Below are 230686 nucleotides of genomic sequence, written 5' to 3' on the forward strand. Positions count from 1 at the left end.
GAACCAATCTGGGTGTATCATGATGATGCTTTTGTTGCAGCATTACCAGCGTCAGAAACACGTTTTACTTATGGAATTGATTTTGAATTACCGGCAATTGGTAATCAATGGTACAGTTGGTCGCCAGGAAAGGCGATCGCTGCTGCGACACCAGCTTCTACCTTTGCCACAGAAATTGCCCCTGCACGCACTTTTGGGTTAGCCCATCAGATTGATTTTTTGCAGCAGCAAGGTTTAATTAAGGGAGGCAGTCTAGATAATGCACTCGTTTGTAGTCAAGAAGGTTGGATTAATCCACCTTTAAGATTTGCAAATGAACCAGTGCGTCATAAAATCTTAGACTTAGTGGGAGATTTGAGCTTGTTGGGAAATTTACCAACTGCTCATTTCTTTGCTTACAAAGCAAGCCACAACCTGCACATTCAACTTGCCCAAAGGATTTTAGATTCACACTGAAATCCCAACTTCTAACTCAAGAACCTCATGTCCACTCTCACTCCCATTAACTCACCCGAATCCCACACATCCGTTTCTGGTAAGCATCAATCTCCTAATGGTGCTGCAGTCACAGGCAAAACAATTTTTACGCTAGAAGATATCCAAAAGTTGTTGCCGCACCGCTATCCCTTTGCACTCGTTGATCGCATTATTGAGTATGTTCCTGGAGAACGCGCAGTTGGCATTAAAAATGTTACCTTCAATGAACCTCATTTTCAGGGGCACTTTCCAGGGCGACCAATTATGCCAGGCGTTCTGATTGTCGAAGCAATGGCACAAGTCGGCGGCGTTGTGCTGACGCAACTACCCGAAGTCGCAGGCGGCTTGTTTATGTTTGCTGGAATTGACAAAGTGCGATTCCGCCGTCAAGTTGTTCCTGGCGATCAGCTCGTCATGAGCGCGGAACTGTTGTATGTCAAGCGGCGTCGTTTCGGTAAGATGCAAGCTCGTGCTGAAGTAGACGGTCAACTGGCTGCTGAAGGCGAATTGATGTTTTCCTTGGTGGATTAAAGGAGGCTAGCGGAAAAAGGTAGTGGCTACTTATTGATATCCCTAGCCCCTAACCCCTAAACCCTAGTTTCTTTCGGAGACGCACTCTTGAAAACACTGATTCATCCCACTGCTGTAATTCATTCTGGTGCAGATCTGCACCCTTCGGTGCAAGTTGGTCCCTACGCGGTCATTGGCGAGCACGTTAAAGTTGGTTCAGAAACGGTCATCGGCGCGCATGTCGTCTTAGATGGATCGACTGAGATTGGCGTAGGCAATCATATTTTTCCAGGGGCTGCGATTGGCTTAGAACCGCAGGATCTCAAGTACAAAGGTGCGGTTTCATATGTCAAGATCGGTGACAACAACCGCATCCGCGAGTATGTGACAATTAACCGCGCCACAGGTGCAGGCGAAGCCACAATTATTGGTAATAATAATCTACTCATGGCTTATGTTCATGTAGCACATAATTGTGTAATTGGAGACTCGGTGGTGATTGCAAATGCAGTCGCGATGGCGGGTCACGTCAATATTGAATCACGCGCCACAATTGGTGGAGTTCTGGGAATTCATCAATTCGTTCATATCGGTAGGCTGGCAATGGTAGGCGGTATGAGCCGCATTGACCGCGATGTCCCGCCTTATATGTTAGTTGAAGGTAGTCCGGCAAGAGTGCGATCGCTCAATCTCATCGGGCTAAAGCGTGCTGGTATTGTCGAACTCGATGAAGGAAAAGTCTTTCAAACATGCAAGAAAGCTTTCCGCACCTTGTATCGCTCTGGTTTAACACTTAATCAAGCTTTAGAAAAGTTGGACTTACTACAAGACAACGAGCATCTCCAACACCTTCGTCAATTTTTGCAGCTTTCGCAAATGCCAGAACGTCGGGGCTTAATTCCTGGCCGTACTCTGGACACAAGGAGTGACGAATGAGACAGGAAGGAGAACTAGAACCAACTAACTCCTCACCCCTCAAACGGATATTCATCAGTACGGGAGAAGTTGCGGGAGATTTACAAGGTGCTTTATTAATTGCAGCATTACAGCGCCAAGCGGCACATTTAGGTTGGGAACTAGATATCGTTGCACTTGGTGGCGAGAAAATGGCAGCAGCGGGTGCCACAGTACTTGGAGATACTAGCAGCATCGGTTCAGTGGGGATTTTTGAGTCACTACCGTTTGTTTTACCGACGCTACAACTACAAAAACGCGCGATCGCTAACCTGAAGCAACATCCTCCTGACTTAGTTGTGCTCATTGACTACGCCCAACCTAATTTAAATATCGGTAGCTATCTTCACCGCGAACTACCAAATGTTCCAATTGTCTACTACATCGCGCCGCAGGTGTGGGTTTGGGCAATGAATTCGCGCAATACCGAGCAAATTGTCAAGATTACAGATAAAGTCTTAGCAATATTTCCTGAAGAAGCGCGGTATTTTGAACAAAATGGTGGCAAAGTTGTTTGGGTAGGTCATCCTTTGGTTGATCGGATGCAAACTGCCCCTAGCCGTGATGCAGCGCGTGCAGCGCTAGGAATTCCTCCAGAACAAACCGCGATCGCCCTCCTACCTGCTTCGCGCCGCCAGGAAATCAAATATCTTCTACCTGTGATGTTGCAAGCGGCAAAAACGCTGCAAGAAAAAATCCCGCAAGCGCATTTTTGGATTCCTTTATCGTTAGAAATTTATCGCCGACCAATTGAACAAGCAATGACGCGTTACGGCTTACAAGCTACAGTGCGATCGGGTCAAACCTTAGAAATATTGGCAGCAGCAGACTTAGCAATTACTAAATCGGGAACAGTTAACTTGGAAATTGCACTGTTGAATGTACCGCAGGTTGTCATTTATCGCGTGAGTCCAATTACAGCTTGGATTGCGCGGCATATTCTCAAGTTTTCGATTCCCTTTATGTCGCCGCCAAATTTAGTGGAAATGAAATCAATTGTGCCAGAATTGCCGCAAGAGCAAGCAACAACTGAAAATATTGTCCAAAATGCTTTAGATATGTTGCTTAACCCTAGCCGTCGTCAACAAATTTTGGCAGACTATCAACAAATGCGCCGTGCTGTAGGCGAAGTAGGAGTCTGCGATCGCGCTGCACAAGAAATTCTCCAGATGTTACCGAGATGAAGGTGGGTCACAGTTATTGAGTAAACATACTATCTCTAATTGCCAATGGTTCGAGCCAGCAATCAACAATTACTTGCCACTAAAGCCCGTCCGGTTGCGGTAGATTTGTTTGCAGGTGCTGGGGGCTTTTCTTTAGGGATTGAACAAGCTGGGTTTGATGTATTAGTGGCGGTGGAACACGATCCAATTCATGCTTGTACTTACTCATTCAACTTTCCGCTGACGCGGGTTGTTGTCGCAGATATTAGTAAGATCAGTGGCGATGTCATTAGAGAGGCTGCAACTTGTGCGTATCGATCGCATTACCCGCAAGCAATTTCTAGTTGGGATGGGCGAATTGATTTACTCTTTGGTGGTCCGCCCTGTCAAGGTTTCTCAATTATGGGTAAGCGATCGCTTGATGATGAACGCAACAATCTGGTTTTTCACTTTTATCGCTTGGTGACAGAATTAAGCCCTAGCTATTTTGTCATGGAGAATGTTCCAGGAATGGCGATTGGACAATATAAATCTTGGTGTACTCAACTCAAAACGCAGTTTGAACAAGCTGGATACCAAGTTCAAGTACAAATTCTCAATGCTGCAGATTTTGGTGTTCCACAACGCCGACGACGGCTGTTTTTTTTGGGTTCTCAACATCAAGTGACACCCGTAATACCCCAACCACACCGGACATTTATCACCGTCAAAGATGCGATCGCGGATCTTCCTGATGTTGAAGAATTTCCTGAATTGTTGTTTACTGATGAAGTTTTGTTAAGCGAGTGCCAACTCTTGCAATTGCAACAAAAAGCTAGCGATTACGCTAAGTTACTGCGCAGTGAATCACTAAGCGATTTTTCTTATCCTCGCTGTTGGAATCCGCAGTTATTAACAAGTTCGATGCGGACGCAGCATACCACAAATAGTATTGCCAGGTTTGCTGCTATGTTACCGAATCAACGCGAACCTATTAGCCATTTACGCCGTTTAGATCTCAATGGATTAAGCCACACTTTACGCGCGGGTACAGGTGTAGAACGCGGTAGTTATACTTCTCCGCGTCCGATTCATCCAACGCGATCGCGGGTAATTTCAGTGCGAGAAGCTGCACGGTTGCACTCTTTTCCTGATTGGTTTCGCTTTCATCAAACCAAGTGGCATGGTTTTCGTCAAGTTGGTAATGCGGTACCGCCACTTTTAGCACAAGCGATCGGACATCAAGCGATCGCCGCTTTAGAAATTAACCCTGCGATCCCAGCAGTATCGTTAAATTTGGGTAGTACGCAGTTACTACGATTTAAAAGCACAGAAGCGACATCTTACTGGAATACGCGCGACAAATAGCATTAGTCCCCAGCCTGATTTGGGCATACAGAGAATGTTAAAACAGTTTCATCAACGCCTTTGAGTTCTAAGGGGCTGTATTTAATAATTTCATCGTCGTCTAAATAATCGGCGACAGCAGCAGAAACTAAAATTTGTCCAGGTGCAGCAGCTTGTTGCAATCGCGCCGCAATATTAACACTAGGACCAATTGCTGTGTAATCAGCGCGTTCTGCACTACCAAACATGCCAACGACTGCCGTACCTTGGTGAATACCACAGCGAAACTGAATCAAATGACTTTGATTTTTACCCAAGATTCCTTGATCGTGCCAACGTTGGTTGAGTTGAGTTAAGGCGTGATGCATCGCGCGGGCGGTGGCGATCGCGCGGCGAACTTGTTCATTTGGCATCATGTCTTCGGGCGCACCAAAGATTGCTAATAATGCGTCTCCCATAAATTTATCTACTGTTCCACCGTTATCAAATACGGCACGGATCATTGTTTCTAGGTATTCGTTTAACAACTCGGCGACACGGCGCGATCGCAATGTATTGGCGAGTTGCGTGAATCCAACAATATCGCTAAATAAAATTGTAATCAAATGTGGTTCTGGGCGTAAATCGAGCGCCAAGTCCCCCATTGCTGCTTTTTTGACCATTTCTGGGGGTAAAAAACGTTTTAGTACTGATTCTGTTAAGTAAGTATTCAACTCAACAACGCGACGTTCATTTTCTTTTAATGCCAGTAGATTTCGGACTTCTGCTAGGAGTTCGCGATCGTTGAAAGGTTTTGCGAGATACGCATCTGCACCGTGTTCGGTTCCTGTAATCCGAGTTTCTTCGTCAGTTTTTGCCGTGAGTAGGACAATTGGTATTCCTTTAAGTTTCCTATCATTGCGAATCTGCCAAATCATTTCTAAACCTGACAGTTGCGGCATCATTAAGTCAGTTACAATCAAGTCGGGAAGAATGCTGTCTGCTAAATGCAATCCTTCTATGCCATTACGTGCCGTATAAACCTGATAACCACCTTGTTGAGTCAGAATTGTCGATACATAAGTTCTTAAATCGAGATTGTCATCGACAACAAGAATAGTGATTTGTGGCTGGTGACTAGTTACTAGTAGATTGGGAATTAGTATTCTATCTTCGGCTAGTTCTCTGTCATCGTTATCTGGGTCTGCTTCTCTTACCTCCAAATCAGCTAGTTCCACCGCAGCGCTGCGCAGTTGAACTTGGGTAGGAACCTCTAGTATTTGGTCAAGTGGTAAATGTCCTTTGCCGATGGGCAACCAAACTGTAAATGTAGTCCCTTGCTCGCGGATTGATTCTACAGAAATTTGACCAGAGTGTAGTTCGATTAATTCTTTTGCTAAAGCAAGTCCTAAGCCACTTCCTTCATAGGAACGGTTAAGTGCAGCTTCGGCTTGATGAAAGCGTTTAAATAAATGAGGAATCTGTTCTTTGGCAATACCAATGCCAGTGTCTTTAACCTGAATTAAACAGTGATCTCCCGCCGTTTCTACGCGAATTGTAATTTTACCCCCTGGAGGAGTAAATTTCATTGCATTCGACAAAAGATTGTATATGACTTTGTCAAATTTTTCTGTATCTAGGTATACTAAAGGACAAAGATTAAATTCAGTAATCAGTTCGAGTTCTTTTTTTTCGCAGTAAGGGCGAAATGATTCAACAATTTGACTGACGAACGCTAATAAATCGCAAGGGCGAAAACTCGGCTGCATTCTTCCAGCATCGAGTCGTTGTAAGTCTAGGAGTTGATTAACCAACCGCAAGAGACGACGGGAGTTGCGTAAAGCGATCGCAGCTTGCTCTAATGGTAAGTCTTGTTGTTGATTCACCGCTGATTCTAGCGGTGCGAGCATCAATGTCAGTGGTGTGCGAAACTCATGAGAGATGTTTTGAAAAAAGTGCGTTTTTTGGCGATCTAACTCCATTAAGCGATCGGCTAAGGCACAACTTTTCTGATATAGTCGCGATTGTTGAACTGCGATCGCTGCTTGCGCTGCGACAGCTTGGGCTAATTCAATTTCCTCAATTTGCCAATGGCGTGGTTTATAGAACGAGCGTAATGTAATACTACCAATACTAGTATTATCCGCAAGCAGTGGCACAACCAACAAAGCCCGCGCTGCGGGAGAGGAAAGCGGTAAATCAAGACCGCGCATTTCTGGTTGTTGGTTAAGATCGTTAATAACAACAGGTTGCTGTGTTTTCAGCAAAAGTTGTAAAACTGGATTTCCGGCAATGGGAGAACGCGATTGTGGTAGTTGTTGCGGGCTTAAGAAAGATTCAGTTTCAGTTCTGTTGTATAAACCAACACACTGTACAAATTCGTCTTCTTCTGTCCACAGTGACAAAGCACAGCCGTCTACGTGTAAAGCTTGTCCTAGTTGTTGAGTGATTGCGGCAAAAATATCTTGGGGATCGAGGCTAGAACGAATTGCAGCGGTAATTTTATTGATGAGGGCTTCGCGTTGAGCTAAAGCCGAGATGCGATCGTATGCCCGTGCTTGCGATAAAGCTAGTGCTGCTTGATCGGCTACCAGTGTGACTAACTCGATTTCGTCATCTTGCCATTGACGCAGGCGATCGCATTGATGAATTGCCATAACTGCCATCAATTCCTGTTGGCATAATGGTACGATTAAGCTAGATGAAATATTTGCTTGTTGATATGCGATCGCATTTTGCAGCCGCACATCGGTAGTGACATCATTAATAATTTGTAACTCTCGCGCTTCCCATACAGTTTGTACTAAAACCCAATCGTGAATAACATCTGAAGCGCGATTTGCTTTTTGATAAATAAATGATTCCTCGACAACACGATTATCTTGAAAGGGGCGCAGAATACAGCAGCTGACATCTAGTATCTGACCTACTGTATCTACAATTGTCTGTAAAATTTGACGCGAGTTTAAAGCGCTACGAATTGTATTCGTAATCGTATTGAGTCGTGCTTGGCGATGGAGTGTAGAATAGAGTTTTTGCGTCCGTAGCTTGAGAACATTGTATGTCTCAACGGCTTGGTCTATGGCTGTTTTTAAGACTTCTAAAGAGCAAGATTTAGGCAGGCATTTGAATATTTTACCAGTACTAACTGCCTCACTTAACTCAGGTGAGTTTGCCTTATCTGTCAAAATAAGTTGCAAAATATCAGAATTTGTTGCACTCAGCGCAGCTTGGCTTAAGGAAATTTCACATGATATCAGGACTGCTACATCTGTTGTTAAAAGTTCCAACACAGCTGATTGAGAATGAGCAACTAGCACCTCATAATCTTGCTTGAGAGCGCAACAAAGTATCTCAAATTCTGATTGGTCATCAAGAATGAGAACTTTTGGTTTATTGTTTTTGACGGGTTCCATAAACCGCACGCCCTCATCTTTTGGCGGTTATCCATTAACTGGGTGTTGACCGGAGACAACAGGAGCGATCGCCGTTAACTCTAGTTCTGGATGATCTTCTTGTAGTTGCTGACAATTCCACTCATTGCGGAATAGTAACACAGGACGTCCCCAATTATCTTTTACTGTTACTGTGTTGAATAAGCGCCCTACTTTATCTAAAGCTTCCCAACCATTGGCAACCCAACGCGCAACAGTGTATGGTAGCAAATCGAGCAGTGTTTCTACCCCATACTCCTGTTGTAGGCGAAACTGAACTACTTCAAACTGTAGTTGTCCAACTGCAGCAAGAATCGGATCGCGTTTTGACTCATCCGCAGAGTACATAATCTGTACTGCGCCTTCTTCGCGGATTTCGGAAACACCTTTGTGAAATTGCTTAAATTTTGAAGGGTTAGGATTTCGCAGTGTCGCAAACAATTCCGGCGAAAAACAAGGAATTCCTTCGTACTCGATTTTTTGACCGGTATAGATAGTATCACCGATCGCAAACACACCAGGATTATTCAAACCAATGACGTCGCCAGGGAACGCATGATCAATTGATTCTCGATCTTGCGCAAATAATTTTTGTGGACGTGATAGCCGAATTGTTTTTCCAGTACGGGCGTGATTAACAGTCATGTCCTTTTCAAACTTTCCTGTACACACGCGGACAAACGCAACGCGATCGCGATGTTTCGGGTCCATGTTTGCTTGGAGTTTAAACACAAATCCTGTAAATTCTGGATATGTTGGGGCAATTTCTCCAACAGTACTATTGCGGCTACCTGGTTTGAGTGCGTATTCTAGGAAAGAATTGAGAAAGAGTTCTACCCCGAAGTTAGTCATCGCACTGCCAAAAAACACGGGCGTCATTTTTCCTTGGTGAACCAAATCTCGATCGAGTTCAGGTCCAATGCCTTCTAAAAGTTCAAGATCGTCTTTTAGTTGGTAATATAAATCTTGCTCTAAAAGTTCTTCTATTTTAGGGTCGCCCATATCAACTACTGTATCTACAGCTTCGCGACTACCGTGGAGAACGCGCGAGTACAAATGAATTTGTTGTTGATGGCGGTCAAAAACACCTTTAAAGCGATCGCCCATTCCAATTGGCCAATTTACTGCATAGGTTTGTAGTCCCAATTCCTGTTCGATTTCATCTAATAGTTCGAGGGGTTCTCTTCCTGGGCGATCGAGCTTGTTGACAAATGTAAAAATAGGCAGCTGGCGCATTTTACAAACTTCAAACAACTTGCGTGTTTGCGGTTCCAACCCTTTTGCTGCATCAATAAGCATGACAGCATTATCAGCTGCTGCGAGCGTCCGGTAGGTGTCTTCGCTAAAATCTTGGTGTCCTGGTGTGTCGAGTAGGTTAATTTGACAGTTTTCGTATTCAAATTGTAAGACTGTTGAGGTAATTGAAATCCCTCGTTGTTGCTCCATTGCCATCCAGTCTGAAGTCGCCTTACGCTGCGCTCGCCGTGCTTTTACCGATCCTGCTTCGTGGATTGCTCCTCCGTAAAGTAAGAGCTTTTCTGTAAGTGTTGTTTTTCCTGCGTCTGGGTGGGAAATAATTGCAAAATTACGCCGACGTTCTACCTCTGTGTGCAATTCAGGCTGAAGGTCAATAGATGTCATGAATGCTATGCTGATACTACAGGAATTGTTTTTCGCTATTCTACAATTATACAAACTTATCTGGTGAGACGATGTTTCTCTTCTTGCGGAGCTTCTCTACTAAAAATTAGAATAGCAATCTCTTAAGTTATCAGGTTGTTTTTACTGAACCACAAAGTACGCGAAGAAAAGTATTTTATCATAACAGTAATGACTTTATTGAATGAATAATTACTAGTAGTGATGATTTTCTTTGTAAAAAGAATGAAGTAAATTACTTTTTTTTCAAGCAAAAGATACTGATTAGAAACTTGTAATCAGTATCTTTATTACAGTTATTTAATAATATTAAATGATTACGACTAAAGGTAGTATGGCTTGAGTTTATATTTATGTATACTAATTAGTAAGAATTGAGGAAATGCAATGTACGATTCAGATCAAAGAAAAATTGTTTCAGTATTGTGTCACGGCTCGATTTTTTTTAGTACAACATTAGTAGCGATAGGCATTCCAGTTGCTGCATTATTTTTATCAACTGACCCTGTTGTGAAAGATAATGCTAAAGAGGCAATTAACTTTCACTTTAATGTATGGCTATATGGCATCATTATTGCAGTACTGGCTTTTGTCACCCTAGGTGCATTAGGGCTAATTTTGGGACCAATTTTGTTTCTATTCCATTGGGGATTGCCAATTTTAGGAATTGTGCAAATCTTGAACAACCCCGATCAAGCTTACCGCTATCCCTTTATTTTTCGAGTGTTTTAAGCTTGAGTGCTTCGCCCCACTTGGTATGTGTTTAGGCGATTGCGCAGAAAGCAGCGCCATAGGCGATCGCACTCTCTAAAGTCTATCTAAATTTTTTTAAACTTTAACCGGATTTTACCAGAAACAAAGTGAAGTTCTAGCCAAGGCAAGCTATAGAGGTGTTGTATGGCTACGGACTATGTTGTATTTGTGCATGGTGTCAATACTCGCGAGGAACGCGAAGAAAGAACTTATGCTAACAAATTAATTGAGCGCATTGATAGAGAAATAGCAAGTCAGTCACCAAATATCACTCGTGCCTATATTCCTCTCTACTGGGGTGATGTTAATAAACCGGAGGAAGACAAGTTATTAAAGAAATTACAACAATCACCAAATTGGAAGAAATTGTGGTTTCGGGAGTTCCGCGAAAAGCAACTCATGCAGTTTATCGGTGATGCAGCACTTTATATTAGCCGTCATGTCGGTTCTAAAGTCGTTATTGCTATTGCAGAACAACTCAAGCAACAACTTCCTGTTAATCCTGAACCAGGCGATCGCATGCACTTGGTTGCACATAGCTGGGGTACTGTAATTTTATTTGACGTCCTATTTGCAGCGCGTTGGGATAACCCTGATTTACCTGCATATGAAAGTGTGCGCAGAATTCGTCAAGGTATTTTTGGCGTCAAGCCTGAACCCCTTCATGGAATTCGGCTTTCGAGTATCCACACTATGGGTTCGCCGATTGCTTTTTTTAACTTAATCAATGTTGTTTCAGGGGAAGATCAAGCTAGAGGTGAACGCGAACTGACACATGAGCAAGCTCAAAAAATTGCTACCCACGATATCACCCCACAACTAGAAGCATTATTAGAGCAACTTTATAATGAACGCGGGCAAAAAACATTACCCTGGCGCAATTTCATCCATCCAGGCGATCCGGTAGCGTATCCACTCGCAACAATCATGCCTGATTTAGTCGATGGTAAGCGACAATTTTTAGATATTCAAGATGTTGTGACTAGTAATGCAGACTTGTCAGACTTTTTAGTGCAACCACTTAGCCGCTCGTTTTTAGCGTTACTGCATGGCGGAGATGCGCACGGTAGCTATTGGGAAAGCCGTGATGTTGTTAAAGAGATGACTGAGGTCATTTTGCAAGAAGTTGCCAATCCGTCTGCTGTTGTTAGTACCTAAGTGAACAAGGTATTCATAGTAGAGGTTTAAGCTAGTGCGATCGCCTAATTTCCTGCCTCAATTGAGGGAGCAATTGTCATCAAATCTGAGTTAGCGAAATCGGCAAAACTGTCTGAGGCTTGATAGCTAGCGATGAAGCGATAAAGCAGAGTATCATCTGCGGTTAAAGGTTCTGATTAATCGATGTTGGGCTGATAGAATCCGTAATTTCCTGCCTCAAATGCTAAATTGTCATACGGTTCATCGAGGGGTTGCCGAGTGATAACATTATTGTGAAATGCGATCGCTTTGTATTTAAGAATCTAAAAGTCACAAAATTGAGATGTTTTTTCTTGTCTAGTACAAGCTATTTTATAGTATTATTTATCGTAAGCTTCTTTTAAAATAAAAATAAAAATTGCTTTTGAAAAATCGTATAGATTTCCATTATATAGAAAATTTTATCAGGTTTTGAGGGAGACTGCAAGCATTCGACTCCTTATATTAAGGAAATATATCTTAATTTGTCAGAATCGCTATTTTGAGGAAACTTGGCAACTGGGCGTACTATACTGCAAAAAATAAGCTACTCAATTCGCGCTAATTTTCTTGAGCTTCATTTTTGATTGTTTAAATAAATGCCATGTTTCCCATTCATCGCCCTCGCCGCTTGAGAACGCATCCGCAGTTACGTCGGATGGTACGTGAAACCGTTTTAACAACTAACGATTTAATTTATCCCTTGTTTGCTGTACCTGGTGAAGGCATTGCCAAAGAAGTGAAATCCATGCCTGGTGTTTACCAGTTATCAGTCGATAAGATTGTTGAAGAAGCCAAGGAAGTTTATGACTTAGGCATTCCTGGGATTATTTTGTTTGGAATTCCTGAAGATAAAGATACCGATGCAACTGGCGCGTGGCACGATTGCGGAATTGTGCAGAAGGCTGCGACTGCAGTGAAAGAAGCTGTTCCAGATTTGATTGTGATTGCAGATACGTGTTTATGCGAGTATACTACGCACGGACATTGTGGTTATTTAGAAGTCGGCGACTTGACAGGAAGGGTATTAAACGATCCGACATTAGAATTATTAAAGAAAACTGCGGTTTCTCAAGCTAAAGCTGGGGCAGATATCATTGCGCCTTCAGGAATGATGGATGGCTTTGTACAAGCGATTCGCGTTGCATTGGATGATGCAGGATATCAAGACACACCAATTTTATCTTATGCCGCAAAGTACGCTTCAGCGTATTATGGTCCTTTCCGCGATGCGGCAGAATCAACACCACAGTTTGGCGATCGCAGAACTTATCAAATGGACCCTGGTAACGCGCGAGAAGCATTAAAAGAAATTGTCCTTGATATTGCTGAAGGTGCAGATATGCTGATGGTTAAGCCGGCATTAGCATACATGGATATTATTTGGCGTGTTAAGGAAGCAAGTAACTTACCTGTTGCAGCGTATAACGTCTCTGGTGAGTATTCAATGATTAAAGCAGCGGCGCTGAATGGGTGGATTGACGAACAGCGCGTGGTTTTAGAAACTTTAACTAGCTTCAAACGTGCTGGGACAGATTTAATTTTGACTTACCACGCTAAAGATGCAGCACGATGGTTACAGTAATTTCAAGTAACTTTTACCTGTGATATGCAAAATCCCTACCAAGCAGTAGGGATTTGTTATCAATCATTGCACGTTCACCGAGTCCATGAATTCTTTAGCTAGTGGCTTGTACTGGCTCTTGTTGAGATACATTACCTGGTTGAGGTTGCTTCTTGGTAGCTGCATCTACTGGGGACACTTCAATGTGATTTAACAGTGTTGTTACAAAAGCAAATAGTAAAAAAGGCAGTGAGAGTAAGATAATTAGTCCTACAGTAGCGAGAGCATAAATTGGACGTCTAGCTCCCATTAGCGCCATCGCTGAGGCTAAACTCAGGGTGATAGTAATCAGCCAAACAATAATTTGACCGTAGATGTCACCAAAGGTCAAAGTACAGACAAAGCGATACTTTTGGATGTTACTCATCATAATTCGCAAAGTTGTTCTAAAGTTCTAGATTAAAGCCCTGTCTGTGTTGTAGATGATTTCTAAAGGTTTTTGACAGGTTTGCAACAGGACTTTACAAAACGCGGAAATTGGTAAGAATTAATGGCGAGCGCCCACTGTAAAAAATGCAAAAATACATAAGTGAGAGAAAATCTATGTAACTTGAGGGCTGGTAATTGGTCATTGGTGATTGCTAGTTGAGGAAAATATCTATTACCTGTTACCTATTACCGAATCAAGACATAATTTAATACTAAAAACTTTATTAATCCAATATGTAACCAATGGAAGAATTAATCATGCTTAAACAACTTCTCTATGAAGGCAAAGTAACAGAAGCCATATAGTTGGTTGAAGAATTAGAAGAAATGAGTAAATCTGACAAAATTAATAAAATTTTCAGTTATGGAATAATTTTATTATTACATCTCATTAAACAATCGGCTGAAAACCGCTCTACTAAGTCTTGGGAAACTTCTATTTTTAACGCTGTAAAGCAAATTCAACGAACCAATCAGCGACATCAAGCGAAAAGGACTTATCTCACTGAAGAAGAATTAGCAGAAACATTACAAGATGCTTATGAATCAGCATTAATAAAAGCATCTGTAGAAGCCTTCGAGGGTCGATATGAAATCGATTAAATTACTCAAATGGTTGATAAGGAAATAATTTTAGAAAATGCATTGCATTTAATTCTATCTCAAGAATAATTATTGTTATTTCAATTGAAACTCATCAAACTTGACGACTTTTGACTTAGGTTCTTGGGTATCAAATGCATAGCTTGTAATCAAACTGCTGGCTGTATCAAAAATACTAAAAACTGTGATATCGTTACTTGCAATATATGGCATAGGTTTACCATTGTCATCAGAAAAAGGTGCAATTGTTGGCATAATTGGTTCTCGCCCATTAGGATCTTCTATCGCTGCATAGTTTTCTTGATATCCTACAGGAACAGGTCGCTTGTTTTCGCCGACGTGCGCGCCGTAGGAGTTACCAACATTTGCTGTTTCTAAATAATGCGTTCCACTAGAACTCACAAATCGATTCCAGAGATGCGAATGACCATAAAATACAAGTTGGACGTTGGCTGCTTCTAGTAAAGGAACTACATCGCGGATCAGGTAATCTGCATCTTGGGGATATTCGTAGCGTACAGCTTTGATAGTGCCATCTTCATGGCGTTCAATACTTTGCACAGGATCGGTGTAAGCGGGTACGATGTTTCCTCCTAGCGAATGCGGCGGATGATGCAGCATAACAATTTTGAATTTTGCTTGTTGAAACTCTGGGCTATTGAGTTCTTTTTGTAACCAATCGTATTGAGGGCTACCAGGCGCGATCGCTTCAAAAAGATGTTGTCCATAACCCCAATTTTCTGGACGATTTAAATCTTGTTCGCGTTCGCGATATTTACCCTTTAACTTGCCATCAAGACGAGGGGAACGCCAAATATTAGTTGCATATAAGACAACTAAGCGAATATCACCGAAGCTAAGGGCGTAGTATGTTTTTCCTCCCGATTCACTTTTGGGTAAAGTAAAAATTTCTTCATAGGTGTCGGTATTAAAGGAATGATCTTTAACTGTGCGATTGCTAGCATCTTGCAATCTTGCTTTAGCAATTGCCCGTGGAACCGCATCATCAAACTCACCATCTAAACTATCGCTATGCGCATACCGCCCCATTACCTCATGATTGCCAATCGTAGAAAATAACGGCGCGTGTTGAATGATTTCTCCGCCTGTGTAAGTCGTCTTAGTATTATTCTTAGTTAACTCGTAACTTCCACGACCTTGCAAACAAGGAAAAAAAGCACAACCTCGACTATCATCAAACCACTCAGAAGCGCGATCGGGGACATCCACCATATCACCCGCAAAAAACACTGCGTCTACTCGCCCTGCAGTTTCTACTACTTTCTGCAAATTTGCTGCAGTCATTGGTTTGAGTTGGTGATCTGAAGTTAAGAGAATTTTGAGTGGCGTTCCGGCTGGTGGTTTAGGTGCGAGAGTAAATTCACGGCTAGTGACAGTTTGTTGATCTTCAGTTGTGCTAGTAATGCGATAAGGAAGGCGATCGCCTTCCTGAAAACCGCGAACAGTCGCTTCATGTCGCCAAATATTTCGTGGTGTCGGTTGTTGATAAAGGTTTTCAATCTTAATTTTAGAGTCTTGATCTTCCCGCGTGCGGCTGAGTTTTGTTGTCGTGGCGATCGCGCTTTGTTCAAAATTTTTACCATAAAAAACTTTGTGTTCAGTTCCAGCAAATTCGGTAAACCAAACAACATTAACTGTCGTTTCTGTAGGTAATTGCAAAAAGGGATCGCTTAACAGTTGCGGTGCAGAATTCATAATTGGTTGTTCAAATGAGCGCACCTCTAATAGATTAAAGCAGATCAGCACTAAAGACGCCGCCAGTATAACCAGAATGATATAAGATTTCCGGAGAATTTTACTTAAATGCACAGATTTATTACCAATTCGTAATTGAAGAAATTAGATAGAGGCTGAAACGTGCGTGTTTGAATCTATTCTATTGCCGGAATGCGCAGGAATCGGTATTAGTAAGTGAGCATAATTATAGAAATCATACTTTGAAAAAAAAAAGCTAATTGCCAATCGCTAATTGCTAATTGCTACTTAGTGATTGTGCTGATAACGACTAAAACTCGGACCATATGTTGCCAGTAAGTTTTGCGGAGACAAAGCTACTTCTGGAGTTCCAGTGCAAACGAGAGTTTGATTAAGACAAATGACGCGATCGCAGTGCCGACTTACCATATCAATATCATGGGAAACTTGCAATACTGTCCAGCCTTCTTCTTGCTGAAGTTCATGCAGTAAATTATAAAAATCTGCCGTACCTTGTGCATCGATACCTGCAAAGGCTTCATCTAAAACCAGCAGTTTTCGAGGTAGTACTAAGCAATAAGCGAGTAACACTCGCTTCATCTCTCCACCGCTAAGCGTACCTATTGCTTGATTGCGTAAATGATAAACTCCGACGCGACGCAAAGCTTGAGCGATCGCTGCTTTTTTTTCTTGTTGTCCATGATTCCATGACCGCCAAAACGAGCCTCGCCCCTCTCTAATCCAACCTAAGCCGACTAATTCACTCACCGATAAGGGAAAACTTCGGTCAAATACAAAATTTTGGGGTACATATCCTAACTGGTTGCGCAAGTGTCCTAGGCGTTCGATGGGGCGATCAAAAATTTCTACTTTCCCAACTGAGTATGGAATTAAATTAAGAATAGCTTGTATTAATGTACTTTTCCCTGCCCCGTTGGGACCAACAATCGCAGTATTTGTGCCTGGTAATAATGCAAAGGAAACATCACGCACAGCACAATAACTGTGTTGGTAAATAGTCAAGTTTTCTACTTTTACAATCGGATGTGAGTTACTAATATGCGATGTCATCACAGTTTACTGACACGCCGATTCAATAGTTTGTAGGTTCTCACTCATTGCGGTGAAGTAATGCTGAGGATCAGTTGGTCCTGCTTCTAAAGGATCAATAGAATACACTGTTAAATTTAAATCTTGAGACAAACTTTGGATCAACCTATTATCTACTCCAGGTTCAGAAAATATTGCTTGTGCATCATACTTCTTAACTGCATTGACTGCTCTTTGAATATCTCCTGGCGAAGGTTGATCTTCAGGAATTTCAACAACTGCAACTTGCTGGAGTTGATAGCGATTAGCTAAGTAAGGATAAGCATCGTGAAACGTAATAAAAGTACAGTTAGGATATTTTTGGAGGCTTTGTTGAAATTGATTGTGGGTTTGTTCTAACTGTTGAATATAAGCAGATGCATTAGCTTGATAAGCATCTTTATTTGCTGGATCAGCAGCAACTAAACCATCGCGAATATTTTCGACTTGTTGTTTAGCTAAAACTGGATCTAACCAGACATGAGGGTTCCCCCCGTCCGAGTCACCGTGACTGTGACTATGACCATGATCTCCAGCGGATTCGACTGGAGAAATTTCTCCTACAGTTTTAATTCCACTGGAAGCATCGATTTGTTGCAAGTTTTGATTTCCAGCATTTTGAATTGTACTGTCTAAAAAATCTTCCATCCCCAAGCCATTTTTAACTAACACATCCGCTGTGGCGATCGCTTGTACGTCTGCGGGTGTTGCTTGATAGTCATGAACTTCGCTTCCTGGTGGTACTAAAATTTCTACTTGCGCCCTATCTCCTACAACTGCCCTCGTAAACCAATACATTGGGAGAAATGTCGCAACAACTCGAATTTGTTCTGATTGTGGTGCTGATGCTTCTTGAGTTTGCTGTGTTTGAGTCTCTTGTGGTGCTTGATTACAACCTGAAGCCGTTGCAAGCAATAAAAGTGTAACCAGTGACAAAATATTGTGCTTGTGACGACGTTGTTGTATTTTCTGGCGACTCACAATTCTCTCCTCTTTTGTTCTGCTAGCAGTACTCACTTATACTCGTGAATATGAGTATTATTATCATAATAATAAGAATAGTTCTCATTCTAACAAGAATTGAATTGTAATTTATTTTGAATTTGCGGTCAGTTTACGATCATTTGACCAAGATCATTGTCAGATAACTCCAGATCGAGGAAACTTGTAATTTAATTTAGTGTGAGGAGAAAAAATGCAGCAAAAATCGCAGCGTTTGCAGGTTAATTCTGCTTCCAGTTTGATGCTAGCGATTAGTACCGCAGCGATCGCATCTGTCAGTCATCCAGTATTAGCACAGGAAGCTGCAACTGAATCTAACTCAAGTGCGCTTTCGCAGGTGACATCCGTTTCGCAGTTATCTGACGTGCAACCGACAGACTGGGCATTTCAGGCACTACAATCTTTGGTAGAGCGTTATGGCTGTATCGCAGGTTATCCTGATGGTACTTATCGCGGTAATCGTGCATTAACAAGATACGAATTTGCTGCAGGTTTGAATGCTTGTCTCGATCGAGTTAATGAACTAATTGCGACTGCATCAGCAAACCAAGTCACGCGCGCAGACTTAGCAACACTCCAAAGACTACAAGAAGAATTTGCAGCGGAAGTTGCAACACTACGCGGTCGTACTGATGCGCTAGAAGCTACTGTCGCTGAATTAGAAGCGAATCAATTTTCGACGACAACCCAATTAACAGGCGAAGTCGTCGTAGGCGCAGCAGGAATTATTTCTGGACAAAACACCGACGGTAACGATCTTGATGACTCAACAATCTTGGGACATAGAACGCGTCTTGAATTTAATACAAGTTTTACAGGAAACGATCAACTTTATACACTCATTTCAACAGGCAATTTCCCAGGATTTTCTGACGTCACTGGAATTACTGAAGGAGAACTCTCTTTTACCCAAGATGAAGCTAATGATATTGGACTTGAATCACTTTTGTATAGTTTCCCCCTCGGAGAAAGGACAGAAGTTGTTCTCGGCTTAAGTGGTGGTGCCTTTTACGACTATACTGATACTTTGAATGTATTAGATGGTGATGGTGGTTCTGGGGCGCTGTCTGCGTTTGGTACTCGTAACCCGATTTATAACCTTGGTGATGGTGCCGGCTTAGGCATTCGTCAACAACTCGGCAATAGCCTAGAACTTAGTTTAGGATATCTAGCAACCGATGCAAGTAGCCCACTTGATGGTAGTGGTTTGTTTAATGGACCTTATGCGGGTATTGCCCAATTAGTCTTAAGACCAAGCGATCGCTTTAATGTTGGTTTAACTTACATCAACTCTTATAAAGCGAGCGATACTGGTGCTGGAAGTAGTCGTGCTTCATTTGCACGCTTTGATGACGCTTTCTTCGAGAATTTGAACTTAGATCCAGTTGAAGTTCCTACCGCTAGCAACTCCTACGGCGTACAGCTTTCATGGCAAATTAGTAATAACTTTGTTCTCGGTGGCTGGGCTGGTTACACCAATACGCGCTTACTTTCTACCCTAGGTGGACTACTCGAACGTGGTGATAGCGATATCTTCAATTACGCAGTAACACTTGCTTTTCCTGATCTTGGTCGCGAAGGAAATTTACTTGGTATTGTTGTCGGTATGGAACCTCGATTAACTAGCACTGGCGTTACCCTTAATCCAGCCGCAGCAGCAGAACTCGTCGCCGCTAACCCTAATGTGGTACTTCCTGATTTGGGCGAAGATGAAGACATGTCATTACACATTGAAGCGTTTTATCAGCTACAGCTCACAGACAATTTTGCGATTACTCCTGGAGTTATTTGGATTACAGCACCTGATTTTAATAATGCCAATCAAGATATCGTAATTGGGGCAATCAGAACAACCTTCTCCTTCTAAAATTCTCCCAGAATACAAAACGACCAGCTTACCACAGCTGGTCTGAAAATTTATTTGCGTTGTTTCTCAATTCGAGGAAACCCGATCTACGCGTTCCCAACGCAATAGCGGGTTAAAATCTTTTATTTGTTCCTCTTCTATTTCGACATTGTAACAGGAAACACAGACTTTTTTATTAAAATTTACAGTCTCTTGACATAACTCTCCCAAACGATAGATGCTACGTTGTGAATAACTAAACAATTGATAAAGCCTTGATTAAGACAGGGAGCAAAGATTAACAATTGGGGATCAACGCCAATAACGCAGAGGTGCAGAGAAAGCAGAGGAGAATACTTTTTCTATCTACTCATAACTCCTAACTAATCATTAATCACTTGCCCCTCATTAAGATAAACTTCTACACGTTGAGGCTGTCCCCATAGAATGCGTTCATTTTTGTAGATGGCAATTCCTGGTTTTGCACCTTTAGGCTTGTAAACGTATTTCGGTTCAGTGCAAACAACTGGAACTTGGTCACTTTGGCGAGAACGACTGTAGTAAGCTGCAAAATCAGCCGTAAACTGTAAATCAGCAGTTTCTGGAACTGCGCCAGGATCGAGACGTAGTAAAACGTGACTTCCAGGAATTTCTTGTGCATGAAACCACAAATCATAATCTCCTGCAAAGCGAAAGGTTAAATAGTCATTTTGGCGATTATTACGACCAATGAATAATTCAAAACCACTAGGGGTGCGGTAGCGATGAAAGTTAGTGCTAGCAGTATTGGTGTCACTACGACGCGTGTACTCGGAATCTTCTAGATATCGTTGTTGAATTAATTCTTCGCGAATTTCTTTAAGGGCTTCCAGATCGGCATCGGTGTGGTATCGTTCAGTTTGGGCGATCGCAGCTTCCACTTGCTGTAAATAGGCAATTTCTGCATTAACTTCTGCGAGTAGTGGTTCTACCGCACCACGCGCCCGCTTCAGCTTACCACTGCGCTTGTAGAGATTCTGGGCATTTTGCACACCATTTTTTTCAGGTTCTAAAGCAATTGTGACTGGTTCACCCGTCTCGAAGTCTGCTAGGGTAATTTTTTTCATCCCTGGTTCCCAAGCCTGGAGATGTGCCATCAATAAATCAGCTTGTTGTCTATACTCATCAGCTTGATCTGATTGCTGCAGGCGATCGCTAAAGTTATCGGCTTTCGTTTGCAACTTCTCCAAAAGATTTTTCAATTTCTGACTTAGCTGCTGACGTAACTGCAGAAATTCCTGCCGATTAAGAGCTGCAGTGTAGTATTGGTTGAGTAACTCTTGCAGATTTTTGACTGGCTGAATCATCTCCCAGCCGAGTACGGTGTATCCTTTAGTTGTCCAGCCTGGTTGAAAGTGTGATTTTTCTAAAGCTTGTAACCATTCTTGCCAGCGTTGAAACAGTTGTTCCCAATCAGAAGCTGTTAATGTCTCGGTTGATTGTTCCGGATCGAGATTTGCCGTGCATACCATTGATTCAACTAAAGCCGGACTTAAGCCACGATAGCTTTTAAGTAGGCAGCGTTTTAATGCACCAGGTACTAAACTGACTTTTTCTTGCCAACGTTGTTGTGATTCTTGCAAATTAGGAGCATCATTTGTCAGGCTAGGTGGAGATTCGTAAGGTTGTCCAGTTTGTACTGGACGGATGCGGGACTTTTGCAAGCTAACTTGCTGCGCCGCAGTGATAATCTCTTGATTGGCAGCTGTGAGAATAACATTACTATGTTTGCCCATCACCTCCACGTAAAGGTGAAATAATGGATTTTCGCCAGGACGACGGGCAAATTGCAAATCAAGTACGCGTTCCCAAGGGGCGATCGCCTCGATGCTGATTAAAGCTAAACCACTGAGTTGATGTAAAATTTGCTGGCTAAAAGCAAAAGTATCAGGCTTGCGCGGTGGTGGATCGCCAATACAAATTCGCGCAGCTTGGGGATGCCATGAAATATCTAGCCAGCCTCGTTGTTTGAGCGTACGTAATCCGATCGCGATCCAAAAGCGATCGCGTTGATATACTTGTTCGACCCGCGCCGGTAGCCAAGTTGCACAGATCTCTCTATAAGTAGCCGTTAGTGTTGTAAAGTCAACTGATTGCAAAATAAATTAATGAATATCAATAACTTGTAACTTTGGCTCTATCTTTTGAGCGATTCCTAAAGGTAGAAAAGTAGAAAAACTGAGAACATATAACCTTAAAAGCTGATTTTTGAGTGAATTTTGCCTTGTAAGTCAAAATTTTTGTGGATACCATGAAAGTTAGGTTTTTTGTTGCTTCTCACACAGCGCTTAGCGTTAGTTTGTCATGGACATTCAGCTAATCAACATCGGGTTTGGTAATATCGTATCTGCCAACCGAGTCGTTGCCATAGTCAGTCCAGAGTCTGCTCCCATTAAGCGTATCATTAGCGATGCTAAGGATCGCAACCAGTTGATTGACGCCACCTATGGTCGTCGCACTCGGGCTGTTATTATTACCGATTCTAGTCATGTGATTCTCTCAGCAATTCAACCGGAAACGGTAGCAAATCGTTTTGTAGTGAATCGCGATCATAGTTCGGAATAGTCTACTCAATTGCCAAAAATCAGCGGTACGATGGGAAATATAGCAACGGTCAACATGGTTAGGACATCTTAAAAGTTTTGAGTTTTGAATTGAAGAACTTCTTAATTTAATACTCTTAACGAGTAACTCTGCTCACTCTGACCCTTGACCTCTGACTTGTGCTATGGTTGCTTTTCCTCGTTTGTATTTAATGTAATTTGGATGACGCCAGTTTTATCAATTCAAGGTTCAACTACACCACTAAATTGCCTCCCCGAAGGCAAACTAATTGTCTTGACTGGTCCTAGCGGAGTTGGTAAAGGCACGCTGGTACGCGCGCTGCTACAGCGTCATCCTGAATTATATTTTTCCATTTCTGTGACTACCCGCACTCCTCGTCCTGGTGAAATTCACGGCAAACAATACTATTTTGTTAGCCGCAGCGAGTTTCAACAAATGATTAAGCAAGATAAATTACTTGAATGGGCAGAGTTTGCAGGTAACTATTACGGTACGCCCCGCGATGCAGTTCTCGAACAAATCTCTAAAGGTAAGTGTGTTCTTTTAGAAATTGAACTCGAAGGCGCGCGACAAATTTGTCAGTCTTACCCTGAGGCAAAGCGAATTTTTATTATGCCTCCCTCTTTGGCAGAACTAGAACAGCGCTTACGCGGTCGCGCTCAAGATGCACCAGAAGCGATCGCACGTCGTTTGCAACGCGCTAAAGACGAAATTAGTGCCGCACATGAATTTGACGTTCAAATTGTTAATGATGATTTTGACACTGCTGTAGACGCAATCGCATCTACAGTATTTAGCTTTTGTGGTATTGCTTGATTGCGGTCACAAGTTAAATAGTATCTCAATTTTATATTCAACAAAAAGGCACAAAGACTACTTAACTCCTTTGCGCCTTCACTGCTTTTGGCAAATAATATCCGCATGACGCGGTATTACTTGAATATGTTTTGAATTAATTCAATGTTAGCTAGGATGAAGTAGGCAACTACAGCCCCACCAACACCACCGATTAAAAAGCCACTTGCAAAAGTATTCCAGCCTTCTGTAGTGTCAAAGGTGTCAGGAGGATTTGGGACAGTTACTGTAGCAACTGGTTTTGGTGGGTTACTGGTTGCGTACAACGAGACTGCTAGAGTGGAAATAACAACCATACCTAAAGTAGATAGCAATCCAGCAATATTTGCTACATCAGTATCGCGTAATGGACCTAACTTAGCAAAAGGACCTAGCAGCCAATAACCATGTGCCATACCAACTTCTAGCCCTCTTCTCAAGGGAGTGATACCAGGGCGATAAGCTGGTAAGTTATTGATAAACCACTTGACTAAAGAAGAGCTATTGATTGGTGTTTCCAGATTACCAATTTGAGGATCTCGTCTTGAAGGATAAACAACTTCTTGATTTCGCGGATCGCTGGGACGATTTTTAGATGCATCTATTGCTTGCGCCATATTTATGTCAGTTCTCAATCAGGTAGTGGCATTATTTTATGGTAATAAATGACCCAATCTTTCATACTTTAGTCTTAAATTAAAAAAAATTAATTAAGCTAATGATTAGTCACAAAGAGTACAATTACACATTTCAAATGAGTAAGCGCTATACCATTTTTAAGATGGAAATATAGCGCCTTGTGCAATGAAAGGTAAACTCTTTAAAAAAGAAACTCAAAATCTATTGGCAATAGATAGAGTTTCAAAGTTAAAAAAGCAGCGTTTGTCTCATCAACATCAAACAAGTTTTAAAGAGACAAACACATGTTATTAGCTGCTCTTATTTATGGCAGCGGATGGAAAAGAAGGTCAGGATATAGATAATTAAAGACAATCAACAGAACTGCAGTAAAACTCAATAAAGCAAAAAGTAATACTGGGCTTAAAGAAAGATAGCGGAGTAAATAGTTTTGATTGTCGCCTTTCTTTTGCATGAATCAGTCTCCAAAAACAAATTAATTGAAATCAAACTAGCGTGGAGAAACTGGAATTTCGTCATCCTTGGCAACTAATTCCCCTGAGAGCAATTCCTTAACAGCGGCGAGAGGCCAAGTAAAGCCTGATAGCATTAGTGGCAGTGCTGTAGGCACGTCAATAATGACTTCTCGCATTTCTGTAGAATCGCGCTTTTTAATTGCTTGGAGATAGGCACGTCCTACCCAGCCAATCCAACCGGCAATATAGAGAAAGAGAATGCTAGGAATCAGAAAGTCACCAGCATGATTAAGACGACCATCTACAATCAAGTGAGGTAAGCCCTCAGGACCACATAATTCTTGAGCATAACGCTCAAATCGCTTTTGCCCCGAATTAGGATCAGCAGTCGTATTTCGAGCAGAAGCTGCTCTTTGAATAAATTCTGGAGACTCGCTACAAGGCACTAGTCCTGCACCAACGGCTAATGCCTGTGGGGCAAAATTAAACCATAAACCAATGACAAGAACTAGAGCAAACAATCGTCGCATGGAATTGTTTCCCTTTATTACAAAACCTAAATTTTGTTGTACGATAAGCAGCTTGAACAAACAGGTAAGCGCTTACATGGAAGCAATCATACTCTTGCGTGTGACCCTAGTAAAGTTTGCCGTGGGTAAAGTTTAAGCTACTTAATATAGTTGAATAAATTTTGCTAGTAACTGTTAACTGTTTACACGCAGGTAATACGCCTGTTTTATCATTATGTCAACTGTTTTATCAATAGAAACGAGCTGTGACGAAACTGCAGTAGCAATTGTTAAAAATCGTCAAGTTTGTAGTAGTATTGTTAACTCACAAATTCCTATTCACCAACAATATGGTGGGGTTGTTCCGGAAGTCGCTTCGCGCCAACATTTAGAAATTATTAATCAGGCGATCGCTCTTGCTTTGACGCAAGCAAATCTTACTTGGCAAGACATTGATGGAATAGCAGCCACTTGCGCTCCAGGTCTTGTGGGAGCTTTATTAGTTGGAGTCACCGCAGCAAAAACTTTAGCAATGGTGCGACAAAAGCCATTTATTGGCGTGCATCATCTTGAAGGTCACATTTACGCAAATTATCTGAGTGAACCAAGTTTAGAACCGCCATTTTTAAGTTTGCTGGTTTCAGGCGGTCATACAAGCTTAATCTATGTCAAAGATTGTGGAGTATACGAAACTTTAGGCGAAACCCGCGATGATGCAGCAGGAGAAGCATTTGATAAAGTAGCGCGGTTATTAAAACTTGGTTATCCTGGCGGTCCTGTCATTGATAAACTAGCCCAAGAAGGTAACGCTAAAACCTTTGGGCTACCTGAAGGCAATATTTCACAGCCAGGGGGTGGGTATCATCCTTATGATTCTAGTTTTAGCGGGTTAAAAACAGCAGTTCTACGGTTAGTACAGCAACTTGAAAAAGAAGCACAACCATTACCTGTAGCAGATATTGCCGCAAGTTTTCAGGAGAGTGTTGCGCGATCGCTAACTAAACGAGCGATCGCCTGTGCGCGAGATTACGGTTTAACCACAATAGCTGTTGGTGGTGGTGTAGCCGCTAATAGTGGCTTGAGACATCATTTAACGACTGCTGCTACTGCACACAACTTGCGCGTATTATTTCCCCCACTTAAATTTTGCACTGACAATGCAGCCATGATAGGTTGTGCTGCTGCGGATCACCTCGATCGCGGTCATACTTCCCCACTCACTTTAGGTGTCCAATCGCGATTACCCCTTACTCATGTCATGCAGTTGTACCGAGAGGAAAACTAGTGGAAGTGTGGGAGTGTTGGCGAGTGTTCGAGTAGTAGAGAAATTACTCTCCAACCCTCCTACTCTCAATCCCAATTACCCTACCACCCTCCTACCTGACTACCCTCTGCTTGATTTGTGCTGCTCTAACAACAAGCAAATCTGATGAGCAACGGTTTGCGGATGTTCTACCATTGCCAAATGTCCGCAGTGGGGAATTTCTATCACATTATTGCCACAGGCTTGAAAGAGGGGATGAAAGCTAGCTAAATGGCGGACATACTTAGGCTCCATGATTTGATCTTTGTCACCCGTAATAAAATATACGGGTTGCTGTAATTGGGATACAACTTTTGGCAACAGGTTAATTTCTGCTTCAGTTGTCGAATCTAGTAAAGATCCTAAAGCAGCTTCAGGATGAGCAATAACAAAATCGATCAATCGTTGACGTCCCCAAGCGGGTGCGATCGCTTGAACAACATTAGCACGAGTAAACAACAAATCTAGCAAAGGCAAATAGCACAACCAACGCGGACGATATTTAATGAGTCGCGAACCCCAACTCCGAAATTGGTCAAACGCTTCTTTAAGATAAATCCCACCACCAGCGTTCACACAAATGACTCCCTTAATACGGTCTGGTAACTGCTGGGCTGCCCACAGGGCGATACTACCACCCAATGAATGACCAATTAACCAAGCACTAGTAATGTTGAGTTTTTCGAGGAGAACAACTAAGTCTTGGGCATATGCAGCAGCTGTGTAGCAAGAATAGGGAACTAAATTTGAGATATTTTCTTGAGGTGGCGATTCGCGACTAACATGATTTATTTGAGACTGACCAAAACCACGCAGATCGTAAGCAAGACACTGAAAGTCTGAGGATAATTGCTCAATAATAGGCTGCCAGTATCCACGGCTTAACAGCCAACCGTGGATAAAGACCAAAGCGTGTGAAGAACCTGCGATTGGAGTCGTTAGCTCGTAAGCGTGTGGAACTCCCAGGATTTCAATGGTTGCCATGTTTATATCCTATCCTGAACGCCCCTTACTAAACTGAAGTTTTCTATAAAAGAGTTGTAATTTCTACATAGCTTCATGCATCTCTCAAAGAAGTGAAGATGAGGTTATTAACCCTGTTTTTCTGTCCTAGATGCAGTAACTCAAAGGAAAAACAGTATGATTCCTCTCAAATACGATTCAGCTTTGTAGGGAAAAATGCTACATTTGGGAATAGCTAGTTTCTCACACAGTACCTGGCTTAATTCTGTTCAAAGCTCTCAAACACATTTAACATTTATGAGCATTAGCACTAAATGAATTCGTTTGAGAGTGCCAGATGTATGGCACAGAAAGTGTTACCTAACACAAAAAGCAGAAAAGTGTCAGACTAGTTGGTGCAACTTTAATCATACTTATTTAGCCGAACCACGCTGGCATGGGTTTTTGGAAAAGCTGGTTTAGCGGTTCTGAGTTAACCGCTGGTACCAAAACGACCGCAGATGAGGAGTACGCCATTGCAACTGCAAGTGTTGCTCCAAGTAGCGATCGCCCAGAAAAATCTGGCGAAGGCGATCGCATTATTTTTAGTAGCGAACGTGAAATTGACTTGTACGAACTTGAGGAACTTTGTGATGCGGTTGGTTGGTCGCGTCGTCCGTTGCGCAAGGTAAAAAAAGCCATGCAGCACAGTTTCTTGGTTGCCTCAATGTGGGAAGTTCGCGGTACTCAACGAAGACTGATTGGTTTTGCTCGCGCAACTTCAGATCATGCCTTTAATGCAACAATTTGGGACGTTGTTGTTCACCCATCCTTTCAAGGTAAAGGCTTGGGCAAAGCCCTGATGAAATACACGATCAAAAAACTCAGAAGTGAAGACATCAGCAACATTACATTATTTGCCGATCCTCACGTTGTGGATTTTTATCGTAGCTTAGGATTTATGTCTGATCCTGAAGGTATCAAAGGCATGTTTTGGTACCCCAGCTAAGCGTATTGAAAATTAAATCGTAAAAACTAGCCCCGCTATGCTATACTAGCTAGGGCACAACTCAAATTACGGGATGTAGCGCAGCTTGGTAGCGCGCCTGCTTTGGGAGCAGGATGTCGCAGGTTCAAATCCTGTCATCCCGATACATAACAATATCAATATAATTTCATTGAGCTTTCTTGAAAAATTGCTTACATTTCTGTCAGGCGGAACGATCTGATCGTCGGCAACGTCTGGCTTGGTTATTATCAATTACTCGCTCAATAAGCAAAGCGAGTGGCAAAGCGCTAACATAACAAAAATTACTGCAGCGCGTTTACAAACCAGATACTTTGTCATAATCTATTGGGCGATTAATGCCAGGAGCAGTTATGAAATCAATTTTTCGTTGGGGCGCAGCTTTAGGAATTCTAGGAAGCGCCATCATGGGTTCTACCCTTACAGGTAATCTACGGGCACTAGCTTTGCCGCAAGAGCAAATTTTGCAAAAATTGGGTTCTGTCCCTGTCTTCACTATCACTGACAGCCAAGGTGCTCCTCTTGTCGCAACTCCTCCTCAGAACGCACAAAATCAAAATCAACAAGCTCAAAGTCCAGTCGCTGGCGTTTTTATTAGCCAAAAAGATGCCCAAGCGTTTGTGAACAATCTTAAGAAAACAAATCCACAGCTAGGGAATACAGTAAGAGTTGTCCCTGTGCCACTAGGAGAGGTATATAAACTTGAACAAGCCAACCAAAATCAACCAAATTCATTAGATATTGCTTACATACCCGCAAAACAGCAATTTGATGCGGCTTTAACTCTTTTGCGACAAGGTGGTAGTAACTCAGAGTTACGTAAAGCATGCGAACAAAACAAAAGACAGTTAGAAGATTGTGTAGGAACTCCGCTATTCGTCGCGCGAGCCGGAAAAGAAAGGGGCTACTTGACGATGAAGATTAACCGCCCCCAAGCAAATAACCAGCAAGCAGAAGTTGAAGTTATTCCTTTCTACTTCAATAAAGAAGAATTACAAGGAATGCTCGACCGTTTTAAAAAGCAGCAACCTGAGTTAGCCTCTACGGTTGATATCCAAGTCCTCAATTTAGAAGGAATGTTAGAAATTCTGAAAACTCGCAACGACGAGGGCGTACAGCAAATTGTCCTCGTTCCACCCCAAGAGTCGATTCAGTACGTGCGATCGCTCCAACAACCTGCCGCAGGTGGTCAAAATCAAGCTCAACCCCAGCGTCCAGCACCGCAACAAGCAGCGCCCCAGCGCCGTTAATCTATGAGTCAATTGTCTTGGAAACTTTGCGAGAGCGGAGGAACCCCCGCACGCAAGTTTCCGCTGCTAACATCTGGTTTAGCGCTTTGGCAATGGCGTAGTGCTGCTCAAAAAGCAGCGCTCGCTGCTAATGTGCCTGTCACAGAAGTAGATTGGTTACTGCAAGAAGTCGCCGGATTAGATCGTCTCTCCTTACGCTTAGAATCGTTCAAAAACCTGCCACAGATTCCACTTCAATTATCACTAGAAGAGTTAGAGGATTTATGGCAACGCCGCATCAATGAACACTTACCAGTGCAATACATTACAGGAGTGACACCGTGGCGACATTTTAAGCTGGCGGTTTCCCCTGCCGTATTAATTCCCCGTCCTGAAACCGAGTACATCATTGATTTAGCTGTTGCTGCAGTGCAAAATCATGATTGCCAACTCGAATCAGGACACTGGGCGGACTTGGGAACTGGTAGTGGCGCGATCGCACTCGGACTTGCTCAAGCATTACCAAAAGCAACGATTCATGCGGTTGATTGCAGCGCAGCAGCATTAGCAGTAGCACGCCAGAATGCCCAGGCAGTTGGTCTTGCCCATCAAATTCATTTCTATCAAGGTTCTTGGTGGGAGCCTTTAGATTTTAAAGGTCAGCTGAGTGGTGTGGTGTCAAATCCACCCTATATTCCTAGTCAGCTTGTACCACAACTACAACCCGAAGTCGCACTTCACGAACCCTCGTTAGCTCTAAACGGTGGTGATGACGGCTTAGACTGCATTCGCCATTTGGTAGCAACATCTGCTGACTACCTACAACCTGGTGGTATCTGGCTAATTGAGATGATGGCAGGACAAGCTGAGGTTGTTGCTGCACTCTTGCAAAGTCACGGCAGCTACTGCGATATTGAAATTTATCCCGATCTTGCAGGTATTGAACGATTTGCTTTAGCCTACCGCAGGGGTGAGGAGTGAGGGGTGAGTCATGAGTGACTTGTGCATAAGTTTTGAGTTTTGAATGTTGAGTTTTGAGTTAAAACTTCTTCAATTAACAATTGAACTCTCATAATTCAGCACTGAAGCGAAGCGGGGAAAAGTTATGACTCAAGTTTCTATTACCGAACTCGTAGCTGGGGTACGTTCTGGTTATGTAGTTAGCTTTCCTACAGATACAGTCCCTGCCCTCGCCGCATTGCCAGAAAAGGCAGATTTAATTTTTACATTCAAGCAACGCAGTCAAGATAAACCATTAATTCTCATGGGTGCCCAGGCAAGCGATCTTTGGGGTTTTGTTGCTGAAAGCGACGGAAAAACGCAATGGCAGCAAATCGCTGACTTATACTGGCCTGGAGCATTAACGCTTGTGCTGCCTGCATCAACACGCGTACCTAAACAGGTTAATCCCACTGACCCTAGTACAATTGGATTACGAGTGCCCGCCAACGCGATCGCGCGAAGTATTTTGGCACAAACAGGTCCCTTAGCGACAACAAGCGCTAATTTATCAGGTCAGCCGCCGTTGCAAACAATGGCAGAAATTGCTGCGCAGTTTCCTGATGTCATGACGCTCTCACAATTAGACATTGCAGAAAATAGTCATATCGGTGCTCCTTCTACTGTGGCAAAATGGACAGGTAAAAGTTGGGAGATTTTGCGGCAAGGAGCGGTAGAGTTAGAAGTTTAAGCTTGTATAAAAACGAATGAGCTGGATTAATTGGGTATATCTAGCAACAGGGCTAGGGTTAGGACTGGGAAGTCACAAAGCATTTGCACAACGTGACAAAAAATCGGTTAATGAAGAGAAGTTATTGCAAACGCATCAGCAACTTCCACTCGCGACACCGACTGAATCAGTATTAAAACAACTACGGCAAACTCAGTTAGCATATCAGCTTGCTCAAGAACTTAGTCAGTTCAAAGCTGGCTTTTTAGTACGTACTGCTCACGAACTGCGATCGCCATTAAATAGTCTGATTGGATTGCACCAATTGATTTTATCTGATTTATGCGATAACCCTGCTGAAGAGCGCGAGTTTGTCGCTCAAGCCCAGCAAATGGCACTCAAACTCGTCAAGTTACTTGACGAAATTCTTGATGTTGCCCGCATTGCTAATAACAGCGACACTTTAGAAATTCAGCCATTGCAGTTAACTGCTGCGCTTCAGGAAATTGAGCATCTTACACAGACTTTAGCAGCCAATCGTAATATTAAACTTCAAATATCATCCCTTGATCCTGAAACTTATATTTTGGCAGATCCACAGTGGTTGCGCTTTGTACTGTTAAACTTAGTGGAAACTTGTATCCAAACAATGGAAGCAGGCAGCATTGTCATATCATCTCAACTCATCCCAAATGCTGAATTAGCTTATATTTCCTTCGATGTGCCATTACCAATCGACACTTGGTCTGAATCATTAGATGCAATGCACTTCGAGCAACAAATAAGCTTACAACAAGAAGAAACTCTTTCCCCTGGGTTTAAGCTACTGCTGAATCAGACAGTATTGGAACTTATGCAAGCTAGTCTCAGCTTTTTACCCGTTTCCCCTGTAACAGATATTGAGCCACTAACGCGGATTCAAATTTCTATCCCCCTGGTAATTCCTGAAGCTGAATTTCCTGAGTAGGGAAACCTAACTTTGGTTGGTTGTACAGTACCATCGTGGTATTAGAATTACACTCAAAACCAATTCGTTCGTAAAAGCTCTGCTGGTGAGTTGTCATCAAGTAAACACGTTCTACTCGATTCATGTGTGGATGAGTTAAAACACTTTCCACCAACTTACGCCCTAGCCCAGCACCTCGATAGTCAGGGTGAATCACAACATCCCAAATTGTTGCACGATAAACACCATCTGAAGTTGCTCTAGCAAAACCAATCAGTTTTTCGCCATCCCAGACACTCATCACTGGTTTACTATTACTAATGGCAATACTCAAATCTTCAAGAGTACGATCTTGTGCCCAAAAAGCTGCCACCTGAAATAAATTGTGTAGTTGGTGGAGATTAAGCGGCGATTGGCAATGACCATCTATCGAAATCGAACTATCGCAAAATTGAATGTGGCTGTAGTCCATAGTGTCCTGATTTGAGCTTCGTATATCGTAACGCTTGGTTTATACTTTGCAAAACAAAGTCGTTACTGTGTATAGCCAGTAATCCACAGTAAATTTGCCATAAAGTAAATTTTAAAACTGTTACTAATTAAACGTACTGATATTAATTGGTAATTCGTCATTAAATTAAGAATACTCATTGCCCAACCAAGAACGGAACCGGCTAAGTTGAAATATCGAAAATTGCAACGACACAAAACACAACGAGAATGCCAGCAGATTATCCTCGCGACATGATTGGTTACGGGCGCAAGCCACCACACCCCCAATGGCAAAACCAAGCACGGGTTGCCGTGCAGTTTGTGATTAACTACGAAGAAGGGGGAGAGACTTGCATCTTACACGGCGATCAAGCATCAGAAACATTCCTATCAGAAATTGTTGGCGCAGTTCCTTTAATGGGGTTGCGACACATGAATATGGAGTCAGTCTATGAGTATGGCAGTCGGGCTGGCTTCTGGCGACTGCATCGAATTTTTACTGAACGCAGAATTCCGGTTACTGTCTATGGAATTGCTATGGCACTAGAGCGCAACCCAGAAGCAGTTGCAGCTATGCGCGAAGCTGATTGGGAAATTGCCAGTCATGGCTGGCGTTGGATTGATTATAAGTATTTTGGTGAAGCAGAAGAACGCGAACATCTACACAAAGCGATCGCTATTCACACACAAGTGACAGGTAGTCGTCCTCTAGGTTGGTACACTGGTCGCACGAGTGCTCATACACGCCGATTGGTGGTAGAAGAAGGTGGCTTTCTCTACGACTCAGACAGCTATGCAGATGACTTGCCTTACTGGATACAAGACTATGGCAAACCTCATCTTGTCATTCCATACACCTTGGATAATAATGATATGCGCTTCGCCACAACTCAAGGTTTTAACTCAGGCGATCAGTTTTTTGCCTATCTCCGCGATGCCTTTGATGTTTTGTATGCCGAAGGCGAAACTGCACCCAAAATGATGAATGTAGGATTACATTGCCGCTTAGCAGGACGACCTGGACGTGCAGCTGCCCTAGCTCGTTTTCTAGATTACGTGCAGCAACGCGATCGCGTCTGGCTCTGTCGCCGCATTGATATTGCTCAACATTGGCACCAATATCACAAACCCAGTGATAAATAACTCACGCACCAATTGAGAGTCAATCAGAATCGCTCAAATGGGTGAATTGTTGTCTATGCCACTTGAAGTATCATAGAAATATATTCAAAAGTATATTTCACTACAGAAAATAAATACTATAGTATGAACAACAAACAGTATTCACCCAAAAATAAAACGAGCAGTGCAGCAGAGTTGTGGCAATTGCTGCAAGCCCTATGTCACAGGATCGGATCTTGGATGATTTACAAGTCGGAATATCTACAGCGTAGCAATTCTGCTTATAAAGATCGGTATGCACACAAGGCACGTTTTTACACTTATCTACCATCCGCAGAAGAAGAACGCGATTGGTTAGAATCTCATTACACAAATTAGATGAATTTGATTCGTAATAGGCTATGCCCCGTTACGCTAACGCAGTTATCTGTTTTCTTCTGCACGTCTGCTATATCTTGACGCCACTAACACGAATCAGGTATGTGATCTGAGCTACACTACATAGCTGGTATTTTGCTAAAACTGGGAACGACTCATGTTGAAATACTAGCGGGCACAGATGCCAAATCGGACGCTGAATTTGCAAGGCTTACTCAAGTTATTTCTTCAATCTCACTGCCCACTTTGCCAGCGTCCTACTCCACAAGAATTTTGTCAAGACTGTCATAGACAGCTGCAACGCTGCAAACTTACTAATCATCACTATTTCCAGCAAGAATTACCAGTTTTTGCTTGGGGAGACTATAGAGGTACGCTCAAAAGTGCGATCGCTGCTTTGAAGTACAACAATCAACATCAAATTGCCAAGCCACTGGGTCAATGGTTAGCACAAGCATGGCTCACTTCGCAACCTGACAAAAAATTAGTTGTTGTTCCTGTACCATTACACGCCGACAAGTTAAAAAAGCGGGGCTATAACCAAGCTGAACTACTAGCAGAGAGTTTTTGCGATTTTACTGGATTCGCTTTGCGATCGCATGGTTTAAAACGAATCAAAGCAACAGAGGCACAATTTAGCTTATCTGCATCAGAAAGAGAACAAAATTTAGCAACAGCGTTTTCACTAGGAACAGAATTTCAGCGCCAACGTCCAAAATATCGAGTTCTATTGCTAGATGATATTTATACTACTGGAGCAACAGTACGTTCAGCGGTTCAAACTTTACAAAAACAAGGAATATCTGTGTATGGTGCCGTTGCAATCGCCGCTCCTAGTAGAAATATTCTCAATGATAAAAGTGAGAACAAAGTAATGTAAAGTTTAATATGTTATTTCTCCTGATTAACCTTTATTCTTTGCGTTTGTGCCCTGCAGCAAATTAATGAAAGCATGGGCAATGTATGAAAACGCCACTTATAATAAACCCACCTAAGCCGTTTTGCCGGAATACTGCGCTAAATGATAATAAAAGCTTGTGCAACAAGGTTGAGCCGGATAGTGCTTCCCTTGACGTTGCTTGCAGTGGGAACAAGTTTTGTTCCCTCAGCGATCGCTCAACAAACCAGATTATACAATCCTATTCCTTTGCCTTCTAGTAATCAAGTTTCTGATACGCTCTCAGAACGAGATATTCCTACAGGAGATGGCGGATTTGCCCGCGATTACTTAGTAAGATTCAACCAAGGCGATAATATCGCGATTGATTTAGTATCAGATCAATTTGATACCATTGTTGCCTTGATGTCACCTGAAGGCGCTACGCTTGCAGAAAATGACGATGGTCCTGATGGTACGACAAATTCTTTACTTTTTACTCGCATTACACAAACTGGAAATTACATTGTTCGTGTCCGTTCATTTGGTGAAACTGGTGGAGGAGCATTTACCCTGCGAGTGACAAGACTACGACCGATTTGATGAGTTTTGAGTCCTAAAGAGTTTTGAATTATGTTAGCGTAGCGGTGCCTTAGCACGTTTTGTTAGCGTAGCGGTGCGTTAGCACGTTTTGAATTTTCTTAACTCACCCCTCACTCCTCACCCCTCATAACTCTGCTTTTTAGTGTTGTAGTGCTGTTAGTACACACAATAATAATGCTTCTGTCCATTCTACGACTGCACCGTAGGTATCTCCGGTATGTCCTCCGAGTTTGTGATTGAACCAAGCGCCAGTAAGAAAAGCGATCGCACTTCCACTGATCGCTATCATTACACTACTCATAACGTCATTGTGAAGTAAGATTCTGAAGCTACTCAACCCCAGTAACAACAACAATGCCAGTAAAATGTCGCGTGGGTGTAAAGCAGCTTTATGAAAAGCACCTTTACCTGTTGGTTTTAAGTAAGAATAGCGGGCGATCGCAAGTTGCTGTCCCCAGCGTCCCCAACCACACGCAGCCATCAATGCGAACCAACGATCAGAACTGATCTCACTCAATGCCGCAGTTTTTAGAACTAATAAGGCGATCGCTGCCATAGCCCCAAATGCTCCGGTAGCACTATCTGCCATCACCTGTAACCTTTTTTGCGGATCTTGTACAGCTAGCCCATCAGCAGTATCCATTGCCCCATCTAAGTGGAGTCCACCAGTCAGAGCAATCCAGCTGATGATAACTAATACACTACGTGTGAGCATAGGTATGCCAACAAAGTTCAATCCTGTATCCAAGAGTCCTAAAACTCCTCCAATAACTAGTCCTACTAGCGCTACATATCGAGATACACCACAGAACTCTAGCGTCGTCGCAAAAGGTATAGGAAGACAAGTATAAAAAACGAAGGCAGCTGCTAAATCAAACCGTAGTTGATTCCACCATTGTTTATCCACCGCAGCTATCCATCAAAACAAATTGCAGAAAAATAAATAAAAAATCAGACATCAGCAGCAGGATCGCTGCACAAAACTTGAGATAAGATTGACAGGGACAGAGCATTAATTGTCTGTTCTTTCTGTCATCTTACCTTTTCTATGCCTCTCTAACTGAGCTTCTACCTTATTTATCTGCCAACTTACATTTTTAGAGGTAGTTTGTTCTTAAAATATTTCAACCAAGGACACAATCTACGCCTAATCTATATAGAATTCATAGGTATCTCAATGTATAGCGTCAGCAGAAAGTTATTTAACTAGTACACTACTTGTTCAGGAAAGCACTTCCCCTTTCGTTTGTATTCTCTGTAATTGCTAAAAGGCTGTTTGATTATGAATCACCATAGCTCCGACACTGGGTTGCCAGCACCGTGCATTATTCACACTGGTATAGTCGTCAACAAGATAGATATGCGGAGACTGCTGGCTGATTTAGGTCGCGTCCGCTATTTGCATATTCAGGAAGGTAAAATACAAAGCGAGGGCGAGGGAGATGTGGTAGAGGTGATTGCTAACCCAAGTCAGTCTACAATTGTAGCCAATCAAGCCCTATATCTAAACGTTTATAGTTTTGATTATGTAGAACTACAACAGTCACCACAACAAGAAACTTATTTTGATTTAATCCAAGATAGCCGATGCTTGCGCTTGATTCCGTTGTCTACTCCTATGCAAGAACGAGCTTCGCGGAATTTTAATGAAACGGCTCTTGAAGTTATGATGGATCAAGTCTTTTCGGCAAGATGGGATGCAGAAAGTGACGATGATGGTGCTTGTCCATTTTAAGCAAGCGATTAGCAATTAGCAATTAGCTATTAGCGAGTTAGTGATTTTCCTTTGTTTGTTCAACAGTAACTTTTATTTTGAGTGAGAAATTTTTGTTTCAAGTTTTGGCTGAGTGCAGCCAAACAGAAGCACGGGCTGGGCTTTTTCTGACACCACATGGTATTGTCGAAACACCACGGTTTATGCCAGTGGGAACGCTAGCTAATGTAAAAACAATCACCACAGCGCAACTTGGAGAAACAGGAGCGCAAATGGTGTTAGCGAACACTTATCACCTCCACCTCCAACCTGGCGAAGAGATTGTAGCAAAAGCTGGCGGTTTACACTCATTTATGCAGTGGCATGGACCAATGCTTACTGATTCAGGTGGATTTCAAGTTTTTAGTTTAAGTGAATTGCGGCAAGTTACTGATGAAGGTGTCACTTTTCGTTCGCCGCGTGATGGTCAAGTTATTCATATCACACCAGAAAAGTCTATTCAGATTCAAAATACTTTGGGTGCGGATGTGATTATGGCGTTTGATGAATGTCCGCCCTACCCTGCAAGCCGTACAGCAGTTGAAGCCGCAACAAATCGAACTTACCAATGGTTAGAACGCTGTATCGCTACTCATCAGCGTCAAGATCAAGCATTATTTGGAATTGTGCAAGGTGGCATTCATTTAGATTTACGCGCGCAAGCTGCTCAGGCACTTGCTAAATTGAATTTACCAGGATATGCAATTGGTGGCGTGAGTGTCGGAGAACCACCAGAACTGATTCATCAGATAGTCAAAGCAACCGCGCCGTTTCTCCCGCGTGAAAAACCACGCTATTTGATGGGTGTGGGTACATATCGTGAAATGGCGCAAGCTGTAGCCGCAGGCGTTGATTTGTTTGATTGCGTGATTCCTACACGATTAGCGCGACATGGTGCGGCATTGGTACAACAGGGGAATCGTTGGAACTTAAAAAATGCTCAGTTTCGCGAAGACTTTACGCCCCTTGATGAAACATGTCCGTGCTACACATGTCAAAATTTTACACGAGCGTATTTGTGTCATTTGGTGCGATCGCGCGAAATTTTAGCTTACACACTTTTGAGTATTCACAACATCACTGAACTCGTCCGCTTTACCCAACGTATGCGCGAGGCAATATTAAGCGATTCCTTCACAACTGAATTTGCACCTTGGCTGACACAAGCAGAAGATTGAATATATTCATGTCAGCAAGCTTGGGATGTGCGATCGCTGTGATGTGTTTTGTAGAATAAATATCTTTTTGCGAAAAGCTAGATACTATTCATAATTCAGTTTAGCTAACATTTTGTTAAGCTTTCAAACGAATCACCCGACTTTCTGCATTGCCATCTACAGTCAATCTATAAATAAAGATTCCAGGGGGTAAAAATTCCCCCGCATCATTTTTACCATCCCAGACAACAGATTTTTGACCAGCACTCGGATGAGTTTCATCAACTAGTTGGCGAACATAAGCACCAAACTGATTCCAAATATCAATCGTGACTTTGTTGACATTCTCCGGTAACGTATACTCGATCGTCACTGCTTTCTCAAATTGTTCTGGCGCGTTTGTTGTCAAAAATCTTAAAGGTGCAACTCTCTCCACCACAGGGGCTGTTACTGGTGCAGTAGAATACTTGTAAACAGTCTTGCCTGAAGCATAGCCGACAGTCACGGGATTACCAAAAAATCGGAAGCGATTGATAAATTGTCCGATCTGATTGGCATCTTGCCAATTTTTTCCACCATCTTTGGTTTCGCTGCTAAAACCTCCTTCAAAGTCAGCATCTCCCCAACCACCAACCCAACCTTGGTTCTCATCAACAAATCCTATACCTTCGAGGTTGGCATTTCCTTGAGGATCGTTGATACGAAGTCTCGTCCAAATTTTTCCACCATCTATTGTCTTGAGAATTGCGCCTTGATTGAAATTTTCCAGCGAGACAAATCCAACATTTGCATTGAGAAACTGAATTTTCCAACCCCATTCTCCTAAAGGAAAAGAGGTAATATCGGCGACTCGGTTTACCCAAGTTTTTCCTCCATCTTCTGTATAGAGAACTACTGGAATAACATCATCGCGACTAGGATTAGTAATAGTCGGATCGGCTTTTCCACCAACAACCCAGCCACAATCCTCATTCATGAAATAGTTATCAACTAAAAGTGTGGCATATTCGCTCATATCCAACGCAGTCCAAGTTGCTCCACCATCGATAGTCTTAACTATACGCGGAGGGCGATTAGGAAAGTTAGTTCCCGAACCGTAAACAACTGATTCATTCACAACTGAAAGACCGCAAATTGCTGATGGGGCAAGTTCGGGAAGAATATTGTCTATCAACTGCCAATGTTGACCGCCATCTGTAGTAGAGTATAAACGTTTTCCTGCTGTTAGCGTTCCAGCCCATCCTTTTAAGGGATTAGCAAAACCAATACACCTTAAGTAAACACTATCCTGCAATTGTTGCTCCCAGGTATTGCCGCCATCGGTAGTTTTGATGATTTGACCGTTACTGTTAACTGCCCAACCTACCAAAGCGTCGATAAACCAAATATCATCAGTTCTCGAACTAGCTATAGGTGCATTAGTAGGAAACCATTGTAAGTTTACAGATGTCATGACAAATATTGCCTCTTGCTTAGGTATACAGTTATTTGGATTACTGAGGAAAATTACTATCTTTCCACTGCTGGAATAGGTTAATTCTTGCTTCTGTCCAAGGTCCTTCGGGAAGTAAAGGCATAGACTTGGAAGCTACCGAGTCTAAAATTTCGTCTGCATTATTTTTCACAGCCTCATAATCACCAAGATTGACGGGAAATCGCGGTTGCGACTTCATATGAGCTACATCCATTGGAGAGAATAATTGAGAAATCCCGTTAGTCCAGGTTCCCCCATTGGGTTCGGGAGAAATGGTATGCGCGATGTTCTTCAGCGACACTGAAACCTCTGTTAAAGCTGGTCGCAATTGAGGAAAAGGTTGAGTTCTCGCGTCGTTAATCAGCGCGTCACAAGCTTGGGCAATTTCTTGCAGCCTCTCTTGGAAAAAGATCCAAGCACTACGCATCTGCGGAAGCAACTGCACATCTGCATAGACTTCAAAACTTGGACCTGCATTCATACCTAGAAAGCCTTCGCCTGCTGGTAATTGAGTGATTGCTTTAGCCAAAGGAGAAATGCCAAAAGGCATCAGACTAATAAACGCACTCTTGAGAACGTACATCTGTTCGTCGTTTTCTTCGGTGTGGGCAAAGAAACGTAGGAGTATCTGCAACATCACCTCATAAAGAGCAACAAAGATCTCTACTACATCGCGGCTTAGGGTATCGGTAATAATATTCGCACCAGGAGTTGTATTATCTTGCTGAAGACTTAAGAGGGGGTTTTCAATGACTGGACGAGTCGGTTGAAAATTGGCATCGTTCTGCAATTCTGCTAAATACTCTTCGCGAATTTTTGTGAATTTAGTAAAATGACTGTCATCTCTCTGGGCAGGAGAACCTTCGCCCTGTACGACAATGAGATCGATCGCTTTTATTGCTGAATCCAAGTCTTTAACCTGAATCATCTCTTTAAAAATTCCCGTTGCTTGAGCTTCAGGCGAGCCAATAAATAGTTTTTGCCCGATAGTTTCAAAGCCTTGGCGGATGAGTCCGTAGAGTTCACCAATCGTGTTATATTCCAGTTTTCTTGGCAGTAATGGTTTTGGTAGAGTCAACAATATTAGTAATTCTTCGTCTCTAATTCTTTGACAAAACTGAGTCCAATTCTCTCTTTGTTCCTCATTGTCAAAATGATTTGGTAATTCAAAACAAATATAGCGGTTCAGCGTGGTTTCATTGAAAGGAGCTAGTTTGAATTGAAGTTTTAAAGATGTATAGGTTTTAGCCTGGGGAAAATTTGCACGGCGGAAATATGGTGCTCCTCCTATGGCTGTGAGCAGATTGCTAGCTAGGGCTAGATGCAGCATTTCCTGCACGGAAATTTCATTAATTGTCCGTCGCCACCTATTAATTTTATTTAATTGAGCTTGAGAAATTCCTTCATCTGTAGATTCTTTTAAACTAAAGGCGGTAAAAAGATATTGGCAAGCAAGCGAATGTTCTAATTCTGCTGCTTGGGAGAGAAGATAAAGCAAGTCTTCTCTGGTTTTGACTTGATTGTCTGTACTCATATTGGGTAATGGATAATGGGTAATAGGTAATAGGAAAGCTGTTAGCGTTTAGCAGTTAGCAAGGGGAAAAAAGCTAGTCGAAGAAACCGCTAATTACTAATTGCTGCCAATGACCGATCACCCGTTGCAAAACAACTATTGATATCAAATCTGGTTGATTACTGATGATTAAAATGGTGAGTGAAGGTGACTCTTTTACTAACACTAACCACTAGCAACAATATCGTTACTGCTTATAAGCATCACGTCGCGCTTTGATCGCGTCTAAGACTCGGTTGGTTACATTTCGTTCTGACAAGGTTTGCAACAACTTATCTTGAATATCAACCGCACCTTGCACATCCCCTTGTTTGTGCAACCAATTGCTAAATCGGTCTACATAGTCTTTGTAGTCAATATGCCCAAGCGATCTAGCAGCCATTGCTGGGCGATCAGTCAAAGCAGCCCCAAATTCCTGACGCGCTTCCTCAACATGGGGAGAAATCACTTTGATTTTGGGATGATTGGGATCGTCTAAGTCTAAGATTTTGTATTCCTTGGCGCTGGCGCAAGCTAAGGCTACCTCTGCATGGAAAGCAACGGCGCGATCGCTCAATTTTGTTGATACTTCTCTAAGAGTATCGTTGCCTTTAACCAACACCTGGCTACCATCAAATGTGAGAATACGTCCAACATCTTCAGAGAAAAAGTCCTGCGCTAGAAATTCTTCGTCGTAACTTTGTGGCGGCGCAATCCGCAACCTCAGCGGGTTGGAAACCAAGTCTTCTTCGGTATCTTCTTGGTGTAAGGCTACTTGAATTGTATAGTAACCAGGTTCGGCAATTTCCCAACCACCCTTACCCACAGAAGCAAACAGCGATTCGTATGTTGATTCTCCAGGCATCAAAACACGGAGTTGGGTTTTCCAGCAATACTGAGCATAGGAAGCAAACTGACGAGCGGGTTGACTATCTTTCTTGATAATCACAATCATGTGGTCGAGTTCGGACAAGAGTTTGTCACTGATCAGCTGGGGCTGGGATGAAATATTGGTTAGCTTCAACTCCAAAACCACTGGCTCTAAAAACTCGAACAAGGCTTGCTGACGATTAACGCGCAATTCTAAATTAAGTGACGGTTCGAGAGACACTTTAGCCTGCTCAAAAGCGTGATTGTCAAACCAATCTGCATTTCCTTGCTGCACAAATCGGAAAGGCGCGTGCCGCATGAACAGTAGTTCTGCATCGCTGAAGCGATACTCAAATTTGCTGAAAAATTGCAATTCCTGTGCCCTGCCGTTGCCCTGCTGTTCGCCTCGGGGATAATGGTAGGGATAGTTCATGAAACTCAATGCTTCCGGCTCGTTAGCCAGAGGAATCCAAAAATTGCCCAAAGCTTTCTGCCAAGAGTGAGCCAGATTGAAGGCGTGTCCCATTTCATGAACAGCAGTCCAAAAACGCATCCGATTCACCCATGCAGTTGGCGCAGGGTCGCCTGTTGGTGGCTGCGAAATAAAGCTATTGTAAAAGAGTGCAGTTCCTTGCCGGTGATTGGAACCAATGTCATCAAACATAATCCCACCTAGGCTTTCCCCCTGTTCGTGGATCGATGCAAACAGAACCCACATTGACGATTGAGGTCTATTTGCAAACCGCGACCAATGGATTTGCATAGCATCGTGCATTTCATTGTCGCTCCATCTTGCTTCTAGTCCTGGTGGTAGCCCAGCAATAGCTGCACTTTCCCTTGACTTAGTAACGGCAAAGCCAGTGCGCTGGTACACTGTCTCAATCGAGAGGTTTTCTTGAAGTAGTGTTGCTGGTCGGTTGGGATGCGCGTGAGTGTCAATTTCAGTTAATGGCGTGATGCTTTCTTCAAAGTCGAACTCAAACTCTACCGCATGAAAGTCGGGGGATTTGTACTTATAGGTCAAGGCGCGATTCGATACACCTGCCACTGAAAAAGTGACTGTGGCACTGCGCTGGTCGGGAAACGGACTGCGTTGCACTTCAATATTGAGGTTGGTGTAGGGGAAAGAAGCCGTGTCTCCATCCTTGTACCAAATGTCACCAGTCCACGAATTCAAGCCAGTATTGGTGAGATTAGCAATCCAATGGGTTCTGAAGGCGATTGAAAAGAAAAATGTACCACTTGCTCTCATAAGTGGATAGCGTCCATCCACATCCAATCGCAACTCTTGGGTAGATGCTGGTTGCAGAATGGGAGTAGGATTGGGAAGATTTATCTCATTACTCAACTCATAAAGACCACTAACTAATTCGTCCATTTGAACTAACTCCTGTAATCATAAGTATCTAAATCGCTCGTCTGATACATGGAAGACGATTTTGTCATCAGCGGTTATCGAAACCCCCAAATAGGTCAAAGCAGAGATTTCTAGAACAGTAGATTGTGCTAGCTTTTTCTGTGGCAGTGTCACTTCCACATTCACCAAACCTTCTGGAACATTCGTTTCAAAAGAAGCTGCAAGTCCAATTTGAAATCTTGTTTTCACTTGCGATGCATGAAATGCTTCTTCACCATTGACTTGAATGATGACTTCATCATTGAAAAAACCATCTTGTAAAGCAATATGTAGTAATGTCATTAGATCTCTAGCTACTCAAGAAATCATCTGAAACGAGGCTGTGGAAAAATTAAGGTTGTTCTTGTTTCAGCAATTATTGGCGACTAGTTTCAAGGCTCAATCGTTAACGATCATTGAGGGTCTCCGTCTTTTAGAATGAAGTTCATCATTTCTCTTTTAATGACGATTCAACTTGACAATTTTTCTGCAAACTGAAGTTTGGGCTTTCCTAAGTTTGCGAGTATAATGTATCAAAACACGCAAAAATACCAGCCAATAAATGCTAAAATTTTTGTATTACTAAATGGACAATCTGTTTATCAACAGACACTTAGAAAAGCTATAATTTTCAAGTTTTTGTCTTGCATACTTCTCCAGACCACATCGTTAAAATTCCCCAAAAAGACTCAAAACTTAACACAAATTCTTAGTAAGGGTTAACCTCAAGCAGGGTTCTCAGTACAAGACAAAAACTGAAGATACTCTACAAATTTTCAGAGCTGTTCAAAGCCATAACTGAAAGATACCCTTGATTCTGCGTCCATATTTTTTTATGGTGAGCGACCTGAGTTGATGCCAATATTTACTCATTAGGAAAGCCCAGCACAAAACTAACGACAGCAGAACAACTCTTCAAACTGACAACTGACTTTTTTTAATCAGTAGTGTCTATAATTTGGAGATATTAGCCACAGTTATTGGTAGCAAGTGCATTTCAAAATTAAGTAGTAGAAATAGCTCGTGAATTTGAGCAAGATGTACTACCATATACCGATTACTGTTTATCACAATCCAGCATCTCCATCAACTGAGGACACATTGAACAAAGTTCGACTTAACAGCTTGTTTACTGGAAGTCGGTGTATGAGGAATACACTAAATCTCCTGCATGAATGCGATTACGAATGAATTCGCGGCTAGTAGACAAAGTCCACTTGCGTGGACTCATTTCAGTGTGCGCTCGTCACACTTTGTTTCAGTAGCCCTGACTTCAGTCTGAGGGCATCTACGATTCAGGCTAAAAAATTTCACTTCATAACAACTATGGGTAGTTCAGTCAATACGATGAAATCGACACTGTTAGTATGGGATGCAGTTGCGCTCATTGTTGGTGTTGTCATCGGTGCAGGGATTTTTGAAACCCCTTCTCTTGTCGCTGGCAATGCCACTAATAGCACTATGGCGCTGCTGATGTGGTTGTTGGGCGGTGGAGTATCCATAGTTGGTGCTTTATGCTACGCGGAACTCGCAACAACGTATCCTCATCCAGGTGGTAACTATTACTACTTACAACGTGCTTTTGGTAGTAGTCTTGCTTTTCTATTTGCTTGGGCGCGGTTAGCAGTTATTCAGACAGGTTCGATTGTACTGTTGGCATTTGTGTTCGGTGACTATGCCTCGCAATTATGGCGTTTGGGAACTTATTCTGCTTCAATTTATGCAGCAGTGGCGATCGCCTTACTCACTGGTTTGAATATTCTTGGCGTACGACTCGGGAAATGGACACAGAATTGGCTAGCAGCAGCCCAAATCCTCGGCTTAATTTTACTCATTTTCTTTGGACTTGCCTTTGCTACACCCGCAGCAATAGCAACAGCGCCTGCAACAACATCGTCAGGAAATTTTGGTTTAGCGATGGTGTTTGTGCTATTAACTTACGGGGGTTGGAATGAAGCTGCGTACATTTCCGCTGAGTTACGCAATGTACAACAAAATATGGTGCGATCGCTGTTGTGGAGTATTGGCATTATTACGACAATCTACTTGTTAGTAAACCTAGCTTTCTTGCGGGGTTTAGGTTTGGCAGGTATGGCAGAATCTGAAGCATTAGCAGCACAATTAATGCGTCAATCAGTAGGCGAACCAGGGGCTGTGTTTATTAGTTTGCTTGTTGTTGTGACAACTTTGTGTTCTACTAATGCAACAATCTTTACGGGTGCAAGAACAAACTATGCTTTAGGACGAGACTTTCCGCTATTTAGCTTTTTAGGACAATGGAGAATGCGCGGAAATACACCAGCTGCAGCATTACTTGTACAGGGAGCGATCGCATTATTACTGGTGCTACTTGGCACAATTACCCGTAATGGCTTTGAAACAATGGTAGACTATACCGCACCTGTCTTTTGGTTCTTTTTCTTACTGACAGGTGTGTCGCTGTTTGTTTTACGGAGGCGCGATCGCGATGTTATCCGTCCATTTCGCGTTCCGCTATATCCATTAATTCCGCTATTGTTTTGTGTGTTCTGTGCTTATATGCTGCAATCCAGCTTGGCTTACACCGGAGTTGGGGCGTTAGTAGGTGTCGCAGTTTTGCTAGCTGGTGTACCGTTATTATTTATCGCGCGATTCATGCGTGACCATAATTCAAGGAGAGAGTAATGCAGTTACAACGAACAGCATGGGTGCTGATGGCAATTAGCGTTTTCATGGGAGTTGCTGGATGTGACTCACCAACCCTCACAAATGCACAAACACCTCAAGTAGAAACTCCTACTCAAAGTCCCGAACGCCAACCTGACGTTGTTTACGTACCAACTCCACAGGAAGTGGTAGACGAAATGCTAACGCTTGCCAAAGTTACTAAAGATGATGTCATTTATGACTTAGGTAGCGGTGATGGCAGAATACCAATTACGGCAGCACAGAAGTACGGTACTCGCGGTGTAGGGATTGATATCAATCCCGAACGGATTCAGGAAGCTAACGAAAACGCTCAAAAAGCTGGAGTCACAGATCGCGTTCAGTTTCTGCAACAAGATTTATTCCAGAGTGACTTTAGTGAAGCAACGGTGGTAACACTTTACCTATTACCAGAACTGAATGTAAAGCTACGTCCTCAGTTATTCAAACAACTCAAGCCAGGTACGCGTATTGTTTCCCATGACTTCGATATGGGTGACTGGAAACCCGATCAAGTTGTACAAACGCAAGAGGGTTCTACAATCTACTACTGGGTAATTCCTGAACAGATTCCAGCTAATTTACGCGATACTGACTCAAGTACATAGTGGTTAGTGATTAGTGACTAGAAAAGAGTTAGAAATTAGCAGAAGGGCAAGTATCAGACGAGGCAATAACTTTGCATTTTGAACAAGGAGCTATTCTATGAATCGCTATATGTTCGTTGGAGGATTACTGCTCACAATAATTGTGTTTGTACCTGTTGCGCAAGCCGAAACAGCATCAAATGCTATGGTAGTTCGGTCTACTAACAGAAAACTGACACCGTTTACCCTAGTTTCCTTAGCTTATCAAGGGCATTATCGCCGTCAAGGTATTCGCGGATATAGTGGAATGTTTGCAGATAGCAATGATGGGCGAATCAGTGCGAAAAAACTCGTACAGGTGGCAGTTAATGCTGGAGAACTGCCCACAGAGACTTTAAGCGATCAAGGATTTATTAATGCCGTTGAAGCAAATCTAGACGCATTAGAAATTCCTAATGCACCATAATTCTGAGCATTCTTAGCCCGAAGGCGACAACAGCAACGCTTCAGTCAATGAGTTTTGTCTATTACTGTGGCTGGAGCGATCGCCTAACTCTTCTTTTAGAAATTAGACACTTATTAATTTTCTTCGGGATTTTACTATCTCAGGTGTATGCCTATTTTTATCATCTTGTCCCTGAAATCCGAGCCTTTCATAAACACTACCACCTATCCCAGGGATAACTTCTCCTTTGGAAGTCCGCTGATTGTCTTTAGCAAAATAAAAGAATCGAAACTTATCGTAAGTAGATTGTTCGAATGCATTACGTAGTTTTTCTTCTGCTTTATGATAAATAACTGGAGCTACTATAAAAATATTTTCAGGTTTGATATTCTGAATTAGGTTAATAAGATTAGTTTTAACTACACAGGCTCCCGAAATAATAGACTTGACGATAATTAAATAGTTAACAGCACTTGATGGTTCTTGATATTTTCTTAAAATTGGGGCAACAGTTATATCTTCAACTTCAAACGGAGAAAAACGCTGATTCCAAAAACACGCAAAAGCAACGTTTGGAAGCTGCTTTTCTAGACGTAAGAGCATACCTTTGGCTAGAAAATCAGCATCTTCAACTGTACAGGCGAGATATACATTGCATTGCTCGTGACTAATTTGAGCCAAGATTACATCACCCAGAGCCATACCAAGTTTAACCATAGTGGTTCTGTAAAGCTCTGGCGCACTACTTTCATCGGCTAAAGTGTTTAGCAAAACTTTAATACTTTCGTTGGCAAACTCTGAGTAGGTTCTTGTCATATACTTGCAGGTAGAAATTCCTCAAGTTCATCGAAGCAAGTAGGTTTACGTTTCTTAATACATTGCTGAAATTTTCTAAACTGTTCTGTGTCACAACTATAGGGAAAAGTGCCGAGGTCAAGTCCGTCTTTGTACTTCCAATGTAGAAACCCCTTAGTCAGATTATATTGGAAATCCTCGATCTTGCTCAAAATATTTTCAACTTCAGGGTCTAACTGCCATTCTTTGCTGAAAGAACGAATAAAGGAAGGTGTCGATGCTTGAGCTTTTTTTAAAATGTCCTTAACAGAATTGGACTTAGTGCTAGAAGTCCAGGCTCCTAGTAACACAGATGCTACACATTCAATCTTATCTGGATCTGGATTATCAAAAGCACACAGGTACTCGATAGCATGTCGAAAGGAATCTTCTTTTTTAAGAACTTCTTCTAAGCTGTCCTCATAGGGGAAGTAAATTACTCGGCTATACTGCTCGAGAGAAGTTGGAATGTCTGCCTTTAACTTATCTAGGAGATACTGGTAAGAAACTACTAAATGTAATTCTGATTCTTTTGATTGCGACTTGTTCAACTGATACTGCTTGTGAAAGTCATCAGCTATTGATTGATTAGTTTTTTTACCTTTATCCCAAGTGATATCCGAACTATTTTTAAGCTGATAGTGCCAAATTATGTTTTCATTTACATATTCAATGATTAAATCGTCAACAAATGCTAAAACTTGACTCGATATTTGTATCTCTTTATGCTCTTCAAGCACTTCTGGGGATAGAAGCGCTATTCGATAAACAGCAAAGTAATTTTCGTATGTGTTACCTTTCGTGTTATTGCTTCCACCACGATTTTTATTTTTTAGATATTTGAGATCCTTATCACCAAAAAGCTCTCTAATCCGTGCCTCTTGATCCATCTGCAATATTTAAATAAATTTAGGCGAGTACAAAAGTACTTATTAAATTCATCCTATTCTATCTGTCTGTTACCAGTAGCAAATTTGTGTAGTTCAACATACACTTTTATATTGAAGAGTACAGAAAACAGCAAAAGCAGCAACAAACAACTCTTGTGTTATGAGGTGATACGAAATCTGAGTCAGCCTATTTGCTGTAATACGTAGATACGCGATCGCTTTGGGCGCTACGCTTCGTGTAATCTCGCTAGTTAAGCTTAAAACTTTTTACAATGACTTTGCTCTACCAAAGCGTGTTAAGATACTTATCGATTATGAAAGCTGTGTTGAAAAGGTTGATTTAAACATGGAAGCTGCAATGTTGTTAGCAAAACTCCCAGAGGCTTATTCGATCCTAGATCCCTTGGTAGATGTTCTTCCTATTATTCCAGTATTTTTCTTGTTGCTCGCTTTTGTTTGGCAAGCGGCTATTGGCTTTAAATAAGAATAAATTACTATACAAGATTTCATCGGACAGGTAACTTAGCCTGTCCTTAATTTTTTTTAACTTCTACCACCGATAGTTTTTTGAAAAGCAGGTCGTTCGGATAACTGTTTCATATAGTTGAGAACTTCAGGGTAGTCACTAAGATCTAACTTAAGCATAATTGGGATGTAGCACAGCATCGAGCCGACAGCGACATCTGCAACTCCAAAGCGATCGCCCAACAAAAACGGTTGTCGAGAAAAAATTTCATTCAACGGTGTTAACAAGCGAGGCGTTTCGCGATCGCGACTTGTTTCAACAAAAATGCCTGGTCCTAGAGTCGCATTAGCAAATAACACCCATTGTGCTGCGATTGCCCGTTCCTCAACTGAAGAAATTTCCTCACCATACTTTTCGGCAAGATACAACAAAATTGCGCCAGATTCCCAAAGCTGAAAATCTCCATCAACTATTGCTGGAACTTTGCCCATCGGATTGATTGCTAGAAAATCATGTTGGCGATGTTCTCCAGCTTGCATATCAAGTAATACAAATTCGTAGGGAACTGCCAATTCTTCTAAATACCATTGGACAATTGACGCACGACTACGAGCGCCACCATATAGTTTGAGCATGATTAGCGTTGTAGTTAAAGAACTTTATGCGTATAGTCGTGTTGTTTAACGTTGTCTTCTTTTGTAACAACACGTTGCATATTTAGCACTCGCTTGCGTTCAGTCGAGTAATTAAAGTCACGCCGGATTGTCCCTTGCGGAATATGTTCCTGCGCCACAGGACGACTTTTATAAGTCCGTGCAGCAGCGATCGCGCGTTGAACAAATTCTTCACTAAACTGCGCAGCATCAGGACATTCTGCTGGTTTCTGGGGTAGATCGCCTGCGATGACATTACCTAAGGTAGTACCCCATGCTTGTTGGTAAGAAGTGGGAATTCCTTTGACGATCGCTTCCAACGCCGCTGAAGGAATCGGTTCGATAACTTGTAATTCATGCACTTCTCCCTCCTCTTTGACAAAGCAGGTGGCTAAGCCAAGTACAAGATAATCATTTTCCGTTAAATCAGGAGCAGTGGGATAGATAGAAGCAGTTGCCATAAGATTGCCATCAATTCTTCAAAGGACTGACACACCAAAGTGGTAATGGTTGCATTGTAACAAGTTGCAGTATTCCAAATGGCGAGCCCATACCTATCGTAAAGGTTGATGCGTCTTCAGTCACAAGTATTAAGTTACTAACTGCTGTATTGATGTTTACACTTCGGGAATGGCACTAGGGAAGGATGAAGAATTAAACATAGAGGTGAAATATGAAAGTATAAGTATTTTGTGTTTGAGTATCAATATTCAGACACCTGAGTAACTGACACAAAAGCTAAACTACCACTGCTAAGAAAGTTATACATTATAAGCTATTGAGCTATTGCTCAGTCAAAAATAATTATGAAAAGTCAATCGTTAAAACCGCCTCAAAATCAATTCCAACGCCATCCTGTCAATTGGAAGCAACAATCCCTGGCACATACGTCACAAATATTGCCAGATAAATTTTTACGCACTCATGCTCGCTCCAAAGCACAACAGGGAAATTATCCTGAGGCGATCGCTTTATTAAATCAGTTAATTACTCGCCATCCCGAAGATGCGATTGACTACAATAATCGCGGGCTAATTTATTTCCAAAGCGGGCAATTGTTTCCGGCAATTGCTGACTATAACACAGCAATTCAACTAAAACCAACATTGGCTAGCGCTTACAACAATCGAGCTAATTGCTATGCTGCGTGTGGACAATTAACTGAAGCACTCGCCGACTACGATAAAGCGATCGACCTTAATCCTAGCTATGTACGTGCATGGATTAATCGTGGTATTACACTACGCGAACTAGGAAAATACGAACAAGCAGCTGAAAACTTTGATATTGCTGAAATTCTAGGTCAACTGCCTGCAAATACTTATGCCGAACGCGGTCGGACATATCATCTTTGGGGAGACTGGAATTTAGCGATCGCTGACTATCGCCGTGCCCTTGAGTTAATATCAGACGATAATCTACGCCTGCGTTATCAAGTTGAAACTTGGCTAGCACAGTTAATTGGTAGCTAGTTGTTTGTGTTTCATCTAGAGCGTTCATGCTTGCTTGTTTGTTAGGTAGTAGAAAAGCAATTGGCAATCAAAAAAAGCTAACAGCTAATCGCCAACCCCTAATCGCTAATAATTACAAGTTATTAAGTTACGCTTGTTTTTACTTATGGCTTTATTCCAGCCTCAGTTTACTGGAAATAGTCTTACTGCCCGTACAGTGGGACGCGATCGCCGTGCTCTAGCGATCGTACTGCTTATTACTATATTTATCTTTGGTGGAATTGGTAGCCGTTTAGCATATTTGCAGTTGATTGAAGGCGAACACCTACAACAGTTGGCAGAACGCAATCGAATTCGGGTCATTCCTAAACAACCAGAACGAGGTAATATATTTGACCGTAATGGCAAAGTTTTAGCGAGTAGTCGTCTTTCTCATGCTGTCTATATTTGGCCTCAAGCGCCTAAAAAAGATACTTGGGCAACGACTCGAACTCGTCTAGCAAGCATTCTTAAGATTCCAGAAACTGAAATTCAACAACGATTAGATAAAGCTGGTTACAATTCTCCTAACTTAGTTCGGATTGCCCGCGATCTCAATCCGGCTCAAATTACCGCTTTAGCTGAATATCGTAACGAACTACGAGACGTTGAAGTTTACATTGAAGCTGTCCGCAACTACCCAAACCAACAAATTGCTGCGCACATCCTTGGTTACACAGGAGAAATGAACGATGAAGAATTAGCTCAAAAGCGCAGTGAAGGCTACCGCTTGGGTGATATTGTTGGGCAAATGGGTGTAGAAGCAGCGTTTGAAAAGCAGCTGCGCGGTGAATGGGGGGGTCAGCAAGTAGAAGTCGATGGTGCTGGACAAATTTTACGACTTTTAGGTGAAAAATCAGCAAAATCAGGTGGCAATGTCCATTTAACTTTAGATTTAGAATTGCAGAAAGCTGCTGAAGTAGCACTAGGCGATCGCCAAGGTGCGATCGTCGCACTCGATCCAAATAACGGTGCAGTGTTAGCAATGGTCAGTCGCCCTGCGTTTGACCCTAATATCTTTTCTAAACGGATTACTCCTGAAATATGGCAGCAACTGCAAAGTAAACAGCATCCTTTCGTTAATCGTGCTTTACAGAGTTTTCCGCCAGCAAGTACGTTTAAAGTGATTACTACAACTGCAGGAATTGAATCAGGGAAATTTTCGTATAACGCAACACTCCCAACATATGGTTGTATGAATATTGGTGGAACGACTTTTTGTGATTGGAACCGTGCGGGATTTGGTCGTTTGGGTTTTGTTGGGGCGCTGGCGTGGAGTAGTAATACATTCTTTTATCAAATTGGCAAAGGAGTTGGCGAATCAACTTTAATTGACTGGACGCGCCGTTATGGGTTTGGTCAAAAAACGGGGATCGAATTAGCATCCGAAGAATCAGCAGGTCTAGTCGCAGACGACCGCTGGAAGCAGAAAAATCTCAATTTACCTTGGAGTGTAGGCGACACTGTAAATATGTCGATTGGGCAAGGATTTTTGCAAGTCACACCACTTCAACTTGCGGTGATGTTTGCTGTCCCTGCTAACGGTGGCGATCGCGTTCAACCGCATTTATTGAAAGACAACGAAGACTCGAAATGGCGCGAGTCTTTAAATTTAAAACCAGAAACCGTGCGCGTGTTGCGTCAAGGATTGCGACAAGTCGTTTCTGGCGGTACAGGACAAGTTCTCAATTTACCCACAATTCCACGCGTTGCAGGTAAAAGTGGTACTGCACAGGCTTTTGGTAAGCAGGCTCATGCTTGGTTTGGTGCTTACGCCCCTGCAGATAAGCCTGAAATTGTTGTAGTGGCATTTGCTGAACACTCTGGTGGTGGTGGTGGTAAGGTTGCTGCACCAATGGTGTTAAAGGTGTTAGAAGCGTATTTCAAGAAGTGAATATGATTTAATATTTCAATCATGTTAACCCTACATCGTGTTAACCAGTAGGAGTGTTACGTGTAGCTAGCCAACGTTCAAATGACCTTTGGCTTTCACCGCTTCGTCTACCTGCTAACAACCCTTCTATTCCAATATGTTCATCGAGATCCACCCACTCGATTGCATAGCCATCACCTCAGATCTGCCAGTTTTGCCGTTCTTCAATTGCAGCGTGCATTAAGCGAGGATACCAGGCTAAAGGAACAATCAGGCTGCGACCGTCAGCTAGCTCTACAATCAGCTTCTCATCAGTGACGGTGACTTGATTTACAATTGGTTCTGTCTCAAGTATCAAAGTAGTCATGCCACGCATCCAGCAATGTTGTTTGATGTTCTGCTACTAGCCTATCAATTTGATTCAACTCATGTTTCTTAAAGCCTTGGTTCGTCTCTATTAATATTAATAGAGATCTGGAACAACACTTGCATTCAGCATAATACTTTTACGCAGTTAAGGAGTAGGTTTGATATTTCGAGCTTTGTAAAATGTTTCTAAACTGTGGCGATCGCCTACATATCTCTAATATTAACTCTACAACAGATAAGCAGCGACAAGTTGCTTCTAGCAGAATTTACACCGCAAGATATGCCGGAGCAAATTATGTTGTATTGTTATACGGTTATTGGCAAAATTTGGTGCAACAAGTATGTCGCCTTGGAACTTTAGCATTATATTTATAAGACGAACCATCAGTCCGTCCTACAGTGACCTTTCCCGAACCTTTATACACCACAGACTACGGTGCAGCTTATGTTGGTGATTCTCTTGAACTGCTAGATCAACTTGAATCAGATTCAATTGACTTAGTAATCACTTCACCACCTTTTGCCCTACAACGTAAAAAGACTTATGGAAACGTAGAACAGGAAGATTACGTTGATTGGTTACTTGAGTTTTGCAAAAAAGTTTATCGAGTTCTTAACTCAACTGGTAGTTTCGTACTAGATTTGGGTGGTGCTTATCAAAGTAAACGCCCCGTTCGCTCTCTCTACAACTATAGAGTTTTAATTAAACTTTGTGATGAATTGGAATTTAGGCTTGCTGAAGAATTCTTTTGGTTCAACCCAGCAAAACTACCCTCACCTATCGAATGGGTTAATAAGCGCAAGATTCGGGCAAAGGACTCTGTAAATACTGTATGGTGGCTTTCAAAAACTGACAATCCTAAAGCTAATGTAAGCAATGTTTTAGTGCCTTACTCTGAGAGAATGAAGAAGTTACAAGCAGATCCTCAAAAATACTATAAACCAAAAGAAAGACCTTCAGGTCATGATATTGGTAAAAATTTTGCTACTGACAACGGTGGTGCTATCCCATCAAATTTGTTGGAGATTCCAAATACTGAAAGTAACTCTAGCTATATTCAATTATGTAAATCTATTTCCATACCTCCTCATCCAGCAAGGTTTCCGCAAAAGTTACCAATGTTCTTTATTAAATTCTTGACTGAACCCGATGATAAAGTTTTAGACATCTTTGCAGGCTCAAATACTACAGGTTTTGTCGCTGAACAATTAGAAAGAAACTGGATAGCTTTTGAAAAAGACTCATCTTATTTGGCTTCTTCAGCTTTTCGTTTCCTAGATAAATCTCAAAATCAAAAGGATGCTCTTATTCTTTATGAACGACTTCTTTGTCAACAAGAATCTATTTTTATAAAGACCTCAAAGCAATTAGCTCTAAAATTATGAAGATTGCTTTCGTTTCACCTTTTTCGACTTCTTCTAGCAGTCGGGGTAAGTGAGTTTTTGCCTCGTAGGAACCAACGGTCTTCATTGCTTTTCGCCATGCTATCTTAGTAGACTACCAAAATCTATGCAACGGCATCTTAAAGCAAATTAATATAAAAACTTAGGACAGCATATATTGCTTTGCGCAGTTAAGGAGTCGGTTTGATATTTCGAGCTTTGTAGAATGTTTCTAAACTGTGGCGATCGCCTACGTATCTCCAGTGCCAAGGTTCATAACTCACACCTTGGGGATTACCTTCAGGAAACGACAATTCAAAGCTATAACGCGCAGCGTTTTGATCGAGCCATTTAAAAGCTTTCGTATTTTCAAACGAAGTACTCAAGTTTGTTGCAGGGACGTTTGCATCACCAATATCAACCGCATATCCTGTGTGATGTTCGCTGTAACCTGGAGGCGCACTGACACTGGCGCGTTTGGTTGTTGCTTGTCCGCGCTGTGCTTTCACATCAAAAAATAAGTGTTCTTGCTCATTTGCTGAGCGAAACCCAGAAATTGGGACTAATCTGACACCATCAGCCCTAGCTGCTGCCACCATTGCTTTAAATTGCTTGGCTGCGGAGGAACGCATCTTAATTCGTCCATCAGCAGTAATCGGTTCTAATTCCGATTGTGGTGCTTGTTCATAAGCAAAATGTCCTAGCAGTAATTCTGAATTACTGTCTGGGGGGTTGACAGGTGCAATAGATTGTGCAGGAGATGGGCTAGTCACGATCGCAGGTGCATCTACATTTTTTTGTGTTGCATTGAAATAAAAAACACCACCCACAAGCGCGATCGCACTTAAACCTAGTAAGCTCAAAATCAATGCTGGTATTCTTTTACGAGATTTAACAACAACAGTGCGATCGTCCCGCAAAGCCTCAGGAATATCATCTTGCACCCTTGTTCTAGTAAATTCAGTCCCCACGCACTCACTCCTGCATCTGACTTCAGCTCTAGCCAATTTTAGACTAGTGACGAATGACAAAAAACCAAATTTTAAAACTTCTCAGCGTTTTGTAAATATTTTGTAAATATAGGGGAGTAACTCGATGTCTTTGATGTTATAGCCACTAGCTCCTCTCCTTCATGAACCTTATTGCAATCTACGCGCCACTCATCGGATTAGTTCTATTGGGATTGATACTTGGACGATATTTGTCGAAAGTTGTTGCTACGCGTTTAGGTCAATTTTTGTTTTGGGTAGGCGTACCTATTAGTATTGTGGCATTTTTACGACAAGCAGACTTATCAGGACAAATTTGGATTGCACCCGCGGTCGCCTGGATCGCCATTATACTCGGAGTTGCCTTTGCTGGAGCAGGAATTTATTTTCGACAACTCTTGAAAAAAGATGCTGCGCCTTGGCGACAACCAACTCAAGGTAGCTTTATCTTAGCCGCAATGGTAGGAAACACAGGCTATCTTGGATATCCAATTACGCTAGCGATCGCAGGTACACAGTATTTTGGTTTTGCTTTATTTTACGATCTTCTAGGAACAACACTCGGAGCTTACGGCGTAGGTGTGGCATTAGCAGCACGGTTTGGAGGTAGTGTTCACAATTATCGGGAACTTGCACAAGCAATTTTGATTAATCCTTCGTTGTGGAGTTTCGGCTTTGGCTTTGCTTTTCGCCGAGTACCTTTGCAAGCATCTGCTGCAGCGATTCTTCAAGGATTAGCCTGGACAATGGTAGCGCTATCTTTAGTTTTGATTGGGATGCGGCTGAGCCAGCTGCATTCTTGGCACAGTTTGCCTCGTGCCTCAGTGAGCTTGGCGATTAAAATGCTTTTAGTCCCACTCATTTTGGGTAGCAGCTTATCGCTGTTGGGAATCAATGGCGCTACTCGGCTTGTTTTAGTGTTGCAAACCGCAATGCCACCTGCTTTTGCTACGCTTGTGATTGCTGAAGCTTACGATCTCGATCGCGATTTGGCTGTTACAGCACTTGCCGTTGGTACGATTGGTATTTTATTTTTGCTACCAATATGGATTTATCTATTTGGTAACTGAAGCCGATTCATGACTCGCCGCAAGTTCTGCGGGTGCCATTTTTTCGTAATGTTCAAAAGGTTGGTGAATCCACGGATTATCGGGTAAATAATCTACATAGTAATCTGGAACAATGACTGAACAAGCTTTGTACCACAACACAGCGGTACGAATTTCTTGAATGCGATCGCCAAAGTTTTGGTTTAACCAGGGAATTGTTTGTTGCAGCGTGACACCAGAATCAACTAAGTCATCAACTAATAGAATATGTGAACCGATTTCAGGAGTTGTCATGGTTAAGCTACGGGCAAAAACCAATTCTCCCCGCGTCTGCTTACCAGCGCCAGTATAGGAGGAAGTTGATAAAACGGCTAGCGGTTGTTTGTAGATCCGAGAAAGAACATCGCCAACACGCAGTCCACCGCGTGCGAGGCAGACAATTTGATTAAATTGCCAATTTGATTGATAAATTTTAATGGCTAGCTGTTCAATAGTATGGTTGTAATCTGACCAAGAAACGTAAAGGTCTGCCATAGGAAGTGCAATCAGGGGCGGATACTAAGGTGGGAAGCTTTTTATTTTAATATGAGTGCAATAGTATTATGAGTAATTCTTCTCCTGAAGCCTATCCTGCCAAATCACAGTTAAGTGAAAAGCTGAACTTAAAAACAAAACTAGCTTATGGTGCGGGAGATTTAGGTCCAGCGGTTACAGCAAATATCACAGCATTTTTTTTATTAGTTTTCTTTACCAACGTCGCGGGAATTAGCCCTGGATTAGCAGGCATGATTCTGTTGATTGGTAAGATTTGGGATGCGATTAACGATCCGATTGTTGGAGTGTGGAGCGATCGCACTGTATCGCGTTGGGGTCGTCGTTTACCTTGGTTATTTTGGGGTGCGATTCCTTTTGGAATTTTTTATGTTTTGCAGTGGGTGATTCCACAATTTAGTCCGAATCCTACCGCGCAACAGTGGGGCTTATTTTGGTACTACGTCATCATTTCAATTTTTTTGAATGCGATGTATACCGTTGTTAATCTTCCCTATACTGCACTCACTGCCGAGATTACACAAGATTATAACGAACGCACGAGTTTGACGAGTTTTCGGTTTGCCTTTTCCATTGGTGGTAGTATTCTTTCGGTTGTGATTGCCCAAATTGTCTTCGCATCAGTTCCCGATCCGCGACAACAGTATTTTGTGTTAGCGATCGCAATTGGTATTTTGGCTGTATTACCTTTGTATTGGTGTGTTTGGGGAGTACGCGATCGCGTTATTGCACTAGAAGCCCACCGTCGCGATCGTTATTCTGAAGAATCGCTTCCTTATTTACAGCAGCTAAAAATTGTCTTCAGCAATCGCCCGTTTTTATTCGTAATTGGTATTTATCTCTTTTCTTGGCTAGGCGTTCAGGTAACAGCTGCAATTATTCCGTACTTTGTCGTTAATGTGATGGGTTTAAGTGACACCACAGTTCCTTCTGTCATTATTGCGGTTCAAGGTACAGCATTACTGATGCTATTCGTCTGGAGCTATATTAGCGAACGTGTCGGTAAGAAAGCCGTTTATTTCATGGGGATGAGTTTGTGGATTATCGCGCAGACTGGACTATTTTTCTTGCAACCAGGACAGCTAACCTTTATGTATATCCTCGCCGTTATGGCAGGTTTTGGTGTTTCCACTGCGTATCTAATACCGTGGTCAATGATGCCAGATGTAATTGAACTTGATGAGTTAAGAACCGGACAACGGCGCGAAGGAATTTTTTATGGTTTCATGGTGCTACTGCAAAAGTTTGGCTTAGCATTTGGCTTATTTTTGTTAGGAGTTATCCTTGAATGGTCGGGTTTTCAAGAAAGTGTTCCAGGTCAACCAATTCCTATACAACCTGAAAGTGCACTGCAAGCAATTCGTTTTGCGATCGCTCCTATACCGACACTTTGCCTAATCTTAGGATTAGTTTTAGCGTATTTCTACCCGATCACCCGCGAAGTTCACGCCCAGATTTTATTGCAGTTAAAAGAACGCGATCGAGGTAATAGCTAAATTCAGATTTTGAATCAAGTGCGATCGTGATTCGTGAAGTATTGAGCTTTCCAAGTGCAAGCATTCCAATGCTGTTACTTTAATGAATTGTATTGGCAGTAGTGAACGAAAAAATTTTAGTACCACACGACGAATAATTTGTTCGCCTAGAATATAATCCAGAGTAATTCTTGCTATTGTGCCAAATAAGGTAGATGTACAGAACATTTCTGCATAATAATGTAGTTAGACCGCTCCGTTTTAGTTTTCAGGACAGCAACCTAACAACTACTCATCTCAAATTGGTGTTGTCGAAAGGTTATTAACACATAACCATGAACAAAATTACCTACAGACTACCGCAGATTGGAGACGAGCATCAAATTAGTGGTTGCATGTGGGCTTCTGCGGTTCTATGGGAATTGACTGATGGTACACCAGAAAGCGTTGCCGAATGGAAGAAGCTGTGTAACCCAGAAGAATTAAAAAACAGAATCTTAAGTGGTGAGAAAACGCTAGTTGCAACGTGGAATGAAATCATTGTTGGATTTATTGCCTTTAAGAGGGGCAATCATTTGTCATTGCTGTTTGTCCGAAGAGAATTTTCTGGGCAAGGAATCGGTCGAGAACTTTTCACCCGATGCAACTATGATTTGGATGAAATCACTGTTAACGCCGCAGAAGAAGCAGTTGGCTTTTACCAGAAAGTAGGGTTTATACAAAGCGGCGATCGCTTTTTCAAACATGGAATATGGGGAACACCCATGAAGTGGATCAACCTTTCACACGAAGTCATGGAATAATCTGATGGAGAACTTGCCACTATTGATGTGCAACCGTAGATATTAAGGTCAAGCTTATAACAATTCGACAACCCCGCTACAGCAAAGAAGAATTTGCTCGACGTGGCGATGAGATTTATGAAACTTAGGTGCGCCAGCAAGTCGAGGAAGGCAATCATTCCAAGATTGTGGCGATCGACATCGAAACCGGAGATTTTGAAGTCGATCAGAGCGAAATTGCTGCCTGCGATCGCCTTGAAGCCCGTCACCCCGATGCCCAAATCTGGATTGTTCGCATTGGTTCTCGTCATGTTCGTCGTTTTGGCGGACGCACCCAAAGAACTGCATGATTACTGGGTTCGTTAACGTTGAGTTTGAGCCGATTCTTCCCCTGTCAATTCGCCGTGCTGATAGCATATTTTGCGCAAGATGCAATCGTCGATACAGGCTTTAATGGTTGGCTTTCCCTGCCTTGAGACTTAATCACTCAGTTGAATTTGACATGGAAAAGGCGAGGACGAGCAATTCTTGGAGATGGCAGCGAGTGCGTTTTCGACGTTTACGAAGCAGTTGTCGTCTGGGATGGAACACCGATAACAATTCCAGTAGACGAAGCCAATTCAAAACCACTTGTTGGAATGCCGTCAATGGAAGGCTATCAACTAACAATACAAGTTTTTGAGGGCGGTCAGGTCGAACTCCGCAAAGTTGGCACGGTCTAACAATCCCGTTGCATGCTGACTGTACAGAGTCTTTTCGTTAAATCCGAGATATTGTTCGCGGCGAGTGAACGGGGTCGTTATACTACGATTCCTGTAGCATAGTTTAGATATTGTGTCTGTCAGCCCTAAGCATTATAGAAAATTATGAGTGAGGGGATGATTTGAATTTTATTGACAGGGCGATCGCCTAACCCATGATGAGTTTGAGCATGAGCTAGGATCAAAAAAGATTTGATTGCTGCTTAATATGCTGCCATGACATCCATAGTGCGTATTGTTCATAGTGACCCCGACATCCTGGGAGGAACTCCTGTTTTCGTTGGTACTCGCGTACCAATTAGGACTTTGCTTGATTATCTGGAAACAGGTGATTCTCTCAATGTGTTTTTAGAGCATTTCCCCAGCGTTAGCCGCGAGCAGGCAATCGCTGTCACAGTTATTAGTCTTTGATAACTTAGAGATTTAGAGTAGAGATACTAACTAATATAGATTTAATAGCTTGTCATAAGGGAGATGTGCGATCGCTATGGGTATGACCCTCACTGAAAAAATCTTGGCTAAAGCTGCAGGGCGTTCGGTTGTTGAACCAGGAGAAAATATTTGGGTTAATGTTGATGTTTTAATGACGCACGATGTTTGCGGTCCTGGTACGATTGGCGTATTCAAGCGCGAGTTTGGTGCAGATGCGAAAGTTTGGGATGCAGAGAAAATTGTTTTGATTCCCGATCACTATATCTTCACCGCCGACGAACGTGCAAATCGCAACGTAGATATTTTACGTGATTTTGCTCAAGAGCAAAGTATTAAGTATTTCTACGATATCACTGATCGCGCTAATTTCAAAGCGAACCCAGATTACAAAGGTGTTTGTCACATTGCTTTAGCTCAAGAAGGTCATACTCGTCCTGGTGAAGTATTATTTGGCACAGATTCACACACTTGCAATGCAGGTGCGTTTGGTCAATTTGCCACAGGTATCGGTAACACTGACGCCGGTTTCATTATGGGAACGGGCAAGCTATTAATCAAAGTTCCAGCAACAATGCGGTTTGTCCTCAATGGTGAAATGCCAGATTATTTGTTGGCAAAAGACCTAATTTTGCAGATTATCGGTGATATCAGCGTTGCAGGTGCAACTTACCGCACAATGGAATTTGCAGGCGAAGCCGTCCAACGGATGACAATGGAAGAACGGATGACCTTGTGCAACATGGCGATTGAAGCTGGTGGAAAGAATGGCACGATCGCACCCGATGAAACAACTTATGAATATGTCCGCGCGCGAACCGATAAACCTTTTGAGTCTTTCTACACTGACAGCGATGCGAACTTTTATAGCGATCGCACCTACGATGTCTCGCAACTCGAACCTGTTGTTGCTAAACCCCACTCTCCAGATAACCGCGCTTTAGCACGAGAATGCCACGATGTCAAGATAGATCGCGTTTATATTGGTTCTTGTACTGGCGGTAAAACCACAGATTTTATCAACGCCGCTAGAATTCTTAAAGGTCATCAAGTCAAAGTTCCAACATACATCGTTCCAGCAACTCAAAAAGTCTACGAAGACTTATTTACCTACAAACACGAGGGACAAACACTATCTGAAATCTTCCTCAACTCTGGTTGTATCGAACCTGCTGCACCTTCCTGCGCTGCTTGTCTTGGAGGACCTAAAGATACATTTGGACGCATGAATGAACCTGAAGTCTGTGTTTCCACGACTAACCGCAACTTTCCTGGGCGTATGGGTGAAAAAACAGCACAAATCTACTTGGCTTCGCCCTATACCGCTGCTGCTTCTGCATTAACGGGTTATGTTACCGATCCGCGTGAATTTCTTGGCTAACTATGAAAAAGGGGTGAGGGACGAGTGGCTAGTGGCTAGTGATTAGTGTTAGTTATTAGTAGCTAGTTATAAGTTTTGAATAAACACAAAATAGTATTCTTCCTCAGATTTCCTCTGCACCTGAAACTCCTAACCTCTGACCCCTCCCATAGATCTGTAACCAATGACTATCTTTACACTGCGATCGCTCAAAAAAGACTTTGGCATCAAAGAGATTTTTAAAGATGCCAGCTTTAGCCTGAACGAGGGTGATAAAGTTGGGTTGATTGGAACAAATGGCTCTGGTAAATCAACGTTACTCAAAATGATTGCCGGATTAGAGCCAATCGACAGTGGCGAAATTTGGGTCAATTCTGGAGCTAAAATTGTCTACTTACCCCAACAACCAGAGTTAGACGAAAATCACACAGTTCTCGAACAAGTCTTTGCTGATAGTGGCGAACAGATGGCTTTGGTGCGAGAGTATGAGGAACTTTCTCAACAACTTGAACATGGGGGCGATACCGAAAAGCTGATTGCACGTCTTTCTAGCGTATCGCAACAAATGGAAGCAGCAGGGGCGTGGGATCTTGAAACGAATGCCAAAATTATTTTGACTAAGTTGGGTATTCAAGACTTTGATGCCAAAATTGGCAGTTTATCCGGTGGATATCGTAAACGAATTGCACTTGCAGCTGCGTTATTATCAGAACCCGATGTCTTGCTGATGGATGAACCGACAAACCACTTAGATGCTTTATCAGTTGAGTGGTTGCAAAGTTATTTAAGTCGCTATCGAGGTGCATTACTACTAATTACCCACGATCGCTACTTTTTGGATCGCGTCACAAATCGTATCCTTGAAATTGATCGCGGCGATCTCTACGCTTACTCTGGTAACTATGCTTATTACTTAGAAAAAAAGGCAGAAGCCGAAGAAACAGCAGCAAGTAGCCAGCGCAAACACACAGGAGTGCTGCGGCGAGAACTTGAATGGCTAAAAAGAGGACCAAAAGCGCGTAGTACCAAGCAAAAAGCGCGAATTGATCGCATTCGAGAAATGCAAGGGCAAGAATTTAAACAAGCACAAGGTAAAGTCGAGATTTCTACTGCAAGTCGTCGAATTGGCAAGAAGGTGATTGAGTTAACAAATATTGCCAAATCCTATAACGGGCGAACTATAATTAATGACTTTACTTATACTTTTAATCCTGAAGATCGCATTGGTATTATTGGGAGTAACGGAGCCGGTAAATCTACATTAATGGATATTATTACCGGACGAGTGCAGCCTGACACTGGTAAGGTAGACATCGGCTCGACAATTCATATTGGTTATTTCGATCAGCACTCTGAAGATGTTTCTTTAAACGAAAATCAACGAGTCATTGAATATCTCAAAAGCGTTGCTGAACTTGTCAAAACAGCAGATGGTAGTGTCATTACTGCATCTCAAATGCTGGAGCGATTTTTGTTTCCACCAAATCAACAATATTCACCAATTCATAAACTTTCTGGTGGCGAAAAGCGACGATTATTTCTGTTGCGAGTGTTGATGAGTGCGCCTAATGTCTTAATTCTGGATGAACCGACAAACGATCTTGACGTGCAAACATTGGCTGTTTTAGAAGAATATCTAGAAGATTTTAATGGTTGTGTGATTGTTGTTTCTCACGATCGCTATTTTCTCGATCGCACTGTTGATACTATTTTCGCCTTTGAGTCTGGCGGTAATTTACGGCAGTATCCTGGTAACTACTCAGTTTATCTAGACTACAAGAAAGCGCAAGAAGAGGAGAAAGAAGACAAAACACAGAAAAAACCTGAAGCGCAAGTCAATTATTCAAACTCCAACAGCCAAAAATCCCAATCAAGTAAACCACGCAAGCTTTCGTTTAAAGAAAAGCGCGAATATGAAATGCTAGAAACTCAAATTCCGCAAATGGAAGCTGAAAAGGAAGAACTTGAAAAGACTCTTTACAACAATCCTCCTAGTAGCTTTACCCAAATGCAAGAACTTTCTGAGCGCTTGGCAAACTTAATTCAATCAATTGACACAGCTACTGAACGTTGGTTAGAACTTGCAGAACGAGAAAGTTAGATTGAATTAATTGGTAATCGGTACTTGGTAATTGGTAATTGAAATAATATTAATACCTAACTCCAGTAACTAGCCACTAATCACGATGAACCTGTATTCTCTTGAAATCCTTGCACAATCCGTGATAACTCAGCTTTCTCATCAGTACCAACACGAGTTGGAGAACCGCTAATAATGCGTTCGTAATTGCGGAAAGAGTCACTGATCTCTGGTCCATCAGCACTAATAATATATTCTCTAATTCCTTTATCGTGCCAAGAACCGCGCATTTTAAATACATTAATTGCTCGCGACATTTCACCACGAATTTCTACATATTGCAGCATAATTATGCTGTCTGTAATTGTAGAAATATGCGAATCGGTAATCGAATGCGAACCCATAAATTGATCTGTGGTGTTGGTGAAAAAACCAGTAATTTCTTCTTGTTTAGCATATCCAGTGACACCAATTACAAACTGACGAAAAGCATTGTTACTCACTCCCCGCGCTAGTGCTGAAAGTGAATCAATTGCAATGCGCGATGGTTTAAATTGAGCTATTTCAGATTTAATACCCTGTAAATGATCTTCTAAGCCTGCAGATTCAGGGTAAGAGCAAATAATTTTGAGGAGTCCTTGATGTTCTAACTCTTCAAAATCAATTCCCCACGAGTAAGCATTTCGCGATAGCTGGGCGCGGGATTCTTCATAGGCAAATAATATGGCGCGATCGCCATTGATGCAAGCATTGTGTAAAAACTTACTGACTAATAAAGTTTTTCCTGTTCCTGTAGCACCTGTTGCCAAAATAATCGAATCTTTGAAGAAACCACCACCACACATTTCATCTAACTTTTTCACACCGGAAGAAACTCGGACATTAGATGAGCGTTGAGTTAAGCGCATTGCTCCTAATGGGAAGATGCTAATTCCTCCTGTCGTCATTGTAAAAGGGTATTCTCCTTTCATATGCGATGAACCGCGCATTTTTAAGATCTCTATTGTCCGTCGCCGACGTTCTCCTTCTAAAACATTGCGGACAATAACGACATTATCTGAGACAAATTCTTCAACGCCAAAACGTGCGATCGCACCATATTCTTCTGTGCGTTCTGCTGTAATAATATTTGTAATTCCAATTTGCTTCATCCGTGCAATCAATCTAAAAATTTCTCGCCGGACTACTGAAGCTGCTTCGTATTGCTGAAAAAGTGCTGTAATCGAATCAATTGAAACTCTTTTAGCTTGATATTTATTAATTGCATATTGTAATCTTTCGATCAAAGCAGAAAGATCAAAATTACCAACAACTTCTTGCCCTTCAGGATCGGGTGTAGCATCTAAAATAAACAGTTTTCCTTCATTAATTAACTGCTGTAAATCCCATCCAAAGCTGCTAGCATTTTTAATAATATCTCTCGGATCTTCTTCAAACGTGACAAAAACCCCTGGCTCATCAAAATAAACAATACCGTTATAGAGAAAATGCATTGATAATAACGTTTTCCCTGTTCCAGACGTTCCACTTACTAAAGTTGTTCTTGCCACAGGAAGTCCGCCATGACTAATATCATCAAAACCTTCAATCATGGTGCGGATTTTTTGCACATTCTCTGGTGAATTGGGACTTCTTGAAGTAAATTTACTACTGATTTCATCCATTGTTTACTGTTGTAATGCTGCTCAAATCAGGTTTTAGATTATTAATGCTAACTATAAATAAAAGGATATAGATACTTACTTGCTCTCATTGTTTTCTTCTTCCTTTAGCTCTTCGTATAGTAAGTCTAAACCAATGAGTACTTTTTCCCGATCAGATAAGTCGCCAATAATTTTACGGACAGGTAATGGTAATATTTTAGCTAGAGTAGGCGTTGCTAGTATTTTATCTTCTTCTGCTAACTGCGGGCTTTTAAGCACGTCAATGACTTTTAGCGCATAAACGCCTTGAAACTCTTCTTCCAAAATCTTCTTGAGAGTTTTAATTGCTTGCACTGATCTATAAGTATTTCCAGTTACGTACAGCTTCAACACATAAGTTTTTTTAAGTGCGTTCATAACAACGTTTAAGTTATGTAGGAATCTGAATAAACACGATAGAAATTATTTTTGTCTTTAACGAGTCAGCGAGCAACGATACATTTCGCATAAGTGAGCCAAAATATCAATTAGTGTTAAACGGTAATCGAGTAGTATGTCATCACTTCGTCCTTCAACTTTGAGTTGTTTAGATAATTCATCAATTAAATCCATGTGAATTTCTATAATTAGAGGCACGGGAAGGTTATAATCAAACACTTTATCAATAAATTTATCAATCTTCTCCTTAGAAGTTTTATCACCTGCAAAGTAATTTATGATGATTTGACGATAGTCTGCTTTGAGCTGTTGTAACAAATTTTGTCGTTCTAAATCCATTTGCTGAAATGGTGCTTTTTTGTTGTCGTGGTCATCCATAACTCCAAAACAGACATTGTTTGATCGCTGTGCCGTAAAGTGAGTTTATTCAAACTATGAGTTGATTAAACGTGTCAAAGTAGTATGACCTACTTCAAATAAATAGTTACCGCACTGCTGGGATAAAAAATTGCTTAAAAATAAGCCAGAGAAAGATAGCAAGCGTTACTATTTCAGGGTAAGCGATCGCGTTCTTAAAATAAAGGGTAGTTATGCGCTCGCTGCTTTGCCAACACATGCTTTGCAAAAGTTACTTTAAGTAAAGCAATACTTGTATAAATTGAGGTAGGTCAGATCAATAGATTAAGAAAGTTAAACTAAATCAAATTATTACTGCATTGTAATTCATTATAATTCCCAAAACCTCAGATTCTTGTTTCTAGCAGTCATAACGCATTGACAAGTGAATTACGGTACAAAGCTGCCAAAAGTAAAGGAAAGCCGAAGAACGAAGATTTTGTAAATCAACTGTTACAAAAATAATCTCAAGTCAAGAATTTATGTAGATGGCTCGATACACTTTGTTACCAAAATTAGCAAGAATACTCCACTGCTACTAATTTTGATTTTGAGATGGGATTTTACTGCTCAACGTTGGAGCATCTGTCACTTGTAGCGCAAATTTAGAGAATTGATAGCATAGAGTCAATGCCAAATCCTGAGCTTTACGATTTCATAACTACGATACCTAGCTGTAGAGAAACAACACAGCTCAAAGTCGTGCTAGAGATTTTGCAACAGACGCAGTGCGATCGCCTAATCGTAGTAAATGAAGAACAAGTTCCAATCGGAATCTTATCAGCAGCGCAGTTACTGCTGTACCTGTATAGTAAATCTCAAACGGATACAAAGACAATTCATCAAGCGATCAGCACAGTAGATCCAAAACTGATAGAACAGATTGTTGTTCTACCAGCCACTTTAAAAATAGAGGAATTAGGCTTACATCTACAGTCTTTGCCACAACAAAACACACATTGCGTGCTAGTTGATCCAGCAGGAAAATTGCTGGGATTACTCGATCGCGTACAGTTATCAGAATTTTTATGCTTAAACTTCACCAAAGCGAGTAGCGAAGCAGTGAAACAGGTAAGCGATCGCCAAAATCAATTGGTATTAGACTTGCTTGTGCAACTCTTAGAAAAATTACCATGTCCACTGATATTGCAAACAACAACAGGAGAAGTTGTGATGCAAAATTCAGCTTGGAGCAGACATTTTGGCGGATTTAGCGATCCTGAGGAGGTACGGCGTAAAGTAGAATCAATTCTAGACTCGGCGACAGTCACAACTCAAATGCGTTCATCAGAACAAATACAAAATTCTGAAGTTGTGGCAACAGTCGCTAATCGTTATCATAACAATGCTGCAATCAGCTTACATACTCAACAACTCTTATCAATTTCGCAAAAAACTGACGAATACGATGCTGTAAATATCAGCGACTATATACCTAGCTTAGAGCCAGATGAATTTATGGCAACCGCGAACCGATGTCAGCTAGGTACACAATCTAATACGTGTATTTGTATCTGGACGCTACCCAATGGTCAAGAGCGCGTGTGGGAGTTTGTCAAAATTCCTTTGCAAGAACAATATTCAGAATTAGATGCTTGCATTAACGATACTGAGCAAAAATTAACAGAAAGTTTTTCGCATCTGTTACCTATGAGTCCTAATTTGTGGCTGTTACTCGCTACAGACGTGACAGAACAACAGCAACTAGCACTTGAATTAGCCGCAAAAAATGCGGATTTGATTCAACTAAATCGGCTCAAAGATGAATTTTTGTCATGTATTAGTCACGAATTAAAAACACCATTAACTGCAGTACTCGGATTATCCACATTATTAAAAGATCAAGCCTTAGGAGAACTCAACGAGCGACAAAGCCGTTATGCTAAGCTGATTCATCAAAGCGGTCGTCATCTGATGAGTGTCGTTAATGACATTCTAGATTTGACTCGGATGGAAACAGGACAACTCAAGCTAAGTATTGAGCAAGTCAATATCAGCAATATTTGCGATCGCGCCCTTGAGCAAGTAAGAGTGATGCAAGCGCGAGATAGCCAAGCTTCTGTAGAGGCGATCGCTCAAACGGAGTTAGAACATCGTTTTACCTTAGAAATTGAACCAGGCTTAGATACCTTAGTTGCTGATGAATTGCGATTGCGACAAATGCTCGTTCATTTGCTTGCTAATGCTTTTAAATTTACTGAAACTGGTGGAGAAATTGGACTCAGGGTAAATCGTTGGGCTGGTTGGATTGCTTTTACAATTTGGGATACAGGAATTGGTATTCCTGAACAGCAACAACACCTGATTTTTCAAAAATTTCAACAACTCGAAAATCCTTTAACACGTCGCTTCAAAGGAACAGGACTCGGTTTAGTTTTGACGAGAGCATTAGCCCGCTTACATGGTGGAGACGTGAGCTTTTTATCCAAAGAAGGTAGAGGCAGTTCTTTTACACTGTTATTACCACCACATCCGCCAACAGACTTTAGACTATCAATTTCTGAAGAGGAATTGCAAAACACAAATGAAAAATCACAAATACTACAACGCAATTCAAAAGCTAAAACCCAAAATTTAAAATTAAGTAACCGTTTGGTTTTACTTGTTGAAGCTGCGCCGCGTTACATTGCATATTTAACAGAACAACTAGGTAGTCTAGGTTATCGAGTTGTCAACGCACGTTCTGGAACCGAAGCTTTAGAAAAAGCACGCCGACTTCAACCTGGAATTATATTTTTAAATCCTTTACTACCATTGCTTTCAGGTTGGGATGTGTTGACTTTATTAAAATCTGACTCTGCAACACGGCAAATTCCAGTAGTTGTGACTACGACAAGAGCTGAAAAAGAGCAAGCGCTAGCAAATCGAGCGGATGAATGTATTAATTTGCCTGTACCTGCAGAGATTTTACCGCAAATTTTGGCACGGTTTTGTCAAGAACCTATTGCTAATTCTGAAACACAGGCGATCGGTACGACTAAGAATTGCATCACAATTTTACGGTTAGTTGGAGGAGAATCTTTACCACTCATCCCAAAATCGCCAATTCATTACCGAATTTTAGAAGCTGACGACCTAGAACAAGCAGAAATTTTAGTCAGTATTTGGCAACCAGATGTCGTCTTATTAGATGGAGCGATCGCCGAACCTATTGCTTATCTAAAAAGTTTGAGTCAGTTTTCTAAGCTAGCAGCTTTACCCATTGTGACATTAGATACAGCAACGACACAAGCTGCTAATCAAATTGAAGGACTTGCAGTTTTTCCTTGCTTGCTTCCCACTGATAAACGCGATCCAGAGACATTGTTATCTGTATTGCAATTTGCTGCAGGGATGCAGTGGAAACCAAATATTTTGGTTGTTGATGTTGCCACTCTACCTGATTTACAGCCAAAGCTAAGTACAGTCAATTCTTTAGCACCTGGTACAGAATGGTTTCAGGCTCTGATTCCCTATCTTGAGACAGCTGGCTTTAAAGGTACTATTAGCCACTCTTGGGTGGAAACATTAACTCAGATCAGACAAGGAAGCGTTGATTTAATCTTAATTTGTTTAGCAGATGTACAGCTAAACTCGGATATTCTTCAAGCATTACAAAATCTAGAAAACGAAGATTTACCACCCATCTTGGTATTGAATGGGCAACTACATTCAATCCTGGAACCCCATCGGGAAAATTTAAATCATAGCTCAGACTTGCAAGTGACACTTGATAGAGTTTTGCAAGGAATTGCCACAGAAATTTTACCGCCTTCCTTGTCGATTCAAGAATTACTAGACAAAATCATTAAAACATTAGCACTCAATGCCTCGCACTAATTAGTCATTTTAGCTTTCGGTTGTGACAACTCGTACGAGTTGATAAGCACCTGCTTCACCAAGGTTTTGATATTGCGGTAGCTGTGGTTGTAGTTGTTGCAGCCTTTGTGGATAAGACAACAGCATGACAGAAAAAGGTTGTGATGTCTTAGATTGAAGTTCTTGAATGTAGGCAGCAGCCTTTTCGATTTCTCTGACGTATGTTACTGGGCGCTGAGTGTAAAAGACAACACTTGGTTTTTTGAAGCCGATCATAATTAATTCTTCGTTGGGTTCAGATTGACGGGCGATCGCAGATAATTCCCGTAGCGGTAGCTGTCGTGCTTGATCCATCCAAAAATAAGCTGGGGTGACAACAAAGACCAGAAAAATGATAAAACCCAGTAAGTTAGCGGCTAATAAACCTTGCCAACGTCGCCGGATGATAAAGAATATGCCAGCGATCGCCGCAACTAGCCAAATTAGCCCTGCGAGTACTGGTAAACCAGATTGTTGAATCGACTCGCGTAAGTTAGGAATTGCTGGATCGGAGCCAATCAGGTTGGGAAGTGCAAATAAGCCAATAGCTAAGCCGAGTAAGAACAAAACATTGAGCCAATGACTCCACAATAAAAAGCGGGAATTTTGTTGACGACGAGCTTCTCGATGATTGAGGCGGCTCCACAGAAGCGCAACTAATATAGCCGCTGCTGGCATCAAAGGTAATACATAGCTAGGAAGTTTTGTGACTGCGATTGTAAAAAAGCCAAAAATTGCGACAAACCAAACAAACGCAAATAAACTCAAGTGGGTTGAACGGTCGGTTGAACGCCAATAAGATCTTTGCCAAAATCGCGTTTGAGCGATCGCAACAGGTAAATAAATCGACCAAGGAGCAAAACCGAGGAGAACAACTAAAAAGTAAAAATACCACGGCGCTGAGTGATTATTCACAACTCCCGTAAAGCGCTCGATATTGTGATATCCAAAAAACGAGTTGATGTAATTCCAGCCATTGGCACCGATCACAAGGATATACCAAGGAATTGCGATCGCTAAGATCAATAAACTGCCCCAAACAATCCGCATCTCGCGCAGTACTTCGCTTAACTTACCGACATAAAGTAGAAATAAGCCGATAATAATTCCTGGTAAAACAATTCCGACAGGTCCCTTAGCGAGGATTGCTAAAGCTACGAGTACATAAAAAGCAAGATACCATCGTACTTGGATTTGGGGTTTTAATGGTTGAGCGTATCCTAAAAAGAAACACAACAACCCACTACACATACACCCTGTCAACAACATATCCGAAACACCAATTCTCGCCCAGGCAATTGTTTCCGGATTCAATGCAATTAACGCTGCACCCAAGCCAGCACAGAAGAAGGAGCGAGGAGCGCGGGGTGAGGAGCGAGTGTAAGAGTCGGAAGTGCCGACACCGAAAAATAACAGTGTATAAAAGCCTAAGCAAACTAACGCAAAAGCGCTAAGTGCCGAAGGTAGACGCGCCGCCCATTCATTTACACCGATTGTTGAATAAGCGATCGCCATCAGCCAGTAAACCAAAGGCGGCTTATCAAATCGTGTTTCCTCATTAAAATATGGCGTGATGTAGTCTCCTGTCACTGTCATTTGCCGTGCAGCTTCCGCAAACAGTGGCTCTGTTTCATCCACCAAACCAGTACTGCCCAAATTCCAGAAGAACGCTAGCCAACCAATGACTAGCAACCAAATAATCGACACAATCCAAGCTCGGGTTGGACGATCTATAGTATTTCCCCAAGAATCTAAAGCACGGTCGAACCTAAGTTTCATGCAGCTAACTATGTATACTTGTAGGCAATTGCAAATTGTAACCCAATGATAAATTAGATGACTTACCTACAATTTGTCAGTTCCAATAGTTATTAGTGGCTAGTTACTAGTTGCTAGCGATCAGTTGTTAGCCACTCCTGGATTTTCTGTTCATCTGAGTGCTGTAGTTACTAGTTGCTAGCGATCAGTTGTTAGCCACTGTTGATACCAATTAATAGTCACTAACCACTAACCACTAGCCACTCCCCCTAATTCAAAGTTAGTTGCCATTCTTGAACTTGATTGTTCCAAACTGGAGCAGGAGTTTCACCAACAACATAAGGTCCCCAGTAGCGCCCAGAACCATCTTGCGCAAAGGCAACGACAATATCACCCTTGTTTAATGTGAGATTTCCTTCTGGTAAGGATAATATTAATCCTTCTTTGCTGCCTTCTTGCGGGGCAAAATCCCAATGAGCAGGTGTACTGTTAGTGTTGGGCGATCGCTTAGCTAGTAACGCTACTCGTACAGGTTGATTTGTTTGGTTACTCATGCGTAATGCGCCTGTACCCGTCACAGCTTGATTCGGTGTAGGTACAGCTTCTTGTGCTGGCGTTGTTGGAATAGGAGCAGGCGATCGCGTTGCGGGAATTGTATTAACTGGTGAAGGTTCAGGTTCTTCAAATTCAATCGTGACGCTAAACTGTAGCGCTATCCACACTAACCCTAAAATTCCCACTACAGAAGCAATAATAACCGCAGGATGCACCAACGATTTCATATTCATAATTCTTAAGGATTAAAAGAGTAACAGGCTGTAATCTGTATTTGTATACTGTGAAAAATTCCCCTCCTATTATCATTGAAACAAGCTTAAAACCAGTTAGTAGATTATTTTGAGCATTTAATAAAGATGCAAAATACCCGTCTTAACGATCTTTTTAATTCCATTTCCGGACAACTCGCAAGATGGTTTTTCAATCCTTGGCGTAAACTATCACTACTAGTTATTAGTGTATTGTTTGGCTTTTTTCTTGGCTCGGCAATTTCGACGATCGCAGGACAAGCTGCTGACTGGGACATCATCGGTGCAGGCGTTTTAGTTACATGGAGTGAAATTGTTGACCGGATTTATTACAGCAACGCTTGGCGCAAACAGCGTGGACTTTGGCTAGAAGCATTGAACGCTGGCAAAATTGGTCTAATTTATAGTTTGTTCCTAGAAGCGTTTAAACTTGGTTCTTAAATTAAGTGAGAAAACGTTACATAAAGATTGGTAATTGGTAATTGGTAACTGGTAACTGGTAATTGGTAGCAATCAGCTATTTCTTCTATTAGCTATGAGCTTTTGGGGGAATTGCTAAATGCTAACTGCCAAGTACTAAAAGCTTTTCCATTACCCATTACCCAACATAAAACAATCGTTAAGTTATGCAAACGGCAAATTTATGGTTAAGTCAGATTGTAGCGAATGCAGTATTACCCGATGAATTCATAGCACAAGCGATGCTTGCCGATCCTTTACGCGCTCAAGCCTTTAACATTACCTCTGAGAACGTGGCACAAGTTGTGCAAAGGCGATCGCATTTATTACGTGCAGTTTATCCAGATTTTAGTGATTTTTGTCAAACACATTCGCTTTCACCAAATCATCTCATCGGCACTCTATGGGATTTTTGGCTACCTTTAGCAATGCATCTGGCAGCATCTCGCCAACAACGACAAAAAACTTTAATTCAAGGAATCTTAGGCGGACAAGGTACGGGGAAAAGCACCCTGAGTGCAATTCTCACTCTCATTCTCGCTCACTTGGGCTATCGTACAGTTAGCTTGTCTTTGGACGATTTGTACAAAACTTATCACGCTCGCCTCGCGTTGAAACAGCAAGATCCGCGCTTGATTTGGCGTGGTCCCCCAGGAACGCATGATGTTGATTTAGGTCTGATCGTACTGCAAAAATTACGTCAACCTGATTCCCAACCAATTGCTATCCCCCGCTTTGATAAGTCGGCTTATAGTGGCGCTGGCGATCGCACTCAACCTGAAATTGTCGAGGCTGTTGATATTGTTTTGTTTGAAGGATGGTTTGTGGGCGTACGACCGATCGATCCGCAGCAATTTGACACAGCTCCACCACCAATCGAAACACCGACTGATCGTGAATTTGCTCGCGACATGAATGCTCGGTTGCAAGAGTATTTGCCTTTATGGGAACAACTTGACTCGTTAATCTTGCTCTATGCTGATGACTATCGTCATAGCTTAACATGGCGTAAAGACGCAGAACACGATAGGATTGCCGTTGGTCAATCAGGAATGTCAGATGCAGAAATTGAAAATTTTGTCAAGTATTTTTGGCGATCGCTTCATCCGGAACTATTTATTAAGCCTTTATTAACTCCTCCCACTTGGGTTGATTTAGTAGTAAAAGTTAATCCAGACCATTCTCCTAGTAGAGTTTTTCGTCCAAACGATTTGACTCGCTAAAATTCAGCATAACTCGGTGTTTATAGGAACTAACTATCGTGGCGCAGGTTGTTTTGGAGAACGTTTATAAAAGCTTTCCCACTCGGCATAACGAACGAGTGACTCCGGTTGTTGCACAGTCATCTCCTCTCGCGCCACTTGATGCGCCAGCAATGGTTGAACACAATACTAAAGAGTCTCACAAGCAAAGTGTCAGTGTTTTACGCAATATTAACTTGAGCGTTGCTGATGGTGAGTTTATGGTCTTGGTAGGACCTTCAGGCTGTGGTAAAAGTACCTTACTGCGCTTAATTGCTGGGTTAGAGAAAATATCCGGAGGTAATATCTGGGTGGGCGATCGCTTGGTCAATGAATTACCACCAAAAGCAAGAGATATTGCCATGGTATTTCAAAACTACGCGCTCTATCCTCACATGACAGTTTACGATAATTTGGCATTTGGACTGCGGCGGACAATGAGGGGTGAGGGCAAGAATAGTTCTCGCTCGTTAGATAACTTGTTAGTGGGAGTAACGCGGGGATTACCGAAGAATTTACGCTATACTACAGCACGCGAACGGGCAATTGACGAACGCGTGCGCAATGTGGCGCAATTATTGCAAATTGAAGCCTTGCTCAATCGACTGCCAAAACAACTTTCTGGTGGACAAAAGCAAAGGGTTGCCTTGGGACGGGCGATCGCCCGCAATCCACAAGTTTTTTTGATGGATGAACCACTGTCAAACCTTGATGCTAAACTTCGGGCAGAAACCCGTGCCCAAATTGTCAAGCTACAACGTCAACTCGGCACAACAACTGTTTACGTTACCCACGATCAAACCGAAGCAATGACAATGGGCGATCGCATTGCAGTGATGAATCAAGGACAAATCCAACAAGTCGCACCACCGCTAGAACTTTATAATCGTCCAGCAACGCGCTTTGTTGCTGAATTTATTGGTTCGCCACCAATGAATTTTCTGCCTGTTCAATTTCACGCACCGTTGTCGATCGCTCATCCGCAGTTTCACTTCGCACTGCCAGAACAATGGGCAAATGTACTACAGAACTACGATCGTCAAACACTGATTTTAGGTATTCGACCAGAGCATTTTTACTTGAGTGCGCCTGCACCGCAAAATCTTTTAGTTCAAGTAGATTTAGTAGAAGCATTGGGTAATGATACATATCTTGCTGTCAGCTTTGTCAAGCAAGTAGTACAACCATCTGTGATTGCTACTGCTGCAACAAATACTCTACAAGTGCGCATTCCACCTGATCGTAAGGTAGCTATTGGCGAGCATCTATGGCTATCACTATCACTTGATAAGCTTCATTTTTTTGAGTACGACAGTGGTCAGGCAATTTGGTTCGAGTAGTCGTTCTTGGCAAACGTAGGTCTTTCATACTTTAGAGAGAGATATTCTAGCTAGCTCAGCGTTACATTTGTTTACAGATTGAGCTACATTACTTAACAAACAATTTTTTTGGAGCTAAAACCATGCAAGACACAACTAAAATGACACCTCCCGTTGTGGACGATCGCAATGCTTGGCGTTATGGTTTCACTCCCCAAGCGGAACTGTGGAATGGTCGTTTAGCAATGATTGGTTTCTTAGCTGCGGTTTTAATCGAATTGTTTGCTGGTCAAGGCTTTCTCCACTTCTGGGGCATTATGTAATCGCTGCCTCTACATCTCGATATAAGCGCTCTAAAGGTTTTGTTTACACTTTCAGAGCGTTTACTTTTAAAAGCAGCAATCTGGATAACACTAAAAACTTTAGAAACTCGCTTGTTGCTTTTCTGTAAATATTTGTTATATTAATTTACAGAGCTAAATAAACTGTTACAAAATAATTCCGGAGTGCCAACTATGCAGAACACAACAAAGGTCACAACCCCAGTTATGGAAGATCGTAATGCTTGGCGTTGGGGCTTCACCCCTCAAGCAGAAATTTGGAACGGTCGTCTGGCAATGATTGGTTTCTTAGCCGCAATTTTAATTGAATTGTTTGCTGGTCAAGGTGTTTTACATTTCTGGGGCATTCTTTAAGCGACAAAATGTCGTGCTGAGCGAAATATTTTGAGTGGTGTGATGACGGAGACATTCTCTAGGTTTTTAAACAGTAGCAAGATAAGTCAATCGAAATAGCCTAAGTACAGCAGATTTATAGAGTAAATACCAAAAAAACGCCACATTTGATTGTGGCGTTTTTCTTTTTCGTTGCTATGGTTTGACCTTTAATCAAGCGTTAGTTTAACGAATATACTCCTTTAACACACTGTTGCGATTAGGATGACGTAGCTTCCGCAGTGCCTTAGCTTCAATCTGGCGGATGCGTTCACGGGTGACATTAAAAATCTGCCCAATTTCTTCTAATGTTTTCATCCGACCATCATCTAATCCATAGCGCAGTCTTAAAACATCTCTTTCTCTAGGACTGAGACTATCTAAAACTTTTTCTAAGTCTTCGCGCAAGAGACTCTTAGACACTTGATCTTCTGGTGTTTCCCCATCAGACTCAATAAAATCGCCCAGTCGGGAATCTTCTTCTTTGCCGATGGGCGTTTCTAATGAAATTGGTAATTGAGCTGATTTAGCGATAAAGCGTAGCTTTTCAATAGTCATTTCCATGCGGGTAGCAATTTCTTCTTCAGTAGGCTTGCGACCCATTTCTTGAGAAAGTAGTTTTGTTGTTTTTTTGATTCGAGAAATTGTTTCGTATAAGTGAACTGGGAGGCGAATTGTACGAGACTGATCGGCGATCGCTCGCGTAATTGCTTGACGAATCCACCACGTAGCATAAGTTGAAAACTTGTAACCTTTCTCGTGGTCAAACTTTTCTGCTGCACGAATTAGACCGAGGCTTCCTTCCTGAATTAAATCTTGGAAAGAAAGACCTCGATTCATGTATTTTTTGGCGATGGAAACAACAAGACGCAAGTTTGATTGCACCATTTTGTCTTTTGCCCGTCGTCCGACATGAAGCCGATATCGAAAGGTGGGCAAAGATAACTGGACAGCTTCTGCCCATTCGCTATCCTTTGGTTCGCGATCCAACTGCTCTAACAGTCTTTCGCGAACTCTTTCCATTTCCAATAACTCAGCAATTTTCCGTGCGAGTTCAATTTCTTCGTCTGCTCGCAGTAGCCGAATCCGTCCAATCTCTTGTAAATAGAGGCGAATTGAATCCTCTGTATAGTGCTTCTTCTTGGTTTGCGTCCGCCGACGGGATTTAGCGGCTTTACCAGACTTAGCGTCGTCCTCATCAGGCTGAGCTTCTAGAAAATCATCAGCGTCATCTCCGTCAAGAATGACTAAATCATCGTCATCTTCAATTGTGATGAGATCTAAAACACCTTCAGGTTGATTGGTTGTGTCTTCGAGTTCAGGCTGATGAATGGTTTCGAGTACGTTGTTAGCCGGGTTCATGCCGCGTTCCTCATGCTCCTTAATGTCAACAATCAATTACTCATGATTTTGGTTAGTGTCTTTACGAATAAGCTGTCACTTACTGTAAAGAGCATTTACTTAGAAAAGGTTTTTGGCGATCGCAAAGAATCAAGCAGTTAATAATATTCCTCACAACAATTTGTTGACGGATTGGTTTCCTACGGGAAACGACTTGCTTGTACAGCTTAACGCCCAGTATATTGAGCTATGCCAGATACAACTCTTTTAAAAAAGTTGTAAAGATCGTTTTGATTGTAGCCTGTTTCACAAAAATTGCATTGATTTTGTGTGTTGAATCATATAAATTTCTACAGGCATAGTCTCCTAAATTAATAAATTCGCGTGAATTTTTAAAATTGTCTCCTCAATTCCTAGTTCTTTTCTTACGGATGATTTGAGAGAATAAGCAATCTGCGTGTTATTCACAACACATTCAAAGGCAAGTCCTGTGGCTAAGCGAGTTCTTTACCTTTCTTCATATAAACATTCTCTCAGAATTTAATTTGTCGAAGTTAAAGGTACAAGTCTAAGTTGTTTACTCCTGTCTACGTCCCTCTGCCAAAGATTTGACAGCAGGCTCAACCGAGCTACAAGTCAACTATATAATTAGCTTAATTTCGACTCTTGTCTTTACCTCAGCTTAACTAAGGTTGGAGCTAAATTTCAACCTAAATAACCTTGACAAATTACTAAACAGTTTCCTGCTATTGTAGTGAATTCTGCGTCAGAGTGACAGATAATCATCAAGAGTTTAATCTAAAAAACAAAGAGAATAGAGAAACAATAATACTAAAAGCGTCTACTAGTGAAGGTTTGGGCTTGTTGCCATAAAGTATCTACTGTTACAAATTGATAGCCTTGATGCAGCAATTGAGGTACTAACTGCGCGGCGATCGCTGCGACATCTTGTCCACCACAGACACCATCATGTAAGACAATCATTGAGCCATTAGTGACTTGCTGAAGTACACGCTGTACAACAGTTCCAATTCCTGGACATACCCAATCTTCGGGGACAACACTCCACATCACTGAGCGATATTGCCACTGATGTAACGAATTTAAAACTTGCGGAGTAAATAAACCATTAGGCGGTCTGACATCACGTACAGAGTTAGGATCGATGCGGCAAGCTATCGAGATGGCCTCTTGGGTAGCAGATAAACTCTGTTTGAGTTCTGCTGTAGTTAACATCGGAAACGAGCGATGATCGTAGCCGTGCAGACCAATCCAATGTCCCCGCTCATAAACAGACTTGGCTGTAAAAGGAGCGCGATTAACACAAGCACCTAGCCAAAAAAAACTTGCCGGAATAGCATAGCGATCCAAAACTTCCAGCAACTGAGGGGTATAAGTTGGATGCGGACCATCATCAAAAGTCAAAGCAACTGTTTTTAAATTTGGATTACCAGCCCAAAGACAGTGTGGAAAAGAGGGTTGTAAAATTCGGTAGAGGATAGGAAAAAAGGGAGCCAACTGCATTTTTGTTATTGTCAGAAAATCGTGTATTTAGTGTGAGTAAGAGTTTGAAGAAGTTTTTTACAATCGCGATCGCACTCGTGATGCCGATCGCACTCACAAGTTGTACCACTTTAACGATTAACCAGTATCAAGCAACCGCACAAACTACCTACACTTGGCAAGTCAAATATTCTACGAGTCCGAGCGATAAGCTACCACGCTTTGAAACATTTGCCGCAACTTCTTTGCTCAATCGCAACGGTCAACAGCCTCCAGATGCAGTCACGGGTCCCGATGACCAAGGTTTGTGGTGGCCTGCATTACCGCCTAGACCAACAGTCGATCAAATTGAACAAAGACAAAAACCCCAAGAACAACCTAGTACTCCTGAATTATTAAAATCTGTAAATTATCAAATAACGTATATTGAGGGTAGCAAACCAAGAACGCTGCCAACGAACTATCAAGTTTACAGACAAGTCGTAAAAGCCTACCCCGCACAGCGCCCCTTACAGTTAACCTTGGGAGTCAATAACTCTTCAGTCGAAAAAGCTGAGCCTTTGTAGAAGACGAGACAAGGTGTACGGTTATCTACCAATATTAGCTGACGAACAACACCAGAACCGCGCATCATAGAAGAAGAAGTACTCAATTGCTGGAGAAAAAGTTATGTTTCTGCCACTCGGTTTTGAGCAGCAATCGGTGCTGACTTCACTTGGCAGAATGGTTTACTACACTGCAAGTGATGCGCCTTGGCGTCAGACAACTGAAGATGACAATCGAGAAAAATTAGTATTTTTACACGGTTTTGGTGGCGGTTCTTCTGCTTATGAGTGGTCAAAAGTTTATCCGGCATTTGCAGCAGAATATCGTGTCGTTGCACCTGATTTAATTGGTTGGGGTCGTTCGGAGCATCCTGCCCGTAATTACACAATTGATGACTATCTGACGACAATTACAGAATTTCTAGAACAAACTGGCGATCGCCCTGTTAGTGTGATTGCCTCTTCGTTAACAGCAGCGTTTACCATGCGTTTAGCGATCGCGCGTCCAGAGTTATTTAAATCCCTGATTCTGACAACTCCTGCTGGATTATCAGATTTTGGAGAAAACTATTCGCGCAGCTTTTTTGCACAGTTAGTTAGTACTCCCATTCTGGATCGCTTGCTTTATAGTGCCGGAATTGCCACTAGTAACGGCATTCGTAATTTTTTAGAGCAACGTCAATTTGCCAGCGCCAACCGCATTTATCAAGAAATTGTCGAAGCTTATCTAGAATCTGCGCAGCAGCCAAATGCCGAATATGCCGCCCTTTCATTTGTTCGTGGCGATCTCTGTTTTGATTTGTCGCTCTATGTTCCTCAACTCAGTGTTCCGACAGCAATTATTTGGGGTCAAAAGTCACAATTTACAGGTCCAGAAATTGGACGCCGATTTGCTGCCATGAATCCACAAGCAATTCGCGTGTTTCAACCCTTAGATAATGTAGGGCTGACACCACAACTAGAACTACCCGCAGTTACTATCGGTCTGATCCGACGTTTTTTAACTGTTCTCACTCAGGAAACAGAACAAAAGGAGATAGAAGCCAGAAGTTAGCTTACCAAGCTTCCCTAACCCCTCTTAAGTTCATGTCCGCACGTCAATTACCGTGGCGTTGAAGTTGTAGTTAAAGCCTTCAAGTTCAACAGGCATCCCAATTTTTAGCTTGCTATTACCTAAAACTGGTCCTGTACTGGTAATTTGCGCTTTGCCATTGAGGGTCAACAGCATGTCTGTGTTGAATTGATTTGCTCTAGGATCGGACATTTCTCTGATCGAACCATCAGGCTGAGGTACAAGCAGAGTTCTGGGTAATTGCTTGACCGACTTCACTTCAATCTGACCGTAAGGCTGGTTGCGGATAATAATATTGGTTTTACCGCCTTCTTTCAAGCCTTCGCTATAGATTTGTTGCGGATCGCGAACGTTTAAGCCGCGAACAATTAAGTCAACTTCGATTGGTTTTGTTGTCACTCCAACTTGAGCCACAGAACCGGAAGTACCAGGAAAGAAAAAGATGCCAACAATAACTAGGAGGATTACTAAAGCTGCCCCTAAGTCGAGAATACTAAGCTTGCCAAACAAGCGTCCTTTAGAATCCAAAATCGCCATGATTCTTAAAAGTTAACCACCGTCGCCCAGCTTATCACGTCTTTTGTTGGATGTAAGGGTTGGTTTCAAATTGTGTTACTTGGTAGTGGTAACGGGTAATGGTTTATTGGTAAGGCTCACACTAATTATTGCTATTGCAACATATAGATAAATAAAACCGTCTCATGTTTTAGTCATTCCCATTATGGGCAGCGTCCTCTACTCGAATACTGAGTAGAAATTTCTTGGCGGGTGTTCGCAAAGTGTGTTGGATGCCATATACCTGTTTATCTAGTTTTTTTCAGCAACGGAGTATGTTTAATTTCTCTTTTATTTTTTATCGTTTCCGACGTCGTTTGATTTATCCGCTATTGTCAATACTTGTGGTACTGGCGCTGTGGTTGGGTACGCCAGCAGTATCACAAGCTTTTTCGATTTTTGATCTCCTGATTCGCGGAGTTCAAATCATTCAACTGTCGAATATTTCTGACTCTCAGGAAGTTCAATTAGGAAAACAAATCAACCAACAACTTGTGAGTCGAGAAGTTCGCCTCTACCGCAATTCAGATGTCAATCGCTATATTAATCAAATTGGTCAGCGTTTAGTTCCGGCAAGCGATCGCAGTGGAATTCCTTATACCTTCCAAGTTGTTGATGACAATGGCATTAATGCTTTTGCCACAATGGGTGGCTTTGTTTATCTCAATACTGGTTTAATTCGACTCGCTGAGAATGAAGCTCAACTCGCCAGCGTGATGGCACATGAAATTGGTCATATTGCTAGTCGTCATGCTATTCAACAAATGCGTCAAACAGCGATTGCTAGTGGTGTTGCTTCGGTTGCTGGCTTAGATCGTAACCGTGCTGTCCAAATTGGCGTCGATTTGGCATTACGGCGTCCTAATAGTCGCGAAGATGAGTTTGAAGCCGATCAGCGTGGATTAGTCAACTCAAGACGTGCTGGTTATGCACCATCTGCTACAGTAGCTTTTATGGAAAAACTACTTAGGCAAAATGGCAGATCAATTCCTACTTTTTTAAGTACTCACCCAGGAACAGGCGATCGCATTACGCGGTTACGAAGTGCAATTGACACTCAAGCTGCAAATGTTGGAGATGGCTTAGATTCCGCTGCTTACCGAGCCAGAATTCGACCATTATTGTAGTTGTGCTTAAGAACGTGCTACCTCGGCTGGATTAACTGTCGCTACAATTTCTGCTAATGGTAAAGTACGCAATGCGTTGCGAAACACATTCACTTGATAGACTAAGCTGTTTGTGATGTCTAACCCGGTTAACCAGCCACTTTTACGATGATATGCGCCGGTGTCAATGTCCAACCAACCTCTTCCTTGGGCAATTTCACCAGAGTTGACGCCAGGTAAGGTAAAAGTAATCGTGTGTCCAGTGATAATCAATTTATCAGGAAAGTAGGGTTCAGATATACTGTGAAATTCATCGCGTACCCAGCAGAACTGTTCTGCTGTTTGTTTTTCTAATGGAATTTTAGGATTAACTCCAGCGTGAACTAACCAAATATCTCCTAAGTCTAAGTACATTGGTAAGCTTTGCATCCATTCCCAATGACTTTGAGGGATTGTACAGTCCTGATAGCTATTTAATGTTGCATTACCTCCACTCTGAAGCCACGCGTGCTTCATATGATACGAAGCACGATCGCTCAAGACGTTCAGCAACATCTGTTCGTGATTTCCTAGCAAGCAAGGGTAAGATTGCTTAACGAAATCAACAACGAGGGCACTTTGTGGCCCTCGATCAATTAAGTCCCCCAAAAAATATACTTCGTCGCTGGTTCCTGGGGCGATCGCTTCTAGTAGTTTGATTAAACCGTCATAGTGACCGTGGATATCTCCTATGACAATGCGACGGTGGCTTGCTTCGCTCATGCGATAACCCCGTAAAAAAAATTAACTTAGTTTAAATACAGCTTCTGCCGCGACTCATGAAATAAATACGTGGCAGTCTTGAGTAGATATACTTTTATTCTAGTGATTTCTAGGAATCTAAATTTAAAGTTTTATCAGTAATTTATTGAAGTTTGCGTATAATCTTTGACTCATCTATTTTCAGCACAGTCTTATTATCTATTAATCTCACTACAGCTTAAATGAGAGAAAACACTGGAATTATCAGGTAATGTTTACTTACCTACCTAAATTTACGGTTGTCGCTTGATGAAATAGTTAAGACATACTGTTAAACGACTTTTTGCGATCGCCTATGCCAGGATAATCACTATTTTGTTAAGTCATAAGTTTAATTGGCAGCAGTCGAATGTTGACTCTGCCTAGAATATAAAGAATAATTAAATAAAATTAAGTTTATTGAAAAAAATTGACGTAATTTTAGTGAATAACTTCAAAATTTGTTAAAAATTTTGAGATTTTAGCAAAACTGTAAAAATTTGCAGTAAATTCATTCTCAATCATGACTTGCATTTTAATAGGATTTGTTATGTTTTCAGCATCTTTTCTGCCCTCACTTTTAGTTCCACTTACTGGTTTGGTATTTCCTGCTGTAGGTATGGCGCTGTTATTGCTTTACATTGAACGCGAAGATCCTTCAGGAATCTAATCACTAATATCACTCCGGTTGAATAACCAGGCTATGATTGAGTGATTAGCAACTAGTCACTCATTACTTTAATTGTAAGTAATTCACTGGATTTGATATAATTACGACGTTTTAATTTAACATCAAAAAACCGCCTATCGTTTTGAGATAAGCGGTTTTCTTTTAAATGTGCCACATAAATCACATTTTTATAACGTGGCTGTTGGTCGTGAGTGTTGCTCTACAAAGAAGAGCCTAAATGAGTATAGGAACCATAAAAGAAAGTTCCCACAATCGTAATTACACCCAAGCCAGCAACTGTTGCAATAATCCACAAAGGAATTCTTCCACTTCCAGACACAGCTTAATTCTCCTTGAGCGATGACAACTTACATTGGCAATTAACCGTAACTGTCCCAACTAGTTAAAGAAATAACTAGAAAACAGTATACCGAGAACGAAAACTAATAGTAAACCGAGATAGAGAGAAGTGCGATTTAATTCAACCGGTTGATTATTAGGATTGGGTGTTCTTTCGGGGGGCATAGGTTCCTCCTAACGTTGAATAAACTGCATAGCGGCGATCGCACCCAAAAAGAAGATTGTTGGTACAGCTAGGGTGTGAACTGCCAGCCATCTTACGGTAAAAATTGGATACTGAATTGGTTGATTAGTATTACTAGTCATGATTTTGAATTAATCGTTGCTATTGGTAAATTGTCTAATCTCTTGTTTTGCTTGATAGCGGTCGTCGACGATAGGCAATTCTTGCCGTTCTTGGGGATAATACTCATTAGGTCTAGGTGTACCAAAAACATCATAAGCCAGACCTGTACTAACAAACAGCCAACCAGCAATAAATAAAGCTGGAATGGTGATGCTGTGAATTACCCAGTACCGTACACTGGTAATGATATCCGAAAATGGACGCTCTCCTGTTGAGCCTGACATTTTGTGTCCTCCTACGATAACTCTTATGACTAAATTATCCTATGAAACTTCATGAAAAAGTACCTAACTCATGATAATTTTCTCTTGTTAGGTAGCATTGCTTAGAAAATTCCTCCCGTGACAGAGAAAGATCAAAAAAGATACCTTTCTAATAGATAATTCAGTTTTGTTAGTATTTTGAGAAAATTTTCATCAAGTGAATCAGTCAATCATTTTATGCAGTTGCACTAGATTCTTGATACTTGAGCAAAATACCTCTTTGACCAACAATAAACCCTTTTTTTGGTGACAGAAAAACTATTTTGTAAAGGTTAGAAGGAACACTTTCCACATCACGATCTTTTTGCCAAGTTTTACCACCATCAAAACTACATAGTAAATTGCCACTGCCTCCAGCTACCCAAATTTCCTCTGGAGTACGGTAGGCTAAATCAAGCAAACCCCAGCTAGTAGAAAATTCAGGGTATTTAGCTTCTTCCCATTCGTTAAGATTATCCTGTTTACTGAACTGTACTTGACCGCCCCGCGCTAACATCCACAGGCGTCCATCTGGTGCAAAACCCATGTTCTGTACGCGCCGAGAACTATTGCGGTTATGTCCCTCCCAAGCTTCTTGTCCTGGCTTCCAAATTGAATAAAAATTTCCTTTGGCAGAAACTGCTAAATAGCTACCATCTGCTGCGCGAGCAATGTTGCGGACTATTCCTACAGCCTCTTGTACCATAGCTTTCCAAGTTCTACCGCTGTCTGTCGTGCGATAGATCGCGCCGACATCAGTCGTCATCTCTGCTGAGTTAGCGCCCAAAGCAACTACTGTGTTGGGATTACCAGGAAGCTTTTCACTCAGCGGAATTTGCTCCCAAGATTTACCTCCATCGGTTGTGTGTAGCAAAAGTGCAGGTTCTCCTACAATCCAACCTTCCTGTCCTGTAAAACTAACTGAAGAGAAAAGATAGTTTTGTTCTCCTAAATCTAGAGCGATCGGCTGCCAAGTTTCTCCGCCGTCAGTTGTCTCTAAAAGTGTTGCTTTACTACCGACAAGCCAGCCGTGATTATTATCTGTAAAGGCAATGTCTTGAAGGTTAGACTCTGTAGGTAAAGTAATAACTTTCCAAGGATTATTACTAACAGAGGGAGTATTGCTACACCCAATACACAACAAAAAAACTGCTAATAAAATAACGACTCGTTGCCAATTTTCAGATAGTGAACGCATTAGTATCTGTATGTCTTGTGATAAAAAGAATGAATTGAGGAAAAAAGTCAAGGAAAGAGAGAAATTCTTTACTGATGGGTTACAAGCCCACCAAGACAATCAAAGTTTATGTTTAGACATACAGCGCAAAACGCCTAATGTCTTAATCTCTAATTCCTGACGACTCTGAATCAATAAGCGGGAATTATTTTAACCCGTAAAGACTCATAAACAGCAAAAAACCAACAGCTAAACCACCAAAAATCAAAAGGTTTTTTTGTGCTGGTGTGAGCTTGTTTACACCAAGACCATAGTTAAGATTTGAGTCAAAGCCGGAGGCTTTTCCAACCGGACCAATGTTCTCAAACTGGGAAGTCCTTGCACCACAAACCGGACACCGCCAAGAAGATGCTAGTTCTGTAAAAGGTGTGCCAGCAGGAACTTCTTCCTTGCTATCTCCCTTTGTCGGTTCATAAACGTAGCCACAGACGCGACACTCATAGCGATCTAGTCCTTGGCTTTCTACAACTGATTCGCTCATAGCAAAAGACAAAGTGGATAATGTCAGGGCAATTCTTAAATCTACGTTAAAAATTATGACACAATTTCAGCTTATTTATTGTTTTCGGCTATCAAGCTGAATTAGTTAAATCAGTCTGTGTTAACTTTTGCCAGACTCTGTAACCACAAGACATATATAATGTAAAAGTAAGTAACAAAATTATTTACATCAACTATTGTGTTTGTCCTCAGTGGTTACGAGTACCTTTTAGGCTTTTTGTTAGTCTGTAGTCTGGTGCCTGCACTTGCACTCTCTGCATCTAAACTACTACGACCAAGTGGTGGTGGTCCAGAACGACGCACTACCTATGAATCAGGTGTAGAACCTATTGGTGGAGCCTGGATACAATTCAACATTCGCTACTACATGTTTGCCCTGGTTTTCGTGATCTTTGATGTGGAAACAGTCTTTTTGTATCCCTGGGCAGTTGCCTTTCATCGACTAGGGCTTTTAGCGTTTGTTGAAGCTCTCATTTTTATTGCAATTCTTGTTGTTGCCCTTGTCTATGCCTGGCGCAAAGGAGCCTTAGAATGGTCATGAATCCAACTAACATCACACAAGCGAATGATGGGTGGGATCAACAAAAAGAGAAGATCCTCAATCCCATTGAGCGCCCTACAGTTACGCAAGATCTCTCAGAAAACGTCATTCTCACAACAGTTGATGACCTCTACAATTGGGCAAAGCTATCGAGTTTGTATCCTTTGTTATTTGGGACAGCTTGTTGCTTTATTGAGTTTGCCGCACTGATTGGCTCAAGATTTGATTTCGACCGCTTTGGATTAGTTCCGCGTTCTAGTCCGCGACAAGCTGACTTAATTATTACTGCAGGAACGATCACAATGAAAATGGCACCGCAGCTTGTGCGTCTTTATGAGCAAATGCCCGATCCAAAATATGTGATCGCAATGGGTGCTTGCACAATCACAGGCGGCATGTTTAGCGTCGATTCACCAACGGCAGTACGTGGTGTAGATAAATTAATTCCTGTCGATGTCTATTTACCTGGCTGTCCGCCTCGTCCAGAAGCAATTATGGACGCGATTATTAAGCTACGTAAAAAAATTGCTAACGAATCAATTCAAGAGCGGAGTCAGGTTAAGCAAACGCATCGCTACTATAGTACAACTCATAGTATGAAAAGTGTTGCGCCAGTACTTACAGGTCAGTACCTACTTTCAGAAACTCGCAATGCAGCACCAAAAGAGTTGACTGAAGCGATTGGAATGCCTGTACCACCCGCACTTCAGGCAGTAGAAAAGGAGGAGGTTAGCCGTGGCTGAAGATGCAGAAAAATCAGAGCCAGTTGATCAAGAAGCAACGCAGATAGTAGAAGCTGGTAAGATTTCTCAATGGTTAGCTGAAAATGGTTTCGAGCATGAATCGCTGGAAGCAGACCATTTGGGTGTAGAGATGATTAAGGTAGAAAGTGATTATCTATTACCAATCGCTACAGCTTTATACGCTTACGGGTTTAATTATTTGCAGTGTCAGTTTGCCTACGATTCTGGACCTGGGCAAGATTTGGTGAGTGCTTATCACTTGATTAAAGTCAGTGATGATGCCGATCGCCCAGAAGAAGTGCGGTTGAAAGTCTTTTTACCAAGGGAAAATCCTAGAGTTCCTTCGGTTTATTGGATTTGGAAGACTGCTGACTGGCAAGAGCGAGAGTCTTACGATATGTTCGGGATTATTTACGAAGGACATCCCAATCTCAAACGTATCCTCATGCCAGAAGACTGGGTGGGTTGGCCATTGAGAAAAGACTATATTTCACCTGAATTCTACGAATTGCAGGATGCCTACTAATAGCTAGAATCTAGAGCATAATTTGTCAATCGCTTGACATAAACGCGATCGCACCGTGCTGTTTCTACTCCGCTTGCTGGTTGATATCCACTATGCTCATACAGCTTGACAGCGGTAGTTAAAACGCTTGCAGTTTCAACCCAAATCTGCTTAAAGCCACGTGATGCGATCGCTTGTTCTAATTGTTGTAACAAGTATTTTCCTAATCCTAACCCTCGGACATGAGGTAACAAATACATTTTTCGGATCTCTACCGCTTTCTCGCCACGCATCACAGGGTAGTACCCACCTGTACCAACTAATTGATCGTCTTGTTGAATTACCCAGAACTCGCCTCCTGTTGTGAGATAGTACTTTTCGACCTCTACAACATCACAATCTGCTGCCGCAGGCTCAAAATCAAGATCATACTCGGCAAGAACCGAGCGAATCAGGTTAGTAACAGGAGTGCGATCGCTTGGTTGCCAGTTGCGAATCTGAAATTGATATACAGCTTTCATCACACTCCTAATTTAACTACAAATTTTTATAAGCAAAAGTGCAGCTAATTGAGATTCTGTTGTCTATGTTGAGTGACATTAATTATCTCATGACAAGTAGGTGGGCATAATTTACGTATTACACTTTTTGTTTCGGTTAATGGTTAATTGTTGACTTTCTGTTGAGCGCTGACCATTGACCAATTACTACCTTTAATTTTACCCACTTACTCTACTGTTAGTATTTGAGTGCTCCTAAATTGACTGTGCTACCAGCAGAGACACCAACAGCATTAGCAATATCAGTAGGAAGCGGCTCTCCGCGTCCCATCGCTGGACTACCCGATTTGAGCCGAAAGTCGTTTGCACCAGCATTAACAAAGAACGGATCGTTAGAGTTAACAACATCAAGACTGTTGCCTTCTAAACCTGTGGTTGACCGGAAACTTGCCAAGGAAGTGAAATTTTGAGAGCATTGGTTGCCACTTAACCCCCAAATGAGATTAACAGGTTGGGTAGGAGAAGTACGGTAGTAAGCGTTATTATTGGTTGTTGGAACCATCAAACTTGATGGTTCTTTCACTGCACAGCCAGGAGCATAAAACATTGGACCATTCGAGTTCCAGAAAATGTTGTTCTTGACAACTGTGTTGCGTGTAACCCAGGTAATTCCTTTCGATATTTCCTTAGATTTCGCATTATTACGCGATGTTTCCTGAACCAAAAGATTGGCATGGTTGCGGGCAAGGGTGTTGTTGTAAATCCGTGCAGCAGAAGCATTGAGAACCATGATGCCGGCTGTGCTGTTGTTGTGAACGACATTTGAGGCAATGATTGCCTTGTGCGAGATTTCAAAGTAGATGCCAATGATGTTATTGCGCGCCACGTTATTGACAAAGGTAATATTGCTACTAGACTCGTCAGCCCACAGTCCCATTGATTTGTTATTGGCAACAGTGTTACCCCGCACTACCACACCATCACTCCAGAGAATTTTGACACCGCTGGCACTCCAAGAAGTCGAGAAGTTCTCCAAGTTGTTGTAGCTAATCACATTGTTTTCCAACAGTAGACGATGGGCATAGGAAGCACCAACTCCTTTGCGACCGTTGTAGCTGATGTTGTTCCCGTGCAGTTTGACGTTGGGTGATTGAACAGTAACACCTTCCATCGCATTCCACGCCATCGTCGTGTTCTCCACTGTGACGCCAGATGTACCAATCTTGATTGCTTGATCTGCATAATGTGCCAAGCCCAGTCCCCGCACCACTGAACCTGCGGTACTACTGTTCCACATAACAATACCTTCTACTTGCGTGGTGGCTTCGACAGTTTTGCTATTCGGGTTACTACCGACATACAGCTTCTTATTGCGAGGATCAACGTAGAATGTACCAGGTCCAACTTGGGTTTTGTTCCCAACTTGCTTGAGGGCGACACCATTGATGTAGACCATATCGCGATAGCCTGCTATGGGATGCTTAGGGTCAACTGCACGCGCTTGTTGATTCGGTGGAAACGAGTAATTCCAACCATCTTTGCGCCAGATGTTACCTTCAGACACCCAGCCGTCAACCACAGTGCTACCTTTGAGCCAGGGTTGCTCATTGGGATAGGCTTGTAATGTGAAGCGCTTGTTCAAGGGCAGTCGCGCGTTACGGTATGTCCCGCCACGAAAGACAATTGTTGCGCCACTCGGTGCCGAGGCGATCGCTTGACTAACAGGCCACGGAGAGTTTGCGGATCTGCCTGAATTACCAGGTTGACCTGTTGGTGAGACGAAAAACGCTCCATTAGGAATGGCATAACTCGTGTTTTTGATGTTGATTGTAGCGGCTGTTGCTATCTGTGGTACCGAGGTCAATGCTGCTAGCATCACCTGTGATAGCAAGAGTAAAGAAAAGTGGTTATTACATTGACTGTTCATCATTGCTCTCCATATGGGTTATGTGCTCAAAGTGGTTTACAACTTTGCTTTGCAAGCTTGAGTCACTTTTGCTGTTATCTCTCTTCATTGCTGTTGCAGCAGAAATTCCACTGCGATTGCTGCACAGATATGTCATCTCGATATTTGGAGCCATCAAAATTTCGCTCAACAATATGCTTCATGCAGTAAAAGCTGCAATCAGTTCTGAATCGTGAAATTTGAAAGGCAAGATCTCTAAAACTACTTGCTGAAGGGTTGGCAACTTGTGCTTTTTTGGGTAGTAAAATATTTACTTTCTGTAGTTGATAGCTAGAGAAAGCAAGCTAGGATACAGAAAGAAATTAACTGATTAATTGGTACCTAAACGCAGGAACTTTTCAGAAATCAAGGCGACTTATAGTCTATACATTACCATTTTTCTTTCAGTTTTTTGCTACTATTAAATAACTGCAAACTAAAAGTAAACATCTAAACACAGACTCGTGCATTAAAAAAGTAACCTCCTCACTTCTTAGTTACAAAGTTTTCTTTTTTACAAATCCACGTAGCACAAAGAAAGAGCATACACTGTTTAAAGTTGAAATTCAAGTGTAATCTTACCGAAAAATTAAAAGTTATAAATTTTATAAGTTAGCTAATCAGTAAATCCACTAGTAAAAGTTGATAATCTGCCGTATAAACTGAGTTGACTATATTCTTTTAAATATGTCAGTAATAGCAGAAAAAACGTTTTTTTCATCTTTAACAGAAGTTGTTTCATTTAACTCGTTGTAAATGAATAAACGAGAATGAGAACATTAATAATACGCATAGTAAAAAGACGGGCGATCGCTTTATGCAAAGCAAAAGTGGATGCGCTAGAAGATTCAAGTCATAGTACCTTCAGAGCGATCGCCTACGAACTACAGCCGTATTAAGTTCTGAAAAATGCCAAGCTCTTCAACCAATGACATATAAATAGCATTAGCTGTCAAGCAATACTTTCTTATCGCAATGCACCAAGATTGACTTTTCTACCAGCAGAGACACCAACAGCATTAGCAATATCAGCAGGAAGCGGCTCTCCGCGTCCCATCGCTGGACTACCCGATTTGAGTCGAAAGTTGTTTGCACCAGCATTAACAAAGAACGGATCGTTAGAGTTAACCACATCAAGACTGTTGCCTTCTAGACCTGTGGTTGACCGGAAACTTGCCAAGGAAGTGAAACTTCGAGAGCATTGATTGCCACTCAGCCCCCAAATGAGATTAACGGGACGATTAGCAGCGCGCCGATAGTAAGCATTGTTATTAGTTGCCGGAATCATTAACCGTGACGCCTGTTTTACTGCACAGCCAGGAGCATAAAACATTGGACCATTCGAGTTCCAGAAAATGTTGTTCTTGACAACTGTGTTGCGCGTTGTCCATGTGATCCCTTTCGATATTTCCTTAGCTTTGGTGTTTCTACGTGAGGTATCCTGAACCAAAAGATTAGCATGGTTGCGGGCAAGGGTGTTGTTGTAAATCCGTGCAGCAGAAGCATTGAGAACCATGATGCCGGCTGTGCTGTTGTTGTGAACGACATTCGAGGCAATGATTGCCTTGTGCGAGATTTCAAAGTAGATGCCAATGATGTTATTGCGCGCCACGTTATTGACAAAGGTAATATTGCTACTAGACTCGTCAGCCCACAGTCCCATTGATTTGTTATTGGCAACAGTGTTACCCCGCACTACCACACCATCACTCCAGAGAATTTTGACACCGCTGGCACTCCAAGAAGTCGAGAAGTTCTCCAAGTTGTTGTAGCTAATCACATTGTTTTCCAACAGTAGACGATGGGCATAGGAAGCACCAACTCCTTTGCGACCGTTGTAGCTGATGTTGTTCCCGCGCAGTTTGACGTTGGGTGATTTAACAGTGACACCTTCCATCGCATTCCGCGCCATCGTCGTGTTCTCCACTGTGACGCCAGATGTACCAATCTTGATTGCTTGATCGGCATAATGTGCCAAGCCCAGTCCCCGCACCACTGAACCTGCAGCTGAGTTATTCCAGACGATAATGCCTTCCGCTTGTGTGGTGGCTTCGACAGTTTTGCTATTCGGGTTACTACCGACATACAGCTTCTTATTGCGAGGATCAACGTAGAATGTACCAGGTCCAACTCGGGTTTTGTTCCCAACTTGCTTGAGGGGGACGCCATTGATGTAGACCATATCGCGATAGCCTGCTATGGGATGCTTGGGGTCAACTGCACGCGCTTGTTGATTCGGTGGAAACGAGTAATTCCAACCATCTTTGCGCCAGATGTTACCTTCTTTTACCCAACCAGTAATGATAGTACTACCTTTGAGCCAGGGTTGCTCATTGGGATAGGCTTGTAATGTGAAGCGCTTGTTCAAGGGCAGTCGCGCGTTACGGTATGTCCCGCCACGAAAGACAATTGTTGCGCCACTCGGTGCTGAAGCGATCGCTTTACTGACAGGCCACGGAGAGTTTGCGGATCTGCCTGAATTACCAGGTTGACCTGTTGGTGAGACAAAAAACGCTCCATTAGGGATACCATAATTTGTTCTTTTAATGTTGATCGCGGCTGTTGCTGTTTGCGGTACTGCGAATGGAGTTGTCATTAAAACTGCCAATGCAAGTTTGGCTAGCATATGTAAAGAAAAGTGGTTATTACATTGACTGTTCATCATTGCTCTCCATAGTGACTTTTGATGGAAGTGTTATGTAAAGTCAGTAAAGTGGCTATTTTCGCAAGCCTAAATTCGTTCACTTGCTGTCAAGTTTCCTCATTGCTGATTTAATTGCTGGTTGTTGATGAAGAGGTAGCACAAAGCAACATCCAGCAGAAAATTTACAGCTATTGCTGCATGAACAAGGCTTTTTAAGTTTCGTAGTATGTTAGCGAAGAGCAGAAGGTAAGCTTACTTTTTGGAATGATTTTGAACTGCTCTTATCTAAAGTTGAGAAAAGTTGTGCAAAAAGTAGATCTACAGTCCAAATTTGTGAAAGTTCTTGCCCAAGATACTTAGCATATCAGGTAGCCAGTATCTACATTAAAGACAATTTATAGACCTGAATTTTCCCTACAAATGCAAGGTTGCGCAGTGGAGAATTGTATTCTTGCAGTAGGTATTTGTTCATTAAATTCAAAACAAAAATTAATTTGCCTCCTTTGCTGACATTTCAAAATTTTGAGATATAACAGAATTACACAATCAAACTTATCGAAAAAAGATTACGCTGCTTAAAGAACACATTCAAGCGTAATTTTACTGAAAAATTTTTAGTTATATTTTGTTTGCAATTATTTGAATTTCAGTGTATATACTGAAGCAAAATGATGTTATGTTATGAACCCAATAATGGCTAGGTCAAAGCTTTAGAGACAATTGCAAAGAAACAGGCAACCAGAACAATTCAGATATAAACTATAAAAAATAATATTAATAAAAGTATAGATTTCTGTTTTGAAATGTAGATTATGGCGTAGCAGCACTTAGTAGAATAAGATAGCGATCGTTATACTTTTTAAACTTTTTTAAGCTATAGAGAAAAAACTTAATTATATGAGCTAGGATATTCTCCCACAGCAAAAATCGCAGGCGATCTTTCACCTGCGACTCTAACAGTATGTTGGAGTATTACACATTGCTACTCTTTTACAGAGGTAGTAAGTAGGTGGACGTCATTATTTACTACAGCTGAGGTGTGAAGTAGCCAGACTACTAGTTTGGTTAATGTGCAATCGATACCTGAGACTGCAGTGCACCTAAATCAACTACTTTACCAGCAGGAACTCCCATGGCATGAGCGATATCGGCGGGTAATGCTTCCCCACGTTTGATTGCAGGGCTACCTGATTTCAAGCGAAAATCATTAGCTTCTGCATTGACAAAGAATGGATCGTTACTATTGGTGACTTCTAATCCATTAGACTCTAGCCCTGTAGCTGAGACAAAGCTAGCAAGGGTGCGAAACGTATTAAAGCATTGACTACCACTTAACCCCCAAACCACAAAGTTTTGTGGTTCATTTACTGCTGGACGGTAGTAAGCATTGTAATCAGTGACAGGGATCATTTGTCTTGATTGCTCTCTTAATTCGCAGCTAGGAGCAAAGAAGGTAGGCCCATTAGAGTTCCATAAGATGTTATTTTTGACAACCGTGTTGCGCGTAATCCAAGTAATACCGTCTGCAATCTCTTGTGTTTTTGTATTATTGCGCGGTGTTTCTTTGATTAAGAGGTTAGCATGGTTGCGTACAAGAGTATTGTTGTAGATACGGGCACTCGACGCATTAAGTATCATAATTCCAGCAGGAGCATTCTCATAGACTACATTTGAAGCAATAATTGCTTTGTGTGCAATTTCATACATAATGCCGATGCTGGCATTTTTCCGGACGACATTATTGACGACGGTGGAGTTTGTTGTAGACTCGTCAATCCACAAGCCTATCGCATTATTGTGTTCAACAAGATTGTCACGCCATACCAAGCCATCAGTCCAAATAGTTTTGATGCCTGCTGCACCCCATTGTTTTGAGAAGTTTTCGACATTGTTGTGACTCAGAACATTATTCTCTAACAACATCCGGTGAGCATAAACACCCGCTACTCCTTGACGTCCGTTGTAGCTAAGGATATTGCCTCGCAATACTGCATCTGTATCAGTTAGTAAAACTCCATTCAGTCCATTCCATATAAGTGTGTTGTTTTCTAATGTCACGTTTGGTCTTCTGATATTAATAGCGTTATCAGCGTAGTGTGTAATCCCCAAACCACGAATTACTGTATTTTCTGCAGAGTTGGAAGTCGTAAAAGCAAACTCTTTAGCTGTCGATTCCACAGTTTTACCTGCTGGATTACTGCCAATGTAAAGTTTCTTATTAGCTGCATCCACATAAAAAGTTCCTGGGACAACTTGAGATTTGCTACCTACTTGCTTCTGCGTGACATTATTAATGAACACCATATCTCGATGACCGGCTAAGGGGTAATTCTTGTCAAGAGATTCAGGTTGTCCTTTAAAAGGAAATGAATGTTCCCAGCCATCTTTACGCCAAATATTACCGTCTTTTACCCAATCGTTAACAACAACACTACCCTTAATCCAAGGTTTCTCGTGTGGGTAAGCTTGTAAAGTCAGATTTTTACGAATGTTAACTTGGACATCCCGATACACACCACCCCGAAAGATAATTGTTGCATCACTAGGGGCTGCTGCTATTGCTTTTGCAACTGACCACGGAGAGTTGACAGTTCTACCAGTGTTTGTGTCTTGTCCATCTGGAGATACAAAATAAGCATCACTAGGAATTGCGTAATTAGTATTTTTTATTTCAGGAACAGAGTTGTTGCTAGTTGCTGAAGCTGCTCCTGGAGACAATAATAATACTGTTAATAAACCTTTGGTAAATAAAAGAGTCTTAATTTGTTGCCAATTAAATTTAGTCATTTTTCAAATATAAGTAATTATTTTTACTACGAAAAAAATAGGTCTGTTGATAAGATCCTTTTCAAATTCATGTCTGCACAACTTTTCGTTGAATCTTGTTTGCATTAAAACTAAAATTCAAAGAATGAAATAAGTATTTTGGAAAACTTTGTAAAAACTTTCTAAAAACTAATTAATAGTTGATTGAGCAGAGTGAAGACTAATTGAAGAACCTCATCTGTAGCTATATCCTATTCACTTCAACCCAAGATCATCATTAGTGTAAATACGACTTTTATGATTTAAAAAACTAACTTTTTTTTCGGTATATCTGCGGCTGTTAGCAAATTTTGCCCTTATTTTACTTGTCAGTATTCTACTGAATGATATTTTCACGAACGGTATTAGCTCGTATATTTATTGCTATACTTGGCTGATAAAGATACGTAAGTCATCAAGTATAAGGAGGTAAAAACCTCCCCACAGCTAACGTTTAATTTAGTTAACCTGCTTAAAACACCGTCAAACTGCACAATGTATCTGAGATGCGCTTAAGAAACAGTATGTCTTTACCTTTTTAACAAGCGCAGTTAAAACACTTGCAGGGAATAAGTTTATTGGTAATTTATTCTCGTTGACCTACTAATACTGTTCGTGATTTAGTAGTAATTATTCAGTTATTCCTATACTTCTTGTAGGAGAAATAGTGAAGATATTTAACAATAAATAAAGATTTTATTATAATCTCGAAATAAATGAGAGTTTATTTACTTTTATAAGTAATTACAGATTGTAATGACGTCAGTGTTATCTCCAAGCAGTTACCTGTAGAAACACCATTTTGGAGACATCTGTTTGCTTAAGTAAATCTTCGTAATTTAAGTTGGGCTTGGATTGTAAGTAGTCGCGTACTGTCGAATAGGCTGTTGTAGGTAAAAGAGAGTTATTAACTCTCTTTTATTTTCTTCGCTGTGCAGAGTATTACTGACAAATGAATACTTGTCGTGTTTCTACTTAAGCCATCCTGAGAGATCCCGTCCTAGTAGTTCTTGCATTTGTAGAATGTCTTCGCGATATTCTTCTACTAACTGTTTACGCATCTCAGGTGAAATCGGCGGTGGTGTATCAAAAACTTTACTTCTAACATAATGTCGTACTCCATCGGGTAGGAGTGTTTTCATCGCAGGTTTGATTGGCTTGAGATTATCGAGCAAATCGCTAAAAAATTGGTTTTTGGGAACAACAGATACATTATATTTACGAGATACATCAGGTTCAAAGCTGGAATCGACTTCCAAAAATTCAAATAAGTCTTTAATGACTCCTGCAGGGTTAGTGTTTAGATCTTCATACAAACAAACTTTAATTTGAGAACGGTCGAATAAGTCAAGATAGCGGCTTAACTGCTTGTAGTAGAATCCTTTGGATTTATAGTGCCAAAGAAAGACTGAATTTTCACGAATTCGCGTTTCTTCTTCTTGAAGTGCGTGTTTAAAATCTTTCAGTGGCTCATGATTGTGCCTGATAGCATGCAAGAAGTTGGAATAGGCTCTTTCAGCTGGATGACGTAAAATAGCGATGAGCTTGGCATGAGGTAGGTAATGTTTTATTCGCTCAGCAGCTTGGGGAGCATAAATGTATGAGGGAGATGCTTCTCCGATTAATGATGATTCTGGTGCTCCTTGAAAAAGTTTTTGGTAGTCTTTAATGTTATTGATGACAGCAAACGATTCGTTGCGATCAGCTTCAGAGAAGGATTCGTCTGGGTTTGCACCTTCATATGTAAAAAAATGTGGCTCCTTGATAGGACTCATGTAAATTTGCGGATGCTGTTTTAAGTAATAGTAGAGAGAAGAAGTTCCAGCTTTCTGCGCTCCTATGATCAGGAAATTAGGCATTGACATATGTTTCGGCATCCTTATTGTGTTGTTGGAAGCTTAGTTCATACCGAGTGGTAAATCGGTTACAAGCAAAACTACTGAGTTATACTGAGTTCTAAATGAGTTTATTTAACTTGACGTGGTGGAGCTTGATCAAAAGCTGATGCGATCGCATTCCATGCTAACTTACGTTCAAGTTGGGCATCTAGCGGTAGTGGACGTATCGGAGCACCATCCTGACGAGGGGCAAAGTTGGTCAGCCAAGTGTAGCGATCGCTTAGTCCCCAGGTGATGACAGTATTAACCGCAGGTTCATCTAGCACAAGTGATAAGTAATCTTGGTAAACTCCAGCAATAATAGCATCGCGGTTATTTGCTTCGAGAAGATTTTTTTCTAATACATCCATTTCCGTAATCAAAATCTTCAGATCGAGACTAGCAACCTCTTTAAGAAAATCTCTTAATTTTTTGGCATTAAACCCTTGAGGACTTGCACCTATATGCGATTGAATTCCTAATGCATGTACAGGAACTCCTCTTGATTTCAACCGTTCTAAGAGCTTGAGAACTTGAGTTCTTTTCACTGCTGTTTTGGCATTGTCATATTCTAAGTTGTTGTCGTTATAGACAAGTAATGCTTGCGGATCTGCAGCAGCGGCTGTACGAAATGCCATTTCGATATAATCTACTCCCAATAACCTCAGCCAAGGAGTTTGCCGCAATCCATCTTTTGTCTTGTTAGGAACGATTGCTTCGTTAACGACATCCCAAGAGTGGATATTTCCAGCATAATGCTGGACTACAGTATTTATGTGTTCAGTTAATACTTTTGCAGCATTTGTTCGATCGACAGTTTCTTCAAACCATTTGGGTAAAGCCCGATGCCAAACTAAAGTGTGTCCTCGCAACAACATGTTATGTTTCTGCGCAAAGTTTGCCATCCAATCACTGCGGCTAAAATCAAACCGCTCAGGAGTAGGGCGTAGTGCCTGCCATTTTAATTCATTCGCAGGAACCAACATAGCGCACTCTTGAGCGAAGCGTTGCGCAAACGCTACATTTGTTGTCAGTACTTGATGTTGAGCAGCTGCTCCATAAATGAGTCCTTTATCTGCTGCGCGTTCTCGTAAAGGAGTATCTCCAGTGACAGCAAATCTTGCGATTCCTCTTTCTTGGGGTTGTTCGGGTACTTGATGCCGATTCAGATAATGATTTGCGATCGCAACACCTGCACCTGCTGCACCTAAGCTGGATACAATAAGCGTGCGTCTTTTAATCATAGCTGGAATTATAGATGATGAAACGACTCAATTGCGCGGACTATCTAGACTACAATAGTCTCAGATGCTTGGTTTTTAGCTTGATTTTGGATACGACGTTTTTGACTAGCGCCTATTACCTTCAAACCGATTAATTGTAGTTGAGTGTAAAACGGTTGAGGCAAAAACCATAGTGCATAAGCTGCTGTCAGGGTGACAAGAGTACGCCTAGGCTCTTCTATTAATATACGCCAGTGAGTCATTAAGGCTCTATGGCTGAGATTTATTGCCATTGAACCGTCACTCATTGTGACTGCTTTACGCGCTAAATACCTCAGAGTATAAGCCATAGCTGGCTTTTCCCACTCAGCTACAACTGCTGGAGCATATAACTGAGCTTGTGCTATGAACTGATCCCAAGACTCCAGTGTTTTGAGCAGATTAGCTGAATTTCCTATTGAATGTAATCTATATGTAGCTAAAAGTTCAGGAACGACTTCCAATTTCCAGTTAGTTCTCACACAAATGCGGAACCAACATTCAGCATCTTCTGACTGACGCAGGTTCTCGTCAAAGTAACAGTCTTCAACAATACCATTGTATTCTTGTTGAAATTTAATTTCTTCTAATACTTCTCGCCGAGTCACCAAACACGAAGGACTTACTATTGGATTGCGACACAAAATTGCTCCTGGGGTAATAACTTTGTACTCTGTCGCATTGTAAATGCCTAATGGTTTACCAATTTCATCAACAAAAGCACAATAACTAAAGCTAACACCTACATTTGGTGACTTTTCTAAATGATTGATATGCTTTTCTAATTTTTCTGGTACCCAGGTGTCATCCGCGTCCAAAAAAGCAATGTATTCTCCTTGTGCGTGACGAATTCCGTTATTTCTAGCTGCTGACGCACCTCGATTGTTCTGGTGAATAATTTTTATTCGAGAGTCTATAAATTGCTGACAAACTTCGATACTTGCATCAGGAGTTCCATCATCAACAAGAATAATTTCAAAATTTTTATACGATTGTGCTAAAACTGATTGCACAGCATCTGCAATATATTTTTCAGCAGCATAAACTGGAACAATTACAGAGACTTTTTTCATATTTATCAATGCTTATCGCTCATTAATGAGTTTCTTCTACAGAAAAATGAGTGTTGGATTGCTGATCTTGCTAATTTTTACATAAAATTTAATACCCTTTCAATGGATATGTCTGCTTGTACGACTTATCTACTAATTCTTTTACAGGTTGTTGTAATGGTTTCCACAATAATACTGCTATATAAAGTACCCAATATATATCGTTGCGAGAGAGAATGGTACTGTAAGTTACATTAAATAGTAACAAAACAGTTAGATACATAATAGGAAATAAAAATTCTGGTCTTTTATTTTGTCGAATATTACGAATAGCTTTAAGAAAAGCGAATAGCAAGCTCATTGTAAATACGGCAACTCCTAAAAAACCCAAATCAAGCCACAAATCTAAAATTCCATTGTGACCATGAGGAGGCGTCCATCTTACAAACTCCCATACAAAACTAGAATAACTTTGCCACCCAAGCCAGAAAGCATTGTAGCCATAACCTAACCAGGGACGCTGTAATATCATCACCCAAACAGCTTCCCATAGAGGTGTTCTTCCCGTAAAGGTAGCGTCTTTTCCAATTAAAGACAGTAGAGTGTCTGCTTCACTTACAACTAAGATAGATGCAGCACTAGCAGTTAAAATTGAAATAATAAATATTGGTAAAAAGACCGTTGAGCGCCATCGCAAAGCTGCGTATAAAGGGAGAAGTGCTAGAGTCGTAATGCAAACGAGTAGCGAGGTCTTGGATGTTGAAAGAACTAGAAGTGCAAATGAGAGAATAAAGCCACTCCATGCAATCCATCGATACTTAGTTTTGTCTAATGCTAGGAGCAAAAATACTAATGTACTTAATGTCATAGCTCGACCTAAATTATTCTTTTGGGCAAAAACCCCGCGCCACGCACCTGCATGAGGAAAAACATCAATACCATACCTTGGTATAGCTATAGCAAAAACAAAACTGAGTACTACCATCAGACCAAATGCCCAACCAAGAAGTCTTAGTTGCTCTTTTGGTTGGTATCTTACAGAAAAATAAACGCCAAAAATACTTGTTCCTAGTAGGGCAAAACTGCGGCGGAGGGTTACGGATGGTACTACTGACCAATAGTATGAGAATAAAGCAATTCCTATTGCTACTATTGAAAGAAGTAAAGCTATATCTAAATTAAGGTTAGTAGGAATCTTTGTGAAACCTTTCAAGCGAATTAACAGCAACCCTGCAGTAATCGCATAAACAACAAACCAGATAATTTGAAATAAAGCACTTCCCTCAGCAGATGCACCATCAGGTCTTAATAAAACCCCTAGTACACCTCCTGTAAATAAAATTAAGGCAATAACTGTAAAACTATTTTCTGCTAGTTTTAAAAAGTTTTTCATTGGAGAATTAAACCATAAAAACTACTAAGTACCCTAGATTTTTGCAAACTAATTGCTGTTTGGGTAAAGTTGTTCGTACTAGTGATTAATCCTCCTTAACTTAAAGAATCGCTGATTGACAACTTTCCTCATTTTTAACAATGACCAAGTTTGAATTAACTAGAAAGAGAGCCTGTGCTAGCAGCAACCTGATGTAAATTGTGGCGATCGCCTATAACCTGTTCATAAATCTTTTCTAGTAAACGTGCTTGCTTTTTCACATCAAATAAACTACATACACGCTGTGGTCCAAATGTACTGAAACGATGCCATAACTGCTCGTCTTTCATAAGCAACAAAATATAATCAGCGAGTTCTTCCCAATTACGTTCTGCGGCAAGAAACCCAACTTCACCATGCGCTACTGCTTCGGGAATAGCTCCACTTGCAAAGCTAACTACAGGAAGTCCCATTGCTTGGGCTTCAGCAAATACCATACCAAATCCCTCAGCTTCGCCCGATACGGCAGTAATACTGGGAACGCAAAATATTTTAGCTTTGTTCATCCAATCTTTTACAACATCTGGTGGTTGCACGCCAAGAAAACGATACTTATGCAAGCTAGTTTTAGCGAGTTCTTCTAAAGAAGAACGCAGTTCTCCATCGCCAATGATGATTAATTCCATCTCAGGTTGCATCGCCTGAACTTTACTCATAGCGCGAATTAAGTATTCACAACCTTTTTTTTCTACTAAACGAGCTACAAATAAAACCACAGGTTCGCGTTTAACAGACTCTGATTGAAATACTTCAGTATTGATACCAGTGTAGTGAACAAGAATTTTATCTGGCGGAAATCCTTGTTGCAAGAGATGTTCTTTCGATTGCTGCGATACAGTTAAAAAGAGACTAACCTCCTGCTTCAAGATTTCTCTTCGCTGCAGATATTGACGATAACTAAAATATGATTTTTGAGCGATGTCGTCCGCAATCATTTCCTCATACCCGTGGTAAGTTACAATCATTGGGATCTGTAAGTAACGTTTGAGTGGCAAAGCTAAGCTGCCACCTATACCAAAATGGGCGTGAATCAGTAGTGGCTTTAGTTTTTTCGCAGGCGCAACTAGTGCAGGTGCAAAGCCAAACACCTTGAAACTTGCTTCGCGCGCCCAACCTATTGGGGTGTATTCATTTAAAAGCAAAGTTCTTTCTGGGGGGGTGCGTAAACCTTCTTTAATTAAGCGTGAGCCTATGTAATAAGGAGTAAAACGCTCTAAAGCTTCTGCTTGTGCCAGAACAAAAGTCTCTGAAGGTGGTAACAACCAATCTCGGTAAATCAGCACATTTGGCTTTTGGTTAAGCATTCGTTAATTTATCCCCACGTAAGACTTCTGTACTGAATTACTGTCGAACTACTGATAATCTATTTACTACCCGATATTAAAAGCTGAAACAGAACTATTTGCGGTTAATAATTAGTCTTGTCAGAATTATTTATGCTTCAACTATGCATTATGGAAGAGCCGCATCAAACTGAAACTTTCATTATTCTAACCATTTCGAGAGATCGCGCTGCAGAAACTTTTGAAGACTTAGAATATCTTCTCGATAAACCTCAATGAGATTCTGATGTATCTCCTTTGAGAGGGTTGGTGGCTTTTCGTAGATTTTGCTTCTCAGATAATGACGTAATTTGTCTGGAACCAAAAGATTCATTGCTGGTTTGATAGAACTAAAATTTTTAATGAGAGTTTTTATAGCATCGTTTTTAGGCACACCAGCCACGTTGTATTTCAACGATGTATCAGGCACAAACGTGTCGTCTACACCAAGAAACTTAAAAATGTCTTGTACCAATTTTATCGGATCTGTTTTTAAATCTTCGTAAAGATACACTCTTATTTGCTCTCGATCAAAAAGCTCTAAATAGCGCTTCAGTTGAGTGTGATAAAATCCTACGTTGACATAATGTCCCCATCCCCAGTTGTTGCGAATTCGGGTTTCTTCTTGTTGTAGAGCCTCAGCAAAGTCTTTTGCTGTTTCTCGTCCCTCTCTTACATGCATGATATATCCTGAGTAAGCCCGCTCTATTGGGTTTCTTAAAATCGCGATCAGCTTAGCATCAGGGATATACTTTTTAATACGCTCAGCAGCTTTGGGACTATAAAGATACAGCGGAGAGGCTTCACCAATAGCAATTTCGTTTGTAACTCCTTGAAATAACTGACGATATGTTTCGATGTCTGTAATTGCACTTTTACAGATATTCTCGCGATCGCCTGGTCCGCGAAAGTCTAGTTTATCTCCTTCAAGCGCAAAAAATTTTGGCTCTTTTTCAGGACTCATATAGATCTGAGGATGCTGCTTGAGGTAGTAGTAGAGTGCCGTTGTACCTGCTTTAGCTGCTCCGACAACTAGAAAATTTGGCATTGTCATATTGTTAGTTGTCTCCTTTGTTACAGAAATTGCTTTGTTGATTAATACTATTCGCTAGCAAATGAGAAAAGTTGCAGAAACTTATTAGATCTAAAAATAGATTCGGTTAATTTGTCTCAGTTTTTTATTCTTGCAACCATTTAGATAAGTCTTTTTGGATAAGATCTTGTAACTTCAAAATGTCTTCTTTATACACTTCAATAAGTTGTTTACGAATGTCTTGTGCAAGAGGCGGCGCTTTTTCTAAATTATTATTATGTAGATTCAGCATAACGTTGCGACGTAAGCTTGTAGGAATGAGTGGTTTAAGAAGTGTCTTAACAGGATGACTTTCTGCTCTTAAAAACTCATGCAATGCTTTATTCTTAGGGATTCCTGAAACGTTATGTCTAGCAGTTGTATTAGGATTGAATGTATCATCTATGCCAAGAAATTGAAAAGAATCTTGCAAGATACTCAAAGGATTTGAAGTAAAATCATCATAAAGATAAACTTTGATTTGCTCTTGAGGAAATAAGTCAAAATAGCGCTTAACTTGATGATAGTAAAATCCCATATGCTGATAATAGTAAATCGGCACCCAGTTATTTTGTCTGCGCCACTCTTCTTCTGCAAGAGCTTGAGAAAAGTCTAAGTCAGGCTCAAGTCCATCTCGCTTCTGAAAAACAAACGCAGAGTATGCTCTCTCAACTGGATTACGTAAAATAGCAATGAGCTTTACTTCTGGTATGTAATGCCGAATTCGTGCGGCTGCTTTGGGAATATACAAATACAACGCAGATGCTTCACCAATCGCTGTTTCTTTTGATTCACGAAATTGTTGTTGATAAGCCTCAAGATTAGTAATTGCAGTGCGATTTAACCATTCATTCTCACCTGCTGTTCCAGCAAAGTTTACCTTTTCTCCTTCAAAAGCAAAAAAATGTGGTTCTTTTTCAGAACTCATGAAAACTTGTGGATGCTGATTAATATAGTTATATAGTGCAGTTGTACCTGCTTTAGCTGCACCGATAATTAGAAAATTGGGCATTTTCATAGCTAGTAAACTTCCTTGTTCAAAACCCGTAAAATATAGTCGAGACAATTTAATATATAGACTTTTTTATATATTCTTAAAACTATGTACATAGCAGATTTTTTACGATTTTCATTACCATGATTGAATAAGTATTCTTTTAAAGACCGATACAAGAGTCACGATTTTAAGTAAAAGTAAACAGATCTAGCACTAATTTCCATTTTCTCCCAAGGTGAAATACTAGATAAATAAGTTTTGATAGCAAGTGTATCTTCAGGTGTAATTTTGCCAGTTTTTCGAGCAATACCAATACCACGAGAAAATAGCTTGTTTGTGTATTTTGCTAAAAATGGCCATTTTTCACGTAAGTTATATGCGGTTAAGATGGCTACTCTTGCTACTAGATGTTGTTTGTCAGGTTTTTCAGTGTAATTATTACTGCCGTGTAATCTTAAATAGGCTAGTTGGTTATCTAGAAAGTAGCCTTTACTTAAAGCTGCAGCTGCAATTTTTAAATAGTTATCGCTTGTGATTCTGATGATTTCAGGCATGGGTAAGATTTGCTGGAGAAGCGATCGCTCAAAACACAAACCAGAGGTAGCTGGGCTGTAAAATGGTAGCTTTCCATCATTTTTCAGTTTTGCTCTAAAGTCACACACGCGCGTGCCGCTTTCACGACTTAGCTTGATGTACTCACCCGTTTTTGCCTCTACAAATCGTAACCGATGAAAACACCAGCCAATATCTGAGTGTTGATTAAATATTTTGACTATCTCTGTAACTTTTTCTGGAATAAATACGTCGTCAGAGTCAAGCATACAAATAATATCGCCGCTGCTTGCCTTAAATCCGGCATTGAATGCAGATGCTTGTCCGCCATTTTCTTTAAGAACAGGAATGATTTTATCTTGATAACTTGCAATGACTTCACGAGAGTTATCGATTGAGCCATCATCCACTACAATAATTTCAATGTTGGTGTAAGTTTGACTTAAAACACTTTCTATGGCTTCAGGTAAAAAGCGACCATAGTTGTAATTATTGATAATTACACTAACCAAAGGATTCAAATTTGCTTCGCTCATGTTCTTGCTTGCTTGAAGCTTAAGTTAATGGCTAATAAAGCTGTTTTCAAACCAAATTTGACTGTTTTTTTGTTAATTCCCCAAGTTGGAATTTTTAGTAATAGCATAAATAAGTCTTTACTAGAACCATTTAGCAAATAATAGTTTCTAGCATCCATTGAATCAAAATAAGAAACTACTGGTTTTTTATTGTGTTCTTTTAATTTTGAGTTCAAAAAAGACTCTATTTTAAAAATGAATTCTTTGTTCTTTACTTTTGATTTTCCATACCAATTGTTTGCATTATGAAGTCGATATTTCGCTAACACTTGATCAACTCCATAAACTTCTCCTATCAATAGAGCTGGTCGAACAATAAATTCGTCAGCAGAAGTAAGTACGCCTTGTTCCGGAATTGGAAATATTTGTTCAGCGAGTGCTCGACTCATGGCGATCCCACTTGTAGGCGAAGCTGCGTAAGGAAAAAATCGATATTGACAAGTGTAGTTGTATAAATTCGCTGGCAAATTGTAAGGAGACTTGGGTAATTTCTGACCTAAAGGTACTCCGTTTTTATCGATACATTCTAGCAAGTGGTAGAGCATTACATAGGAATTCTCTACCATTTTACTCAACAGTATATTACAGATTTCCTGAACCTTGTTTGCATAGAAAATATCATCTGAATCTAAGAAGAAAATGATATCTCCTTGTGATGCTGCAAACCCAGCATTAAATGCAGAAGCTTGTCCGCCGTTTTTCTTTATGATAGAAATAATTTGACTACCATATTGGGCAATGACTTGTGGTGAGTCATCAGTTGAGCCATCATCAACAACAATAACTTCAGTGCGAGAATACGTTTGGTTAAGGGCACTATCGATAGCTTCTTTTAAGTAACAACTATAGTTATAGTTGTTGATAATTATACTTACTAGCGGAAGCTGGCTGTCAGCATTCATGAGTCTAGCTATCCAAGTAAGGAATTTAAGATGTTCGTATTCCTAATCTTTTCCCAATTCGCGGTAAAATTTCATTGGGTTTTTTTGAAAAATATTCGAGTCGTTTTTCAGCTTTATAATACTCGCGTTTGACGGCGACTAACCCTTGCTTATATACAGGAAGTTTTCGCAAATATTTCTGCATTAATTGCCGCAAGCGGATAGCATTTTGACCGCTATTGATATCATTAACTGTTTTTGTGCCTGAGATTTGACGATAATTGCCCCAAATCTCATCGACATATTTCACGTTTGCTACTTGTACAGCTTTTAGAAGAAAATCGACATCCATAGCATAGTGTTCATCAACTTCATAAAGTCCTACTTTTTCATGAAGTGATTTGTGGTAAAAATAAGCCGATGGATTAAAAGGAAATGGGTTAATGTTGTAGCCAACTAAAAGATCAGTAATTTTCAGTCTTTTTGGTCTATTGATTCGTTTTAGATTGTTATCATCATCGAGAATATTGCAGTTACCAACAAGTAGACTCGGTTCCGGTAACTTGTCAAAGATTGCTGATATGCGATTTAACACATTAGGCTCATAGAAATCATCAACATTGAGGATTGCAATAATATTGCCTTTTGTCATGGCAATTCCTTTATTCATTGCATCTGATTGTCCTCGATCTTTTTCTGATATCCAACGAATATGTGGATAAGATTGAGCAGACTTTTTGATAATGTCTACCGTCGCATCAGTTGACCCACCGTCAACAATAATATGCTCTATATTTGAGCATTTCTGGTCAACAACAACTTTAATACAATCTTTGATGTATTTTTCGCCATTGTACACTGGCGTAATGACGCTGATCATGGGTATGTTTTGTCGCTTTCTTTTAGAGATTCGTGTTTGTATGTGATATTACTGATGCTGCACAACACTTATACCACAACCAGGCATCAATAGTTAAAAAATAATAAAGCCACGCACAACAAGTGCTATGGCTTGGCTGCAACACTAGATTTATCTTCGAGTTGTTATTGGTGCATTCTCTTCTACAGGGAAGTTCTTTTCGTTGGCGTACTCCTTCGCATAGTAGAAGTAGCTGTCTGACTCGTTTTCGGGAATAACACCATTGACAACTAAGCCGAGGACATTTTGTCCTGATCGCTCTAATGATTCTTTAGCAGCGGCTGCACTTGAAGAGTCTAAAACACCAGGGCGTGCTACTAATAAGACACCGTCTGTCATTTTACCGAGCGTCACAGCGTCGGCTGCTAAGACTAAGGGTGGTGCATCAATGATGACAAAGTCATAGTTATTTGTGAAGTATTGCACCAATGAAGCCATCCGTTTTGAGTCGAGAAGTGCCATAGGATTGGGAGGAATGACTCCTGCACTGAGCACGTCAAGTTTGGGGATCACTTCTGTAACGACTGACTCAAACTCAGCTTGCGAGACAATCACATCACTTAAGCCTGCAGCGTTTGTCAACTCCCAAATATGGTGTTGTAGCGGATGACGCATATCTGCATCAATCAGTAATACCTTACGACCAAGCTGTGCCATAGCAGCAGCTAAATTAGCAGATACAGTTGATTTACCTTCCTTAGGAACAGCACTTGTGACAACAATCACCTTCAGTGGCTTATCTGAACTGAGAAATTTTAGGTTGGCTTGCAGCATTCTGTACGCTTCGCTGATTGGCGATCGCGGTAGATTAATCACCGGTAACTCAGGAATTGACCATTCTTGATTGCGCCGGTTGGCATAACGTTTGCCAAAGTAAGGAATTGTCCCTAATAGCGTATAGTCGAGTCTTTCACGAGCTTCGCGTAAGGTTTTAACAGAGCGATCGCTTAATTCTAAAATGCATATTGTCAGAATTGCTAATATGAGCGCTAACACGTTGCCTAACGCTAAAATCATCGCTCTTTTGCGCACTGATGAGTTTTCTGGCACAGTTGCAAATTCAATGATTCGGGCATTACCCATATTTTGGTTTTCAGCTACCCTAACCTCTTGTAATCTCCGCAACAAAGTTTCGTAGGTAGATTGGGCAGCTTCTAAACGTCGCTCTAATTCTCTTTGCGTTTGTTCTAGTCGAGGCAGAACATTGATTCTTTGCCGGTAGGCACTATAGGTGTTATTAAGTGAACTGAGACGACTTGTTAAACCTAAGCGCTGAATCTCTGAATTAACATAATTTTGTGTCAATTCCTGCCTAATTTCACCCATTTGTAAATTGCTAGGTGAAACTTCCGTTGCTGCTGCATTGCCAATTGCGCCTTGTACGCGCTCTTCTAGTAAAGCTCTTAAGGCATCTCTCCGTTCCTGTAAGCCTAAAATTGTGGGATGCTCTCCAACAAAGCGAGTTTGCTGTACAGCTAATTCGGCTTCTACTTGTTGATATTCGGTGAGAACTTTTTGTATTCCTGGCGATTGATTCAGTGATGTGAGCGTAATTCCTTCTTGGGGATTCATGCCCACTTGTTGTTGAAGGGTTGCGCTTCTTGTTGTTGTGTCTGCGAGTTGAGCCTGAGTTTCCGTAATTTGATTTTCTAGTTGCTTGACTGCTGCTACTGCTGTTTTTGCCTCTTCATCTAAAGCAACAACTTGATTTTGTTCTTTGAATTGACGTAGTGCTAGTTCGGCTTGGCGCACTGTTGCTTCCATCTGCGGCAATTGCTTAGCAATAAATTCTCCTGCCGCCGATGCTTCGGCTCTGTTTGTGATGATATTGTTTTCTATGTACAAATTCATCACTTTGTTAACAACTGCAGCCGCTTCTTCTGGATCTTCGCTTTGATATGATATCTGCAACACATCTGTCAAAGGAACATTTTTGGCGTTAATTCTAGTTGCCAGTGTCTGTGGCTTCATTAATGAACCACCACTGTTTCTCAGATTAAGTGCCGAGATCGTTTTTTCTACAAAAGGTACAGAACGAATAATCTCTATTTCTGTATTCAGAGGATTGGCTTTTGTTGCTATTGCTTCTAGCTCGCCAACGTTAATATCTTTTAAACCAGAGATTGCTGTCGTTCTATCCGCTCTTTTGAATAAGAGCTTGCCTTGCGCTTCGTATACAGGTCGTTGCATTGAAGCAAGTGCGGCTGCTGCAGCTACAACAACGCCAAATACACCTGCCGCAGGTAACCAGCGCCGTTTTAAAATCAACCAAACTCTTTTCAGGTCTATGTCGATAGTTTCGTTAGATTCCATAACCGACTCATCCATATATAAAGGGCGGACAGGTGTGTTTTGCCAATCAGCCTATCGTAGCTTTTTAAAAATGTCCACGTTGTACTGTGATCAGCTATACACTACTACTAGTAAATTTTCCCCGTAGATCTGTGTAGATAATTATACCAGCTTGTTGAATTGAGAATGGGGAAACATTAAAAGATCATTATAGTTAATTCATTGCGTTTGTTTTTCTTGTACCTAAGACAAATTTACTCAAAATAAAGTAAAGGATGACAGCAGCGATAATACCGTTAATTGGCTTAATCCCTGGTGCAGTCCAGGCGATCGCTGAAGCGATAATATAGGCAATAATTCCTGCCCAGTTAAATGGTGGTTGGCTTTGATCTAACAACGGCGGAAATTGTCCTCTGCGTAACAACCAATAATCTGCCATGACAACACCTCCGATGGGAGGAATAAATGTGCCAAGCAAAATCAAGTAAGGAACTAGTAAATTATAAATTCCACCCCAAGCCAAGACTAAAGCAACAGTAGCACCACCTAAAACAAAGGCAGTACGCTTGTTGGTGCGAAACATATGCGCGCCTGCTACTGAAAAAGCGTAGATAGTGTTGTCTTGTGTTGTCCACATATTCAAGAACAACAGGATTAATCCCCAAAACAGCAATCCTTGCTGAGCCATGACTTGTACAATATCTTCGTTGCCATAGACTAAGGCACAAAAAGCACCACTAAAAATCAGCAAGCCATTGGCAAGGAAAAAAGCAGCCAAAGTACTCCAAAACGCTGTACGCCCATTCTTAGCAAAACGACTCCAATTTGTCGCTTGAGTTCCACCAGAAACAAAAGTACCGACAATAATCGTAATCGCTTCGCCAATTCCGAGTTGCTCTGTGGGGACAATTGCTTGTAAACCAGTTAATCCACCAACATCTCTTGTGGCGATCGCCAAACTCCAAAACATTAAAATCAGCATTGCAGGAACAGCAATCCGACTCAGCCAATCCATCGCCTGATAACCAATATAAGCAGTCGAGCAGAAAAAATATGTAAAGAAAAGGACAATCAACCAATTAAAAGAGCTGGGAACTCCAGCTAATTGATTGAGCAAGTCTGCCATTAATGCTGAACCCCAAGCATACCAACCAATTTGGGTAAAGCCCAACAGAAAATCTACCCAACGCGAGCCAACGCTACCGAAACTAAAGCGTGCCATCAGCACCGTACTTAAGCCACTACGCGCGGCGATGTAGCTGAGTAATCCTGCATAAAGACCTAACAGTAGATTACCTGCCACAATCAAACTGACTAGTTCGGGAAAGCGAAATGCTGGACCAACTCTACCTCCGGCGAATAAAGTCCCAGAATATAACGTAAATCCAATTAGCAAAGGAGCCAATGACCAGATCGATTTACGAGCGTCTAATGGGACAGCACTAAGAGGATAATCCTCATTAACTTGCGATCGCGCAGCTAGTTGTTCCGATGTGCTACTCATGAAAAACCACAAATTATTGTTGCAGATATCTTGACTCTGAGTGGCATCTAAGAACCGTATTCTAGTTGACCAAGAAGGAGCGAGGAGCGAGGGGAAAAGAAAAACATAGAGGAGAAAAGCAATTCTTTCAATCTTTTTACTCCCTCATCCCCTTGAATAGATGTAAACTAACTTGTGGAGACGGAAAGCTGCTTATACAGGCGAGCTGGGGGAGAAATTTTTACAACTAACGGCTACCCACTCTTTGACTCGCCCCTCGCCCCTCACTCCCACACTCCTTTTAAACAATTTCCCATTCCAGATTCTCTTGCTGTAAGAAATTATAGGTATCGTGGTCGTTAATATTGGTATCGCTGAGTTCTAGATTATAGAAATCGACGAAATCATGGTCAAAGTAAGGTCCAGCGTGCCAAGTACCAATTTCTAACTTAATAAAGCGATCGCCTGGAACTCGAAAAGCGGCAACTTTATCAAGATCTGGCTGTGCAGTATCACAGGGAGGTGCAACTGCTAGTAACCATTCTTTTCCTGCAAGTGAACCCAAACATTGAGTACATTTGAGGTGGCGGGTAATTGTCCGAAATTTACGCCCGCGTTGCTGCAAACGCATAATGTAGAAACGAGGAATGCCATTGTGCAATACTAACTGCGCATCAGTGGAGTCATAAGCTTTACCATCGCTCCTCGCAGAAATAACTTGACCATAAGACTGAAAGTTTTTTGGTGTAATCAATTGCGCGGTTAATCGGTTGAGCATAGCTGGAGCCATAAGTTAAACTCCTTTGTTAATCGCGATCGTCATGACTCAGTGAGTGCCAAACAGGCGATCGCCTGCATCACCTAATCCTGGCACAATATATCCACGATCATCTAATTTTTCGTCAATCGCAGCCGTATATATTGGGACATCAGGGTGTTGTTCGTGAAGGTACTCAATTCCTTCGGGTGCAGCAAGCAAGCAAACAAACTTCAAAGAAGCAGGATTCGTTGACTTCAAGCGCGTCACTGCAGCAGCAGCAGAGTGTCCTGTTGCTAGCATCGGATCGACAACTAACATATCGCGCTTATCGACATCGTGGGGTACTTTGAAATAGTATTCAACTGCGATCAGTGTTTTGGGGTCACGGTACAAACCAATATGTCCTACTCTAGCCGAAGGCATTAACTCTAACATTCCATCTAAAATTCCCTGCCCCGCTCTTAAAATTGAGACAATTACCAGCTTTTTATCTGGTGCGAGTACTGGCGCTTCCATTGTCGCTAAAGGCGTTTTAATCGTTTCAGTTTTGAGTGGGAAGTCTCGTGTCACTTCATAAGCTAACAACAAGCTAATTTCTTTTAAGAGGGTGCGAAATTTGGCTGTACTCGTTTCTGCTTTACGCATTAGCGTTAGCTTGTGTTGAATTAAGGGATGACTAATGACAGTTACTTCAGCTTGCATAAGGCGCTCAGATCAGGTTTTGAATAAATGGGATCATCTGTCTAATTGTCAATTGCCAGCCCCTAAAATACAGTGCCATCGCTGTCAATTTGAATCGGCGGAGTACCATTGCTTCTTAACTGTGCAGCCATTTTACGTCCTGCACTCCACGTTCCACCTTGGAGAACTTTAACCAGCGGTAATTCCTCAGCATTCATCCCCAACTTTGAACGGATGGTATCAGCAATATAATCCAATGAAATCACCGTTAAAGCTCGCCACTCAACAATGATTTCTGAATCTACTGAATGTCGGTGTTGTAATACGTCTGAATGTTTAGGCTGCAACAGTCCGAGATCGAGACATAAACCACCATTGCGGTACTCTGGCAATCCAGTTAAAGCATCTAGTCCAGTAATTTCTAAGCCTAGTTCTTGCAGGGGTTCTAGTAAAGAATAAGTTAGCCACTGCGAAAGTTTGTGAAAAGGTACTAATCCTGAACTCAAATTTTGAGTATTAGCGATCGCTGAGTGATGCCAGACATCACCGAGATTTATGCCAGCAATTTGTATACCTGTCCAAATCTCGCCTAATCCTTTTAACACTGTGCTAAAAACTGCCTCAGCCGCTATTTTCCCATGAGTCGCTTGTGCTAACAAGTAGTTGACTAATCCTCCAGGACGAGGGTTGTCATCGCCAAACAGTTGCGGACAATCGACCATTGTTTGTCCTAATCGACGCAACAATTGCAATCTACCAGGTAAACCTACTAAGGGGTTTTGATCGCTGATCTGAAAACCATCAGCAAGAGCGTTTTCTGTCAGTTTTTGCAAGCCCAACGCATTTGCTTGTAACTTGTCTGTATGACTTGAAAAAATCCCTTGACAAAACATTTGAAGACTGGCAACAGCTAGCCCTTCTGAGCGGCTGAACGTGAAATCAGTACCAGGTTCATGATACTGCCAGACTGCTCCTGCACCAGCATCAAGTAAGACACTGACAACAACTAAATCAAATTTTGCCTGTGCTTTGGCAATGGGTGTTAATTTTGATAATTGTTGCTCTAGTTGTGCTAAACGAGTCCCGATTTGAAAATGACGCCAACGGCTATGGAAAGGAATTTGTAAATCTGGATAATCTTCACGAATCACCTGAATGACATAATCTGCCACTCGTTCTAGCTGCGTCAAATCGCACCGAAAATGCTCTAGACGATTCTCACACCCTAAATCGAACAAAATGCCACAGCGATCGCGAATTGCTTTAGCTGAACGTAAATACGCAATTTCTTGTTTTTTCTCCCCCTGCATCCTCCACTCCTACTACAATCGCAAGATTAATCTAATCCCCGCCCTTTAATTTCAGCTAAAGTTGTTGTATCGGCGACTTCTCCGTCGGTATAGTATCCCGCTGCTTTTTTCGCTTCAATTTCTACCCGTGCATCTTGAGGAATCAACTCCTCTGGAATCGGGACACGCTCAACGATTTCAATTCCAGACTGGGTAACTGCATCGTATTTTAAATTACTCATTGATACCATGCGATCAATGCGCGTAATCCCTAACCAGTGCAAGACATCAGGCATCAGTTCTTGAAAGCGCATGTCTTGTACGCCAGCAACGCATTCAGTACGGGCAAAATAAGCATCAGCGCGATCGCCTCCTAATTGACGTTTACGAGCGTTATAAACTAGAAACTTTGTCACTTCTCCTAAAGCGCGTCCTTCTTTGCGGCAATAGATGATGACACCAGCACCTCCCTCTTGGGCAGTTTGCACGCATACTTCGATACCATGAACTAAATAGGGACGACACGTACAAATATCAGAACCAAAAACATCAGAACCGTTACACTCATCATGAACTCTCACGGCTAGAGGTTTATTAGGATCTGCGATCGCTGCCACATCTCCCACAATGTATACGGTAATACCGCCAATAGGTGGTAAAAATACTTCTAAATCAGACCGCGTGACTAACTCTGGAAACATACCACCAGTTTGCTCAAATAAGGCACGACGTAAATCGGCTTCAGTTATGCCAAAGCGTTTGGCAATTCCTGGTAAGTACCACACAGGATCAATTGCAGCTTTCGTGACAACTAGATCGCCACGTAGTTTAAGAACTTCACCATCAACGCGCAATCGTCCGGCTGTTACTGCGTCTTGTAACTCCGGCATATTAATATGAGCTTTAGTGATTGCGATCGTGGGTCGGATATCATAACCTTGCTCGTAGTAGGACATAAAGACTTCTCCTACCATTGCTCCGAACGGATCGAGTGAGACAATTTTTTCTCGATCTGCCCAACTTGGATACGGTCCAATTTGCTCTACAGGAGATGTGTTTGTCAGATCTGCACGATAGTCAGATTGCAGGACTCCTCTAGCAACTGCCAAAGCACGGTAAACTGCATAACTACCTGAATGAGTACCAATAACGTTGCGATATGCTGGATTTGTCAATGTCGCGATAATTGGACCGCGATTAGTGGGATCTGCGCTTCCCCAAGAAATTGGAATCGGTTTAGGTCCAAAATTACTGGGATGTGATGTGAGCACAATATGCCGAGGAACGTGCTTTTTGTTTGGCATAGTTATGAAGATAGTGTTTTAAATTAAAGCTATTGGCACTCAGCAATTAGCGTTTAGCTAACTGCTAATCACTTTTTTAGGTTTTATCTGTATAGCTGCGGCTGAGAACCGCTCAGTTCTTCTGTGTCAAACTGACATTGGTTTAAGTTCATCATGATAGAACTTTTGTCAAGGAGTTGCCAAGCAGGTATTCATCCTGTTTTGGTTTAAAGTTGCGACACTGTAAATCAGCAGGGCAGAGTGAAAGATGATGATTGATAGTGACTAAAGATTCTGAGATTGCTATATGCAAAAGCGATCGCATTTTAACTTGATGCACTCAAGCCGCGATCGCTCAATTTGTATTTAGGAGGGGTTTAAAACCACTTACGAGGTTCAAAATCTCTACATTCCTGACCCCTGCTTTAAATATCTTGTTCGCCTAACTCGCCCGTCATATAGTCAAACGGCTCATCTACAAAATTTGTGTCATTAACGCCTGCGGCTGCGACTTGCTCTTTAACAATATTCTTCATGATTTGAATACCTTGAATCGTTGGACCGATTGGTACTCCTAAAGAATTGTAAGTTTCGCGCAAACCTTGTAACACTCTTTCGTCTAAAACATCCATACTGCCTGCAACTAATGCATAGGTAGCATAGCGTAGGTAATAGTCCATATCGCGCAAGCAAGCGGCATATCGCCGTGTTGTATAAGCATTACCCCCAGGGCGAATCAGTTCTGGTAGTTCGTCAAACAACTGAGAACCAGAACGTTTGACGATTGCAGCTGCATTGCCATTAATTGCCGCTGCGGCTTGGACTCTTGCTGTACCTGTTTCAAAATAGGATTTTAGCCGTTCTATTGCATCTCGGTCAAAGTACCGACCTGCTACATCATAAGTTCCAATTAAAGTTGTTACCGCGTCCCGCATGAAATTGATCTCCGAATTCCTATTTGTGGTTTGATATTCTTGAGTTGATTTTTTGTACCTAGTATTTATGACTATGGTGCCTAAAGTATAGAAATAGCGATCAGGCAATTTACTCGCTACTTATGGATTCTATGCCAATTTGACTACCGATTTGAGATTGTAAATCTGAGATTTTATAAATGATGTTATTTTATGCTGCATCTTTTGATTGTCTTAGTTGGTGATTTTCAACTCCACAAGTCGTATTGTTAAGCAAAGGGAGTCAATCTCACAATCTTTCGCAAAGAATCCTAATAGAATCAGTAAAAACGATTTTTTGTATAATAAACTACAAAACCGCCCTTACTCTATCCTTAGGATGATCCAAAAGTGGCACAGTTTTAGTCTGAACCTAATAGCGGCAGCAGGATAAAAAAGTTAAGGAGTTACCATGTCTGAAAAAACCCCGCAAGATGTCTTGAAGATGATTCAAGACGAAAACATTGAACTGATCGATTTAAAATTTGTCGATCCCTTAGGTACTTGGCAACATCTCACGGTGCATGAATCGCTGATCGAAGAAGAAAGCTTTACTGAAGGGGTAGCGTTTGATGGCTCCAGTATTCGTGGCTGGAAGTCAATTCATGAATCAGACATGGCAATGCGACCAGATCCTGATACCGCCTGGATCGACCCCTTTATGGCAGACAAGACACTGTCATTGATTTGTACAATTTTAGAGCCGCGAACCGGAGAACTTTACGATCGCTGTCCGCGCGCGATCGCCCAAAAAGCATTAGATTTCCTTCAAGCGGCAAATCTTGGCGATACAGCATTTTTTGGTCCAGAAGCAGAATTCTTTATTTTCGATGATGTCCGCTTTGACCAAACTGAAAACAAGAGCTACTACTATGTAGATTCCGCCGAGGGTCGTTGGAATTCGGGTCGAGAAGAAGCAGGCGGTAACTTAGGTTATAAACCTCGCTACAAAGAAGGTTACTTCCCCGTCTCACCCACCGACTCGTTGCAAGATATGCGCAGTGAAATGCTGCTGACAATGGCAAAATGCGGTGTCGTGATTGAAAAACATCACCACGAAGTTGCTACCGGCGGTCAGTGCGAGTTAGGGATGAAGTTTGCACCGCTAATCAAAGCTGCTGACGATTTGATGGTTTACAAATATGTCATCAAAAACGTTGCGAAGAAATACGGTAAGACCGTCACCTTCATGCCCAAGCCAATCTTTAACGATAACGGTTCGGGGATGCATACTCACCAATCAATTTGGAAAGAAGGTCAACCCTTATTTGCAGGCGATCGCTATGCCGGTTTAAGCCAGATGGCACTGCACTACATCGGTGGTATCCTAAAACACGCTCCTGCGTTGTTAGCTTTTACCAATCCCAGCACAAATTCTTATAAGCGTTTAGTTCCTGGTTTTGAAGCACCTGTAAACTTGGCATACTCCCAAGGAAACCGTTCAGCTTCGGTACGAATTCCCATTGCTTCTAGCCCCAAGGCGAAGCGTTTAGAGTTCCGTTGTCCTGATCCTACCGCAAACCCTTATCTTGCGTTTGCGGCGATGTTATGCGCGGGTATTGACGGTATCAAGAACGAAATTGATCCTGGCGATCCTTTAGATGTAGATATCTACGAACTTAGCCCTGAAGAGTTGGCAAAAGTCCCCTCAACCCCAGGTTCTTTGCTTGAGGCTTTACAAGCACTCGAAGACGATCACAGCTTCCTCACGGCTACTGGAGTCTTTACAGAAGACTTTATCAACAACTGGATTACCTACAAGATTGATAAAGAAATCAACCCAATGCGGCTGCGTCCTCACCCCTACGAGTTTGCCCTCTACTATGATGTCTAGTCTCTGTTGCTGAAATAACATTTTGCCACCTCATGCAGGTGGCTTTTTTATTGCTCATGAAGTCGTCAGGTTTGACATTGGGCGAGAAAAGATATCTCTAAGTTATGGCGAACATACATATCTAAAGGGATATGAGACGATGAGTAAATTCGTTACAATTATTTACAGTAGACCGCCGTCATTAAGATAATTTACGCCACTCTCATGCCTGATACTTTAACCAAGCTGACTTATCAGACTTTTCAGCAGGGCAAAAACTACTTTGGTTTAGCGCACAAAATATTAAGCACTCGGTTGATGAACATGGTTTCTCCAACCGAAAGCCAGGCTAGACCAATCTCTCCTGATGTTTTATTGAAAATTCAACAAAGATTAAATCAGTTACTTGAAGCTGATTGGCAAGATGCTGAAGCAGGTATCTATCCCAAAAGCTTACTATTTGATAACCCTTGGGATGAGTTTTTCCTTTACTACCCAGCTGTTTGGCTTGATTTACCCCAAATTTGGGAACGGGCAAAACAAAAGCAGTATCAAGATTTTTCGCCTGATATCAATGTAGAAGGTTATCCCAACTACTATGTCCGTAACTTCCATCACCAAACAGGTGGCTATTTGAGCGATTCATCTGCCAAGCTATATGACTTACAGGTAGAGATTCTATTTGGTGGTACTGCCGATCCGATGCGACGACGGATTCTCGCGCCACTCAAGCAGGGGTTGCCAGCATTTGCGAATGTACCACCACACCAAGTACGCATTCTTGATGTCGCCTGTGGAACAGGGCGTACCTTAAAATTGATTCGTGCGGCTTTGCCTGAAGCATCTTTATTTGGAACTGACTTATCACCAGCTTACCTACGTAAGGCAAATCAACTCCTATCGCAAAATCCTGGCGAATTGCCGCAGTTGCTGCAAGCTAATGCGGAAGAATTACCTTATTTAGATAATTACTTTCATGCGACAACTTGCGTGTTTCTGTTCCACGAACTACCAGGTCCAGTGCGTCAAAAAGTCATCGATCAATGCTTCCGCGTGACTCAGCCAGGTGGGGTATTCATTATTTGTGATTCGATTCAGGTGAGTGATTCTCCTGATATGGTTCCTGTCATGGAAAGCTTTCATGAAACTTTCCACGAACCTTTTTATAAACATTATATGACTGACGACTTGGTTGAGCGTCTAACAAAAGCGGGCTTTGAGAATGTTACAACTCAAACTCATTTCATGAGTAAAGTGTTTGTTGCCCATAAGCCAGCTTGAAGAGGGGCTAGAGGTTAGAACGTTTTAACAAAGAACTAGCCCGATTAACCCTTGAATCAAAATATAGGCGATCGCTAGTAAGTAAAAGTGTTTGCTGAGCGCGATCGCTTTCATTATTTGGCAAAAATTAATTGACTTATTTACCCAGTAGCGCACCTCAGACGATACATTGGGTCTAGAGATACTCAATTAATAGTGCAAATCTAAATTTCTATGACGAGCTTTCAAGCCGATCCGGAAACAGTTGCTACCCAATCTCTGTCCACCAATGAAATGATCAATGAGTTGCTTGATGAAGCAACCAGCGATGACCCTGTGGCAGTGATTCAAACAGTCATCTCCAGTCTAGAAGAAGATGACACCGCGATGGTCAGTCAAACTCAGGAAGGTCATTTATGGAAGTTTAAATACGGTAGCGTTGAAGTATTTGTGCAACTTACTGGGTTAAGTGACGAAGATACCTTAACAGTTTGGTCTGCGGTGCTACAACTTCCAGCAAAGAATGAAGCACAGTTGATGCGTAGGCTGATGGAAATGAACTGGTCAAGCACTTTTGAAGCCTGTTTCGGTATTTTTGATGAGCAGATTGTTATCTTGGCTTCGCGCACCTTAGCAGGAGTTTCTCCAGGCGAAATCTCGCGATTAATTACCATAGTCGCAACAATCGCCGATGATAATGATGAAGCTTTACAATCTGAATTTGGTACAGCTTAATATTTGACCTCCTTCCTTAAATCCTCAACAAAATGGCGGCTGATTCCGCTTTTCGCTGCATCAGGGCGGGTGCAAATGGCAATTGACCGTTGGTTGCTCGAACAACATTCTTCTGGTTTGCATCCGTCTACTCTGCGATTTTATACGTGGTCGCCAGCAGCAATTTCACTAGGCTATCATCAGCATAAATACCCAGAAGCTTGGCAATATCTAACTTGGCAAGGCAAGCCAGTAGATTTAGTGCGTCGTCCTACTGGAGGACGTGCAGTGTTACATCAAGGCGATCTCACTTATGCAGTCATTACATCAGGTTTAACTGGCAGTCGCACGCAAGTATACCAACAGATTTGTGAGTTTTTAATTCAAGGTTGGCGATCGCTAGGCGGAGAATTACACTACGGAAATGCAGGACGCGGCTATATTCACAATTCCAACTGTTTTGGTACGGCGACTAGTGCGGATTTGGTTTTAGCTGACGGCACGAAGTTGATTGGTAGCGCACAACTTTTCTACAAGGGGGCTGTTTTACAACACGGTTCAATCCGCTTAGAACCTGATACAGAACTTTTTACTGAAGTATTTGGTACTAAGGCAGAACCAATTGTTCCGATGGCAACACGAGGAGAATGCTTGCGTGTCATGGTAGCTGAAGCTTTGATGAAGGCAGCTATAAGTTGCTTTGATATGCACTTTGAAGTACAACCACTTTCACTGAGTGAATGGGCAGCAATTGACAGTATGCTTACTCCCTAAGTAAGGATCTTGTAAAAAAAACGATAAAAGCGATCGCGCCAACATTCAAATCGTGAATAAGTGCGTTAAACATAGAGTTGGATGTTTAGCTACAAAAGTTCATGAATTGTTCAAATTGTCAACATCGCGCCTCTGTTGCTTGTCCTTTACAGCAAAAAGTGTTATTCGTTTCTGAAACACGGGACGCAATCTCTAAAGGATTTTGCACGCATTGGACACCAAAAACTCATACTTAAAACCTGTTTTAGTCTAAAAGCGCGTGATGATTTTCAGAAGTGGCACAAATGAGTAAAGATTCAAGTTTTGATTTGCTGGAGGTACAAACCGCATCGTTAACTCAAGCAACAGCTAAGATAGAAAACCAAACACCTAAATCATCCATTATTCGAGGTCCCTATCTACAACAGGGAACAGATTCTAGTATTATTATCCGTTGGGCTACAAACATCCCAGCTCAAGGAAGTGTCTTGTATGGTACTGAACCACACAAACTGTCGTTCAAGGCTACAGAAACAGCAATAACCTGCGACCATAAGGTGAAACTCCAAGAGCTTGAGTCAGATACAAAATACTACTACGCGATCGCGACTTCAGCAGAAGTTACTCAAGGCAGCGAAGATAATTTTTTTGTCACTGCACCAAAACAACCAAAGCCAACTCGTATTTGGGTTGTCGGTGATTCAGGACGAGGTAATGATATTGCTGCGCAGGTACGCGATGGATATCTCAAGTTTACTGGCACGCGCCACACTGATTTGTGGCTGATGTTAGGAGATAATGCTTATGACACTGGTACTTGGGATGAGTATCAGCAGGGTGTTTTTGAGATGTATCCGCAAATTTTACGTAACAGTGTCCTCTGGACAGCGATTGGCAACCACGATGCTGGAAGTGCCAGTTCAGAGTGGCAAACTGGACCGTATTACGAGTTATTTAATCCTCCTACCCAGGGTGAGGCGGGTGGTGTCCCATCTGGAACAGCAGCATATTATTCGTTCGACTACGGTAATATTCACTTTATTTGTCTCGATTCTTACGGTAGCGATCGCACGTCTACAGGCGCTATGTTAACCTGGGCTGCTGAAGATGCAGCAGCATCAAATCAGGATTGGCAAATCGCATTTTGGCATCATCCGCCATATACGAAAGGATCGCACGATTCAGATACAGAAATTGAATTGATTGAAATGCGCGAACGTGCCTTACCAGTTTTAGAAGCAGCAGGTGTAGATTTAGTTTTATCTGGTCACAGTCACTCTTACGAACGTTCCTACTTAATTGATGGGCATTATGGCACATCAGACACCTTTACTTTGCAAATGATGCGCGATCGAGGTAGTGGTCAAGAAGACAACTCAGGAGCATATCAAAAGCCTTCTGATGCAGCTCATACTGGTACAGTGTATATAGTTGCTGGAACTTCAGCGCGTGCTGATGAAGTTTCACCACATCCCGCAATGCATACATCTTTGAGTATTCCTGGATCTTTGGTGCTAGATGTACAGGAAAAACGGCTTGATGTCACTTTTGTTGACGATCTTGGGGAGGTTCAGGATTATTTCACGATGAAGAAAGGGTAATCACATCACTTTGCTTTCAGGAAACATTGAGGCTTCTTGCCATTCCTAAGACAGGAAAACGCGATCGTAGAGCTATCTCCACAATGCTTTAACGATTTGTGGCAAGATTAGACGTCTTGAGGAGATCATATTAAACTAACAGTCTTCCTAGCTGCTTCTCGCAGCCGTTCCACATCGCGCATCGGTGGGGCACCAAAGAGCCGCTTGTACTCTCGGTTGAAGTGCGAGGCATCGTCATACCCCACACGGTAAGCAGCACTGGTCGCGTCAAGGTTTTGCCCCAACATTAGACGGCGAGCCTCCTGGAGCCGCAGTTGCTTCTGGAACTGTAACGGACTCATAGCCGTGACCGACTTGAAGTGGTGGTGAAAGCCTGAGACACTCATGCCAAGTTCTCGGGCGATGTCTTCAATCCGCAGTGGCTGGTTAAAGTCTTTCCGCAGCCGATCGACGGCTCTGGCGATGTGGTGGGTGTAGCCACCCAGAACAGCAATCTGACGCAGCCGAGCACCTTGTCCCATCAGGAGTCGGTAGATGATTTCCCGCTTAATCAGAGGTGCGAGTACATGCGCTTCCGCTGGAGAATTGAGCAACCTGACAAGCCGCACCACAGCATCTAACAGATCTGCATCCAATGGACTAACATCGATCGCTTTGACACTAGCACTCCTTTGTCCTGAAGGATAGCCTGCCTCAACCATGACTGAACCCACCAGAGTAGAGTCGAGATCGAGACGAAGACCCAGGTACGGTTTTTCCTGGGTTGCTTCTAGAATTCGGCTGGCAATCGGCAGTTCGACCGTCCCCAGCAAATAATGCATTGGGTCGTACTGATAGCGATCGCTGCCTAAAAGCACTTCTTTGCTGCCTTGAGCAATCACACAAAAGGTAGGAATCGAGACACTATGCAGGCACTCTGAAGGGAAGGAGGTGCGATAGAAGTGCAATCCTTTCAGCGGTTCGATCATGCCATCGTGACCAATCGCCCGTGCAATTCGTTCAGTCAGTTCCTCTCGGTTGGCTTGCGATCGGTCTGCCTCACGCTTTGTCTGAAGGTCATTCATCAAAGCTCTACCAGACTTTTCACTCATTCTTGCAGCGTTCATTTCTAATACCAATTTAAACAAACGTTTGGATACATCAAGCTTCAGCAAGAGTTTGGCAATGCCAGCCCTGTACAAGAATCTAGCGTGACTTGAGCCAAAACGAGTGTAAGTTTGCAGGATTATACAACAATCTTAGACGATCGTCTTATTGCTTGCCTTTCAGGATGCCTAGAATGAGGTTAAAGCAATGAAACGTGACTCCGGCTTCTGGTAAGCGTCTGGATTTTTATTCAAGAGAGAACTCAGATTTGTTTAGTCAAACGCTTCTCGTGTGATTCGCGAGAAGCAACCTCAAATCCACAGCAGGCATCCGTCAGTGTGGGAAAGCTTCACATGACAAAGCACAAATTGGAGGAACAGAAATGAAACGGCTCACAATGCCTGTCATGGCATTTTCCTTACTGACTTTAGGATTTGCACAGGCAGGGCATACACAAATTTTATCTGGCGATCGCCCACAGAGCGTAGAAATCACGCGGCATGGTTCACAGCCTTCCACCGAAGGATCAGCCGAAAACTTTACGGGTTCTGTCCGCATTAATCCTCTCTTTCCAGCACACGATCCGGCACGCGCAAGTGTCACCTTCGAGCCAGGTGCCCGAACCGCATGGCACACCCATCCCTTAGGGCAGACCCTGATTGTGACGGCTGGGTCTAGCTGAGTTCAACAGTGAAACGGTCAAATTCAAGAGAGTAGACCTGGTAATGTCGTCTGGATTCCGCCAGGTGTGAAACACTGGCACGGAGCTACAGCCACTACAGCCATGACTCATATTGCCATTCAGGAGGCGCTCGACGGCAGCCCTGTGGACTGGATGGAACAGGTCAGCGACGAGCAATATGAGGGGAGATCCTGATGCTTTTGAGATACCTTCCTGCCAAAGGGAAAAACGGTCAGAAGCGAATGTTAATTTTGCTCCTCGCCCTGGCAATGTCTCTAAGTTCCTCCGCTTGCCGTGCCAACAACAGTATCACCAACAGCGCATCGTCAGAGATACCGTCAGAGACACCGACTGAACCATCAACCGAGCAGGTAAACAAGATGAAGATCAACATCAGGGTCGGAAACGAAGTTGTGACAGCTACGTTGATTGATAGCAAAACCACTCAGGATTTTATTTCCCTGCTGCCATTGACACTGACGCTGGAAGATTACGCGAACACCGAGAAAATTAGTGATTTGCCAAGACGATTATCGACAGAAGATGCACCTCTGGGTAGTGATCCTGCCGTTGGAGATATTGCTTATTACGCTCCCTGGGGGAACTTGGCGATGTATTACAACGATTTTGGATACTCAAACGGACTCATTATTCTCGGAAAAATTGACGGTGATATCGAGGCATTGAATGTGCCTGGTTCTGTAGAAGCAACGATCGAGCTTCAACCGCAGTAAAGAGGGTACAGAAATGAAGCTGCTTACGACGACTATTAAACCGAATCTAACCCGCTAGATGACCCCACACATACAAAGAAATCAATGAAACATCGCGTTCTAATACCAACCCTTTTGATGAGTGCAATCTGCACAACGGCAGCATTTGCGCTCGACAAAACACACGCCTCGCGTCAGAGCGCTCAAGCACCTGTGCAGCAGTCCGCTGTGGTCGAGGGGGCAGACAACTTCTACAGGAGCGATCAGGTGACGATGCAGAAGGTTCCGTTCAACAACCAATACAATATGCAGGTTGCTGGGAATTTCTTCATTCCCAAAGACCTAGATCAGAACGCCAAGAATCCGGCAATCATTGTCGGGCACCCAATGGGCGCAGTCAAAGAACAAAGCGCAAATCTGTATGCCCAAAAGCTGGCTGAGCAGGGATTCGTCACCTTGTCCCTCGATTTGTCCTTCTGGGGCGAGAGTGAGGGGCAGCCTCGCAACGTTGTTTCGCCGGATATTTATGCTGAGGATTTCAGTGCTGCGGTTGATTTTCTGGGCACCCGACCATGCGTTGACAGGGAGCGGATTGGCGCTCTTGGGATTTGCGGCAGCGGGAGCTTCGTCATCAGCGCCGCCAAGATCGACCCGCGCATGAAAGCTATTGCGACGGTCAGCATGTATGACATGGGTGCAGCCAACCGTAACGGGCTGAGGCATTCTATGACCCTCGAACAGAGGAAGCAGGCGATCGCAGAGGCTGCTGAGCAACGCTATGCGGAGTTTACGGGCGGCGAGACCCAATACACAAGCGGGACCGTGCATGAACTGAATGAGAACTCCACCGCTATTGAGCGTGAGTTCTATGACTTCTACCGCACTCCCAGGGGCGAATACACCACCCAAGGTTCGTCGCCGCAACTGACAACGCATCCGACACTGACCAGCAACATCAAATTCATGAACTTTTATCCGTTTGATGACATTGAGACAATTTCGCCTCGTCCCATGCTGTTCATTACAGGTGACAATGCCCATTCTAGGGAGTTCAGCGAAGATGCCTACAAGCGCGCCGCCGAGCCAAAGGAACTCTACATCGTTCCGAACGCGGGACACGTCGATTTGTATGATCGGGTGAACCTTATTCCCTTTGACAAGCTTGCGTCCTTTTTCAATCAGCATCTCAGTCGGTAAGTGAGCAACTGGCAGGAGAAAACATGCTACTCAACTCAAATGGAAACTTCACGGGCAAGGTGGCTTTTGTCACCGGAGCAGCAAACGGCATTGGTCGAGCTACGGTGCTGGCGTTTGCACGCGAAGGCGCTAATGTGGTGGTCGCCGACGTTTCGGAACAGGGCAATCACGAAACTGCCCACATGATTGAAGAACTCGGCGGACGGGCGATCTCCGTCAAGTGCAATGTAACGCAAGCCGAGGACGTGAAGGCGGCTTTGGATAAGACCATCGAGACCTTCGGGCGGCTGGACTTTGCCTTTAACAACGCTGGCGTGGAACAGAAGATAGCGGCGACTGCGGAACTGGATGACGCGGAGTGGGACCGCATCGTCAACATCAACCTGCGCGGTGTTCTTGTGCCTGAAGCACGAAATCCCGCTGATGCTCAAGCGAGGAGGTGGCACGATCGTGAATACCTCTTCAGGTGCTGGGGTCAAAGGCTTCAAAGGTCAAGCGGCTTATGCGTCCGCAAAGCATGGCGTGATTGGACTGACCAAGTCGGCGGCGCTCGACTACGCCTCACAGAACATCCGCATCAATGCCGTGTGTCCCGGAATTATTGACACCCCGATGATGGATCGCTGACCTCGGTGGCACTCCCGAAGGACCAGAACGAGTGATCTCGCAGGAGCCAATTGGCAGGATGGGTCAGCCCGAAGAGATTGCCAATGCCGTTGTCTGGCTGTGTTCGGATGCGTCCTCCTTCGCTGTCGGGCACGCCTTGGTCATCGATGGCGGTCAAACCGTGTAGTGATGTCGGAGCAAAAGAACCTGACTCAGCAGAACTGGAGAGAGTAGGAGGAAATTATGTAAAAAACTGAGACAACAATCCTTAATCCACACCTTTCAGACAAACGTAATTACTCAACAAACAGAGGAATCAGATGATTAAAGACAAAGTTGTGATTATTACCGGCGCATCATCAGGGATTGGTGAAGCCACTGCGAAATTGCTGGCAAGCAAAGGCGCTAAAGTCGTCTTGGGCGCGCGACGTGAACACCAATTGAAACAACTAGTTGATGAAATTCAAAGCGCGGGCGGACAAGTAGTCTATCAAGTGATGGATGTGGTTAATCCATCTGATAACGCTGCGATCGTCCAGCTTGCCAAGGAAACATTTGGAGGCGTCGATGTTATTTTCTTGAACGCCGGCATCATGCCAAATTCTCCACTTTCTGCATTGAAAACGGATGAATGGCATCAAACGGTGGATGTCAATATCAAGGGTGTACTAAATGGTATCGCTGCTGTGTTGCCAACGTTTATTAGCCAAAAGTCTGGGCATGTGATCGCAACTTCATCGGTTGCTGGATTAAAAGCTTATCCAGGTGGTGCGGTGTATGGTGGGACGAAATGGTTCGTGCGCGATTTCATGGAAGTTCTACGCATGGAGTCTGCTCAAGAGAGGACTAACATTCGTACTGCGACAATTTATCCTGCTGCAATTAACACGGAGTTGTTAGATCAGATTACCAACCTAGATGTAGCTGAACAAATGACAGCGTTGTATGAGCAATATGGCATCTCACCTGATCGAGTAGCCAATGTTGTGGCGTTTGCGATTGACCAGCCAGAAGACACAAACGTGAACGAATTTACGATTGGTCCAACTACGCAGCCTTGGTAAGGATAGTGCTGGTGAGGCACTCGTGCGATCGCAGCGGTACAAGAGATGACCTAGGGCGGCGCAGAGTCCGTACTGGATGTGGGTAGTGAGTCTTCAATGGAAACAGCGATCAGGTATGTGGGTGTGCCACACGGCAGCAGTCACAATTTCAATTTGGGTCGTTTATTCATGCAAAACATCACCTTGCGAGGGGGTGCTGTCCCCGCCCGTGCCTACATTCCAGAACTACTAGCCGATACGGTGGCAGGCGCACTCGATGCTTCTGCGGTTCTCGATTTAACGGTTGATCTTGATAGTGTTCCGAAAGGATATGCAGCAATGGACAGTCGGGAAGCGATCAAAGTCATGGTAAGACCTTAGAGAACCTAGCTCACTAAATCTGAATGGGATATGAAGTAAAAAGCAAAGCCTAAATGGGAAACAGCGCATAGTCTTGAAATACGGTATGGACATTGCGGCGATAGGCGCTTATGCGGTTGACATATTGATTGCTAATTCAGATTTTGCCGCTGTTAGGAATTTCAAAGCCGCCAATTAAACGTAGTAAAGTAGTTTTACCGCTTTGCTACTTATCGGGTGGGTAGATGAATTAACCTCCACTGACTGGCGGAATTAACACTACCTCATCACCATCATTTAGAGGAGTTTCTGGTTCGACAAATTGAAGGTTGATCCCAAACCGAGTGACATTAGCCCACTGGCTGAGTTCTGGATGTTCTTGAATGAGGCGATCGCGTACTTCAACAACTGACGTCCCTTGCGGAAATGCTAATATCAACTCTGAGGTGCCATAAGCTTCTTGGTATGCGGCAAATAGCTTTACTGTCACCTGAATCAATTTAGTCATATCAATCTTACTGAACGCACGTTTTCTGCTAATTAATGGTTAATGGGTTGATAATCAACTATTAACAGCCCTTAAGTTACGTTTATTTCCACCCAATTACATCAGTTGCACGATCAAAAAATGTTACCATAGTGGGCTTTTAGGGAATAAGAATATAAACCCTGAAATCGCAAATAAGTCTATACTAACTTACTGGCGAGTACCATTATTATTCATTAGTGCTGTAACTATTATTACAGGGCAACCGCACATTGTTGCAGCATTACCTGACTATAACTTCTATAGACTATTAAACCAGTCCTGTCGTGTTTCAACTCAGAGCGATCGCAAAACGCTTAATCTAGATTTGGAGAAGACTGATAAATTTATCAAACTTAATTCAGAGTATGCACCAGCTTGGGTAAGACGTGGTGAACTGCGCTTTGCTATGGGAAATAAAAAAGGTGCGCTAGAAGATTACACTCAAGCAATTCGCTTGAATCCTCAGTGTACTATGGCATACCATAATCGAGGTTTTGTGCGCTGGCAGCAAAAAGACGCACAAGGAGCGCTCGCCGATTATAGCCAAGCAATTCATCTCGATTCTCGTCACGCTACAAGTATTTATCACAAATTGGGAAATTACCAAGCCGCACTTGCAGATTATAATGCCGCGATTCGGATTTCTCCTCACTCATCGTGCTATTGTCCGCGATCGCTTACGAGATCAACCTGGTGCGATCAGTGATTACAGCGATCGCAGACTATACGCAAGCAATTCGCATTGACCCTAATTATACTGATACCGACTACGCTACAGCTTATGCTAATCGAGGTGTTGCTCACGCACAATTAAACAAACACCAACTTGCTATACAAGACTATCAGGAAGCCTTACGGTTAAATCCTGGATATGCACAAGTCTATTATTATCGCGGTAACTTACGCTACTATTTTACTGATTACTCAGGAGCCGTTCAAGACCATAGCACAGCGTTAATGCTCAATCCAGACCTCATTGAAGCATACTATGCTCGTGGTGACGCACACAGTGCTTCTCGCAAATATCAAGAGGCAGAAGCTGATTACAACGCATTTCTGCGCTTTTATCCAAAACACGCTACAGCACATTATAAACGTGGTAATGTTCGTTTGGAACTGGCAAAATGTCCTGAAGCTGTTGCCGATTACAGTATATTCTTGCGATCGCAGCCTCTCCATGCTGAAGCTTACTATAAACGCGTTGATGCCCGCATTCAGTTAAAAGACAACCAAGGTGCGATTGAAGATTATAATTACTTTATTAGCTTGAAACCCAACTATGCCGAAGCTTACTACAAGCGGGGTATAGCGCGTGAAGATGTGGGAGATGTAGAAGGCGCAGCGGCAGATTATCGCCAAGCGTTGAACTCAATCCACAGCTTGTAAAACTCTACACTAATCGCGGAGTTGCGCGCAATGACATGGCTTATTAGCCAGTCGGTTTAGCAGAATTTCCAATCCGCCTCAACCTGCCTTCACCTATCGCTTACAATAACCGAGGTGTGGCGCGTCGTCAATCTCAAACACCAGGCGCACTTACAGATTATGATGTTGTTTTGAGTCGAGATTCGCTAGCAGTTGGTGAAACTGAAGACGTGAATAAAGTGCTGCGTCACAATCTTGAAAGTGTTTTTTATAATAATCAAGGTGTAGCACGGTATCAAGCTGGAGATTTTGCAGAAGCACTGACGAATTACAATACTGCAATTCAGCTTGCGCCCAATTATGCGATCGCATATTATAATCGCGGGCTTGTCTATGAAGAATTACAAGATAACCAAAAGGCGATCTCAGAATATAATGAGGCACTGAAACTTAATCCAAACTATGCTGAAGCATACTATCGACGAGGTATATTACGCCATCAATTAGGTGAAGCGGATGCTTTGGATGATTTACACCAGGCTAAAGACTTGTTGGTTCAGCAAGGAAAGGTAGATTTATATCAGCAGACAGTTCAAGTTATCAAATCTATAGACTAATACAGCATCCCTCATTTTTATTGAGGGCTATTTATCTAAAAATTCTTTCCATCCGGCGAAAATCGCGTTCGACTTCTGACCATAAAGAACGGTTATGCGGATCAGTTTTTAAGGCTTTTTTAAGATAAATTCTCGCGGTTTCAAGTTGGCGATCGCCGATCAATTGTCTTCCCCAACGTTGGTAGCTACTTGCTAGCCATGAGCTGACTTCAGGATCTTGTGGTAATTTTTGGAAGAGTGTTTCTGCAAGGGCGATCGCTTGCGTAAATCTTTTATGTTTCCACAACTTTTGCAATTCTCGGTAAGAATTCCACTTCACTTGAAATTCAAATGCCGATAGCGGTGGTATGTAAGGTGAGGTATTTTTGCGAGTAACTTTTGTGACGGAAGGCTTTTTTACTGATGGTTCAGTTTTATCTCGTTGTGGCGCTTGTGTTGATTGAACTGCATCAAGTAGTACTTTATAAGCCTCTGTAATTGCAATAAATTTATCCCTAGCTTGCCGATCTCCAGGGTTAAGATCAGGGTGATATTGCTGCACTAGCTTACGGTAAGCTGCTTTAATTTCCTCTAGCGTTGCTTCCGCTGTTAATCCTAATACTTGATAATAAGCTGTCATACTCATCATTATCAATAATTAGCCATTAGCCATTAGCAATAAGCTATCAACTAATGGCTAACTTCTACGGTCTTTCTTCAATAACCTGATCAATCAAACCGTACTGTTTTGCCTCTTCAGCCGACATGAAAAAGTCACGATCCATGTCTTTTTCTATTTTCTCGATTGGTTGACCAGTATTATCAGCATAAATTTGGTTCAACTGGTGACGAATTCGTAAGATTTCTCGTGCTTCAATTTCAATGTCAGTTGCTTGTCCACGAGTTCCACCAGAAGGTTGGTGAATCATAATTCGCGAATGAGGTAGTGCAAGTCTCTTCCCTTTGGTTCCCGCTGCTAACAAGAAAGAACCCATCGAAGCTGCTAAACCAACACAAATTGTTACCACATCTGATTTGATGTGTTGCATGGTGTCGTAGATTGCCATACCCGATGTTACCATACCACCAGGCGAGTTGATGTAAAGGTAAATATCCTTACCTGGATCTTCGGAATCCAGATACAACATCATGGCAATGATTTGGTTAGCGATTTCGTCATCAACATCTCTCCCTAGAAAAATAATGCGTTCTAGAGAAAGACGAGTGTAAATGTTAATCCACTGAGTATAAGCACCCCCAGGCATCCGATAGGGGACTTGAGGAACGCCAATTGGCATAGTAACACTCCAAGTGTAGTATAGATTTTGAGTTTTGAGTTTTGTTAGCGTAGCGGTGCCTTAGCACGTTTTGAGTTTTGAGCACTTAAAATTCAAAACTAACCACTAGCTACTAATTACTAAATAACTCCTGCTGGTAGTTGAGGACTCGCGAGATCTTCTTTTGTCAACACGCGATCAATTAAGCCATACTCCACAGCATCATGCGGAGATATGTAGAACAACCGATCCATGTCCTTTTCAATTTTTTCGCGGGTTTGACCAGTGGTACTTGATAAAATATCAAGCATGGCAACTTTATTTGCTAGCACTTCTTTAGCGCGAATTTGGATATCAGTAGCTTGACCTTGAGCATAGCTCTTAGGTTGATGCAGTACGATCGTCGCATGAGGTAAGCTAGCACGACAGCCTTTTGTACCAGCACTAAGTAACATTGCCGACATTCCCATCGCCATCCCAATACAGATTGTGTGAATAGGAGGCTTGATATACTTCATCGTGTCATAAATTGCGAAAGCTTCGGTTTCAAAACCGACAAGTTCGCCACTATAACCCGAAGTACCTGTTGAGTTAATGTAAACTCGAATGGGTTTTTCTGGATCTTCTGACTGTAAGTATAGTAATTCGGCAATGAGTAGTTCCGTTACCGCAGGTACTAAAGGCATCCCTAAGTAAACAATTCGTTCCTTAAGTATTAGGGATTGTAAGTCTGGTGGCGGTGTACGGTAGAAGTCATCGCCATAGTAGGGCGCTTGAACAGCCTTGATGGGTGATTCCATAGACAATGAATTGCCTAAAATATAGCTTTTATCTTTAGTACATCCTAACGCGTGCTAAAACGAAGCAGGAGTACGGTTTACTCACTATTAAGTATACTTAAGCCTGCTGACCCAGCCGTAGGATATTCTGAGTATTAGTTATAACTGTTATGCGATCGCTTTTTACAACAACTCGTTATCAACAATTTTTCCTCGCCTCGCTAGGAATTTAAGATTATGAAGGTCTTTATCCAACCTGCACTGAATGATGCCAACGTAGATGCGACTCAATCCAACACTCAACGTCAGTTAGCGATTTCGATTACTGCGGATACACAAACTGAATTTGATCGCAGCGTACCACTAAACCTCTGTCTGATTCTCGATCACAGTGGTTCGATGAAAGGACATCCCCTCGAAACCGTAAAACAAGCAGCGAATGAACTTGTCGATCGCCTCACACCTGGAGTAGATCGCCTAAGTGTTGTTGTTTTCGATCACCGTGCCAAAGTTTTGATTCCTAGTCAAATCGTTGACGATCCTGAAAGTATCAAACGGCAAATCAAGCGCCTCTCAGCGGCTGGAGGGACTGCAATCGATGATGGAATGCGCTTAGGAATTGAAGAACTTGCTAAGGGCAAAAAAGAGTCAATTTCTCAAGCGTTTTTATTAACTGATGGTGAAAATGAACATGGCGACAATCAACGCTGTCTCAAATTTGCAGAACTTGCGGCAAGTTACAATTTAACACTCAATGCTTTGGGTTTTGGAGATCACTGGAATCAAGATATTCTAGAGCAAATTGCAGATGTGGGTGGTGGCACTTTATCTTATATTGAGCAACCTGAACAAGCTGTTGATGAGTTTAGCCGTTTATTTAACCGCATCTCGACGGTAGGACTCACTAATGCTTATTTGCTATTTTCACTGATGCCAAAGGTGCGCCTTGCAGAACTTAAGCCGATCGCTCAAGTTGCCCCAGATACAATTGAGTTACCGATTCAACAAGAAGCTGATGGACGCTTTGCAGTTCGTTTAGGAGACTTGATGAAAGTACAGCGTGTTGTTTTGGCAAACTTGTATATCGGACAATTACCAGAAGGGAGAAGCGCGATCGCACAATTGCAAGTCCGCTACGACGATCCTGGTATGAATCGTACAGGATTACTTTCAGAAACGATCCCCGTTATCACTAACGTCACTCGCGCTTATCAACCCGCGATTAATTCACAAGTCCAAACTCATATCTTGGCATTAGCTAAATATCGCCAAACGCAACTTGCAGAGACAAAACTCCAACAAGGCGATCGCGCCGGCGCAGCAACACTCCTGCAAACCGCCGCCAAAACCGCCCTACAAATGGGCGACAAAGGCGCAGCTACAGTATTACAAACTTCTGCGACTCAGCTACAAGCAGGAGAAGAACTCTCCCAAGGCGAGCGCAAGAAAACGCGGATTGTCTCTAAAACTGTCTTACAAGACTCGTAATCGTCATTATGCAAACTACGGGAATTCACCACGTCGCAATTATTTGTTCTGACTACGAACGCTCGAAAAAATTTTACATCGAAGTTTTAGGCTGTTCGGTCATCAATGAAACTTTTCGGGCTGCCAGAAACTCTTACAAATTAGATTTAAGAATTGGTGAAGATCAAATCGAGTTATTTTCCTTCCCTCATCCTCCCACAAGACCGAGTACACCAGAGGCTTGTGGTTTAAGACATCTTGCGTTTGCTGTTGAAAACTTAGAAGAAACTGTACTCAAACTAGAGTCAAAAGGTGTAGAGGTAGAACCTATCCGAGTTGATGAAATAACAGGGAAACGATTTACTTTCTTTCAAGATCCTGACGCATTACCTTTGGAAATTTATCAGTCTTAGATGGAGACGCCTAGCGACTAAAGTCGCAGCTAGACAAACAAAGTCCACCTCCGTGGAACAAGCAAAAATGTAGTCTAGATCCTTTGTGTCGAAATCACTTTGACTCCTGACTAACCTTTCTTTCGTCGTGCTTTCCAAGTGCCACCATAAGTGTAATTCGGGTTATTCTGACTCAAAGGTAGCCAACATTCAGAACAAACAAAAATCCACGTCCCCAATTCATCATACTGAATTCGATACAAAACCGGTGCAGGTTGTTTGCACCGGTTACAGAGTTTGAGTCGCGATCGCAACGTCATAGTGGTGATTCAATCGTCTCCCTAAGCCAAAGCAGAAGCCTGGGGTTTCGCGAAAATCATGCGTCCCGCACTCGTCTGCAAAGCACTTGTCACAATCACACGCACTTCCCCACCAACGTAACCAATCCCTTCTTCTACGACTACCATTGTGCCATCTTCGAGATAACCGACACCTTGACTTGGTTCTTTGCCTTCTTTGAGAACTTTCAAATCAATGCTATCGCCAGGTAGGTAGGTAGGGCGTACTGCTTGCACCAAATCGTTGATATTTAATACTGGTACTTTTTGCACGCTGGCAACTTTAGACAAGTTGTAATCATTTGTGACTAACGTACCACTAATTTCTTGGGCAAAGCGCACTAATTTAGCATCTACAGTAGGAATATCGTCATATTCCACAGGATGAATCAAAATGCGATCAGAGTAAGTTTCTTTTAGACGATTGAGAATTTCTAATCCTCGACGTCCCCGCATCCTTTTTAAGTCTTTAGCACCGTCTGCAAGTTGTTGTAGTTCTTGGAGCACAAATTGTGGTACTAAAATCTGCCCTTCTAGAAATCCTGTTTCTAGCAATGTTTCTAGGCGACCATCAATAATACAGCTTGTATCAACAACTTTCGTTGCTGCTGCTTTAAGGGTTCCTTCTGCTAGCAAGACAGACTCAACATTGTTGAAGTTAATCAGTCTGAGCAACGCTGGACCGTGAGTATCTGCTAAACTCACTCCAGAAAAGGCAAACATCACACTGCCCAACACTGCGATCAACGGCTTAATAAAGCTAAAATCAGCAGGAATTGGTAGTAAGAACAATGGTGCCAACATTAAATTGGCAATGAGTAAGCCTAGCACCAAGCCGATCGCCCGCGTCAAGATCACCTCAATGGGCATTTCCCTGACTTGTTTCTCGATCCGACGGTAGCTAATTTGAAAACTCAGTCCCGCAGCACCACCGATTAAGGCGGCGAAAGTGGCAAAAACCAAGCGCAAAGCTTCAATGTTAGTTACTTGCTGCTGCACATTTTCTGGCAGCAGTTCTGTACTGTAATAGCCGATGCCTGCGCCTGCTACAATGAATGAAATAATAATAATTGCGTCAAGCATTGTGCAAATCCAAGGTAGTTAAGTTGCAAGTCTGTTTTTTCAGGATGCAACAACTGAAATTTTGTTTCCTCAGCCATTTGGTTGAGTACTCCCATTATATCTTTAGTGTTCTTCACTGCAGATTTACAGTTGTTGGATGAAATCACTATTCATAATTCAACATTACGAGAATTAGTGACTTAGTTAACATACTGAGTAATAAATAAGTTTATTGCACTTCAATATTCCTCCGTTAGGTTCCTTTCAACAACAATATTCTGTAAGCTAGCACAGCTTCAGTAGCATGACTTTTACAAATTTTTATCTACTGTAGTTGTTTCTCATATTGAGTTAGATACAATAATCACACTTTGATTATTTAATTTTAATTATCTCGCTCAAATCTTTATTGCATGTCTATTTATTGCTTTAAGATATTTGTCTCCTTGCAACTTCAGACAGTAGAATAAAAATTAAATTAATCATTATCTGAGAAGAATTTACAAGAAAGATTTAATTTTTAGAAAAAGATTTTACACTTATTCACCATTATTTTAATCTTGGTAGAAAAGCGCGTGTTAGCTAAGTTAAATTTAAGTACGAACATAATCAATTATAGTGAGCCGACCTCTGCCTATATACATATTCCTTTTTGTAGAAGGCGGTGCTACTACTGTGACTTTCCCGTATCGATTATGGGCGATCGCCTGCATGGCGAAAACTCTGGCACAATTTCGCATTATGTAGACGCACTATGTCAAGAAATTACTCACACAAACACATCAAGCGAACTACTAAAAACTATTTTCTTTGGTGGTGGAACTCCTTCGTTGTTATCTGTCAATCAGCTACAAAAAATTATTGACACTCTCAAGCTGCAATTTGGGATCGTCAACGATGCTGAGATTTCTATCGAAATTGACCCAGGTACGTTTTCTTTAGAACAGTTACAGGGTTATTGTGTCGCCGGAGTGAATCGAGTTAGTCTTGGCGTTCAAGCCTTTCAATCAGAATTATTAAAGATTTGCGGGCGATCGCACACTATTGGAGATATCTACAGTGCTATCGAAATTATCCGCACTGTCAAAGTCCCTTCATTTAGCCTCGATTTGATTTCTGGTTTACCGCATCAAACCTTAGCGCAGTGGCAAGATAGTTTAGAACAAGTTGTCGCGATCGCCCCGAATCATATTTCAATTTACGATCTGCAGATTGAACCTGGCACAGCTTTTAATCGTTACTATCAAGCTGGAGAACAGCCCTTACCAACTGATGATATGACAGCGCAGATGTATCGCACAGCACAGCAAGTTTTGACATCGGCTGGGTACGAACACTACGAAATCTCTAACTATGCTCAACTTCAGCATCAGTGTCGTCATAACAGCGTCTATTGGCACAATCAACCATACTACGGCTTTGGTATGGGTGCTACTAGCTACGTACAAGGACAACGATTCACTCGTCCGCGTAAAACACAAGAATATTATCAGTGGGTAAAAGACTACATTGCTGCTAATGGTGTGTTGAATTGCTTACAGACATCTTCCCATGAGGTTTTGTTAGAAACACTCATGCTAGGGTTACGCTTAAGCGAAGGTATTAGCCTTGCTATACTAGCGCAACAATTTGGCGTGGAGACGGTGGCAAAAATTTGGCAGTGTTTACAACCCTACTATCAACAAGGTTGGGTGGAACTTGTGGGAACCGATCAACTGCGACTTACCGATCCCGAAGGATTTTTGTTTTCCAACACAGTACTAGCAAGGCTATTTCATCAGCTAGGAAGTGAATTGGATAATACTGTTTCACTTTGAAGTTGGGCTGAGTAAGTCGCAGAGGAGAAATTATTTGCATCTTTCTTTTGGTAAAACGATTCAGCTGATCGTCTCACTCCCAAACATTGATACGACGGTTATAGTAGCGTTCCTCCAGCCACAGAGAAACTTCTTGTGATGAGTTGAGTTGCAATGTGCGATCGCTTTGTGGGTCGTAAACTTTCCACTGCATCTTGCCATCAACAACGATTTCTTGAACTTGAGGTTCATTGCTAAACGCGAACAACTGCGAGAAATAACATCTCACACGATTGAAAAGCCCAGATAGTTGAATTCGCTGAGAATTCGATGCTGGCTTTGACCGAGGAACTAGAAGTTCTTGTTCTTTATAATTAAGCCATTGTTGGTAGTTCATACACTCTCTCACGAAGTTACTTACTGATGCTTCTGAATCGATTCAGAAGCTTTACGTTAATCATTGTAACAATTTTTCTTGATCGATCAAGTTAAAGTGTGTTTCAATTACAGGCATTTAGAGGAAGAGTAGCTCAAAAAATTCATGGAACACGACAAAGCAAGAAAGTCCATCAAACTGCAGGATATTGCTCAAGCTGTCGGGGTTTCGCGAACAACGGTATCAAATGCTTTCAATCGACCAGATCAACTTTCGCCAGAACTGCGCGATAAGATTTTAGAAGCAGCGAAAGAAATGGGCTATCCAGGTCCCAACCCAATGGCGCGGATGCTGCGGACAGGACAAACAGGTGCGATTGGTTTGGTATTTGGTGAATCGCTACCGTATGCATTCAATGACTTAGCTGCGATCGCTTTTTTAAGAGGAGTATCAAGAGTTTGCGAACGCGTGAAAGCAAGTTTACTGATTGTGCCAACACTAGAAAGCAATGCTGCGCAGAAGACAATTGAGCAAGCGACTGTAGACGGGTTTATTATTTACAATTTGCCTGATGACAGCGAAGCACTCGTGCGAGTCTTAGAACGTCAGCTACCAGTCGTCGCCGTCGATCAGCCTTCTTTAAAAGATGTACCCTCCGTTGGTATTGACGATCGCCAAGCTGCACGAAAAGCTGCAACACACTTATTAAGCCTCCACCACAAACAAATCGCCATTATGGCAATGGAGTTGCAATCTGACTTGTATGTTGGCTTAGTTGATTCTCAAAGACTTGAACACTCTACGCATCAAATTACTAAACTACGGCTGCAAGGCTACCGAGATGCGATAGAAGAGGCAAGAATTGACTTTAGCCAAGTGCCGATTTACGAGTGTCGCAACGACGAGAATCATGCGCGAGAAGTAGCTATGACTTTGTTACAGCGCCATCCTAGACCAACGGCAATTTTAGCAATGAGCGATATTTTAGCCTTTGGTGCTTTGCGCAGTGCCCAGCAAATGAGTTTAAAAGTTCCAGAAGATTTATCAATCGTAGGCTTTGATGATATTCCAATAGCTTGGCAAATTCGACCAAGACTCACAACAGTTCAGCAACCACTGGTTGAAAAAGGAGTACTCGCAGCGGAATTATTACTCAGTAAATCTGTAACGAAAACTTCTAAAGTTTTGGGGACAAGGCTTGTTGTGCGTGAATCGTCAGGAACTGCACCAGCTCTTTAGAGGAGTCACCAAAGTATTGTTGGCTTTAAACTAACTGCTAAGTACAATTCTCTTCCATCGGATTTGTCGATTGATACCAATCAAAATAAATGGCTGCACCCCAGCCCCTCTGCTCTTTTCCTCAGTAGCACGTATTCCATAACACAAAACGCTTGCGATGAACATTTTCGGAGTGCTAACGTCTAGGGGCTACTTAGACTTATGGAGCCAAGCTACCTGAAATATGAAGCGATCGCTTGTTAGTCTGACTTTACTTTCAACTTTCATCACCTCTTTTCCTCCAATTGCCTTGGCGACACCACCTCGAACTGTGGATCAAACAGTGGAGTGCGATCTATTAGTTGCTGGAGGGGGACTTGCTGGCGTGGCGACAGCCTATGAAGCCTTGCTAGCCGGAAGAACTGTTTGTGTAACCGAAATTACTGATTGGCTAGGAGGACAAATTTCCGCACAAGGAACCTCCGCACTTGACGAACGTGCCACTCAACGACAGCAGTTGTTTTACTCGCGTGGTTATTTAGAGTTACGTCGGCGTATTGAGCGTAAGTACGGCGAGTTAGATCCTGGTAACTGCTGGGTAAGTGAGTCTTGCTTTTTACCGCGTGATGGTCACGTTATCCTCTCAGAAATGTTGCGTGATGCTGCCAGGAGAGGTCGAGGAGAGTTTAAATGGTTTCCTTCAACTGTCATCAAAGATTTACAAACAGCCCAAACGGTTGCTGAAAAACGCATTCAAAGTGCGAAAAGCTCTTCGAGCATAGCTTCGCTTACCGCAATTCAACACGAACGTGCCAAGGGTGCGCCAGCACTCAATACCTATCCGCTATCGCAAACAATTGCTGATGCTTATACTTACCAAAATTCGCGCTTGTTTACTAAAAATATTGTGCGATTTGTCCCTGCTATAAAAAGGGATGAGGGGCGAGGAGTGAGGGGTGAGTCTGCTCCCAACTGGTATGTAATTGATGCAACGGAAACGGGTGAACTGATTGCGTTGGCTGATGTTCCTTATCGCTTAGGTATCGATCCGCGTTCTTATCTTGAACCTTCTTCTTCTAGTGCAACGAACGATCCTTATTGCACTCAAGGTTTTACTTACACCTTTGCAATGGAGGCGACTCAACAGCCGCAAAGACACGTAGAACCACCATTCTATCAACAGTATGCAGCTTACTACAGTTATGAACTACCTCGACTTGCCAGCTTTCCTTTAGTCTTTACCTACCGTCGCATTTGGAGTCCTCGCCAAGGCGAAGATATGCGCTTTGGTGGAATTTCGTTTACTGCTCCTACTCCAGGCGATATTTCCATGCAAAACTGGACTTGGGGTAATGACTACCGCCCTGGTACGGCTGCGGATAACTTGATTTATACACGCAACCAACTACAAACTACAAAACAGCTACAACCTGGTGGTTGGATGGGTGGACTGCGGGTAGAAACTTTGCGTAAAGGTGAAGAACACGCTAAAGGTTATTTTCATTGGCTTGTTGCGGGAACTACCGATTCACAACTCGGTGCTGGTGTCAAGGAACCGCACCCAAATAACCGCTACTTGGCAGGACTTGACTCGCCAATGGGAACGGCGCACGGATTATCTAAATATCCTTATATGCGCGAAGGACGGCGGATTATCGGACGACCGACTTTAGCCTATCCTCAAGGTTTTGCCATATCGGAAATTGATATTTCTCGCCGCGATTATAGTGATAGTTACTATCGCTTGGTTTTGTCACCACAAAATTATCGTAGTCTCAAAGCTGCCTTAGCTGGCTTGGAAGCTGCATCTGTGATTGCTGGAACTATTCCTCCAAGAGACGTCATGCGGCGTACGCGCTCCACGATTTATCCTGATGCTGTCGGCATTGGTCACTATGCAATCGATTTTCATCCTTGTATGCTCAAAAGTCCTGCGGAACTTCCTGGCAATATTGAACGCCCTGGAGAACGTCTTGGGGCAGGTCAAGCGTATCCTTTTCAAATTCCCCTGCGGGCAATGATTCCCCAGCAAATTGATAACTTGCTTGTGTCTGGAAAAAGTATTGCTGTCAGCCATATTGCGGCGGCTGCTTATCGCGTCCATTCTTTTGAATGGTCTGCTGGTGCGGCTGCGGGTACTACCGCTGCTTTTGCACTAGAACGTGCGATCGCCCCCTATCAACTTGTAGCAAGATTACCTTTCCCTGAACCGCAACTTGAAGCCTTACAGCGCCGCCTAGCACAAAATAACAATCCTACAGCCTTCCCTGATACTTCGATTTTTAATGAAGCTTGGGAGGATTGGCAGTAGAAGTTTTAAAAGTAGTTCCCTCAATATTTACTTTTTGGGGACTTTCTGTTAATATATGTTTAGTATAATGGAGATATTAAAACTTTTTTGAAAACAGCAAAAATATCAATTATATAAGAAATATATCACAATCTAAACGTATTATTTTATTGCATAGAAATATTTGGTTCACTCAGAATTTTAGTTAAACTAGGTACTTAAAACGCACTTATTTAAAAATTCAGCTAGCTTATGACTATGAGATTTATAACAGGTGTTTACGGCATGGCAACCTCACCAACAGTAGCCCCTGAGAAATCGAGTCAAGTGGCTCCAAAGCTGTATCCCAACTACAAAATCATTGTCTTGAATGACGACTTCAATACTTTTGGGCACGTAGCCGAGTGTCTTGCCAAATACATTCCTGGAATGACAAGCGATCGCGCGTGGGAACTCACAAACCAAATTCATTACGAAGGTCAGGCGATCGTTTGGGTAGGTCCATTAGAACAGGCAGAACTTTATCACCAGCAATTACGACGTGCAGATTTAACAATGGCACCACTAGAGGCAGCTTAACTTAATGAATAATCCCGCTAGTGGCAGATTGGTATTAAACCATTCCACGCATATTCCTGGTTTAATTGCTGTTTTAGAACGCCTTACCAAAGTTGAAGGCATACAAACCATTACTCCAGGGGTTATTGGGCGGGTCAAAGGTCACATTCCCCGAATGCAACTGCGAATCTCTGTTCCCATTCGGGGAGGCTTTAAATTGATTGTTCGCCAAGGTAAAACTGTACAAGAAGTCTTTATCCTGACTACATTGAGCCAGGATAAGCTTGAAGATGCGATCGCGATCGCTTTGAATAAATGATTTTATTATCGTTGTAATTAGACAGGATTTGTTTCGAGGGTTTAGCTATTCTTCAATTTGTCGTATTGCAACTCGATGCAATGGTAGACACACAATGCAAGCGAAAGTTAGAAAATATGACAATGCTGCGGTTAATTTGACACCAAGCGCTAAAACCTCCCAGTCTGGAAAAATAAACTTTTGTAAACCACAAGCAATACAATACACTAGCCAGTAAGCGAAACTCATTCTAAACAGAACGAATTCTGTTTCTTCTAACTCTTCAACTTGGGCTTGATTTGTCTTGGCTAGCAATACTAAACCAATGATACTAGCAAGGAAAGACAGCAATAAGATGACATCGTGCCAAACAGAGTGGAGTATCTGCATATAGTTGTATATCAATAATCCAATCGCAAATCAGTCTAAAGGATTAGTGTCTTGGTATACAAAAATAGTTACAAACCTCAACATTAGGAGTCAGGAGTTGGGAGCGAGAGGCGAGGAATAAAAATAAAGAGTAGGCATATTGTAGTTTGTTAACATGGAAAGGTTTGGAAGCGAATTACTACAAGCCTTACTAGTTACTAACCACTCGCTCCGGACTTCGTCCCGCTGCGCTAACGCCCCACGCTCCTCGCCCCTTCTTCCGTTTCACATGCACCGATACTCACCCAGCTACTTGAACCATCTGGAGAGTGTTCTTTTTTCCATATAGGGGCATTGTGTTTTAGGGTATCAATGGCGTAACGACAAGCCTCAAATGCTTCTGAACGATGAGGACAACCAATCGCTACAAGCACACTAATTTCGCCGATGTGTAAGCGTCCAACGCGGTGATGAATTACAACTCGATTAACATCAGACCAAGTTTTACGAATTTCGGCAGCAATTTGGCGGAATACTTGCATCGCCATAGGTTCGTAGGCTTGGTACTCTAAAGATACAACTGGTTTGCCATCTGTTTGATTGCGCACCATCCCACTCATAACAACGATCGCCCCATTAGCAGCGTCATCAGCAAGCGCATAAGCTTCTGCAAGTGATAAAGGCGCAAAGGTAATGGCAAAGCTATCTTCAGCTTTTTTAGGAATGGGGGCAGCAAATGAAGTCAATTGATTCATAGTTGATCGCAGTTGAGCCTATTCACAGATTATGACTAACAAGCCGACTCCTCGACAATAAGCGATCGCCCCTAGCTTCCAATCTCATTTATCGTCACAATAATCAAAGTGTTTATTTGATTGATAAGAGCTGCTAGAAGACTTTTATGACCTCAAAAGAAAGTAATTCTCCAGAATCTTTTTGGTTGCGAGCATGGCACAGCCAAAAGGAAAACTTGATTTTAATTTTAATTGCCTTAGTTTTAGCATTCTTGATCAGAACGTTTGTAGCAGAACCGCGCTACATTCCTTCAGATTCAATGCTACCTACATTAGACATGGGCGATCGCTTAGTTGTCGAAAAAGTCTCTTACTGGTTGCATCCCCCCATGACGGGCGACATTATCGTTTTTGAACCACCTCCAAAACTACAAACAATGGGTTATGCCAAAGATCAAGCGTTTATTAAACGTGTGATTGGTAAACCTGGCGATATCGTAGCTGTAGCTGATGGCAAGGTCTATATCAACAATCAACCCTTAACCGAAGATTACATTGCAGAGGCTCCTACCTATCAATGGGGACCCCAGCAAGTGGCGGAAAATGAGTTTTTTGTCATGGGAGACAACCGTAATGATAGTAACGATTCTCATGTTTGGGGCTTTTTACCGCAAGAAAACATTATTGGACACGCTTGTTTTCGCTTTTGGCCTTTAAAGCGCAGTGGATTTGTGTAAGATTTGATCAAATGCCTAGCGACTAAAGTCGCGGAATCAACAAAGTCCATCTTCGTGGACTAAAGAATAAGCTTTTTTGTGTTGAACTTTTGTATTATCAAAAGCATAGATAGTGCATCAACTTGCTAATTGTTACTCCTGCTAGTGACAAACGCCGTTGCAAGTCAACCAAATTACGATATGGTCCAAGCGATGTGCGATTTTGTACTATGGCTGCTGCTAAAGTTCGATCGATAACTGGAATTTTTACTAATATTTCTATTGTTGCTGTATTAGGATTCACTAGCGGCTGTAGATAACATTCTTCGTCGTAGTAACAAAACTTCAGCACAACTTCCAAAGGTTTCAGTCGTTGTAACGGCATATTCAAGGCAGCGGCAATATCCTCAACGCAGTAGAACTGAACACCACTGCGGCGTAATTCTACGAGCGATCGCGCCTGATGAATTGAGATTCCTGGTAATCTGAGCCAATCATCGACACTCGCTTGATTCACATCGATGCGGATACCTAACGCGGCGGCGATCGCAATTTCAGCTAGCGACTCCATGCGGTAGTATGGGTCATTGAGTAACTTAGTTCGGATTGTCTGAGACTGCAACCAGTTCTGAAGCATCGTGGAGTCAGGTTCTTCTTGCCTGTGAAGCGTGTTTCTATTTAAACAATTTTATTTAACAATTGGCGGCGTTTTTGTTCAAATTCATACTCAGAAATCAGTCCGTCTTGGCGTAAATCATCGAGTTGACGTAAAGCATCAGCGATCGCACTAACGTGATTAGGAGTTGCTGATTGATTTGGTGTCGCTGCAAAAACTTCTACGTTACCTTCAGCGCTATTAAAATTTCGGTCAAATTCTTCTGAGTCTTGAGCTAAATACCAAACTCCTTCAATTGCACTAGCAACTCGCGGAATCGGTGTCCAGGATAGAAGTAAATATATGACTCCCCACAGCGGTTGTCCTAGATAGAACTTATGCAAACCGGCGATCGGTATTACTGTGCCAGTGAAAGCCAAAAGTGCGGCAACTTTTCTGCTTTTCAGTTTACTTAACATACTCAGTTTTACTCCACTGTAGCCACACTCATTTTTTGAGAAGACACTAGAATGCTGCATTCAAACAGTGCATCTGATCGCTTTCTTCTTTATGATAAATATTGATTGTTCTAACACACAAGTGAAGTTAGTTGCGATCGCCTTTACATAACTGTCAAGGTTCAAACTTTCGGCTCAAAATACCTTGAATTCAGCACTTAGTAGAAATTAGCTTTTTGTCAAGTCGTGAAATTTCGACAAAAATACGATCAAGTGTAGCCTTTGAGTCTAGACTAGAATGATACCAAATGCAACAATAAAGTCTCCTGAGCGAAAACACTCAGTTGAACATAAGTGCCATGGGATTTTTTGACTCTGAGATAGTTCAACAAGAAGCTAGGCAGCTTTTTGAGGATTACCAAGCCTTAATCAAACTTGGTCAAAACTACGGCAAGTTTGACCGCGAAGGCAAAAAAATGTTTATTGACCAAATGGAAACTCTGATGGAGCGCTATCGAATTTTTATGAAGCGCTTTGAACTATCAGAAGACTTTATGGCTCAAATGACTGCACAGCAACTACAAACGCAGTTAGGACAGTTTGGCATGACTCCACAGCAGATGTTTGACCAAATGAATTTAACGCTAGAACGCATGAAAGCGGAAGTTGATAAACAGCCGTAATTTTGGGAGTTTTGAGTTTTGAGTTTTGAATTATCAAGAATTTTCTTAACTCAACACTCAACATTCATCACTCAAAACTCTTTAGTTACTGCTAGGGCGCTGAAACTGGGAAGGAGAACGGAAATACTCAACTCGTTGGTCTTTTAAAGCTTTTTGCATAAAGTCGCGCCATACGGGTGCAACAAAACCACCGCCAGTCGATCCTTTACCTAAGGGTCGATAGTTATCGTTTCCTACCCACACCGCAGTTGCTAACTGAGGTACGTAACCGACAAACCAAATGTCGCGTTCTGAGGATGTTGTTCCTGTTTTACCAGCTGCTTGGCGGTCGAGTTGTGCTGCTCGACCAGTACCATTGTTAATAACTCCTTGCATCACACTATTAAGTGAAGCTGCTGCCCAAGGATCTAATACAAGTTGGGGCTTAGGTGTGTTGTCGAGTAACACATTGCCACTACTGTCACTCACACGGACAATGACTGTTGGTGGCGAGTGCCAACCATAATTAGCAAAAGTTGCATATGCACTAGCCATTTCTAATGGTGTGACACCGATTGCTCCTAGGGGTAATGAAATCACTGGTTCCATTGGACTATTAATTCCCAGAACCCGACAAATTTCAATCACTTTATTCAGTCCAACAGCCCGCCCAATTTTAATTGCCGGAATGTTTCGCGAAACTTCTAAGGCTCTGCGAATCGACATTGGTCCTTGAAAGGAGCTATCGTAGTTCTTAGGTACATAGCGTTGAGCACTACCATCGTTATAGCTAACTGGAGTATCTTCCACAATTGAGTTAGGAGTATACTTTCCAGAGGCAAATGCTGCGTAGTACACAAATGGCTTAAATGCTGAGCCAGGTTGACGATGTGCTTGAATAGCACGGTTGAACTCACTTTTACGCGGATCGACACCACCAACTAAGGCTTTGACAAACTGAGTTCGCGGATCGACAGCAACCAATGCCATTTGATCGCCATTGACTCCTTGGGCACGAATTCTTTGATGCCAAGTTGTTACGGTTTCCTCTGCCATCCGCTGCATATCAGCATCTACAGTAGTTTGGACGCGCATTCCGCCTTTAAGCACTGCATCACGCCCAAAGCGCTGGGCTAACTCTTGTGCAGCTGCATTTGTCACATAAGGCATTGCACTACCTTGAAATGAACGAATGCGACCTAGGTTGATTTCTGCTTCACGCGCAGCGGCTTCTTCTTCAGGTGTAATCCAACCTAATTGCAGCATTCGATTGAGGACAACTCCCTGACGTTGTTTTGCCCGTTCCATATTGTTAAACGGGCTGTATTGTTCTGGGGCTTGAATCATTCCTGCCATCATTGCTGATTCAGCCAAGTTGAGATTTGCTGCTGATTTATTAAAGTAAGTACGGGCTGCAGTTTGGACGCCGTAATTATTGTGACCCCAATAAACTTGGTTGAGGTACAACTCTAAAATTTCTTCTTTACTCAGAACTTGCTCAAGGCGTACTGCTAAGACAGCTTCTGCAACCTTGCGACTAAATTTCCGTTCTTGCGACAAGAAAATATTTCTGGCCAACTGCATTGAGACTGTAGAACCACCCTCCGCAACCGCACCGCGTTGCCAGTTAACAAGTAATGCACGACCAACACTGCCAATGTTGATGCCCTGATGATAATAAAAGTGGCTATCTTCAATCGCCATAACAGCGCGTTTGAGGTCTGGCGAGATGCGATCTAACGGGACAACTTCGCGGTTAGCTTCACCATGAATACTCGCAAGTAGCCTACCTTTGATGTCGTAAATATAAGAAGTTTCTGAGGGAAAATAGTTACGTAAAGCTCTCACATCCGGTAGATTGCGGAAACTGGTTGCTAGCCCAATCAATCCCCCAGCTACAACAGCGCTAGTCAGCATAACCGTTGCCAACAGTGTGCCGCCAGTTACCTGACCGACGTCTTTGACAAACTGATAACTGGGTGAAGAGCCTCTTTGTTGTTTTTTCTGAACAATACTAGAAGACACGGCGGTTTAATTTCCTCACTTGTAGACTGGGGTTGAAATTGAATGATGTAAAGACAACTAATTTTTGCAATTATAGTAATCTGACACCTGAGCTAATGAGAACAAAGTGTGATAACGAATCAATTATATGAAGACCAGTTGAGCTATCAAGTTCCTAGTATGACGCAAAGCCCAGGAGAAACCAAAGTACAATCAACAACTGATAGTGTAGTAAAATTTACGTGGCTACGTCGTGGTGTCAGCGAGATTTTTCCTGACCAAGTTGCTGATAATTCGCCAGAAAACCTTGAAAAACGCTTGGCAAACACGCATCGACCTTTGCGTGTTAAATTGGGCATCGATCCTACAAGTCCCGATATCCATTTGGGTCATAGCATTCCTTATAGAAAACTGAGAGCTTTTCAAGATGCGGGGCATACGGCGGTACTTATTATTGGCGATTTTACTGCAAGAATCGGCGATCCAACAGGTAAATCAGAAGTTCGTCGCCAGTTGAATGAAGAAATGGTGGCACAAAATGCCAAAACATACTTGGAGCAGTTACGTCCTATCTTAGATTTTGACACGCCAGGTAGGTTAGAAGTTCGCTACAACTCCGAGTGGCTCTCAAAGTTGGATTTAGCAAAAATTTTAGAGTTACTCGCCACAATGACTGTCGGGCAAATGTTAGCAAAAGAAGGCTTTGCTGAACGTTATACCCAAGAGAACCCGATTTACTTGCATGAGTTTTTATACCCAATTATGCAGGGATATGATTCTGTTGCGGTAGAAGCTGATGTGGAATTAGGTGGTACAGATCAAAAGTTTAATATTGCAGTAGGTCGAGATTTACAGCGTCATTTTGGCTTTCCTCCACAGTTCGGCGTACTGATGCCGATATTGATCGGAACTGACGGGGTACAGAAGATGTCTAAATCGCTGGGAAATTATGTCGGCTTATCTGAAGATCCACTGACAATGTATTCCAAATTAGAAAAAACTCCTGATCGTCTCCTGGAACAATACTTCGAGTTGTTGACGGATTTACCTTTGGATCGCCTACCAGAAAATCCTCGCGATCGCCAAAAACTTCTAGCACTAAATATTGTCTCTCAATATCACGGTCAAGAAGCCGCAGCTAAAGCCCAACAAACCGCAATGTCGCTGATTCAAGGAGCAACAACTGATACATCCACTGTCCCAGAATTTTCTTTATCACAGGTAGAGTTTCCGGCTAAGTTGTTTTATATTCTGAGTGCAAGTAAATTGTGTAAAAGTAGTTCCGATGCCCGCAGGCAAATTCAAGGCGGTGCAGTAAGAATAGATGGCGATCGCATTACACAACTTGACTTAGCTTTTGAAAAACCCGAACAACTGTACGATAAAGTTCTTCAAGTTGGCAAAAATAAGTTTGCGCGGCTTATACCATGATTAAATTGAGTGGCTAGTAGTTAGTGAAGGAGTAGGAGTGTGGGCGTGTAGGAGTGTTGGCGTAGTTGTAGAGATTGAAAGATTTAATTGCTATTTTTCCCTACCACCCAACTACCCTACCACCCGCCTGCCCGCTGCTCCCCTGACCCCCGACCTCTAACCTCTGACCCCTAGTTTTATGTCTCCAGAACACATTATTGTGCCTTTAGATGTCGCTAGCGAAGCTGAAGCGATCGCATTGCTTGAAAGATTACCAGAAGTGACTTTCTGGAAAGTTGGTTTAGAACTTTTTGCCAGTAGTGGTCCAGGCATCTTAAAAATACTCAAAAACCAACAAAAGCGAATTTTTTTGGATCTAAAGTTTCATGATATTCCGAACACAATGGCAGGTGCGTGTCGGGCAGTAGGGCGTTATGGAGTTGATTTACTAACAATTCATGCTGCAGCAGGAAAAGAAGCGATCGCAGCAGCGCAGCAAGCAGTGCAAGAAGGTGCGGCATCAGCAGGTGTTGTACCTCCCAAAATGCTGGCGATTACACTCCTGACAAGTATCTCAGCGCGACAACTTGCGTTTGATTTAAAGATTCCTCTAGAGTTACCTGAGTATGCGTTACAAATGGCGCTGTTGGCTCAAGAAGCGGGGGTAGATGGTGCTGTTTGTTCTCCTCAAGAAGTAGCACAGTTACGTCAAACGTGTGGTGACGACTTACTACTAGTTTGCCCTGGGGTACGACCCCTTTGGGCAGAAGGGGGAGATCAAAAGCGATCGCTAACTCCAGCACAAGCGTTAAAAGCTGGAGCCGATTACCTTGTTATTGGACGTCCAATTACTGCGGCTAAAGAGCCAAAACTTGCTTGGATGCGTATTTGTGACGAGTTAGCAGCGTCATGATAGCAGTAAGAAGGCTACAAATCTCAATTTGTACATACTTGCTTGCTTATAGCTTCAGCCTAGAACTTACAAAGACAAAGCCAGCCTATAGTACATATCTCCAACAATCTGTGAGATTTGTTCAGCGATCGCCGCAGTGTCAAACCGAAGATGTGGAAATATTAACTTCACAACTTTTACCAGCTTTACCAGGCTATGCGAATCGAGTTAGCCAACGCACTCGTCGTCGCGATGCGATCGTTGATATTTATACCTATGTGCTTATTGCGGGACGCCCTGAGTTTGTACCATTAACACTTGGTCCTGGCGAATATACTCCTGATCCGGAAACAGTAACCGCACAACAGCCGCAACAAGTCTTTATTACAACACTCGAACGACAATATATCGATGGGAAACCCGTCGAACTACAACAATTTCACTGGCTGTTTTTTACTCGCGCAGAAGGTGGTTGGCGACTCGCAATGATGTTTTCCCGCACAGGTTCATATCCTTCTCAACGACCTGTAACACCTCCTAGGAATAGCAGTAATGGCATTATTGCTCAAGGAATTCGGACATGGTTACGTGATTGTCAAACTAATTTGCCAGTAAATAGGTGAAAATAAACGTAAATAAAAGCTGGTAACTGGTAACTGGTCAATGGTAATTGGTGATTGTAAACAATATTGAGCATCAATTACCCGTTACCCATTACCTATTACCCGAGATGAAATAAGGTATCCCTGCTTTACAAAAAAGATCTAATGTAGCATCTCATCTAATTTAGTGCGTACTGCTTGAATATCTTGCCACATCAACCATTTTGGACTACCGCGTTCGCGAGAAGGGTTACGCAACAAATATGCTGGATGAAGAATAGGCATACATAAACGTCCTTCCCACTCAATCCAGTTGCCTCGAATTTTTGTAATTCCGCGTTTTTCTCCTGTCAAACTTTTGAGTGCGGTTGCACCAGTAAACAAAATAACTTTTGGATTAACCAAACGAATTTGCTCTAGAAGATAAGGTTTACACGCGTTAATTTCATCAGTAGTAGGAACGCGATTGTTTGGTGGACGGCACTTGATGACATTACAGATATAAATATCACTATCTGTATCCAGGTTTACCGAAGCCAAAATTTTATCAAGGAGTTGCCCAGCTTTACCGACAAAGGGTAATCCAGTTTCATCTTCATTTTGCCCTGGGGCTTCGCCAATGATCATAATCGGTGCTTGCAAATTCCCGCGTCCGACTACAGCATGAGTACGAGTTTCGCCAAGTCCGCACCGATGACACTCGTTACAATGCTGTGCGATTTCTGTCATTGCGGAATATGTGCCAGGAGGAATCGGAATTTTAGCGTCTGTTGGAATTAATTCAGGCTGTGCTAGTGCCGATGCTTCTGAATCAGTAGTATCTTGAAAAAGACTAAGTTGCTCTTCGCTGCTAGTCATGATTGAAATAGCGTCAGTTTAAATGAAATGCATTGCGCTTGCGTAGCATCCTGGTTGCCCCTCAATTCTACTCTAGTGTGTTCAGTCTAAAAGTAGCTACATTGAACTAAAATCAGTCATCATAGAATGAAGACTGTCGCGCTTTATGGTGTTAGGCGCACTCATGTCAGATTTTCCTCTTTTTCGCGATCGCATTGATGCTGGCGAACAGTTAGCACAAGCAATTTCTTTTGCTTTAACTCAGCCACCGTTATCTACAATAAATGCCCAACCAATTGTCTATGCCCTGCCACGCGGCGGCATACCTGTAGGCTTGCCAGTAGCACAATTACTTCAGTGTCCGCTAAGTATCTTAGTTGCCAAAAAAATTAGCCATCCCAAGAATCCTGAATTAGCAATTGGTGCTGTTAGTGCCGATGGTAATGTGCTTTGGGCTGAAGAAACGCCATTTTATGTTCCTTATTCGCGTTTAGGAAAAAGCGCACTTGCTGAAGCCACAGCGAAAGCACAAGAACAACTTGCTCAACTGACACCTGCGTGTCCTAAAGTTGATGCTGAAGGTGCGATCGCCATTATTGTTGATGATGGTATTGCGACAGGAATGACAATTGCTGTTGCCGCCCAAGCTCTAAAAGCCCAAAATCCCGCTGCAATATTATTATGTGCCCCATTAGCACCACGCGGGTTGATTTCTTGGCTCGAACAATGGGGCAGTGTGATTGTTTTAGAAACACCGCAATCATTCATGAGTGTCAGTCGCTTCTATGCTGAATTTCCCCAAGTCGAAACTGAAGAAGCCTTTGCTTATTTACTGCAACACAGAGAAGGGATGAGGGGTGAGGGGTGAGTTAATTTGGAATATTCAAAGTTAGTAGTGATATGTCAATCAAACAATCTCGAAACGAAAATCAAGTGACACTACCAAGAATTCTGGAACCAGAAGTAATGGATAGTTGGGAAGAGGCAGTAGAGTACGACGCGATGGACTTTACTGAAGTTAATACTGCATTTGCTAAAAGTGTTATTGAGTTAGGACCTAACTTTGAGGCAAATGTTCTTGATGTCGGTACGGGTACAGCACGAATTCCCATATTGATTGCTTCTCGGTGTCCTCAATGGCAGATTTGGGGCATTGATTTAGCCAAAAGTATGTTACAGCTTGGCATGCGGCACGTCAAAAACGCTGGCTTAGAACAACAGATTTTGCTGGAAACTGTTGATGCTAAAAAAATGCCTTATCCTGACGGGAAATTTCAGATGGTGATTTCTAATAGCTTAGTACATCATTTACCTGATCCTTTACTCTTTTTTCACGAAGTAGCACGAGTACTACAACCGCAAGGTGCTATATTCATTCGAGATTTGATTCGTCCTGCAAATGTTGAGATAATGGAGACTTTGGTCGCAAGCATTGGTGCAGAATACGACGAACAGCAAAAGAAACTCTTTCGCGATTCACTCAATGCCGCACTTACTTTGGATGAGGTTCATGATTTAATGAAGCAAGCCAACTTGAGTGATGTAAAAGTTTATCAATCTTCAGATCGACATTGGACAGTAGCAAGAGCGTGGCACTATTAAACTTGAATTCACAACACGAGTGGGATCTATACAAACTCGTAATTCGACCTGTACTATTTACTGGATTAAAGAGCGATCCAGAATGGTTGTATCAAAGAACGATTACCACTCTTAGCTGGTTAGAGAATTCGCCACATCACCCAGTAACGAAATCAACGCAACGTTTACTACAAAAATCCTTGTGTTTGAGCGATGAACGCTTAGCACGACAACTTTGGGGAATTCAATTTCCTAATCCTATAGGTTTAGCCGCAGGTTTTGATAAAGATGGTGTTGCGGCTAGTGTATGGACAAACTTTGGTTTTGGCTTTGCCGAAGTTGGTACTGTGACATTTCACGCGCAACCAGGAAATCCCCTTCCACGCTTATTTCGTTTACCACAAGATAGTGCTGCTTTAAATCGGATGGGATTTAATAATTCTGGTGCAGCAATGATGGCAAAAAGATTACAAAGTGCTTCTCATTTAATACCGATTGGAGTTAATTTAGGAAAATCAAAAATTACTCCACTAGAAGCAGCAGCCTCTGATTATCTAGAAAGTTTTCGCTTACTTAAAGATTTAGGAGATTACTTTGTTGTCAATGTTTCTTCGCCAAATACACCAGGGCTGCGATCGCTGCAAAATACCGCAGAACTCAGTTCAATTCTGGATGCATTACAACAAGAAAATCAAGCTTCTAAGCCAATTTGTGTCAAAATAGCCCCTGACCTGGAATGGGAAGCGATCGCCGCCATTATTGAAATTGCCCAAACATACAAACTTGCGGGAATTATTGCGACAAACACAACAATAAGTCGCGATCGCATCACTACAAAAATATTGGCACAAACAGGAAAACCTGTTACAGAAGAAGCTGGCGGAATAAGTGGCTTACCAGTACGCGATCGCGCTACTGAAATTATCCGATTTATCTACCAACAAACACAAGGTCAACTCCCAATTATTGGCGTCGGTGGGGTTTTTACTGCCCAAGATGCTTGGGAAAAAATTGTTGCAGGTGCAAGCCTCGTACAAGTTTATACGGGTTGGATTTATGAAGGGCCATTGATGGTACGCCGGATTTTACAAGGATTACTCCTCAAACTAGAAGAACACAAACTCAATTCAATTGTCGATGCGGTAGGATTACAGTCAACAAAGAACTTATGATTGCACTTACCCAACGTCAGCCACCTAATGCTGCGATCGCAGTGAGTTTGACCTTAGAACTTACTGCGGAAGAACGAACTCGAAGTCGCTATCGCATTGAAACTCAAGATGACATTATATTTCTACGCTTACCCAGAGGTACAGTACTTCACGACGGTGACTTACTGCAAGCAGAAGATACGAGTATTGTTGTGCGGGTAGTGGCTAAATCTGAACCTGTTCTTGTTGTTACAGCACCTTCAGTAGTATTGCTTAAAGCCGCATACCATCTAGGAAATCGTCATGTCCCTGTAGAAGTCACCCAAGACTATTTGCGATTATCGCCCGATCCAGTTTTACGTGCCATGCTAGAACAACTTGGAGCGCAGGTACACGAAGCGATATTACCATTTCAGCCAGAAAGAGGTGCGTATGGACATCATCATTAGCAATGAGTGATAGATGATATGACAATTGAGCGTGTATTGTATCTTTTACAACTGGCAAGTCCAACTTTACCCGTGGGTGCTTATAGTTATTCTGAGGGACTTGAAGCACTTGTTGATGCGGGTACGATTAGCAATGAGCAAAGTTTGCAGCATTGGTTAGAACAAGAATTACATTATGGTGCAATTCGACTAGAAGCCGCAGTGATGGTTCGGACGTATCATGCAGTGCAAAATGGAGATATAGAAGCTTTAAGTTATTGGAATCATTGGCTGTCAGCAGCGCGAGAAACTGAAGAATTGCGATCTTCAAGTTGGCAAATGGGGCGATCGCTCATTAAGCTTCTCTTACAATTGCAACCGCAAGTATCGCCTTTAGCTGATGCTGTGGGGAATCCTTGTAATTATGCGATCGCGTTTGGAATTGCCGCAGCTTCCTGGAAAATAGAACCCTTGTCATCGGTTGTTTTGGGATATCTACACAGTTGGACAACGAATCTTGTGACTGCTGGGGTGAAATTGATTCCGCTAGGACAAACAGCAGGGCAACAAGTAATATTAAATTTATTTCCCGATCTCATGAATGCTGCGACAGAGATTCTGACCTTGAGTGATGATGACTTGTGTAGCTGTAGTTGGGGATTATCGCTGGCGAGTATGGCGCACGAAACTCTGTACACAAGATTATTTCGTAGTTAGACTGTTCATATGCTCGGTGAGAGCTTAGCTGTATGGCAGTTAGTTAATAATTCACAATCAAATTAGCTTTTAGGCAATCTGCAAAGCCAATGCTTAATAAATTTAAGGTACTGCTGTTAGACATGAACGATACATTTATGTTTGATGCAGACCGTTTTGGCGCAGAACAGGATTACTCGATTGTGTACCGTTGGCTTGGAGGAACACTGCAATCAAATACAGTTAATGAGTTAATTCAAGCGGCTTACACTTATTTAGATAAACGCTATCCTGACGCGAATTATCGAGAGTCATTTCCCAGTCTTCGAGATGCGTTGCTTGCAGTTTCAGGACGAATTACAACTGATGACGAGTTAGAAATCCTCATTCAAACTTTTAGTTATCACGAACTTGGAAGCGTGCCCGCCTTGTATTCGGAAGCATTGAGAAAACTAGCACAGCGTTTTTGTTTAGGATTAGTGGCAGACATCTGGGCACCGAAAACGCTATGGATTAACGAGCTAAATCGCAGTGATGTACTAAATTTGTTTGAGATAGCTACTTTTTCATCTGACTCTGGCATCGTCAAACCATCACCGCTTGCTTTCTTAAATACACTCAAGCAAATGAAAGCTGACCCTGACAATGCATTAGTAATAGGTGATTCAGTGAGGCGTGATTTAGGCGGTGCTGTTGCTGCGGGGCTACCATGTTTGCTCGTCGGAGGCGCAACTCATCCATCTGCTTATGGTGCATCATCCAATTTACTTGAACTCGTCGATACCTATTGTTAAAGAGGAAAATGTCGATGCAAAATCTCACTGAATTACCGCAAGATTTACCTATTCCACAATATGATGGTGGTTGCAATCATTTGCTAGGAATGCGATTACCTCAAGTAAATCTTATTTCCACGCGCAGTAGAAAATTGGATTTGTCAAATATCAAAAGCAAGGTGGTGTTTTACTGTTACCCAATGACAGGTCAACCTAGCGTACCAATACCAGACGGCTGGGATCAAATTCCAGGAGCACGGGGCTGCACGCCTCAATCTTGTGCTTTTCGCGATCATTATGCCGAACTTCAAGAGCTTGGCGTTGAAGTTTACGGTATAAGCACTCAAGATACCTCCTACCAGCAGGAAGCTGTTGAACGGCTTCATTTACCTTTTGAGCTTCTCAGTGATGCAGCATTTGAGTTTACTACATCTTTGCAATTACCGACATTTGAGGTAGATGGTAAGCGGCTGATCAAGCGGTTAACATTAATTGCAGACGAGGGAAAAATAGCCAAAGTGTTTTATCCAGTTTTTCCACCTGACAAAAATGCTCAAGAGGTTATTAAGTGGCTTAAGCAGAACCTAGTATAACCATAAAATATAAGGTTTAGAATAGTGGGCGAGTTCTTTGTAACTGCTAATTGCTAATTATGAGTGCGTTTCGAGTTGGTGTTGCAGGCCCTGTCGGATCGGGGAAAACAGCTTTAGTTGATGCATTGTGTAAAGCGATGCGGCAACAATATCATCTTGCGGTGGTGACGAATGATATTTATACGCAAGAAGATGCACAATATTTGGTGCGTTCTCAGGCGCTGAGTGGCGATCGCATTTTGGGTGTAGAAACTGGCGGATGTCCCCATACCGCAATTCGAGAAGATGCCTCGATGAATTTAGCAGCAATTGAACAATTAGAACAGCGATTTAGCAATCTTGATTTAGTTTTTCTAGAGAGTGGTGGCGATAATTTAGCAGCTACCTTTAGCCCTGAATTAGTTGATTTAACTATATACGTCATTGATGTTGCTGCTGGTGATAAAATTCCTCGTAAAGGTGGTCCAGGAATTACCAAGTCAGATTTATTAGTGATTAATAAAATTGATTTAGCACCTTTTGTTGGGGCTGATCTTGAGGTCATGGAACGAGATGCTAAGCGAATGCGAGGTCATAAACCTTTTGTTTTTACTAACTTAAAAACTCATAAGGGACTGGCAACAGTTATTGATTTTGTGCGAATGAATTGCGAGGAATGTTGAGTAACTTAAGAATTGGAACAAAAATTGGTGCAAGTTTTGCTTTAGCATTGACAATGCTGAGTACAATTGGTTTAGTTTCTTACCGCAATACAACACAGCTAATTGACAGTGCGCGCCAAGAAAATCATAGTTATCAAGTTATTACAGAGTTAGAAGACCTCAAGTCAAGAATTAAAGATGCTGAAACTGGACAACGAGGCTATCTGCTTACGGGAGATCAACGCTATCTTGAACCATACAACTCGGCAATTACAGTCATAGAAAAAAACATCAATGACTTGCGTCAACTCACCTCGGATAATCCAAGTCAACAAAGTAGAATTGCCTCTTTAGAACCATTAGTTAATCGACGAATAGCACTTATTCAACAAACACTAGCTCTACGAGAAACGCAAGGTTTTGATGCAGCATTACAGGTTGTCCTTACCAATGAAGGCAAAGATTTGATGGATCGCATTCGGTTAATATTAGCCGATATGGAGGTAGAAGAACGTGAATTATTACAACAGCGATCGCAACTTGCCCAAGCCGCAACTCAACAAACAATTTATACTATCCTCTTTGGTATTCCTCTAGCTTTTGGCACACTAATTTTAATTGCTTATTTTCTGAGTAAAAATATCTCGCAACCTCTAGCTGAAGTTTCTGTGGTTGCAACAAAACTAGCAGCAGGAGATTTATTTGTCAGCGTACCAGAACAAAATCGTCAAGATGAAGTTGGTGTATTAACTCGTGCATTTAATCAGATGATTGCGAGTCTACGAATAACAACGTTAAAAAACAATGAGCAAGCATGGTTAAAATCAAACTTAGCAAAGTTTGCTGTCATGCTTCAAGGGCAAAGAGACATAGAGAAAGTTGCTGAATCTGTTTTAGCCGAATTAGCTCCATCAGTAAATGCTCAACACGGCGTTTTTTATATTATGGATGCTAGTGATGAAAAACCAGTACTGAGACTTTTAAGTAGCTATGCACATCAAGAACAAACACCACAACAATTTCAATTAGGTGAAGGTTTAGTTGGACAATGTGCTTTAACACAGCAAAAAATATTACTAACTGAAGTACCAAGTAACTATATTCGGATTAGTTCGGGATTAGGAGAAGCAACTCCTCAATCTGTTATTGTTTTACCTATTGTATTTAATTCCAAAATTACTGCTGTTATTGAATTAGCTTCCTTACAACAGTTGAGTGAACTTCAGTTGACGTTTCTAGAGCAAGCGAGTGATAACTTGGCAATTGTCCTCAACACGATCGCCTCTGACACGCGCACGCAACAATTACTACAGCGATCGCAGGCTTTAACAACAGAACTCCAAGCCCAGCAAGAAGAACTGCGCAACAGCAATTATCGTCTTGAACAGCAGCAACAAGAGTTACAGCAGACAAACGAAGAATTACAGCAACTCAATGAAGAACTTGAGGAAAGATCTGAGTTACTCTCAGCACGAAATCAGGAAGTAGAGCGAAAAAATCAAGAGGTTGACCAAGCAAGACAGTCATTAGAGGCAAAAGCTACCGAATTAGAGCAAATTTCGCAATACAAGTCGCAGTTTCTCGCGAATATGTCGCATGAGTTGCGAACACCCCTTAATAGTTTGTTAATTTTAGCTAAATTACTGGCAGATAATACGGCAGGCAACTTAACTGATAAGCAAGTTGAATACAGCCGGACAATTTATGCTTCAGGAAAAGACTTACTTGGATTAATTAATGACATTCTCGATCTTGCCAAAATTGAATCGGGAACGATGTCAGTTGATATTAATCCCCTCACATTAACAGATATACGTGTTAATATTGAGCGAACTTTTGAGCAAGTTGCTCAAGATAAAGGGCTTGAGTTTAGCGTTGAGTTTGCTCGCGACAGATTACCAGATGTTATTTATACCGATGGTAAACGTTTACAGCAAGTTTTGAAAAATCTCTTAGCAAACGCTTTCAAATTTACTGAACAGGGACAAGTTCGCTTTAAAATTGATATTGCAACTCAAGGATGGGATCTCAAACAAGAATCTTTGAATCGTGCAGATACAGTAATAGCTTTTGCAGTAGAAGATACCGGAATTGGTATTGCTCAAGATAAGCACAAGTTGATTTTTGCGGCTTTTCAACAAGCAGATGGAACAACAAATCGTAAATACGGCGGTACTGGATTAGGTTTATCCATTAGTCGCGAAATTGCCCGACTTTTAGGAGGAGACATTCAGCTTGTTAGCCGTTTAGGAGAAGGCAGTACGTTTACGCTTTATCTACCGCTCAATGATACGGGAATCAGAGATCAGAGGGCGCTGGCGCAGAGCTACGGTTCAGAGGCTAGGGAAAGACAAGAAGATAAACGCAATGAGGAATTATTCCCTCGCTCCTCATCCCCCGCTCCTCGTCCCTTTCTCCAAGACGATCGCAACGCAATTCAACAAGGCGATCGCACGCTATTAATCGTGGAAGACGATCTTAACTTTGCTCGGGTGTTACTCGATATGGTACAACAACACGGGTTTAAAGTTCTCTTGGCACAAAATTCAAATGATGGGTTACTACTAGCACAGCAGTTTCAGCCAAATGGCATTATGGTTGATATCAACTTACCCGATCTTGACAGTAGTGCCTTACTAGAGCGTTTACAGCAACATCCTCAAACCAAAAACGTTCCTGTACATACAATTTCTGGCAGAGAGTACTTTACTTATAGTTTGTCTCCTGGGGCGATCGCTTATGTGCAAAAGCCTGTTAATAGTCAAGCCTTGGCAAAAGTTCTCGCTGACATTAAAGAAATTGCAGCGCATCAAGTGAAAAAATTGCTGATCGTCGAAGACAATGCTGCGCAACGTCAAAATGTGATCGAGTTGATTGAGAACAAAGGTGTTAAAGTAACTGCTGTGGGTACAGGAGCAGAAGCATTAGTTGCTCTTCAACAGCATCACTTTGATTGTCTGATCCTTGATTTGGGGCTACCTGATATGAGCGGGTTTGAGCTAATTCAAGTGATTAAACAGCAGTATAGCAACGAACTTCCCATTATTATTTACACTGGTCAAGAACTAACACCCCAAGAAGAAACTGAACTGAAACGTATTGCACAAGCAATAGTCATTAAAGATCGACAACAAGGAAGCGTGCAACTGGGAGTATCACTAGAACGGCTATTAGATGAAACCGCTTTGTTTTTGCACCGCGTGCAAGCAAATTTACCGACACCGCAACGCCATGAACCACCGACTCAAAGCGATCGCCTCCTGACGGGAAAACACGTTCTCATTGTCGATGATGATGTCCGCAATATTTTCGCATTAACAAGCGTACTAGAACGCTATCAGATGCAAGTTTTATTTGCAGAAAATGGTAAAGCAGGAATTGCTTTGTTAGAACAAACACCAATTGATATTGTCTTGATGGATGTGATGATGCCAGAAATGAACGGTTACGAGACAATGCAGGCGATTCGGGCAAAAGATCAGTTCCAATCTCTACCAATTATTGCTCTTACTGCTAAAGCTATGGTAGGCGATCGCGAAAAATGTATCGCCGCAGGTGCTTCAGATTACATTACCAAGCCTGTTGATATCGAACAACTGCTATCGCTAATGCGGGTTTGGCTGTATCAATGAAGCTATTAGCTCCATGAATGAACTGGAAGACATTGAAATTCGGCTACTGCTAGAGGGGATTTTTCATTACTATGGTTTTGATTTTCGTCGTTATGCCCCTGTTGCTATCAAGCGTCGCATTCAGAATATTTTATATTTGGAGCAGTTAGCAACTGTTTCAGCACTGCAAGAAAAAGTTTTACACGATCGTACTTTTCTAGAACAATTTCTGAACTACATGACAGTCAATGTCACTGCAATGTTTAGAGATCCTCAGTTCTATCTCACTTTTAGACACAAAGTTATCCCTTTACTAAGAACTTATCCTTTTATTCGCGTTTGGTGTGCGGGATGTTCAACTGGGGAAGAAGTGTATTCGCTAGCAATTTTACTTTACGAAGAAAATCTTTATCACCGCTGTCGTATTTATGCAACCGACATTAATGAAACTGTATTAAGAAATGCCCAAGCAGGAATCTTCCCTTTGAGACTGATGCAAGAATACACCCAGTCTTATTTACAAGCAGGAGGTAAACAGTCATTTTCAGAGTATTATACTGCAGCGTACGATCATGCAATTCTGCGTGCATTTCTCAAAGAGAACATTGTCTTTTCCCAACACAACTTAATATGCGATCGCTCTTTCAACGAATTTAATGCAATTTTGTGCCGTAATGTGCTGATCTACTTTAATCAATCGCTACAACAGCAAGTCCACCAACTTCTGTATGATAGCTTATGCTTATTTGGTATTCTCGGATTGGGAAATCAAGAATCGCTCAATTTGAGTCACCAAGAAAGATACTATAAACAATTAGCGGGCCGAGAGCGACTTTATCAAAAAATTAGTTAGTAGCAATTCAGGTCATCATTTGCTAAAAAAAGATCATTGTTGAGTGAGAATTTAGTAACTTTTCTAGGGTATACGACAACAAAACCCCAAAGTCCCAAACTGACTACTCAAGGTGAAGCAATGCCATCGGAACCGAAAGTTAATATTCTTATGGTAGACGACCATCCAGAGAATCTCTTGGCACTAGAGGCTATTTTAGAGGGATTGGGGCAAAATCTTGTCAAAGCCCATTCAGGGATGGAAGCACTGCGTTGCCTGTTGAATCAAGATTTTGCAGTGATTTTATTAGATGTCCAAATGCCAGATATGGACGGTTTTGAGACTGCTACACTCATTCGCCAAAGGGCGCGATCGCACTCTACGCCAATTATTTTCCTGACAGCATTTAGCACTAGCGACACGCTACAAATGCGGGGTTATTCGCTAGGAGCAGTAGATTATTTATTTAAACCAATTCAACCAGAAATCTTAACTTCTAAAGTTTCAGTATTTGTTGAACTGTACCAAAAAACTGCACAAATTGAACAGCAAGCTGCAGAACTTAAAAAAAGTGAAGAACGTTTTCGGCGTTTAAGTGCAAGTTCTCCAGTAGGCATTTTTTTGTTGGATACCTCAGCACGCTGTACGTATATGAACTCGCGCTGTCAAGTCATTTGTGGATGTACTTTAGAACAAATCACTCAAAATTGGTGGCAAATTATTCATCCTGAAGAACGCGATCGTGTACTTGCTGAATGGTTAGCGTGTTTTCATGCTGGACAAGAATACGCAAACGAGTTGCGCATCCAAACTCAGGATACTTTACGTTGGGTACATTTACGCTCATCACCGATGCTTTGTGACAAAGGTGAAGTGATTGGTTATGTCGGGACTTTAGAAGACATTAGCGATCGCAAGCAAGCTGAAGCCGAACGCAGTAAACTCATCTACGAGCAAGCTGCACGTGCTGAAGCGGAAAGTGCTAACCGGATGAAAGATGAATTTTTAGCTGTGCTATCACACGAACTCCGCACTCCGCTAAACTCTATCTTAGGCTGGGCAGGTCTTTTACGTACGCGCAAATTTGATGAAAAAACTGTTGCTAAAGCTCTAGAGACCATCGAACGCAATGCCAAATCACAAGCTCAGTTGATCGAAGACATCCTTGATATTTCCCGAATTATTCAAGGTAAACTCCGCTTGCATCTTTGTCCAGTCAATTTAATCCCAATTATTGAAGCAGCAATCAACGCAGTACGTCCAGCGGCTGAAGCAAAAGCAATTCAACTTGAGGCTTGTTTTGATACACCAAAGTTTGTCTGTGCCGATCCAGAACGTTTGCAACAAGTGATCTGGAATTTACTCACAAATGCCATTAAATTTACTCCTGAACGAGGCATCGTTGAGGTTCGTCTGGAAAGTGTTGATGCCGCCTATACTCAAATTCATGTCCGAGACACTGGAATTGGAATTAACCCTGAGTTTCTTCCTTACGTATTCGATACCTTTCGCCAAGGAGATAGCACTACAACGCGCAGCCACGGTGGACTTGGCTTAGGATTAGGAATCGTGCGTCATTTAGTAGAACTACATCACGGTACGGTAGCTGTCAGTAGTGCTGGGGAAGGACAAGGTGCAACTTTCACCGTCAGGCTACCTGTACTAGAAAAAGTAGAAGGTGAGCCACTCAAATCACTACCATCACTTTCCTAAAGTAGAGTGTGTTCAATAAAAAAGCTAGCTGTATTAGCTAGCTAAGAACTCGATCCAAGGTGAATTTATTTAATAAGCACCTTTCTTACCGACAATCACCATCACAGTTTGCAGCAAGATTTGCATATCTAACCACAAAGACCAGTTTTCCATGTAAGTGACATCTAAGCGAATCACTTGTTCAAAGTCAGTAATATCTGACCTTCCAGAAACTTGCCATAATCCTGAAATTCCTGGTAGAACTTCTTGGCGAATAAAGTGGTGTTCTGAAAACTTCTCAACATCTCGCACTGGTAAAGGACGAGGACCAACTAAGCTCATTTCGCCAAACATCACATTAAACAGTTGTGGTAACTCATCTAAGCTGTAACGACGGAGAAACTTACCAACACTAGTAATCCGAGGATCGTCTTTAATCTTGAAAAGAATTCCATCTTTGTTTTCATTTCTTGCTTCAAGTTCCTTTTGCAACTTGTCTGCATTGACAACCATCGTCCGGAACTTCCAAACCTTGAATGGTTTACCATGTAGACCAATGCGAGTCTGCTTGTAGAAGATGGGACCAGGAGAATCTATTTTAATCAGTAACGCAATCAAAAGGTAAAGCGGTGATGCTAGTAAAACAAAGCTAGTTGCACAGACAAAGTCGAAGCAACGCTTCATTAAAAAGTCACTACCAGTAATTAATGGTGGAGATAGCTTAAGTGCTGGCAATCCTCCCACCATCTTGAGTTCTAAGTTTCTTTGAATTCCTTCTAAATCAACATCTATGGGCAAAATATGTAGGGTAATGCCTGCATTACGTAGTTTCCAGTAGAGAAACATTCGGCTTTTGATCGATGCCCACGAGCAAACAAAGACTTCCGAGACTCCTAGACTACAAATCTGCTCGATTGTTGCATCTAAGTTCTCTTTGTCTGCTACCAAAGCACCTACATCCGCCCATCCCAAGATTTTGTAGCAATTTTCTCTGGCGATAAGTCGATTTGCCTTCTCTTTGTCTTCTGGTCGAGAAATGATAAACGTTCGATAGCAAACAGCACCTTGCTTGCGGACATACTCAACTGTGCTATCAAATGTAAAGCGAGCAATAAACGTCAGTGATACGCTCAATGCCCACGACAAAATGAACGTAGAACGAGAAACAATACCACCAGGCTGGTAGAAAAATGCAACCAACAGTAGCAGTAAGTGTGAGATTGTTAATGCTTTGACAAGATTAAAGTAGTCGCGCCGCTCTTGCCTTGCATCATATAATTTTTTTGCTGCAATTAAACCAACTTCAGTTGCGAGGATCGGCAAGATATAAAACGGATTGTATGCTGTACTCCAGGGTGAATCTGCTGGGGTGCCAAGCTTTTCCGCTAGATGCCACGCTGTATACAACATAGTGACATCGAGCGACATCAATGTTATTACACGTAACCACCTAACACCTGTGCCGCGCCTTAGTCTAGTGAATACGGGAGCGCGTAAATCTAATTTATTCAGTGATAAGGAAGTCGTAGACGTCATTAGCTGCATCTCCACCCTAGAACTTAGGAAAATTTGTTGTCGCCATTACACAAGAACTTAATCATACTTTGCGGTTTCCCCAGTAATAATTCGGAATTGCAATCACTACAAGGTACATTTTTTTACAAACTTATTCAATATACTTTGAGAAAGATGTGCAATAAAGCAGATTTGCTGGGCGACGTTTACCGGAACTTGGACTTGGTCTTTAAAAATAAGTTCCACAACCTAATTAACTTTTATGTTGCACATACATAACGAAACTACACATTTAGAAGACTTATATGTCTTTATTCGGCAGAAATCAGACTTTTTAGTTAATTTTAGTAAACATATTACCTCGGTTTAACGCCTCTGAGTAAATTTGCACGGTGGTTTTTTATTGTTAATGAGTACTACACAACAGTTTAAGCATGACTTTTCTTATCAGAAATGAACCAAAATAGTGTGTATTTCAGGTTACACTTCACATAAATTTTATGAAGGTAAGTCACAAAAGTGGCAACTTTCCAGTATTCTTTACATATTCTTCATAAAGACAACTGAGTGATACTGAGAATTGCATATTAACCTGTTGGTAACTTTACCGAATCCTTCATGAAATTTCCCTAGAACAGCTACATCAAAAAAAACTCCAATCAATATTTTTTGCACCATCCTTAAGAGAGATTTAAGTGTAGTAAATCTGATTAGTATAGAGAAAAACACACAGCTTTTAGCTGAGAACCTATCAAGGAGCTAGCAATGTACAGAACAATCTACTTTTCTAATATTTCAGATTTTCCCCTATATTTTCTGTAGCAAACTTGCTATTTTCTGGTTGTAATTGGTGACGAGCGTGTTCTAATAGCAAGCGTTGTTCGGCGCGGGCGATCGCATGATACGTTTGTTCAACAGCGTCTGCTTCTACAGAAATGGCAGTAATGCCCCAACGTACCAAAGAGTCAATGATTTCGGGATACAGTACAGGTGCTTGACCACAGATAGAGCAAGGAATGCGTGCTTGTTTTGCTTGGAGAATAATTTGGGCGATCGCCTGCATCACAACTGGATGGCGAGCATTAAATACAGTTGTTAATCCCAAGTCGCGATCAACTCCAAGTAGTAACTGAGTTAAATCATTTGTACCAATGGAAACCCCTTGGACGCCAGCTTTAACATATTCCGGAAGCAAAAACAACACTGATGGGACTTCTGCCATAATCCATAGCTGAAAATGTGGAGATTGAGTTAATCCAACTTGCTCAACGCGCTGACGACAAAAGACAAATTCCTCAACAGTACGGATAAATGGCAAAATTAAGTGAACGTTATCGTAACCGGATTGGCGTACAGCCGCTAAAACGGTGAGTTCCAAATCAAATAGTGTTGGATCTTGCAAATAGCTCAAAATACGATTGCGACCAAACACAGAATTAGACAGTAATTGAAACTCTGGCGATCGCCAATCGAGCGAACGATAAAAAACAGGTTTAGGAGCAAACGCTTTGACAAATTGAGAAATGCATCCTTGCCAACGTTCGAGTAATTGTTGTTTATGCTGTGGCAACCATGCTTGTAAATGTTCTTTCTCTAGCATGTTCAGTAGCATCATCTCAGAACGTAATAAACCCAAGCCATCAACTGGTAGATTTGGCACTTTATCTAACAAATGCGGCTGACTGAAGTTGACGAGGATTTGAGTTGCAATAGGCACTGTAGGAATATGAGAGGTATGCAGTGTTGGATTGATTGGTTGAGAAAATGCTTGATCGGGCTTGTTGCCAGACTGTCCTAAACGAATTTCACCGCGCCTTCCATCTAAATCAATCAAGTCATTGGTTTGAATTATCTCAGTGGCATGAGATACACTCACGACTGCTGGAATTCCAAGCTCTCTTGCCAAAATAGCACTATGCGAAGTTAAACCTCCGCGTTCAGTCACAAAGCCAGCAGCGTGTTGTAATAAAGGCAACCAATCAGGTGAGATTGTGGTGGCGACAATAATCACTCCTGGGGGCAAGTATGACGGTTTTTGTTCAAGATTGCTGACAACATAGGCAGGTGCGATCAAGTGCCCTGGTGCTGCTGCTAGCCCTTGTAGCAATGAGGGAGAAGGTGATTGAGTTCCAATTGGAACATTGTGGCATTGTGTAATGACCAACTGTGGAGTATCGGTATCTCTGAACTCAAATGCCCACTCGTAAGCTATTGCTGCATGTGTTGTGCTTGATTCTTGCCCAAGACGAATGAGTTGTTGTAATTCCTGCTCTTGCAGCGCATATTGTTGTTTGTTGAGTAAATAGACTTGCAATTCATCTTGATGAGCAAAAGGGATAAGATGTGTGAATTGTGCAGGTAATGGTAAGTCAGCAATACCATAAGCAATTGTTTTATGACCCAATTGCGATCGCACTGTGCCATCACCGACTAGATAAGAGTCGGGAATAACTTCTCCACGAGTAATTGCTAGCCCTAAACCATAAGTTGCTTGAATTTCTAACTGAGTAACTTGACACTTTAATACGCCTGATGCGAGCGCATTATGCAATGGTTGCACGAGAACAGCAATATCAAGTTGCCGTAATTCAATACCAAGATGCCGCCAATAGAATAAATTTTTAGCACTGAATAGTTGACTCCACATTTGCAGCAATTTTTGGGCGATTGCTTCTGAATTATTACTACTGACTTGCGCTAGCAACACGTTTTGCTGATTTTGTAGTGTGTCTTCTGGCAACAAAACTTCAGGATAAAAAATTAGTACTGGTACGTGCCAACTATTCGCCGCTACTGCGATCGCCTCACTCAGATCAGTTACTGAGAATTTTTGAATTGCTTGACGTAATTTTTGTGCTACCTGCTGCAATTGCTGCCAATCATCAACATCAAGGTGAAAATAAGTATCAAACAGTTCAGTCATTTCAGATGAACTGAAAAGACGATCTGAAAATTCTCGCCCTACCTGAGTCACCACAAAACCTGGTTTGACTGGATAGCCACGTTGTAGTAACTGGCTAAGTTGTAACGCTTGAACGCCTACTAAAGTGTGTTCCGAATGAATTTGCTCCAGCCAGTATATTTTTTCCACATTTCTATAGTTCAAGAATTAGCAATTGCGCAAAAAAGTGACTATGGTTGCGATGCACCCCAAGTACTGCACTGTATATGTTATTGTCAGTGCTGAATAATACGAATAGTCAATGTATTATTCTCCTTCGTGTTTGCTTAGGCGCTAACAGATCTTCTGTGATGACTTTTTTTTGAGGGCTATTCCACAAAGGTAGTTTGACAATGAAAGTTGCTCCGCGTCCAAATCCAGCACTACTAGCACGAACAGTACCACCATGCAATTCTACCAGTTGACGAACAATCGCGAGTCCTAGCCCTAAGCCACTGCTAGAGCGAGTCGTCGCCCTTTCAGCTTGTCGGAAGCGATCAAAGACATAGGGCAAAAACTCAGGGCTAATGCCAATTCCTGTGTCGCTGACTTGAATTTCAAGAAACTGATCGATGCAATTCAGTTTGACTTCTACTTGACCACCATCAGGAGTAAATTTGACTGCATTTGATAGTAAATTCCAGATAATTTGTCGTAAGCGATCGCGATCGCCCCAAACTATGCCAATCGCAGCAGCGATCGCGCTGTTAATCTGAATGTTCTTAGCTGCGGCAGCTGGTTGTACAGAGTCAATTGCCTCAGCAATCGCTTCTGCCATGTCTACAGGGCACATCTGTAAGTATAATTGACCACGCATTAAGCGAGAAGTATCTAATAAATCTTCAATAAGTTGTGTTTGCACTTTGGCATTGCGCTCAATCACTTCTAAGGCTTTATCAGCCTTTGCTTCATCCATCCGGCGACTACGTAACAATTGTACCCAGCCGAGGATGGCATTTAAAGGCGTGCGGAGTTCGTGTGATACAACAGCTAAAAAGTCATCTTTCAAGCGGTTAGCTTCTGCAAGTTCTTCAGTTTGATGTCGTAAAGTATCTTCTAAGTGCTTACGCTCTGTTAAATCCAACACAAAAGCAATACAAATATTTTGAGCGCCTTCGACTGTTGCACCACCTAGTAAAACAGGAATACGACTGCCATCTTTACGAATATATTCTTTTTCAAACGGATGACAAGCTCCCAGCGTCCTAATTTCTTGACTTGCGTGCTGATCTAAATGATGATATTCAGGCGGTGTCAATGTATCCCAGCGAAGTTCTTGCAGTTGATCGCGTTGGTATCCCACCATATTTAAAAAGGCGTCATTTGCTTCGATAATTTTGCCGTCTAAATCAGCAGTAATAATGCCAATAATGTTAGCCTCTATTAAACAGCGAAAACGCGATTCACTCGTCCGCAGTGCTGCTTGCGATTGGTGCATTTGAGCAACAGCTGTTTCAGCTGCAACTTTAGCGCGGGCTTGCGATCGCGTTAGTCCGAATAGCACCATACTAACCGCGACTCCCCCACAGAAAATATATGGTACTAACCCTGCTTCTGAAGCACTAGCAAACTCAGGGCGTGTACTGAACACCAAACTCCAGGTTCGCCCAGCAATATTAATAGTTGTCGTTGTTGTTAAGCGCGATCGATAGTTATCGTTGTTGTCATTCGAGCTATGCAGCAAATTTTGAGGAATAATTTTGGTTCCATCATAGACTTGAAAGTCTACATAAGAGTGTTGCTCTTCGCTAATCACATCGCGCAGCAAGTCTTCTACACGAAAAGGACTATAAACAAATCCCTCTAATGCGGTTTGCCTTTGCGCCACTGTTTCCAATTTAGAACCATTTCTATATATAGGAAAGTAAATGAGAAAGCCTGCTTGTTTATAGTTATCAATTTCTTGTACAAGAGTTACTTTGCCTGATGCGGCTGCAGTACCAGTGTCACGCGCCCGTTCCATTGCTGCACGACGGACTTTTTCAGTAAACATATCAAACCCAATAGCCGCTTCGTTTCTTTGATCTAACGGTTCGAGGTAAATAATTGAGTGATACTCGCTACGCGGGTATTTGGGGCGAATGTTAATTTGTATTCCTTGTTGACGCAGTTGAGTAATGAGGGCATTCTGATCAGATGTCGTTTTAAGAGAAAAACCGATACCTTGAATTCCTGGATAGCGATCGCGTAACTCTAACTGTTGTACATAAGCACGAAAATCCTCGCGAGTGACTTGATCGCTGGCTGCAAATAAACCGCTTCCACCCCTTAGCAGTGAAATATAAGTATCTAAACTATTTTTAATATCATCTTTGGTAAACTCAACTGCATTGTCAAAACGTAACTGATCTTTCGTTCTCGCTGTCAGTGCAACGTAAAAAGTCGCAATTGCAGTGAGTAACAAGGTTACTACCAAGACAAAATAAGGAATCCAAGTGCGACGCGGCTGGCGTGATGATGATAAATCCGGTTCCATGTAAAAATTTTACTTGCGCAATCCACCTCAGTGGAACTACTCATGACTCGCAAAATATATGCGGATGAGTTGAATTATGAGCCTAATACTTTAATAATATTCGTTATATGTAGATTAGCTAACTTGTGCCATAAATCAGCAACAACCAGTAAAAATACATTGCTAAAAACAAAAACACTCAAGACAGGATTTACAAGCTAGCATACAGAATTTGCGATCGCGTACCCCTAACACTCAAACTTCTCCTATCGACATAGTTCTTTAGTCGTAAAAAAGTGATTCACTCTTATGTATAAATTAAATTTGTAACTTTAGTTGAAATTAACAAGATATTGACAAGTACTTACTTTGTTTCTCCTAATGACATACCGAGTGTTGTTTTTAGAGTATGTGTTGCGCTAATTGTAGGAGCAATCATTGGCTTAGAGCGTCAACTACGTAATAAACCAGCAGGTTTAAGAACTCATATGCTTGTGAGTTTTGGTTCTGCTTTATTTGTCCTAATTCCCCTACAAATGGGGGTACATTCAGATAGCCCTGATGCAGTTAGCCGTGTTATTCAAGGTGTTGCGGCTGGTATTGGTTTTCTTGGTGCTGGAGAGATTCTACGTGCGACGCGCGATCAAGATGGCGAACTTGCTAATATTCGCGGGTTAACTTCTGCTGCTGCGATTTGGGTTTCTGCGGCTTTAGGAGTTGTGTCTGGATGTGGATTGTGGCAATTGAGTTTAATTAGTGCGATTCTCGGTTTACTCGTGCTGAGGGTTTTTAAGCAAATTGAACGAAGACTTTAAAAAAGCAAAACTTTTGCTTATTTTGTCTAGCCACTCGTTATTCCTCCTGCTTGAACGTGCAGAATTTGAGATGCTTTGAGCCACTGAGCATCAAATGAGCCTAAGTGAGTAGTCGTAATCAAAGTTTGAAATCGATCTTGAATGGCATCAAGTAACTGATTTTGACGATGAAGATCGAGTTCAGCTAAAACGTCATCGAGTAGGAGTAGAGGTGATTCCCCAACCACTTCTTCAATTAATTTCAGTTCTGCGAGTTTAAGTGCGAGAACTAAAGTTCGTTGCTGTCCTTGAGAACCGTAGGCGCGTGCTGGTGTTTGATTAATTGTCAATTCTACTTCATCGCGATGAGGACCAACTAATGTTGTTCCTTGGTGTTGTTCGGCGATCGCTCTACTGGAAATCTTTTCGATAAATGCTTGCTGTAACTCATCGAAATGATCGTCTGTGACTACATTGGGTGCGTATTTAACCTGCAAAACTTCAGTGCTACCACTAATACTTTCGTGCCAATTAGCCGCAACCGGAGCCAAAAGTGCGATCGCCCGCGATCGCCTTCTAATCACTCTAATACCTGCACTAACTAATTGCTCATTCCAGACTGTTAGTTCTTCTAAACTCTGTCCATCTGAACTCTGAATTTTTTTTAATAAAGCATTGCGCTGTCGCAACACTTGATTATACTGTTGCAAGATATGCGCATACACAGGCTCTAACTGAATCAACAATGTATCCAGCCAAGTGCGACGCTGATCGGGGCCACCACGAACTAAATCTAAATCAAGACTAGAAAACTGTACTGCATTGAGAATACCCAAAAAGTCCATCTGTCGCCTAATATTTTCGCTGTTGAGCGCAACAGTTCGTCTACCATTACGGCGGAGAGTGAGCGATAAGTCAGTGATACCAGTTTGACGCTCTAATGTGGCACTAACTTTACTCATCAATTCTCCTTCACGAACCAAATCGCGATCGCGTGTGCTGCGATGCGATCGCAATGTTGCCAGTAATTCTACCGCCTCTAATAAATTTGACTTACCTTGCGCGTTATTCCCTACCAAAATTGTTTTTGGAGCCAAAAAATTAACCCACTGCTCTTGATAGTTACGAAATTGCTGTAGATGTAAGGTTTTTAGGTACATAGTTATAAAAGAAGCAGGGAAGCAGGGGAGTTATGAGTGTTGAGTTTTGAGTTAAAAAAATTCTTGTAATTCAAAATTCAAAACTCAAAATTCAAAACTCGCAACTAGCGTCTTTTTACTACACGGAAGAATAACTTTTCTAATTCAACCCAGACAAAGAGTAAAGTACTAAAACCAAAGCAAATTGCGAGTTCTAGTGGACTGAGCCAGTATGTATCAAAAAATGCTCGTAGTGGTGGAACGTAAACAAGCATAAGTTGCAAGATTGCTGTTACAACAACAGCGGCTAGGAGATAATGGTTTGAGAAAGGATTTTGTTCGATTGTCAATCTTGTATTAGAACGAACGGCTATTGCATGACCCATCTGTGCTAAACACAAGGTAGTAAACACCATAGTTCTCCATGTTCTAGGATCGCGCGGGTACTCTGGTGCATTGGTATGGTAATAAGCCCATACCATCAAGGAGATTGAGATGATCGCAAAAACAATGCCAATGCGAATCATGTAAAAACCCAATCCTCTTGCAAAGATACTTTCACGCGGACTAAAAGGAGGACGTTTCATCACGTCTGGCTCAGCGGGTTCTACTGCTAAAGCAAGTGCAGGTAAACCGTCAGTGACTAAATTCATCCACAAAATTTGTAGTGGACTTAAGGGTACACCACCCAACCCAATTAAGGGTGCAGCAGCAACAGTCAAAACTTCACCAATATTACTGCCAAGAATGTATTTAATAAATCGGCGAATATTTGTATAGACAACTCGACCTTCTTCGGTAGCGGCGACAATTGTCGCAAAGTTGTCATCAAGCAGTACCATGTCGCTTGCTTCTTTACTGACATCAGTTCCGGTAATTCCCATCGCAATGCCGATATCGGCTTGTTTCAGTGCAGGTGCATCATTGACACCATCACCTGTCATTGCTACAAATCTGCCACGTTGTTGTAACGCCTGTACAATGCGTAATTTGTGTTCTGGAGAAACTCGTGCGTAAATACTGACAAGATCAACTTGTTTTTCAAGTTCCGGTTGGCTAATGTGTTCTAATTGTTGACCAGTCAGAACGCGATCGCTTAACTGAGCAATGCCTAAATCGGCGGCGATCGCTTGTGCGGTTAATTGATGATCTCCAGTAATCATCATTGGGCGAATTCCAGCTTCTCGACAACGGGCAACAGCTTCGCGGACTTCGGGGCGTGGTGCGTCGAGCATTCCGACTAATCCTAGCCAAATTAATTCTCGCTCGGATGTGTCTTCGGAACCTTCTTCGGGTAATGCGGCAAGTGGTTTATAGGCAAAACCTAGTACTCTTAAACCTTTACCTGCCATTGCGTTGTTTTGTGCCAAAATCTCTTGTCGTTGGGCTTCAGAAAGTGGTGTGGAGCGATCGCCACAATGAATGCGCTGACAACGTGCTAGCGTTAATTCAGGAGAACCTTTAGTAAACATCAAATAAGGCGTTGCATTGCCCAAAGCCAGAGAATCGTTCTGTGCTTGATACTCGGCACTACAGATCACGCTCATTCGTTTGCGTTCCGAAGAAAAGGGAAACTCTGCCACGCGGGGTAATCGTGCATCCCACTGATCTTTTTCGATACCTGCTTTACCTGCAAGCGATAGGAGTGCGCCTTCTGTGGGATCTCCTAGAATCGTCCACTGTTCTTGTTCTGGCTGCAAAATCGCATCATTACATAAAGCACAAGCGATGAGTAATGCTTGAAGTTCAGGATGTTCGTCAACTTCGATGTTTTGACTGTGTAATAGAAACTGTCCGTGGGGGGTATATCCTTCGCCAGTGACTTGAAAATTTTTATTGTGAACAGCAACTGCTTGCACCACCATCTTGTTTTGTGTCAAAGTTCCCGTTTTATCCGAGCAAATCGTTGTGACACTACCGAGAGTTTCAACGGCTGGTAGTTTACGAATCAATGCACGACGGCGTACCATCCTTTGTGTTCCAAGTGCTAAGGTAACAGTGATCACAGCAGGTAAACCCTCTGGTACAACAGCGACTGCCATACTCAAAGAAACTTCAAGCAATTCATCAAAGTTCCCAAAATTAAGGTTTGTTAAATCAAAGTTACTGTTTTGCAGTATTCCGCCAACAACTACTAAAGCAACTAAAATCAGCGAACCCCCGACGAGTACGTTTCCTAGTTGAGACATCCGCTGCTGTAGAGGTGTCGGTTCACTTTCTACCGACTGAATCATTGTTGCGATCCGCCCTAGTTCAGTCTGCATCCCAGTGCCAGTAACAACCACTTTGGCACGTCCTTGCACAACTTCAGTGCCTTGAAACACCATGTTGACGCGATCGCCAATTCCAGTATCTTCTTCTAGTTGAATATCTGCTTGTTTTTCAGCCGCTTGAGCTTCTCCGGTAAGTGCTGCTTCGCGAACTTGTAAATTCTGTTCTTCAATCAAGCGCCCATCTGCGGCTAGCTGTACTCCTGCTTCCAAAAGCACAACATCTCCTGGCACAAGTTCTTTCGCCTCGACTTCCACAATTTTGCCGTCGCGGATTGTGCGGACTAATGGTGCAGAAAGACGTTTGAGTGCAGCTAAGGCTTTTTCAGCGCGACTTTCTTGTAAATAGCCGAGAATACCATTGAGAACGACAATTAAACCAATCGCGATCGCATCTTTGGGGAACTCATTATCCTGTAAGTCTAAAAATGCTGAGATGACTGCGACAGCAATCAGCATCACCAACATAATGTTTTTGAACTGATCCAGAAAAATGACCCAAGAACTACGACCACCCGTTTCTGTAAGTTCATTAAGTCCGTATTTGCGTAATCTCTGTTGAACCTCTTCTGAGGTTAAACCAGTACGATCGCTAGCTAATAGTTGTAAAGTCTTATCAACATCCAAGGTGTGCCATACAGGTGTTGAATCAGGCAAAGAATGTGCAGACATGAAACAGCTCTCGGCAAAGGAGTATAGACATTAATCATAGATTAGCTACTACCTTTGAGCTATGTGTATCTAAACTCATCCTCCTATCTCATCTGAATTCGTTCTGTGGCAAGAAGCCAAGGGCTGCGATCGCGATCTAGTTTAGGTAAGCTAATAAAAATTAATACTTTAGGTAAGGTAAAAATAAATGTAACGTGAATGCTGGTAATTGGTAGCAATTAGCTGTTAGTAGTAGTTAGCGGTTAGCACCTGTTTAGCTAAATTGCCAAGTGCTAAAAGCTTTCCCATTACCTATCACCAATTACCCATTACCTAATATCTGTAGTGTTCCTGCTAAACAGTCAAAATTTCTGCTACAGATTTAGGATTAGACTCAGTAGGGGTGTATTGTTCTACTCAAATCCTTGTCAATCAAAATATCCAGGCATTCAGCAAAGGCGTACTCATTGTGTCTATGATTGCAACACCCACTTCTTCTACCAACTCTTTATGGCGCACAATCCGACCAATCGGTGCTGCGACACTGCATGGCATAGCGTTTGTAGATGGCAAAGTTATTGCTATCGATACGATCAAAGGTCATTTACTAGAAATTGATCCTGCTAATGACAATACAACAATTATTAATCCTCATGCTACTGCTGAATTTTTAGATGCGACTGGAATAGCACTGTGGGAAAATACACTCTGGTTAACGCGGGAGAACACAGTTTACTGCTGTCAATTTGGTGAGTTTAAGTTGCAAGAATTCGTGACTTTACCATATCCTGCAAACGGTGTTGCTGTGTGGCAAGACACAGTTTATGTGACTTGTCAAAAGATGGGTGACATTCTGATTTTTGATCGGCAAACAAAAAGCCAAATTACCCAATTTTTCGCCCCAGGGGTTGGTGTAGAAAATATTACAGTTCGTGATGAAGAGTTATGGGTTTGCGATACAACTGAACAAAGTGTTTATTGTCTTGACCGCGCTACCGGAGACATTAAATTTAGTGTATTAACTCCGTTTGCTTCTCCTACAGGTTTAGCATTTTATCGCGATCAGGGTAGTGAAACTCTTTATGTCGCCTATGCTGATGAAGAAGCTTATATTCGCGATAATCCGAATGCCGAACCATCTCACGAATTAACTTATCGCGATCGCACATTTATTCATCCTTTAGACTATCACTACAATCCTACTGAGCATTTTGCTGTCTCCAACGGCTACTTACTGGAGATGATTTATACTGAGGAAATTGCCCCGCTAGAAGATGTTTCTGCTTTGCAGCAAGTAGAATGGCGCATTGCTTTACCAGCAGAAACTGATCGTCAAAAAGTCAAACACATTGAACCTGTCGGTTTACCCTTCACAGAAGAAGTTGTAGAAGGACAGCGAGTAGCAGTCTTTAAATTTGATAGTCTTCAACCCAGCGAAAGACATATCTTTGGCTGGAAAGCATTAGTCGAGGTACGCGGAATTAAGTATCGTTTAACTCCCAGAGATGTTGAAGATCTTCCCAACTTATCACTAGAGTTTCAATCCCGCTATTTAGTAGATGATGATGAATTAGCGATGGATCAACTCGTTGTCCGTCGTGCAGCGAAAGAAGCTGTAGGAACAGAAACAAATCTTCTTCGTAAAGTTTATAAAATTCGTAACTATGTTTATGACGAACTATCCTACGGAATTAAACCACATATTGATACACCTGATGTCGTTTTAGATCGCGGTATTGGCTCGTGTGGCGAATATGTTGGTGTCTTACTTGCATTATTGCGTCTTAATGGTATCGCTTGCCGGACAATTGGTCGATACAAGTGTCCGCCGTATGCCGAACAGCAAGGGATTCCGCTGCAACCAGATTTTAACCATGTTTGGCTAGAGTTTTATGTACCAGGACTAGATAAGTGGCTACCTATGGAGTCTAATCCTGATGATGTGGGAGAAAATGGTCCTTATCCTTCACGCTTTTTTATGGGATTAGCTTGGTATCACATAGAAATTGGTAAAGGAATACCATTTGAAACAGTCACTAGCAAAGGTTTACCGCTAGAGGACATTTCGCTTGGTGATATTGCAATCAACCATATCCGTTTCACCATTGTTAAAGAGTTGCTACCTGATTCAAGAGGAGCGAGGGAGTAGGGGCGAGGAGCGAGTCAAAGATTGAACCACAAGATTTCCCAGTTGATGTTTTTCCCCTCGTTCAAGAAGTCCCTGACTCCTCGCACCCTTTTGCCATCGGGGGCTTTATACTGATTAACGGGGCTAGTTTTGTTGTATCTTCCCCTCGCGCTCCTACTCCCTCGCTCCTCGCCCCTTCTTCGGTAGAGTACAGTGGCACTCAATTGTAAATTTGAATTGCTCTTACCCCTTACTCCATACCCTTCACGCTAGATTTTGTGTTAAATTAGCAGCCGTGAGTCAGATTCGGTTGAAAGCTTTGTTTTTGACTACAGAACGTTTTTTCTGGGTTGACAGGCATATCTCCGGAACTGGAGCTTTACAACGAAATTGATTTTTTGGAGATATTGAATGTCGATCTACGTAGGTAATTTATCCTACCAAGTTACTCAAGAAGATATCCTTGCAGTTTTTGGAGAGTACGGTAACGTTAAACAAGTTCAAGTTCCTACTGACCGTGAAACAGGTCGTCCCCGTGGTTTTTGTTTTGTAGAAATGTCTTCTGAAGCAGAAGAAACCGCAGCGATTGATGCTTTAGATGGCGCTGAGTGGATGGGACGTAGCTTAAAGGTAAACAAAGCCAAACCCCGTGAAGACAGAGGTAATCGTTTCAGAGACAATCGTAGTGGCGGTGGTAATGGCAAATTTTCGCCGCGGGGACGCTATTAGGACGTGAGAGGTGAGGGGCAAGTGGTTAGTAATTAGTTTTGAGTTTTGTTAGCGTAGCGGTGCCTTAGCACGTTTTGAATTTTGAGTTCTCAAGAGTGTTAGATTTTGAATTTTGAATTAAAAGAAGTGTCTTAACTCATAACGAGTAACTCTCTTAACTCATAACTCCCCAGCTTCCTTTGCTTTCTCTGCTCTACAATTGACCTCTGATCCATCTTTAAGCTGAACTTTTAGATCGACCTAAAGCAGCACTACAATTTAGATTAGTTGTATTCAAAAAGGAGCAATAATGACCCAAGTGGTTTTAGGAGAAAATGAGGGTATTGACTCAGCTTTGCGGCGATTTAAACGCCAAGTTTCAAAAGCTGGCATTCTCGCAGATGTGAAATATCATCGGCATTTTGAAACACCCCAAGAAAAGCGCAAGCGTAAGGCAGTTGCAGCTCGACGTAAAAGACGTTTTAGATAAGATTATTACCAGTTGTGCTTGACATCGTTCAGTTCGGCAAGTCACTGGAATAACATCAAAAGTATTTATTGATGTGAGCAAGCGGACTTTGTCATTGTACACAAGTCCGCTTTAGTTCTTGTTATGCTTCTAAGTTTCCTTTCCAACGCTCAAAATTGCTACAACAAGTCAGAAGTTAGTTAGTGACAACATAGGAACCTCTTGTTAATTCATCGACTAGAGAAGGGGCTTGAGGCTGCCAATTTAATATTTGTTGGGCTTTCGCTCCGCTTACATGTTGATCTAACACAAGTGCATCGGCGAAAGCTCCCATTACAGTCCTTGCCTCATCTAGCTGCCAAGACTTTACCTGACCTGGAATTCCTGCTGCATAGCTGACGAGTTGTGCGATTTCACCTAATTGCATCACTTGATCGTCCGCAGCAATAAATATTGAGCCTGATTCAGCTTCTAACGCAGCTACATAGTAATGGGCTAAATCATCGACATGAATTAACGTCCAGCGATTCTCGCCTGTGCCAACGTACTGCACAACACCATACTGACGCGCTGCTTCTACCATCATGCCGATAATTCCGCCACCTCGACCATAAACTAATGCGGGTCGGATAACGATCGCCCGAATGTTGCGATCGCGAGCATTCAACACCAGCGACTCCAGATGCGATCGCCAAGCAATCAATGGAGTTGGATCGAGGGGGCTATCTTCAGTTGCCACTTGATTACCTGTATTGCCCAACAGCCAAATCCCAGTTGTGTAGATAAAAGTTTTCCCTGTACCGCTCAAAGCATCTAAAATCGTTTCTACTGCCAACTGTTCAATCTGTGGCATTTCTGCATCATTAGTAGATGCAGCATGAATCACAGCATCAACTTGTTGAAGTGCTTCAGCCATGCTTGTAGGGTTGCGTAAGTCTCCGCGCAATGCTTGAATATTGCGATCTAGTTTGTGAACTGCATCATCTGAACGCGCTAATCCTATCACTTGATGTCCAGAGGCTTGTAAAGCTTCTGCTACAGCACTGCCAATGTATCCAGTTGCGCCTGTTACGAGAACTTTCATTGTCATTCTCCAATACTAAAACTTAGTTGGTTGACCAACCAATAACTTGAAAATTAAGACGCCCTCTGACTAAAGTCGGAGCTATCCAAGCAAAGTGTACCTTCGTACACTAAAACAAGATGTCTATTAGTAAGTCCACCTCCGTGGACTTTGTTTGTTTAGCTGTGAATTCGTTCGCAAGCACATTCTTATTGATTCTTCAGTTGAGCCACAAACATCTGCGTGAGAACCTGATAGGCACTGTCGAGATCGAATTGTGGATCTACCAGTTTTTGAAGTGCCAAACCATCAAAAGATGCAAGTAACACAGCGGCGACAGCTTCAGGATTGGCGATCGCGTCTCCAGCAATTTGCCGCACTAAGCGAGCAATACATTGCCGCCCTGTGGAAAGCATCAGGCTAGTCGCATCATGGAAGTTAGAATTGCGTAAGCCAAGGGCAAACAACTCACATCGCAAACGAAACCACTCTGGTTCACTAGTAACGCGCTGTTTAGGCTCTATAAACGTGACTTCTTGCAACTGCTCTTTAGTTAATTCATTGCACCATCGCTCAACTTCCTTGACATATCGTTCTCCAGCCTCAATTAAGACTTCCTGAAGCAGATGATCCTTACTCTCGAAGTAGTAGTGAATTAAACCTGGAGCAACACCAGCTACACCCGCAATTTCTTTCATCGTGGCTGAATCGTAGCCCTTTTCAGCCAAAAGTTGATATGCCGCTAAGACAATTTGAGCACGATTATCTTGATTCTTGAGAGTAGACTTCTTATTCAGATACAGTTATTGGTTGGTTGGACAACCAAATACTAACACTAATCTTATTTTTCTGCAACCCTCAAAGATTGTTACTAAAAACTTAATGTCAGTGTACTGATATATAGCGAGTCAGTCTAAGAATCTTTAGTAGCAACGACAGTGTTATAGCGATTCATGGCTTTTTCTACTCCCTGCTTCAAACACAGTTCAACACACTCAACTACTAACGGTAAAAGCTTAGTGACAACTTGATTTTCTGTTGGAGAGAATCGTCCTAAAACATGAGAAATTGTTTTACCATTGTTAGCAGCTTGTTCTGGCTTACCAATGCCAATCCGTAATCGGGAAAAGTTTTGCGTACCGAGGTGGGCGATCGCACTTTTCATGCCATTATGTCCCCCCGCCGAACCTGATAGGCGCAACCGCATTTTTCCTACAGGTAAATCCATATCGTCATAAATGACTAAAATCGACTCTGGAGGCAGTTTATACCAATCAGTAACTGCACGGATTGCCTGTCCTGAAAGATTCATGTAAGTCAGTGGTTTCAGTAAGCGAATTTTTTCACGGTTTGGGCTGATACCTTCGCCGAATTCTCCCTGAAACTTGCGATTTTCTGATAAGGGGATATTCCAGGAACGTGCCAAAGCATCCACCGCCGCAAAGCCGATGTTGTGTCGAGTTTGTTCGTATTTAGGTTCTGGATTCCCCAATCCGACAATTAGTTGAGGAACAACCACTGATTGTGCAGCAGCCTTTGTCATGACTAGGTTATCTAATTCCTTCTCAACTCCCAAGCTTAGCTTTGTGAGGACGAAGTTGTATTATTTTCTGAAGCTTCAGCCGCTGCAATTTGCTTTGGTTCTAATTGTGCTGTTGTTTGTACAGCTTGCTCAATTTGTTCGGCTTCGCGTTTAAACTCATTTTCAAACTCTTTAGAAGCTTCTTGAAATCCACGCACTGCTTTACCCATGCTACGACCAATCTCTGGTAGCTTTTTAGGTCCAAAGATTAACAGTGCCACAATCATAATCAAAGCCATTTCTGGTAAACCTATTCCAAAAATATTCATGCTTCAGTTCTCCTTTATTTAATCTGTATTTACTAATCACTAGTCACTAGCCACTCACTACCCAGTCTCCAGTATAAAACCTCATAAAAAAACCCCGTCAAGTCGGGGAAATAAAAAGGGTTATTCCAGCTTTGTTACCAAAAGAAATTAACCACCCATGTTTGTCCAATCTGGAGAAATATCTGGTCTTTCAAAGAGCAGCGAGGAGTTGTAGATTTGTAGAATAATCAGCAGGAATACGAAAAATAACACCATAAATACTGCCATCAATGGCGTTGTTCCCCAGCCACGGGTCACTTTACCATACTCAGAATTCAAGGGTTTGAGAATATCTCCCAACCAAGTCCGTTGTGCCATGAGTCACCTTAAGATTCGTTGCAACAGCATTTTTTAATCTTCTGTAATATTCTATAGGAATAGCACTCATAATTTTAATCTAGCCCATGGAACCCGCAACAGTTCTTAGCATTTCTCTCGCCGCCATTGTGATCGCGATTACAGCATTGTCTATCTATACCTCATTTGGTCCTCCTTCTAAGGAGTTGAGCGATCCTTTTGAAGATCATGAAGATTAAGTCACGCTTGGTTTAGAGGACGTTTGAGCGCGAGTGTCAATCCATCAGCGATCGCTACTAAACTCAGTGCGACTCGCTGATCGCGATGCAGAAATTGATTCAACTCTCGAATTGCGATCGTACATGCATCATCATCAAAATCAGGATCGATGACTCTGCCACACCAAAGCACATTATCAATCGCGATCAATCCACCTGGACGGATGAGTTGCAGAGATTTCTCATAATAATCTTTGTACTCGACTTTATCAGCATCAATAAAGACAAAATCAAAGGTTTCTGCCTGTCCATCCAATAGCAGTTGATTCAGAGTTTCGACCGCAGGTGCAATGTGCCAGTCAATTTTATGCGTGACACCTGCGGCTTGCCAGTAGCGACGCGCGATCGCGGTATCCTCTTCACTTATATCACAGGTAACTACGATGCCATCTTCGGGTAACGCCAGTGCCAACCACAGCGTGCTGTATCCCGTGAATGTACCGATCTCCAGCGTTTTCTTGGCTCCAATAAGCTGCACCAGCAATGCCATAAACTGTCCTTGCTCAGGAGAAATCTGCATATCGCCTTCAGGATGTTGGGCGGTTTCTTGCCGTAGTTGGGACAAAATTTCGGTTTCGCGTAGGGAAACAGAGAGCAAGTAGTCGTAGAGATTAGGTTGGAGTTGTCCAGCAGCGTCGGTGAGATCTAGGGTTTTGTTTGACATAGTGGTGTGCTTTTACAATAAAATTACGAATTTTCTTAAGAGTGGTGTTGGTGATGGTACAGTCTAATCGATGGCTTCACCTACCGAGCAGCGATGAGCTTCCCTGACGGCGATATTTGACATCCGAAGAACAGCTTGCCCGCTATCGCGAACGATTTGGTGAATTGCGATTACATCAGTGAACAGTAAAATTGATAACTGATAGAGGAGTGCTTTTTTCTAAGATATTAAACTCATATGCAAAGATAAAAATACTACCCATAATTGGGGTAATACATAGCTATTTATTTTTTATAAATATCTCCTCTCGCACCAATTGCATAAATTTCGATATCTTTGGATTCAATATCGACTGTAAAAATAATCCTATTTTTACCTATACGTAATCTGTAAAATCCCTCCCAATCACCTTTCATTTTTTTGATATCTAGTTCTGTAAAGGGGATAATTCCTTGTTCTTCGATAGCAATAACAATTTTTTTGAGTTGTTCGCGAATATTTTCAACATCTTCGGGATTTGCTTTTTGTAAAAACTTAATTCCTTGCTTACGAAACTTTATTGCCATTTTTTAGCCAATCAGTCATATCAATTACTTCATCATCCGCATATAAAGAAGGTACACCGAATTCGGCTTCAAGTTCGCACTGTTCTTCATCGCTTACGTAAGGTATTAGAATTTGACACAGGTGAAATCTTTCTTCTTTTAAAACTTCGCGCATAGTCTCTTTAATCAATGCTTTTAATTCTTGAATTTCCACACTTATACCTGTTAATCAAAGTTAAATTATATATTCATCGTACCTAACTTCAGTTTTTGATAGGGGAATTTGGGCAAAAATAGCAGACTATAATATTTCAGGAATCTGTTTCCAAATTGCATTTCCTTTATTACTTTTGATATAAAGTTGTATAAAATCTATTAAGGCTGTAGCACTTTCTCAGTTGAGTGAAGCATTGTTGGATTTTACGAGTGTGGATGATTTACAAGCTTGGTTGGAGAAAAGATCGCACTGATGGTATTGCATTGCCTCTTTGTTTACTCGTTTACCGCCTCACCTTTCCTCAGTAGTCTCCTAGCAACTTTTCGAGCAGCGTGTAGATGTCCTTTTTATCTTTATCCTTGCGCCGACCAATGCCAACCACTAAAACAAGCACTTGTGCCTGCTCAACTTTGTAGATGATGCGATAGCGCTACCCAACAGCCCGCACACTCCGAAATCCTGCAAGATTGTCTACCAGGGCTTTACCTTGCTTTTCTGGCTCAGTCTTAAGCTGGTCAATGCGTTCTGCTAGCTTCGCTTGTTCTCGCCGATCTTTAATCACAGCCAACATTTCTAGTGCCAGTGGTGTTAGTTGAATCTCATATTCAAGCGGATTGGACGATTCGCTCATAGTCCTAGCTGTGCTTTGGCACTCTGCCAAGAAATCCTGTTGCCTTGTTCTAATTGCAAGATACTTTGGCGCAGTTGAGTGACAAACTCAGTATCGCTGAGGATGTCCAGTGTTTCCAACAGGGCTGTGAGATGGTTGTAACTAAGAGCAGCGATCGCAGGAACACCATCTTGGGTAATAATGATGATGGGTTCTTCGGTCAGTTCATCAGCTAAAGTAGGGAGTTGCTGCTGAGCTTGGGCGATCGTGAGGCGTTTTGGCATAGGAATAGGGCTTGGTGAGCATTGAATTTATTCTAATATTACGGGGCATTGAAGCGGATTTTACTACAAGGGAATTGACTTAATCTGTCGCCTGGGAGCGTCACCTCCTTAAATTTTGTCGTGAGAGAACGCGCTGAGTAGTGAGGAGGCGATCGCCTTAATGTTCTGGTCGTTTTTCTGATGGAGCAATTCTGCTATGGCCTATGGCCAGCAAGCAACGCAGAGGCTTCGCCAACGCCGGATTGGCAGATGAATAGGGTGTGTTTAAGCATGAGTTTAGGTCGCATGATACATTATGAATACTTACTCTCAATGTGTATTCTTAATCGCAATGGTCTATCGCCGAATTAATATCACACTCCCTACAGAAACGCTGCAAAAGATTGACAGTTTTGCCCCCAAGGGCGATCGCAGTCGATTTATCCATGCTGCAATCCAGGCTTACCTCGCTCAGGTTCAAACAGAGAAACTACGGCAACAGTTAAAAGAAGGGGCGATTTGTCGGGCTGAGCGCGACTGCCAGCTTGCTGAGGATTGGTTTTCCCTTGAGGAAGAGGCATGGCAGCAAAACGCAAATTAACCTATCCTACGCGGGGAGAGATCTATCTGGTTAGCTTCGACCCAACGGTTGGGACTGAAATTCAAAAAACACGACCAGCCCTGGTTCTGCAAAACGATATTGCCAATGAATATAGTCCCATTACGATCGTTGCTGCAATTACTTCCCAATTTGGTGATCCGCTGTATCCAACTGAAGTACTGGTTCGCTCACCAGAGGGTGGCTTAACTGTAGATTCGGTGGTTCTGCTCAACCAAATTCGCTCGATTGATAAACAGCGATTGGTCAAGCGCCTTGGCAAACTAACTGATGAAACAGTAGCGCTAGTCAATCAGGCAACGCAGATCAGTTTGGGATTGATTGAAATCTGAGGACAAAGATTTTACGGCGATCGGTTTTGAGGTTTTGGGGACATAGCTGTATTCTCTTGCTGAGTAATTGCGTGAGGGTGGAGAGGTTGATCTCGATCGCCTTTGCAGATTGGTCTTCGGGGGAGCGAACGCAGATTTGCAGATAAAGCAGGTGTGTTTGGGCATGAGTTATGGCGGAATGGTAGATGTTTCTGGGCGATCGTCAATTAAGCGTTGCGGTTGGCAGGAGAACTACAGGAGTGAATCTCTAAAGGCTGTTATTACTAAAATTAGATAAAGCTTTTAACAGTTTGCTCATGCTTCGTTTGGGCGCTGAATAGAGATTTTGTCGGAAGCGGTTGGGAGAATTCTCCTAGGAGATACGTGCGTCGGTTTCGGGTTTGCTATTGTCTGCATTGGAATTGAGTGAGGCATTGTTGGATTTTACGAGTGTGGATGATTTACAAGCTTGGTTGGATGAAATATCGCACTGATGATGAGGTTGCATCGCCTTTTTGTCTACCTCTTTTCATATTTCCTCAACAGATTAGTCTTTGGAAGAAGGGTGACAGATTTTGCAAACAAACAAGATGTGTTTATGCATAGGTTTATGGTGCGTTAACTAAATATTTGTACAAGTCATCAATCACTGCATCAGCTGCAGATGGATATCGTCCTCTCCAAACTACAGGGTCTACATGATAAACACGATTTTGTTGAAATTGTAGGATTTGCAGATGAATAACGTGAGTTTGAACGTCGGTTTAGGGCATATTGATTAAGTATTTCTCAATGTCATCTAGTACTACATTAGCAGCAAGTATATTGTATCCTCGCCAAGCTCCTTCACTAACAATATATACCTGATTTTTTTGAACTGCTCTCATCTGAGACCATAGAGGTTTCTGCTGAAATTTCTTAAGGATTGATTCATTATCTCTTTCTGTTCCAATAAATAAAACATCACTATCAAGTTCCGGTAGGGCTTCTTCGGAAATTGGGAGTTCATCAGAAATTGGGAGAGAATTCTGAGATAATGTATTAGATAGCGGAACTGGAGGAAACTGAAATCCAACATCACTCAATATTTCACCAGAAAAAGAATCTTTGCTAGAAAGAAATAATAAATAACCATCATAAACTTGGAGATATGAAGCATTAAGTTCACCGTGCTGATGATTCATTTTCTGTTTCAGTTCTTCAGCACGATGTCTGTACTCGTCTATTAGTTGATTGGCAATCTCTACTTTGTTAAGCATTGTTGCCGCCTGAATAAATTCTTGTTTCCAATCATATGAACCAGATGAAGTTTTTATCGTAGGTATTAATATTGTGGAAGAGATTTGTGATAGTAGCTTATAATTTTTTTGACTTATGTCTCTAGACCAACCAATAATCAAGTCAGGGTTTAACAACAATATTTTTTCTAAATTTGGCTCGCGGTTAATGGTTGGAATCGCTTCAACTCCCTTTAGCCTATTCTTGATGTATGAAATATCAAAGGAATCTTTACGTGCGAAGACTGCAATGGGTTTAACATTTAGTGCCAGGGCATAAGACAAAGCCTGACTATCTATGATGACAAGTCGTTGTGGATTGAGAGGAATGCAAGTTTCTCCCATTGCGTGTTGCATCATTCGGCATTCATCTGCTGGAGGTTTGGCAGACTGAGGATTGGGAGAATGAGCAGTGTGACTGATGCAAGCAGTGGTTAATAAAGCTATCAGAATTCCCACTAGAAAAGACCGAAGTGAGGACAATCCAAAGCTACGTAACTTCATAGCAGATGTTTCCTACCGATTAATATCAACGATCAAGGTCAAAACTCCCAGGAAATAGTTCCTAGCACAGTGAATGGTCTACCAGGGATGACTTCAAATTCACCAGGACTTTCAAAATAGTCCACATTGAATAAGTTCGTGAAGTTGAGCGCAGCACGAAATTGCTCTCGTTGGTAAAAAATTGCAGCATCAGTGCGCAGATAGCTTGGCAATTCAAAGGTATTATCTAAATTCGCTTGGCGATCGCTTATATAGAACAATCCCAAGCCGAAGCCGAAGCCTTGTAATCCACCTTGTTGAATTTGATAGGTTGTCCAGAGGTTGAATGAATTTTCTGGAACATTCGCCAAACGATTACCCACGGGAAAAAGGTTGTCCTTGGTGAGCCGAGCATCTGTATAGGCATAGCCTGCAATGATATTCCATCCAGGTAAGATTTCACCCCCAACATTAAATTCAATGCCTCGGCTGCGCTGTTCACCCGTTTGAATCGAGAAGCCTATATTGTCTGGATCATCCGTCGGAACATTAGAGCGGGTCAGATTATAGAAGGCAAGAGTTGCTGAAAGTTGGTCATTTAAATCTGCCTTAACGCCCACTTCATACTGAGTCCCTCGCTCTGGTTCAAATGGACTGCCATCAAATGCATTTCCAAACAAGCTTGGAGTAAAGGAACGAGCATAACTGGCATACAGTGAAATTGGTTCAATCGGCTGATAGACGATACCGACCCGTGGAGAAAATGCACTATCAGACTGACTATATGTGAAATCATCAACTCGACTCCGATTGTTGTAATCCTGGGTATCGTAGCGCAAACCCAGTAACAATTTTAGATTCTCTGTCAGGCTGACTAGATCTTGGATATAAATTCCAAGCGAATTGGTTTCGTAAGCATTATTAGAGCGGATTACAAAAGGTTCGGTTTCTGGTTGATTATACACAGGGTTAAACGCATCAATTGAACTAATGCCTCTACGTCTTCGTAAGTATGTTGCATCATCTCTATTCCAATCAACTCCAACTAGCAGTTGATGTCCAATGGAGCCAGTCAAGAAATTACCAGTGAGGTTTGTTGCCAAAAGATAGTTTGTGCCATCACCTTCATCAGCTATACGAAGACGATTGAGAGTTCGATTATCAGCTTCTATGCTAATAGGAATAGCAACGTCAGCATCGTATGTCGAAAATCTGACTCGAAAGGCATTGCGTAACGACCAATTGTCACTGAGTTGATGTTCTAGTCTATATCCGATTCTACTGTTAGTTATTCGGGCAAAGTCACCAGGTTCGCTATAGTTAGAGTTGCGAGGAATTTCACCATTCGGATTCGGGAGGACAGTACCGACACTAGGTAAACCAGGATAAAATCCAGTATCGATGCTGGCATACTCTCCCTCTACAAATAGTTCTGTGCGATCGCCGAGCCTGAAACTCACTATTGGTGAAATACTTAAGGATTCTTTATCAAAAAAATCGATGAAACTATCGGAGTTTTCATAACCTGCATTCAGTCTGTAGAGCACTGATCTGGAATCATCCAATGGTCCTGATAAATCAACGTTTCCTCTATAGAAGGCATAATTTCCGATTGTTGCGTCTACTCGGTAAAAGGGGTCTTGAAGCGGCTGTTTAGTGACCAGGTTAATCGTTCCACCTGGGTTGGCGGAACCATACAGCACTGAAGCTGGACCTAGAAGAACTTCTACTCTCTCAATATTGAATAGCTCGGTTCCAACTGTTGAGCCACTAACACTACCCACCCCATCAAACAACCCATCTCTGAGAATGTTTCCTGAATTTCTAGTGCTAAAACCACGAATTGTAAAATCACTTATCGACGAATAAGCTCCTCTTTCTTGAGTGACGCCAGGGACATTTCTGAGAGCATCCTCTACACGAGTCGCTTGCTGATCCCGAATGACCTGCTGCGGTACTACCTGAATTGATTGGGGAATGTCACGAAGTGGGGTATCCGTTCTAGTTGCAGTGCTGGCATTCGGTACGCGATATCCTGTATCCTGCTGTCCCGTGACCAGCAATTCAATCGGCTCATCGCCCTGCGCTGCTGGTATTTCCTGTGGTGTTTCACTCGTCGTCGGCTGCTCACCTTCAGGCTGCTGTGATGGTTGCATTGCTGCAGCAGCAGATGTCAAACCAAAAATCAATCCTTCATCACTGTCAAATAACTCAACTGTTGGCAATCCTGTTTCACCTGCTACTGTCACCCGAATAGTATTAGCATCAAGGTTTGTAACTGTTATCTCACTAATCCCCTCAATAGGGCTTTGAGAACTAAATATGAACGCCTCGCCATTGGGTAAACGCAATTGAGCATTAGGTATATCTGCGATAAAGTTATTTCCGATACTGCGATCGCTAATTTGAAGTTGTTCGCCCTGAGTTGTCTGTAATATCACCTCCACACCTTTTTCTGTGGGATTAGCTTGTACACTCGTCACTTGTATAACATCCCTCTGGACGGAAGAGGGGTTGGTTGGGGCTGGCGACTGCACTAACATAATTGCGCTAGTGCTAGGACGCTCTCTTTCACTAATTTGAGGAATCTCTCTAATTAACTGAGATTTACGTAATACAGATGTAATAGTTTTATCATGATCCGGCTTTGCTACTTCTTGAGCCGTTACGCTCATAGCACCCCACAGCCAAACAGAACTTGTTAGTAATAAAATTTGCAATAAATTCTTTGGTTTCATTAGATACTCTACACACCTGGCAATATTACGGAAACAATGTCGGAAATCGACAAGTCATCCGTGACTCGTCCCCACACATGTCCTCACACCACAATTTCAAATTGATTTAGCTTCTAATAAGAAAACTTCTCAATAAAGCTGAGAATACAAGATTTGAAGAAGGTATTGTTGCCGCAAACGGATTTTTTTCTGCCCGATCGGGATTTTTTTAGTGATGGTGCAACAACAAAGGGCGATCAATCGCTCAAAAAGACGGTTGAGGTGGGATCAAAACTGCCACAAAATTGTTCCCTATGAAAAACCTGATATAGCGGTATAAGGTAAATATCAAGGTTCAGAGTGCTTTAGAGTACATAGATTTATTACGGTTTGAATGGGACAACCAAAAAGCTCAAAAAGCATGGGGTTTCTTTTGATGAGGCAGCAACTATTTTTTACGATCCACTCTATTTAGAGGATTATGATGAAGCGCACTCTGACCAAGAGGATCGGTTTAAGATTATTGGTATGTCAAGCAATGGACGCTTGCTAGTTGCCGCCTATAGTCAGCGAGTTGATAGGATAGGGATCATTAGTTCCAGACTAGCGACTAAAAATGAACGACAAATCTATGAATCACAAGCTTGAACAGAATGAAACTGAGATTGATGATTTGTTGGAGGAATATGACTTTAGCAAAGCTAAACCAGGTAGACACCGAGGATTTAAGGGAGCGTTGGTTCGTGTATTTGAGGACGGCACAGAGCAAGTTATCGAGTTGAGTCCGAGAAATAACACTATCAATTTATCTCCTGAAGCAATTCGATTAATTATTGAGGCGCTGGAATACCGGATTGAAGCGTACCAGAGACGACTGGAGGAAGGGAGTTTGGACGAGAGTGAATCAGAAGTCATTAATAATTTGGTGGTTTTAGCAGCATTGTCGCAGGAATTAAAGAAATCGCTTGAGATGCCTGCTTTATCATCTTTGCGGAAAGACCCCATACGCAGCGAGCGCGGAGTGTGGGGATGAAAGCAAAGCAAAAGTCTGTGGTGCTTAACTAATTGACTTAAATTAGATAAGTATTGTATAGTAAGCACTATGGGAAACAAAGCTTACAAATTTAGACTGTATCCAAACAAAGAGCAATCAGCATTTTTGGCAAAATGTTTTGGTTGTTCCAGGTTTGTGTACAACCATTTTTTGAGACTCACAACAGATGTCTATGCCGAGTCTAAAAAATCCCTGCGTTACAAAGAATGGGCAAAGCTATTAACAGGTTTAAAGTCAGAGTTTGAATGGCTTAAAGAAGTTAATTCCCAATCACTACAGCAAACTCTTAAGGATTTAGAGCCAGCATTTGTTAGATTTTTTAAAAAGTTAGGAGGATTTCCAAACTTTAAAAAGAAAAGTAATCGGCAATCATTCAGAGTTCCACAACACTTTTTAATAGACAATAATGGGTTTCTTAAACTACCTAAGATCACACCTATCAAAATGGTAATTCATAGGGAAATACTAGGAACACCAAAGAATGTCACCATATCTAAAACCCCATCTGGGAAGTATTACGCATCAATAGTAACTGAACAAGATATTCCTCACGCTCCTCTGAATGGTGACAAGATAGGTTTAGATTTAGGGTTAAAAGAGTTTGCTTGTTCCTCAAAGGGTGAGAAGTTTGAGAATCCTCAGTATTTTCAAAAATCTTTACGCCGGCTTCATATAAAACAGAGGAGAGTAAGCAGAAAAAACAAAGGTTCTAGCAACCGCAGTAAAGCTAGATTAGTTGTAGCTAAGATTCACGAAAAAGTGGCCAATCAACGGCAGGACTACCAACATAAAATTAGCCTGAAACTGGTATCCGAGAACCAAAGGATATCAGCAGAAAGTCTAAACATTAAAGGGATGGTAAAAAACCGTAAATTAGCCAAACACCTTTGTGATGTAGCTTGGGGCAATTTCCTCACCATGTTGGAATATAAAGGGGATATCTACGGTTGTGAAGTTCACTATGTAGATAGGTTCTTCCCCAGTTCAAAAAGGTGTTCCAACTGCGGCTACATCAAGCAAGACTTAACACTATCCATTCGTGAGTGGGAATGTCCAGAGTGCAAAAGTTTTTGGGACAGAGATATTAATGCTGCCCTCAACCTGATGCTGTTCTCTGAATCAAAAATACCCTTGGAAGAAGGGAAATCTACGCCTGATCAGCTAGTTGTAAGACTAGGTATGAACCGGAATACTGGTTCAGGACAGGAAGCCACAGGTGTAGCGTAGCGTAACCTGTGGTACTTCACAAGTGTTCTGAAAGCAACGTTAGAGCCAGAAATTTTGTTTCTTGATATTGGCGACTATATAGTCTTTAACCAACCGTTACCCTCGTTGTTACCCTTTGTGCCGATTCTTCAAGGCGGAGAGAACAAATCCTCCTATGCCTCATTCTAATTTAAGGTCAAATTCGATGACGGCGATAAGCACTCGGTGTCATGTTCATATGCCGCTTAAACGCATCACAAAACCGACTCGCACTCGCATATCCTACCCGATGGGCAATCTCAGCAATACTCAACTCGCGATCGCATAACAGTTTCTGTGCTTGCTTAATGCGACACGTTTGCAAATAACCAAACACTGTTGTGCCAAAAAGGTAGCGGAAGCCTCGCTTTAATTTGTAGTCGTTTAGTCCCACCTGTCTTGCTAGGTCGAGTAGCGATGGAGGACAATCTAAATCGCGTTGGAGAATTTCTTTTGCTAAATGCAGACGTTCGATATCTGTGGGACGAAAATTTGGGATTGTATTGTATGAACTCTGTCCTGCTAATTGATGAAACTGTAACACTAATAATTCTAGTACCTTACTTTCTAGGTACATGCGTTTGATGACACCATGATAGGGACAATTGAGCATTTGTTGGAGAGTCTGTTGCATGGCGGGGGTGCTTTGATTGAGAGATTGATGAAAGCTTTTTGCCGATTTTCCCTCAATCAGCGATCGCAGCAGAGACGAGGTATTGTCCCAATTCATGCCAAACGACTTTAATCGTTCTAAATCCGTCTTAATTCCCACACTTTTATGGATTTGTTCGGCTGGGAAATATTCAATTGATCGTACTTCTTTGATGTAGCACAGACAAGTTTCACCAGCAGTTTCTTCGCGGTCTTCTTCTAGCTGAATGCCTGGGTTAATCATACGGCGGTCGCCCGCTAAATAGAAATTTGATAACAGCATCCCCTCCCCGTTGTAATGATAGTCTAGACACAAGGGACGCCAATATTGATAGGTAGCAATGTGAATGCTTAGTCCTGGGTGCAGATCAATAATCCACTCTTCCCCTTGCCCTAATCGCTTTGGAATAGCCCGTCGTCGTTCAACATCATTCCACTGCCAAGGAACCTCACCACACGCATTGGCTTCTTCCCAGATCGCATTATATTCAGCTTCAGTAATGATCCGTGCTGTGTCGAGTGGCATTATTCCTATCCCTACTAATTAAGAAAAGGTTTTATTTACTAATGTCACGTCCGGTTAAATAACCCAACTTTCATTGAGTTGTTAGTTGCCAATTGCTAACCACTCTAGTCACTTTAAAATTTTAAGCATTTTCCTGATTGTAAGTTACTGTAATTGAGAAAATTTTCCAAGGCGCAACTTTATAGATTGGCGATCGCACAGTAGATGTTGTCCGCTCTAATAAATCAACAGTTTCCCCGATTGCTAAATCTAAATCACTTTTGAAATTTATTTGTGCTGATTCTCCGTTACATTCGTAACAGCGGAGAATCCATCGCTGCGAATTGTCTTCTGACTGTTTAAATGCCATCAAAATCAGGTTTTCTGCTGATAAATCAAGAAAACAGCCTACTGGTGGTAAGTTTTGCGAAACGCGATCGCTCTGTGACATTAACATCACTTGTAGCGGATAATTTAGCTCATATCCGCGTCGTACTGTCTGCGCTTGTTGCCAATTACCTTGATGTGGATAAATCGCATACGTGAATTGATGATTTCCGCGATCTGCGTCTGGGTTGGGCCATTCTGCACCACGTAACAAAGTCAGGCGTAATTGATGCGGTTGGCTATCGTAGCCGTATTTGCAATCATTCAGTAAACTGACACCGTAATTATCAGTACTTAAATCTGCCCAGTGTAGTGCTGGAATTTCCCATTTAGCTTGTTCTGCTGGTGTTTCTGGTTTAGTAGTACGCTGAATCGCACCGCAAGGAATTTCATAGGTTGCATAATCAGCTTCAAAGTTGAACGGAAAAGCTGCTTTAACCAAAACATGACGCGATCGCCAGTTGACAGTTGTTTCAATTTTCAATAGTGGTAAACCCGCTTGCACCACATAATCTTGACAAAATTCTGATTCTCCGAGTTGACGCACAACGCGAATGCGACTTTGAACGATTCCCTGCTCTAACCACTCAATTGATTTGAGTTGCAATGGTGGTAAGGGGTGTTGTGCATAGTTGGGGTCAATGTTCCATGCATCCCAATATTGACCACTGTCAGTAAATCCTTGTAATTGATTACCTCCATCAGAATGCAATATCTCGCGATCGCACGTCTTATCAACAAGACTCTTTAAGTTTCCGTTTTCACAATCAACAATGACCCGTAAAAATTCATTTTCTAGCGTCCAATCTTCAGTTTTTTTTCTATTGTCATAATACTCAACACCTGATATAATTTTTGTATTATTACCCTTTCTTTGCTCATTTTCTATTGTATTATTTAATACATCGGTAGAAGTAGCTATAAACTTAAGTGCTACTAACCAAAAGACACAATAACCTGTAGCAGGAATATCTTTAGCACTAAATAATAGTGTCTGAGGAGCAATAATTTGGCAAGGTAGCTGATTTCCTTCTAAGTCGCAAACAACCCAATCTTGTGCATCAGGTAATGTCACGCTCACAACGTCGGAACGTTGCCAGTTGAGGGAATTAAACACAACCAAGGGTTGCGCGTCAGGATGCGGGGGTGGTGGTAATTTAATGTGAGATGCGATCGCACTTAACGACTGCTGAGTAATTTCTGCGGTAACTTGTTCAACTTCTTCCCAAGTTGGGTTAACCTCGGCGTAGACTTCAGGAATGGAAGAACCAGGGAGAATATCGTGAAATTGGTTAAATAAAACTTTCTTCCAAGCAGCTTCTAATTGAGCTTGAGGATAAACGAAGCCAGTCGCGATATTAGCTAGTGCGGCAAACAATTCTGCTTGATACAAAAATCCTTCACAACGGCGATTCCAGCGCTTTTGATCTGCGTGGGTAGTGTAACAACCGCGATGAAATTCGAGATAGAGTTCATCTTGCCAAATAGGAAGGGGTGAGGGGTTAAAGATGATTTCTTCATCACGTTGAGAAGTGCTGCGGATTTGTTGGAGATATTTCTGTGCTGTTGTGAATTGCAGTTGAGGGAAGAAGGGAGAATTTTGCCATTTTTGGGCGACTTCTAGCATATCGCGAGTCGGACCACCGCCGTGATCGCCAACTCCAGGAAGCCATAGTGAAGTTTTGAAACTTGTTTGCTGTTCCCAGTTGCAGGCATAAGTCTCCATTTTGATCGGGTCAATACCTTCACCAATCGGGGCAGACATGAGACTTAATATTGCGCTTCCATCAGGCGATCGCCACCAAAAAGCATCATAGGGAAACTTCGTTGTATCGTTCCACAGTAGCTTTTGCGTGACAAAATACTCAATTCCAGCTTGCTGAAGAAACTGTGGTAACGTAGCGCAAAACCCAAAACTATCGGGTAGCCACGCTACTGTAGAAATCGCACCAAATTTAGCTGAAACATAGCGTTGACCGTACAATAACTGACGCACAATCGATTCGCCACTGACTAAATTCAGTTCAGGTTCTACCCACAACCCGCCAACTATTTCCCAGCGTCCATTATTAACTTGTTGTTGAATTGCTGCGAATAAATCAGGGCGATGTTCTTCAATCCAAGCATAAAGTGCAGGCGTAGAATGACAAAATATCAGTTCTGGAAAATCTTGTTGGAGATTAAGAACAGAAGTAAAAGTACGTTGTGCGGCTTCCCAAGTATCGCTAATTGCCCACAACCAGGCTAGATCAAGGTGTGCATGACCGAGAAGTTGAATTTGGCGTTGCTTAATCTCTTGTGCTAAGTATTGCACCGAGGAACGAATAGTAAGCAGTGATTCTGTAAATGCGTGCTTGTCAGGTAGAATTGCCCAATCGATTTGTGCTAGCGCTGTCGCCAGGATTGATAATTTTTCAGGATAGAAGGTTTCTAAATATTGTTGTAAAACCGCGAATTCATCTGCAATAAAGCCAGGTTCAGGATAGGCGGTGTCGGTAGATTCATAAAGACAAAGCGATCGCACTAAAGCCCCAGCATCGTGATTTGGACTGATCAAGCGTAAAATAACCGTAATTTCTTCGCCTGGTGTTACTGCTGGACTAAGCAGTATGCGAGTTGAACAATCAAATAAATCGCCTTCTTGGACAAGTTGACCGTTAACATAAATTTGTGCAGCCTCCGCCCACCAGGTAAGTGCTAAGCGCAAACTTAAACCTGCGATCGGATACCCTGATAAATCATTGGGAATGACAAATTTTTGGGTTAACCACAGTACTTTTTGCCCCGCTGACCAAGCAATGTGTTCTCTATCATTAAGTTTTACTTCAGTTTGTGATGTTGCTTGCGATTCATCTAAAATCCGCCAATGCGCTTGAACGTTGACTTGAGTGCGATCGCGAAGTTTCGCAATCACGGCTGAGATTAAGTTGCTATGAGTTTGAGGTACTGTGGAAGTCATCTTGTCGGTTTTATTTCTAGCATCTGCTGCGCTTAAGTGATTTAATTTAGCAAAGACAGATTATGTATGATTGGTTATGTAAGTCATTGCATCAGGCAGATCGCATTTTTCCAGAATTTTCTCTTGGCTGGAAGTGTCATTTCAATAGCAGCGCGTGGGAAGATGAGATTAACAAATGTGAACAAGAATTAAATTTATCACTTCCACACAGTTATCGAGAATTTCTACTGAGGCATAATGGCGCTCATCTGTTTTACAGTGAATTAGAGGATTACTCAGATACCGCTGCTTGGTGGGCGGGTTCCGGAATTAAGATTTTTGGAACTGGAGAATTGCTAAGCTATAGGCATTACAGACGTATAACCTCCAGCCCATTTACTGATGCAGAAGATCCATCCATACTTGGGTTTGCTTACTTAGGACGTTTAGGCACAGGCGATTTTTGCGCTTTTGATACAGCATTTGTTGGAAATGAGTGTCCTGTTTTGGACTGCGATCAAGATTATCCATCTTCAAAATGGAAGGAGTCTCCAATTGCTTTCTCATTTGAAGAATGGCTAAGTAAAATGTTTGATCGCATTATTAACCACAAAAGCTTACCTGAGTACTGGTTTAGTGACTCGTTATATGATAACTCTCTAGAAATATTTGGAAGTTCTACAGACTATTGTTAAACTGCTGAAATTAAGTTGCTATAAGTTTGCGGCACTGTGGAGGTCATCTTTTCGATAAAATCAGATTGTTAAATGAGTAACTAACAATTAACGTAACAAGAAGGCTGGTCACTGGTAATTGGTCATTGGTAATTGGAAAAAATACTTATTACCCATTACCCATTACCCATTACCCATTACCCAAACCTAATTCATATTATGTCTTCGGCTTCCGGTCGCTATCAAAGCAAACTCTTCAATTTTGTTCACCAGCAATCACGGCGGTTTACACAGCAATGCGATCGCACTTTTCGTCAAATTCAATTTGCTACCAGTTGGATAGCACCAGCCGTCCTATATCCTTTCTACGCTTTATTTCAGTCAACGCGAAAGACAAGACAGTTTACTCCAAAGCCAGCATCACCACAGCTACAAGCAACTTACCAAGATTCTTCCCCACCAATTCCCAGCGCTGACACGCCAATTCAGCAAGTATTACAGTTGTTTGAAATACCTACTGAAGAGATTGCATTACCTAAGCGAGAGGAGCAACCCAAAACAAATATTTTTACTTGGTTCGTACCGCAAATCATTCATTTAGCTAAACAAAGTAAGGAACTATTCTACTCAGATCGCCAAACTACAACGACTTCACCTGTAGAGTGGATACCTATCGCTGCAAAACTGAAGAGCAATCGACGAGTCATTCGAGGAATTGCTACTGAACTTGCAAGTCGCAACTTAGTCTTAGTCACAAGTGGGAATGAAATTCTTGATGTTTTTTCACCACAACAGCAGGAACAAGTGCAAGCAAAGATTCAAGGAGAAGTGGCTATCTACTGGCGTTGTCAACGCTTAGCTTATAATTCTCAAGTTCAAACACGACTTAGCAGTAATACAGAAAGTAATTTACTTCCTCTTGAAAAATCACCTATAACATTTCTAGATCGCGTTTTAGCAGAAGTAGAATCGTATTCTTTTGCAATAACTCAACATTGGCAAAATCAATTAAATAGCACAACTATACTAGCTAATACAACACATCAAAATAATATTGAATCGGATAATTCCACAAGTCACACTTTACGAATTCAAGCTTTAATTTGGGCAGCAATTGATTTCTTTTTGGGAAGCAGCAATAACACAAAATTAGGGAAAAATACGCCAGTAAAAAAATCTTTGCAATTCTCTAGAAAGACGCAACAGACAAAAATACCATATCGTCCTGTGTCTCAATTACCTGGTGTTTCATCACCTACCATTGAAGACCCTTGGTTATCACTTAGTGACTTATTTGGAAAAGTAGAATCTGAAGCTGAAGTACAAGAAACAGTATCTACACAAATACTAAATAAAGTTCTTCCTGAAAATAAAACAAGTGATTCCCTGCGCAGAAAATTAATCAACGGTTGGCAAAGGTTTAAGCCTAAAATTAATAATGTAGTTACTGCGTTAGTAAAAGTACGAACAAGTGCGATCGCGCAAAACTCAGTACCGAATGCGATCGCTACTGAAACTCCTGAACCCAAACCACAAACAAATCCCGCGCAAATTAATCCAACTTCTGAGTGGATCGATGTTAGTGCGATCGCTGTGGGTTATGTCAAGCATCCGTTAGAACAAGTCCTCGAATGGTTAGACCGCGCTATGTCGTGGCTAGAAAAATTATTATTTAAATTCTGGCAGTGGTTGCAGCGATTTAACAAAACAAGTCGTAGTAATTAGCTATCCACTGTAATTACGGGAATTGGACTCATTTCTAAAACAGCTTGAGAGACAGAACCAAGAATGACTTCTTCCCAAACGCGGTGTCCCCGTTTACCAATGATCACATCTGTCACTTGACGCGCTTTTGCTACTTGCACGATCGCTTCTGGAACTGCACCAGATTGCGTGAGAAACTCATAGCGAATATCTGCAAGTAACTGTTTTGCTTTGCTTTGGAGTTCATCTACGGCGTGTTTATCTCCCAGGTTATCAACGTACAACACAATCACTTCACCGTTGCTGCGTCGTGCTAAATCAGCGGCTTTGCGGAGAACTTGGACTGCTAGTGGTGAAGTATCTACTGCTGCTAGAAACACAGGACGACCTGTAACCGCAACTTTGGTAGGATCGACTTCTCCTTTTTCCAATAGTTTGGGTGCAAACACCTGCGTTGTCCATGCACCAATGGGAGCCGTTGTCAAGATCGAGAGTGCAGCGATCGCCAAAATTATTTCGCCGCCTTCAATTCCTGCAGCTAAAGGTAATGCACCAATTGCAGCTTGTACTGTCGCCTTTGCCATATTTCCTGGTAGTAAGAACACCTTTTCTTGCCAAGTCCAGTTACTACCTAAAGTTGAGAGATACCAACCAATTGCTCGACCAACAACTAAACTAAGAGTTAACAGCAACAACCCAGGTAGTAAGATATTTCCTAATACCTGAAGCTGAATAGTTGCTCCAAGTAGCACAAATAAAACAATTTCTGCTATTGTCCACAAGACGTCAAATCCACTACGAATTAAACGAGCAAGGGGTGCATCAAATTCAATTAAAAAGAACCCCATTGCCATGACAGCAAGATAACCAGAATAATAAGGAAATACTTCGGTAAAAATGACAAGAAATAATGCTGCGCTAGCTGCAATAATTATGTCCTGAACAACACTGCGCGTCCATTGCTGAACCAGCACCAACACTAATAAACGAGCAAAAAGGAAACCTGCTGCTAATCCCAAGGCAATTTCTAGAATTACCTGAAAAGGTAAAAGTTGTAAAGGAGACAACGCAATACCAGCAAAAAGTGTTACTGGTTCACCCCCTTGTTGTCCCAAAAAGTTAAGTAATAAGCTAAATACCAGTAAAAGCAAGACATCAGACAGCGCACTTCCTGTCAAAATTGCATCAGGAATTCCTTTAGCGACTCCCCAGCCCAAACTCTTCAGCCTCAACATTCCTGGTACAATCACCGCAGGTGACTCTGCTCCGACAACACAGCCCAACAGCAAGCCAGTCAAGAAATCAAAGTTGAATAGAAACATCGACAAGAAAGCAACAACTACTGCTTCTGTTGATGCTGGGAGAAACCCTAATCTTAATGCTACTGTTCCTTGTTGTGCTAGCTTTTCTCGGTCTAACCCAAGTCCTGCTTTCATCAAGATAATCGTAACTGCAACTAAGCGTAAGTCGTCAGCTGCATTTAAAACTTCAGGACTAATAAAATCTGCAAATTGCGGACCGATCGCAATCCCGATTAGGATCATACCAATGAGGGGCGGCGCTCCTAATCGTTGGGCAAGTTGACCTGCAAAAAACCCCATTGATAAAATCCACAGTGCGCTAGCTAACACTTCTCTCTCCTTCGTAAAGTACAGCAACGGTGGTGTTGCCAAAAGGAGTAACAGAAGCGTTAACAGCAACAGCCCTACCCTCTGGCAAGCCAGAATAGTAGGAGCCATCAGCCTTAATATTAGGCAGTTAGGGTGAGCTCCATCACCCAATTTAGAAGCAAGAATAACACATTTTTGAATTTAGACGTAAAACCAGTTACTCCTGTCGCACTCCACCTAAAACTGGTTGTACTTCAGAACCGGAAAAAGGATCTGTACCACCAACCCAGTTGAAGTCACTGATTCTCAAAGTGAGAGATCCTAACTCTAGAGTTGGATTGTAGCGGAGGACAATTCCGTAAGTACGGCGACTGTATTCGAGAACGTAGTCAGTACTGAGATCTCGACCTGTATTTACATTAATTGAAGTCTGCACGCCAAGGCGAAATGGTCCATAAATTTGCTGTGTAATTCCTACTGACAAAACGCTCCTATCAGCCGCACGATCAAATAAAAATGGTGATGTACCACCTCGTATGCCTTGGGAGTAAGCAATATTGAAGCCAGTATAGTCCAAAAATGGTCGAGAGAAATGACCAAACTGCCCTTGGATACCAACTGTTCCAGTTAATAACGTTTGTTGGTCGCCACTACTATAAAAACTCGCGTCACCGCGCACACCAGCGTACAATTGCACATAGGGTACTACTGGTGTTGGTGTATAACGTAATCCTTCGTTTGCAGTTGCAGGTAACGGAGTTCCTCGCCAGAGTAAGAATCCACGACTAAGTGCCGCACTACCTTGCAAGCGACCTAGAGAAACTCGATTGTTATCGCGAATCGGTTCGAGTAAATCGATGCGATCAGTGTTTGCTGTAATGTATTGTGCTCCAGCTTGATAGCTTAAATTAAATCCGGTGTCTCCTAAAGGAATGACTGGAGAAGCCACAATGCCACCAAGACTACTACGGACTGTTTGATAGCCCAAGGAACCGTTGTACAAGCGATCGCGGTAGCTGTATTCAAGTGTTAATCTGTGGGGTATTTCAAGAATATTGAGGGGAGTACGCAACCGTAAACTAGCGCGTAAGTTATCTCCAATATCCGTTAACCCTGGCAGAACTGCCAAGCCCGTGAGTGTTGTTTGTGGTCCTAAAGTAGCATCTAAGCTACCGCGTATACCAAATAAATCAGGGCTAAAGATATTTCCGCCACTTTCGGTAATGGCTTGTTGCACAAAAACTTGGGGAGTGACGCTGACACGTACTGCTTCACTATCAATCACATTGAAACTGCGTTCAACAAACAATCCTCCACGATCTTCGCTATCGTAGCCTAAGTTGACTAAGCCTGGAGTCACTTGCCGTTGTCTGCGGTCAATAACTTGTTCGTTGCGTGGAATCGGGATTGATAAACCTTGGTCAAAAACTAAGCGCTGTCCTGTTGTCCTAATCCGATCGCGCGAGGGTGTCTCGCGTGTCAGTGTCATTGTATCAGCACGTAACTCTAACTCTGGAGGGGAAAATGGATCGTTTGTGATGCGGACATTCGTTGCTTGCCAACCTTCAGGATCAAAATTAATCGTGTCAGCTTCAACGCGCAAGCGGCGGATTTCTCCTCCTTGTTGTGGTGAAGCTACAGAACCAGTACCAATGTTAATACCACCAGGACTTGTAACTTGTTGTAGCGGTTGATTTGCCGTGATACGATCGCTTAATGGTTGTGGCGCGACTCCCCCAGCAGTGACATCTGTTGGTAATGGTGTAAAATCTTCTCTAGCAGTAGGAATAAAAACTTCTCCACTTGCATTGAGTACATTTCCTGTATCTTGAACCAGATTGTAAGTAAAGCGATCGCCACGAATTATTTGTTGTCCGCGTGTCAAAGCAACATTACCTTCGCCGACGCCGATTAAATTTTCTAAATTCACTTGCAGGCGATCGGCATCTAACACAGTGCCATCATATCGTAAAAGAACATCACCTTCGGCGGTGACAATTTGCCGCTGCGTATCGTATTCTTGGTAGTTTGAATTGAGTTCAACAACGCGATCGCGAACCCTAGGGGCTTGCTGAGGCAGAGGTTGACTTGGTGAGTATGGTATTGTTTGGGCTGATTCTGGTGCTGTTGGTGCTGGCGCACTAAAATCTAGTGTTGGTAAATTGTTATCACTATCTTCTGGTAGCTGTGCGGTTGTTTCGGTCGCAAATTTTTTTAACTTAGCGATTGTATGGCTGTTTCCATTGCTGACATTCAAAGATGGAATTGCACTAGAAGACGCTTCTACAACAGTGCTATTTTGCTCAACAGGATAACCAATAGAAATCGCTTCGCCCAAGAGTGTAGCGTCTTTAGCTGCACTAACTTGGGATTGCACCGAAGATAATGACTGACGATGAGAAGAAATTGCCGTAGACGGCAGAACAATGTGATGCGGTTTAGGAGGCGGTGCTGCATGAGTCATATTTCAGTCACAATAAGCAAGACAGCCTGGCGCATGACCTCAACCGCACTTCTAACCAAATACCAGTAGCAGACATTAACTGAACTGCTGCTTGGTCTACGGCATCTTGTAGGGTTTGGTTATTCGAGATCCCGCCGACCAGGGTTACGTGCAGGGTCATTGGACAAAAAGCCAAAGACAAATATACCAACGAAGAAGGTGACAACAACATACACAACAATTTTAAGAGTCAACATAGAAATATCTCCAAGCGGTATGAGAAGCTAAAGGAAACTGCGACTTAAATTTGCAGATAGTCCTTATCATCATACCCAAATGTTGTCCTTTTTTAGTTGAGATCGAGTTGACTACCTGCAGACTTTGACGCGAGTTTGATGTTAAGGTTTCACTAGAATCGCGATTGCCATAGTAACTCAGTTATTCTGTAAGCCGAAAGGGCGATCGCTGAATTCGCCATAAAGTATTAATAGTTGCCAACTTCAGGCAGAAGTGGTTAAACAATAGCCATAACTGAACACATAATCTCTGCCATCTTATGCAACCAATCCATACATTCAACGTTTCTCCAGCTTTGCCGCCTCATCTAGAAAAATTGCGGCAACTAGCCTATAACATTCACTGGGACTGGAACACTGAAGCGAAAGATTTGTTCCGCCGCTTAGATCTAGACTTATGGGAATCGAGTCATCACAATCCTGTTTTAATGTTAGGAACAATTAGTCAAACGCGACTGCAAGAAGTTGTGGAAGACGAAGGTTTTTTAGCGCAGATGGATCGGGCGGCGCGTCAGTTAGATGAATATTTGCAAGATGGAACTTGGTATGGAAGAAATCGCACTCAAGACTCAGAGTGTTATGCGTATTTTTCCGCAGAATTCGGATTAGTTGATTGCTTACCGATCTATTCTGGGGGTTTGGGTGTTTTAGCAGGCGATCACCTTAAATCAGCTAGCGATCTAGGATTACCACTCGTAGGAGTCGGTTTACTGTACCAGCAAGGCTATTTTGCGCAGTATCTTAACCCTGATGGCTGGCAACAAGAACGCTACCCGATTAATGATTTCTACAATATGCCATTGCATTTAGAACGCAATGCTGATGGTTCAGAATTACACATTGCCGTTCCTTATCCTGGACGTCATGTTTATGCCAGGGTATGGCGCGTGCAAGTTGGCAGAAACCCGCTTTACTTGCTTGATACAAATATTGAGCCTAATAATCCCTACGATCACGACATCACCGATCAGCTATACGGTGGTGACATTGATATGCGCATCCACCAAGAAATTATGTTGGGGATTGGCGGTGTTTTGATGCTTAAGGCATTGGGATACAAAGTGACAGCATACCACATGAATGAGGGTCACTCAGCTTTTCTGACGTTGGAACGGATGCGTGGCTTAATTCAAGAAGAAGGGCTAGATTATGCCACAGCAAGGCAAGTTGTTGTTTCAAGTAATATCTTTACAACTCACACTCCTGTACCAGCAGGAATTGACTTGTTTCCACCCGATAAAGTTTTGTACTACTTAGGACACTATGCCGATATTTTTGGATTATCTAAAGATCAATTTTTAGGACTAGGGAGAGAAAACACGGGTGATTTGACAGCACCCTTTAGTATGGCAGTTTTAGCCCTGAAAATGGCAACGTTTGCCAATGGTGTGGCGCAATTGCATGGTGTCGTGTCGCGTGAGATGTTTCAGGGTTTGTGGCGCAATCTACCTGAAGATGAAGTTCCGATTACCGCAATTACGAATGGTGTTCATGCGCGTAGTTGTGTTGCTAAATCAACGCAAGAATTATACGATCGCTACCTAGGTCCTACTTGGTCATCTGCACCAACCGATCATCAACTCTGGGAACGTGTTGAGGCAATTCCAGACGAAGAGTTATGGCGCAACCACGAGCGCTGTAAGGTAGAGATGATTGTCGCAGTGCGCGAACACTTAGTCAAGCATTTGCGCGATCGCGGTGCTTCGCCTCAAGAAATCGCTTCTTCACAGGAAGTTCTCGACCCGTCAACTTTAACAATTGGCTTTGCCAGACGCTTTGCAACTTATAAGCGGGCGACATTGTGGATGCGAGATATTGAAAGAATCAAGCGCATTCTCACGGCAAAAGACCGCAAGGTACAATTTGTCATTGCCGGTAAAGCCCATCCAAAAGATATCCCAGGTAAAGAACTGATCCGCGATATTAACCACTTTATTCAAGAACATGGCGTGGAAAAGCAAGTCGTATTTGTCCCCAACTATGATATTCACATTGCTCGTTTACTTGTTGCTGGTTCTGATGTTTGGCTAAATACACCACGTCGCCCTAGAGAAGCTTCGGGTACAAGTGGGATGAAGGCGGCGATGAATGGGTTGCTTAACTTGAGTGTTCTTGATGGTTGGTGGGATGAAGCTGATTATGTCCGCACAGGTTGGGCGATTGGACACGGCGAATCTTACGACGATCCTCACTACCAAGATGAAGTCGAAGCCAACGCTTTTTATGAGTTACTCGAAAAAGAAGTTGTCCCCTTGTTCTATCAGCGCGATCCTGATAGGCTACCGCGTTCGTGGACTGCCAAAATGAAAGCCGCAATTCGTTACAACTGTCCATTTTTTAACACAGCGCGGATGGTACGCGACTATGCCACTAAAGCTTATTTTCCCGCAAGCGATCGCTACCATACTTTGTCTGTTAACAACTACACTCCTGCACGAGAATTAGCACAGTGGAAAGTTAATCTCCTCGAGCGCTGGTTTAATATCAAAATTGCCAATGTTGATATCGCTGCGGGGTCTGATGTCCAAGTCAATCAAAATATCGCGGTGAAAGCCCAAGTTGATTTGGCTAATCTTTTGCCAGAGGATGTGCAGGTAGAACTTTATCAAGGTGCAGTTGATGCTAGTGGCGAAATTGTTAACGGGATTGCGCAAGAAATGGACTACCAAGGTCGCGATCAGCAAGGTTATAGCATTTACACTGGCACGATTACTTACACAACTTCTGGCTTACAGGGTTTATCGTTGCGCGTCTTACCGAAGCATACTCTGCTTTCGAGTCCGTATGAGCCTAGGGTAATTATGTGGGCAAGTTAGTCGTTACTTTCATCGGTACGACAATGTAACCTGTTGTGCGATCGCCAAGGACAATATTTCGTTCGGTTCCCCAGTACCACCAATAGGCTGCTACATAAGCACAGATGAGGCTATCAAGTTTGTCTTCAAGTGCTTTGAGGGCAGTTCCGGTACTGGGGATTTCTTGAGGAAACGAACTACATAGACCTAGAGGAGGAAATAGTGTCGGGAGGATTGTAAGAATGTATTGATGAAGTTTGATGAGTTCTACACGGCGATCGCTCAAGCGCCCTTTTTTGTATTTGAGGATGCGGTTTAAATCGAATAAATGAATAATTGCAGGGTGTGGGAAAACTTCGATTTGGTATCTTCCTAGTATTTTAGGTTTGATCTGTGGGGCGTGGGTGAATCCTCGTGCTTCGAGTTCTAAGCCGAAGTTGATAGTACGTTGGGCGAAGGCTAAACTTTGATTTGCTGGGTAGCATCCTGCGTGGTATTTACCAAAGTACTTGTGCGTGAGTTTGTCAGGTAATCGCGTTCCTGTGATGTTGGGGATTAGTGTAGGGGCGTCTACAGCTATGATTGCTGGTGCGTTGAGTTCTACTTTGGTATCAATCCAAGTGAAAATGTCGGCGATCGCCTCTTTTCTATCTAAATCTACAAGTTGTAACTCGTTATCTTGCCACTCTAAGCAACATAAGCCACTTGGTTGCGATCGCCACCCAAAATCAATACCGATAAATTTCATCGTGTTGCTATTAACACCGCTTTGACCCATCATGTTAAACCGTCAGAAAAGAGCTAATTCGGTTGAAACCGCAGCTACACAAACAAAATCTAACTTCATAGATTTCTATAACCCTGACTTTTCGTTATTCCATGGAGGTAGAAAGAGTTTATTAAGCCGTGACTTTAGTCGCCAGTGTCCTTAGTCTCGTGACTTGGTTAATCAATAGTTGTCTTTAGTCGCGATTTCTTCTAAGTTTTCTAGCCGCATTTCCAACATCTTCATACGCCCTGCTTGAGCTGATAGCTCCTTTTTCTCTTTGTCTTGAGAATCTTTGGAGTCTTTAACTAAAGCAACTGTAGCTGCACCAGCCGCAATTGGTAAAGCAGCCATAGCAACGGGGTTACCACGACCAAAAACACCGACAATCGCCATCATAGGAATTGCACTACCCCAGATAGCAACGATTGTTAACTTAGAGGCAATATTGAGGTTTTTCATTTGCTCTTCCTTGTAGTTTTCTATTGTTGCAGTAAATTAATCCACCCGCGTCCGTTTTCCCCCTCTAGCAAAGGAGCATTGTGAAACGCCACAATCTGCCAGTTGTCTTCTCGCTTCTGCATCACGGTGGTTATAATTCCTTCCAGTTTCTTGTCTGGGCGACTCGTCAGATAAGATTGACTCTTGAGATGCACCACGGCAATTTCTGGAGCCAGGAAGCGAATTTTGGCGACATCTAGTAGGATACCTACCTGGTTGAGATTTCCTCCGAGAGAGCTTTGGCGATCGCCATCGTAAAGCTCTTGGTGTGTGCGGGCATTGGCTTCTCTTGTATAGTTTGGTATGAATGTACCGTTGATAACGATGTAGTCGTGCTCTGGAGCGAACGCAGAAGCGAACTGAGCGCCGTTTTGGGTGTTTTGTCCGTCTTGCATCTTTTGAACAACTTGGCGAATAGCAGCCGTCTCTTGTTGCTGAGTGGATGTCAGCGCTCTACAAGTCATTGTTGCTTCTGTAGGGTTATGATGCTGATCGTGCTGCAAACATTGATTAGGAATGGTGGCTACTGCAAGTGACTGAAGCGTAGATAAAAGCGTAGTGCTTACTGCTACTCCTATAAGAGAAAAGCTCATTTGGGTAATTGTGGGCGTCATAATGACTCCTTTAAATAGATTTGCTGTTGTAACTGTGGTGTTCTCGACGAAATGGATGACTACCCCTAGTGTTCTGAAATGTGGTTTATCTGCTTGGGCGCAACTTTTGCCACAACAAATTTGCAATTCCAGAAGCGATCGTTTCTATATCCATCGATCCAATCCGAGTATTATGAAATGCAACAAAGTGCCATTTACCTTCACTTTTCCTGGCAACTAAGGTTTGGATTGATTTTCGTCTAGGAATTGAAGCATCTGACTGCCAAGACATTAGAGTTCCGCCAGTTGTATGTACTAAGGCAACTTCAGAACTCAAAAATCGCATACTGTCAATTTGTCCCTTTAAGTGCGTTCCCTTTAAAAATGTGTCGAAGAGTTGTTGGTGTTGTTTGGCGATCGCCGCGCGCCCTTTTTTGCGAGAGCCATTGAAAGCAACATAATCTGCATCTTCCTCATATAGCTCACCATATGCCTCACCAGCACCTTGGTTCCAGCTATTTACCAGTTGCTCAAAGAGCGCACAGATAGCAGCCTCATCAGCTGGATTCGAGGTTAGAGATTGGGAAGCTTGTGTAGAATATTCATTCATCATACATTTCTCCCAATATATTGTGCTGAGGTGACAAACCGACATTCAGACAACGATCTTCTTGTACCAGTGGTAAACTCTTAGCAAGTATATATTTAACTAAATAAATAATTTAATTGCTAAGATAATTAGATGCTAAACAAATTGGCGAAATATGTCAACAGATTTAATGAAACGTGACGAGTTGCTCAGTGCGCTTGACCAAGAGATGCGAAAGCTCAGCGCTCAGTCAGTACTATTTAGTCAAGCAGTTGCTGAACATCTGGGAATTAATAGCACCGATCTAGAATGTCTAGATATTATTAACATGTCATCCCCAATCACTGCTGGACGACTAGCTGATCTGACAGGGCTTACCACTGGCGCAATCACTGGTGTGATTGATCGACTTGAGAAAGTTGGCTATGTACGGCGCGAGCGAGATCCTAGCGATCGGCGTCGAGTCATTATTCAACCGCTTCCAGAAGCTGTGCAAAAGATCTCTCCACTTTTTGACTCCATGGCGCAGGCGATGAGCGAGCTGTATTCAAGTTATAGCGATCAAGAAATTGCCCTAATCCTTGAGTTTGCCACTCGTTCCAATTCAATCGTTCTTGAGGAAATTGCTAAGCTACAGGGAAAAGAGGAAGCAGGGTAGAATTGATAATTATTTTTTATTCGTACATATAAGTAGGGCATTTGTTCTCTCAAGCCATAGGCTTAACACTCGGCAGATAGATAAAATTACTATTTCATATATACAAGCGGAGTGAGCGTAATATTATGAATCTCAATCTTTTAGAAGCAAAAATTAAAAAAGTAGATTCAGAAGATCAAATATTAATCCTTAACGGAGTAACTTGGCAGCAATACGAAGCATTCTTAGACATTATCGGTGATAATTTTCCTGGCTTACACATTACCTATCTCGAAGGAACCTTACAGTTCATGTCCCCTGGACGCAAGCACGAGTTTACTAAAAAAATCATTGCTAATCTTTTGGAAGCATATCTACAAGAAACACGGATTCGATACTATCCATTAGGTTCTACTACTTTTCGTAAAGCAGCCGTAGCAAGAGGAATCGAACCTGATGAATGTTACTGTATTGGTTCAGATAAAGAATTTCCTGATTTAGCAATTGAAGTTGTTGTGACTAGCGGTGGAGTTGATAGTTTAAAGGTTTATCAAGGTTTAGGAGTTTCTGAAGTTTGGTTTTGGGAAGATGAGCTTTTACTGTATCAACTACAAGGTGAAATGTATGTTCCCATTACAACTAGTAATTTATTACCAAATCTCGATATAAAGTTGCTCGTTAGTTACATTAAGTCGTCAGAAACATCAGATGCAGTTTGGCAATTTAGAGAAAAACTTCGGCAACAGATTTCATCTTGAATGTGATATGGCTTTTAGGCAGGCAAGATGCCTACTTCACATCTAAAATTAATTTGATCGACTTAGATCAAATCCGGTTAATTACTGACAATTAAAGCCATGAGTGATTAGTAAGTAGTCACTAGCCACTAGCACCTCAATCATAGCTTGGTTATTCAACCGGAGATGATATTAGAATTGATAACGAATTTCTCCTCGAACTATCTGATCGTTAAAATTCTCACGCCCAATTATAGTTTCATAATCAATTGAACCCAGTGCATTCTCAGAAAATACGACTTGTGCACCAATACCTAATTTGATGTAATCGCGATCGCGATCGCCTACAGTTGTTCGCATCGGAATTCCTGGTTGGGTAACAAATTCAGTTACAATTTCTCGATTATTGTCGGCTAATTCGCGTTCGTAGCTGGCGCGGATATTAGGGATAACTATACCAACATCTGTGTTAAAAGCAACTGCTGCTTGCGCACCGGCACTTAGGATAAAAGATTCTGCATCTTGATCGCGCACTTGCATATTCAAGCTACCAGCATTGTTTTCTGTGTAACCGTCGATATTAATGCGATCGTATTTTAAGCCGATTGTAGGACCGTAGGCAAAGTTTCCTGAGCGAATCACATAGCCACTATTAACACCTGCTGAGAACTGATTACCATTTGTATCTGCCCTAGCTGTACGATTATAAAAGTTGGTTTGGCGTGTGATATCCAAGTTGTTGTCACCATAACTGAGAACAGCATCAGTGTAAAAGTTATTCTGAACGAAGTTGCCATACGCTGAAACAGCATAGCCATCAATGTTGATATCTCCTAAGTTATTGCTTAAATCAATATCGCTATTGAGATATCCCAAAGCAATGCCAAGCGCTAGGTTATCCGTAACGCGATAGTCTACACCCGCAGTGATGTTTGTATTAATAAAGTCGTAGCCAGGTTCGCGATTTGTGGTGTCGCGATCGCCAAAATTGACATTGCCGTTAAGAAATACACCCAAACGTCCATCAGTAGAAGTTTGAATACCACGTAGTGCTGATAAACGCCCATCAATGTGTTGTCCGTGTCTTTTCGCAATACTCAAGGCAACATCAGCTTGGGGAATAATTGCTTGTGGTGCGAGAATTACAGCAGTAGCGTATTCACTAATAATCTGATGACCACGGGCTGATGGATGAATACCATCCCAGAATAAAAATTCATCAGGGTTTGTACAGTTTGGGTTGCCAAGACAGCGATCGCTAATGTTCGTCAAACCATACGTCAGCGGATCTGTCACTACTTCGCCAAATAAAGCATTGATATCAAGCGGAATAATATTAACGTCACGATTAGCGGCTAATCCTTGAAGTGCAGTATTTAAATTTGCGTTATGACTATTTGTTATGGCTGTAAGTGCTGCTGCGGTTGGTAAAACCCGCTCTTGTGGAGTACTTCCTAAATCAGCTAAGTTAGGTACAATTAAATTACGCGCACCAGCGTCAATTAGCGTTGTTAAGGCATCAGACAGATTATTAACTACAGCTTGTGTATCAGTTGTTCGTAATTGTGGTGGCAAAATTATATAATCATTCGCCCCAGCCCACAAAAAATATAGTGCGTCAGGGCTAGGAGTTCCTGCAGTAGCAAGAAAAGTATTTAATTGTGTGGATAATGATGGTAGCTGTACGCCTATCAAGAAATTGAGGGCATTGGTATCTCCCGATGTTGTTCCTGCAAAACCATAGTTATTAGTTGCATCAACAAGTATGCCTAACTCAGTTCCTAATATTTCTACAGAAACCGGACCATTAGATAATCGCCCGTTAAAATAGGGTGGACTCGGTGGAAATAGCCCACCTGTAAGTTGAAATAAGTTGCCATCATCGACTAAGCTATCACCAAAAATATAAAATTCTTCATATGTCTGTGCAGACGCCTTGAAAGGCAACATCGCAAAAACAAATAATGCGAGTGCCACAATTTTTTTCATAATTTATCAATCACATTTCTCTCATACTTAATTAAGTCCTTACCATAAATTTTGCTGTTCCTAATATTCAGTAACATTTTTTTAGGTTGTTGATTATTTGCTATGACCAATTACCCATTACCTATTACCAAAATGACTTAATCTTGTTGATGAGCAAATTGATAAGCTCCTCGTAACGATAAGGCGATCGCACATCCTAATAAAATCGGTATGCTGTACCACGGAAACTGTGATAGTGGTAAATAAGCAGCGGCTCGTAGTCCAGTACTTGTGTAGGTAAGAGGTAGAAGGTAAACAATCACTTTCATCCCGATGGGTAAAGTCGTAGGATCAAAAAATGTTGCTCCTAAAAAAGACATCGGAATAATTAAAAAATTGTTATATAGCCCAACACTTTCGAGCGATCGCACATTTAACCCAACAATGACGCCCAAACCTGAAAACACGGCACAGTTCAGCACTAGCACCAGTAAAAATAAGGGATTAAGAAAACTCCAGATTCTACCAGTAAACACAATTGCTACCAAAATCACTGCACCAGACGTCATCAACCCACGCACAATACCTGCAAGCATTTTACCGATATGCAACGCCAGAGGATGAACCGGAACAAGCAGCATCTCTTCAAAAGTTTTAGTAAACAAGCGATCGCCACAAATTGAGAACGTGGTGCCACCAAAACCAATTGTCATCGATGATAACGCCACCATTCCTGGCAAGATAAACTCTAAATAACTATTACCAATCGCTGGCTGTGGCAAAGAGCTACCCAAACCCAACCCAAAAGCTAAAATATAAATCAGTGGTGCAACAAGTCCAGAAGCGGCAACTTGGGTAATGCGTACGCGCAAATCTAACCAGTCTCCCCAAAATACTGTCAGGCTATCTGCAAGGAGCGATCGCCACTGAGATTGATTTGTACTACCGTGTTGTCGTGAGCTTTGATTCACTGTTTTTTAAACAAAAATTGTGTTAATTAATTTACATCTAATCTCAATATGCTGCATCTAGCAGAATCATCGTACCTGTCGCTACGATCAAATCTGACCAAAACTATCTATTTGTAATTCGCTTAACTGAGCAAAGATGAAACGCAAAACTATCAAAGACACCGCAACTAAATCGCCTAGCTTTTTATCCGCAGCTTTTAATTACACCTCAATTTTTGTATTAGCAGGAGTATTTATTTTAGGAATTGGGATTGGTATCGCTTTTAGTTCTACCGCAACGCTTAGCCCTTCTAATGTGGCTTCTAGAGATTTTATCGATCAAAGTGCGCCTAATCCTGAACTCTGCGTTCAATATGGAGCTAGTGCAATGGTAATGGACACGCGCCTATTTGTATCGCTCAATCCCTTCAATGTCTATGTTGCACAGCCGAGTTTGCGCCCTGGATGTGTCATGCGTTCCAACAACTGGTCAATATTAGAACAGCGCCGATTGATCTCCTCGCAGCAAGTACGCGATTGTAAGAACAGAATGAATACATTTGCTTTTACAGGAGACTTGGGCAGTTCACCCGAAATTAACTGTGTTTATCAGAATGATTCGGCAAGGAACTTCTATCTCAATCAACCTGGCGCAGTTGCACCACGAGAAACAGAAAGATTCTAAGTGGTCGATGGAATAACAGATCATTTTTTGCATTGGTAGCGCTCAAAGTTTTAGGAGATCTTGAGTTAAGCGAATTTGGACAATTTTGCCAGGTTCTATGATTGCTGAGTTCGTGGTAGTTACTTGATCTACCGCATCAAGAACACCTGATTGGGCTGCCAAAGGTAGATTTTGACCTTGAAGCGCGATCGCTTGAGCAACAAAGCGGCTACCACGATTATCAGTTTCAAATTGTCCAATAATTGCCGTACCAGCAGGGGCAATTAAGTTATCGATAACGACACTTTGAGCATTAAGATTGCGATTGCGAATATCTTCTGCTAGTACCATTTCTGCTTGTTGAGGAACGCCTACTTTAAGCGGTAGTGGTGACTCACCAGCGTAGCGGAGATTAAGTCTTGTACCCGCTAGCAACAATACATTAGGCGACTGTCTATTTGACCTCGTATTGGATAAAGTATTGGCTGCAGGAACTACGATATTACTACTGCTGGGAGTCGTTGCTTGAGGTGGGGTATTTGTTTGAGATGGTACTGGCGTAGGTACAGTTGTGGGTAACGGTTGTCCGAATTCAATGATTGGTTCGTTTGGTACAGAACTTGTAGTAGGAGATGGTAGTGGCGGCACACTGACAACAGGTTGTTGTGGGCTAGGAGGCGTTGCTGGAGGTAAATTAGTAGGCAGTGCAGGAGTTTGACGCGCAATCTGTGGACGCAATACCCAGCGATCGCCTTTTGCTGATTGAATGGTTCGCTGTAACTGCACCATTTGTCCTGTGTTTAAAACTGTATCAGGAGCAAGTTCTAAAACAATGCGAGTCACATTCTTGTCAAACTGAGAAACACGAACTTGACGTACTGCCCCAGAGTAATCTTGTTGTGTAGTCACTTTTCCTAGCTGAGTATTCGGTAAATCAACAACAATTCGTAACGGTTGCTCAAGTAAAAAGTAGTTGGGTGTCGTTTGGGCTTCTAGCGTAATCTCCAACTGATTTGTAGCAGGATCAAAACGCCAATTCGATAAAGTAGCACTAGGAGATACAGGTTTTGTCCCATTTTCCACAGCTACTATTGTCGCTAACCCCATTAAAGGTAGAAAACCCAGTCTATTTACCCAACGTCCGTTATCCAAATGTTCCCTGTTCATTTTCTCGGTTAGCTAGTTTGTCACTTTTGGATTTTAGATGGAATCTTTGAGTAAAAGGTGGCTAGTGACTAGTGATTAACAAAAGCGTAACGATACTGATAGTCTGGTTATTTAACTGGAGATGATATTAAAACATTACACGAGTGTCCCTTGACCCCTGCTATAGTTGCTAATCGCTTTTACTTAACTTATCTGCAATTCTTGTTGTTTCTGGCAAACGATATTTTGGCGTACACTGCAACACGTAATCAATTGCTGTTGGTAAGCTCACCCGATGACCACTGGAAATATACACTGGCTTTGTACCAATACGGGTGCGTAATGCTGCACCAATCGTTTCGCCTCGATGTTGTAAAGGTTGCCAACTTCCTTTGATATTCAGTACTTCTTGGTGTTTGCCAACTAACAAAGACTTCGCAACACCAATTGTGGGCATATCTAAAATTAACCCTAAGTGTGAAGCGATACCTAATCGACGCGGATGTGCAATCCCTTGACCATCGCAGAGAATTAAATCTGGTGTTATGTGAATTTTTGCTAAAGCATCAAGTAATGCAGGAATTTCCCGAAACGATAACAACCCTGGTATATAAGGAAATGACGTCTCACGACGAGCGATCGCATACTCTTGCAATTGCAAGTCAGGAAAACTCAACACCGCTACAGCAGCACGACTAATTGTCCCAGAGGCTTCAAATCCCATATCTACCCCAGCAACGTACTGCACAGGTTGAGGAATTTTATCGACAGTTATCACTTCTTTTGTTAATTTTTCTTGAAGCGCGATCGCCTCTTCTATAGTTAGACTCCAAGCATGATGTTGGGGAATTTTCATAAGTTAAGTACCCTATTATTGAGAGTTTTTGCTTCTCTTTTAAAGTATTTATAAAGTTTTGATTATATTCTCTGGATTTTTTACTGTCAGCGGCGATACTAATTGTAGTAGAAGTTAATTTCTAGTGTTTCCTTGTTAGTTCATTCTTTTGCGGTACTTTGATTGAAATAATTGACTGAACACCATTGCCTCAATCCTCTTATTAAAGATTAATTAAAAAATATGCAAGTTAGATTTGATGCTATTAATGGTTTCAAGTCGGGAGCTTTCTTGGCAGGTGGTATTGCACTTTTACTTGCAGCAGTTTTCTTCAAACCTTTTGCCATCGTTAATGCTGGTGAAAGAGGGGTTGTCATGCGCTTCGGTAAAGTTCAAGATACAGTTTTAGATGAAGGCATTCATCCAATTATGCCAGTGGTGACTACTGTTAGAAGTCTCAATGTACGGGTGCAAGAAAGTAGTTTTAATTCTGACGCAGCTTCTAAAGATTTACAGAAAGTGACTACAGAAATTTCGCTGAACTGGCATATTGATCCGGCAAGAGTCAATAAGGTTTATCAACAAGTTGGCAGTGAAGAACAAATCATTACTGGAATTATTACTCCGGCAGTATCAGAAGTCCTCAAGGCAGCTACTGCTAAAAAAACCGCTGAACAAATTATTACTGAAAGAACAGATCTCAAAGAAGAAATTGATAAACAACTTGAAAATCGCCTAGCCAATTATGGTGTTGTTGTTGATGATGTCTCGCTTGTGAATTTTGCCTTCTCGCCAGAGTTTAGTAAGGCAATTGAATCAAAACAAATTGCTGAACAAGAAGCAAAACAAGCAGAGTTTATTGCTTTAAGAGCATCTAAGGAGGCGATCGCCGAAGTCAACCGTGCCAAAGGACAAGCAGAAGCACAAAGACTGCAAAGACTAACACTAACCTCAGAACTCCTGCAAAAACAAGCAATAGAAAAGTGGGATGGTCGTTTTCCTACCGTAATGGGCGGTAACGGGACACTACCGTTGATTAATATCGATGCTGCTAGTGTAACGAGTCGCAAGTAATTCTGATTCTATCTGATAGCAGAGGGATCTCCCTAAAGCTTTTTGTAAAATATTTAACAGAAAGCAAAAGTAAATCGTACTACGGGAGAGCTAATGCACCATCCTGATTTTTCCAAATGGTTGACAACAGCATATTTGCTGGCATACCAAGCTGATGAAGACGAACCTGCTACCTCTACAGGGCGTAAAGGCTGGCGTCAACGACTGCAAGACAAGTTGAAACGTACTAGCTAGTAAGAAGACTAGAACAAACACAAGTTAGGTTAACGGATATTTCAACTCATCACTTCAAGAAAGATTCCCACAAATCTTACACTAGAGAAAATTCGTGAAGCTGAATCGAGTTGATTATTAATGAATGACCCGCTTCCTACTCGCACACCGAACATTCAAGCTGAACTTGCCAAAGAGCGTAACCGCGCGGCAGCTGAGCGTACTTTAATGGCATGGATTCGGACTTGTTTAGCACTAATCAGCTTTGGATTTGGGATTGATCGAATTGTCAGTGCTATTCGTAGCTTACAACCTGAAAGCTTCAATCCTGTACGATTTTCTCGGATTCTTGGTTTAGCTTTTGTTGCGTTAGGAACGTATGCCATGATTATGGCATCAATCGAGCATCGTCAAGAACTCAAGCGTATTCAACGTGAAGAAGATTATCTTTATAGATCGCGTCGTTCTCTAGGGTTAAGTGTCGCGATCGCACTCGTTTGTATTGGCATTATTGCGTTTATCGGAATTTTGTTTTAACAAGTGTCTCAGCAACCAACTAATATTACCAATGAACTTGCCAAACAACGCAATCGAGCGGCGGCGGAACGAACTTTGGTTAGTTGGATTCAAAATTGCTTGACGCTAATTGGTTTTGGTATTGCTTTTGATCGCATTTTCAACGCCGTAAATCAGACGTTTTCTAGAAATGATGCCACACTGAATGCACAAATAGCTCAGATTGTTGGCTTAAGCGCGATCGCACTCGGTATTTTTCTTTTAGTTTTAGCCATCATCAGCTACCTCAAAGATGTTCGTTCGATTGCACAATCTGACTATTTATACCGACCAATTCATACTTCGACTGCATTCGTCGTTACTGCAATTATTCTATTTGGGCTAGTGACTCTCGTTGCTATTTTTATGACTACAGTATTAATTTCTAAAATCCAAATTTTCTTACCAGCCTAAAATCTCTGCAACCTGAGTCCAAAAAGTCATCGGATTAAACGGCTTGGTAATGACGCCAGCAACTGCCATTTGAGCAAAGCGTTGGCGATCGCCTGGTAATGTTTTAGCTGTGAGCAGTACGATAGGAACAAAGCGGGTTGCTGCATTAGCTTGAATCTGTGTAAAAAACTCAAATCCATCCATATCGGGCATTGATACATCAAGAAGAATTGCATCTAAGAGTTCTGTTTGCGCTTTGAGTAATCCTTCTTGCCCTGATCCAGCTGTTACAGTTGTCCACCCAGCAAACTTTTCTAAGGATATTTGCACAATTCTACCAATGTCTTTGTCATCATCAACAATTAGAATGTGCTTGGTCATACATCTTGCTGCGCGATCGGTAGTGTGAAATAAAATGTACTTCCTTTTCCGAGTTCGCTATTTACCCAGATTTGCCCGCCGTGTTGCTCAACAATTCTTTTACAGATTGCCAATCCTAATCCAATGCCTCTTTTTTGTTGCGCATCTGAAATGTCTACCTGCTGGAACGGTTGGAAAATTGATTCAAGTTTGTCAATAGGAATACCACGCCCTCGATCCTCAACTTTAAAGTGAATATAAGGTACTGGTTTTGATTCTTGTAATTCTGCACTAAGCCAAACTGTACTACCTGCGGGTGAGAATTTAATTGCATTACTTAATAAATTAGTTAATGTTTGGACGATCGCATCGCCTGCTACCTGAATTTGAATTGTCGGAAATATCGTAGAAATTTTAATATTGGCTTCCTGAGCGATGGTTGCAGTACAAGCGATCGCTTGCGCAACGAGATCGGCAACTATGTGTGTTTCGATTGTGAGTGGAACTATACCAGATTCCAAGCGTTTGAGATTGAGAAGATCGTCTAGCAGCCGTACTAAGCGATCGCTGTTATTCACGGCAATTTGCAGTACTTCTTTCACTTGAAGCGGTTCGTCATCTAAAACACCCGCTGCTAGAATTCCTAAAGAACCACGAATTGCCGTCAGAGGCGTGCGCAGTTCGTGACTCACAATCGCGATAAATTCGTCTTTCATGCGAGTAATTTCATGGCGATCGCTAATATCCAAAATTTGAGTAATAAAATAAAGCGGCTGTTGCGCTGCTTTCACTAGGGAGACACTCAAGAGTGTCTGCACGACATCACCTTGCTTGCGTACGTATCTTTTTTCCATTTCGTAGCAGCGAATTTGATCTGTCAACAGCTGTTGTCGGTAGTCTGAATCTGCTTGGCGATCGTCAGGATGAGTAATATCGTCAGAAGTCAGTGCCAAAAGTTCCTCATCGGTATAGCCGACAATTTCACACAGCGTGCGATTCACTTTCAAAAAATGCCCTGTCGGTGATACTAATGCCATACCAATTGGCGCATCATCAAAAGCTTGGCGAAATCGTTGTTCACTTGCTTGTAGTGCTTGTTGTGCCTGATTGCGTTCAGTGAGATCGCGAATGACTACTAACACCTCATCAGTAGTGAGGGGCATAACTCGTCCTTCTTGCCAAAGCGACTGTCCATTGACTACAAGTGGAAACTCATATACTTGCATTTGTTTTGTAGACAAAGCTGCGGCTGCGGCTGCTAGTCTTTGGCGGGCAATGTCTGGTGGTAGCAGATCGCGAATATTGGTTCCAATCAATTTTGGTGAAGTCAAGATAGGAAACGCTGTCGTTGGTTTAACATCGAGATATGTACCATCTTGATGCATCCGAATAATCAAATCTGGTAATGCATTTAAAATCGCTCGATTCAGTACTTCACTTTCATGTAAAGCTGTTTCAATGCGTTTGCGTTCTGTAATATCAACTCCTACAGCAGCTACAATCCAGCAACCTTCAGTTTCATCCCAGCGTGAAGTTAAAATATCTGCAAGCCAACATTGCGAACCATCTTTACGCCGAAAGCGAAACTCAATTGTAATTGGCTGTTCTTGGCAGATAGCTGCAAACGCTTGTTCCATACTAGCTTGCAAGTCTTCTGGTGGAATTCGAGATGCCCACAATTGTGAAGTTAATTCCTCTGGAGTGTAGCCAACCATAGCTGTACAACCGGCAGAACAATAGTCAGTCTCAAAAGTTTGATCGGGGTAAAAGCGCAATCGAGCAATTGAGACTCCTGCCAAGTTGAGAATATCGTTGAGTTGGGCTTGAGATGCTTGCAGTTGTTGTTCGCGTTGCTTGCATTCGCTAATATCAAGGATGACTCCGTGCCAGCAGATATCGCCTCTGCGTTGTTCCGGCTGTGAACTTGTACGCAACCATTTGAGCTGACCAGAAGGTGTGATGCTACGCCACTCATAAGTAAAAGCTGTTTGTGTACTTTGAGTAACCTGTTTGAGATAGCCTGCGCGATCTTCTGGATGCATTTGCATTAGTATGATGCGGTTTGGTTGTGCCAAAAATTCTGCTGCACTAATTTCGTATACATTTTCAACCGCTGGATTAATATATTCAAAGTGCATCAAACCATCTGGTTTAATAACTGCCGAGTAGATGATTTCTGGTAGCGATTGAGCTAAATTTTGTAGGATTGGTTTTGGATGTTGCTCTCGCGGGCTGCGATTTTGAAATGTTGCCGCAGTGTTGAACTGTGCAATATGTCGAAAAGTATTAACGAGTTGTGCTACCGGCACTTTGTTGTTGAATGACCCAAACTGTCTTTGCGCGATCGCATCTGCTTGCACTACATACGGTGCTGGATTGATGAGCCAGTGCGTTGTGGCTATTGCGATTGCTGCTACTAAAAGTATGATGATTGCACACAACAATAAAGTATGCCGTTGGTTGACACGAACATTTTGCATCAATTCCAATTCGGGTACAGCAACAATAATCAACCAATCCAAACCGTATGCATTTTGATAAGGAAGTACGTGAATATAAGTGAGTTGCTCAGCGATCGCTAGCTGAGTTGAGTATTCCTGTAATTGATTAAGATTGCCAAAGCGCTTTAGGTGAGTTGTGATTGACTGAATCAAAGGTTCTGTTGTTGCTATATGGCTTTGTTCGCCTTGAGTCATTATTTCAGTTAATTCTGAGTCAGCAATTACTAGCCCAGATGTCTCTAAAATAATTGCTCTACCTCTTTCTATTTCTGACTGCTGCAAAAACTGATTAATTTGCTTCAGATTAAGGTCAATACTAAGCACACCCGTTAAACTACCTTCAGAGTCGTATACTGGTGTACTTGCAATTGCCTTTGGATGCGATAAATTCTTAGGATATACTGTTGTCCAAATCGGCTGTTTTGCTGCTACTGCATCCTGATACCAAGCAGCTTGCAGCACATTGGGGTTTGCGATTGTCTGCTGCACCTGGGTGCGAAAACCTTGATGATTAGTAGAGTAAATGAATTGCTTGTGATTTGGTTTAGGTACTTCGCTAATCACCGGAATTTGATCTTGATAACTTACCCCAATATACGAACCATCGGTTTTTGCAAATTGAATCGAATTAAAATTGTAAGTCGCAAATTGGTGCCAAAAGTAATGTCCAGTTTGCTCGAAATCTTGAATATCTAAAAGACCATTATGAATGACTGCCAGATTTCTGTGGTTTACTATTTGCGCTGTCTGCAAATAATTATCTAATTGCTGATAAATCCGCTCTCCTACTTCGTTGACTAACTTATTGCCTAAGTTGTGAATTGCTTGTTGTTCGCTGCGATAAATCAGGTAGCCTACCAACCCCGTAGCACCTAAAAGTTGAACTAGGAAGGGCAAACTTAGCAGTATTCCTACAGGAATTTTGGCAAGGCGTTGATGTACATGGTGCAGCGAATCAAACGACTTCATAACGGATATAAGCAGTATGTATTGCGTCCCCTTGCTTTTGCAGCATAAAGTGCTTGAGTCGCAATTGCAATTAATTCTTGAGCAGAGATATTAATTTGGGGAATTGTACCACTAATACCTAAACTGACGGTGATATATTGATGAGTGCAAGAAGGATGAGGAATCTGCAATTGAGCGATCGCTTGCTGAATGCGTTGGGCAACTTGTAGAGCTTGTTCGAGGCTAGTCTCTGGGAGGACAATAGCAAATTCGTCTCCTCCTAACCGCGCAACTAGATCGCGACCAGGTTTGATACAATCCCAAACAACATGAGTGACTCGTTGCAAACACGCATCTCCTACTTGATAGCCGTAGAGATCGTTGTAAGACTTGAAATAATCAATATCGTACGATATTAAACTTAAAGGAGCTTGTGCATCTGCAAGGCGCTGCCATTCTCGGTGGAGAAATCCATCAAAGTAGTGACGATTTGCAGCTTGCGTGAGTAAATCAATTGTTGCTTGCAACTGTCGAGTTTGCCGATGTTCTTTTTGATACTGTAGCAATTGTCGCTGAATACGCGATCGCTCAATGCGGGCAAGTGTGCGGGTAACGAGTTCTGGACCTGTAATTGGTTTAGCGATAAAATCATCGGCTCCCGCAGCAAATACTTGTTGAATTGAGGCACTATCTGTATGAGCAGTGATAATTAAAATCGGTAAATCGCTATAGTAAGCATCTTGCCGAACAACACGACATAGTTCAAGTCCGTTAAATGTGGGCATTTCCAAGTCCAACAACAGAACGTCAGGAACCGTAGTTGTGAGGGTTTGCCAAAAATGCTCGGGTTGATTTAATGTTGTAACTTGCAATCCCCACGGTTGTAATACTGCCATCAATGTCTGCAATGCTACAGGATCGTCATCCACAATCATGACTTTGGCATCAGTAGGTGTTGTTTGCGGCAATTGGGCGATCGCATCAAAAATTTCATCAATGGTTGCAGGTTGTAAAATGTAGCGATTCACTCCCAACCGAGCAACAGCAACTCGACTATCTAAACTATCTTGCGTTGTCAGAATCAAAATTGGAGTATTAGGAAATTGGATCTTTAATTCTTGCAGCAGCATTAGTCCGCGGTCTGGGACAACATGATTAAGACTCATAAAAATCACGCTGGGACTATCACCAACATGATGCAACACATCCGAGCGATCGCGTACAATTTCAATTTGCCATCCTCGATGGGGTGCGGCTTGCTGTAATTGTGCAATTAATGTGTCGTCGGCGATCGCCAACATCAACGGTTTCAAAGTTGGTATTAAGGCTATTGGTGGCTTAGCAATTTCCTGCTTTAGTTCCGCAAGTAGTTGAGCAAATTGCCTCTGTTGAGCTTCTTCCCAATTACATTCAATAAATAGATGTTCGATCTCTCGTGCTAAGTCTGAACCTTTAGCATATCCAAATGTGCCTAATCCACCTGCTAAGCGATGAGCTTCTTCTTTCGCTTGCTGGTGTTGAACTGAACTAAGGTTATGAATTGGCGATCGCGCTGCTGCTTCTAAAACATCAATTCGTTTTTCCAAAGAAGCTCTAAAGTCCCACATCACCTGCTCAATGGCAGCTATCTCTTTTTGGCAATTTTCTACTTTGGTTTGTTCTTTTTCTTTTTTTGGCGCAGCTTTCAATCGATATCCCAAGCGATACACTGTTTCAATCAATTCTTCTTGCATCCCTGCTGACTTCAGTTTCCGCCGCAAATCTTTAATCAAGTTTGTCACTGCAGCATCTGTTGGCGAGTCATCAATAGACCAAAGGTGATTGATAATACTACTACGGCTAAAAATTCGCTGTGGATGACGCAACAATAACTCTAGCAGGCTATATTCTTTGGGGCTGAGGATAATAACTTGTTGCAGATAGGTGACTTGAATAAGAGTAGGGTCAAGACATAGATTCCCCCATGTCAGAATAGGAGAAGTCTTAGAATTTCCCTGACGTCGCAACAGCGCTCTTACTCGTGCTAGAAAATGAGCCGAATCACAAGGTTTTATGAGGTAATCATCAGCACCTGCATTCAGCCCTGCAATAATATCTTCGTTTGCGTCTTTTGCTGTCAATATCAAGATGGGAGTTTGGCATCCTTGTTGACGTAGTCGCTGGCACACACTCAAGCCATCTAACTTTGGCAACATGATATCTAACAAAATAATGTCATACTCTCCTTGAACAGCGAGTTCCAAGGCAATTTGACCATCCAACGCAGTATCGACAGTGTAACGATGGGCGGTTAATGTCGTTGCTAGCGCCTGACTTAGTGACGGATCGTCTTCAACTAAAAGAATTTTCATGCAGGTTGGCAGGCAAGATGTCTACCTTACATTTCATACTTGATTTATTAATTAAAATAATACTCTGTGAATTTTAATACACACTAACTAGAGTTTTAGGAAGCTTTAGATTAATTTCCCAAATTAATTGGTATGCCATTAGTTACTAAAGAATTAAGTATTTTATCGATACTCGCAACCGATAGATCTGCAAGTGAAAATTCTTGTTTCACGTTAGTGTAATCTCGTTGCATAGAGTGAGTATAAGTAGGATCGTAGTGTGACTCTAATAGATCTTGAAACAATTCTGCCCATTGTTGCTGTGCGATCGCTTGATACCATTGCAATAATTTCTTTTTGCCATATCTTGCTTTCAAATAACCTAGCTTAGCTTGCAAAATCTCAGGATGAGTAACTAGATGAGGATATTGCTGTAAAAGAAATTGAACCCTTGCTGAGATTGGTACGTGAATTTCTACACAGTTGGCTTGTTTCATCTTCAGCCACAGCCATTGTGGCAAATAGACTTGTCCAATTTTATTACTTTCTGATTCTACCCATACAGGTAAACGCGAGTTGAAACTGTGGAGTTGTTGCACTAACAGAGATTCAAAATACTTTTGCGAAGGTTGGGCTACAGGTTTATCTTGCCATTCTTCACCTAGTAGTGAACCGCGATGATTCGCTAAATTCTCTAAATCGAGAACTTGTAAACCGCGCCGCTGCATCTGACGCAAGATATGAGTTTTTCCACTACCAGTTTTACCACAGAGAATTTGGTAAGTGAAATCAAGTGGTAATTTCTCTAATTGTTCGCGGACATAGGCGCGGTAAGTTTTGTAACCACCTTCAATGACAGTCACTCGCCACCCGATTTGTCCGAGTACCCAAGCCATGCTATTGGAACGCTGTCCCCCGCGCCAGCAGTAAACTAATGGACGATAATCTTTTTCTTTGTCAGCAAAGTGTTCGCGAAGATGTTGTGAAAGATTTTTGTAAACAAGTGCTGCACCAACTTTACGCGCTGTGAAAGGGGATACTTGTTTGTATATTGTTCCAACTTCGGCACGTTCTTCATTATTTAATACTGGTAAATTAATCGCCCCAGGAATATGGTCTTCGGTAAATTCTCCCTCGGAACGGACATCAATAATTTCACTATAAGTTTCTAACCAAGGTTGCTGAGTGTAAATAGGAGGAGAAGGCATTACAAATCAAGTGGTCTTTTGTTTGATTGTGCCATTTATAGGGAAGATAGTAGGGAGTGGTGTTGTTTGTTTAAGTGCGATCGCTTCATCTTTTTCTTTCCTAACGCAAAAGATACTCTTCACAGTCTTCCAGAATTGCCAAATTTAGGAACTACCATATCTATTGATAATATTTCTCATTTTGAGTTAAAGTAACCACTGGCGTTGTTAACAATCAATATGGCGATCGCGCTCTCAGAACAAGATTGGAATGACTTATGGAAACAAGGTAAGCAAAATGGTAGCCTCATTTGTCAGTCTGATGGCTGGGAAACGCTTGAGCAAGGCTATCTGCCATATTTAGGTAATGTACGCGAATGGCAAATGCCACTGCGGGAAGGGCTATGCATTGGAGTGTATGAGTACAACACGATTGATGATATTATCTGTATCTCGCAAAATTCTGGCTGCATTGATTCCTGCTTAAGCTTTTTTGTATCAGGTGATGTCAGAACAACGTTGCATGGCTTGACAGATTGTGTCGATGAAGTTGTTGGTCGTAATTATCTTAGTTGTTTTCCAAATGTACCTGAAACTGAGACATGGCAAGCAGGACAGCGCTTAATCAGAGTTCAAATCGCCTTAGATCCCTACAGTTTCTTTCACGGGTTGATGCTCGAACAGTTAACACAATTACCTGCTGAGGTGAGGGAAGTTGCAGCCAGTGGTGATATTAAACCCTACTATCGCTCAGGAATCACAACTCCTGAAATGGAAGTGGTGCTGCATCAAATTTTACATTGCCCTTACTCCGGCTTGAGCAAGCGGATGTATTTAGAAGGAAAAGCTTTAGAACTTTTGACGCTTCAGTTTAGTCAATTTGTGCAGAGCGATCGCATCTTAAAATCATCTACGTTACGTCCTGATGACATTGAACGAATTCACTACGCAAGAGAGATTCTGCTAGCGCGGTTACACGATCCGCCTTCATTGATTGAGCTAGCGCGGATTGTTGGTATAAACGATCACAAGCTTAAAATCGGCTTTCGCCACTGTTTTGGCACAACAGTATTTGGGTATTTGCATCATTGTCGCATGGAGCGATCGCGTCAATATTTAAAAGCCGGAGGAATGACGGTATCAGAAGTAGCAAAAGCTGTCGGTTTTGTCAACCGTGGTTATTTTGCCGCGTCGTTTCGCCGCAAATTTGGCGTGAATCCTGGAGATTATTTAAACCAAAAGCAAAAAACTCCGGCTAGCGATCGCCATTATAGCTTCACTTCCGGCAACGTCCAGTAAACTTCTTGAGAGACTTTCTCAGGTTTTCTGTTACTGGTGTGGGAAGCAATGGTGAATCAACTGAAGCGATTGATATTTCTAACAGGTGTCTTTTCTTTACTGATAGCTTATCCTAGTTGGGCAGAACAAACCGCAGTTCGTGGTAATCATGAAACACAAACGGCGCAAATTACTCCGTCTTCACAGTTACAAATTACGGAAGTTCGACTCAATCCAACAGATCAAGAACTCGAAATCATTTTAGAAACTGAGGGGGGTTCCGAACAGTTGCAGCCTGTCAGTCGTGTTGAAGGAAATAGCTATATTGCTGATATTCCTAATGCACAGTTGCAGTTGCGATCGGATAATGAATTTCGCGCCCAAAACCCAAGGAGTGATATTGCAGTTGTCACTGTAACAAATGTGACTTCAAATACCATCCGCGTGACAGTCACAGGTGCGACAACTCCGCCACAAGTTGCGTTATTTGATAGCGATGAAGGTTTGATCTTCTCTGTTACACCAACTACCTCGATTACTCAGACACCACAAGCGAGTGAAACTCCACCCGATCAAGATTCAATTGAACTGCTGGTAACAGGCGAACAAGATGGATATCGCATCCCAAATGCCACAACTGGAACTAGAACTGATACACCACTGCGCGATATTCCCCAATCAATTCAAGTCATTCCTCAAGAGGTTTTACAAGACCAACAAGTTACCCGACTCACCGATGCGCTGCGTAACGTCAGCGGAGTTGTACAAATCGGTGGTTTTGGCGGGACAACTGACCAGTTAAATATCAGGGGTTTTGATGCTTATGATATTCTCAGCGATGGTTTTCAAGTTATCCCTGGTTTTACAGAGACTGCTAATGTTGAACAAATAGAAGTTCTCAAAGGACCCGCCTCAATTTTATACGGACAGATATCACCAGGAGGAATAGTTAATTTAGTAACTAAAAAACCGTTGAGTGAGCCTTATTTTGCGACTGATTTGTCTATAGGCAGTTTTAGCTTTTACCGTCCTAGTATTGATATATCTGGACCTTTAAATCCTGAGAAAACATTACTATATCGCCTTAATATTGCTTACGAAAATGCTGGTAGTTTCCGTGATTTTGTAAATAGTGAGCGATTTTTCATTGAACCTGTTTTTGCTTGGGAAATTAGCGATCGCACTGACCTATCAATCAATCTCAGCTACGCTTATGATAATCGGACATTTGACCGTGGTGTAATTGCGTTTGGTGGAGGAATTGCTGATATTCCCATTAGTAGATTCTTAGGCGAACCAGATGACAATTCCGAAGTAGAAACTTTTGGTGTTGGTTATCGACTGGAACATCGTTTCAGTGAAAGCTTAACCCTACGCAATGCTTTTCAATTCATTTCAGATGATAGCTTGAATTACCGAGCCGAGCCGTTAGAACTTGATGAAGCTACTGGCGAACTGATACGAAATTACAGATCCAATGATACTTATGCTGAAACTTATGCTTTACAGACAGACATTGTTGGTAAGTTTGCGACAGGTTCAGTTCAACACACACTATTGTTTGGCTTTGATTTCTCTAGACAAACTTCAGATTACACCCGCAGTCAGCTACTACCAGAACTAACTCCACCAATTAATATATTTAACCCAGATTACAGTTTTCTTTCACCATTCAATCTTGCAGATCCAACAACGAGAGAGGGGTTTACAGAAACTTCTACTACTGACGAATTCGGTGTTTTTTTGCAAGACCAAATAGCATTTTCAGAGAATCTTAAGCTGCTAGTTGGTGGTCGTTTTGATATTGTAGATCAAGGTAGTTTCTTTCAGGAAGCAAATAGCAGTTCTGGTAGTGATTCTAGCAATTATGCCGAGGCTTTCAGTCCCAGAATTGGTATTGTTTATCAGCCAATTCAACCAATTTCACTTTATGCTAGTTATAGTCGCTCATTTCAACCAAATTTTGGTCAACGCGCTGATGGTTCATTGTTAGAGCCGGAACGCGGTACTCAATACGAAGTGGGTATCAAAGCTGATTTAAATAACCGGCTTTCAGCAACGTTAGCTGCTTACGAAATTACTAAAACTAATATTGCCACACCTGACCCTAACGATCCTGATTTTTCTATCCCGATTGGCGAACAAAAAAGTCGCGGAATTGAATTAGATATTGCTGGTGAAATTTTTCCTGGGTGGAATATCCTTGCTTCTTATGGTTACACCGATGCTGAAATTACACAAAGTAATGATTTACCAGTTAGTGCAACAGCAGCCTTAGTTCCCGAACATAAAGCTAGTCTTTGGACAACCTATGAACTTCAAGAGGGTAACTTGCAGGGTTTAGGCTTTGGTTTGGGATTGTTTTATGTTGCAGAAAGACCTTCTTATTTGGGTGACGATTATGTACTACCAAGTTATTTTCGCACTGACACAGCAATTTTCTACAAGCG

General features: G+C 42.1%; 220 protein-coding genes, 1 tRNA gene, 7 pseudogenes and 1 riboswitch (2 of these 229 only partly in view). Of the genes and pseudogenes, 117 read left to right on the forward strand and 111 right to left on the reverse strand.

Annotated elements, in window-relative coordinates:
• From lpxC to CSQ79_RS03565, 5 genes are all read left to right on the forward strand, one after another.
• Window positions 1-456 carry the 3' portion of a UDP-3-O-acyl-N-acetylglucosamine deacetylase gene (gene lpxC / locus CSQ79_RS03545; RefSeq protein ID WP_099700279.1) on the forward strand. 396 nt of this gene lie to the left of the window's left edge, so 456 of the gene's 852 nt are visible here — the last part of the coding sequence; its start codon lies off the left edge, out of view; it ends in the stop codon at window positions 454-456.
• Window positions 457-483: 27 nt separating this feature from the next.
• Window positions 484-1008 (forward strand): 3-hydroxyacyl-ACP dehydratase FabZ, encoded by a 525-nt coding sequence (gene fabZ, locus CSQ79_RS03550; RefSeq protein ID WP_099699833.1) that lies wholly within the window; start codon window positions 484-486, stop codon window positions 1006-1008.
• An 87-nt stretch (window positions 1009-1095) separates the two neighbouring features.
• A complete protein-coding gene (gene lpxA, locus CSQ79_RS03555) occupies window positions 1096-1923 on the forward strand; it encodes an acyl-ACP--UDP-N-acetylglucosamine O-acyltransferase (protein ID WP_099699834.1) in 828 nt (275 codons plus the stop codon).
• Window positions 1920-3125, forward strand: a complete 1206-nt coding sequence (lpxB, locus tag CSQ79_RS03560) for a lipid-A-disaccharide synthase (protein WP_099699835.1) — start codon at window positions 1920-1922, stop codon at window positions 3123-3125. Before lpxA ends, lpxB begins: the two co-directional genes overlap by 4 nt.
• 45 nt (window positions 3126-3170) lie before the next feature.
• A complete protein-coding gene (locus tag CSQ79_RS03565) occupies window positions 3171-4451 on the forward strand; it encodes a DNA cytosine methyltransferase (RefSeq protein WP_099699836.1) in 1281 nt (426 codons plus the stop codon).
• Between the two features lie 2 nt (window positions 4452-4453).
• Here the strand turns inward: CSQ79_RS03565 and CSQ79_RS03570 are convergent, their stop codons facing one another.
• Window positions 4454-7825, reverse strand: coding sequence for a GAF domain-containing protein (locus CSQ79_RS03570; protein WP_099699837.1), 3372 nt, complete (start codon window positions 7823-7825; stop codon window positions 4454-4456).
• Between the two features lie 27 nt (window positions 7826-7852).
• A complete protein-coding gene (gene prfC, locus CSQ79_RS03575; protein ID WP_099699838.1) occupies window positions 7853-9484 on the reverse strand; it encodes a peptide chain release factor 3 in 1632 nt (543 codons plus the stop codon).
• Between the two features lie 405 nt (window positions 9485-9889).
• Here prfC and CSQ79_RS03580 point away from each other — a divergent pair, with 405 nt between their 5' ends.
• The 3 genes from CSQ79_RS03580 (at window position 9890) to hemB (ending at window position 13016) form a co-directional block, all read left to right on the forward strand.
• Complete coding sequence (locus tag CSQ79_RS03580) at window positions 9890-10234, forward strand: DUF4870 domain-containing protein (protein WP_099699839.1); 345 nt, start codon at window positions 9890-9892, stop codon at window positions 10232-10234.
• Between the two features lie 165 nt (window positions 10235-10399).
• The gene (locus tag CSQ79_RS03585; protein ID WP_099699840.1) at window positions 10400-11413 is read left to right on the forward strand and encodes a hypothetical protein; all 1014 of its coding nucleotides are present in this window, start codon (window positions 10400-10402) and stop codon (window positions 11411-11413) included.
• A gap of 622 nt (window positions 11414-12035) precedes the next feature.
• Window positions 12036-13016: a porphobilinogen synthase gene (gene hemB, locus CSQ79_RS03595; RefSeq protein WP_099699841.1), complete on the forward strand. Its 981-nt coding sequence runs from the start codon at window positions 12036-12038 to the stop codon at window positions 13014-13016.
• Between the two features lie 94 nt (window positions 13017-13110).
• Here hemB and CSQ79_RS03600 read toward each other — a convergent pair whose 3' ends face one another.
• Entirely contained in the window at window positions 13111-13425 is a 315-nt protein-coding gene (locus tag CSQ79_RS03600; RefSeq protein WP_099699842.1) for a hypothetical protein, read from the reverse strand.
• Window positions 13426-13727: 302 nt separating this feature from the next.
• Between CSQ79_RS03600 and CSQ79_RS03605 the strand changes: the two are divergent.
• Window positions 13728-14087 (forward strand): annotated as a pseudogene (locus CSQ79_RS03605) (DUF29 family protein).
• Window positions 14088-14162: 75 nt separating this feature from the next.
• Here the strand turns inward: CSQ79_RS03605 and CSQ79_RS03610 are convergent.
• The 3 genes from CSQ79_RS03610 to CSQ79_RS03620 all read right to left on the reverse strand — a co-directional run bounded on the left by CSQ79_RS03610 (window position 14163) and on the right by CSQ79_RS03620 (window position 17873).
• The gene (locus tag CSQ79_RS03610; RefSeq protein ID WP_289500451.1) at window positions 14163-15803 is read right to left on the reverse strand and encodes a metallophosphoesterase family protein; all 1641 of its coding nucleotides are present in this window, start codon (window positions 15801-15803) and stop codon (window positions 14163-14165) included.
• Between the two features lie 288 nt (window positions 15804-16091).
• Window positions 16092-16874, reverse strand: coding sequence for a metal ABC transporter ATP-binding protein (locus tag CSQ79_RS03615; RefSeq protein WP_099699843.1), 783 nt, complete (start codon window positions 16872-16874; stop codon window positions 16092-16094).
• Between the two features lie 6 nt (window positions 16875-16880).
• Complete coding sequence (locus CSQ79_RS03620; RefSeq protein ID WP_289500453.1) at window positions 16881-17873, reverse strand: metal ABC transporter substrate-binding protein; 993 nt, start codon at window positions 17871-17873, stop codon at window positions 16881-16883.
• Window positions 17874-18087: 214 nt separating this feature from the next.
• Here CSQ79_RS03620 and CSQ79_RS03625 point away from each other — a divergent pair, with 214 nt between their 5' ends.
• On the forward strand, window positions 18088-19761 hold the full coding sequence (locus CSQ79_RS03625; RefSeq protein ID WP_099699845.1) for an iron uptake porin: 1674 nt from the start codon (window positions 18088-18090) through the stop codon (window positions 19759-19761).
• Window positions 19762-20123: 362 nt separating this feature from the next.
• On the opposite strand, the gene CSQ79_RS03630 is transcribed toward CSQ79_RS03625, so the two are convergent.
• On the reverse strand, window positions 20124-21878 hold the full coding sequence (locus CSQ79_RS03630) for an Rqc2 family fibronectin-binding protein (protein ID WP_099699846.1): 1755 nt from the start codon (window positions 21876-21878) through the stop codon (window positions 20124-20126).
• A gap of 205 nt (window positions 21879-22083) precedes the next feature.
• Here CSQ79_RS03630 and remA point away from each other — a divergent pair, with 205 nt between their 5' ends.
• The gene (gene remA, locus CSQ79_RS03635) at window positions 22084-22344 is read left to right on the forward strand and encodes an extracellular matrix/biofilm regulator RemA (protein WP_015188948.1); all 261 of its coding nucleotides are present in this window, start codon (window positions 22084-22086) and stop codon (window positions 22342-22344) included.
• A 201-nt stretch (window positions 22345-22545) separates the two neighbouring features.
• Window positions 22546-23160: a guanylate kinase gene (gene gmk / locus CSQ79_RS03640; protein ID WP_099699847.1), complete on the forward strand. Its 615-nt coding sequence runs from the start codon at window positions 22546-22548 to the stop codon at window positions 23158-23160.
• 116 nt (window positions 23161-23276) lie between these two features.
• Here the strand turns inward: gmk and CSQ79_RS03645 are convergent, their stop codons facing one another.
• From CSQ79_RS03645 to CSQ79_RS03655, 3 genes are all read right to left on the reverse strand, one after another.
• The gene (locus CSQ79_RS03645; protein WP_099699848.1) at window positions 23277-23795 is read right to left on the reverse strand and encodes a photosystem I reaction center subunit XI; all 519 of its coding nucleotides are present in this window, start codon (window positions 23793-23795) and stop codon (window positions 23277-23279) included.
• Window positions 23796-24121: 326 nt separating this feature from the next.
• A complete protein-coding gene (locus tag CSQ79_RS03650; protein WP_099699849.1) occupies window positions 24122-24271 on the reverse strand; it encodes a Photosystem I reaction center subunit IX in 150 nt (49 codons plus the stop codon).
• Window positions 24272-24307: 36 nt separating this feature from the next.
• Complete coding sequence (locus CSQ79_RS03655; protein ID WP_099699850.1) at window positions 24308-24802, reverse strand: Photosystem I reaction center subunit III; 495 nt, start codon at window positions 24800-24802, stop codon at window positions 24308-24310.
• 214 nt (window positions 24803-25016) lie between these two features.
• On the opposite strand from CSQ79_RS03655, the gene tsaD reads away from it, so the two are divergent.
• Window positions 25017-26066 (forward strand): tRNA (adenosine(37)-N6)-threonylcarbamoyltransferase complex transferase subunit TsaD, encoded by a 1050-nt coding sequence (gene tsaD / locus CSQ79_RS03660; RefSeq protein WP_099699851.1) that lies wholly within the window; start codon window positions 25017-25019, stop codon window positions 26064-26066.
• Window positions 26067-26165: 99 nt separating this feature from the next.
• On the opposite strand, the gene CSQ79_RS03665 is transcribed toward tsaD, so the two are convergent.
• Window positions 26166-27068 (reverse strand): alpha/beta fold hydrolase, encoded by a 903-nt coding sequence (locus CSQ79_RS03665; protein WP_099699852.1) that lies wholly within the window; start codon window positions 27066-27068, stop codon window positions 26166-26168.
• A gap of 415 nt (window positions 27069-27483) precedes the next feature.
• Here CSQ79_RS03665 and CSQ79_RS03670 point away from each other — a divergent pair, with 415 nt between their 5' ends.
• The 6 genes from CSQ79_RS03670 (at window position 27484) to CSQ79_RS03695 (ending at window position 31918) form a co-directional block, all read left to right on the forward strand.
• Entirely contained in the window at window positions 27484-28035 is a 552-nt protein-coding gene (locus tag CSQ79_RS03670) for a GNAT family N-acetyltransferase (protein ID WP_099699853.1), read from the forward strand.
• Window positions 28036-28104: 69 nt separating this feature from the next.
• Window positions 28105-28178 (forward strand) — tRNA-Pro (locus CSQ79_RS03675).
• A 228-nt stretch (window positions 28179-28406) separates the two neighbouring features.
• Complete coding sequence (locus CSQ79_RS03680; protein ID WP_099700281.1) at window positions 28407-29303, forward strand: Tic22 family protein; 897 nt, start codon at window positions 28407-28409, stop codon at window positions 29301-29303.
• Between the two features lie 3 nt (window positions 29304-29306).
• Window positions 29307-30263 carry a peptide chain release factor N(5)-glutamine methyltransferase gene (gene prmC, locus CSQ79_RS03685; RefSeq protein ID WP_099699854.1) on the forward strand — a complete coding sequence of 319 codons (957 nt, stop codon included), beginning with the start codon at window positions 29307-29309 and terminating at the stop codon, window positions 30261-30263.
• Window positions 30264-30387: 124 nt separating this feature from the next.
• Window positions 30388-30972, forward strand: a complete 585-nt coding sequence (locus CSQ79_RS03690) for an L-threonylcarbamoyladenylate synthase (protein WP_099699855.1) — start codon at window positions 30388-30390, stop codon at window positions 30970-30972.
• A gap of 16 nt (window positions 30973-30988) precedes the next feature.
• Window positions 30989-31918 (forward strand): sensor histidine kinase, encoded by a 930-nt coding sequence (locus CSQ79_RS03695; RefSeq protein ID WP_099699856.1) that lies wholly within the window; start codon window positions 30989-30991, stop codon window positions 31916-31918.
• Here the strand turns inward: CSQ79_RS03695 and CSQ79_RS03700 are convergent.
• Window positions 31878-32369, reverse strand: a complete 492-nt coding sequence (locus tag CSQ79_RS03700) for a GNAT family N-acetyltransferase (RefSeq protein ID WP_099699857.1) — start codon at window positions 32367-32369, stop codon at window positions 31878-31880. The genes CSQ79_RS03695 and CSQ79_RS03700 overlap by 41 nt on opposite strands.
• A 248-nt stretch (window positions 32370-32617) precedes the next feature.
• On the opposite strand from CSQ79_RS03700, the gene puuE reads away from it, so the two are divergent.
• From puuE to CSQ79_RS03720, 4 genes are all read left to right on the forward strand, one after another.
• Window positions 32618-33532 (forward strand): allantoinase PuuE, encoded by a 915-nt coding sequence (puuE, locus tag CSQ79_RS03705; protein WP_099699858.1) that lies wholly within the window; start codon window positions 32618-32620, stop codon window positions 33530-33532.
• Window positions 33533-33751: 219 nt separating this feature from the next.
• Window positions 33752-33889: a hypothetical protein gene (locus CSQ79_RS27365; protein ID WP_289500465.1), complete on the forward strand. Its 138-nt coding sequence runs from the start codon at window positions 33752-33754 to the stop codon at window positions 33887-33889.
• 181 nt (window positions 33890-34070) lie between these two features.
• Complete coding sequence (locus tag CSQ79_RS03715; RefSeq protein WP_099699860.1) at window positions 34071-34769, forward strand: ComF family protein; 699 nt, start codon at window positions 34071-34073, stop codon at window positions 34767-34769.
• 141 nt (window positions 34770-34910) lie between these two features.
• Entirely contained in the window at window positions 34911-35369 is a 459-nt protein-coding gene (locus CSQ79_RS03720; protein ID WP_099699861.1) for a pre-peptidase, read from the forward strand.
• A 139-nt stretch (window positions 35370-35508) separates the two neighbouring features.
• Here CSQ79_RS03720 and cobS read toward each other — a convergent pair whose 3' ends face one another.
• Window positions 35509-36276, reverse strand: coding sequence for an adenosylcobinamide-GDP ribazoletransferase (gene cobS, locus CSQ79_RS03725; RefSeq protein ID WP_289500466.1), 768 nt, complete (start codon window positions 36274-36276; stop codon window positions 35509-35511).
• Between the two features lie 375 nt (window positions 36277-36651).
• Here cobS and CSQ79_RS03730 point away from each other — a divergent pair, with 375 nt between their 5' ends.
• Window positions 36652-37104 (forward strand): hypothetical protein, encoded by a 453-nt coding sequence (locus tag CSQ79_RS03730; RefSeq protein ID WP_099699863.1) that lies wholly within the window; start codon window positions 36652-36654, stop codon window positions 37102-37104.
• Between the two features lie 77 nt (window positions 37105-37181).
• Window positions 37182-38300, forward strand: a complete 1119-nt coding sequence (gene tgt / locus CSQ79_RS03735; RefSeq protein ID WP_099699864.1) for a tRNA guanosine(34) transglycosylase Tgt — start codon at window positions 37182-37184, stop codon at window positions 38298-38300.
• Window positions 38301-38415: 115 nt separating this feature from the next.
• On the opposite strand, the gene CSQ79_RS03740 is transcribed toward tgt, so the two are convergent.
• The 4 genes from CSQ79_RS03740 to CSQ79_RS03755 all read right to left on the reverse strand — a co-directional run bounded on the left by CSQ79_RS03740 (window position 38416) and on the right by CSQ79_RS03755 (window position 43874).
• On the reverse strand, window positions 38416-39732 hold the full coding sequence (locus CSQ79_RS03740; RefSeq protein ID WP_099699865.1) for a YCF48-related protein: 1317 nt from the start codon (window positions 39730-39732) through the stop codon (window positions 38416-38418).
• A 40-nt stretch (window positions 39733-39772) separates the two neighbouring features.
• Complete coding sequence (locus CSQ79_RS03745; protein WP_099699866.1) at window positions 39773-41287, reverse strand: ferritin-like domain-containing protein; 1515 nt, start codon at window positions 41285-41287, stop codon at window positions 39773-39775.
• Window positions 41288-41513: 226 nt separating this feature from the next.
• A complete protein-coding gene (locus CSQ79_RS03750; protein WP_099699867.1) occupies window positions 41514-43553 on the reverse strand; it encodes a hypothetical protein in 2040 nt (679 codons plus the stop codon).
• Between the two features lie 18 nt (window positions 43554-43571).
• Entirely contained in the window at window positions 43572-43874 is a 303-nt protein-coding gene (locus CSQ79_RS03755) for a hypothetical protein (RefSeq protein ID WP_099699868.1), read from the reverse strand.
• A 1023-nt stretch (window positions 43875-44897) separates the two neighbouring features.
• On the opposite strand from CSQ79_RS03755, the gene CSQ79_RS03765 reads away from it, so the two are divergent.
• The 3 genes from CSQ79_RS03765 (at window position 44898) to CSQ79_RS03775 (ending at window position 47309) form a co-directional block, all read left to right on the forward strand.
• Entirely contained in the window at window positions 44898-46235 is a 1338-nt protein-coding gene (locus tag CSQ79_RS03765; RefSeq protein WP_099699870.1) for an APC family permease, read from the forward strand.
• The gene (locus CSQ79_RS03770) at window positions 46235-46864 is read left to right on the forward strand and encodes an SAM-dependent methyltransferase (protein ID WP_099699871.1); all 630 of its coding nucleotides are present in this window, start codon (window positions 46235-46237) and stop codon (window positions 46862-46864) included. The genes CSQ79_RS03765 and CSQ79_RS03770 overlap by 1 nt, the downstream gene beginning before the upstream one ends.
• 97 nt (window positions 46865-46961) lie before the next feature.
• Window positions 46962-47309, forward strand: coding sequence for a hypothetical protein (locus CSQ79_RS03775; RefSeq protein WP_099699872.1), 348 nt, complete (start codon window positions 46962-46964; stop codon window positions 47307-47309).
• A 102-nt stretch (window positions 47310-47411) separates the two neighbouring features.
• Here the strand turns inward: CSQ79_RS03775 and CSQ79_RS03780 are convergent, their stop codons facing one another.
• Together CSQ79_RS03780 and CSQ79_RS03785 are read right to left on the reverse strand one after the other, a co-directional pair.
• Entirely contained in the window at window positions 47412-48104 is a 693-nt protein-coding gene (locus CSQ79_RS03780) for a hypothetical protein (protein ID WP_099699873.1), read from the reverse strand.
• On the reverse strand, window positions 48101-49012 hold the full coding sequence (locus CSQ79_RS03785) for a hypothetical protein (protein WP_099699874.1): 912 nt from the start codon (window positions 49010-49012) through the stop codon (window positions 48101-48103). The genes CSQ79_RS03780 and CSQ79_RS03785 overlap by 4 nt, the downstream gene beginning before the upstream one ends.
• Window positions 49013-49358: 346 nt before the next feature.
• On the opposite strand from CSQ79_RS03785, the gene CSQ79_RS03790 reads away from it, so the two are divergent.
• Window positions 49359-49496 carry a photosystem II reaction center protein K gene (locus CSQ79_RS03790; RefSeq protein WP_041919137.1) on the forward strand — a complete coding sequence of 46 codons (138 nt, stop codon included), beginning with the start codon at window positions 49359-49361 and terminating at the stop codon, window positions 49494-49496.
• Window positions 49497-49555: 59 nt separating this feature from the next.
• Here the strand turns inward: CSQ79_RS03790 and CSQ79_RS03795 are convergent, their stop codons facing one another.
• Window positions 49556-50113: a glutathione S-transferase family protein gene (locus tag CSQ79_RS03795; protein WP_099699875.1), complete on the reverse strand. Its 558-nt coding sequence runs from the start codon at window positions 50111-50113 to the stop codon at window positions 49556-49558.
• 14 nt (window positions 50114-50127) lie between these two features.
• Window positions 50128-50592 carry a hypothetical protein gene (locus CSQ79_RS03800; RefSeq protein WP_099699876.1) on the reverse strand — a complete coding sequence of 155 codons (465 nt, stop codon included), beginning with the start codon at window positions 50590-50592 and terminating at the stop codon, window positions 50128-50130.
• Between the two features lie 345 nt (window positions 50593-50937).
• Between CSQ79_RS03800 and CSQ79_RS03805 the strand changes: the two genes are divergently transcribed.
• Window positions 50938-51603, forward strand: coding sequence for a tetratricopeptide repeat protein (locus CSQ79_RS03805; RefSeq protein WP_099699877.1), 666 nt, complete (start codon window positions 50938-50940; stop codon window positions 51601-51603).
• 145 nt (window positions 51604-51748) lie between these two features.
• Window positions 51749-53515: a penicillin-binding protein 2 gene (mrdA, locus tag CSQ79_RS03810; RefSeq protein WP_099699878.1), complete on the forward strand. Its 1767-nt coding sequence runs from the start codon at window positions 51749-51751 to the stop codon at window positions 53513-53515.
• Between the two features lie 40 nt (window positions 53516-53555).
• Here mrdA and CSQ79_RS28565 read toward each other — a convergent pair.
• Both CSQ79_RS28565 and CSQ79_RS27025 read right to left on the reverse strand, forming a co-directional pair.
• Window positions 53556-53861 (reverse strand): annotated as a pseudogene (locus CSQ79_RS28565) (DUF2442 domain-containing protein).
• Window positions 53842-53919: a hypothetical protein gene (locus CSQ79_RS27025; RefSeq protein WP_289500662.1), complete on the reverse strand. Its 78-nt coding sequence runs from the start codon at window positions 53917-53919 to the stop codon at window positions 53842-53844. Before CSQ79_RS27025 ends, CSQ79_RS28565 begins: the two are co-directional and overlap by 20 nt.
• 124 nt (window positions 53920-54043) lie before the next feature.
• Here CSQ79_RS27025 and CSQ79_RS03820 point away from each other — a divergent pair, with 124 nt between their 5' ends.
• Both CSQ79_RS03820 and CSQ79_RS03825 read left to right on the forward strand, forming a co-directional pair.
• Entirely contained in the window at window positions 54044-54238 is a 195-nt protein-coding gene (locus CSQ79_RS03820) for a hypothetical protein (protein ID WP_099699879.1), read from the forward strand.
• A 24-nt stretch (window positions 54239-54262) separates the two neighbouring features.
• Window positions 54263-55249: a DNA-methyltransferase gene (locus CSQ79_RS03825; RefSeq protein ID WP_099699880.1), complete on the forward strand. Its 987-nt coding sequence runs from the start codon at window positions 54263-54265 to the stop codon at window positions 55247-55249.
• Window positions 55250-55437: 188 nt separating this feature from the next.
• Here the strand turns inward: CSQ79_RS03825 and CSQ79_RS03835 are convergent, their stop codons facing one another.
• Window positions 55438-56217, reverse strand: a complete 780-nt coding sequence (locus CSQ79_RS03835; protein WP_099699881.1) for a M15 family metallopeptidase — start codon at window positions 56215-56217, stop codon at window positions 55438-55440.
• Between the two features lie 161 nt (window positions 56218-56378).
• Between CSQ79_RS03835 and CSQ79_RS03840 the strand changes: the two genes are divergently transcribed.
• A complete protein-coding gene (locus CSQ79_RS03840) occupies window positions 56379-57305 on the forward strand; it encodes an AEC family transporter (protein ID WP_099699882.1) in 927 nt (308 codons plus the stop codon).
• On the opposite strand, the gene CSQ79_RS03845 is transcribed toward CSQ79_RS03840, so the two are convergent.
• A complete protein-coding gene (locus CSQ79_RS03845; RefSeq protein WP_099699883.1) occupies window positions 57291-57818 on the reverse strand; it encodes a phosphoribosyltransferase in 528 nt (175 codons plus the stop codon). The genes CSQ79_RS03840 and CSQ79_RS03845 overlap by 15 nt on opposite strands.
• Before the next feature lie 68 nt (window positions 57819-57886).
• On the opposite strand from CSQ79_RS03845, the gene CSQ79_RS03850 reads away from it, so the two are divergent.
• From CSQ79_RS03850 to CSQ79_RS03880, 7 genes and pseudogenes are all read left to right on the forward strand, one after another.
• Window positions 57887-59332 (forward strand): MFS transporter, encoded by a 1446-nt coding sequence (locus CSQ79_RS03850; protein ID WP_099699884.1) that lies wholly within the window; start codon window positions 57887-57889, stop codon window positions 59330-59332.
• 314 nt (window positions 59333-59646) lie between these two features.
• Complete coding sequence (locus CSQ79_RS03855; RefSeq protein WP_099699885.1) at window positions 59647-60114, forward strand: GNAT family N-acetyltransferase; 468 nt, start codon at window positions 59647-59649, stop codon at window positions 60112-60114.
• Between the two features lie 56 nt (window positions 60115-60170).
• Window positions 60171-60443, forward strand: a pseudogene (locus tag CSQ79_RS03860) (hypothetical protein).
• Window positions 60440-60815: pseudogene (locus tag CSQ79_RS28785) on the forward strand (clan AA aspartic protease). Before CSQ79_RS03860 ends, CSQ79_RS28785 begins: the two co-directional pseudogenes overlap by 4 nt.
• Before the next feature lie 255 nt (window positions 60816-61070).
• Window positions 61071-61265, forward strand: coding sequence for a DUF433 domain-containing protein (locus CSQ79_RS03870; RefSeq protein WP_099699886.1), 195 nt, complete (start codon window positions 61071-61073; stop codon window positions 61263-61265).
• A gap of 76 nt (window positions 61266-61341) precedes the next feature.
• A complete protein-coding gene (locus CSQ79_RS03875; protein ID WP_099699887.1) occupies window positions 61342-62664 on the forward strand; it encodes a 3-isopropylmalate dehydratase large subunit in 1323 nt (440 codons plus the stop codon).
• A gap of 163 nt (window positions 62665-62827) precedes the next feature.
• Window positions 62828-64744: an ABC-F family ATP-binding cassette domain-containing protein gene (locus CSQ79_RS03880; RefSeq protein WP_099699888.1), complete on the forward strand. Its 1917-nt coding sequence runs from the start codon at window positions 62828-62830 to the stop codon at window positions 64742-64744.
• Between the two features lie 80 nt (window positions 64745-64824).
• Here the strand turns inward: CSQ79_RS03880 and kaiC are convergent, their stop codons facing one another.
• From kaiC to CSQ79_RS03895, 3 genes are all read right to left on the reverse strand, one after another.
• Window positions 64825-66387 (reverse strand): circadian clock protein KaiC, encoded by a 1563-nt coding sequence (gene kaiC / locus CSQ79_RS03885; protein ID WP_099699889.1) that lies wholly within the window; start codon window positions 66385-66387, stop codon window positions 64825-64827.
• Between the two features lie 75 nt (window positions 66388-66462).
• A complete protein-coding gene (gene kaiB / locus CSQ79_RS03890; protein ID WP_099699890.1) occupies window positions 66463-66783 on the reverse strand; it encodes a circadian clock protein KaiB in 321 nt (106 codons plus the stop codon).
• Window positions 66784-66840: 57 nt separating this feature from the next.
• Window positions 66841-67182 (reverse strand): circadian clock protein KaiA, encoded by a 342-nt coding sequence (locus tag CSQ79_RS03895; RefSeq protein ID WP_099699891.1) that lies wholly within the window; start codon window positions 67180-67182, stop codon window positions 66841-66843.
• Between the two features lie 648 nt (window positions 67183-67830).
• Here CSQ79_RS03895 and CSQ79_RS03900 point away from each other — a divergent pair.
• Window positions 67831-71019: an ATP-binding protein gene (locus CSQ79_RS03900; protein WP_099699892.1), complete on the forward strand. Its 3189-nt coding sequence runs from the start codon at window positions 67831-67833 to the stop codon at window positions 71017-71019.
• A gap of 9 nt (window positions 71020-71028) precedes the next feature.
• Here the strand turns inward: CSQ79_RS03900 and CSQ79_RS03905 are convergent, their stop codons facing one another.
• Window positions 71029-72816, reverse strand: coding sequence for an ArnT family glycosyltransferase (locus CSQ79_RS03905; RefSeq protein ID WP_099699893.1), 1788 nt, complete (start codon window positions 72814-72816; stop codon window positions 71029-71031).
• A 248-nt stretch (window positions 72817-73064) separates the two neighbouring features.
• A complete protein-coding gene (locus CSQ79_RS03910) occupies window positions 73065-73583 on the reverse strand; it encodes a hypothetical protein (protein WP_289500481.1) in 519 nt (172 codons plus the stop codon).
• A gap of 126 nt (window positions 73584-73709) precedes the next feature.
• Between CSQ79_RS03910 and CSQ79_RS03915 the strand changes: the two genes are divergently transcribed.
• The 5 genes from CSQ79_RS03915 (at window position 73710) to CSQ79_RS03935 (ending at window position 77315) form a co-directional block, all read left to right on the forward strand.
• Entirely contained in the window at window positions 73710-74042 is a 333-nt protein-coding gene (locus CSQ79_RS03915; protein ID WP_099699895.1) for a DUF565 domain-containing protein, read from the forward strand.
• A gap of 185 nt (window positions 74043-74227) precedes the next feature.
• Window positions 74228-75283 (forward strand): glycerate kinase, encoded by a 1056-nt coding sequence (locus CSQ79_RS03920; RefSeq protein WP_099699896.1) that lies wholly within the window; start codon window positions 74228-74230, stop codon window positions 75281-75283.
• A 38-nt stretch (window positions 75284-75321) separates the two neighbouring features.
• On the forward strand, window positions 75322-76641 hold the full coding sequence (locus CSQ79_RS03925; protein WP_099699897.1) for an ABC transporter ATP-binding protein: 1320 nt from the start codon (window positions 75322-75324) through the stop codon (window positions 76639-76641).
• Window positions 76642-76763: 122 nt separating this feature from the next.
• Window positions 76764-76943 (forward strand): CAB/ELIP/HLIP family chlorophyll-binding protein, encoded by a 180-nt coding sequence (locus CSQ79_RS03930; protein WP_099699898.1) that lies wholly within the window; start codon window positions 76764-76766, stop codon window positions 76941-76943.
• Window positions 76944-77135: 192 nt separating this feature from the next.
• On the forward strand, window positions 77136-77315 hold the full coding sequence (locus tag CSQ79_RS03935; protein WP_099699899.1) for a CAB/ELIP/HLIP family chlorophyll-binding protein: 180 nt from the start codon (window positions 77136-77138) through the stop codon (window positions 77313-77315).
• Between the two features lie 204 nt (window positions 77316-77519).
• Here CSQ79_RS03935 and rpoD read toward each other — a convergent pair whose 3' ends face one another.
• Window positions 77520-78695, reverse strand: coding sequence for an RNA polymerase sigma factor RpoD (rpoD, locus tag CSQ79_RS03940; RefSeq protein WP_099699900.1), 1176 nt, complete (start codon window positions 78693-78695; stop codon window positions 77520-77522).
• Window positions 78696-79505: 810 nt separating this feature from the next.
• On the reverse strand, window positions 79506-80198 hold the full coding sequence (locus tag CSQ79_RS03945) for a polysaccharide deacetylase family protein (RefSeq protein ID WP_099699901.1): 693 nt from the start codon (window positions 80196-80198) through the stop codon (window positions 79506-79508).
• An 80-nt stretch (window positions 80199-80278) separates the two neighbouring features.
• Here CSQ79_RS03945 and CSQ79_RS03950 point away from each other — a divergent pair, with 80 nt between their 5' ends.
• On the forward strand, window positions 80279-80743 hold the full coding sequence (locus tag CSQ79_RS03950) for a hypothetical protein (protein ID WP_099700282.1): 465 nt from the start codon (window positions 80279-80281) through the stop codon (window positions 80741-80743).
• 103 nt (window positions 80744-80846) lie between these two features.
• Window positions 80847-81776, forward strand: a complete 930-nt coding sequence (locus CSQ79_RS03955) for an alpha/beta fold hydrolase (RefSeq protein WP_099699902.1) — start codon at window positions 80847-80849, stop codon at window positions 81774-81776.
• Between the two features lie 30 nt (window positions 81777-81806).
• Here the strand turns inward: CSQ79_RS03955 and CSQ79_RS03960 are convergent, their stop codons facing one another.
• Entirely contained in the window at window positions 81807-82331 is a 525-nt protein-coding gene (locus tag CSQ79_RS03960) for a DUF4330 domain-containing protein (protein WP_099699903.1), read from the reverse strand.
• Window positions 82332-82624: 293 nt separating this feature from the next.
• Here CSQ79_RS03960 and CSQ79_RS03965 point away from each other — a divergent pair, with 293 nt between their 5' ends.
• Window positions 82625-83476 carry a M48 family metallopeptidase gene (locus CSQ79_RS03965; protein ID WP_099699904.1) on the forward strand — a complete coding sequence of 284 codons (852 nt, stop codon included), beginning with the start codon at window positions 82625-82627 and terminating at the stop codon, window positions 83474-83476.
• Between the two features lie 6 nt (window positions 83477-83482).
• Here CSQ79_RS03965 and CSQ79_RS03970 read toward each other — a convergent pair whose 3' ends face one another.
• Window positions 83483-84217, reverse strand: a complete 735-nt coding sequence (locus CSQ79_RS03970) for a metallophosphoesterase family protein (RefSeq protein ID WP_099699905.1) — start codon at window positions 84215-84217, stop codon at window positions 83483-83485.
• A 568-nt stretch (window positions 84218-84785) separates the two neighbouring features.
• Here CSQ79_RS03970 and psaI point away from each other — a divergent pair.
• Window positions 84786-84905, forward strand: a complete 120-nt coding sequence (gene psaI / locus CSQ79_RS03975; protein ID WP_099700283.1) for a photosystem I reaction center subunit VIII — start codon at window positions 84786-84788, stop codon at window positions 84903-84905.
• 220 nt (window positions 84906-85125) lie between these two features.
• On the opposite strand, the gene CSQ79_RS03980 is transcribed toward psaI, so the two are convergent.
• The 6 genes from CSQ79_RS03980 to CSQ79_RS04005 form a co-directional block, all read right to left on the reverse strand.
• Window positions 85126-85245, reverse strand: coding sequence for a photosystem II reaction center protein J (locus tag CSQ79_RS03980; RefSeq protein WP_099699906.1), 120 nt, complete (start codon window positions 85243-85245; stop codon window positions 85126-85128).
• 59 nt (window positions 85246-85304) lie between these two features.
• Window positions 85305-85430, reverse strand: a complete 126-nt coding sequence (gene psbL / locus CSQ79_RS03985; RefSeq protein WP_099699907.1) for a photosystem II reaction center protein PsbL — start codon at window positions 85428-85430, stop codon at window positions 85305-85307.
• 9 nt (window positions 85431-85439) lie between these two features.
• The gene (psbF, locus tag CSQ79_RS03990) at window positions 85440-85571 is read right to left on the reverse strand and encodes a cytochrome b559 subunit beta (protein ID WP_099699908.1); all 132 of its coding nucleotides are present in this window, start codon (window positions 85569-85571) and stop codon (window positions 85440-85442) included.
• Window positions 85572-85580: 9 nt separating this feature from the next.
• Window positions 85581-85835 carry a cytochrome b559 subunit alpha gene (gene psbE / locus CSQ79_RS03995; protein ID WP_099699909.1) on the reverse strand — a complete coding sequence of 85 codons (255 nt, stop codon included), beginning with the start codon at window positions 85833-85835 and terminating at the stop codon, window positions 85581-85583.
• A gap of 214 nt (window positions 85836-86049) precedes the next feature.
• Window positions 86050-87051: a photosynthesis system II assembly factor Ycf48 gene (locus CSQ79_RS04000; protein WP_099699910.1), complete on the reverse strand. Its 1002-nt coding sequence runs from the start codon at window positions 87049-87051 to the stop codon at window positions 86050-86052.
• Between the two features lie 184 nt (window positions 87052-87235).
• Complete coding sequence (locus CSQ79_RS04005; RefSeq protein WP_099699911.1) at window positions 87236-87571, reverse strand: rubredoxin; 336 nt, start codon at window positions 87569-87571, stop codon at window positions 87236-87238.
• Window positions 87572-87769: 198 nt separating this feature from the next.
• Between CSQ79_RS04005 and ndhC the strand changes: the two genes are divergently transcribed.
• From ndhC to CSQ79_RS04020, 3 genes are read left to right on the forward strand one after another with little or no spacing between them, the layout of a single operon-like run.
• A complete protein-coding gene (ndhC, locus tag CSQ79_RS04010; protein ID WP_099699912.1) occupies window positions 87770-88132 on the forward strand; it encodes a photosynthetic/respiratory NAD(P)H-quinone oxidoreductase subunit C in 363 nt (120 codons plus the stop codon).
• Window positions 88129-88875 carry an NADH dehydrogenase subunit K gene (locus CSQ79_RS04015; RefSeq protein ID WP_289500488.1) on the forward strand — a complete coding sequence of 249 codons (747 nt, stop codon included), beginning with the start codon at window positions 88129-88131 and terminating at the stop codon, window positions 88873-88875. The genes ndhC and CSQ79_RS04015 overlap by 4 nt, the downstream gene beginning before the upstream one ends.
• On the forward strand, window positions 88868-89401 hold the full coding sequence (locus tag CSQ79_RS04020; protein ID WP_099699914.1) for an NAD(P)H-quinone oxidoreductase subunit J: 534 nt from the start codon (window positions 88868-88870) through the stop codon (window positions 89399-89401). Before CSQ79_RS04015 ends, CSQ79_RS04020 begins: the two co-directional genes overlap by 8 nt.
• Here CSQ79_RS04020 and CSQ79_RS04025 read toward each other — a convergent pair.
• Window positions 89398-89901: a GNAT family N-acetyltransferase gene (locus CSQ79_RS04025; RefSeq protein ID WP_099699915.1), complete on the reverse strand. Its 504-nt coding sequence runs from the start codon at window positions 89899-89901 to the stop codon at window positions 89398-89400. The genes CSQ79_RS04020 and CSQ79_RS04025 overlap by 4 nt on opposite strands.
• Before the next feature lie 217 nt (window positions 89902-90118).
• On the reverse strand, window positions 90119-91810 hold the full coding sequence (locus CSQ79_RS04030) for a right-handed parallel beta-helix repeat-containing protein (RefSeq protein WP_289500490.1): 1692 nt from the start codon (window positions 91808-91810) through the stop codon (window positions 90119-90121).
• Window positions 91811-92595: 785 nt separating this feature from the next.
• On the opposite strand from CSQ79_RS04030, the gene CSQ79_RS27380 reads away from it, so the two are divergent.
• Window positions 92596-92724, forward strand: coding sequence for a hypothetical protein (locus tag CSQ79_RS27380; protein WP_289500491.1), 129 nt, complete (start codon window positions 92596-92598; stop codon window positions 92722-92724).
• A 68-nt stretch (window positions 92725-92792) separates the two neighbouring features.
• Here CSQ79_RS27380 and CSQ79_RS04040 read toward each other — a convergent pair whose 3' ends face one another.
• The 19 genes from CSQ79_RS04040 to apcB form a co-directional block, all read right to left on the reverse strand.
• On the reverse strand, window positions 92793-94421 hold the full coding sequence (locus tag CSQ79_RS04040) for a right-handed parallel beta-helix repeat-containing protein (protein ID WP_289500492.1): 1629 nt from the start codon (window positions 94419-94421) through the stop codon (window positions 92793-92795).
• A gap of 1113 nt (window positions 94422-95534) precedes the next feature.
• Entirely contained in the window at window positions 95535-97256 is a 1722-nt protein-coding gene (locus CSQ79_RS04045) for a right-handed parallel beta-helix repeat-containing protein (RefSeq protein ID WP_099699919.1), read from the reverse strand.
• Window positions 97257-98245: 989 nt separating this feature from the next.
• A complete protein-coding gene (locus CSQ79_RS04050) occupies window positions 98246-99151 on the reverse strand; it encodes a sulfotransferase family protein (protein WP_289500493.1) in 906 nt (301 codons plus the stop codon).
• An 89-nt stretch (window positions 99152-99240) separates the two neighbouring features.
• Window positions 99241-100395 carry an endo-1,4-beta-xylanase gene (locus tag CSQ79_RS04055; RefSeq protein ID WP_099699921.1) on the reverse strand — a complete coding sequence of 385 codons (1155 nt, stop codon included), beginning with the start codon at window positions 100393-100395 and terminating at the stop codon, window positions 99241-99243.
• Window positions 100396-100439: 44 nt separating this feature from the next.
• Complete coding sequence (locus tag CSQ79_RS04060) at window positions 100440-101486, reverse strand: glycosyltransferase family 2 protein (protein WP_099699922.1); 1047 nt, start codon at window positions 101484-101486, stop codon at window positions 100440-100442.
• An 88-nt stretch (window positions 101487-101574) separates the two neighbouring features.
• Window positions 101575-102858, reverse strand: coding sequence for an O-antigen ligase family protein (locus CSQ79_RS04065; RefSeq protein ID WP_099699923.1), 1284 nt, complete (start codon window positions 102856-102858; stop codon window positions 101575-101577).
• A gap of 155 nt (window positions 102859-103013) precedes the next feature.
• Window positions 103014-104201, reverse strand: a complete 1188-nt coding sequence (locus tag CSQ79_RS04070; RefSeq protein WP_099699924.1) for a glycosyltransferase — start codon at window positions 104199-104201, stop codon at window positions 103014-103016.
• 181 nt (window positions 104202-104382) lie between these two features.
• Window positions 104383-105273: a sulfotransferase family protein gene (locus CSQ79_RS04075; RefSeq protein ID WP_099699925.1), complete on the reverse strand. Its 891-nt coding sequence runs from the start codon at window positions 105271-105273 to the stop codon at window positions 104383-104385.
• Window positions 105274-105397: 124 nt separating this feature from the next.
• The gene (locus CSQ79_RS04080; protein WP_099699926.1) at window positions 105398-106309 is read right to left on the reverse strand and encodes a sulfotransferase domain-containing protein; all 912 of its coding nucleotides are present in this window, start codon (window positions 106307-106309) and stop codon (window positions 105398-105400) included.
• A 158-nt stretch (window positions 106310-106467) separates the two neighbouring features.
• Window positions 106468-107376 (reverse strand): glycosyltransferase family 2 protein, encoded by a 909-nt coding sequence (locus tag CSQ79_RS04085; protein WP_099699927.1) that lies wholly within the window; start codon window positions 107374-107376, stop codon window positions 106468-106470.
• Window positions 107373-108317: a glycosyltransferase family 2 protein gene (locus CSQ79_RS04090; RefSeq protein WP_099699928.1), complete on the reverse strand. Its 945-nt coding sequence runs from the start codon at window positions 108315-108317 to the stop codon at window positions 107373-107375. The genes CSQ79_RS04085 and CSQ79_RS04090 overlap by 4 nt, the downstream gene beginning before the upstream one ends.
• A 25-nt stretch (window positions 108318-108342) precedes the next feature.
• The gene (locus CSQ79_RS04095; protein WP_099699929.1) at window positions 108343-109176 is read right to left on the reverse strand and encodes a glycosyltransferase family 2 protein; all 834 of its coding nucleotides are present in this window, start codon (window positions 109174-109176) and stop codon (window positions 108343-108345) included.
• A 150-nt stretch (window positions 109177-109326) separates the two neighbouring features.
• Window positions 109327-111528: a GumC family protein gene (locus CSQ79_RS04100; protein WP_099700284.1), complete on the reverse strand. Its 2202-nt coding sequence runs from the start codon at window positions 111526-111528 to the stop codon at window positions 109327-109329.
• A gap of 193 nt (window positions 111529-111721) precedes the next feature.
• On the reverse strand, window positions 111722-113011 hold the full coding sequence (codB, locus tag CSQ79_RS04105; RefSeq protein WP_099699930.1) for a cytosine permease: 1290 nt from the start codon (window positions 113009-113011) through the stop codon (window positions 111722-111724).
• Window positions 113012-113291: 280 nt separating this feature from the next.
• Window positions 113292-113780: an ureidoglycolate lyase gene (locus CSQ79_RS04110; RefSeq protein ID WP_099699931.1), complete on the reverse strand. Its 489-nt coding sequence runs from the start codon at window positions 113778-113780 to the stop codon at window positions 113292-113294.
• 36 nt (window positions 113781-113816) lie between these two features.
• Entirely contained in the window at window positions 113817-114452 is a 636-nt protein-coding gene (upp, locus tag CSQ79_RS04115; protein WP_099699932.1) for a uracil phosphoribosyltransferase, read from the reverse strand.
• A gap of 62 nt (window positions 114453-114514) precedes the next feature.
• The gene (locus tag CSQ79_RS04120; protein ID WP_099699933.1) at window positions 114515-115741 is read right to left on the reverse strand and encodes a URC4/urg3 family protein; all 1227 of its coding nucleotides are present in this window, start codon (window positions 115739-115741) and stop codon (window positions 114515-114517) included.
• Between the two features lie 26 nt (window positions 115742-115767).
• Complete coding sequence (locus CSQ79_RS04125; protein ID WP_099699934.1) at window positions 115768-117024, reverse strand: GTP cyclohydrolase II; 1257 nt, start codon at window positions 117022-117024, stop codon at window positions 115768-115770.
• Between the two features lie 404 nt (window positions 117025-117428).
• Window positions 117429-117938, reverse strand: a complete 510-nt coding sequence (gene apcB / locus CSQ79_RS04130; RefSeq protein ID WP_099699935.1) for an allophycocyanin subunit beta — start codon at window positions 117936-117938, stop codon at window positions 117429-117431.
• 430 nt (window positions 117939-118368) lie between these two features.
• On the opposite strand from apcB, the gene glnA reads away from it, so the two are divergent.
• The gene (glnA, locus tag CSQ79_RS04135; RefSeq protein WP_099699936.1) at window positions 118369-119790 is read left to right on the forward strand and encodes a type I glutamate--ammonia ligase; all 1422 of its coding nucleotides are present in this window, start codon (window positions 118369-118371) and stop codon (window positions 119788-119790) included.
• Window positions 119791-119994: 204 nt separating this feature from the next.
• Window positions 119995-121050: a class I SAM-dependent methyltransferase gene (locus CSQ79_RS04140; protein ID WP_099699937.1), complete on the forward strand. Its 1056-nt coding sequence runs from the start codon at window positions 119995-119997 to the stop codon at window positions 121048-121050.
• 24 nt (window positions 121051-121074) lie between these two features.
• On the opposite strand, the gene CSQ79_RS27385 is transcribed toward CSQ79_RS04140, so the two are convergent.
• Entirely contained in the window at window positions 121075-121239 is a 165-nt protein-coding gene (locus CSQ79_RS27385) for a hypothetical protein (protein ID WP_289500504.1), read from the reverse strand.
• 24 nt (window positions 121240-121263) lie between these two features.
• Here CSQ79_RS27385 and CSQ79_RS04145 point away from each other — a divergent pair, with 24 nt between their 5' ends.
• From CSQ79_RS04145 to CSQ79_RS04155, 3 genes are all read left to right on the forward strand, one after another.
• Window positions 121264-121764: a YbjN domain-containing protein gene (locus tag CSQ79_RS04145; RefSeq protein WP_099699938.1), complete on the forward strand. Its 501-nt coding sequence runs from the start codon at window positions 121264-121266 to the stop codon at window positions 121762-121764.
• A gap of 75 nt (window positions 121765-121839) precedes the next feature.
• On the forward strand, window positions 121840-122517 hold the full coding sequence (locus CSQ79_RS04150) for a lipoate--protein ligase family protein (protein WP_099699939.1): 678 nt from the start codon (window positions 121840-121842) through the stop codon (window positions 122515-122517).
• 284 nt (window positions 122518-122801) lie between these two features.
• The gene (locus CSQ79_RS04155) at window positions 122802-124097 is read left to right on the forward strand and encodes a purple acid phosphatase family protein (protein ID WP_099699940.1); all 1296 of its coding nucleotides are present in this window, start codon (window positions 122802-122804) and stop codon (window positions 124095-124097) included.
• A 125-nt stretch (window positions 124098-124222) separates the two neighbouring features.
• Here CSQ79_RS04155 and CSQ79_RS04160 read toward each other — a convergent pair whose 3' ends face one another.
• A complete protein-coding gene (locus CSQ79_RS04160; RefSeq protein WP_099700285.1) occupies window positions 124223-125203 on the reverse strand; it encodes an AraC family transcriptional regulator in 981 nt (326 codons plus the stop codon).
• A 362-nt stretch (window positions 125204-125565) separates the two neighbouring features.
• Between CSQ79_RS04160 and CSQ79_RS28790 the strand changes: the two are divergent.
• The 7 genes and pseudogenes from CSQ79_RS28790 to CSQ79_RS04190 all read left to right on the forward strand — a co-directional run bounded on the left by CSQ79_RS28790 (window position 125566) and on the right by CSQ79_RS04190 (window position 129805).
• Window positions 125566-126060, forward strand: a pseudogene (locus CSQ79_RS28790) ((R)-mandelonitrile lyase).
• On the forward strand, window positions 126044-126220 hold the full coding sequence (locus CSQ79_RS27395; protein WP_289500508.1) for a hypothetical protein: 177 nt from the start codon (window positions 126044-126046) through the stop codon (window positions 126218-126220). Before CSQ79_RS28790 ends, CSQ79_RS27395 begins: the two are co-directional and overlap by 17 nt.
• Window positions 126221-126245: 25 nt before the next feature.
• Window positions 126246-126599 (forward strand): cyclophilin-like fold protein, encoded by a 354-nt coding sequence (locus CSQ79_RS04170; RefSeq protein WP_289500510.1) that lies wholly within the window; start codon window positions 126246-126248, stop codon window positions 126597-126599.
• An 84-nt stretch (window positions 126600-126683) separates the two neighbouring features.
• On the forward strand, window positions 126684-127775 hold the full coding sequence (locus CSQ79_RS04175; RefSeq protein WP_099699942.1) for an alpha/beta hydrolase: 1092 nt from the start codon (window positions 126684-126686) through the stop codon (window positions 127773-127775).
• 23 nt (window positions 127776-127798) lie between these two features.
• Window positions 127799-128568, forward strand: a pseudogene (locus tag CSQ79_RS04180) (SDR family oxidoreductase).
• A 133-nt stretch (window positions 128569-128701) separates the two neighbouring features.
• Window positions 128702-129445, forward strand: coding sequence for an SDR family oxidoreductase (locus tag CSQ79_RS04185; protein ID WP_099699943.1), 744 nt, complete (start codon window positions 128702-128704; stop codon window positions 129443-129445).
• 96 nt (window positions 129446-129541) lie between these two features.
• Window positions 129542-129805 carry an MDR/zinc-dependent alcohol dehydrogenase-like family protein gene (locus CSQ79_RS04190; protein ID WP_099699944.1) on the forward strand — a complete coding sequence of 88 codons (264 nt, stop codon included), beginning with the start codon at window positions 129542-129544 and terminating at the stop codon, window positions 129803-129805.
• Window positions 129806-129860: 55 nt separating this feature from the next.
• On the opposite strand, the pseudogene CSQ79_RS28795 reads toward CSQ79_RS04190, so the two are convergent.
• Window positions 129861-130007, reverse strand: a pseudogene (locus tag CSQ79_RS28795) (ATP-binding cassette domain-containing protein); the annotation flags it as partial.
• Window positions 130008-130034: 27 nt separating this feature from the next.
• Window positions 130035-130292: a MoaD/ThiS family protein gene (locus tag CSQ79_RS04200; protein ID WP_099699945.1), complete on the reverse strand. Its 258-nt coding sequence runs from the start codon at window positions 130290-130292 to the stop codon at window positions 130035-130037.
• 346 nt (window positions 130293-130638) lie between these two features.
• Here CSQ79_RS04200 and CSQ79_RS04205 point away from each other — a divergent pair, with 346 nt between their 5' ends.
• The 3 genes from CSQ79_RS04205 (at window position 130639) to CSQ79_RS04215 (ending at window position 132295) form a co-directional block, all read left to right on the forward strand.
• Window positions 130639-131019 carry a tetratricopeptide repeat protein gene (locus CSQ79_RS04205; RefSeq protein ID WP_099699946.1) on the forward strand — a complete coding sequence of 127 codons (381 nt, stop codon included), beginning with the start codon at window positions 130639-130641 and terminating at the stop codon, window positions 131017-131019.
• The gene (locus CSQ79_RS04210; protein WP_289500515.1) at window positions 131007-131699 is read left to right on the forward strand and encodes a tetratricopeptide repeat protein; all 693 of its coding nucleotides are present in this window, start codon (window positions 131007-131009) and stop codon (window positions 131697-131699) included. The genes CSQ79_RS04205 and CSQ79_RS04210 overlap by 13 nt, the downstream gene beginning before the upstream one ends.
• 116 nt (window positions 131700-131815) lie before the next feature.
• Window positions 131816-132295, forward strand: a complete 480-nt coding sequence (locus tag CSQ79_RS04215) for a tetratricopeptide repeat protein (RefSeq protein WP_289500516.1) — start codon at window positions 131816-131818, stop codon at window positions 132293-132295.
• Window positions 132296-132326: 31 nt separating this feature from the next.
• Here the strand turns inward: CSQ79_RS04215 and CSQ79_RS04220 are convergent, their stop codons facing one another.
• The 3 genes from CSQ79_RS04220 to CSQ79_RS04230 all read right to left on the reverse strand — a co-directional run bounded on the left by CSQ79_RS04220 (window position 132327) and on the right by CSQ79_RS04230 (window position 134351).
• Window positions 132327-132920, reverse strand: coding sequence for a J domain-containing protein (locus tag CSQ79_RS04220; RefSeq protein ID WP_099700286.1), 594 nt, complete (start codon window positions 132918-132920; stop codon window positions 132327-132329).
• Window positions 132921-132978: 58 nt separating this feature from the next.
• Window positions 132979-133572 carry an ATP-dependent Clp protease proteolytic subunit gene (locus CSQ79_RS04225; protein ID WP_099699949.1) on the reverse strand — a complete coding sequence of 198 codons (594 nt, stop codon included), beginning with the start codon at window positions 133570-133572 and terminating at the stop codon, window positions 132979-132981.
• Between the two features lie 119 nt (window positions 133573-133691).
• A complete protein-coding gene (locus CSQ79_RS04230; RefSeq protein ID WP_099699950.1) occupies window positions 133692-134351 on the reverse strand; it encodes an ATP-dependent Clp protease proteolytic subunit in 660 nt (219 codons plus the stop codon).
• Between the two features lie 216 nt (window positions 134352-134567).
• Between CSQ79_RS04230 and CSQ79_RS04235 the strand changes: the two genes are divergently transcribed.
• Both CSQ79_RS04235 and gloA2 read left to right on the forward strand, forming a co-directional pair.
• Window positions 134568-135818 (forward strand): vWA domain-containing protein, encoded by a 1251-nt coding sequence (locus CSQ79_RS04235; RefSeq protein WP_099699951.1) that lies wholly within the window; start codon window positions 134568-134570, stop codon window positions 135816-135818.
• Between the two features lie 8 nt (window positions 135819-135826).
• Window positions 135827-136210, forward strand: coding sequence for an SMU1112c/YaeR family gloxylase I-like metalloprotein (gene gloA2, locus CSQ79_RS04240; protein ID WP_099699952.1), 384 nt, complete (start codon window positions 135827-135829; stop codon window positions 136208-136210).
• Window positions 136211-136320: 110 nt separating this feature from the next.
• Here the strand turns inward: gloA2 and CSQ79_RS28800 are convergent, their stop codons facing one another.
• The gene (locus tag CSQ79_RS28800) at window positions 136321-136509 is read right to left on the reverse strand and encodes a DUF8622 domain-containing protein (protein ID WP_099699953.1); all 189 of its coding nucleotides are present in this window, start codon (window positions 136507-136509) and stop codon (window positions 136321-136323) included.
• Between the two features lie 21 nt (window positions 136510-136530).
• Window positions 136531-137610, reverse strand: a complete 1080-nt coding sequence (locus tag CSQ79_RS04250; RefSeq protein ID WP_099699954.1) for a PIN/TRAM domain-containing protein — start codon at window positions 137608-137610, stop codon at window positions 136531-136533.
• Between the two features lie 554 nt (window positions 137611-138164).
• Between CSQ79_RS04250 and hemW the strand changes: the two genes are divergently transcribed.
• Window positions 138165-139406: a radical SAM family heme chaperone HemW gene (gene hemW / locus CSQ79_RS04255; protein WP_099699955.1), complete on the forward strand. Its 1242-nt coding sequence runs from the start codon at window positions 138165-138167 to the stop codon at window positions 139404-139406.
• 73 nt (window positions 139407-139479) lie between these two features.
• On the opposite strand, the gene CSQ79_RS04260 is transcribed toward hemW, so the two are convergent.
• Window positions 139480-139782: a hypothetical protein gene (locus tag CSQ79_RS04260; RefSeq protein WP_099699956.1), complete on the reverse strand. Its 303-nt coding sequence runs from the start codon at window positions 139780-139782 to the stop codon at window positions 139480-139482.
• A 144-nt stretch (window positions 139783-139926) separates the two neighbouring features.
• Between CSQ79_RS04260 and CSQ79_RS04265 the strand changes: the two genes are divergently transcribed.
• From CSQ79_RS04265 to CSQ79_RS04280, 4 genes are all read left to right on the forward strand, one after another.
• On the forward strand, window positions 139927-141000 hold the full coding sequence (locus CSQ79_RS04265; protein WP_099699957.1) for a LacI family DNA-binding transcriptional regulator: 1074 nt from the start codon (window positions 139927-139929) through the stop codon (window positions 140998-141000).
• A 223-nt stretch (window positions 141001-141223) separates the two neighbouring features.
• The gene (locus CSQ79_RS04270; RefSeq protein WP_099699958.1) at window positions 141224-143290 is read left to right on the forward strand and encodes an FAD-dependent oxidoreductase; all 2067 of its coding nucleotides are present in this window, start codon (window positions 141224-141226) and stop codon (window positions 143288-143290) included.
• 231 nt (window positions 143291-143521) lie between these two features.
• Entirely contained in the window at window positions 143522-143848 is a 327-nt protein-coding gene (gene clpS, locus CSQ79_RS04275) for an ATP-dependent Clp protease adapter ClpS (RefSeq protein WP_099699959.1), read from the forward strand.
• Between the two features lie 4 nt (window positions 143849-143852).
• Window positions 143853-144146 carry a DUF2103 domain-containing protein gene (locus CSQ79_RS04280; protein ID WP_099699960.1) on the forward strand — a complete coding sequence of 98 codons (294 nt, stop codon included), beginning with the start codon at window positions 143853-143855 and terminating at the stop codon, window positions 144144-144146.
• Window positions 144147-144191: 45 nt separating this feature from the next.
• Here the strand turns inward: CSQ79_RS04280 and CSQ79_RS04285 are convergent, their stop codons facing one another.
• Together CSQ79_RS04285 and CSQ79_RS04290 are read right to left on the reverse strand one after the other, a co-directional pair.
• Entirely contained in the window at window positions 144192-144515 is a 324-nt protein-coding gene (locus CSQ79_RS04285; protein ID WP_099699961.1) for a hypothetical protein, read from the reverse strand.
• Between the two features lie 230 nt (window positions 144516-144745).
• The gene (locus CSQ79_RS04290; protein WP_099699962.1) at window positions 144746-145249 is read right to left on the reverse strand and encodes a molybdenum cofactor biosynthesis protein MoaE; all 504 of its coding nucleotides are present in this window, start codon (window positions 145247-145249) and stop codon (window positions 144746-144748) included.
• A 146-nt stretch (window positions 145250-145395) separates the two neighbouring features.
• Here CSQ79_RS04290 and lepB point away from each other — a divergent pair, with 146 nt between their 5' ends.
• Window positions 145396-145965: a signal peptidase I gene (gene lepB, locus CSQ79_RS04295; RefSeq protein ID WP_099699963.1), complete on the forward strand. Its 570-nt coding sequence runs from the start codon at window positions 145396-145398 to the stop codon at window positions 145963-145965.
• Window positions 145966-146062: 97 nt separating this feature from the next.
• Here the strand turns inward: lepB and CSQ79_RS04300 are convergent, their stop codons facing one another.
• On the reverse strand, window positions 146063-146581 hold the full coding sequence (locus tag CSQ79_RS04300; protein ID WP_099699964.1) for a ComEA family DNA-binding protein: 519 nt from the start codon (window positions 146579-146581) through the stop codon (window positions 146063-146065).
• 41 nt (window positions 146582-146622) lie between these two features.
• Window positions 146623-147018, reverse strand: coding sequence for an NINE protein (locus CSQ79_RS04305; RefSeq protein WP_099699965.1), 396 nt, complete (start codon window positions 147016-147018; stop codon window positions 146623-146625).
• Between the two features lie 338 nt (window positions 147019-147356).
• Here CSQ79_RS04305 and CSQ79_RS04310 point away from each other — a divergent pair, with 338 nt between their 5' ends.
• Window positions 147357-147680 carry a DUF1825 family protein gene (locus tag CSQ79_RS04310; protein WP_099699966.1) on the forward strand — a complete coding sequence of 108 codons (324 nt, stop codon included), beginning with the start codon at window positions 147357-147359 and terminating at the stop codon, window positions 147678-147680.
• 81 nt (window positions 147681-147761) lie between these two features.
• On the opposite strand, the gene CSQ79_RS04315 is transcribed toward CSQ79_RS04310, so the two are convergent.
• The gene (locus CSQ79_RS04315) at window positions 147762-149684 is read right to left on the reverse strand and encodes a transglycosylase domain-containing protein (protein ID WP_099699967.1); all 1923 of its coding nucleotides are present in this window, start codon (window positions 149682-149684) and stop codon (window positions 147762-147764) included.
• A 159-nt stretch (window positions 149685-149843) separates the two neighbouring features.
• Here CSQ79_RS04315 and tyrS point away from each other — a divergent pair, with 159 nt between their 5' ends.
• From tyrS to CSQ79_RS04330, 3 genes are all read left to right on the forward strand, one after another.
• Entirely contained in the window at window positions 149844-151094 is a 1251-nt protein-coding gene (gene tyrS / locus CSQ79_RS04320; RefSeq protein ID WP_099700287.1) for a tyrosine--tRNA ligase, read from the forward strand.
• 178 nt (window positions 151095-151272) lie between these two features.
• The gene (gene pyrF, locus CSQ79_RS04325) at window positions 151273-151986 is read left to right on the forward strand and encodes an orotidine-5'-phosphate decarboxylase (protein WP_099699968.1); all 714 of its coding nucleotides are present in this window, start codon (window positions 151273-151275) and stop codon (window positions 151984-151986) included.
• Entirely contained in the window at window positions 151983-152588 is a 606-nt protein-coding gene (locus CSQ79_RS04330; RefSeq protein ID WP_099699969.1) for a hypothetical protein, read from the forward strand. The genes pyrF and CSQ79_RS04330 overlap by 4 nt, the downstream gene beginning before the upstream one ends.
• Window positions 152589-152729: 141 nt before the next feature.
• Here CSQ79_RS04330 and CSQ79_RS04335 read toward each other — a convergent pair whose 3' ends face one another.
• Window positions 152730-153425, reverse strand: coding sequence for a uracil-DNA glycosylase (locus CSQ79_RS04335; protein ID WP_099699970.1), 696 nt, complete (start codon window positions 153423-153425; stop codon window positions 152730-152732).
• A gap of 163 nt (window positions 153426-153588) precedes the next feature.
• Between CSQ79_RS04335 and CSQ79_RS04340 the strand changes: the two genes are divergently transcribed.
• From CSQ79_RS04340 to CSQ79_RS04390, 11 genes are all read left to right on the forward strand, one after another.
• Window positions 153589-154272: a phosphoribosyltransferase gene (locus CSQ79_RS04340; RefSeq protein ID WP_289500522.1), complete on the forward strand. Its 684-nt coding sequence runs from the start codon at window positions 153589-153591 to the stop codon at window positions 154270-154272.
• Window positions 154273-154304: 32 nt separating this feature from the next.
• Window positions 154305-155006 carry a class I SAM-dependent methyltransferase gene (locus CSQ79_RS04345; RefSeq protein WP_099699972.1) on the forward strand — a complete coding sequence of 234 codons (702 nt, stop codon included), beginning with the start codon at window positions 154305-154307 and terminating at the stop codon, window positions 155004-155006.
• Window positions 154994-156157, forward strand: coding sequence for a quinone-dependent dihydroorotate dehydrogenase (locus CSQ79_RS04350; protein WP_289500524.1), 1164 nt, complete (start codon window positions 154994-154996; stop codon window positions 156155-156157). The genes CSQ79_RS04345 and CSQ79_RS04350 overlap by 13 nt, the downstream gene beginning before the upstream one ends.
• Window positions 156154-156585: an urease accessory protein UreE gene (gene ureE / locus CSQ79_RS04355; protein WP_099699973.1), complete on the forward strand. Its 432-nt coding sequence runs from the start codon at window positions 156154-156156 to the stop codon at window positions 156583-156585. The genes CSQ79_RS04350 and ureE overlap by 4 nt, the downstream gene beginning before the upstream one ends.
• Window positions 156586-156603: 18 nt before the next feature.
• Entirely contained in the window at window positions 156604-157281 is a 678-nt protein-coding gene (locus CSQ79_RS04360) for an urease accessory protein UreF (protein WP_099699974.1), read from the forward strand.
• 122 nt (window positions 157282-157403) lie between these two features.
• Window positions 157404-158054 carry an HAD family hydrolase gene (locus CSQ79_RS04365; protein ID WP_289500525.1) on the forward strand — a complete coding sequence of 217 codons (651 nt, stop codon included), beginning with the start codon at window positions 157404-157406 and terminating at the stop codon, window positions 158052-158054.
• A 14-nt stretch (window positions 158055-158068) separates the two neighbouring features.
• Window positions 158069-158629, forward strand: coding sequence for a peroxiredoxin (locus CSQ79_RS04370; protein ID WP_099699976.1), 561 nt, complete (start codon window positions 158069-158071; stop codon window positions 158627-158629).
• Window positions 158630-158688: 59 nt separating this feature from the next.
• A complete protein-coding gene (gene ureG, locus CSQ79_RS04375; protein ID WP_099699977.1) occupies window positions 158689-159291 on the forward strand; it encodes an urease accessory protein UreG in 603 nt (200 codons plus the stop codon).
• Window positions 159285-162902, forward strand: coding sequence for a response regulator (locus CSQ79_RS04380; protein ID WP_099699978.1), 3618 nt, complete (start codon window positions 159285-159287; stop codon window positions 162900-162902). Before ureG ends, CSQ79_RS04380 begins: the two co-directional genes overlap by 7 nt.
• A gap of 13 nt (window positions 162903-162915) precedes the next feature.
• Complete coding sequence (locus tag CSQ79_RS04385) at window positions 162916-163734, forward strand: CheR family methyltransferase (RefSeq protein ID WP_099699979.1); 819 nt, start codon at window positions 162916-162918, stop codon at window positions 163732-163734.
• A 120-nt stretch (window positions 163735-163854) separates the two neighbouring features.
• Window positions 163855-165426 (forward strand): sensor histidine kinase, encoded by a 1572-nt coding sequence (locus tag CSQ79_RS04390; RefSeq protein ID WP_099700289.1) that lies wholly within the window; start codon window positions 163855-163857, stop codon window positions 165424-165426.
• A 69-nt stretch (window positions 165427-165495) separates the two neighbouring features.
• Here CSQ79_RS04390 and CSQ79_RS04395 read toward each other — a convergent pair whose 3' ends face one another.
• The 3 genes from CSQ79_RS04395 to CSQ79_RS04405 form a co-directional block, all read right to left on the reverse strand.
• Window positions 165496-166941, reverse strand: coding sequence for a sugar transferase (locus tag CSQ79_RS04395; RefSeq protein ID WP_099699980.1), 1446 nt, complete (start codon window positions 166939-166941; stop codon window positions 165496-165498).
• Between the two features lie 766 nt (window positions 166942-167707).
• Entirely contained in the window at window positions 167708-170011 is a 2304-nt protein-coding gene (locus tag CSQ79_RS04400) for a putative PEP-binding protein (protein ID WP_099699981.1), read from the reverse strand.
• A gap of 109 nt (window positions 170012-170120) precedes the next feature.
• Entirely contained in the window at window positions 170121-172337 is a 2217-nt protein-coding gene (locus CSQ79_RS04405; RefSeq protein WP_099699982.1) for a CHASE domain-containing sensor histidine kinase, read from the reverse strand.
• A gap of 332 nt (window positions 172338-172669) precedes the next feature.
• On the opposite strand from CSQ79_RS04405, the gene CSQ79_RS04410 reads away from it, so the two are divergent.
• Window positions 172670-173131: an MgtC/SapB family protein gene (locus CSQ79_RS04410; RefSeq protein ID WP_099699983.1), complete on the forward strand. Its 462-nt coding sequence runs from the start codon at window positions 172670-172672 to the stop codon at window positions 173129-173131.
• 26 nt (window positions 173132-173157) lie between these two features.
• Here CSQ79_RS04410 and recF read toward each other — a convergent pair whose 3' ends face one another.
• Together recF and CSQ79_RS04420 are read right to left on the reverse strand one after the other, a co-directional pair.
• Window positions 173158-174270 carry a DNA replication/repair protein RecF gene (gene recF / locus CSQ79_RS04415; protein ID WP_099699984.1) on the reverse strand — a complete coding sequence of 371 codons (1113 nt, stop codon included), beginning with the start codon at window positions 174268-174270 and terminating at the stop codon, window positions 173158-173160.
• 104 nt (window positions 174271-174374) lie between these two features.
• Window positions 174375-177191, reverse strand: a complete 2817-nt coding sequence (locus CSQ79_RS04420) for a cation-translocating P-type ATPase (RefSeq protein WP_099699985.1) — start codon at window positions 177189-177191, stop codon at window positions 174375-174377.
• 454 nt (window positions 177192-177645) lie between these two features.
• Between CSQ79_RS04420 and CSQ79_RS04425 the strand changes: the two genes are divergently transcribed.
• The 3 genes from CSQ79_RS04425 (at window position 177646) to rpsU (ending at window position 180496) form a co-directional block, all read left to right on the forward strand.
• Entirely contained in the window at window positions 177646-179319 is a 1674-nt protein-coding gene (locus CSQ79_RS04425) for a transglutaminase domain-containing protein (protein WP_099699986.1), read from the forward strand.
• Between the two features lie 390 nt (window positions 179320-179709).
• The gene (rbp, locus tag CSQ79_RS04430; RefSeq protein ID WP_099699987.1) at window positions 179710-180027 is read left to right on the forward strand and encodes an RNA-binding regulator; all 318 of its coding nucleotides are present in this window, start codon (window positions 179710-179712) and stop codon (window positions 180025-180027) included.
• Window positions 180028-180316: 289 nt separating this feature from the next.
• Complete coding sequence (rpsU, locus tag CSQ79_RS04435) at window positions 180317-180496, forward strand: 30S ribosomal protein S21 (RefSeq protein ID WP_015188793.1); 180 nt, start codon at window positions 180317-180319, stop codon at window positions 180494-180496.
• Window positions 180497-180671: 175 nt separating this feature from the next.
• Here rpsU and CSQ79_RS04440 read toward each other — a convergent pair whose 3' ends face one another.
• From CSQ79_RS04440 to psbH, 5 genes are all read right to left on the reverse strand, one after another.
• Window positions 180672-181559 carry an SDR family oxidoreductase gene (locus CSQ79_RS04440; protein WP_099699988.1) on the reverse strand — a complete coding sequence of 296 codons (888 nt, stop codon included), beginning with the start codon at window positions 181557-181559 and terminating at the stop codon, window positions 180672-180674.
• Window positions 181560-181747: 188 nt separating this feature from the next.
• Complete coding sequence (locus CSQ79_RS04445) at window positions 181748-182341, reverse strand: TetR/AcrR family transcriptional regulator (RefSeq protein ID WP_354000895.1); 594 nt, start codon at window positions 182339-182341, stop codon at window positions 181748-181750.
• A gap of 110 nt (window positions 182342-182451) precedes the next feature.
• Window positions 182452-183081: an aminoacyl-tRNA hydrolase gene (gene pth, locus CSQ79_RS04450; RefSeq protein WP_099699990.1), complete on the reverse strand. Its 630-nt coding sequence runs from the start codon at window positions 183079-183081 to the stop codon at window positions 182452-182454.
• A 35-nt stretch (window positions 183082-183116) separates the two neighbouring features.
• A complete protein-coding gene (locus CSQ79_RS04455) occupies window positions 183117-183389 on the reverse strand; it encodes a TatA/E family twin arginine-targeting protein translocase (RefSeq protein WP_099699991.1) in 273 nt (90 codons plus the stop codon).
• Window positions 183390-183536: 147 nt separating this feature from the next.
• Complete coding sequence (psbH, locus tag CSQ79_RS04460) at window positions 183537-183746, reverse strand: photosystem II reaction center phosphoprotein PsbH (protein ID WP_099699992.1); 210 nt, start codon at window positions 183744-183746, stop codon at window positions 183537-183539.
• 86 nt (window positions 183747-183832) lie between these two features.
• On the opposite strand from psbH, the gene psbN reads away from it, so the two are divergent.
• Window positions 183833-183964: a photosystem II reaction center protein PsbN gene (psbN, locus tag CSQ79_RS04465; protein ID WP_015188789.1), complete on the forward strand. Its 132-nt coding sequence runs from the start codon at window positions 183833-183835 to the stop codon at window positions 183962-183964.
• 1 nt (window position 183965) lies between these two features.
• Here psbN and CSQ79_RS04470 read toward each other — a convergent pair whose 3' ends face one another.
• The 3 genes from CSQ79_RS04470 to CSQ79_RS04480 form a co-directional block, all read right to left on the reverse strand.
• A complete protein-coding gene (locus CSQ79_RS04470) occupies window positions 183966-184667 on the reverse strand; it encodes a class I SAM-dependent methyltransferase (RefSeq protein ID WP_099699993.1) in 702 nt (233 codons plus the stop codon).
• A 284-nt stretch (window positions 184668-184951) separates the two neighbouring features.
• Entirely contained in the window at window positions 184952-185233 is a 282-nt protein-coding gene (locus CSQ79_RS04475) for a type II toxin-antitoxin system RelE family toxin (RefSeq protein ID WP_099699994.1), read from the reverse strand.
• Window positions 185214-185426: a hypothetical protein gene (locus CSQ79_RS04480; RefSeq protein WP_015188787.1), complete on the reverse strand. Its 213-nt coding sequence runs from the start codon at window positions 185424-185426 to the stop codon at window positions 185214-185216. The genes CSQ79_RS04475 and CSQ79_RS04480 overlap by 20 nt, the downstream gene beginning before the upstream one ends.
• Before the next feature lie 184 nt (window positions 185427-185610).
• Here CSQ79_RS04480 and CSQ79_RS28575 point away from each other — a divergent pair, with 184 nt between their 5' ends.
• Window positions 185611-185682: a DUF4351 domain-containing protein gene (locus tag CSQ79_RS28575; RefSeq protein ID WP_502693910.1), complete on the forward strand. Its 72-nt coding sequence runs from the start codon at window positions 185611-185613 to the stop codon at window positions 185680-185682.
• A gap of 177 nt (window positions 185683-185859) precedes the next feature.
• Here the strand turns inward: CSQ79_RS28575 and CSQ79_RS27405 are convergent, their stop codons facing one another.
• Together CSQ79_RS27405 and CSQ79_RS04495 are read right to left on the reverse strand one after the other, a co-directional pair.
• Window positions 185860-186060, reverse strand: a complete 201-nt coding sequence (locus tag CSQ79_RS27405) for a hypothetical protein (protein WP_289500534.1) — start codon at window positions 186058-186060, stop codon at window positions 185860-185862.
• Entirely contained in the window at window positions 186057-186323 is a 267-nt protein-coding gene (locus CSQ79_RS04495; protein ID WP_099699995.1) for a type II toxin-antitoxin system Phd/YefM family antitoxin, read from the reverse strand. Before CSQ79_RS04495 ends, CSQ79_RS27405 begins: the two co-directional genes overlap by 4 nt.
• A gap of 295 nt (window positions 186324-186618) precedes the next feature.
• Here CSQ79_RS04495 and CSQ79_RS04500 point away from each other — a divergent pair, with 295 nt between their 5' ends.
• The 3 genes from CSQ79_RS04500 to CSQ79_RS28580 all read left to right on the forward strand — a co-directional run bounded on the left by CSQ79_RS04500 (window position 186619) and on the right by CSQ79_RS28580 (window position 187726).
• Window positions 186619-186903 carry a ribbon-helix-helix domain-containing protein gene (locus CSQ79_RS04500; protein WP_289500537.1) on the forward strand — a complete coding sequence of 95 codons (285 nt, stop codon included), beginning with the start codon at window positions 186619-186621 and terminating at the stop codon, window positions 186901-186903.
• The gene (locus CSQ79_RS04505; protein WP_099699996.1) at window positions 186882-187253 is read left to right on the forward strand and encodes a type II toxin-antitoxin system PemK/MazF family toxin; all 372 of its coding nucleotides are present in this window, start codon (window positions 186882-186884) and stop codon (window positions 187251-187253) included. Before CSQ79_RS04500 ends, CSQ79_RS04505 begins: the two co-directional genes overlap by 22 nt.
• A gap of 359 nt (window positions 187254-187612) precedes the next feature.
• Entirely contained in the window at window positions 187613-187726 is a 114-nt protein-coding gene (locus tag CSQ79_RS28580; protein WP_354000897.1) for a DUF4351 domain-containing protein, read from the forward strand.
• Window positions 187727-187996: 270 nt separating this feature from the next.
• Here CSQ79_RS28580 and CSQ79_RS04520 read toward each other — a convergent pair whose 3' ends face one another.
• On the reverse strand, window positions 187997-189013 hold the full coding sequence (locus CSQ79_RS04520) for an ABC transporter substrate-binding protein (RefSeq protein WP_099699997.1): 1017 nt from the start codon (window positions 189011-189013) through the stop codon (window positions 187997-187999).
• Between the two features lie 38 nt (window positions 189014-189051).
• Window positions 189052-191730 carry a TonB-dependent siderophore receptor gene (locus tag CSQ79_RS04525; RefSeq protein WP_099699998.1) on the reverse strand — a complete coding sequence of 893 codons (2679 nt, stop codon included), beginning with the start codon at window positions 191728-191730 and terminating at the stop codon, window positions 189052-189054.
• A 369-nt stretch (window positions 191731-192099) separates the two neighbouring features.
• Between CSQ79_RS04525 and CSQ79_RS04530 the strand changes: the two genes are divergently transcribed.
• The 3 genes from CSQ79_RS04530 (at window position 192100) to tnpB (ending at window position 193990) form a co-directional block, all read left to right on the forward strand.
• The gene (locus tag CSQ79_RS04530; protein WP_289500540.1) at window positions 192100-192357 is read left to right on the forward strand and encodes a BrnT family toxin; all 258 of its coding nucleotides are present in this window, start codon (window positions 192100-192102) and stop codon (window positions 192355-192357) included.
• Window positions 192326-192742: a hypothetical protein gene (locus CSQ79_RS27410; RefSeq protein ID WP_289500541.1), complete on the forward strand. Its 417-nt coding sequence runs from the start codon at window positions 192326-192328 to the stop codon at window positions 192740-192742. The genes CSQ79_RS04530 and CSQ79_RS27410 overlap by 32 nt, the downstream gene beginning before the upstream one ends.
• Window positions 192743-192811: 69 nt before the next feature.
• Window positions 192812-193990, forward strand: a complete 1179-nt coding sequence (gene tnpB / locus CSQ79_RS04540) for an IS200/IS605 family element RNA-guided endonuclease TnpB (protein ID WP_099699999.1) — start codon at window positions 192812-192814, stop codon at window positions 193988-193990.
• 175 nt (window positions 193991-194165) lie between these two features.
• Here the strand turns inward: tnpB and CSQ79_RS04545 are convergent, their stop codons facing one another.
• Both CSQ79_RS04545 and CSQ79_RS04550 read right to left on the reverse strand, forming a co-directional pair.
• Entirely contained in the window at window positions 194166-195185 is a 1020-nt protein-coding gene (locus tag CSQ79_RS04545; protein WP_099700000.1) for an AraC family transcriptional regulator, read from the reverse strand.
• Between the two features lie 121 nt (window positions 195186-195306).
• On the reverse strand, window positions 195307-198510 hold the full coding sequence (locus CSQ79_RS04550; protein ID WP_099700001.1) for an alpha-mannosidase: 3204 nt from the start codon (window positions 198508-198510) through the stop codon (window positions 195307-195309).
• A gap of 62 nt (window positions 198511-198572) precedes the next feature.
• Here CSQ79_RS04550 and CSQ79_RS04555 point away from each other — a divergent pair, with 62 nt between their 5' ends.
• Window positions 198573-199184 carry an SMI1/KNR4 family protein gene (locus CSQ79_RS04555; protein WP_099700002.1) on the forward strand — a complete coding sequence of 204 codons (612 nt, stop codon included), beginning with the start codon at window positions 198573-198575 and terminating at the stop codon, window positions 199182-199184.
• 198 nt (window positions 199185-199382) lie between these two features.
• On the forward strand, window positions 199383-200888 hold the full coding sequence (locus tag CSQ79_RS04560) for a hypothetical protein (protein WP_099700003.1): 1506 nt from the start codon (window positions 199383-199385) through the stop codon (window positions 200886-200888).
• Here the strand turns inward: CSQ79_RS04560 and CSQ79_RS04565 are convergent.
• The 3 genes from CSQ79_RS04565 to CSQ79_RS04575 form a co-directional block, all read right to left on the reverse strand.
• Complete coding sequence (locus CSQ79_RS04565; protein WP_099700004.1) at window positions 200885-202498, reverse strand: cation:proton antiporter; 1614 nt, start codon at window positions 202496-202498, stop codon at window positions 200885-200887. The two genes, CSQ79_RS04560 and CSQ79_RS04565, sit on opposite strands and share 4 nt — an antisense overlap.
• A 91-nt stretch (window positions 202499-202589) precedes the next feature.
• Window positions 202590-202654: riboswitch (Fluoride riboswitch) on the reverse strand.
• A 40-nt stretch (window positions 202655-202694) separates the two neighbouring features.
• Entirely contained in the window at window positions 202695-204941 is a 2247-nt protein-coding gene (locus CSQ79_RS04570; RefSeq protein ID WP_099700005.1) for a DUF3769 domain-containing protein, read from the reverse strand.
• A 119-nt stretch (window positions 204942-205060) separates the two neighbouring features.
• A complete protein-coding gene (locus tag CSQ79_RS04575; protein ID WP_099700006.1) occupies window positions 205061-205177 on the reverse strand; it encodes a photosystem II reaction center protein I in 117 nt (38 codons plus the stop codon).
• A gap of 299 nt (window positions 205178-205476) precedes the next feature.
• Here CSQ79_RS04575 and glgP point away from each other — a divergent pair, with 299 nt between their 5' ends.
• Window positions 205477-208032: an alpha-glucan family phosphorylase gene (gene glgP / locus CSQ79_RS04580; protein ID WP_099700007.1), complete on the forward strand. Its 2556-nt coding sequence runs from the start codon at window positions 205477-205479 to the stop codon at window positions 208030-208032.
• Here glgP and CSQ79_RS04585 read toward each other — a convergent pair.
• The 4 genes from CSQ79_RS04585 to CSQ79_RS04600 all read right to left on the reverse strand — a co-directional run bounded on the left by CSQ79_RS04585 (window position 208016) and on the right by CSQ79_RS04600 (window position 210484).
• The gene (locus CSQ79_RS04585; RefSeq protein WP_099700294.1) at window positions 208016-208759 is read right to left on the reverse strand and encodes a DUF429 domain-containing protein; all 744 of its coding nucleotides are present in this window, start codon (window positions 208757-208759) and stop codon (window positions 208016-208018) included. The genes glgP and CSQ79_RS04585 overlap by 17 nt on opposite strands.
• Window positions 208760-208960: 201 nt before the next feature.
• Entirely contained in the window at window positions 208961-209239 is a 279-nt protein-coding gene (locus CSQ79_RS04590) for a hypothetical protein (protein ID WP_099700008.1), read from the reverse strand.
• A gap of 20 nt (window positions 209240-209259) precedes the next feature.
• Window positions 209260-209892, reverse strand: a complete 633-nt coding sequence (locus CSQ79_RS04595) for an SgcJ/EcaC family oxidoreductase (protein WP_289500545.1) — start codon at window positions 209890-209892, stop codon at window positions 209260-209262.
• Window positions 209893-209977: 85 nt separating this feature from the next.
• Window positions 209978-210484, reverse strand: a complete 507-nt coding sequence (locus tag CSQ79_RS04600; protein WP_289500547.1) for an SgcJ/EcaC family oxidoreductase — start codon at window positions 210482-210484, stop codon at window positions 209978-209980.
• A gap of 151 nt (window positions 210485-210635) precedes the next feature.
• On the opposite strand from CSQ79_RS04600, the gene CSQ79_RS04605 reads away from it, so the two are divergent.
• Together CSQ79_RS04605 and CSQ79_RS04610 are read left to right on the forward strand one after the other, a co-directional pair.
• Entirely contained in the window at window positions 210636-211118 is a 483-nt protein-coding gene (locus CSQ79_RS04605; RefSeq protein ID WP_099700010.1) for a MarR family winged helix-turn-helix transcriptional regulator, read from the forward strand.
• Between the two features lie 125 nt (window positions 211119-211243).
• On the forward strand, window positions 211244-211855 hold the full coding sequence (locus CSQ79_RS04610) for a Uma2 family endonuclease (protein ID WP_099700011.1): 612 nt from the start codon (window positions 211244-211246) through the stop codon (window positions 211853-211855).
• 171 nt (window positions 211856-212026) lie between these two features.
• Here the strand turns inward: CSQ79_RS04610 and CSQ79_RS04615 are convergent, their stop codons facing one another.
• A complete protein-coding gene (locus tag CSQ79_RS04615; protein WP_099700012.1) occupies window positions 212027-213823 on the reverse strand; it encodes an autotransporter domain-containing protein in 1797 nt (598 codons plus the stop codon).
• Between the two features lie 137 nt (window positions 213824-213960).
• The gene (locus tag CSQ79_RS04620; RefSeq protein WP_099700013.1) at window positions 213961-214773 is read right to left on the reverse strand and encodes an ABC transporter permease; all 813 of its coding nucleotides are present in this window, start codon (window positions 214771-214773) and stop codon (window positions 213961-213963) included.
• Window positions 214774-214909: 136 nt separating this feature from the next.
• Between CSQ79_RS04620 and CSQ79_RS04625 the strand changes: the two genes are divergently transcribed.
• A complete protein-coding gene (locus CSQ79_RS04625) occupies window positions 214910-215437 on the forward strand; it encodes a DUF3172 domain-containing protein (RefSeq protein ID WP_099700014.1) in 528 nt (175 codons plus the stop codon).
• A 42-nt stretch (window positions 215438-215479) separates the two neighbouring features.
• On the opposite strand, the gene CSQ79_RS04630 is transcribed toward CSQ79_RS04625, so the two are convergent.
• Window positions 215480-216583, reverse strand: coding sequence for an AMIN domain-containing protein (locus CSQ79_RS04630; RefSeq protein WP_099700015.1), 1104 nt, complete (start codon window positions 216581-216583; stop codon window positions 215480-215482).
• Window positions 216584-216752: 169 nt separating this feature from the next.
• The gene (gene nfi / locus CSQ79_RS04635; RefSeq protein WP_099700016.1) at window positions 216753-217418 is read right to left on the reverse strand and encodes a deoxyribonuclease V; all 666 of its coding nucleotides are present in this window, start codon (window positions 217416-217418) and stop codon (window positions 216753-216755) included.
• Between the two features lie 222 nt (window positions 217419-217640).
• Here nfi and CSQ79_RS04640 point away from each other — a divergent pair, with 222 nt between their 5' ends.
• The 4 genes from CSQ79_RS04640 to CSQ79_RS04650 all read left to right on the forward strand — a co-directional run bounded on the left by CSQ79_RS04640 (window position 217641) and on the right by CSQ79_RS04650 (window position 219653).
• On the forward strand, window positions 217641-218471 hold the full coding sequence (locus CSQ79_RS04640; protein ID WP_099700017.1) for a prohibitin family protein: 831 nt from the start codon (window positions 217641-217643) through the stop codon (window positions 218469-218471).
• Between the two features lie 93 nt (window positions 218472-218564).
• Window positions 218565-218705, forward strand: a complete 141-nt coding sequence (locus CSQ79_RS27415; RefSeq protein ID WP_289500548.1) for a hypothetical protein — start codon at window positions 218565-218567, stop codon at window positions 218703-218705.
• A gap of 120 nt (window positions 218706-218825) precedes the next feature.
• Window positions 218826-219221: a YidH family protein gene (locus CSQ79_RS04645; protein ID WP_099700018.1), complete on the forward strand. Its 396-nt coding sequence runs from the start codon at window positions 218826-218828 to the stop codon at window positions 219219-219221.
• 3 nt (window positions 219222-219224) lie between these two features.
• Window positions 219225-219653 (forward strand): YidH family protein, encoded by a 429-nt coding sequence (locus CSQ79_RS04650; RefSeq protein ID WP_099700019.1) that lies wholly within the window; start codon window positions 219225-219227, stop codon window positions 219651-219653.
• Here CSQ79_RS04650 and CSQ79_RS04655 read toward each other — a convergent pair.
• The 4 genes from CSQ79_RS04655 to mnmH all read right to left on the reverse strand — a co-directional run bounded on the left by CSQ79_RS04655 (window position 219642) and on the right by mnmH (window position 226979).
• A complete protein-coding gene (locus CSQ79_RS04655; RefSeq protein WP_099700020.1) occupies window positions 219642-220013 on the reverse strand; it encodes a response regulator in 372 nt (123 codons plus the stop codon). The two genes, CSQ79_RS04650 and CSQ79_RS04655, sit on opposite strands and share 12 nt — an antisense overlap.
• On the reverse strand, window positions 220010-223462 hold the full coding sequence (locus CSQ79_RS04660) for a PAS domain S-box protein (RefSeq protein WP_099700021.1): 3453 nt from the start codon (window positions 223460-223462) through the stop codon (window positions 220010-220012). Before CSQ79_RS04660 ends, CSQ79_RS04655 begins: the two co-directional genes overlap by 4 nt.
• A complete protein-coding gene (locus CSQ79_RS04665) occupies window positions 223459-225792 on the reverse strand; it encodes a response regulator (RefSeq protein ID WP_099700022.1) in 2334 nt (777 codons plus the stop codon). Before CSQ79_RS04665 ends, CSQ79_RS04660 begins: the two co-directional genes overlap by 4 nt.
• A gap of 110 nt (window positions 225793-225902) precedes the next feature.
• Window positions 225903-226979, reverse strand: coding sequence for a tRNA 2-selenouridine(34) synthase MnmH (mnmH, locus tag CSQ79_RS04670; RefSeq protein ID WP_099700023.1), 1077 nt, complete (start codon window positions 226977-226979; stop codon window positions 225903-225905).
• 204 nt (window positions 226980-227183) lie between these two features.
• On the opposite strand from mnmH, the gene CSQ79_RS04675 reads away from it, so the two are divergent.
• Window positions 227184-228257: a helix-turn-helix domain-containing protein gene (locus CSQ79_RS04675; protein ID WP_143755418.1), complete on the forward strand. Its 1074-nt coding sequence runs from the start codon at window positions 227184-227186 to the stop codon at window positions 228255-228257.
• Between the two features lie 48 nt (window positions 228258-228305).
• Window positions 228306-230686, forward strand: the 5' portion of a protein-coding gene (locus CSQ79_RS04680) for a TonB-dependent siderophore receptor (protein ID WP_099700025.1). The gene runs 136 nt beyond the window's last position; only the first 2381 of its 2517 coding nucleotides appear in the window; its start codon is at window positions 228306-228308; the stop codon falls past the right edge of the window.

The organism is Gloeocapsopsis sp. IPPAS B-1203, from assembly GCF_002749975.1.
Lineage (GTDB): Bacteria > Cyanobacteriota > Cyanobacteriia > Cyanobacteriales > Chroococcidiopsidaceae > Gloeocapsopsis.

Excerpts from the sequence above, each read along its gene's own strand:
- CSQ79_RS04385 (WP_099699979.1), top strand. The coding sequence starts at position 162,916 with ATGAATGAACTGGAAGACATTGAAATTCGGCTACTGCTAGAGGGGATT.
- CSQ79_RS03935 (WP_099699899.1), top strand. The coding sequence starts at position 77,136 with ATGCAGAACACAACAAAGGTCACAACCCCAGTTATGGAAGATCGTAAT.
- CSQ79_RS04520 (WP_099699997.1), bottom strand. The coding sequence starts at position 189,013 with ATGAAGTTACGTAGCTTTGGATTGTCCTCACTTCGGTCTTTTCTAGTG.
- CSQ79_RS03850 (WP_099699884.1), top strand. The coding sequence starts at position 57,887 with ATGAGTAATTCTTCTCCTGAAGCCTATCCTGCCAAATCACAGTTAAGT.
- CSQ79_RS04025 (WP_099699915.1), bottom strand. The coding sequence starts at position 89,901 with ATGAAAGCTGTATATCAATTTCAGATTCGCAACTGGCAACCAAGCGAT.
- CSQ79_RS04005 (WP_099699911.1), bottom strand. The coding sequence starts at position 87,571 with ATGAGCGAATCAGTTGTAGAAAGCCAAGGACTAGATCGCTATGAGTGT.
- CSQ79_RS04120 (WP_099699933.1), bottom strand. The coding sequence starts at position 115,741 with ATGCAGGGGGAGAAAAAACAAGAAATTGCGTATTTACGTTCAGCTAAA.
- CSQ79_RS03895 (WP_099699891.1), bottom strand. The coding sequence starts at position 67,182 with ATGGATGACCACGACAACAAAAAAGCACCATTTCAGCAAATGGATTTA.
- CSQ79_RS04340 (WP_289500522.1), top strand. The coding sequence starts at position 153,589 with ATGTCAGATTTTCCTCTTTTTCGCGATCGCATTGATGCTGGCGAACAG.
- CSQ79_RS03900 (WP_099699892.1), top strand. The coding sequence starts at position 67,831 with ATGCCAAATCCTGAGCTTTACGATTTCATAACTACGATACCTAGCTGT.
- CSQ79_RS04085 (WP_099699927.1), bottom strand. The coding sequence starts at position 107,376 with ATGAGCGAAGCAAATTTGAATCCTTTGGTTAGTGTAATTATCAATAAT.
- upp (WP_099699932.1), bottom strand. The coding sequence starts at position 114,452 with ATGCAAGCTGAAGTAACTGTCATTAGTCATCCCTTAATTCAACACAAG.
- CSQ79_RS04370 (WP_099699976.1), top strand. The coding sequence starts at position 158,069 with ATGCAAAATCTCACTGAATTACCGCAAGATTTACCTATTCCACAATAT.
- CSQ79_RS04290 (WP_099699962.1), bottom strand. The coding sequence starts at position 145,249 with ATGAATCAATTGACTTCATTTGCTGCCCCCATTCCTAAAAAAGCTGAA.
- psbH (WP_099699992.1), bottom strand. The coding sequence starts at position 183,746 with ATGGCACAACGGACTTGGTTGGGAGATATTCTCAAACCCTTGAATTCT.
- CSQ79_RS03765 (WP_099699870.1), top strand. The coding sequence starts at position 44,898 with ATGGGTAGTTCAGTCAATACGATGAAATCGACACTGTTAGTATGGGAT.
- CSQ79_RS04625 (WP_099700014.1), top strand. The coding sequence starts at position 214,910 with ATGAAACGCAAAACTATCAAAGACACCGCAACTAAATCGCCTAGCTTT.
- CSQ79_RS03745 (WP_099699866.1), bottom strand. The coding sequence starts at position 41,287 with ATGAGTACAGACAATCAAGTCAAAACCAGAGAAGACTTGCTTTATCTT.
- CSQ79_RS04545 (WP_099700000.1), bottom strand. The coding sequence starts at position 195,185 with ATGCCACTCGACACAGCACGGATCATTACTGAAGCTGAATATAATGCG.
- CSQ79_RS03820 (WP_099699879.1), top strand. The coding sequence starts at position 54,044 with ATGTTTCTAAACTGTGGCGATCGCCTACATATCTCTAATATTAACTCT.
- CSQ79_RS03645 (WP_099699848.1), bottom strand. The coding sequence starts at position 23,795 with ATGGCGCAAGCAATAGATGCATCTAAAAATCGTCCCAGCGATCCGCGA.
- codB (WP_099699930.1), bottom strand. The coding sequence starts at position 113,011 with ATGAGTAGCACATCGGAACAACTAGCTGCGCGATCGCAAGTTAATGAG.
- CSQ79_RS04235 (WP_099699951.1), top strand. The coding sequence starts at position 134,568 with ATGAAGGTCTTTATCCAACCTGCACTGAATGATGCCAACGTAGATGCG.
- CSQ79_RS04395 (WP_099699980.1), bottom strand. The coding sequence starts at position 166,941 with ATGACGTCTACGACTTCCTTATCACTGAATAAATTAGATTTACGCGCT.
- recF (WP_099699984.1), bottom strand. The coding sequence starts at position 174,270 with ATGTACCTAAAAACCTTACATCTACAGCAATTTCGTAACTATCAAGAG.
- rbp (WP_099699987.1), top strand. The coding sequence starts at position 179,710 with ATGTCGATCTACGTAGGTAATTTATCCTACCAAGTTACTCAAGAAGAT.
- CSQ79_RS03875 (WP_099699887.1), top strand. The coding sequence starts at position 61,342 with ATGGGTATGACCCTCACTGAAAAAATCTTGGCTAAAGCTGCAGGGCGT.
- CSQ79_RS03775 (WP_099699872.1), top strand. The coding sequence starts at position 46,962 with ATGAATCGCTATATGTTCGTTGGAGGATTACTGCTCACAATAATTGTG.
- CSQ79_RS04470 (WP_099699993.1), bottom strand. The coding sequence starts at position 184,667 with ATGTCAAACAAAACCCTAGATCTCACCGACGCTGCTGGACAACTCCAA.
- lpxB (WP_099699835.1), top strand. The coding sequence starts at position 1,920 with ATGAGACAGGAAGGAGAACTAGAACCAACTAACTCCTCACCCCTCAAA.
- CSQ79_RS04660 (WP_099700021.1), bottom strand. The coding sequence starts at position 223,462 with ATGAAGTCGTTTGATTCGCTGCACCATGTACATCAACGCCTTGCCAAA.
- CSQ79_RS03920 (WP_099699896.1), top strand. The coding sequence starts at position 74,228 with ATGCAAACGGCAAATTTATGGTTAAGTCAGATTGTAGCGAATGCAGTA.
- mrdA (WP_099699878.1), top strand. The coding sequence starts at position 51,749 with ATGGCTTTATTCCAGCCTCAGTTTACTGGAAATAGTCTTACTGCCCGT.
- CSQ79_RS03840 (WP_099699882.1), top strand. The coding sequence starts at position 56,379 with ATGAACCTTATTGCAATCTACGCGCCACTCATCGGATTAGTTCTATTG.
- clpS (WP_099699959.1), top strand. The coding sequence starts at position 143,522 with ATGACTATGAGATTTATAACAGGTGTTTACGGCATGGCAACCTCACCA.
- CSQ79_RS04000 (WP_099699910.1), bottom strand. The coding sequence starts at position 87,051 with ATGCGTTCACTATCTGAAAATTGGCAACGAGTCGTTATTTTATTAGCA.
- prmC (WP_099699854.1), top strand. The coding sequence starts at position 29,307 with ATGAGTCAATTGTCTTGGAAACTTTGCGAGAGCGGAGGAACCCCCGCA.
- nfi (WP_099700016.1), bottom strand. The coding sequence starts at position 217,418 with ATGAAAATTCCCCAACATCATGCTTGGAGTCTAACTATAGAAGAGGCG.
- CSQ79_RS04065 (WP_099699923.1), bottom strand. The coding sequence starts at position 102,858 with ATGAAAAACTTTTTAAAACTAGCAGAAAATAGTTTTACAGTTATTGCC.
- kaiC (WP_099699889.1), bottom strand. The coding sequence starts at position 66,387 with ATGGATGAAATCAGTAGTAAATTTACTTCAAGAAGTCCCAATTCACCA.
- CSQ79_RS03695 (WP_099699856.1), top strand. The coding sequence starts at position 30,989 with ATGAGCTGGATTAATTGGGTATATCTAGCAACAGGGCTAGGGTTAGGA.
- CSQ79_RS04095 (WP_099699929.1), bottom strand. The coding sequence starts at position 109,176 with ATGATCAGCGTCATTACGCCAGTGTACAATGGCGAAAAATACATCAAA.
- CSQ79_RS04360 (WP_099699974.1), top strand. The coding sequence starts at position 156,604 with ATGACAATTGAGCGTGTATTGTATCTTTTACAACTGGCAAGTCCAACT.
- CSQ79_RS04605 (WP_099700010.1), top strand. The coding sequence starts at position 210,636 with ATGTCAACAGATTTAATGAAACGTGACGAGTTGCTCAGTGCGCTTGAC.
- CSQ79_RS04110 (WP_099699931.1), bottom strand. The coding sequence starts at position 113,780 with ATGGCTCCAGCTATGCTCAACCGATTAACCGCGCAATTGATTACACCA.
- CSQ79_RS04175 (WP_099699942.1), top strand. The coding sequence starts at position 126,684 with ATGAAACATCGCGTTCTAATACCAACCCTTTTGATGAGTGCAATCTGC.
- CSQ79_RS04555 (WP_099700002.1), top strand. The coding sequence starts at position 198,573 with ATGTATGATTGGTTATGTAAGTCATTGCATCAGGCAGATCGCATTTTT.
- pth (WP_099699990.1), bottom strand. The coding sequence starts at position 183,081 with ATGACAAAGGCTGCTGCACAATCAGTGGTTGTTCCTCAACTAATTGTC.
- glgP (WP_099700007.1), top strand. The coding sequence starts at position 205,477 with ATGCAACCAATCCATACATTCAACGTTTCTCCAGCTTTGCCGCCTCAT.
- CSQ79_RS04665 (WP_099700022.1), bottom strand. The coding sequence starts at position 225,792 with ATGAAAATTCTTTTAGTTGAAGACGATCCGTCACTAAGTCAGGCGCTA.
- lepB (WP_099699963.1), top strand. The coding sequence starts at position 145,396 with ATGACCTCAAAAGAAAGTAATTCTCCAGAATCTTTTTGGTTGCGAGCA.
- CSQ79_RS04250 (WP_099699954.1), bottom strand. The coding sequence starts at position 137,610 with ATGCTTGACGCAATTATTATTATTTCATTCATTGTAGCAGGCGCAGGC.
- fabZ (WP_099699833.1), top strand. The coding sequence starts at position 484 with ATGTCCACTCTCACTCCCATTAACTCACCCGAATCCCACACATCCGTT.
- CSQ79_RS03650 (WP_099699849.1), bottom strand. The coding sequence starts at position 24,271 with ATGCAAAAGAAAGGCGACAATCAAAACTATTTACTCCGCTATCTTTCT.
- CSQ79_RS04225 (WP_099699949.1), bottom strand. The coding sequence starts at position 133,572 with ATGCCAATTGGCGTTCCTCAAGTCCCCTATCGGATGCCTGGGGGTGCT.
- CSQ79_RS03910 (WP_289500481.1), bottom strand. The coding sequence starts at position 73,583 with ATGAATATGAAATCGTTGGTGCATCCTGCGGTTATTATTGCTTCTGTA.
- CSQ79_RS03680 (WP_099700281.1), top strand. The coding sequence starts at position 28,407 with ATGAAATCAATTTTTCGTTGGGGCGCAGCTTTAGGAATTCTAGGAAGC.
- CSQ79_RS04185 (WP_099699943.1), top strand. The coding sequence starts at position 128,702 with ATGATTAAAGACAAAGTTGTGATTATTACCGGCGCATCATCAGGGATT.
- CSQ79_RS04405 (WP_099699982.1), bottom strand. The coding sequence starts at position 172,337 with ATGGAACCGGATTTATCATCATCACGCCAGCCGCGTCGCACTTGGATT.
- CSQ79_RS03930 (WP_099699898.1), top strand. The coding sequence starts at position 76,764 with ATGCAAGACACAACTAAAATGACACCTCCCGTTGTGGACGATCGCAAT.
- psbN (WP_015188789.1), top strand. The coding sequence starts at position 183,833 with ATGGAACCCGCAACAGTTCTTAGCATTTCTCTCGCCGCCATTGTGATC.
- CSQ79_RS04630 (WP_099700015.1), bottom strand. The coding sequence starts at position 216,583 with ATGAACAGGGAACATTTGGATAACGGACGTTGGGTAAATAGACTGGGT.
- CSQ79_RS04140 (WP_099699937.1), top strand. The coding sequence starts at position 119,995 with ATGCCTGATACTTTAACCAAGCTGACTTATCAGACTTTTCAGCAGGGC.
- CSQ79_RS27365 (WP_289500465.1), top strand. The coding sequence starts at position 33,752 with ATGATTTACAAGTCGGAATATCTACAGCGTAGCAATTCTGCTTATAAA.
- CSQ79_RS04285 (WP_099699961.1), bottom strand. The coding sequence starts at position 144,515 with ATGCAGATACTCCACTCTGTTTGGCACGATGTCATCTTATTGCTGTCT.
- gmk (WP_099699847.1), top strand. The coding sequence starts at position 22,546 with ATGACGCCAGTTTTATCAATTCAAGGTTCAACTACACCACTAAATTGC.
- CSQ79_RS04060 (WP_099699922.1), bottom strand. The coding sequence starts at position 101,486 with ATGAAAAAAGTCTCTGTAATTGTTCCAGTTTATGCTGCTGAAAAATAT.
- CSQ79_RS03565 (WP_099699836.1), top strand. The coding sequence starts at position 3,171 with ATGGTTCGAGCCAGCAATCAACAATTACTTGCCACTAAAGCCCGTCCG.
- CSQ79_RS03955 (WP_099699902.1), top strand. The coding sequence starts at position 80,847 with ATGTTTCTGCCACTCGGTTTTGAGCAGCAATCGGTGCTGACTTCACTT.
- CSQ79_RS04425 (WP_099699986.1), top strand. The coding sequence starts at position 177,646 with ATGATTGCAACACCCACTTCTTCTACCAACTCTTTATGGCGCACAATC.
- CSQ79_RS04595 (WP_289500545.1), bottom strand. The coding sequence starts at position 209,892 with ATGACGCCCACAATTACCCAAATGAGCTTTTCTCTTATAGGAGTAGCA.
- CSQ79_RS28800 (WP_099699953.1), bottom strand. The coding sequence starts at position 136,509 with ATGACGTTGCGATCGCGACTCAAACTCTGTAACCGGTGCAAACAACCT.
- tyrS (WP_099700287.1), top strand. The coding sequence starts at position 149,844 with ATGACGCAAAGCCCAGGAGAAACCAAAGTACAATCAACAACTGATAGT.
- remA (WP_015188948.1), top strand. The coding sequence starts at position 22,084 with ATGGACATTCAGCTAATCAACATCGGGTTTGGTAATATCGTATCTGCC.
- apcB (WP_099699935.1), bottom strand. The coding sequence starts at position 117,938 with ATGCGGGACGCGGTAACAACTTTAATTGGAACTTATGATGTAGCAGGT.
- CSQ79_RS03580 (WP_099699839.1), top strand. The coding sequence starts at position 9,890 with ATGTACGATTCAGATCAAAGAAAAATTGTTTCAGTATTGTGTCACGGC.
- CSQ79_RS03770 (WP_099699871.1), top strand. The coding sequence starts at position 46,235 with ATGCAGTTACAACGAACAGCATGGGTGCTGATGGCAATTAGCGTTTTC.
- CSQ79_RS03700 (WP_099699857.1), bottom strand. The coding sequence starts at position 32,369 with ATGGACTACAGCCACATTCAATTTTGCGATAGTTCGATTTCGATAGAT.
- CSQ79_RS03570 (WP_099699837.1), bottom strand. The coding sequence starts at position 7,825 with ATGGAACCCGTCAAAAACAATAAACCAAAAGTTCTCATTCTTGATGAC.
- CSQ79_RS04420 (WP_099699985.1), bottom strand. The coding sequence starts at position 177,191 with ATGTCTGCACATTCTTTGCCTGATTCAACACCTGTATGGCACACCTTG.
- CSQ79_RS03805 (WP_099699877.1), top strand. The coding sequence starts at position 50,938 with ATGAAAAGTCAATCGTTAAAACCGCCTCAAAATCAATTCCAACGCCAT.
- glnA (WP_099699936.1), top strand. The coding sequence starts at position 118,369 with ATGTCTGAAAAAACCCCGCAAGATGTCTTGAAGATGATTCAAGACGAA.
- CSQ79_RS04575 (WP_099700006.1), bottom strand. The coding sequence starts at position 205,177 with ATGTTGACTCTTAAAATTGTTGTGTATGTTGTTGTCACCTTCTTCGTT.
- puuE (WP_099699858.1), top strand. The coding sequence starts at position 32,618 with ATGCCAGCAGATTATCCTCGCGACATGATTGGTTACGGGCGCAAGCCA.
- psbE (WP_099699909.1), bottom strand. The coding sequence starts at position 85,835 with ATGTCAGGCTCAACAGGAGAGCGTCCATTTTCGGATATCATTACCAGT.
- CSQ79_RS03880 (WP_099699888.1), top strand. The coding sequence starts at position 62,828 with ATGACTATCTTTACACTGCGATCGCTCAAAAAAGACTTTGGCATCAAA.
- CSQ79_RS03945 (WP_099699901.1), bottom strand. The coding sequence starts at position 80,198 with ATGCAGTTGGCTCCCTTTTTTCCTATCCTCTACCGAATTTTACAACCC.
- CSQ79_RS03845 (WP_099699883.1), bottom strand. The coding sequence starts at position 57,818 with ATGGCAGACCTTTACGTTTCTTGGTCAGATTACAACCATACTATTGAA.
- CSQ79_RS04030 (WP_289500490.1), bottom strand. The coding sequence starts at position 91,810 with ATGATGAACAGTCAATGTAATAACCACTTTTCTTTACTCTTGCTATCA.
- CSQ79_RS04475 (WP_099699994.1), bottom strand. The coding sequence starts at position 185,233 with ATGGCAATAAAGTTTCGTAAGCAAGGAATTAAGTTTTTACAAAAAGCA.
- CSQ79_RS03800 (WP_099699876.1), bottom strand. The coding sequence starts at position 50,592 with ATGGCAACTGCTTCTATCTATCCCACTGCTCCTGATTTAACGGAAAAT.
- CSQ79_RS03690 (WP_099699855.1), top strand. The coding sequence starts at position 30,388 with ATGACTCAAGTTTCTATTACCGAACTCGTAGCTGGGGTACGTTCTGGT.
- CSQ79_RS27405 (WP_289500534.1), bottom strand. The coding sequence starts at position 186,060 with ATGAGCGAATCGTCCAATCCGCTTGAATATGAGATTCAACTAACACCA.
- CSQ79_RS03795 (WP_099699875.1), bottom strand. The coding sequence starts at position 50,113 with ATGCTCAAACTATATGGTGGCGCTCGTAGTCGTGCGTCAATTGTCCAA.
- CSQ79_RS04550 (WP_099700001.1), bottom strand. The coding sequence starts at position 198,510 with ATGACTTCCACAGTACCTCAAACTCATAGCAACTTAATCTCAGCCGTG.
- CSQ79_RS04170 (WP_289500510.1), top strand. The coding sequence starts at position 126,246 with ATGAAGATCAACATCAGGGTCGGAAACGAAGTTGTGACAGCTACGTTG.
- CSQ79_RS04390 (WP_099700289.1), top strand. The coding sequence starts at position 163,855 with ATGCCATCGGAACCGAAAGTTAATATTCTTATGGTAGACGACCATCCA.
- prfC (WP_099699838.1), bottom strand. The coding sequence starts at position 9,484 with ATGACATCTATTGACCTTCAGCCTGAATTGCACACAGAGGTAGAACGT.
- CSQ79_RS03965 (WP_099699904.1), top strand. The coding sequence starts at position 82,625 with ATGTTTAATTTCTCTTTTATTTTTTATCGTTTCCGACGTCGTTTGATT.
- CSQ79_RS04160 (WP_099700285.1), bottom strand. The coding sequence starts at position 125,203 with ATGAACGCTGCAAGAATGAGTGAAAAGTCTGGTAGAGCTTTGATGAAT.
- CSQ79_RS04570 (WP_099700005.1), bottom strand. The coding sequence starts at position 204,941 with ATGACTCATGCAGCACCGCCTCCTAAACCGCATCACATTGTTCTGCCG.
- CSQ79_RS04645 (WP_099700018.1), top strand. The coding sequence starts at position 218,826 with ATGAATGACCCGCTTCCTACTCGCACACCGAACATTCAAGCTGAACTT.
- CSQ79_RS04055 (WP_099699921.1), bottom strand. The coding sequence starts at position 100,395 with ATGATTAAAAGACGCACGCTTATTGTATCCAGCTTAGGTGCAGCAGGT.
- CSQ79_RS03610 (WP_289500451.1), bottom strand. The coding sequence starts at position 15,803 with ATGAATTCTGCACCGCAACTGTTAAGCGATCCCTTTTTGCAATTACCT.
- CSQ79_RS03715 (WP_099699860.1), top strand. The coding sequence starts at position 34,071 with ATGCCAAATCGGACGCTGAATTTGCAAGGCTTACTCAAGTTATTTCTT.
- CSQ79_RS03600 (WP_099699842.1), bottom strand. The coding sequence starts at position 13,425 with ATGATGAGTAACATCCAAAAGTATCGCTTTGTCTGTACTTTGACCTTT.
- CSQ79_RS03670 (WP_099699853.1), top strand. The coding sequence starts at position 27,484 with ATGGGTTTTTGGAAAAGCTGGTTTAGCGGTTCTGAGTTAACCGCTGGT.
- CSQ79_RS04640 (WP_099700017.1), top strand. The coding sequence starts at position 217,641 with ATGCAAGTTAGATTTGATGCTATTAATGGTTTCAAGTCGGGAGCTTTC.
- CSQ79_RS03585 (WP_099699840.1), top strand. The coding sequence starts at position 10,400 with ATGGCTACGGACTATGTTGTATTTGTGCATGGTGTCAATACTCGCGAG.
- tsaD (WP_099699851.1), top strand. The coding sequence starts at position 25,017 with ATGTCAACTGTTTTATCAATAGAAACGAGCTGTGACGAAACTGCAGTA.
- psbL (WP_099699907.1), bottom strand. The coding sequence starts at position 85,430 with ATGCCCCCCGAAAGAACACCCAATCCTAATAATCAACCGGTTGAATTA.
- CSQ79_RS04220 (WP_099700286.1), bottom strand. The coding sequence starts at position 132,920 with ATGAGTATGACAGCTTATTATCAAGTATTAGGATTAACAGCGGAAGCA.
- CSQ79_RS03655 (WP_099699850.1), bottom strand. The coding sequence starts at position 24,802 with ATGCGACGATTGTTTGCTCTAGTTCTTGTCATTGGTTTATGGTTTAAT.
- mnmH (WP_099700023.1), bottom strand. The coding sequence starts at position 226,979 with ATGCCTTCTCCTCCTATTTACACTCAGCAACCTTGGTTAGAAACTTAT.
- CSQ79_RS04380 (WP_099699978.1), top strand. The coding sequence starts at position 159,285 with ATGTTGAGTAACTTAAGAATTGGAACAAAAATTGGTGCAAGTTTTGCT.
- CSQ79_RS04040 (WP_289500492.1), bottom strand. The coding sequence starts at position 94,421 with ATGACAACTCCATTCGCAGTACCGCAAACAGCAACAGCCGCGATCAAC.
- CSQ79_RS04125 (WP_099699934.1), bottom strand. The coding sequence starts at position 117,024 with ATGCCAAACAAAAAGCACGTTCCTCGGCATATTGTGCTCACATCACAT.
- CSQ79_RS03730 (WP_099699863.1), top strand. The coding sequence starts at position 36,652 with ATGAATCACCATAGCTCCGACACTGGGTTGCCAGCACCGTGCATTATT.
- CSQ79_RS04310 (WP_099699966.1), top strand. The coding sequence starts at position 147,357 with ATGGGATTTTTTGACTCTGAGATAGTTCAACAAGAAGCTAGGCAGCTT.
- CSQ79_RS04440 (WP_099699988.1), bottom strand. The coding sequence starts at position 181,559 with ATGAAAGTTCTCGTAACAGGCGCAACTGGATACATTGGCAGTGCTGTA.
- CSQ79_RS04100 (WP_099700284.1), bottom strand. The coding sequence starts at position 111,528 with ATGGAATCTAACGAAACTATCGACATAGACCTGAAAAGAGTTTGGTTG.
- CSQ79_RS04075 (WP_099699925.1), bottom strand. The coding sequence starts at position 105,273 with ATGACAATGCCAAATTTTCTAGTTGTCGGAGCAGCTAAAGCAGGTACA.
- CSQ79_RS03740 (WP_099699865.1), bottom strand. The coding sequence starts at position 39,732 with ATGACATCTGTAAACTTACAATGGTTTCCTACTAATGCACCTATAGCT.
- gloA2 (WP_099699952.1), top strand. The coding sequence starts at position 135,827 with ATGCAAACTACGGGAATTCACCACGTCGCAATTATTTGTTCTGACTAC.
- CSQ79_RS04505 (WP_099699996.1), top strand. The coding sequence starts at position 186,882 with ATGGCAGCAAAACGCAAATTAACCTATCCTACGCGGGGAGAGATCTAT.
- CSQ79_RS03720 (WP_099699861.1), top strand. The coding sequence starts at position 34,911 with ATGATAATAAAAGCTTGTGCAACAAGGTTGAGCCGGATAGTGCTTCCC.
- ureG (WP_099699977.1), top strand. The coding sequence starts at position 158,689 with ATGAGTGCGTTTCGAGTTGGTGTTGCAGGCCCTGTCGGATCGGGGAAA.
- CSQ79_RS04610 (WP_099700011.1), top strand. The coding sequence starts at position 211,244 with ATGAATCTCAATCTTTTAGAAGCAAAAATTAAAAAAGTAGATTCAGAA.
- CSQ79_RS04050 (WP_289500493.1), bottom strand. The coding sequence starts at position 99,151 with ATGCCGAAACATATGTCAATGCCTAATTTCCTGATCATAGGAGCGCAG.
- CSQ79_RS04345 (WP_099699972.1), top strand. The coding sequence starts at position 154,305 with ATGTCAATCAAACAATCTCGAAACGAAAATCAAGTGACACTACCAAGA.
- CSQ79_RS04560 (WP_099700003.1), top strand. The coding sequence starts at position 199,383 with ATGTCTTCGGCTTCCGGTCGCTATCAAAGCAAACTCTTCAATTTTGTT.
- CSQ79_RS04455 (WP_099699991.1), bottom strand. The coding sequence starts at position 183,389 with ATGAATATTTTTGGAATAGGTTTACCAGAAATGGCTTTGATTATGATT.
- CSQ79_RS03665 (WP_099699852.1), bottom strand. The coding sequence starts at position 27,068 with ATGGCAACCATTGAAATCCTGGGAGTTCCACACGCTTACGAGCTAACG.
- ureE (WP_099699973.1), top strand. The coding sequence starts at position 156,154 with ATGATTGCACTTACCCAACGTCAGCCACCTAATGCTGCGATCGCAGTG.
- CSQ79_RS04655 (WP_099700020.1), bottom strand. The coding sequence starts at position 220,013 with ATGACCAAGCACATTCTAATTGTTGATGATGACAAAGACATTGGTAGA.
- CSQ79_RS03625 (WP_099699845.1), top strand. The coding sequence starts at position 18,088 with ATGCAGCAAAAATCGCAGCGTTTGCAGGTTAATTCTGCTTCCAGTTTG.
- CSQ79_RS03915 (WP_099699895.1), top strand. The coding sequence starts at position 73,710 with ATGCAAAATACCCGTCTTAACGATCTTTTTAATTCCATTTCCGGACAA.
- CSQ79_RS04155 (WP_099699940.1), top strand. The coding sequence starts at position 122,802 with ATGAGTAAAGATTCAAGTTTTGATTTGCTGGAGGTACAAACCGCATCG.
- CSQ79_RS03970 (WP_099699905.1), bottom strand. The coding sequence starts at position 84,217 with ATGAGCGAAGCAAGCCACCGTCGCATTGTCATAGGAGATATCCACGGT.
- CSQ79_RS04305 (WP_099699965.1), bottom strand. The coding sequence starts at position 147,018 with ATGTTAAGTAAACTGAAAAGCAGAAAAGTTGCCGCACTTTTGGCTTTC.
- CSQ79_RS03960 (WP_099699903.1), bottom strand. The coding sequence starts at position 82,331 with ATGGCGATTTTGGATTCTAAAGGACGCTTGTTTGGCAAGCTTAGTATT.
- CSQ79_RS04270 (WP_099699958.1), top strand. The coding sequence starts at position 141,224 with ATGAAGCGATCGCTTGTTAGTCTGACTTTACTTTCAACTTTCATCACC.
- CSQ79_RS04300 (WP_099699964.1), bottom strand. The coding sequence starts at position 146,581 with ATGCTTCAGAACTGGTTGCAGTCTCAGACAATCCGAACTAAGTTACTC.
- CSQ79_RS04080 (WP_099699926.1), bottom strand. The coding sequence starts at position 106,309 with ATGAAAATGCCCAATTTTCTAATTATCGGTGCAGCTAAAGCAGGTACA.
- CSQ79_RS04045 (WP_099699919.1), bottom strand. The coding sequence starts at position 97,256 with ATGACTAAATTTAATTGGCAACAAATTAAGACTCTTTTATTTACCAAA.
- psaI (WP_099700283.1), top strand. The coding sequence starts at position 84,786 with ATGTTTTCAGCATCTTTTCTGCCCTCACTTTTAGTTCCACTTACTGGT.
- tnpB (WP_099699999.1), top strand. The coding sequence starts at position 192,812 with ATGGGAAACAAAGCTTACAAATTTAGACTGTATCCAAACAAAGAGCAA.
- CSQ79_RS03870 (WP_099699886.1), top strand. The coding sequence starts at position 61,071 with ATGACATCCATAGTGCGTATTGTTCATAGTGACCCCGACATCCTGGGA.
- kaiB (WP_099699890.1), bottom strand. The coding sequence starts at position 66,783 with ATGAACGCACTTAAAAAAACTTATGTGTTGAAGCTGTACGTAACTGGA.
- CSQ79_RS04200 (WP_099699945.1), bottom strand. The coding sequence starts at position 130,292 with ATGACTAAATTGATTCAGGTGACAGTAAAGCTATTTGCCGCATACCAA.
- CSQ79_RS04335 (WP_099699970.1), bottom strand. The coding sequence starts at position 153,425 with ATGACTAGCAGCGAAGAGCAACTTAGTCTTTTTCAAGATACTACTGAT.
- CSQ79_RS03780 (WP_099699873.1), bottom strand. The coding sequence starts at position 48,104 with ATGACAAGAACCTACTCAGAGTTTGCCAACGAAAGTATTAAAGTTTTG.
- CSQ79_RS04280 (WP_099699960.1), top strand. The coding sequence starts at position 143,853 with ATGAATAATCCCGCTAGTGGCAGATTGGTATTAAACCATTCCACGCAT.
- psbF (WP_099699908.1), bottom strand. The coding sequence starts at position 85,571 with ATGACTAGTAATACTAATCAACCAATTCAGTATCCAATTTTTACCGTA.
- CSQ79_RS04150 (WP_099699939.1), top strand. The coding sequence starts at position 121,840 with ATGGCAATTGACCGTTGGTTGCTCGAACAACATTCTTCTGGTTTGCAT.
- CSQ79_RS04600 (WP_289500547.1), bottom strand. The coding sequence starts at position 210,484 with ATGATGAATGAATATTCTACACAAGCTTCCCAATCTCTAACCTCGAAT.
- CSQ79_RS27395 (WP_289500508.1), top strand. The coding sequence starts at position 126,044 with ATGAGGGGAGATCCTGATGCTTTTGAGATACCTTCCTGCCAAAGGGAA.
- CSQ79_RS04190 (WP_099699944.1), top strand. The coding sequence starts at position 129,542 with ATGGAAACAGCGATCAGGTATGTGGGTGTGCCACACGGCAGCAGTCAC.
- CSQ79_RS04090 (WP_099699928.1), bottom strand. The coding sequence starts at position 108,317 with ATGAATGCTGACAGCCAGCTTCCGCTAGTAAGTATAATTATCAACAAC.
- CSQ79_RS04015 (WP_289500488.1), top strand. The coding sequence starts at position 88,129 with ATGAATCCAACTAACATCACACAAGCGAATGATGGGTGGGATCAACAA.
- CSQ79_RS04330 (WP_099699969.1), top strand. The coding sequence starts at position 151,983 with ATGATAGCAGTAAGAAGGCTACAAATCTCAATTTGTACATACTTGCTT.
- CSQ79_RS27410 (WP_289500541.1), top strand. The coding sequence starts at position 192,326 with ATGAACGACAAATCTATGAATCACAAGCTTGAACAGAATGAAACTGAG.
- CSQ79_RS03905 (WP_099699893.1), bottom strand. The coding sequence starts at position 72,816 with ATGAAACTTAGGTTCGACCGTGCTTTAGATTCTTGGGGAAATACTATA.
- CSQ79_RS04500 (WP_289500537.1), top strand. The coding sequence starts at position 186,619 with ATGAATACTTACTCTCAATGTGTATTCTTAATCGCAATGGTCTATCGC.
- CSQ79_RS03755 (WP_099699868.1), bottom strand. The coding sequence starts at position 43,874 with ATGACATTACTACATATTGCTTTACAAGATGGTTTTTTCAATGATGAA.
- CSQ79_RS04070 (WP_099699924.1), bottom strand. The coding sequence starts at position 104,201 with ATGCTTAACCAAAAGCCAAATGTGCTGATTTACCGAGATTGGTTGTTA.
- CSQ79_RS03750 (WP_099699867.1), bottom strand. The coding sequence starts at position 43,553 with ATGGACGAATTAGTTAGTGGTCTTTATGAGTTGAGTAATGAGATAAAT.
- CSQ79_RS04525 (WP_099699998.1), bottom strand. The coding sequence starts at position 191,730 with ATGAAACCAAAGAATTTATTGCAAATTTTATTACTAACAAGTTCTGTT.
- CSQ79_RS04260 (WP_099699956.1), bottom strand. The coding sequence starts at position 139,782 with ATGAACTACCAACAATGGCTTAATTATAAAGAACAAGAACTTCTAGTT.
- hemB (WP_099699841.1), top strand. The coding sequence starts at position 12,036 with ATGTTTCCCATTCATCGCCCTCGCCGCTTGAGAACGCATCCGCAGTTA.
- CSQ79_RS04230 (WP_099699950.1), bottom strand. The coding sequence starts at position 134,351 with ATGGAATCACCCATCAAGGCTGTTCAAGCGCCCTACTATGGCGATGAC.
- CSQ79_RS04145 (WP_099699938.1), top strand. The coding sequence starts at position 121,264 with ATGACGAGCTTTCAAGCCGATCCGGAAACAGTTGCTACCCAATCTCTG.
- CSQ79_RS04615 (WP_099700012.1), bottom strand. The coding sequence starts at position 213,823 with ATGAAAAAAATTGTGGCACTCGCATTATTTGTTTTTGCGATGTTGCCT.
- CSQ79_RS03785 (WP_099699874.1), bottom strand. The coding sequence starts at position 49,012 with ATGGATCAAGAGGCACGGATTAGAGAGCTTTTTGGTGATAAGGATCTC.
- rpoD (WP_099699900.1), bottom strand. The coding sequence starts at position 78,695 with ATGAACCCGGCTAACAACGTACTCGAAACCATTCATCAGCCTGAACTC.
- rpsU (WP_015188793.1), top strand. The coding sequence starts at position 180,317 with ATGACCCAAGTGGTTTTAGGAGAAAATGAGGGTATTGACTCAGCTTTG.
- pyrF (WP_099699968.1), top strand. The coding sequence starts at position 151,273 with ATGTCTCCAGAACACATTATTGTGCCTTTAGATGTCGCTAGCGAAGCT.
- CSQ79_RS03950 (WP_099700282.1), top strand. The coding sequence starts at position 80,279 with ATGCCGATCGCACTCACAAGTTGTACCACTTTAACGATTAACCAGTAT.
- CSQ79_RS04265 (WP_099699957.1), top strand. The coding sequence starts at position 139,927 with ATGGAACACGACAAAGCAAGAAAGTCCATCAAACTGCAGGATATTGCT.
- CSQ79_RS27380 (WP_289500491.1), top strand. The coding sequence starts at position 92,596 with ATGAGAACATTAATAATACGCATAGTAAAAAGACGGGCGATCGCTTTA.
- CSQ79_RS27415 (WP_289500548.1), top strand. The coding sequence starts at position 218,565 with ATGCACCATCCTGATTTTTCCAAATGGTTGACAACAGCATATTTGCTG.
- CSQ79_RS03790 (WP_041919137.1), top strand. The coding sequence starts at position 49,359 with ATGGAAGCTGCAATGTTGTTAGCAAAACTCCCAGAGGCTTATTCGATC.
- CSQ79_RS04590 (WP_099700008.1), bottom strand. The coding sequence starts at position 209,239 with ATGAAAAACCTCAATATTGCCTCTAAGTTAACAATCGTTGCTATCTGG.
- CSQ79_RS03855 (WP_099699885.1), top strand. The coding sequence starts at position 59,647 with ATGAACAAAATTACCTACAGACTACCGCAGATTGGAGACGAGCATCAA.
- CSQ79_RS04365 (WP_289500525.1), top strand. The coding sequence starts at position 157,404 with ATGAACGATACATTTATGTTTGATGCAGACCGTTTTGGCGCAGAACAG.
- CSQ79_RS03615 (WP_099699843.1), bottom strand. The coding sequence starts at position 16,874 with ATGACATCGCATATTAGTAACTCACATCCGATTGTAAAAGTAGAAAAC.
- CSQ79_RS04495 (WP_099699995.1), bottom strand. The coding sequence starts at position 186,323 with ATGCCAAAACGCCTCACGATCGCCCAAGCTCAGCAGCAACTCCCTACT.
- CSQ79_RS04585 (WP_099700294.1), bottom strand. The coding sequence starts at position 208,759 with ATGAAATTTATCGGTATTGATTTTGGGTGGCGATCGCAACCAAGTGGC.